At 60.4% G+C, this 227,669-nt stretch carries 227 protein-coding genes and 1 tRNA gene (2 of these 228 running past the window's edge); 97 read left to right on the forward strand and 131 right to left on the reverse strand.

All coding sequences use genetic code 11. The annotated features are described in order from the left end of the window. Positions 1-481, forward strand: partial view of a GGDEF domain-containing protein gene (locus tag M0412_RS07140; RefSeq protein ID WP_269698214.1) — the final stretch only. The gene continues 566 nt to the left of window position 1, outside the view; only the last 481 of its 1,047 coding nucleotides appear in the window; the start codon falls outside the window, past its left edge; its stop codon occupies positions 479-481. A gap of 172 nt (positions 482-653) precedes the next feature. Continuing rightward, positions 654-2,537, forward strand: coding sequence for an ABC-F family ATP-binding cassette domain-containing protein (locus M0412_RS07145; RefSeq protein ID WP_142839507.1), 1,884 nt, complete (start codon positions 654-656; stop codon positions 2,535-2,537). 65 nt (positions 2,538-2,602) lie between these two features. On the opposite strand, the gene M0412_RS07150 is transcribed toward M0412_RS07145, so the two are convergent. From M0412_RS07150 to M0412_RS07170, 5 genes are all read right to left on the reverse strand, one after another. Continuing rightward, positions 2,603-3,085, reverse strand: a complete 483-nt coding sequence (locus tag M0412_RS07150) for a heme-binding protein (RefSeq protein ID WP_269698233.1) — start codon at positions 3,083-3,085, stop codon at positions 2,603-2,605. Positions 3,086-3,174: 89 nt separating this feature from the next. Further along, positions 3,175-3,783 carry a response regulator transcription factor gene (locus M0412_RS07155; RefSeq protein ID WP_269698235.1) on the reverse strand — a complete coding sequence of 203 codons (609 nt, stop codon included), beginning with the start codon at positions 3,781-3,783 and terminating at the stop codon, positions 3,175-3,177. Then, on the reverse strand, positions 3,780-5,456 hold the full coding sequence (locus M0412_RS07160; RefSeq protein WP_269698238.1) for a sensor histidine kinase: 1,677 nt from the start codon (positions 5,454-5,456) through the stop codon (positions 3,780-3,782). The genes M0412_RS07155 and M0412_RS07160 overlap by 4 nt, the downstream gene beginning before the upstream one ends. A gap of 163 nt (positions 5,457-5,619) precedes the next feature. Next, a complete protein-coding gene (locus tag M0412_RS07165; protein WP_269698240.1) occupies positions 5,620-7,560 on the reverse strand; it encodes an EAL domain-containing protein in 1,941 nt (646 codons plus the stop codon). A gap of 54 nt (positions 7,561-7,614) precedes the next feature. Further along, positions 7,615-7,884: a hypothetical protein gene (locus tag M0412_RS07170; RefSeq protein WP_269698242.1), complete on the reverse strand. Its 270-nt coding sequence runs from the start codon at positions 7,882-7,884 to the stop codon at positions 7,615-7,617. 404 nt (positions 7,885-8,288) lie between these two features. On the opposite strand from M0412_RS07170, the gene M0412_RS07175 reads away from it, so the two are divergent. Then, the gene (locus M0412_RS07175) at positions 8,289-9,215 is read left to right on the forward strand and encodes a Gfo/Idh/MocA family protein (protein WP_269698244.1); all 927 of its coding nucleotides are present in this window, start codon (positions 8,289-8,291) and stop codon (positions 9,213-9,215) included. Positions 9,216-9,239: 24 nt separating this feature from the next. Here the strand turns inward: M0412_RS07175 and M0412_RS07180 are convergent, their stop codons facing one another. The 3 genes from M0412_RS07180 to M0412_RS07190 all read right to left on the reverse strand — a co-directional run bounded on the left by M0412_RS07180 (position 9,240) and on the right by M0412_RS07190 (position 12,378). Continuing rightward, positions 9,240-10,268 (reverse strand): sensor domain-containing diguanylate cyclase, encoded by a 1,029-nt coding sequence (locus tag M0412_RS07180; protein ID WP_142839502.1) that lies wholly within the window; start codon positions 10,266-10,268, stop codon positions 9,240-9,242. Between the two features lie 141 nt (positions 10,269-10,409). After that, a complete protein-coding gene (locus M0412_RS07185; protein WP_142839501.1) occupies positions 10,410-10,859 on the reverse strand; it encodes a DNA polymerase III subunit chi in 450 nt (149 codons plus the stop codon). Positions 10,860-10,884: 25 nt separating this feature from the next. Further along, a complete protein-coding gene (locus tag M0412_RS07190; protein WP_269698834.1) occupies positions 10,885-12,378 on the reverse strand; it encodes a leucyl aminopeptidase in 1,494 nt (497 codons plus the stop codon). A 331-nt stretch (positions 12,379-12,709) separates the two neighbouring features. Here M0412_RS07190 and lptF point away from each other — a divergent pair, with 331 nt between their 5' ends. The 7 genes from lptF to M0412_RS07225 all read left to right on the forward strand — a co-directional run bounded on the left by lptF (position 12,710) and on the right by M0412_RS07225 (position 21,165). Next, complete coding sequence (lptF, locus tag M0412_RS07195; RefSeq protein WP_142839500.1) at positions 12,710-13,879, forward strand: LPS export ABC transporter permease LptF; 1,170 nt, start codon at positions 12,710-12,712, stop codon at positions 13,877-13,879. Beyond that, positions 13,876-14,964 (forward strand): LPS export ABC transporter permease LptG, encoded by a 1,089-nt coding sequence (lptG, locus tag M0412_RS07200; RefSeq protein ID WP_142839499.1) that lies wholly within the window; start codon positions 13,876-13,878, stop codon positions 14,962-14,964. Before lptF ends, lptG begins: the two co-directional genes overlap by 4 nt. Next, complete coding sequence (locus M0412_RS07205; RefSeq protein WP_142839498.1) at positions 14,964-17,345, forward strand: LPS-assembly protein LptD; 2,382 nt, start codon at positions 14,964-14,966, stop codon at positions 17,343-17,345. Before lptG ends, M0412_RS07205 begins: the two co-directional genes overlap by 1 nt. A 299-nt stretch (positions 17,346-17,644) precedes the next feature. Next, positions 17,645-18,592: a peptidylprolyl isomerase gene (locus M0412_RS07210; protein ID WP_269698249.1), complete on the forward strand. Its 948-nt coding sequence runs from the start codon at positions 17,645-17,647 to the stop codon at positions 18,590-18,592. Between the two features lie 26 nt (positions 18,593-18,618). Further along, complete coding sequence (gene pdxA / locus M0412_RS07215; RefSeq protein ID WP_269698251.1) at positions 18,619-19,641, forward strand: 4-hydroxythreonine-4-phosphate dehydrogenase PdxA; 1,023 nt, start codon at positions 18,619-18,621, stop codon at positions 19,639-19,641. Next, on the forward strand, positions 19,641-20,471 hold the full coding sequence (gene rsmA, locus M0412_RS07220) for a 16S rRNA (adenine(1518)-N(6)/adenine(1519)-N(6))-dimethyltransferase RsmA (RefSeq protein WP_269698253.1): 831 nt from the start codon (positions 19,641-19,643) through the stop codon (positions 20,469-20,471). The genes pdxA and rsmA overlap by 1 nt, the downstream gene beginning before the upstream one ends. Before the next feature lie 70 nt (positions 20,472-20,541). Continuing rightward, the gene (locus M0412_RS07225; RefSeq protein ID WP_269698836.1) at positions 20,542-21,165 is read left to right on the forward strand and encodes an alpha/beta hydrolase; all 624 of its coding nucleotides are present in this window, start codon (positions 20,542-20,544) and stop codon (positions 21,163-21,165) included. A 1-nt stretch (position 21,166) separates the two neighbouring features. Here M0412_RS07225 and gmk read toward each other — a convergent pair whose 3' ends face one another. The 7 genes from gmk to fabD all read right to left on the reverse strand — a co-directional run bounded on the left by gmk (position 21,167) and on the right by fabD (position 28,222). After that, entirely contained in the window at positions 21,167-21,829 is a 663-nt protein-coding gene (gene gmk, locus M0412_RS07230; RefSeq protein WP_142839495.1) for a guanylate kinase, read from the reverse strand. Between the two features lie 4 nt (positions 21,830-21,833). Next, positions 21,834-22,721, reverse strand: a complete 888-nt coding sequence (locus tag M0412_RS07235; RefSeq protein WP_269698256.1) for a YicC/YloC family endoribonuclease — start codon at positions 22,719-22,721, stop codon at positions 21,834-21,836. Between the two features lie 72 nt (positions 22,722-22,793). Next, positions 22,794-24,014, reverse strand: a complete 1,221-nt coding sequence (gene mltG, locus M0412_RS07240; protein WP_142839493.1) for an endolytic transglycosylase MltG — start codon at positions 24,012-24,014, stop codon at positions 22,794-22,796. Between the two features lie 328 nt (positions 24,015-24,342). Beyond that, entirely contained in the window at positions 24,343-25,605 is a 1,263-nt protein-coding gene (gene fabF, locus M0412_RS07245; RefSeq protein WP_269698259.1) for a beta-ketoacyl-ACP synthase II, read from the reverse strand. 252 nt (positions 25,606-25,857) lie between these two features. Then, positions 25,858-26,094, reverse strand: coding sequence for an acyl carrier protein (locus tag M0412_RS07250; RefSeq protein WP_003502080.1), 237 nt, complete (start codon positions 26,092-26,094; stop codon positions 25,858-25,860). 349 nt (positions 26,095-26,443) lie between these two features. Next, the gene (fabG, locus tag M0412_RS07255) at positions 26,444-27,181 is read right to left on the reverse strand and encodes a 3-oxoacyl-[acyl-carrier-protein] reductase (RefSeq protein ID WP_006314577.1); all 738 of its coding nucleotides are present in this window, start codon (positions 27,179-27,181) and stop codon (positions 26,444-26,446) included. A 96-nt stretch (positions 27,182-27,277) separates the two neighbouring features. Continuing rightward, the gene (gene fabD / locus M0412_RS07260; protein ID WP_269698316.1) at positions 27,278-28,222 is read right to left on the reverse strand and encodes an ACP S-malonyltransferase; all 945 of its coding nucleotides are present in this window, start codon (positions 28,220-28,222) and stop codon (positions 27,278-27,280) included. Positions 28,223-28,443: 221 nt separating this feature from the next. On the opposite strand from fabD, the gene M0412_RS07265 reads away from it, so the two are divergent. The 5 genes from M0412_RS07265 (at position 28,444) to rplI (ending at position 32,259) form a co-directional block, all read left to right on the forward strand. After that, positions 28,444-29,487, forward strand: a complete 1,044-nt coding sequence (locus M0412_RS07265) for an aldo/keto reductase (protein WP_269698318.1) — start codon at positions 28,444-28,446, stop codon at positions 29,485-29,487. A gap of 292 nt (positions 29,488-29,779) precedes the next feature. Further along, the gene (rpsF, locus tag M0412_RS07270) at positions 29,780-30,241 is read left to right on the forward strand and encodes a 30S ribosomal protein S6 (RefSeq protein WP_003496829.1); all 462 of its coding nucleotides are present in this window, start codon (positions 29,780-29,782) and stop codon (positions 30,239-30,241) included. A 13-nt stretch (positions 30,242-30,254) separates the two neighbouring features. Further along, on the forward strand, positions 30,255-30,503 hold the full coding sequence (rpsR, locus tag M0412_RS07275; protein ID WP_003496832.1) for a 30S ribosomal protein S18: 249 nt from the start codon (positions 30,255-30,257) through the stop codon (positions 30,501-30,503). A gap of 191 nt (positions 30,504-30,694) precedes the next feature. Continuing rightward, entirely contained in the window at positions 30,695-31,669 is a 975-nt protein-coding gene (locus tag M0412_RS07280) for a DUF2232 domain-containing protein (RefSeq protein WP_142839489.1), read from the forward strand. Positions 31,670-31,683: 14 nt separating this feature from the next. Next, positions 31,684-32,259, forward strand: coding sequence for a 50S ribosomal protein L9 (gene rplI / locus M0412_RS07285; RefSeq protein WP_046798806.1), 576 nt, complete (start codon positions 31,684-31,686; stop codon positions 32,257-32,259). A 265-nt stretch (positions 32,260-32,524) separates the two neighbouring features. Here rplI and M0412_RS07290 read toward each other — a convergent pair whose 3' ends face one another. The 3 genes from M0412_RS07290 to M0412_RS07300 are packed head-to-tail and all read right to left on the reverse strand — an operon-like array spanning position 32,525 to position 35,809. Then, on the reverse strand, positions 32,525-33,592 hold the full coding sequence (locus M0412_RS07290; protein WP_269698325.1) for an HlyD family secretion protein: 1,068 nt from the start codon (positions 33,590-33,592) through the stop codon (positions 32,525-32,527). 19 nt (positions 33,593-33,611) lie between these two features. Further along, positions 33,612-35,357 (reverse strand): MFS transporter, encoded by a 1,746-nt coding sequence (locus tag M0412_RS07295; RefSeq protein WP_269698327.1) that lies wholly within the window; start codon positions 35,355-35,357, stop codon positions 33,612-33,614. Continuing rightward, entirely contained in the window at positions 35,354-35,809 is a 456-nt protein-coding gene (locus M0412_RS07300; protein ID WP_046798804.1) for a MarR family winged helix-turn-helix transcriptional regulator, read from the reverse strand. The genes M0412_RS07295 and M0412_RS07300 overlap by 4 nt, the downstream gene beginning before the upstream one ends. Before the next feature lie 313 nt (positions 35,810-36,122). Here M0412_RS07300 and M0412_RS07305 point away from each other — a divergent pair, with 313 nt between their 5' ends. Then, positions 36,123-37,610 (forward strand): replicative DNA helicase, encoded by a 1,488-nt coding sequence (locus M0412_RS07305; RefSeq protein ID WP_046798803.1) that lies wholly within the window; start codon positions 36,123-36,125, stop codon positions 37,608-37,610. 102 nt (positions 37,611-37,712) lie between these two features. On the opposite strand, the gene M0412_RS07310 is transcribed toward M0412_RS07305, so the two are convergent. The 3 genes from M0412_RS07310 to M0412_RS07320 all read right to left on the reverse strand — a co-directional run bounded on the left by M0412_RS07310 (position 37,713) and on the right by M0412_RS07320 (position 39,666). Beyond that, positions 37,713-38,015 (reverse strand): AzlD family protein, encoded by a 303-nt coding sequence (locus tag M0412_RS07310; RefSeq protein WP_269698330.1) that lies wholly within the window; start codon positions 38,013-38,015, stop codon positions 37,713-37,715. After that, the gene (locus M0412_RS07315; protein ID WP_269698332.1) at positions 38,012-38,716 is read right to left on the reverse strand and encodes an AzlC family ABC transporter permease; all 705 of its coding nucleotides are present in this window, start codon (positions 38,714-38,716) and stop codon (positions 38,012-38,014) included. The genes M0412_RS07310 and M0412_RS07315 overlap by 4 nt, the downstream gene beginning before the upstream one ends. Before the next feature lie 92 nt (positions 38,717-38,808). Then, entirely contained in the window at positions 38,809-39,666 is an 858-nt protein-coding gene (locus M0412_RS07320; protein ID WP_161991166.1) for an AraC family transcriptional regulator, read from the reverse strand. 86 nt (positions 39,667-39,752) lie between these two features. On the opposite strand from M0412_RS07320, the gene alr reads away from it, so the two are divergent. The 14 genes from alr to rarD all read left to right on the forward strand — a co-directional run bounded on the left by alr (position 39,753) and on the right by rarD (position 51,937). Next, positions 39,753-40,928 carry an alanine racemase gene (gene alr, locus M0412_RS07325; protein ID WP_269698335.1) on the forward strand — a complete coding sequence of 392 codons (1,176 nt, stop codon included), beginning with the start codon at positions 39,753-39,755 and terminating at the stop codon, positions 40,926-40,928. A 65-nt stretch (positions 40,929-40,993) separates the two neighbouring features. Then, on the forward strand, positions 40,994-41,263 hold the full coding sequence (locus M0412_RS07330; protein WP_142839483.1) for a type II toxin-antitoxin system ParD family antitoxin: 270 nt from the start codon (positions 40,994-40,996) through the stop codon (positions 41,261-41,263). A 16-nt stretch (positions 41,264-41,279) separates the two neighbouring features. Next, positions 41,280-41,570 (forward strand): type II toxin-antitoxin system RelE/ParE family toxin, encoded by a 291-nt coding sequence (locus tag M0412_RS07335; RefSeq protein WP_142839482.1) that lies wholly within the window; start codon positions 41,280-41,282, stop codon positions 41,568-41,570. Positions 41,571-41,576: 6 nt separating this feature from the next. Then, a complete protein-coding gene (gene radA / locus M0412_RS07340) occupies positions 41,577-42,983 on the forward strand; it encodes a DNA repair protein RadA (RefSeq protein ID WP_269698338.1) in 1,407 nt (468 codons plus the stop codon). An 89-nt stretch (positions 42,984-43,072) separates the two neighbouring features. Continuing rightward, positions 43,073-43,660 (forward strand): CvpA family protein, encoded by a 588-nt coding sequence (locus M0412_RS07345; protein WP_046798795.1) that lies wholly within the window; start codon positions 43,073-43,075, stop codon positions 43,658-43,660. A 138-nt stretch (positions 43,661-43,798) separates the two neighbouring features. Next, a complete protein-coding gene (gene purF / locus M0412_RS07350; protein ID WP_003502024.1) occupies positions 43,799-45,307 on the forward strand; it encodes an amidophosphoribosyltransferase in 1,509 nt (502 codons plus the stop codon). A 146-nt stretch (positions 45,308-45,453) separates the two neighbouring features. Continuing rightward, positions 45,454-46,194, forward strand: coding sequence for an SDR family NAD(P)-dependent oxidoreductase (locus M0412_RS07355; protein ID WP_269698342.1), 741 nt, complete (start codon positions 45,454-45,456; stop codon positions 46,192-46,194). A 216-nt stretch (positions 46,195-46,410) separates the two neighbouring features. Next, positions 46,411-47,796 (forward strand): cysteine--tRNA ligase, encoded by a 1,386-nt coding sequence (cysS, locus tag M0412_RS07360; protein ID WP_269698345.1) that lies wholly within the window; start codon positions 46,411-46,413, stop codon positions 47,794-47,796. A 313-nt stretch (positions 47,797-48,109) separates the two neighbouring features. Beyond that, positions 48,110-48,418 carry an endonuclease domain-containing protein gene (locus M0412_RS07365; RefSeq protein WP_269698347.1) on the forward strand — a complete coding sequence of 103 codons (309 nt, stop codon included), beginning with the start codon at positions 48,110-48,112 and terminating at the stop codon, positions 48,416-48,418. After that, complete coding sequence (locus tag M0412_RS07370; protein WP_142839477.1) at positions 48,415-48,891, forward strand: GFA family protein; 477 nt, start codon at positions 48,415-48,417, stop codon at positions 48,889-48,891. The genes M0412_RS07365 and M0412_RS07370 overlap by 4 nt, the downstream gene beginning before the upstream one ends. Then, a complete protein-coding gene (locus tag M0412_RS07375; RefSeq protein WP_269698349.1) occupies positions 48,888-49,349 on the forward strand; it encodes a GFA family protein in 462 nt (153 codons plus the stop codon). Before M0412_RS07370 ends, M0412_RS07375 begins: the two co-directional genes overlap by 4 nt. After that, a complete protein-coding gene (locus M0412_RS07380; RefSeq protein ID WP_269698351.1) occupies positions 49,349-49,834 on the forward strand; it encodes a GFA family protein in 486 nt (161 codons plus the stop codon). Before M0412_RS07375 ends, M0412_RS07380 begins: the two co-directional genes overlap by 1 nt. Next, a complete protein-coding gene (gene pip, locus M0412_RS07385; RefSeq protein ID WP_269698353.1) occupies positions 49,831-50,787 on the forward strand; it encodes a prolyl aminopeptidase in 957 nt (318 codons plus the stop codon). Before M0412_RS07380 ends, pip begins: the two co-directional genes overlap by 4 nt. A gap of 241 nt (positions 50,788-51,028) precedes the next feature. Continuing rightward, positions 51,029-51,937, forward strand: a complete 909-nt coding sequence (gene rarD / locus M0412_RS07390) for an EamA family transporter RarD (protein ID WP_269698355.1) — start codon at positions 51,029-51,031, stop codon at positions 51,935-51,937. 54 nt (positions 51,938-51,991) lie between these two features. Here rarD and M0412_RS07395 read toward each other — a convergent pair whose 3' ends face one another. Next, positions 51,992-53,752 carry a penicillin-binding protein 2 gene (locus M0412_RS07395; protein ID WP_269698357.1) on the reverse strand — a complete coding sequence of 587 codons (1,761 nt, stop codon included), beginning with the start codon at positions 53,750-53,752 and terminating at the stop codon, positions 51,992-51,994. 242 nt (positions 53,753-53,994) lie between these two features. Then, the gene (locus M0412_RS07400; RefSeq protein ID WP_080842185.1) at positions 53,995-54,615 is read right to left on the reverse strand and encodes a TIGR00730 family Rossman fold protein; all 621 of its coding nucleotides are present in this window, start codon (positions 54,613-54,615) and stop codon (positions 53,995-53,997) included. Between the two features lie 156 nt (positions 54,616-54,771). Between M0412_RS07400 and M0412_RS07405 the strand changes: the two genes are divergently transcribed. From M0412_RS07405 to M0412_RS07430, 6 genes are all read left to right on the forward strand, one after another. Further along, on the forward strand, positions 54,772-56,805 hold the full coding sequence (locus tag M0412_RS07405; protein ID WP_269698358.1) for a LysM peptidoglycan-binding domain-containing protein: 2,034 nt from the start codon (positions 54,772-54,774) through the stop codon (positions 56,803-56,805). A gap of 106 nt (positions 56,806-56,911) precedes the next feature. Continuing rightward, entirely contained in the window at positions 56,912-58,798 is a 1,887-nt protein-coding gene (locus tag M0412_RS07410) for an ABC transporter ATP-binding protein/permease (protein WP_269698359.1), read from the forward strand. Positions 58,799-58,926: 128 nt separating this feature from the next. Beyond that, positions 58,927-59,661: a phosphatidylserine decarboxylase gene (locus M0412_RS07415; RefSeq protein WP_142839938.1), complete on the forward strand. Its 735-nt coding sequence runs from the start codon at positions 58,927-58,929 to the stop codon at positions 59,659-59,661. Positions 59,662-59,685: 24 nt separating this feature from the next. Next, on the forward strand, positions 59,686-60,555 hold the full coding sequence (gene pssA, locus M0412_RS07420) for a CDP-diacylglycerol--serine O-phosphatidyltransferase (RefSeq protein WP_269698360.1): 870 nt from the start codon (positions 59,686-59,688) through the stop codon (positions 60,553-60,555). Between the two features lie 171 nt (positions 60,556-60,726). Next, positions 60,727-60,858: a hypothetical protein gene (locus tag M0412_RS07425; protein ID WP_256367995.1), complete on the forward strand. Its 132-nt coding sequence runs from the start codon at positions 60,727-60,729 to the stop codon at positions 60,856-60,858. 389 nt (positions 60,859-61,247) lie between these two features. Continuing rightward, entirely contained in the window at positions 61,248-62,540 is a 1,293-nt protein-coding gene (locus tag M0412_RS07430) for a PleD family two-component system response regulator (protein ID WP_269698361.1), read from the forward strand. Between the two features lie 77 nt (positions 62,541-62,617). Here the strand turns inward: M0412_RS07430 and M0412_RS07435 are convergent, their stop codons facing one another. Both M0412_RS07435 and M0412_RS07440 read right to left on the reverse strand, forming a co-directional pair. Beyond that, entirely contained in the window at positions 62,618-63,379 is a 762-nt protein-coding gene (locus tag M0412_RS07435) for an SOS response-associated peptidase (protein WP_269698362.1), read from the reverse strand. 10 nt (positions 63,380-63,389) lie between these two features. Further along, complete coding sequence (locus M0412_RS07440; protein ID WP_142839466.1) at positions 63,390-63,713, reverse strand: YnfA family protein; 324 nt, start codon at positions 63,711-63,713, stop codon at positions 63,390-63,392. Between the two features lie 142 nt (positions 63,714-63,855). Here M0412_RS07440 and M0412_RS07445 point away from each other — a divergent pair, with 142 nt between their 5' ends. The 9 genes from M0412_RS07445 to M0412_RS07485 all read left to right on the forward strand — a co-directional run bounded on the left by M0412_RS07445 (position 63,856) and on the right by M0412_RS07485 (position 69,837). Further along, complete coding sequence (locus M0412_RS07445; protein ID WP_269698363.1) at positions 63,856-64,272, forward strand: NUDIX hydrolase; 417 nt, start codon at positions 63,856-63,858, stop codon at positions 64,270-64,272. Positions 64,273-64,370: 98 nt separating this feature from the next. Then, positions 64,371-64,808: a TIGR02301 family protein gene (locus M0412_RS07450; protein ID WP_269698364.1), complete on the forward strand. Its 438-nt coding sequence runs from the start codon at positions 64,371-64,373 to the stop codon at positions 64,806-64,808. A gap of 105 nt (positions 64,809-64,913) precedes the next feature. Continuing rightward, positions 64,914-65,171, forward strand: coding sequence for a hypothetical protein (locus M0412_RS07455; protein ID WP_003496894.1), 258 nt, complete (start codon positions 64,914-64,916; stop codon positions 65,169-65,171). 14 nt (positions 65,172-65,185) lie between these two features. Continuing rightward, positions 65,186-65,953 (forward strand): hypothetical protein, encoded by a 768-nt coding sequence (locus M0412_RS07460; RefSeq protein ID WP_142839463.1) that lies wholly within the window; start codon positions 65,186-65,188, stop codon positions 65,951-65,953. Positions 65,954-66,075: 122 nt separating this feature from the next. Continuing rightward, the gene (locus tag M0412_RS07465; protein WP_269698369.1) at positions 66,076-66,924 is read left to right on the forward strand and encodes a folate-binding protein YgfZ; all 849 of its coding nucleotides are present in this window, start codon (positions 66,076-66,078) and stop codon (positions 66,922-66,924) included. A 2-nt stretch (positions 66,925-66,926) separates the two neighbouring features. Further along, positions 66,927-67,550 carry an HD family hydrolase gene (locus M0412_RS07470; protein ID WP_269698371.1) on the forward strand — a complete coding sequence of 208 codons (624 nt, stop codon included), beginning with the start codon at positions 66,927-66,929 and terminating at the stop codon, positions 67,548-67,550. Then, the gene (locus tag M0412_RS07475; RefSeq protein ID WP_269698374.1) at positions 67,547-68,065 is read left to right on the forward strand and encodes a tyrosine phosphatase family protein; all 519 of its coding nucleotides are present in this window, start codon (positions 67,547-67,549) and stop codon (positions 68,063-68,065) included. The genes M0412_RS07470 and M0412_RS07475 overlap by 4 nt, the downstream gene beginning before the upstream one ends. Positions 68,066-68,143: 78 nt before the next feature. Further along, positions 68,144-68,965, forward strand: coding sequence for a mechanosensitive ion channel family protein (locus M0412_RS07480; protein ID WP_269698376.1), 822 nt, complete (start codon positions 68,144-68,146; stop codon positions 68,963-68,965). A 185-nt stretch (positions 68,966-69,150) separates the two neighbouring features. Further along, positions 69,151-69,837, forward strand: a complete 687-nt coding sequence (locus M0412_RS07485; RefSeq protein WP_269698378.1) for a metal-binding protein ZinT — start codon at positions 69,151-69,153, stop codon at positions 69,835-69,837. 183 nt (positions 69,838-70,020) lie between these two features. On the opposite strand, the gene M0412_RS07490 is transcribed toward M0412_RS07485, so the two are convergent. From M0412_RS07490 to M0412_RS07500, 3 genes are all read right to left on the reverse strand, one after another. Next, a complete protein-coding gene (locus M0412_RS07490) occupies positions 70,021-70,839 on the reverse strand; it encodes an ABC transporter permease (RefSeq protein ID WP_142839458.1) in 819 nt (272 codons plus the stop codon). After that, complete coding sequence (locus tag M0412_RS07495; RefSeq protein ID WP_269698380.1) at positions 70,836-71,624, reverse strand: ABC transporter ATP-binding protein; 789 nt, start codon at positions 71,622-71,624, stop codon at positions 70,836-70,838. The genes M0412_RS07490 and M0412_RS07495 overlap by 4 nt, the downstream gene beginning before the upstream one ends. A gap of 410 nt (positions 71,625-72,034) precedes the next feature. Continuing rightward, positions 72,035-73,078: an ABC transporter substrate-binding protein gene (locus M0412_RS07500; protein ID WP_269698382.1), complete on the reverse strand. Its 1,044-nt coding sequence runs from the start codon at positions 73,076-73,078 to the stop codon at positions 72,035-72,037. A gap of 290 nt (positions 73,079-73,368) precedes the next feature. Here M0412_RS07500 and M0412_RS07505 point away from each other — a divergent pair, with 290 nt between their 5' ends. The 4 genes from M0412_RS07505 to M0412_RS07520 all read left to right on the forward strand — a co-directional run bounded on the left by M0412_RS07505 (position 73,369) and on the right by M0412_RS07520 (position 79,464). Then, entirely contained in the window at positions 73,369-74,928 is a 1,560-nt protein-coding gene (locus tag M0412_RS07505) for a VOC family protein (protein ID WP_269698384.1), read from the forward strand. A gap of 269 nt (positions 74,929-75,197) precedes the next feature. Further along, positions 75,198-77,969 (forward strand): DUF2339 domain-containing protein, encoded by a 2,772-nt coding sequence (locus tag M0412_RS07510; RefSeq protein WP_269698386.1) that lies wholly within the window; start codon positions 75,198-75,200, stop codon positions 77,967-77,969. Next, on the forward strand, positions 77,966-78,610 hold the full coding sequence (locus tag M0412_RS07515) for an HD domain-containing protein (RefSeq protein WP_269698387.1): 645 nt from the start codon (positions 77,966-77,968) through the stop codon (positions 78,608-78,610). Before M0412_RS07510 ends, M0412_RS07515 begins: the two co-directional genes overlap by 4 nt. A gap of 11 nt (positions 78,611-78,621) precedes the next feature. Next, on the forward strand, positions 78,622-79,464 hold the full coding sequence (locus tag M0412_RS07520; protein WP_269698388.1) for an MOSC domain-containing protein: 843 nt from the start codon (positions 78,622-78,624) through the stop codon (positions 79,462-79,464). Between the two features lie 30 nt (positions 79,465-79,494). On the opposite strand, the gene M0412_RS07525 is transcribed toward M0412_RS07520, so the two are convergent. Next, a complete protein-coding gene (locus M0412_RS07525) occupies positions 79,495-80,229 on the reverse strand; it encodes a bifunctional 2-polyprenyl-6-hydroxyphenol methylase/3-demethylubiquinol 3-O-methyltransferase UbiG (RefSeq protein WP_269698390.1) in 735 nt (244 codons plus the stop codon). 180 nt (positions 80,230-80,409) lie between these two features. Between M0412_RS07525 and M0412_RS07530 the strand changes: the two genes are divergently transcribed. After that, on the forward strand, positions 80,410-81,624 hold the full coding sequence (locus M0412_RS07530; RefSeq protein ID WP_269698392.1) for an MFS transporter: 1,215 nt from the start codon (positions 80,410-80,412) through the stop codon (positions 81,622-81,624). Between the two features lie 2 nt (positions 81,625-81,626). On the opposite strand, the gene recO is transcribed toward M0412_RS07530, so the two are convergent. From recO to rpoZ, 11 genes are all read right to left on the reverse strand, one after another. Next, the gene (recO, locus tag M0412_RS07535; RefSeq protein WP_142839451.1) at positions 81,627-82,391 is read right to left on the reverse strand and encodes a DNA repair protein RecO; all 765 of its coding nucleotides are present in this window, start codon (positions 82,389-82,391) and stop codon (positions 81,627-81,629) included. 56 nt (positions 82,392-82,447) lie between these two features. Then, the gene (locus tag M0412_RS07540) at positions 82,448-82,825 is read right to left on the reverse strand and encodes a response regulator (protein ID WP_269698393.1); all 378 of its coding nucleotides are present in this window, start codon (positions 82,823-82,825) and stop codon (positions 82,448-82,450) included. Positions 82,826-82,961: 136 nt separating this feature from the next. Then, a complete protein-coding gene (locus M0412_RS07545; protein ID WP_269698394.1) occupies positions 82,962-83,714 on the reverse strand; it encodes a Crp/Fnr family transcriptional regulator in 753 nt (250 codons plus the stop codon). Positions 83,715-84,059: 345 nt separating this feature from the next. Continuing rightward, on the reverse strand, positions 84,060-85,010 hold the full coding sequence (era, locus tag M0412_RS07550) for a GTPase Era (RefSeq protein ID WP_035218044.1): 951 nt from the start codon (positions 85,008-85,010) through the stop codon (positions 84,060-84,062). 74 nt (positions 85,011-85,084) lie between these two features. Continuing rightward, complete coding sequence (rnc, locus tag M0412_RS07555) at positions 85,085-85,804, reverse strand: ribonuclease III (RefSeq protein WP_142839449.1); 720 nt, start codon at positions 85,802-85,804, stop codon at positions 85,085-85,087. After that, complete coding sequence (lepB, locus tag M0412_RS07560; protein WP_046798756.1) at positions 85,801-86,547, reverse strand: signal peptidase I; 747 nt, start codon at positions 86,545-86,547, stop codon at positions 85,801-85,803. Before lepB ends, rnc begins: the two co-directional genes overlap by 4 nt. 210 nt (positions 86,548-86,757) lie before the next feature. Next, entirely contained in the window at positions 86,758-87,162 is a 405-nt protein-coding gene (gene acpS, locus M0412_RS07565) for a holo-ACP synthase (protein WP_269698395.1), read from the reverse strand. Continuing rightward, positions 87,159-87,737: a DUF2062 domain-containing protein gene (locus M0412_RS07570; protein WP_269698396.1), complete on the reverse strand. Its 579-nt coding sequence runs from the start codon at positions 87,735-87,737 to the stop codon at positions 87,159-87,161. The genes acpS and M0412_RS07570 overlap by 4 nt, the downstream gene beginning before the upstream one ends. A 442-nt stretch (positions 87,738-88,179) precedes the next feature. Continuing rightward, positions 88,180-88,326: a hypothetical protein gene (locus M0412_RS07575; protein ID WP_052679647.1), complete on the reverse strand. Its 147-nt coding sequence runs from the start codon at positions 88,324-88,326 to the stop codon at positions 88,180-88,182. 197 nt (positions 88,327-88,523) lie between these two features. Next, positions 88,524-90,758: a bifunctional (p)ppGpp synthetase/guanosine-3',5'-bis(diphosphate) 3'-pyrophosphohydrolase gene (locus M0412_RS07580; RefSeq protein WP_142839446.1), complete on the reverse strand. Its 2,235-nt coding sequence runs from the start codon at positions 90,756-90,758 to the stop codon at positions 88,524-88,526. Positions 90,759-90,890: 132 nt separating this feature from the next. Continuing rightward, positions 90,891-91,283 (reverse strand): DNA-directed RNA polymerase subunit omega, encoded by a 393-nt coding sequence (gene rpoZ, locus M0412_RS07585; RefSeq protein ID WP_046798752.1) that lies wholly within the window; start codon positions 91,281-91,283, stop codon positions 90,891-90,893. Between the two features lie 392 nt (positions 91,284-91,675). On the opposite strand from rpoZ, the gene M0412_RS07590 reads away from it, so the two are divergent. Both M0412_RS07590 and M0412_RS07595 read left to right on the forward strand, forming a co-directional pair. Further along, positions 91,676-92,245, forward strand: a complete 570-nt coding sequence (locus M0412_RS07590) for an NYN domain-containing protein (RefSeq protein ID WP_035218078.1) — start codon at positions 91,676-91,678, stop codon at positions 92,243-92,245. 216 nt (positions 92,246-92,461) lie between these two features. Then, on the forward strand, positions 92,462-93,961 hold the full coding sequence (locus M0412_RS07595; protein WP_142839445.1) for a methyl-accepting chemotaxis protein: 1,500 nt from the start codon (positions 92,462-92,464) through the stop codon (positions 93,959-93,961). A 191-nt stretch (positions 93,962-94,152) separates the two neighbouring features. On the opposite strand, the gene smpB is transcribed toward M0412_RS07595, so the two are convergent. Together smpB and dapA are read right to left on the reverse strand one after the other, a co-directional pair. Further along, a complete protein-coding gene (smpB, locus tag M0412_RS07600) occupies positions 94,153-94,635 on the reverse strand; it encodes an SsrA-binding protein SmpB (protein WP_046798750.1) in 483 nt (160 codons plus the stop codon). 223 nt (positions 94,636-94,858) lie between these two features. After that, positions 94,859-95,743, reverse strand: coding sequence for a 4-hydroxy-tetrahydrodipicolinate synthase (gene dapA / locus M0412_RS07605; protein ID WP_046798749.1), 885 nt, complete (start codon positions 95,741-95,743; stop codon positions 94,859-94,861). 402 nt (positions 95,744-96,145) lie between these two features. On the opposite strand from dapA, the gene M0412_RS07610 reads away from it, so the two are divergent. Then, positions 96,146-98,218: a lytic transglycosylase domain-containing protein gene (locus tag M0412_RS07610; protein ID WP_269698397.1), complete on the forward strand. Its 2,073-nt coding sequence runs from the start codon at positions 96,146-96,148 to the stop codon at positions 98,216-98,218. A 168-nt stretch (positions 98,219-98,386) separates the two neighbouring features. On the opposite strand, the gene M0412_RS07615 is transcribed toward M0412_RS07610, so the two are convergent. The 4 genes from M0412_RS07615 to M0412_RS07630 form a co-directional block, all read right to left on the reverse strand. Then, positions 98,387-99,421: a porin gene (locus M0412_RS07615; RefSeq protein ID WP_142839444.1), complete on the reverse strand. Its 1,035-nt coding sequence runs from the start codon at positions 99,419-99,421 to the stop codon at positions 98,387-98,389. Between the two features lie 610 nt (positions 99,422-100,031). Further along, on the reverse strand, positions 100,032-101,057 hold the full coding sequence (locus M0412_RS07620; protein ID WP_142839443.1) for a porin: 1,026 nt from the start codon (positions 101,055-101,057) through the stop codon (positions 100,032-100,034). 689 nt (positions 101,058-101,746) lie between these two features. Next, positions 101,747-102,055 (reverse strand): hypothetical protein, encoded by a 309-nt coding sequence (locus M0412_RS07625; RefSeq protein ID WP_142839442.1) that lies wholly within the window; start codon positions 102,053-102,055, stop codon positions 101,747-101,749. A 289-nt stretch (positions 102,056-102,344) separates the two neighbouring features. Further along, positions 102,345-102,435: transfer RNA gene (locus tag M0412_RS07630), tRNA-Ser, on the reverse strand. Between the two features lie 163 nt (positions 102,436-102,598). Here M0412_RS07630 and M0412_RS07635 point away from each other — a divergent pair. Both M0412_RS07635 and M0412_RS07640 read left to right on the forward strand, forming a co-directional pair. Further along, positions 102,599-102,940, forward strand: a complete 342-nt coding sequence (locus tag M0412_RS07635; protein ID WP_142839441.1) for a hypothetical protein — start codon at positions 102,599-102,601, stop codon at positions 102,938-102,940. Positions 102,941-103,033: 93 nt separating this feature from the next. Then, positions 103,034-103,210 (forward strand): hypothetical protein, encoded by a 177-nt coding sequence (locus tag M0412_RS07640; RefSeq protein ID WP_193559489.1) that lies wholly within the window; start codon positions 103,034-103,036, stop codon positions 103,208-103,210. Positions 103,211-103,213: 3 nt separating this feature from the next. Here the strand turns inward: M0412_RS07640 and M0412_RS07645 are convergent, their stop codons facing one another. After that, positions 103,214-104,014 (reverse strand): aldolase/citrate lyase family protein, encoded by an 801-nt coding sequence (locus M0412_RS07645; protein ID WP_142839440.1) that lies wholly within the window; start codon positions 104,012-104,014, stop codon positions 103,214-103,216. Between the two features lie 7 nt (positions 104,015-104,021). Beyond that, complete coding sequence (locus tag M0412_RS07650) at positions 104,022-105,239, reverse strand: NAD(P)/FAD-dependent oxidoreductase (RefSeq protein WP_269698398.1); 1,218 nt, start codon at positions 105,237-105,239, stop codon at positions 104,022-104,024. Positions 105,240-105,567: 328 nt separating this feature from the next. Between M0412_RS07650 and M0412_RS07655 the strand changes: the two genes are divergently transcribed. Both M0412_RS07655 and M0412_RS07660 read left to right on the forward strand, forming a co-directional pair. Then, the gene (locus tag M0412_RS07655; protein ID WP_142839932.1) at positions 105,568-105,915 is read left to right on the forward strand and encodes a hypothetical protein; all 348 of its coding nucleotides are present in this window, start codon (positions 105,568-105,570) and stop codon (positions 105,913-105,915) included. Positions 105,916-106,052: 137 nt separating this feature from the next. Continuing rightward, entirely contained in the window at positions 106,053-107,165 is a 1,113-nt protein-coding gene (locus M0412_RS07660; RefSeq protein ID WP_269698399.1) for a pyridoxal phosphate-dependent aminotransferase, read from the forward strand. A gap of 441 nt (positions 107,166-107,606) precedes the next feature. On the opposite strand, the gene M0412_RS07665 is transcribed toward M0412_RS07660, so the two are convergent. Then, positions 107,607-107,873, reverse strand: a complete 267-nt coding sequence (locus M0412_RS07665) for a sel1 repeat family protein (RefSeq protein WP_046798706.1) — start codon at positions 107,871-107,873, stop codon at positions 107,607-107,609. A gap of 586 nt (positions 107,874-108,459) precedes the next feature. Between M0412_RS07665 and M0412_RS07670 the strand changes: the two genes are divergently transcribed. The 6 genes from M0412_RS07670 to M0412_RS07695 all read left to right on the forward strand — a co-directional run bounded on the left by M0412_RS07670 (position 108,460) and on the right by M0412_RS07695 (position 111,954). Next, on the forward strand, positions 108,460-108,798 hold the full coding sequence (locus M0412_RS07670; protein ID WP_142839437.1) for a DUF2147 domain-containing protein: 339 nt from the start codon (positions 108,460-108,462) through the stop codon (positions 108,796-108,798). A gap of 175 nt (positions 108,799-108,973) precedes the next feature. Continuing rightward, entirely contained in the window at positions 108,974-109,570 is a 597-nt protein-coding gene (locus M0412_RS07675) for a hypothetical protein (protein ID WP_269698400.1), read from the forward strand. A 159-nt stretch (positions 109,571-109,729) separates the two neighbouring features. Beyond that, positions 109,730-109,912: a hypothetical protein gene (locus M0412_RS07680; protein WP_035218142.1), complete on the forward strand. Its 183-nt coding sequence runs from the start codon at positions 109,730-109,732 to the stop codon at positions 109,910-109,912. Positions 109,913-109,922: 10 nt separating this feature from the next. Beyond that, positions 109,923-110,096, forward strand: coding sequence for a hypothetical protein (locus M0412_RS07685; RefSeq protein WP_193559488.1), 174 nt, complete (start codon positions 109,923-109,925; stop codon positions 110,094-110,096). Between the two features lie 102 nt (positions 110,097-110,198). Further along, positions 110,199-111,704 (forward strand): AMP nucleosidase, encoded by a 1,506-nt coding sequence (gene amn, locus M0412_RS07690; protein ID WP_269698401.1) that lies wholly within the window; start codon positions 110,199-110,201, stop codon positions 111,702-111,704. A gap of 58 nt (positions 111,705-111,762) precedes the next feature. After that, positions 111,763-111,954, forward strand: a complete 192-nt coding sequence (locus M0412_RS07695; protein ID WP_142839433.1) for a type II toxin-antitoxin system VapB family antitoxin — start codon at positions 111,763-111,765, stop codon at positions 111,952-111,954. A 376-nt stretch (positions 111,955-112,330) separates the two neighbouring features. Here the strand turns inward: M0412_RS07695 and M0412_RS07700 are convergent, their stop codons facing one another. From M0412_RS07700 to M0412_RS07710, 3 genes are all read right to left on the reverse strand, one after another. Then, positions 112,331-112,801, reverse strand: coding sequence for an OsmC family protein (locus tag M0412_RS07700; protein ID WP_269698402.1), 471 nt, complete (start codon positions 112,799-112,801; stop codon positions 112,331-112,333). Between the two features lie 64 nt (positions 112,802-112,865). Next, positions 112,866-114,239 (reverse strand): aspartate aminotransferase family protein, encoded by a 1,374-nt coding sequence (locus M0412_RS07705; protein WP_269698403.1) that lies wholly within the window; start codon positions 114,237-114,239, stop codon positions 112,866-112,868. Positions 114,240-114,752: 513 nt separating this feature from the next. Continuing rightward, positions 114,753-115,661 (reverse strand): diacylglycerol kinase family protein, encoded by a 909-nt coding sequence (locus M0412_RS07710; RefSeq protein WP_269698404.1) that lies wholly within the window; start codon positions 115,659-115,661, stop codon positions 114,753-114,755. A gap of 237 nt (positions 115,662-115,898) precedes the next feature. Between M0412_RS07710 and M0412_RS07715 the strand changes: the two genes are divergently transcribed. Together M0412_RS07715 and mgtE are read left to right on the forward strand one after the other, a co-directional pair. Beyond that, the gene (locus tag M0412_RS07715; RefSeq protein WP_269698405.1) at positions 115,899-117,143 is read left to right on the forward strand and encodes an MFS transporter; all 1,245 of its coding nucleotides are present in this window, start codon (positions 115,899-115,901) and stop codon (positions 117,141-117,143) included. Positions 117,144-117,391: 248 nt separating this feature from the next. After that, positions 117,392-118,765 (forward strand): magnesium transporter, encoded by a 1,374-nt coding sequence (gene mgtE / locus M0412_RS07720; protein ID WP_269698406.1) that lies wholly within the window; start codon positions 117,392-117,394, stop codon positions 118,763-118,765. Positions 118,766-118,915: 150 nt separating this feature from the next. On the opposite strand, the gene M0412_RS07725 is transcribed toward mgtE, so the two are convergent. Further along, the gene (locus tag M0412_RS07725) at positions 118,916-119,752 is read right to left on the reverse strand and encodes an undecaprenyl-diphosphate phosphatase (RefSeq protein WP_269698407.1); all 837 of its coding nucleotides are present in this window, start codon (positions 119,750-119,752) and stop codon (positions 118,916-118,918) included. Between the two features lie 120 nt (positions 119,753-119,872). After that, positions 119,873-120,262, reverse strand: coding sequence for a helix-turn-helix domain-containing protein (locus M0412_RS07730; RefSeq protein ID WP_142839427.1), 390 nt, complete (start codon positions 120,260-120,262; stop codon positions 119,873-119,875). A 103-nt stretch (positions 120,263-120,365) separates the two neighbouring features. Between M0412_RS07730 and M0412_RS07735 the strand changes: the two genes are divergently transcribed. Beyond that, positions 120,366-121,382, forward strand: a complete 1,017-nt coding sequence (locus M0412_RS07735; RefSeq protein ID WP_142839426.1) for a zinc-binding alcohol dehydrogenase family protein — start codon at positions 120,366-120,368, stop codon at positions 121,380-121,382. A 90-nt stretch (positions 121,383-121,472) separates the two neighbouring features. Here M0412_RS07735 and M0412_RS07740 read toward each other — a convergent pair whose 3' ends face one another. Then, positions 121,473-122,213, reverse strand: a complete 741-nt coding sequence (locus tag M0412_RS07740; RefSeq protein ID WP_269698408.1) for a pentapeptide repeat-containing protein — start codon at positions 122,211-122,213, stop codon at positions 121,473-121,475. A gap of 363 nt (positions 122,214-122,576) precedes the next feature. Then, positions 122,577-124,241 carry an electron transfer flavoprotein-ubiquinone oxidoreductase gene (locus M0412_RS07745; RefSeq protein WP_269698409.1) on the reverse strand — a complete coding sequence of 555 codons (1,665 nt, stop codon included), beginning with the start codon at positions 124,239-124,241 and terminating at the stop codon, positions 122,577-122,579. A gap of 440 nt (positions 124,242-124,681) precedes the next feature. On the opposite strand from M0412_RS07745, the gene M0412_RS07750 reads away from it, so the two are divergent. The 3 genes from M0412_RS07750 to M0412_RS07760 are packed head-to-tail and all read left to right on the forward strand — an operon-like array spanning position 124,682 to position 126,409. After that, the gene (locus M0412_RS07750) at positions 124,682-125,152 is read left to right on the forward strand and encodes a MarR family winged helix-turn-helix transcriptional regulator (protein WP_269698410.1); all 471 of its coding nucleotides are present in this window, start codon (positions 124,682-124,684) and stop codon (positions 125,150-125,152) included. Between the two features lie 10 nt (positions 125,153-125,162). Beyond that, positions 125,163-125,909 carry a class I SAM-dependent methyltransferase gene (locus tag M0412_RS07755; RefSeq protein WP_269698411.1) on the forward strand — a complete coding sequence of 249 codons (747 nt, stop codon included), beginning with the start codon at positions 125,163-125,165 and terminating at the stop codon, positions 125,907-125,909. Beyond that, complete coding sequence (locus M0412_RS07760) at positions 125,906-126,409, forward strand: thioesterase family protein (RefSeq protein WP_269698412.1); 504 nt, start codon at positions 125,906-125,908, stop codon at positions 126,407-126,409. The genes M0412_RS07755 and M0412_RS07760 overlap by 4 nt, the downstream gene beginning before the upstream one ends. Before the next feature lie 49 nt (positions 126,410-126,458). Here M0412_RS07760 and M0412_RS07765 read toward each other — a convergent pair whose 3' ends face one another. Next, positions 126,459-127,223: an isocitrate lyase/phosphoenolpyruvate mutase family protein gene (locus M0412_RS07765; RefSeq protein ID WP_269698413.1), complete on the reverse strand. Its 765-nt coding sequence runs from the start codon at positions 127,221-127,223 to the stop codon at positions 126,459-126,461. A gap of 311 nt (positions 127,224-127,534) precedes the next feature. Beyond that, entirely contained in the window at positions 127,535-128,263 is a 729-nt protein-coding gene (locus M0412_RS07770) for an SDR family oxidoreductase (RefSeq protein WP_269698414.1), read from the reverse strand. Positions 128,264-128,449: 186 nt separating this feature from the next. On the opposite strand from M0412_RS07770, the gene M0412_RS07775 reads away from it, so the two are divergent. Beyond that, entirely contained in the window at positions 128,450-128,737 is a 288-nt protein-coding gene (locus M0412_RS07775; protein WP_371338137.1) for a winged helix-turn-helix transcriptional regulator, read from the forward strand. An 85-nt stretch (positions 128,738-128,822) separates the two neighbouring features. Here the strand turns inward: M0412_RS07775 and M0412_RS07780 are convergent, their stop codons facing one another. After that, positions 128,823-129,743 (reverse strand): cation diffusion facilitator family transporter, encoded by a 921-nt coding sequence (locus M0412_RS07780; protein ID WP_142839419.1) that lies wholly within the window; start codon positions 129,741-129,743, stop codon positions 128,823-128,825. Between the two features lie 80 nt (positions 129,744-129,823). Here M0412_RS07780 and M0412_RS07785 point away from each other — a divergent pair, with 80 nt between their 5' ends. Then, positions 129,824-130,612, forward strand: coding sequence for an SDR family oxidoreductase (locus tag M0412_RS07785; RefSeq protein ID WP_269698416.1), 789 nt, complete (start codon positions 129,824-129,826; stop codon positions 130,610-130,612). 21 nt (positions 130,613-130,633) lie between these two features. On the opposite strand, the gene M0412_RS07790 is transcribed toward M0412_RS07785, so the two are convergent. Further along, entirely contained in the window at positions 130,634-131,611 is a 978-nt protein-coding gene (locus tag M0412_RS07790) for a sensor domain-containing diguanylate cyclase (protein ID WP_269698417.1), read from the reverse strand. A gap of 410 nt (positions 131,612-132,021) precedes the next feature. Between M0412_RS07790 and M0412_RS07795 the strand changes: the two genes are divergently transcribed. The 3 genes from M0412_RS07795 (at position 132,022) to M0412_RS07805 (ending at position 134,618) form a co-directional block, all read left to right on the forward strand. Then, entirely contained in the window at positions 132,022-133,320 is a 1,299-nt protein-coding gene (locus M0412_RS07795; protein WP_269698418.1) for an Hsp70 family protein, read from the forward strand. Between the two features lie 43 nt (positions 133,321-133,363). Next, positions 133,364-134,275: a uracil-DNA glycosylase family protein gene (locus M0412_RS07800; protein WP_269698419.1), complete on the forward strand. Its 912-nt coding sequence runs from the start codon at positions 133,364-133,366 to the stop codon at positions 134,273-134,275. A gap of 151 nt (positions 134,276-134,426) precedes the next feature. Beyond that, positions 134,427-134,618: a hypothetical protein gene (locus M0412_RS07805; protein WP_003509784.1), complete on the forward strand. Its 192-nt coding sequence runs from the start codon at positions 134,427-134,429 to the stop codon at positions 134,616-134,618. Positions 134,619-134,995: 377 nt separating this feature from the next. On the opposite strand, the gene M0412_RS07810 is transcribed toward M0412_RS07805, so the two are convergent. Further along, positions 134,996-135,934 (reverse strand): DMT family transporter, encoded by a 939-nt coding sequence (locus M0412_RS07810; RefSeq protein ID WP_142839415.1) that lies wholly within the window; start codon positions 135,932-135,934, stop codon positions 134,996-134,998. Between the two features lie 445 nt (positions 135,935-136,379). Here M0412_RS07810 and pepN point away from each other — a divergent pair, with 445 nt between their 5' ends. From pepN to M0412_RS07825, 3 genes are all read left to right on the forward strand, one after another. Next, entirely contained in the window at positions 136,380-139,028 is a 2,649-nt protein-coding gene (gene pepN, locus M0412_RS07815) for an aminopeptidase N (RefSeq protein ID WP_269698420.1), read from the forward strand. A gap of 136 nt (positions 139,029-139,164) precedes the next feature. Further along, complete coding sequence (locus M0412_RS07820) at positions 139,165-139,485, forward strand: carboxymuconolactone decarboxylase family protein (protein WP_269698421.1); 321 nt, start codon at positions 139,165-139,167, stop codon at positions 139,483-139,485. 238 nt (positions 139,486-139,723) lie between these two features. After that, complete coding sequence (locus M0412_RS07825) at positions 139,724-142,060, forward strand: PAS domain-containing sensor histidine kinase (protein WP_269698422.1); 2,337 nt, start codon at positions 139,724-139,726, stop codon at positions 142,058-142,060. Between the two features lie 198 nt (positions 142,061-142,258). On the opposite strand, the gene M0412_RS07830 is transcribed toward M0412_RS07825, so the two are convergent. Then, complete coding sequence (locus M0412_RS07830) at positions 142,259-145,228, reverse strand: bifunctional [glutamine synthetase] adenylyltransferase/[glutamine synthetase]-adenylyl-L-tyrosine phosphorylase (protein WP_269698423.1); 2,970 nt, start codon at positions 145,226-145,228, stop codon at positions 142,259-142,261. A gap of 321 nt (positions 145,229-145,549) precedes the next feature. Here M0412_RS07830 and M0412_RS07835 point away from each other — a divergent pair, with 321 nt between their 5' ends. Beyond that, positions 145,550-146,413, forward strand: a complete 864-nt coding sequence (locus tag M0412_RS07835) for a MipA/OmpV family protein (protein ID WP_269698424.1) — start codon at positions 145,550-145,552, stop codon at positions 146,411-146,413. Positions 146,414-146,458: 45 nt separating this feature from the next. Here the strand turns inward: M0412_RS07835 and M0412_RS07840 are convergent, their stop codons facing one another. The 22 genes from M0412_RS07840 to M0412_RS07945 form a co-directional block, all read right to left on the reverse strand. Continuing rightward, positions 146,459-148,183, reverse strand: a complete 1,725-nt coding sequence (locus tag M0412_RS07840; RefSeq protein ID WP_269698425.1) for an SDR family oxidoreductase — start codon at positions 148,181-148,183, stop codon at positions 146,459-146,461. A 70-nt stretch (positions 148,184-148,253) separates the two neighbouring features. Continuing rightward, complete coding sequence (locus tag M0412_RS07845) at positions 148,254-148,679, reverse strand: thiol-disulfide oxidoreductase DCC family protein (RefSeq protein WP_269698426.1); 426 nt, start codon at positions 148,677-148,679, stop codon at positions 148,254-148,256. A gap of 227 nt (positions 148,680-148,906) precedes the next feature. After that, positions 148,907-150,316 (reverse strand): HAMP domain-containing sensor histidine kinase, encoded by a 1,410-nt coding sequence (locus tag M0412_RS07850; RefSeq protein ID WP_142839928.1) that lies wholly within the window; start codon positions 150,314-150,316, stop codon positions 148,907-148,909. 9 nt (positions 150,317-150,325) lie between these two features. Further along, positions 150,326-151,084 (reverse strand): response regulator transcription factor, encoded by a 759-nt coding sequence (locus tag M0412_RS07855; RefSeq protein ID WP_035218197.1) that lies wholly within the window; start codon positions 151,082-151,084, stop codon positions 150,326-150,328. Positions 151,085-151,248: 164 nt separating this feature from the next. Further along, positions 151,249-152,802 carry a Do family serine endopeptidase gene (locus M0412_RS07860; RefSeq protein ID WP_269698427.1) on the reverse strand — a complete coding sequence of 518 codons (1,554 nt, stop codon included), beginning with the start codon at positions 152,800-152,802 and terminating at the stop codon, positions 151,249-151,251. Between the two features lie 155 nt (positions 152,803-152,957). After that, positions 152,958-153,425: a cytochrome c-type biogenesis protein CcmH gene (locus tag M0412_RS07865; RefSeq protein ID WP_269698428.1), complete on the reverse strand. Its 468-nt coding sequence runs from the start codon at positions 153,423-153,425 to the stop codon at positions 152,958-152,960. Beyond that, positions 153,422-155,416 carry a heme lyase CcmF/NrfE family subunit gene (locus M0412_RS07870; RefSeq protein WP_269698429.1) on the reverse strand — a complete coding sequence of 665 codons (1,995 nt, stop codon included), beginning with the start codon at positions 155,414-155,416 and terminating at the stop codon, positions 153,422-153,424. Before M0412_RS07870 ends, M0412_RS07865 begins: the two co-directional genes overlap by 4 nt. Next, entirely contained in the window at positions 155,413-155,925 is a 513-nt protein-coding gene (ccmE, locus tag M0412_RS07875) for a cytochrome c maturation protein CcmE (RefSeq protein WP_142839406.1), read from the reverse strand. Before ccmE ends, M0412_RS07870 begins: the two co-directional genes overlap by 4 nt. Beyond that, positions 155,922-157,085, reverse strand: coding sequence for a c-type cytochrome biogenesis protein CcmI (gene ccmI / locus M0412_RS07880; RefSeq protein ID WP_269698839.1), 1,164 nt, complete (start codon positions 157,083-157,085; stop codon positions 155,922-155,924). Before ccmI ends, ccmE begins: the two co-directional genes overlap by 4 nt. Positions 157,086-157,245: 160 nt before the next feature. Then, a complete protein-coding gene (locus M0412_RS07885) occupies positions 157,246-157,674 on the reverse strand; it encodes a hypothetical protein (protein WP_142839927.1) in 429 nt (142 codons plus the stop codon). A gap of 105 nt (positions 157,675-157,779) precedes the next feature. Then, on the reverse strand, positions 157,780-159,180 hold the full coding sequence (locus M0412_RS07890; protein WP_046798674.1) for a HAMP domain-containing sensor histidine kinase: 1,401 nt from the start codon (positions 159,178-159,180) through the stop codon (positions 157,780-157,782). Next, positions 159,170-159,841 (reverse strand): response regulator transcription factor, encoded by a 672-nt coding sequence (locus M0412_RS07895; protein WP_003509815.1) that lies wholly within the window; start codon positions 159,839-159,841, stop codon positions 159,170-159,172. The genes M0412_RS07890 and M0412_RS07895 overlap by 11 nt, the downstream gene beginning before the upstream one ends. Before the next feature lie 91 nt (positions 159,842-159,932). Further along, positions 159,933-160,187 carry a hypothetical protein gene (locus M0412_RS07900; protein WP_035218215.1) on the reverse strand — a complete coding sequence of 85 codons (255 nt, stop codon included), beginning with the start codon at positions 160,185-160,187 and terminating at the stop codon, positions 159,933-159,935. Positions 160,188-160,323: 136 nt separating this feature from the next. Continuing rightward, positions 160,324-160,530, reverse strand: a complete 207-nt coding sequence (locus tag M0412_RS07905) for a hypothetical protein (protein WP_046798673.1) — start codon at positions 160,528-160,530, stop codon at positions 160,324-160,326. A gap of 34 nt (positions 160,531-160,564) precedes the next feature. Further along, positions 160,565-164,365, reverse strand: a complete 3,801-nt coding sequence (locus tag M0412_RS07910; protein ID WP_283159197.1) for a glycoside hydrolase TIM-barrel-like domain-containing protein — start codon at positions 164,363-164,365, stop codon at positions 160,565-160,567. A 15-nt stretch (positions 164,366-164,380) separates the two neighbouring features. Then, positions 164,381-164,815 carry an NlpC/P60 family protein gene (locus M0412_RS07915; RefSeq protein ID WP_269698431.1) on the reverse strand — a complete coding sequence of 145 codons (435 nt, stop codon included), beginning with the start codon at positions 164,813-164,815 and terminating at the stop codon, positions 164,381-164,383. Further along, on the reverse strand, positions 164,812-165,696 hold the full coding sequence (locus M0412_RS07920) for a DUF2163 domain-containing protein (protein ID WP_269698432.1): 885 nt from the start codon (positions 165,694-165,696) through the stop codon (positions 164,812-164,814). The genes M0412_RS07915 and M0412_RS07920 overlap by 4 nt, the downstream gene beginning before the upstream one ends. After that, on the reverse strand, positions 165,693-166,331 hold the full coding sequence (locus M0412_RS07925) for a TIGR02217 family protein (RefSeq protein WP_269698433.1): 639 nt from the start codon (positions 166,329-166,331) through the stop codon (positions 165,693-165,695). Before M0412_RS07925 ends, M0412_RS07920 begins: the two co-directional genes overlap by 4 nt. 45 nt (positions 166,332-166,376) lie before the next feature. Further along, the gene (locus tag M0412_RS07930) at positions 166,377-166,958 is read right to left on the reverse strand and encodes a phage tail tape measure protein (RefSeq protein WP_269698434.1); all 582 of its coding nucleotides are present in this window, start codon (positions 166,956-166,958) and stop codon (positions 166,377-166,379) included. Between the two features lie 99 nt (positions 166,959-167,057). After that, on the reverse strand, positions 167,058-167,270 hold the full coding sequence (locus M0412_RS07935) for a rcc01693 family protein (protein WP_137083832.1): 213 nt from the start codon (positions 167,268-167,270) through the stop codon (positions 167,058-167,060). Then, positions 167,267-167,626, reverse strand: a complete 360-nt coding sequence (locus M0412_RS07940; protein ID WP_269698435.1) for a gene transfer agent family protein — start codon at positions 167,624-167,626, stop codon at positions 167,267-167,269. Before M0412_RS07940 ends, M0412_RS07935 begins: the two co-directional genes overlap by 4 nt. Further along, the gene (locus tag M0412_RS07945; protein ID WP_269698436.1) at positions 167,626-168,033 is read right to left on the reverse strand and encodes a phage major tail protein, TP901-1 family; all 408 of its coding nucleotides are present in this window, start codon (positions 168,031-168,033) and stop codon (positions 167,626-167,628) included. Before M0412_RS07945 ends, M0412_RS07940 begins: the two co-directional genes overlap by 1 nt. Before the next feature lie 92 nt (positions 168,034-168,125). On the opposite strand from M0412_RS07945, the gene M0412_RS07950 reads away from it, so the two are divergent. Next, the gene (locus M0412_RS07950; RefSeq protein WP_269698437.1) at positions 168,126-169,325 is read left to right on the forward strand and encodes an MFS transporter; all 1,200 of its coding nucleotides are present in this window, start codon (positions 168,126-168,128) and stop codon (positions 169,323-169,325) included. A 7-nt stretch (positions 169,326-169,332) separates the two neighbouring features. Here M0412_RS07950 and M0412_RS07955 read toward each other — a convergent pair whose 3' ends face one another. The 11 genes from M0412_RS07955 to M0412_RS08005 form a co-directional block, all read right to left on the reverse strand. Next, positions 169,333-169,728, reverse strand: coding sequence for a DUF3168 domain-containing protein (locus tag M0412_RS07955; RefSeq protein ID WP_110757522.1), 396 nt, complete (start codon positions 169,726-169,728; stop codon positions 169,333-169,335). Beyond that, entirely contained in the window at positions 169,725-170,060 is a 336-nt protein-coding gene (locus M0412_RS07960) for a phage head closure protein (RefSeq protein ID WP_269698438.1), read from the reverse strand. Before M0412_RS07960 ends, M0412_RS07955 begins: the two co-directional genes overlap by 4 nt. A gap of 3 nt (positions 170,061-170,063) precedes the next feature. After that, positions 170,064-170,633 (reverse strand): head-tail connector protein, encoded by a 570-nt coding sequence (locus M0412_RS07965; protein WP_269698439.1) that lies wholly within the window; start codon positions 170,631-170,633, stop codon positions 170,064-170,066. 198 nt (positions 170,634-170,831) lie between these two features. Continuing rightward, a complete protein-coding gene (locus M0412_RS07970) occupies positions 170,832-172,100 on the reverse strand; it encodes a phage major capsid protein (RefSeq protein ID WP_269698440.1) in 1,269 nt (422 codons plus the stop codon). Between the two features lie 36 nt (positions 172,101-172,136). Then, a complete protein-coding gene (locus M0412_RS07975; RefSeq protein ID WP_225245168.1) occupies positions 172,137-172,709 on the reverse strand; it encodes an HK97 family phage prohead protease in 573 nt (190 codons plus the stop codon). Positions 172,710-172,755: 46 nt separating this feature from the next. Then, positions 172,756-173,076 carry a DUF6107 family protein gene (locus M0412_RS07980; RefSeq protein WP_046798657.1) on the reverse strand — a complete coding sequence of 107 codons (321 nt, stop codon included), beginning with the start codon at positions 173,074-173,076 and terminating at the stop codon, positions 172,756-172,758. A gap of 196 nt (positions 173,077-173,272) precedes the next feature. Next, on the reverse strand, positions 173,273-174,439 hold the full coding sequence (locus tag M0412_RS07985) for a phage portal protein (protein ID WP_269698441.1): 1,167 nt from the start codon (positions 174,437-174,439) through the stop codon (positions 173,273-173,275). Between the two features lie 170 nt (positions 174,440-174,609). Next, a complete protein-coding gene (locus M0412_RS07990) occupies positions 174,610-174,918 on the reverse strand; it encodes a Dabb family protein (protein WP_046798947.1) in 309 nt (102 codons plus the stop codon). Positions 174,919-174,975: 57 nt separating this feature from the next. Beyond that, positions 174,976-175,611 carry a hypothetical protein gene (locus tag M0412_RS07995; protein ID WP_269698442.1) on the reverse strand — a complete coding sequence of 212 codons (636 nt, stop codon included), beginning with the start codon at positions 175,609-175,611 and terminating at the stop codon, positions 174,976-174,978. 543 nt (positions 175,612-176,154) lie between these two features. Then, positions 176,155-177,414: a DNA-packaging protein gene (locus tag M0412_RS08000; RefSeq protein WP_269698443.1), complete on the reverse strand. Its 1,260-nt coding sequence runs from the start codon at positions 177,412-177,414 to the stop codon at positions 176,155-176,157. After that, positions 177,411-177,938: a hypothetical protein gene (locus tag M0412_RS08005; protein WP_269698444.1), complete on the reverse strand. Its 528-nt coding sequence runs from the start codon at positions 177,936-177,938 to the stop codon at positions 177,411-177,413. The genes M0412_RS08000 and M0412_RS08005 overlap by 4 nt, the downstream gene beginning before the upstream one ends. 516 nt (positions 177,939-178,454) lie before the next feature. Here M0412_RS08005 and M0412_RS08010 point away from each other — a divergent pair. Next, positions 178,455-180,095: an alpha/beta-hydrolase family protein gene (locus M0412_RS08010; RefSeq protein ID WP_269698841.1), complete on the forward strand. Its 1,641-nt coding sequence runs from the start codon at positions 178,455-178,457 to the stop codon at positions 180,093-180,095. A gap of 27 nt (positions 180,096-180,122) precedes the next feature. Here the strand turns inward: M0412_RS08010 and M0412_RS08015 are convergent, their stop codons facing one another. Further along, a complete protein-coding gene (locus tag M0412_RS08015) occupies positions 180,123-180,962 on the reverse strand; it encodes an SDR family oxidoreductase (RefSeq protein WP_269698445.1) in 840 nt (279 codons plus the stop codon). 143 nt (positions 180,963-181,105) lie between these two features. On the opposite strand from M0412_RS08015, the gene M0412_RS08020 reads away from it, so the two are divergent. Then, on the forward strand, positions 181,106-181,474 hold the full coding sequence (locus M0412_RS08020; protein ID WP_142839387.1) for a helix-turn-helix domain-containing protein: 369 nt from the start codon (positions 181,106-181,108) through the stop codon (positions 181,472-181,474). Positions 181,475-181,704: 230 nt separating this feature from the next. Here M0412_RS08020 and M0412_RS08025 read toward each other — a convergent pair whose 3' ends face one another. After that, complete coding sequence (locus M0412_RS08025) at positions 181,705-182,136, reverse strand: Lrp/AsnC family transcriptional regulator (protein WP_269698446.1); 432 nt, start codon at positions 182,134-182,136, stop codon at positions 181,705-181,707. Positions 182,137-182,283: 147 nt separating this feature from the next. On the opposite strand from M0412_RS08025, the gene M0412_RS08030 reads away from it, so the two are divergent. Beyond that, positions 182,284-183,384 (forward strand): saccharopine dehydrogenase family protein, encoded by a 1,101-nt coding sequence (locus tag M0412_RS08030; protein ID WP_269698447.1) that lies wholly within the window; start codon positions 182,284-182,286, stop codon positions 183,382-183,384. A gap of 193 nt (positions 183,385-183,577) precedes the next feature. Here M0412_RS08030 and M0412_RS08035 read toward each other — a convergent pair whose 3' ends face one another. Beyond that, entirely contained in the window at positions 183,578-185,038 is a 1,461-nt protein-coding gene (locus M0412_RS08035; protein ID WP_269698843.1) for a YdiU family protein, read from the reverse strand. A gap of 173 nt (positions 185,039-185,211) precedes the next feature. Between M0412_RS08035 and M0412_RS08040 the strand changes: the two genes are divergently transcribed. The 3 genes from M0412_RS08040 (at position 185,212) to M0412_RS08050 (ending at position 188,335) form a co-directional block, all read left to right on the forward strand. Then, positions 185,212-186,279 (forward strand): sensor histidine kinase, encoded by a 1,068-nt coding sequence (locus M0412_RS08040; protein ID WP_269698448.1) that lies wholly within the window; start codon positions 185,212-185,214, stop codon positions 186,277-186,279. A gap of 92 nt (positions 186,280-186,371) precedes the next feature. Continuing rightward, entirely contained in the window at positions 186,372-188,090 is a 1,719-nt protein-coding gene (locus M0412_RS08045; RefSeq protein WP_269698449.1) for a glycoside hydrolase family 32 protein, read from the forward strand. A 71-nt stretch (positions 188,091-188,161) separates the two neighbouring features. Then, on the forward strand, positions 188,162-188,335 hold the full coding sequence (locus M0412_RS08050; RefSeq protein WP_142839384.1) for a hypothetical protein: 174 nt from the start codon (positions 188,162-188,164) through the stop codon (positions 188,333-188,335). Positions 188,336-188,362: 27 nt separating this feature from the next. Here M0412_RS08050 and M0412_RS08055 read toward each other — a convergent pair whose 3' ends face one another. Beyond that, the gene (locus M0412_RS08055) at positions 188,363-189,745 is read right to left on the reverse strand and encodes an MFS transporter (protein WP_269698450.1); all 1,383 of its coding nucleotides are present in this window, start codon (positions 189,743-189,745) and stop codon (positions 188,363-188,365) included. A 181-nt stretch (positions 189,746-189,926) separates the two neighbouring features. On the opposite strand from M0412_RS08055, the gene M0412_RS08060 reads away from it, so the two are divergent. Then, positions 189,927-190,175, forward strand: coding sequence for a hypothetical protein (locus M0412_RS08060; protein ID WP_149898879.1), 249 nt, complete (start codon positions 189,927-189,929; stop codon positions 190,173-190,175). A gap of 17 nt (positions 190,176-190,192) precedes the next feature. Here M0412_RS08060 and M0412_RS08065 read toward each other — a convergent pair whose 3' ends face one another. The 8 genes from M0412_RS08065 to M0412_RS08100 form a co-directional block, all read right to left on the reverse strand. Further along, positions 190,193-190,534 carry a type II toxin-antitoxin system RelE/ParE family toxin gene (locus M0412_RS08065; protein ID WP_269698451.1) on the reverse strand — a complete coding sequence of 114 codons (342 nt, stop codon included), beginning with the start codon at positions 190,532-190,534 and terminating at the stop codon, positions 190,193-190,195. Further along, entirely contained in the window at positions 190,524-190,793 is a 270-nt protein-coding gene (locus M0412_RS08070) for a type II toxin-antitoxin system ParD family antitoxin (protein WP_149898877.1), read from the reverse strand. The genes M0412_RS08065 and M0412_RS08070 overlap by 11 nt, the downstream gene beginning before the upstream one ends. 76 nt (positions 190,794-190,869) lie before the next feature. Continuing rightward, complete coding sequence (locus tag M0412_RS08075) at positions 190,870-191,070, reverse strand: heavy-metal-associated domain-containing protein (protein ID WP_269698452.1); 201 nt, start codon at positions 191,068-191,070, stop codon at positions 190,870-190,872. A gap of 55 nt (positions 191,071-191,125) precedes the next feature. Further along, positions 191,126-191,548, reverse strand: a complete 423-nt coding sequence (cueR, locus tag M0412_RS08080) for a Cu(I)-responsive transcriptional regulator (protein ID WP_269698453.1) — start codon at positions 191,546-191,548, stop codon at positions 191,126-191,128. After that, the gene (locus tag M0412_RS08085) at positions 191,545-194,154 is read right to left on the reverse strand and encodes a heavy metal translocating P-type ATPase (protein WP_269698454.1); all 2,610 of its coding nucleotides are present in this window, start codon (positions 194,152-194,154) and stop codon (positions 191,545-191,547) included. The genes cueR and M0412_RS08085 overlap by 4 nt, the downstream gene beginning before the upstream one ends. A gap of 162 nt (positions 194,155-194,316) precedes the next feature. Beyond that, positions 194,317-194,925 carry a class I SAM-dependent methyltransferase gene (locus tag M0412_RS08090; RefSeq protein ID WP_269698455.1) on the reverse strand — a complete coding sequence of 203 codons (609 nt, stop codon included), beginning with the start codon at positions 194,923-194,925 and terminating at the stop codon, positions 194,317-194,319. A gap of 43 nt (positions 194,926-194,968) precedes the next feature. Next, on the reverse strand, positions 194,969-195,793 hold the full coding sequence (gene blaOXA / locus M0412_RS08095; protein ID WP_142839376.1) for a class D beta-lactamase: 825 nt from the start codon (positions 195,791-195,793) through the stop codon (positions 194,969-194,971). Between the two features lie 157 nt (positions 195,794-195,950). Beyond that, on the reverse strand, positions 195,951-196,442 hold the full coding sequence (locus M0412_RS08100; protein ID WP_269698456.1) for a YcgN family cysteine cluster protein: 492 nt from the start codon (positions 196,440-196,442) through the stop codon (positions 195,951-195,953). A gap of 265 nt (positions 196,443-196,707) precedes the next feature. On the opposite strand from M0412_RS08100, the gene M0412_RS08105 reads away from it, so the two are divergent. Continuing rightward, positions 196,708-198,900: a transglycosylase domain-containing protein gene (locus M0412_RS08105; protein WP_269698457.1), complete on the forward strand. Its 2,193-nt coding sequence runs from the start codon at positions 196,708-196,710 to the stop codon at positions 198,898-198,900. Between the two features lie 241 nt (positions 198,901-199,141). On the opposite strand, the gene M0412_RS08110 is transcribed toward M0412_RS08105, so the two are convergent. Beyond that, positions 199,142-200,041: a LysR family transcriptional regulator ArgP gene (locus M0412_RS08110; protein ID WP_142839373.1), complete on the reverse strand. Its 900-nt coding sequence runs from the start codon at positions 200,039-200,041 to the stop codon at positions 199,142-199,144. A 375-nt stretch (positions 200,042-200,416) separates the two neighbouring features. Here M0412_RS08110 and M0412_RS08115 point away from each other — a divergent pair, with 375 nt between their 5' ends. The 3 genes from M0412_RS08115 (at position 200,417) to M0412_RS08125 (ending at position 202,265) form a co-directional block, all read left to right on the forward strand. Beyond that, entirely contained in the window at positions 200,417-201,025 is a 609-nt protein-coding gene (locus tag M0412_RS08115; protein WP_052817581.1) for a LysE/ArgO family amino acid transporter, read from the forward strand. A gap of 111 nt (positions 201,026-201,136) precedes the next feature. After that, a complete protein-coding gene (locus M0412_RS08120) occupies positions 201,137-201,724 on the forward strand; it encodes a DUF1214 domain-containing protein (RefSeq protein ID WP_142839372.1) in 588 nt (195 codons plus the stop codon). Further along, positions 201,717-202,265, forward strand: coding sequence for a DUF1254 domain-containing protein (locus tag M0412_RS08125; protein ID WP_269698458.1), 549 nt, complete (start codon positions 201,717-201,719; stop codon positions 202,263-202,265). Before M0412_RS08120 ends, M0412_RS08125 begins: the two co-directional genes overlap by 8 nt. 20 nt (positions 202,266-202,285) lie before the next feature. Here the strand turns inward: M0412_RS08125 and M0412_RS08130 are convergent, their stop codons facing one another. Then, positions 202,286-202,474 (reverse strand): hypothetical protein, encoded by a 189-nt coding sequence (locus M0412_RS08130; protein WP_142839370.1) that lies wholly within the window; start codon positions 202,472-202,474, stop codon positions 202,286-202,288. A 554-nt stretch (positions 202,475-203,028) separates the two neighbouring features. Here M0412_RS08130 and M0412_RS08135 point away from each other — a divergent pair. After that, positions 203,029-203,973 carry a DUF2336 domain-containing protein gene (locus M0412_RS08135; RefSeq protein WP_269698845.1) on the forward strand — a complete coding sequence of 315 codons (945 nt, stop codon included), beginning with the start codon at positions 203,029-203,031 and terminating at the stop codon, positions 203,971-203,973. A 23-nt stretch (positions 203,974-203,996) separates the two neighbouring features. Here the strand turns inward: M0412_RS08135 and M0412_RS08140 are convergent, their stop codons facing one another. The 3 genes from M0412_RS08140 to M0412_RS08150 all read right to left on the reverse strand — a co-directional run bounded on the left by M0412_RS08140 (position 203,997) and on the right by M0412_RS08150 (position 207,064). Next, positions 203,997-204,350: a DUF1491 family protein gene (locus tag M0412_RS08140; RefSeq protein ID WP_269698459.1), complete on the reverse strand. Its 354-nt coding sequence runs from the start codon at positions 204,348-204,350 to the stop codon at positions 203,997-203,999. 298 nt (positions 204,351-204,648) lie between these two features. Further along, complete coding sequence (locus M0412_RS08145; RefSeq protein WP_269698460.1) at positions 204,649-205,563, reverse strand: peptidoglycan-binding protein; 915 nt, start codon at positions 205,561-205,563, stop codon at positions 204,649-204,651. Continuing rightward, complete coding sequence (locus tag M0412_RS08150; RefSeq protein WP_269698461.1) at positions 205,535-207,064, reverse strand: HAMP domain-containing sensor histidine kinase; 1,530 nt, start codon at positions 207,062-207,064, stop codon at positions 205,535-205,537. Before M0412_RS08150 ends, M0412_RS08145 begins: the two co-directional genes overlap by 29 nt. A gap of 485 nt (positions 207,065-207,549) precedes the next feature. Here M0412_RS08150 and M0412_RS08155 point away from each other — a divergent pair, with 485 nt between their 5' ends. Both M0412_RS08155 and M0412_RS08160 read left to right on the forward strand, forming a co-directional pair. Beyond that, entirely contained in the window at positions 207,550-207,975 is a 426-nt protein-coding gene (locus M0412_RS08155; RefSeq protein ID WP_269698462.1) for a DUF5330 domain-containing protein, read from the forward strand. A gap of 194 nt (positions 207,976-208,169) precedes the next feature. Continuing rightward, entirely contained in the window at positions 208,170-208,586 is a 417-nt protein-coding gene (locus M0412_RS08160) for a SufE family protein (protein WP_269698463.1), read from the forward strand. Between the two features lie 19 nt (positions 208,587-208,605). Here M0412_RS08160 and M0412_RS08165 read toward each other — a convergent pair whose 3' ends face one another. From M0412_RS08165 to M0412_RS08210, 10 genes are all read right to left on the reverse strand, one after another. Further along, the gene (locus tag M0412_RS08165; RefSeq protein WP_269698464.1) at positions 208,606-209,439 is read right to left on the reverse strand and encodes a DUF6456 domain-containing protein; all 834 of its coding nucleotides are present in this window, start codon (positions 209,437-209,439) and stop codon (positions 208,606-208,608) included. Then, positions 209,432-209,854, reverse strand: coding sequence for a helix-turn-helix domain-containing protein (locus M0412_RS08170; RefSeq protein ID WP_142839363.1), 423 nt, complete (start codon positions 209,852-209,854; stop codon positions 209,432-209,434). Before M0412_RS08170 ends, M0412_RS08165 begins: the two co-directional genes overlap by 8 nt. A 390-nt stretch (positions 209,855-210,244) precedes the next feature. Next, the gene (ros, locus tag M0412_RS08175) at positions 210,245-210,673 is read right to left on the reverse strand and encodes a MucR family transcriptional regulator Ros (RefSeq protein WP_003497181.1); all 429 of its coding nucleotides are present in this window, start codon (positions 210,671-210,673) and stop codon (positions 210,245-210,247) included. Between the two features lie 433 nt (positions 210,674-211,106). Further along, positions 211,107-211,439 (reverse strand): monovalent cation/H(+) antiporter subunit G, encoded by a 333-nt coding sequence (gene mnhG / locus M0412_RS08180; protein ID WP_269698465.1) that lies wholly within the window; start codon positions 211,437-211,439, stop codon positions 211,107-211,109. Next, complete coding sequence (locus M0412_RS08185; protein ID WP_269698466.1) at positions 211,436-211,819, reverse strand: cation:proton antiporter; 384 nt, start codon at positions 211,817-211,819, stop codon at positions 211,436-211,438. Before M0412_RS08185 ends, mnhG begins: the two co-directional genes overlap by 4 nt. After that, on the reverse strand, positions 211,816-212,295 hold the full coding sequence (locus tag M0412_RS08190; RefSeq protein ID WP_269698467.1) for a Na+/H+ antiporter subunit E: 480 nt from the start codon (positions 212,293-212,295) through the stop codon (positions 211,816-211,818). Before M0412_RS08190 ends, M0412_RS08185 begins: the two co-directional genes overlap by 4 nt. Then, positions 212,292-213,866 carry a Na+/H+ antiporter subunit D gene (locus M0412_RS08195; protein ID WP_269698468.1) on the reverse strand — a complete coding sequence of 525 codons (1,575 nt, stop codon included), beginning with the start codon at positions 213,864-213,866 and terminating at the stop codon, positions 212,292-212,294. Before M0412_RS08195 ends, M0412_RS08190 begins: the two co-directional genes overlap by 4 nt. 21 nt (positions 213,867-213,887) lie before the next feature. Next, positions 213,888-214,265 carry a Na+/H+ antiporter subunit C gene (locus tag M0412_RS08200; protein WP_269698469.1) on the reverse strand — a complete coding sequence of 126 codons (378 nt, stop codon included), beginning with the start codon at positions 214,263-214,265 and terminating at the stop codon, positions 213,888-213,890. After that, positions 214,265-214,684, reverse strand: a complete 420-nt coding sequence (locus M0412_RS08205; protein WP_065115158.1) for a Na+/H+ antiporter subunit B — start codon at positions 214,682-214,684, stop codon at positions 214,265-214,267. Before M0412_RS08205 ends, M0412_RS08200 begins: the two co-directional genes overlap by 1 nt. Continuing rightward, entirely contained in the window at positions 214,681-217,050 is a 2,370-nt protein-coding gene (locus M0412_RS08210; RefSeq protein ID WP_269698470.1) for a putative monovalent cation/H+ antiporter subunit A, read from the reverse strand. Before M0412_RS08210 ends, M0412_RS08205 begins: the two co-directional genes overlap by 4 nt. 231 nt (positions 217,051-217,281) lie before the next feature. Here M0412_RS08210 and msrB point away from each other — a divergent pair, with 231 nt between their 5' ends. Beyond that, entirely contained in the window at positions 217,282-217,689 is a 408-nt protein-coding gene (msrB, locus tag M0412_RS08215) for a peptide-methionine (R)-S-oxide reductase MsrB (RefSeq protein WP_142839355.1), read from the forward strand. A gap of 195 nt (positions 217,690-217,884) precedes the next feature. Here the strand turns inward: msrB and M0412_RS08220 are convergent, their stop codons facing one another. The 5 genes from M0412_RS08220 to M0412_RS08240 form a co-directional block, all read right to left on the reverse strand. After that, positions 217,885-218,379: a GNAT family N-acetyltransferase gene (locus tag M0412_RS08220; protein ID WP_269698471.1), complete on the reverse strand. Its 495-nt coding sequence runs from the start codon at positions 218,377-218,379 to the stop codon at positions 217,885-217,887. A 134-nt stretch (positions 218,380-218,513) separates the two neighbouring features. After that, positions 218,514-219,182, reverse strand: coding sequence for a hemolysin III family protein (locus tag M0412_RS08225; RefSeq protein ID WP_269698472.1), 669 nt, complete (start codon positions 219,180-219,182; stop codon positions 218,514-218,516). A 328-nt stretch (positions 219,183-219,510) separates the two neighbouring features. Beyond that, positions 219,511-219,831 (reverse strand): TraR/DksA C4-type zinc finger protein, encoded by a 321-nt coding sequence (locus tag M0412_RS08230; protein WP_269698473.1) that lies wholly within the window; start codon positions 219,829-219,831, stop codon positions 219,511-219,513. 61 nt (positions 219,832-219,892) lie between these two features. Further along, entirely contained in the window at positions 219,893-220,303 is a 411-nt protein-coding gene (locus M0412_RS08235) for a universal stress protein (RefSeq protein WP_142839351.1), read from the reverse strand. A 48-nt stretch (positions 220,304-220,351) separates the two neighbouring features. Next, a complete protein-coding gene (locus M0412_RS08240; protein ID WP_269698474.1) occupies positions 220,352-220,600 on the reverse strand; it encodes a hypothetical protein in 249 nt (82 codons plus the stop codon). On the opposite strand from M0412_RS08240, the gene M0412_RS08245 reads away from it, so the two are divergent. Together M0412_RS08245 and M0412_RS08250 are read left to right on the forward strand one after the other, a co-directional pair. Further along, entirely contained in the window at positions 220,583-221,443 is an 861-nt protein-coding gene (locus M0412_RS08245; RefSeq protein ID WP_269698475.1) for a VOC family protein, read from the forward strand. The two genes, M0412_RS08240 and M0412_RS08245, sit on opposite strands and share 18 nt — an antisense overlap. A gap of 86 nt (positions 221,444-221,529) precedes the next feature. Then, complete coding sequence (locus tag M0412_RS08250; RefSeq protein WP_269698476.1) at positions 221,530-222,714, forward strand: AI-2E family transporter; 1,185 nt, start codon at positions 221,530-221,532, stop codon at positions 222,712-222,714. Between the two features lie 304 nt (positions 222,715-223,018). On the opposite strand, the gene M0412_RS08255 is transcribed toward M0412_RS08250, so the two are convergent. The 4 genes from M0412_RS08255 to M0412_RS08270 all read right to left on the reverse strand — a co-directional run bounded on the left by M0412_RS08255 (position 223,019) and on the right by M0412_RS08270 (position 226,576). After that, positions 223,019-224,116 (reverse strand): bifunctional transcriptional activator/DNA repair enzyme AdaA, encoded by a 1,098-nt coding sequence (locus M0412_RS08255; protein ID WP_269698477.1) that lies wholly within the window; start codon positions 224,114-224,116, stop codon positions 223,019-223,021. Positions 224,117-224,381: 265 nt separating this feature from the next. Beyond that, a complete protein-coding gene (locus M0412_RS08260) occupies positions 224,382-225,107 on the reverse strand; it encodes a polysaccharide deacetylase family protein (RefSeq protein WP_269698478.1) in 726 nt (241 codons plus the stop codon). Between the two features lie 53 nt (positions 225,108-225,160). Then, positions 225,161-226,069 (reverse strand): dihydrodipicolinate synthase family protein, encoded by a 909-nt coding sequence (locus tag M0412_RS08265; RefSeq protein WP_269698479.1) that lies wholly within the window; start codon positions 226,067-226,069, stop codon positions 225,161-225,163. A 105-nt stretch (positions 226,070-226,174) separates the two neighbouring features. After that, positions 226,175-226,576, reverse strand: a complete 402-nt coding sequence (locus tag M0412_RS08270; RefSeq protein WP_003494410.1) for a DUF930 domain-containing protein — start codon at positions 226,574-226,576, stop codon at positions 226,175-226,177. A gap of 236 nt (positions 226,577-226,812) precedes the next feature. Between M0412_RS08270 and M0412_RS08275 the strand changes: the two genes are divergently transcribed. Beyond that, a protein-coding gene (locus tag M0412_RS08275) for a S9 family peptidase (RefSeq protein WP_269698480.1) crosses the window boundary here: on the forward strand, positions 226,813-227,669 show its 5' portion. Its footprint extends 1,243 nt past the window's final position; only the first 857 of its 2,100 coding nucleotides appear in the window; it begins with the start codon at positions 226,813-226,815; the stop codon falls past the right edge of the window.

Here is a 227,669-nt window from a genome sequence, read left to right on the forward strand (position 1 = left end):
AGACCTTTTCGCCGGCGATCAGGCCGCGTCCGCCACCTCGCTGATGCTGCTCAACATTGACCGTTTCCGCGAAATCAATGGCAAATATGGCGCCAGCGCCGGCAACAAGGCGCTTCGGCGGTTTGCGGCACTTTTCCGCAAGACCATCAAGAAAGACGATTTCGTTGCCCGCGTCGGCGGCAATGAATTTGCCTTTCTGTTTGCCAACGTCTCGCAAAATACCGCAGAAGCGATTGCCGAAAGGCTGCGGCAAAGTGTGGAGGCGCTGCGCTTCGTGACCAGCGAAGGCGAAGGCGAACATCTGACGGTTTCGATCGGCGTTGCGGCGGTGGATGGCACCGCCACGCCCGCCGAATTTTTCAGCCATGCCGAACTTGCCCTGCTTTCGGCACGCTGCGGCACGCGCAACTGTGTTGTCGGTTATTCCCGGGACCTGGCTCAGCACAGCCGCAGCAGCTATCTGGCGCAGCTCGGCTGTTAGAGCACTTCCAGTGAAAATGCATCGCGGTTTTGCGCCCGAAAAACGCGCAAAACCAAAGTTTGCGCGCACGCCCGACAATTCCGTCTAAACCGACACGTTTCAAACGCCATATATGATCCGATGTGGCGCGGGCGCTCTTGCCTTGGCCACGCAGTTCGGCCAAAACGGCGCCATGATTACGATTACCGACCTTTCCGCCCGTATCGCCGGGCGCCTGCTTCTCGACCATGCCAGCGTGGCGCTGCCCGCCGGCGTGAAGGTGGGTCTCGTTGGCCGCAACGGCGCCGGCAAATCCACCCTGTTCAAGGTGATTACCGGCGATTTTTCCGCCGAAAGCGGTTCGGTCAGCATTCCCAAACAGGCGCGCATCGGCCAGGTGGCCCAGGAAGCGCCGGGAACGGAAGAATCGCTGATATCAATCGTGCTTTCCGCCGACAAGGAGCGCAGCGCCCTTGTGGCCGAAGCAGAAACCGCGACCGATCCGCACCGGATCGCCGAAATCCAGATGCGGCTCGTCGATATCGATGCGCATTCGGCCGAAGCCCGTGCGTCCAGCATTCTTGCCGGTCTCGGTTTTAACCACGAGGCACAGCTTCGCCCCGCCTCCTCCTTCTCCGGCGGCTGGCGCATGCGCGTGGCGCTCGCCTCCGTGCTGTTTGCCGAGCCCGACCTTTTGCTGCTCGACGAGCCGACCAACTATCTCGACCTCGAAGGCACGCTGTGGCTGGAGGAATATATTCGCCGCTATCCGCATACCGTCATCATCATCAGCCACGATCGCGACCTTCTGAACAATGCCGTTAATTCCATCGTGCATCTGGACCAGAAGAAGTTGACCTTCTATCGCGGCGGTTACGACCAGTTCGAGCGCCAGAAGGCCGAGGCCGACGAATTGCAGATGAAGGCCAAGGTCAAGAGCGACGCTGCGCGCAAACATCTGCAAAGCTTCATCGACCGCTTCCGTGCCAAGGCCACCAAGGCCCGGCAGGCGCAAAGCCGCATCAAGGCGCTGGAGCGTATGGGCACGGTTGCCGCTGTTATCGAGGACCATGTTCAGCCGATCACATTTCCCGAGCCGGAAAAACAGCCCGCCTCGCCCATCGTCGCCATCAATGGCGGTGCCGTGGGTTACGAACCGGGCAAATCGATCCTGAAGCAGCTCAATCTGCGCATCGACAATGACGATCGCATCGCGCTGCTCGGCTCCAACGGCAATGGCAAATCCACCTTCGCGAAATTCATTTCCGGCCGGCTTGCCCCGCAGGCGGGCGATCTTCGCACCGCCCCCGGCTTGAAAATCGGTTTCTTTGCACAACACCAGCTGGATGATCTGGTGCCGGATGAAACGCCGGTCGAACATGTGCGCAAGCTGATGCCGCTGGCGCCTGAAGCACAGGTGCGCTCACGCGTGGCGCAGATGGGCCTTGCGACGGAAAAGATGGCGACGGCGGCGAAGGATCTGTCCGGTGGTGAAAAAGCGCGTCTGCTGATGGGGCTTGCCGCATTCCACGCGCCGAACCTGTTGATTCTCGACGAACCGACGAACCATCTCGATATCGATAGCCGCCGCGCGCTGATCGAGGCGCTGAATGATTATAACGGCGCGGTCATCCTCATCTCGCACGATCGTCACCTCATCGAAGCGACGGTGGACCGGCTGTGGCTGGTTGCCGATGGCACGGTCAAAACCTTCGAAGGCGACATGGAGGAATATCGCGACATCGTCGTTTCCTCCGGCAAGAAAAAGGAAGACAAGACCGAGGCCGCGTCCGATCAGGCGTCGAAGGCAGATCAACGCAAGGCGAATGCGGAAAAGCGCGCCCAGCTTGCGCCGCTCAAGAAAAAGATCAACGAAATCGAATCCCTGACGGCGAAGCTTGAGAAAATGATTCAGGCGCTCGACAAGGAACTGGCGGACCCCGCCCTTTACGAAAAGGCGCCCGCCAAGGCCGCACAGAAGGTCAAGGAACGTGGCGAGGCCGCTGCCAAACTTTCCGACGCCGAAGAGCAATGGCTGATGCTTTCCGGCGAATATGAGGAAGCAATGGCTGGGTGATGCGCGTCAGCGCGGGCCCAATTCCGACGGCTTTTTCAGAAGCCGCCGGATTTATCTGAGGCTGCTTACTTGGCGCCGATGGCGTTGACGCCTTCGCGGGCGCATTCCACATCTATGGCGCCAGAGGGCGCACCGCCGACGCCGATACCGCCGACGAGAGCCTCACCTATCTTGATCGGCAGACCGCCGGCCTGGATGACCATGCGCTCGTCCATATTGCGCAGACCATCATTGGCAGGCTTGGAGGCGATGAAATCCGCGATCTCGCCGCTATCACGACCGAGCGATGCAGCGGCGAAAGCCTTGCCGGTTGCGCTGGAGACCGTATGCGGGCCGGAATTATCCGCCTTCAAGACCGTCTTGGTGGCACCGTCGCGAGTGACGATGGCAACGGTGACGGCGCTACCTTTTGCGACACAAGCCTGAAGCGCTGCCTTGGCCGCCTTTTCAGCCATTTCGAGCGGCAGGTAAGGAGCGGTCGGCAGCGTCTGGGCCAATGCAGCCGAAGGGGCGATCAGAACGGATGCGATGAGAAGATTGCGGATCATGAAAAGGTCCTCTTGCTTGATGAGGACTTCAACCTAGGCAAATAAAACACGGCTGCGAATCCGTAAGCCTTGCCGGGTGGTCAGTAGTTCTACCGATCTGCGCCGGCCTCCAGCCACAACCTTGTCATTTCCGCCTGTGAGGTGGTGCCGAGCTTGAGGCCGATGGCGGCGCGATGACTGTCGACCGTGCGTGGTGACAGGCCAAGCCCATCGGCGATCTGGCGGGTGGTGAAACCGAGTGCGATGCGCTCGAGTATTTCACGCTCACGCGCGGTCAGAAGCGACAGAAGCGCCACTGTTTCCGCCTGCAATGCCCGTGCATCCAGCGTGCGGGCAAGCGTCTGGTGCGCCTTCTGGATCGCGTCGATGAGATCCTGTTCATCCACGGGCTTCGACAGGAAATCCACGGCACCGTTACGGAAGGCACGGCGGCAGGCCTCGATATTTCCATGGCCGGAAATGATGATGACCGGCCAGTCGATGCCTTCCTCCACCAGCTTTTCCTGAAGCTTGAGACCGGTAATGGCGGGCATGCGGATGTCGAAGATCAGACAGCCCGGCTCGAGACCCGGCAAATGGCTGAGGAAAGCCGTTGGATCGGCAAATCCCTTCGCCTTGATGCCGACCGTGGACAGAAGCAATATCAGCGCCTTGCGCACGGCGTCGTCGTCATCAACGAGATAGACGGGCAACGTCATGGCTTCGTTACCTCCGTGGTGACCGGCAGGACAACGCGGAACAAGGCGCCATTATCCTGCTCGATAAAGAGGATTTCGCCGCCGGCGCGCTCCACCAGCCGCTGGCTGAGCGCGAGACCTAGTCCCATGCCGTTGTTTTTGGTGGTTGCGAAGGGGGTAAAAAGCCGGTCGCGCAATTGCGGCTCCACGCCGGGGCCGTTATCGGCGACTTCGAACAGGGCAAGATCACCCTCGCGGGTGAGCGTTGCGGTGATTACGCCCTTGCCCTCGTCGGCACCGGCCAGCGCATCAAGGGCATTACGCAGCAGATTGAACATCACCTGCTCCATTTCCACCGGATCGACCCGAACCAGAAGTGGCACCTCTGGCTGGCGGATATCGATGACGACCTGCTGGCGCGCCGCCTCGCCGGTCAGAAGTGCATCGACATTGCGCAGCGCAACGCGCAGATCATGGGCCGTGGCCGGATGGCGGTGCGGCAGCGACCAGTTGCGGAAACGGTCAAGCATGTTGGCGGCGCATCGCGCCTGCTCGATCATATCGTCCAGCGCGCCGGAAAGCGTCGCGACATCCTGACGGGCAAGAAGCCGCCGCCCGGCCTGCGCCTGCGCCAGGATTGCCGTCAGGGGCTGGGTCAGTTCATGGGCAAGGCCGCTCGCCATTTCTCCAAGCGCATTGACGCGCGAGGCGTGGGTCAGCCTCGCCTCCATGCCGCTTAGCTCTGCCCGCCTTTCGGCGGCGCGTATACGCGTTCTCTGCCTTGCCATCACGATGCCGAACACGAAAATGATGCTGGCACCGGCCAGCACCGCCAGCAGGGCGCCGCCCGGCAGAAGTTCCCGCCAGGTGATGGGAAGCGCCACCTCCAGAAGCAAAGGCTGGCTGTCACTGCTCAGCTGACGGGCATATTGCGGCTCTACGGGCAGTTGCGGCGGGCCGTATAACAGGGTGCCATCCGGCATCTTCAGGCGGATCACTGCCCGTTGCGCCGACCAGAAGGGGGAATCGGATGCCAGCAGCCGTGCCGCATCGACAGCCAGCACCAGCGCCTGCCGTGCCGTCTCGCTATTAGGGCTGCGCTTGACGATGAGATAATGGCCGGGCCTCAGCGCACTTGCCAGCAATGCGGGCTTGCCCGTAAACACCGATGACGCGTTGCGGATATCCGCCGCCAGTTCATTTTCCAGCGGTCGGGTGCCAGCTGCGGGACCACCCTCCGTCAACGAGACCAGCTGAACTTCATCAATACGCGGGTAAAATTGCAGAATGGGTGCGGCGATGGCAAGCAGCAGGCCGTGATCCGATCCCTGCTCCGCCTGCGCCACCGCAGACAGCGCCGTCACATGGGCATCATGCTGATCCGCCCGGCGCGTAGCCTCGGCCTGCAAGGCGTCGCTCTGCCGCTCCAGCTCGCCCAGCAGGCTACCATATTGATAGGCCGCCAGGGCGGACACGACCGCCACCATCAACAATGCCCAGACCGCAAACACCCGGAAAAACGACAATACGGGCGCAGGACGCAGATCACCCGGCGATGGCCTATGGCCGGAAACGGCATCGGCGATGGTGCGCAGCGATTGCGTGACGCTACCCGCCCTTGCCGCGGTTTCCCCTGGCGGCGATTGCGCCGATATTCCGGCTCGTCTGTTCCCTGCGTCGTTTTTTTCAAGCATTGGTTCGCTCGCCTGACCGGAAAACACGGTCGGAACTCTGGTTCTTCAAAGCACCTCCTCAGCATAGACCGCGCAAAGATTCAATCCGGAAGACGCCGGCTACCATGCCACGGCAGCCAGAACGCGCCGACGGAGCGGTGCGACATGGCATGCCGCAAACGCTCTAGGCGCATTCCCTGCGGGGCTGCAGGCGATCGAGCGGCACAGCGGGCGAATAGAGATAACCCTGACCGAAACGGATGCCCATCTGCATGAGAAGCCGGCTCTGCTCCTCCGTTTCTATGCCTTCCGTCACCAGCTTGGCGCCGTAACGCTCGGCGCTTTCGAATGCGAGCGCGATGGCGTCCTTGAAGCGTGACTGATCGAGCCGGGACGTCATCCAGTGGTCGATCTTGACCTCTTCGAAGGGGAACCTCGCAAGCAGGGTAAGCGCGGCATAACCTGTGCCGAAATCATCAAGCGACAGCCGCACGCCTGCTTCGCTCAGCCTGTCGAAATTCTGCTGCACGACATCGATGGCCGGTACACGGCTCATTTCCGTCACCTCGATCGACAGCCGATGCGCCGGAACCGCCATTTCACTCAGGAACGCCACGACCCGGTCTCCGAAACGCGGGGTAGAGAATGACGAGGCGGAAATATTCACAGACAAATGAAAATCCGGCTCGAGGCTCCGCAGATTGCTGAGGTCGCGGACAACCGCCTCGATTGTCGACCACTCGAATTCCACCAGCAGCCGGTGGCGCTCGGCAATCTCCAGCACGTAATAGGGCGAAAGCGCCTGCCCGCGCGCATCTGTTGCCCGCAGAAGCGCCTCCGCACCGATCATGCGGCGATTGTGCATTTCAAATTTCGGCTGGTAGCATATTGGCGGCCTGCCGGATTTGACCCAATGGACCAGCATCTGCCGAACACCCTCGTCGCGGCTGGCTTTTTCGGCAAAGGAGAAGGGGAAAATCTGCACCGGATTTTCGCTTCTCCGCAGCGCCAGGCTGAGATGCCTGAGAAATGATGCCACGTTCTGCCGGGAAAGCATGTCCAGGTTGGCCGCACCGATCTTCAGATGCGGGGCCGGCCCCGCCTCCGCGGAGCGGCAAAATGCGCTCAGCCCGTCATGCAGATGCATCATGAGCCGTGCGCTTTCCGACTTTTCCAGCGAGACCCCTTCGATGACCACCGCAAGTGTCGTATCGCCGAACATGAAGCTGCGCGGCGCATTGGAGTGCGACAGCAGGCTGCTGTCACCATCACATACTTCCCGCGCCAGTCGCGGCCAGAAAAGATCGGCCCAGTCCTCGCCTTCGCAGGCGGCGACATCGGCAATATTGACGATTTCTATAAGAAGGAGCGCGTGTGGCACGGGCGGCTCCCGCCTTGCCATCGTTTCGATGTGGTCCTTGAGGGCGCGACGGTTGGGCAGGCCGGTCAGGGAATCCGTCCGCGCGACGATATCACGCTTCCTCACCTCCTCCCGCGCCCGCGCCTCGCTGCGCAGAACAAGAAACAGGCAGGTGATCATCGGCAGACCAACAACGACCGCCCCCAGGGTGCGGCGGCCGACGCCGCTCAAGAAAAGCGCCTGATCGATAAGGCCCAGACCGAACGAGACGGAGATGGCAAACAGCGCCGCAAGAAACCGCACACCAAAAACGGCGAGAATATCGCGCACTCCCAGTTCAGTGAAACGGCGTCGACGCATCCAGCCATACATCAATATCCCGAAAGCCGAGATGACGACCATGTCCTGAAAAGCGGCAAGAAACAGCACGGGGCCACCGATCACGTAGCGCCCGGCAGCAACGAGAAGCAACGCTATTCCACCACCCTGCCATGACCCAAGAAGCCCCGCCAGAAACAGCAGATCCGAGCGGATATAGGGTTTGGAAGGCAGCTGGATAAACTCGGAAACCAGAAGCGTCAGCAGAAATCCGGCCACGCCGAAAATGATACCGTAATAGATCTTATAACGCGGGTCATCGAGGGCGATCTTGCGGCGCATGAGGATCAACACGGATACCATGCCGATCACCGCAGCTGCCTGGAGCAGCAGGAATGGAAGCTCGGCGGCAGCGGCCGCTGCCTGAACGGCGATCAATTCCATCATCTGCAAATCCCCGGTTATTATTTGTTTCGCCGCCGGAGTTCCGGCGTTCGCCTTTCACAATTCCCGTATCTGCGAGGTACGGACTATAACACAGAGCCTGCTGCCACGGCCGGCCCATATCGCCGCCGCAATCCGCATCCCGGTAAAATTCTCCGGAGCGACAATCGCTCCCGCCTGTGGGGCGACCAGCACCGCATAATGCCGCGCCGGGAAATAAAGGAACAGGAGCGGTGCGACAACAAACAACCGGACGGCAACATCCAGCCAGATAATCTCCGGCACCCAGTTCGTATTGACAAACAGGTACCGATTATAGACAACCATGCCGAAATTAATCCACACGTATTGAACCGATGGTTGCTTTCATTGATTTTACGAATGAACCCGGAAGACCGGTCATCTTCAAATAAAAATACCATCCAATTACTCTTTGATACACCCTTAAGAAAAAAATAAAGTTCCAAATTTCAGCAATTATTCAAAACAAATACAAAACTACCATTAAAAAATATTGAAAAGCCGATTTTATGATTTAAACTTAAAACATCACCTTTAATTCCAAATATTACTTTATTCCGAAACGACATATTCAGCGTTTTATTTTCCGGTACTGTTCATTAAAAAAGCCATTCCCGGCCGGGACGATCACCTTGCCCCTTCGGCCATTTCTGCTAGAAACTTATAAAGTCACACTTTATTTCATGAAGCACGCACACGGGTACCTCTCCATGTCAGCCACCAAGCTTGCCATCGTCGGCGTCGGTAAAATCGTTCGCGACCAGCATCTTCCAGCCATCGCGGGCAATCCGGATTTCGAATTGATCGCCACGGCGAGCCGGCATGGCACCGTGGATGGCGTCGCCTCCTATGGCACCATCGAGGCAATGCTGGAAGCGGTTCCGCAGATCGAGGCCGTGTCCCTGTGCATGCCGCCGCAGTTTCGTTACGAGGCAGCCTATGCGGCTCTGAACGCCGGCAAGCATGTTTTCCTTGAAAAGCCGCCGGGTGCTACGCTTTCCGAAGTGCAGGATCTTGTCCGCCTTGCGGATTCGAAGGGACTTTCGCTGTTTGCAAGCTGGCATTCGCGTTACGCGCCGGCGGTGGAAGCGGCCAAGGCATTTCTGGCTTCCACAAAAATCGACAGCGTGCATGTGATCTGGAAGGAGGATGTGCGCCACTGGCATCCGAACCAGGCATGGATCTGGCAGGCGGGTGGCCTTGGCGTCTTCGACCCCGGCATCAACGCACTTTCGATCATCACCCATATCCTGCCCCGCGCGCTGTTCCTGACCAAGGCGACGCTGGAATTCCCGGAAAACCGCGACGCGCCGATCGCTGCGGATCTGCATTTTTCCGACGTAACGAAAATGCCTATGCGGGCCGAGTTCGACTGGCGCCAGACCGGCAAGCAGAGCTGGGATATCATCGCCGAAACGGCCGGCGGACGGATGGTGCTTTCGGAAGGCGGCGCCAAACTCTCGATCAACGGCGAAGAGAAGCTCTCCCAGCCTGAGCGGGAATATCCCGCCCTTTACGAGCGTTTCGCGGAGATCATCAAGGCCGGCCGCTCCGACGTGGATCTGGCGCCCTTGACCCATGTGGCCGACGCCTTCCTGCTCGGCCGCCACAAATTCGTGGATTCCTTCTACGACTGATAAAACGGTCGTTTTCAGAACTTCTCAGAGGGCGCGGCTGACAAAACGGTCGCGCCCTGATTTTTTGGCTTGATACAAAGCCTCATCGACGCTGCTCAACAGCGCCGCGCGATCCGCCCCCGCCTGCGGGGCAATCGCACCGCCGATGCTGAGGCGCGCTGCGACCTCATGACCATCGACATCGAAGGGTTCACGGAAGGCGGACAGAAGCCGGTCGGCCAATCCGTTCATCAACACCGACGAGTTGGGATGCGGTATGAAGATTGCAAATTCATCGCCGCCCATACGCACCACGATATCTTCACTGCGGATAGCATCGCGAATACGTCCGGCAGCGGCAGTCAGCACACAGTCGCCCGCCGGGTGGCCGAATGTATCATTGATCGTCTTGAAGCCATCCAGATCGAGATAGAGAACACCAAAGGTTTCATTTGCCTGAAGCGCCGCACCCAGCTGGCCATCAACGATCGCCTCCAGTGCCTTGCGGTTATAAAACCCGGTCAGCGGATCGGTCATTGCCGCGTCGCGCAGTTCGCGCTCCGCGAGACTCATGGTGAAATTGGCTTTCTGGAGACGCAACAGCGCCGCCGCCAGCAGCGCGAAATGCCGGAGATTGTCGATTTCGGCGCGGGAAAATTTTCTCGGCACCGTATCAACGAGGCAAAAGGCTCCCACAACGAGGCCCGCCTCCAGTTCGATCGGCGCACCGGCATAAGAACGCAGTTCGGGGCCGCCTTTCACATAGGACATGAAGCGAAAATCCGGGTGTTCCGTCAGATCGGAAATGGCCACGACATCCCGTCGGGTAATGACACGGTTGCAGATGGACAGATCGCGCGGGCATTCCGACAGCTGCATTCCCACCTGTTCGGCGATATGCAGCCAATCCTCATCGACGATGTGAACGGCGGCGCGCGGCACGCCGAACACGCCCTGCCCCAGCTGCGAAAGCACCTTTAGTTCCGGTATTTCCGCATTCTTGAAGGACATGATGGACCTTACCGCGACCAGACGCTCTGTTTCCCCTTCCGGTCGTGATATCGCCTGTCCCATGATGATGTCCTTCTGCTATTTCGTATGAAGCCTCGTCCGGCCGGCACATAATGCAAAAACCGATATGCGGCGCCACATGCGAATTGTTGTCGGTCTGTTTGTGGGCTTCCGCACGCGGTCGGTCTCGACACCTGCCGGCAACTACGCCTTTTTCTGCCAGCGCCCCTCTGGCGACTGTTGCCAATAGGTCAGCGCATGGCCTTCAGTCTTCAGCCTTTTCCAGTGATTTCGCGCCATTTCGAGCTGGTAGGCATCATATCCGTCGAACATGAAGACGATGCGCTCATAGGCCTCTACCGTTGGCGGTTCGGCGCCATCCACCAGAAAGCGGACATTTGCGCCGTTGCCGTTGACTTCCGAGGCTGTGAGCAGAATCGGCTGGCTTTGCGGTGCCGGAGACGCATCCGTGGCGTGCGGCAGAAAACTGTCGTCACGAAAGGTCCACAGATGCGCGTCGAGGAAATCGCGGCGCTCCTCGTCCACCGTCTGGATCGCGACCTTCCAGCCGCGTTCCAGCGATTTTTCGAGCAAAGGCGGCAGCGCATCCTCGAGCTTCGATTCCGTCAGATGGTAGAACAGAATTTCAGTCATCCGCAGACTTCGAACTCCGCTCGCATCAATCTTCGTAATGGGCGCGAACGAGTTCGTTCAAAAGCCGCACGCCGTAACCCGATCCCCAGGACTGGTTGATCTCGGTCATGGGCGATCCCATCGCCGTGCCGGCAATATCGAGATGCGCCCACGGCGTTTCACCCACAAAGCGCTTGAGGAACTGCGCGGCGGTGACGGAGCCCGCCAGACGGCCCGAGCTGTTCTTCATGTCGGCGAATTTGGAATCGATGATCTTGTCGTAATCCTTGCCGAGCGGCATGCGCCACAGCTTTTCCGCCGTCGCGTCACCAGCCTGGGCGAGGCGCGTCGCAAGCTCGTCGTCATTGCAGAAAAGGCCGGCCTGAAGATTGCCGAGCGCAACCGTGATCGCACCCGTGAGGGTGGCGAGGTTGATCATGAATTTCGGGCTGAAACGCTCCTTGGTGTACCAGAGCGCATCCGCCAGAACCAGGCGACCTTCGGCATCGGTATTGATGATCTCGATGGTCTGGCCGGACATGGAAGTGACGATGTCGCCCGGACGCTGGGCATTGCCATCAGGCATGTTTTCCACGAGACCGATAACGCCGATGACATTTGCCTTCGCCTTGCGGGCCGCAAGCACATGCATGAGGCCGGTGACGGCTGCGGCGCCACCCATGTCGCCCTTCATGTCTTCCATGTTGAGGCCGGGCTTCAGCGAAATGCCGCCAGTATCAAAAACCACGCCCTTGCCGACGAAAGCAATGGGTTCATCCTTCTTGGAGCCGCCATTCCACTGCATGACGGCAAGCCGCGGCGGACGGGCCGAGCCCTGCGCCACGCCGAGAAGCGCATTCATGCCAAGCTTCTTCAAGTCCTTTTCGCCGAGAATCTCGACATCGACACCCAGCTTGCGCAGCTCTTCCGCCTTTTCGGCGAATTCGACGGGGCCGAGAACGTTCGGCGGCAGGTTGACGAGGTCGCGCGCCAGAACGACGCCGCCAGCAACAGCCTCGGAGACGGCAAAGGCCTTTTCCGCTTCCTGATGAGCGGCCGTGATGATGACGATATCGACTTTCTTCGGTGTCTTTTCGTCGTCGGATTTTTTCTTGGTCTTGTAGGCATCGAAGCTATAGGCGCGCAGCAGAAGGCCCAGCGCGAAATCCGCAGCGGCCTGCGCGCTGATTTCGACGCCCGGAGCGTCGAGATAGATGGCGACCTTGTCTGCCTTGCGGAAATTGGCGGCGGCGGTGCCGCCGGCGCGCAGCCAGTCATGCGCAACAAGTTTCGCCGGCTTGCCGAGGCCGATGACGAGCAATCGGTCTGCGCTCGAGCCCTGCGGCGCGATCACATCGAGCGTCGTCATGGATTTGGCAGCAAATCCCGCAATCTTCGCCGCCCTCTCGATCACGCCACCCGGATCTGCCTCGGAAGCACCGGCGGCGGCCTGCGCCTCACCGGAGGCCTGCAGCACAACGGCCAGCGAGTTTTCAAGCGAAGCGGAATTGGCGAAAGAAATATCGAATTTGGCGGACATGTTTTCCTGCTCTTCATGGTCAAATTGCATGATGCGCACGATCATGGCCTTTTCAGCCCCCGGCGCAACCCTACATTTTTTATGGCCTGATTTGTTTAAAGGCCGACATTCCTTAAAGGTCCACATTCGTTAAAGGAATGACATTTTTGCGGCTGGGCCGATTACGTCATGAAACCGACAGCTTGTTCCACAAAAAGACACAGGCGATGGAAAAATCGTCGTGCAAAACATATTTGTGAGCACGCCGGAATAGCCAATTGCAAACGATGCGATTAGATAGGCGGAAATCCGGCGGGCAATCGCACGGGAAAACAATGTCGAACAGGGCCGTATGAAGCTTCTTGAGAACTATATCCTGCGGCGGACAACGCAGATGTTTCTGGTCGCGCTGTTGCCGGTGCTGGCCATCATCTGGACCATCCAGGTTCTCCAGAGAATCAATCTCGTCACCGATACGGGCCAGTCGATGGGCTCCTTCATGGCGCTCGCGACCCTGATCCTGCCGACGCTGATCCCCGTTGTTTTGCCTTTTGCCCTCGTCATCGGCATCACCCAGACATTCACGGCGATGAACAATGATTCCGAGCTTGCCATCATCGATGCGGCCGGATCGCCGCGCTCAGTGATGTTTCGCCCGGTTCTCATTCTGGCCGCAGTTCTGAGCGCCCTTTCCTTCACCATCACCAATTTCATCGAGCCGCCGGCGCGTAACTCCGCCCGGCAGATGGTGGCTGCGGCCTATGCCGACCTCCTGTCCTCGGTGATCGAAGAAAAGACCTTCCGTACCATTCAGGATGGTCTCTATGTGCAGATCGCCCAAAGGCAGGGCCGTATCCTCAAGGGCCTTTTCGTCGCCGACCGGCGCGATCCGAATTTCGATCTCATCTATTATGCCAAGGAAGGCATGATCGATGAGAGCGGCACATCGCTGACCATGCGCGACGGCGAAGTGCAGCAGAAGACCCCTGACGGCAAGGTGTCGATCGTCAAGTTCCTGTCCTACGCCTTCGACCTTTCGACCATGTCGGAGAAGCAGGATTCCGAACCCTCGCTGTCTCCGGGCGATGCCAGCCTCGGTTTCCTTCTGTCGCCTGACGAGAACAATGCGAGCTACAAGCGGTCGCCGGAAAACTTCCGCAGCGAGCTGCACAAGCGCCTGTCGGACTGGATGTTCGCCTTTGCCTTCGCGTTGATATCGCTGGTCATCGCCGCCGATGCCCGTTCGCATCGCGAGGCGCGCATGCATCCCATGGTCGCCGCGCTGGTAACGGCCTTCATGCTGCGCTGGCTCGGTTTTTACGTCACCAACCAGGTCAAGCAGAGTGCGGCTTTCATTCCGCTTGTCTATGCCGTGCCGGGTCTCAGCGGCGGTGCGGCCGCCTTCATCCTGATAACCGGTCGCAAGCCGAAGATGCCGAAGATTATCGCGGATGCGGCGGGCCGGATGCGCCGTCTGTTCTCCAGCCGGCTGGCGCGCAATTCGGGGAACGGCAACGCATGATTTTCAACACCCTCGCCCGATATTTCCTGAAACGATATCTGATGACGGCCGTCTGGTTCGTGCTTGGCGTATCGTCGATCATCTATCTCGCGGATTTCAGCGAGACGGCACGGCGCATGTCCAGTGTGCCGGGCTATTCGGTTCCGGGCGCACTTGGCCTGACAGCACTTCGCCTGCCGCTGATTCTGCAACAGACCGTTCCCTTCATCGCCCTTTTCGTGGGCATGACGACGCTGATCTCGCTCAATCGACGTTACGAACTGGTTGTCACGCGCGCAGCAGGTGTTTCCGCCTGGCAATTCATCCTTCCTTTCGTCCTCGGATCCGTCCTTCTCGGCATTCTGTCCGTCGTCGTTTTGAACCCCATCGCCGCATGGGGCCAGAATCGGTCGCTGGCTATGGAAGCGGGATGGCGCAACGAAGCCAATGGCGGCCGCCAGCAGCAGATCATTCCATGGATGCGTCAGGCAAGCGGCGGCCAGGATACGATCATCGGCGCCAAGAGCTTCGAGGACAACGGAACGATGCTGCTCGATGTGGTTCTGATCCACCTCGACAAGGACGGAAACATCGTCTCGCGGCAGGATGCCAAGTCGGCAAAGTTGGAAGATGGTTACTGGCTTCTTAACGATGTGACGGAAACGCGCGCCGGGCATGTGCCAGTTCGGCAAGAGAGCACGCAGATCAGTACCAATCTGAGACGCGAATTCGTGCAGGAACGCATGACACAGACGGAAACCGTTGCTTTCTTTGATCTTTCTCACAAGATCGAAGTTGCAAAGTCTTTTGGACTGTCTTCAAAAGCGCTTGAGACGCAGTATCATTTCCTGCTATCGACGCCCCTGCTTCTGGTTGCGATGACCTTGATCGCCGCGACCGTTTCATTAAAGTTCAGCCGCTTCGCCCAATCGCGTTCCGTGATTCTGGGTGGAATCGTTTCCGGCTTCGTGCTTTATGTAGTAACCGTGCTCGTAAGGGCATTCGGGAGTGGTGGTGTTGTCCCTCCCACCGTCGCGGTCTGGGTTCCAGTCGTCGTGGCGTTGGCTTTGGGGGCAACCATTCTGCTTCATCAGGAGGACGGCTAGTGGCGGTATATGACCGCGGGAATATCAGGCGGCTTTGGACGGCCCTTCTGACGGGTGCCGCTGTGTGCGCGTATTTGGCATCAAGCCCGGTCGCTTTTGGCCAGGGCGGGTTGCTTGCGTCTGCAAGCCAAGACGATTCGAAACTCCTGCTTACAGCAAATGAACTGACCTATAATCGCGACTCCCAGCGCGTCATCGCGAAGGGCGTGGTTCGCATGAAATATTCGGGCTACCGCATGGTGGCCCAGCAAGTGGAATATAATCAGCAGACCGGCCGTGTGATCGCGCATGGCAATATCGAGCTGATCGAACCCGGCGGCAACAAGATCTATGCCGACGAGATGGACGTTACCGACGACTTTGGCCAGGGATTCGTCAACGCGCTGCGCGTCGAGACCCCTGATAATACCCGCATCGCGGGTGAAAGCGCCGAGCGTCTCGAAGGCGACCTGATGGTCCTCAACAACGGCGTCTACACCGCCTGTCTGCCCTGCGCCGCAAAGCCTGAAAAGGCGCCGCTCTGGCAGGTCAAGGCCGAGCGCGTTGTCCAGGACGGCAAGACCCATACGATCCGGCTGGAAAAAGCCCGCCTGCAGCTTTTTGGCCATTCGATCGCGTATGTGCCGTTCCTGACGGTTCCGGACAATACGGTGAAGCGGAAGTCCGGCTTTCTGTTCCCGCAGATGAGCATTACCGACAATCTCGGTTTTGGCATCGGCGTTCCCTATTTCCAGGTCCTATCCGACACATCTGATGTGACGGTTACGCCGACCTATTACACGACGCAGGGTCTGCTGTTGCAGGCGGAATTGCGCCAGCGTTTCGAAACCGGCATGCATACGGTCACGGTCGCCGGCATCAGTCAGCTGAAATCCGACACCTTCACGGCCGGAACCAGCGACGCGCTCAACGACAATCGCGGCATGATCGCCAGCAAGGGCGACTTCACCATCAATCCGCGCTGGGCATTCGGCTGGGATGCCATGGTGCAGACCGACAATAACTTTTCACGCACCTACGGGCTGAAGGGTTACAAGAACGACGTCCAGACCAACCAGATTTATCTGACGGGCACGGGCGAGCGGAACAATTTCGATGCGCGTGGTTATTATTTCAACGTTCAGGACACGGACAATACTGAATCTCTCGAACGTAAGCAGGCCATCGTCCATCCGGTCGTAGACTACCGTTATTTCGTTCCGGATCCGATCTATGGTGGCGAGCTTTCGCTGACCACCAACCTGACCAGCATCACCCGCCTGAAGCAGGACGCATACGCTCTTGGCGGATATTCGCGCTTTAACGGACTTGAGGGTGACTATACGCGCCTTTCCACCGAAGCCGAGTGGAAACGCACCTTCACCATGGATAGCGGTCTGCAGATCACACCGATCCTCGCTGCACGTGGCGATGCTCTGTGGACGGACATGTCCCCGGCAAGCTTCACCTCTGGCGGCACGTCTTATGCCTATGAAGGCATGATGCATGATGACGCGGCGTTCCGCGGCATGGTCACCGGCGGTCTTGAGGTGCGTTATCCCTGGCTCTTCACGGCGCTTAACAGCAGCCACGTGATCGAACCGATCGCACAGATCTTCGTGCGTCCGAATGAGCAATATTCCGGCCGTCTTCCCAATGAAGATGCGCAGGCTTTCGTGTTCGATGCGACCAATCTGTTCGAGCGTGACAAATTCTCCGGTTTCGACCGGATCGAAGGCGGCACGCGCGCCAATCTTGGCTTCCGCTACAATGGCACGTTCGACAACGGTTACGGCGTTCGCGCCGTTGTCGGCCAGTCTTTCCATCTGGCGGGCGAAAATTCCTTCGCATCCTATGATCTGGCGAATGTCGGTGCTGATTCCGGCCTCGAATCCGACCGTTCGGATTACGTCGCCATGGCCGCTTTCGATGCGCCGATCGGCCTTTCGCTGTCATCGAGCCTGCGCCTTGACAAGGACGACCTCGACATCAATCGGTCGGAGACGGGACTCAGCTATTCTGACCGCCGCGTTACCGGCAAGCTCAGCTATACGCAGGTCAAGGCACAGCCGAAATATGGCTATAACGAGGACCGCGACATTGTTCAGGCTTCCGGTATGCTGCGCATGGACGACAACTGGTCGCTATTCGGCTCGATCAATTACGACCTGAACGGCAAGTTTGCTGCAGAGCGCCGGGTTGGCATTCTCTATCAGGATGAGTGCACGATCTTCACTGTAAGCTATTCCGACGAAGGCAACATCAACTCCAGCCGACAGTCTGCCAATGACTGGTCGATCAACGCCCGTCTGGCGTTCCGCACGCTCGGCGATATCAGTGTCGGCTCCGCAAATGAAGACTGGGCCGATATGGATATCGGCTGGAAGCCGAATAATTACTGAGTTTAAAGGCGGGTCACGCAGCATCGTGACCCGCCTTTTTGCCATTCAGCTAGTAAAAGTCACGGTTTCGCCGCAACAACACGCCAGTGTCGGCCGGGTATAAACCCCTATCGGGTTTTCTTTCAACAAACCGACACATTGCCGTCCTGCGGATCGCGATGATATATACGTGGCGAAATCGCGGCGCGGACGCGCAAATGCAGGTCTGACAGGCCGGGGAATGCGAAATTTCCACCGTCAGGCAGAACAGACTGGCGGGACAGGGAGACAGGCCCCTGCCCGACGAAAGGGAGAAGGACATGATGAATTTCGGAAAGACGGCTTTGCGTGGCGCTGCTTTCGCCTTTGCGATATTTGCCGTTCCCATGGCCGCCGTGCCCTATACCGGCCAGGCTTTCGCCGATGCCACGGTCAAGATCGTCGTCAACAAGACACCGATCACCAACGACGATATCGCCAAGCGCGTCGCCTTCCTGAAGCTGCAGCGCCAGTCCGGCAATCTCAACGAAAAGGCGCGCGAGCAGCTGGTCGATGAGGCACTGAAACGCGAGGAAATCGGCCGGGTGAAAATGTCGGTCAGCACCGATGAGGTCGATGCCGCTTTTGCGCGTTTTGCCGGCAACAACAAGATGAAACCGGATCAATTATCGAAGGTGCTGGCACAAGCGGGCGTCGGTGCTGACCATTTCAAAGCCTTCATCGCCGTGCAGATGAGCTGGCCTCGCCTTGTTAACGCCCGTTATGGCGCACGCGGCAAGATGTCGAACCAGGACCTCGTTACCCGCCTGCAGGAACGTGGCAACAAGCCGGTCACGACCGAATATTTCCTGCAGCAGGTCATCTTCGTCATCCCGGAATCCAAGCGTAATTCCATTACCGGCAAACGCAAATCCGAGGCTGAAGCTTCGCGCAAGCGTTATCCCGGCTGCGACCAGGCCATGACCTTTGCAGCAACCATGCGCGACGTGGCGATCAAGGATCTTGGCCGCATTCTCGCGCCTGAGCTGCCGGAAGACTGGAAGGCGCTGGTTGAAAAGACCAAGGAAGGCGGCACCACCGGAACGCGCGTGACCGAAAAGGGTGTCGAATATCTGGCCATCTGCAAGCAGCGTCAGGTTTCCGACGACTATGCGGCGGAGATGGTGTTCAAGTCCGAAGACCTGATGAAGGCCAAGGACGGCGAAAACCCGAACGAAAAGAAGTATATGGATGAGCTGCGCAAGAAGGCGCAGATCGTCAACACCTGATACTGATACGAAAGCCGGGTCTTTCCGTGACACATGCATCCCTGCCGCTTGCCCTCACACAGGGAGATCCAGCCGGTATCGGCCCTGATATCGCCATTGCCGCCTGGGCCAGGCGTCAGGAGAACGGTCTTCCGCCGTTTATCTTTATAGGTGATCCCGATGTGGTGGCCAGCCGTGCGGCACTGATCGGCATGCCGGTCAATATCGAGACCTGCGATGTGGCGGATGCCGTAAGCGTTTTCGATCGCGCTTTCCCAATCCTGCCGCTTCCCGTCGGGTTCGAGGTTCAGGCAGGCCAGCCACATGTCGGAGCCGCGCATGCGACGATCAAGGCGATAGAAACCGCCGTTTCCCTGACTGTTGAGGGCAAGGCTGCAGCCGTCGTCACCAATCCGATTGCAAAATCCGTGCTTTACGAAGCGGGTTTCGGATTTCCCGGTCATACGGAATTTCTGGCCGATCTCGCTTTGCGCCTTAAGGGTGAGCAGGTTATGCCGGTGATGATGATTGCCGGTCCCAAGGTCCGCGTCGTTCCGGTCACGATCCACATTCCCGTCAAAGACGTGCCGGCAGCGTTGACCGAAGAACTGATTGTCGAGACATGCCGTATCGTCGATGCCGATCTGCGGCAGAAATTCGGAATAGAAGCTCCGCGTCTGGCGGTTGCCGGGCTTAACCCGCATGCGGGCGAGGACGGCGCGCTTGGCACCGAGGACCGCGACGTGGTTCATCCGGCGACCATGCGGCTACGCAAAGACGGGATAGATGCTTTCGGCCCCCTGCCCGCCGATACGATGTTCCATGACGCCGCCCGCAAGCGCTATGATGTCGCCGTGTGCATGTATCACGATCAGGCACTCATTCCGGCCAAGGCACTCGGCTTTGACGATTCGGTCAATGTCACGCTCGGCCTGCCCTTCATCCGCACCTCGCCGGACCACGGCACCGCCTTTGGCATTGCCGGCCAGGGCATCGCCAATGAGGCAAGCCTTGTGGCGGCGCTGAAGATGGCGGCGGAAATTTCCGCCCGCAGCCGGGCCGTCGCATAATGGCGGCCATAGACGGACTGCCGCCGCTGCGCGATGTCATCCAGCGCCATGGGCTCGATGCGAAGAAATCCCTTGGGCAGAACTTCCTGTTTGATCTCAACCTCACCCAGAAGATCGCTCGGACAGCAGGGCCGCTCGAAGGCGTGACGGTGATTGAGGTCGGCCCAGGGCCCGGCGGCCTCACCCGCGCCATTCTTTCGCTCGGTGCCAAAAAGGTCATCGCCGTCGAACGCGACAGCCGCTGCCTGCCGGCGCTGGCGGAAATCGAAGCGCATTATCCCGGGCGTCTCGAGGTGATTGAGGGCGATGCCCTCAAGACCGATTTCGAGGCGATGATACCCGCCGGTGAACCGGTGCGTATCATCGCCAACCTGCCTTACAATGTCGGCACACAATTGCTGGTCAACTGGCTTCTGCCAAAAGCGTGGCCGCCTTTCTGGCTCTCCATGACGCTGATGTTCCAGAAGGAAGTCGGCCAGCGCATCGTGGCTGAGGAAGGCGACAATCATTACGGCCGCCTTGGCGTTCTCGCCGGCTGGCGCACGGTATCGGAAATGGCCTTCGACGTGCCACCGCAGGCCTTTAGCCCGCCGCCGAAGGTGACGTCCACCGTCGTGCACCTGCTGCCCAAGGACAAGCCGCTGCCTTGCGATGTCGCCAAGCTTGAAAAAGTGACCGAGGCCGCCTTCGGTCAGCGGCGCAAGATGTTGCGCCAGAGCGTGAAGAGCCTTGGCGGCGAAACGCTGCTGGAAAGAGCGGGCATTGACCCCACACGACGGGCGGAAACGCTGTCGGTGGAGGAATTCGTGACATTGGCGAATTGCCTGTAACACGCTCTGTGATGCACTGTTCTGGACGGTGGGACACAGGTTCGTGGACCCTGCGATTAGAGGAACAAGCGTGGAGAATGCCGGTTTTCACTACAAGCTCGATGTTCCCACCGAAACACCCGACTGCGCGGTTGTCCTGCTGCATGGATCGGGACGAACGGAAGAGGACCTCATCTCCTTTGGCCGCGCCACCTTTCCTAAGGGCGTCTTATATGCGCCGAGAGGGGCTGTTCCCTGGGAGAATGGCTTCGCGTTTTTTCGCAGAAGGCCTGACAGACAGCTCGATATCGACGATCTGAAACATCAAGCTGCCAGACTATGCCGGTTTGTCACCTTCGTGTTTCAGCAGACGGGGCAAAGACCCGTTCTCGTCGGATATTCGAACGGTGCGATCATTGCGGCTGAAACGATATGTCAGGACCGCCATCCGTCAAAGGGCGCTATCCTGCTTCGCCCACTATCTCCGAGGAGTGAACAGCCTCTTCCAAACCTCGCAGGGTATCCCATACTTTTGCTTGCGGGCGCCCGTGACGACCGGCGTCACCCCTCCGATGCCCCGCATCTGGCCGGTCAACTGGCTGCAGCCGGTGCGGAGGTCATTCTGGAAACGATCGACGCGGGCCATGGATGGGCAGAAGATGCCATGGACGAGCGACTGACCCGTCAATGGCTGGCGCGTGGACCCGCAGCGTAAATCAGAGCTGCGGCTCTTCCTCGAGCAGCGCCCGCACAAAATCGAACATGCCGTGACGGCGGTCGCGGCGGACGCGTTCGGCTTTTACGATGGCCTCCACGGCTTCGAAGGCCGCCTGCAGGTCGTCGTTGAGGATGACATAGTCATAATCGCGCCAGTGCTCTATTTCAGCGCGGGAATTGACGAGGCGCGTCTTGATGACCTCTTCGGTGTCCTCTGCCCGGCGGTGCAGGCGCGATTGCAGTTCGGTCATGGTCGGCGGCAGGATGAAGATCGAGACGACGTCGGCCTTCATCTTGTCCTGCAACTGCTCGGCGCCTTGCCAGTCGATATCGAACAGCATGTCGCGGCCAACAGCCATGGCATCTTCTACCGGCCCGCGCGGGGTGCCGTAAAAATTGCCGTGGACCTCTGCCCATTCCAGCAGCGCATCGCTATCCCGCAAGCGCTCGAATTCACGCTTGGAAATGAAATGGTAGTGGATGCCGTCAATCTCGCTCTGGCGGCGCGGGCGCGTCGTGACGCTGACGGACAGACCGATATTCTTGTCCTTGTCGAGCAGGTTGCGGGCAATCGTGGATTTGCCTGCGCCCGATGGTGAAGAAATCACCAGCATCAGCCCTCTGCGGGCAATCGTGACGGGAGAATCATTCACCGGGGCCATGGGTCTACTCCAGATTTTGGACCTGCTCGCGGAACTGGTCGATAACCACTTTCAGCTCTATGCCTGCTGCGGTTACCGCACTGGCGTTCGATTTGGAACAGATTGTATTCGACTCGCGGTTAAATTCCTGTGCAAGAAAATCGAGCTTGCGGCCGACGGGCCCGCCATTCGTCAAAAGCTCGCGCGACGCCTGCACATGGGCGCGCAGCCGGTCCAGCTCTTCACGCAGGTCCGCCTTGGTGGCGATCAGCGCCGCCTCGGCGTGGAGGCGATCACGATCGAGCCCGTGCATGCCCTCGCCGATCAGGGCGATCTGCTGGGCAAGCCTTGCCGCAATCTGTTCCGGCTGGCGGGAAGGATCGTTTTCAATAAGCTCCACAAGCGTCTCGATCCTGTCGATCTGCCCGGACAGGATGGCAAACAGCGAAGCGCCTTCCCGCTCGCGCATGTCCTTCAGCTTCTCGATGGCAACTGCGAAACCGGCCAGCACATCGGCGTTGCGTGCGGCCTGCGCCTCAGCGTCATCTTCCGCCTCGCGAAAATCGACGAGGCCGCGCAGTGACAGCAGCGTATCGAAGCTCAGCGGCTTGTCTTCCACGACATCGCCAAGCTCTTGTTTGAGCGCCAGAACAGCAGCGAGAGCATCACGATTGATGACGGCCTCCAGCCGGTTTTCCGCAATGGCCAGCGTCAATCCCGCCTGGATGTTGCCGCGGGAAAGGTGCCCGCCCGCAATTTCCCGCAGGGCTGTTTCCAGCGCTTCCAGACCGGTCGGCAGGCGCAGGCGCATATCAAGCCCCTTGCCGTTTACCGAGCGCAGTTCCCACGCCCAGCGGTAACGGCCGGATGTTCCTTCGCTGCGCGCAAAGCCGGTCATCGATTGTAATGTCATATCTGGAAGCCCCCCGGTCATGCCGTACAAAACCGGGCCTTGCGTTTGGCAGGGCCCGGTCAGGATCATCAATCAATTATTGGTCGGTTTTTCCGCCTCTGCGCCGCCCGGCTGGCCATCCACGGCCACATCCGGATTGGCGCCGGCTGCCGCCTTTTCCGCCTCGATCTTGCGCCAGCGGCGGACATTGGCGTTGTGCTCGTCCAGCGTCTTGGCAAAGACGTGGCCGCCTGTGCCATCGGCAACGAAATAAAGGTCGTCGGTACGCCACGGATTGGCAACCGCCTCAAGTGCTGCCCGGCCCGGATTGGCGATGGGAGACGGCGGCAGGCCCTTGATGACATAGGTATTGAACGGCGTCTGCTTTTGCAGGTCCGACTGATAGATTGGCCGGTCGGAGGGTTTGCCGTCGCCGCCGAACAGACCGTAGATGATCGTCGGGTCGGATTGCAGGCGCATGCCCTTCTTCAGGCGGTTATAGAAGACGGAGGCGACATGGGCGCGCTCGTCATCCTTGCCGGTTTCCTTCTCGACGATCGAGGCGAGCGTCACGAATTCCTCGACGGTCTTGATCGGCAGGTCGGGGTCGCGCCGTTCCCAGATCATGTCGATCAGCTTGTCCTGCGCCGCGCTCATCTGGTTGATGATCTCTTCGCGCTTGGTGCCGCGGGTAAAGCGATAGGTATCAGGGCGCAGGCTGCCTTCTTCCGGCAAGGCGGAGGGCAGTTCGCCATCCAGTACCTCGTCTGCGGCAAGGCGCGCGAACATCTGCTTGACGGTCAGACCTTCGGGCAGCGACACGGAATAAAGGATCGACTTGCCGGATTCCAGCAGCATCATGATGTCCTTCATCGATGCGCCGGCCTTGATCTCATATTCGCCCGCCTTCAGCGTCTGGTCCTTCTGCAGGTAGCTGCCGGTCATCAGGCGGAAAATGCGGGCATTCGAAACGACGTCGTTGCGTTCGAGATTATTGGCAATCTCGATAATGCCAGCGCCGTTGCGCACCGTGAAATGTGTGTTCGTCTGAAGTGGACCGGGCTCCTGGAACGCATTGATCATGTAATAGAAAGCGGCAATGGCCAGGACACAGACGGCAACCGCAAGCGTCATCAGAAAATTCAGGAAGATCACCAGCTGGCCATGGGCCTTGCGGGAGCGCTTCGGCGGGGCCGGCACCTTTTCCGGGCGCAGCGCCTCGGTTGGGGATTTCGGAATGATCGGGCCGCGATTGGATTCGCCCGCGCCGTTCTGTCCGTATGGTCCCTGGCTGTTCTGGTTCGTGTCGCTCACCGTCGGTCCTTTTCAGTTCGGCGTTGTCAGCGCTTTTTGCGCAGGTAATGCGGCAAAAACAGGTTCGGAATGTCTTCCTGCACCACATAGAGATATCGTGAAGGCTTGCTATTCCGCTTCACGAACATCGTTTCGGACAAAGCCGATGGAGGAAGCAGCCTGCGGCCGGAAATCACCCCGAACCGGCAAACGCTTCCCATAAACGACTACAATATCGGCGCGAAAACCGGAATGGCTTTCGCAAGCCGCAATGCGTTCTTCAAAGGAAAGAACGTCCTTTGTCAGCACCCGGTGGGAGGGCGCCAGCGGCGGCAAGCCGCCGCCGCAATTATGCTTCGTAACGACGAAGCACGAGAGAGGCGTTGGTGCCGCCGAAACCGAAAGAGTTCGAGAGCGCCACATTGACCTGCCGCTTGCGCGCCTTGTGCGGCACCAGATCGATCTTCGTCTCGACATCGGGATTGTCGAGGTTCAGCGTCGGCGGAACGATGTTGTCACGGATCGCGAGCGTCGCGAAAATCGCTTCGATCGCACCCGCCGCACCCAGCAGATGGCCGGTGGCCGACTTGGTGGAAGACATGGAGATCTTCGAGGCCGAATCGCCGACAAGCCGCTCTACCGCACCAAGCTCGATCGTATCGGCCATGGTGGAGGTGCCGTGGGCATTGATGTAGTCGATATCGTCAGGCGTGAGACCCGCGCGCTTCAGCGCCATCAACATGCAGCGATAGGCGCCTTCGCCGTCCTCAGACGGGGCCGTGATGTGGTAGGCATCACCGGAAAGACCGTAACCGACGACTTCGGCGTAAATCTTCGCGCCGCGCGCCCTGGCATGTTCCAGCTCTTCCAGAACGACGATGCCTGCGCCCTCACCCATGACGAAACCGTCGCGGTCGCGGTCATAGGGGCGGGATGCCTTCTGCGGGTCGTCATTGTGCTGGGTGGAAAGCGCCTTGCATGCGGCAAAACCGGCAAGCGCGATGCGGCAGACCGGCGATTCGGCACCACCGGCAACCATGATGTCGGCATCGCCAAGCGCGATCAGCCGGGCGGCGTCGCCAATGGCATGCGCACCGGTCGAGCAGGCCGTTACCACGGAATGATTCGGTCCGCGCAGCTTGTGGCGGATGGAAACCTGGCCGGATACGAGATTGATCAGACGGCCGGGAATGAAAAATGGTGAAATGCGGCGCGGGCCCTTGTCGCGCAGCGTATAGCCCGCCTCGACAATGCCTTCCAGGCCGCCGATGCCGGAGCCGATCAGAACGCCTGTCGCGATCTGGTCCTCATCCGTTTCCGGATGCCAGTCCGCATCGGCAAGCGCCATGTCGGCGGCGGCCATGCCGTACAGGATGAAAGGATCGATCTTGCGCTGTTCCTTGGGCTCCATCCAGTCATCGGCATTGAAGGTGCCGTTGGAGCCATCACCGACGGGAATGCGGCAGGCGATCTTTGCGGGCAGGTCCTCGACTTCGAATTCAGTTACGAGACGGGCGCCGTTCTGGCCGGCGAGCAGCCTTTCCCAGGTGACTTCCGTTCCACATCCAAGAGGAGATACCATGCCGGTACCGGTGATAACGACACGCCTCATCGCCAATGCTCCGCCCTTATCCAAATCATCGGTCTTTTCTGCAATGCCGGACGCCATGAACTGACGTTTGCGAGACGCTGCAGCATTTCAAATGTCCGCATAATTTTCGCCGCGCGCCGTTTCCGGCCGGGGAGCTTATGCGGAGCCTGGAACGCGCGCCGGTTTGGGCACGTACCGTCTCTCTATAAAACATTGGCCCGGACGAGCCGGGCCAAGATGGGGAGGATATTGCACCTCCCCCATGAAGGTCGATCAGGCCTGGGCCTTCTCGATGAACTTGACGGCGTCGCCAACGGTCAGGATCGAGTCCGCTGCGTCGTCGGGAATTTCAACGCCGAATTCTTCTTCGAAAGCCATGACCAGTTCAACGGTGTCGAGCGAATCAGCGCCCAGATCGTCAATGAAGCTGGCGCCTTCGACAACCTTGTCGGCGTCAACGCCAAGATGATCAATTACAATTTTCTTTACGCGTTCTGCGATATCGCTCATGTCGGTTTCCTCGACCTTTATTTTGAAGGGAATGCCTTGCGGCACCCTGCCCTGTTAGAAGCCCTCATGCGCCGTTCAAATCCGGCACCGCTGGCAAACCCGTTCAACCCGGTCCAAGCTAGACATCGTCACGCAAAATCGCAACGGCTTCCTGTCTCTCCGGGACGACTGTTCACAGTCTTGGCCCGCTTAACACGGTTTCAATCGGTCGAAAAGCCTGAAAACGCGCTAAGCACAGCGTATGACAGGCAATTTAGCCGGAAACCGGTCCGCGGAGCCTTGCGGCGCGAGCTACCCAAGAAGGTGCTGAAATAGCGCCGCAATCCTTTTCATGACGGCTGGAAGCGCGTCAGATCATCGCCATGCCGCCGTTGACGTGCAGGGTCTGGCCGGTCATGTAGGCGGCTTCATTGGAAGCCAGATAAAGAACGGCGGACGCGACTTCAGCGCCGGTGCCCATGCGCTTCATGGGAATGGCGCCCATGATGGCGTCTTTCTGCTTGTCGTTCAGCTTGCCTGTCATGGCGCTTTCGATGAAGCCCGGAGCCACGCAGTTGACGGTGACGTTGCGGGTGGCGATTTCCTGCGCCAGCGACTTCGAAAAACCGATCATGCCGGCCTTGGAGGCGCAATAATTGGCCTGGCCGGGATTACCGGTGACACCGACGATGGAGGTGATGTTGATGATGCGGCCGAAACGGCGGCGCATCATCGGATGCGTCAGCTCACGCGTCAGGCGGAACATCGCGGTCAGGTTCACTTCGATGACGTTGTCCCAGTCCTCGTCGCTCATGCGCACGAAGAGACCGTCCTTGGTGATACCGGCATTGTTGACAAGAATATCGACGCCTTCCAGCTCGGCTTCGGCCTTTTCGCCGAGAGCCTTGACCTCGGCGCGGTCGGCAAGGTTAGCCGGAAAAATCTTGACGCGATCGCCAAGTTCCGCCGCCAGCGCCTCGAGTTTTTCGACGCGCGTGCCATGCAGGCCGACGGTTGCGCCCTGTTTGTGCAGAAGGCGGGCGATTTCTTCGCCGATGCCACCGGTCGCGCCGGTTACGAGAGCCTTGCGGCCTGTCAGATCTAACATGGTCCGTTCCTTCTTTAGAGCAAATCCTGCAGGAGCTTTTTGCGGTTCTGCGTCGGGAATTGTCAAAAATAAAGCCGTTGCGGGGCGAAGCCCGTCTCAGCCGATAAGCGTGGCAAGAAGCTGGTCGATATCGGCCGCGCCGTTGACGGCAACGCCGTTCACCGTCTTGTCGATACGGCGGGCAAGGCCCGTCAGCACCTTGCCGGAGCCGATCTCGTAAAGCTGCGTGACATTGTTGGCGGCAAACCACTCAACCGTTTCGCGCCAGCGCACCTGACCCGTCACCTGTTCGACCAGCAGGGCGGCGATCTCGTCGGCATCGGAAACCGGCGCGGCGCGCACATTGGCAATGACGGGCACGACGGGCGCCTTCTTTTCGACCTTGGCCAGCGCCTCGCGCATCGCTTCCGCAGCCGGCGCCATCAGCGCCGAGTGGAAGGGCGCGGAAACCGGCAGCATGATGGCGCGCTTGGCGCCTTTTTCGGAAGCGATCGCGGCGGCTTTCTCGACAGCGGCCTTGGAGCCGGAGATGACCAGCTGGCCGCCGCCATTATCATTGGCGATCTGGCAGACGCCGAGAATGCCGGCCTCCTCGCAGATTGCCGAAACCGCATCATGTTCCAGCCCGATGATCGCTGCCATGGCGCCTTCGCCGACCGGCACTGCGGCCTGCATGGCGTTGCCGCGGATGCGCAGAAGCCGCGCGGTATCGGCAATCGAAAACGTGCCGGCAGCACAGAGCGCCGAATATTCGCCAAGCGAATGGCCGGCGACATAGGAGACAGCGTCGGAAAGCTTCAGACCGCGGGCTTCGAGAACCCGCATGACTGCCATGGACACGGCCATGAGCGCCGGCTGGGCGTTTGCCGTCAGCGTCAGCGTCTCTTCCGGGCCGTTCCACATGATATCGGAAAGCTTCTGGCCAAGCGCCTCGTCCACTTCCTCGAACACGGCGCGCGCCTCGACGTAGGTATCGGCAAGCTCCTTGCCCATGCCGACGGCCTGGCTTCCCTGACCGGGAAATGTGAATGCAATACCCATGGGATGTGGTCCTTCTTGTCTGGCTTGCCTTTATTCCAGCGACTTCCATTCACATTCCGGCCAGCGGTGTCAAGACTTGACGCCCTGCGGCAGGCGCATCCGCAGGGTTTTGCCACCCTATTCAGCCTTTCTTTTAGTCATATTTTTTCTTGCACTGCGGCAATTCCCCATTACTTTCATGCCACCCTTCAAAACATCTCGCCAAGCACCGGGACATTTCCATGAAACAGAGACTATTGGGCCGCACGGGTATTTCCGTGTCCGAAATTTGCCTTGGCACCATGACGTGGGGCACGCAGAATACCGAAGCCGATGCCCATGGGCAGATGGACTACGCCATCGAGAACGGCGTCAATTTCTTCGATACGGCCGAGCTTTACCCCACCACCCCCGTTTCCGCCGAAACCCAGGGGCGGACGGAAGAATATATCGGCACATGGTTCGAAAGGACCGGCAAGCGTGATCAGGTCGTGCTCGCCACCAAGGTTGCCGGCTCGGGGCGTGATTACATTCGCGGTGGCCGCGATATCGATGCCGCCGCCATCCGCGAGGCCGTCGATACCAGCCTAAAGCGCCTGAAGACTGATTATATCGACCTTTACCAGATCCACTGGCCGAATCGCGGCACCTATCACTTCCGCGGCGCCTGGGGTTTCGATGCCTCCGGTCAGGACAAGGAGCGCACGCTCGCCGAAATCACGGAAAAGCTCGATACGCTTGGCGAACTGGTGAAAGCCGGCAAGATCCGCGCCATCGGCCTTTCCAACGAAAGCGCCTGGGGCACGCAGAAATATATCGACATCGCCGAGGCCCGCGGCCTGCCACGCGTCGCCACCATCCAGAACGAATATAACCTGCTCTATCGCAGCTTCGATCTGGACATGTCGGAAGTCGCCCATCACGAGGATGTCGGTCTGCTCGCCTATTCGCCACTGGCGGCCGGACTTCTCACCGGCAAGTACCAGAACGGCGCCTACCCGGCGGGATCCCGCGGCACCATCAACAGGGAGCTCGGCGGCCGCCTGCAGCCACATCAGGAAGCGCCGGTCAAAGCCTATCTGGAGCTTTCCGCCGAGCATGGGATCGATCCGGCACAACTCGCAATCGCCTTCTGCCTCACCCGCCCCTTCATGGCCGCAGCCATCATCGGCGCAACAACAATGGACCAGCTGAAGGTGGATATTGCCGCCGCCGACGTGACCTTGTCGGATGACGTTCTCAATGGGATCGCGGCGATCCATCGCAAGTATCCGATGGCGATCTGACACCATCACGGCGCGCTTTTTTACCCTGTGTCCTTGCATTCCGGGCAAAAATGGGTATAAGCGCGCTGTTCACAACACCCGGTCCAATTGGCTGGTGGCTGAACGGAGGGCTGGTTTCGGTAACGAAACAGCAGGAACCATAAGGTTTTTCCGGCCTCCCGTGTCTCCGCTCTCGACCGTCTCGAACAACGCTTTTCTTGCTTTAAGGCCTCACGGCCTCACCCAAGAGCAGTCGTTGAGGCTTAGCGCCGTTGCCGGGTGAAGGACGAAACGCAAGAAAGGCAAAGCTTAAATGGCTCTTTACGAACACATCTTCCTTGCCCGGCAGGATATTTCTGCCCAGCAGGTCGACGCACTTGTCGAGCAGTACAAGGGCGTTATCGAATCGTTCGGCGGTAAAGTCGGACGCGTCGAGAACTGGGGTCTGAAGTCCCTCACCTATCGCATCAAGAAGAACCGCAAGGCTCACTACGCTCTCATGGACATCGACGCTCCGGCGGCTGCAGTTCATGAAGTCGAGCGCCAGATGCGCATCAACGAAGACGTTCTTCGCTACATGACCATCGCCGTCGAAGCCCACGAAGAAGGCCCGTCCGCGATGATGCAGAAGCGCGATCGCGACGACCGTCCGCGCCGTGACGGCGACCGTCCGGACCGTGGCCCGCGTGAAGATCGTGGCCCCCGCGCACCGCGCGAAGGTGGCTTCGGCGACCGCGAAGACCGTCCGCGCCGTCCGCGCGAAGACCGTGCATAAGGAGAATTGACCAATGGCTGATACATCCTCTTCCCAGGCACGCCGCCCGTTCCACCGCCGTCGCAAGACGTGCCCCTTCTCCGGCGCCAACGCTCCGAAGATCGACTACAAGGACGTTCGTCTGCTGCAGCGCTACATCTCTGAGCGCGGCAAGATCGTTCCTTCCCGCATCACGGCCGTTTCCCAGAAGAAGCAGCGCGAACTCGCCCAGGCGATCAAGCGCGCCCGTTTCCTCGGCCTGCTGCCTTACGTCGTAGCGTAATGAATTGAAGCGAGGCTGCGCTTTGGTGCGGCCTCGTTTTCTCCTTTGAAGCTACTGCCTTCTAAGCAGTAGGTTGAAGGTTTCTAAATCCTTCCGCGTCGGGCGCGGATCGATACCATAAAACCCATGTTGGGGACGACGCTCCTTAAGGAACGGTCCTCTAACTGCTCAAGTTTCAGCAGGACAGCGAAGTGCAAAAGTTGAATCAGACAGTGCTGATCTCCGGCGTTCTCGCCGGCATATGCGCCGCGTTTTTAACGCTTGGCGCAACGGCACAGTCGTCCTTTTCCTTCCTGCTTTATGCCGGGTCGGCCATGCCGATCTTCATCGCCGGGATGGGCTGGGGCAATCGCGCCGCCATCGTCGCGATCATCACCACGGCCATCATCGGCGCGCTGGTCATGTCGCCGCTTTTTGCGCTGACCATCGCCATTTTCACGCTGATCCCGGCGGGCTGGCTTTCACATCTTGCCAATCTGGCGCGCCCGGCCTCCGAACTCGGCGGTCCGGATGATCTGCTCGCCTGGTATCCGCTGTCCGGCATCGTCCTGCATCTGTGCATTCTGGTCTGCATCGCCGTCATCATTCTCGGCTGGATGATCGGCTACGGCCCTGATCTCGTTGCCCGCATGGTCGATATCATGATGACCTCGGTACAGAACCGCGAACCCCTGTTCGAGCCCAATGCCGAGGCGCTGGCCCAGACGAAATCGCTGCTGGTGCTGATGCTGCCGATCGTTCAGGGCGGCCTGTGGGTCATCCTGCTGTTTGCGGCCTATTATTTCGCAAGCCGGCTGGTCGGTTCCTTCGGCAAGGGTCTTCGCCCGCGCGAGGACATCGCTTCGGCGCTGCGCATGCACCGCAACGCGATCTTCATCTTTCTCGGCGGCATCGTCGCCATGTTCTTCGGGGGCGTCGCCGCCATGGTTGGCGCGGTCATCTGCGGCACCTTCGGCGCGGGCTTCCTGATGGCAGGTTATGCCTCGCTGCATAAAAAAGCGCGCGGAAAGGACTGGCGTCTGCCGGTTCTCATCCTCGCTTATCTCTCGGCGGTCTTTGTCTTTCCGCTGTTCATCATTCTCGTGCTCGGCCTGAGCGACGTGCGAAGCACGATCTCGCTGACGCCTGCACGGAAAACCGACAATTCGAACGAAACCAACAACTAGAAAGGATCAAGAAGATGGACGTTATTCTTCTCGAACGCATCAACAAGCTCGGCCAGATGGGCGAAACCGTCAAGGTTCGCGACGGTTACGCACGTAACTTCCTGCTGCCGCAGGGCAAGGCGCTGCGCGCCAACGCCGCCAACAAGACCCGTTTCGAAACCGAGCGCGCAACGCTTGAAGCCCGTAACCTCGAGCGCAAGTCGGAAGCCCAGAAGGTTGCCGAAGCACTCGAAGGCAAGTCCTTCATCGTCGTCCGTTCGGCTGGCGAAACCGGTCAGCTGTACGGTTCTGTTGCTGCCCGCGACGTCGTCGAAATCCTCGGCGCAGAAGGCTTCAACATCGGCCGCAACCAGGTTGAACTGAACACGCCGATCAAGACCATCGGCCTGCACAACGTTACCCTGCACCTGCACGCCGAAGTCGAGCTTCAGGTCGAACTGAACGTTGCCCGTTCCGCCGAAGAAGCTGAACGCCAGTCCAAGGGCGAAAGCCTCACCTCCGCCGACGCCATCTACGGCGTTGACGAAGACGCACTGCGTCCGGAAGACTTCTTCGATCCGGAAGCTGACGGCAACGGCGACGACGAATAAGATCTGGCTTAACGGCCATAGGAAAACCCCGGATGGAAGCATCCGGGGTTTTTTGTTTGTGGGGTTGGAGTGTGTTGTTGGATACCCCCCTCTGCCCTGCCGGGCATCTCCCCCTCAAGGGGGGAGATCGGCAAGAGGCGCTGCCAACACTCCATTGGCAACTGTTGAGATGGGTGAAACCTGACCGCGAGTCGATCTCCCCCCCTGAGGGGGAGATGTCCGGCAGGACAGAGGGGGGTAAACCTCTCTGCACCCTCAACGCCCACTACCTCGCCGCCGTCTCAGCCCCCTCCGGCGCCGCGCTCTTATCCACATGCACCACCACCGACATGCCCGGCGACAGTTCCGCCGCCAGTGGCTGATCCGCATCGATGGCGATGCGAACGCCAAGGCGCTGGGCGATCTTCACGAAATTGCCGGTCGCATTGTCCGGCTTGATGACGGCGAATTCCGATCCCGTGGCCGGCGAGAACCGCTCGACACGGCCGTTGAGCTTGCGGCGATGCAGCGCATCGACCGAGATCGTTACCGGCTGGCCGACCTGCATGCCGGCAAGCTGGGTTTCCTTGAAGTTGGCGATGACCCAGACATCATGCGGCACGACAGCCATCAATTGTGTTCCGGCCGTGACATATTGGCCGGTGCGCACGCCGACTTCGCCAAGCCTGCCGTCCACTGGTGCGTGGATTTCGGTATTGTCGAGGTCAATTTTAGCGAGCTCGACAGCGGCTTCGGCATTGGCGACCGCTGCCTGCAGCGAACTGCGATTGACGATGATGGTCTGCAAGTCCTGACGCGACACTTCGAGCGCGGCTTTCGCCTGCGACAGGGAGGCCCGGGCCTTTTCAAGCGCGGCATGCGCCTCTTCCTGCAGGCTGGAGGTTCCGACGCCGCTTTTGATGAGATTGTCCTGCCGGTCGGATGCGAGCTGCGCCTGTTTCAGCGAGGCCTCGGCGCTGTCGACAGCCGCCTGACTGGAGAGAATATTGGCATTGGCGGCGTTTTCCTGCTGGCGGGAATTATCGAGAGCTGCCTTTTGCGTATCGAGCGATGCAGCCGCCTGCGCCTGTTTCTGGCGGTAGATGCGGTCATCGATCTTTGCCAGCAACGTGCCCTGCTTGACCTCCTGATAGTCCTTGACCGGCACATCCACGACATAACCGCTGACCTGCGGGCTCATGGTCGTGACGTAACCGCGCACGAAGGCGTTGTCGGTCATTTCGACGGTGGAGAGGAACGGCGGCAGCCGCCAGGCGTAAAGCACGAGTGCTATGCCGGCGAGACCGCCGAGCAGAACGAGAATGGAAACGGGAGTAAAAAACTTCTTCAGCATTTTGTCACTCTTGGAAGGTTCAAGACTGTGGTGCCGGTGCGGCATCGACATTATCCCGGAGAAGGAATGGACGGATGCGCATCCAGGCAAGGTGGAGCAAAAGCGCGGCCAGTGCCAGCGCCGAAACAACTGATATCAGCAGGAACGTGTCATTATAGGCGAGCACATAGGCCTCCCTGCTGACCTGCTGTCCCAGAAGCGACAGCCCCTCCGCCTTCAGCAGCGCCGGATCGGTGATGACATGGCTGTAAGCACCGGAAAGCTGGGAGACGCGCTGGGCGACCATGGGGTTGGTAAGCAGGATATTTTCCACCAGAACATTGGAATGGAATTTTTCGCGCAGCGTCACGAAACTGCCGAGCAGCCCGGTCATCAGCATCGAACCCGTGATCTGAGTGAACAGAAATATGGCGATGAAATTCACCAGATATGGAGCGCCTCTAGCAAGCGCTGCGGCAAAACCCTTGGACATGACGGGCGGCAGGAACATGGCGGCACCGAAGGCGATCATCATCTGGCTGAGATACATTTCACCCGGCCGCGTCAGATTGGTGGACTGGCTGTCCATGAACGAGCCGGCCGCAATCAGCGTCAGCGCGATCACGTGGGCCGTATCGACATATTTCGTCAGCATCAGAAAGGCGCAGGCCGCGCCGCCAAGCACAGTCGCCAGCAGCACCAGTGCATAAAGCGTTGTCGTCTGTTCGTTCAGCAGGCCAAGCTGCTGGTAAAAGCCGACTGCCGTCGAGGATTGCTCGGAGGAAACCGCGCGGTAAACGAGCAGGACAGCGATGATATGCAGGTTGGTTTTCGAGAAAATCCAGCGCAGGTCAAGCAGCGGGTTCTTGCGCGGCAATTCGATGAAGGCCATGAGCGTCAGAAGCGCAATCGACGTCGCCAGAAGCACGCCCAGCCACCATGTTTCGAACCACCAGTAGAACCGGCCGAGTGTCAGCATGACCGCCAGACAGCCGAGACCGCCGGCAAACAGCAGATAGCTCAGAATATCCACGCGCTCGATGACTTTGGCGCGCGGCGGCGGCGTGACTTTCAGCACATAGATCATGGCGAAGGAGATCAGCGCAAAACCCACTTCCATGGAATAGAGCGCATTCCAGCCGCCGATTTCCAGCAGGGAGGGCGAAACGATGCGTGCGATGGGTGCCGACAGCAACGTGCCGGTCAATGCGATGCTGAAACCGAGCGAGAATTTTCGCGCCGGCGGAAAGGCCTCGAGAATATAAAGAAATCCGAGTGACGAGATCGGCGCGGCGGCCATGCCGCTGACAAAGCGGATCACGGTAGCCGAATGCAGGTCCGTCACGAAGAGGTTGAGACAGGAGGCAACCACGAAGGCGATGATCGAGAGTTCGGCAAAGGGCCGCAGGCCATATTGCGCCCTGATCTTGAAGAGCGCGATGGAGAAGGTGGCATAGGGCGCCATATAGGCAGCGGAAAGCCATGCCACCTCAGCCACCGTGGCGGAAAATTCGCCCTGTAACTGGTAGATATTGGCCATGACGAGGTTCATGCCCAGACCCTGGGTTATGAAGAACGACAGGCCCGCAAAGATGAAACACAGCCGCAGCCAAACCGGCCGCTCAACCGGCTGCGGTGCGGCGGGAACAGCAGGTTCCGGCGCGGTCTCGCCACCATCGGCATCGCTCACTGTTTGGGAGGCAGCAACAGTTTCCTCTGGCCTAGCAACAGCCACATCCTTTTCAGAGGTAGTCTCATCCGTGGTCTGCGGCAACACGGTGCTCACGATTGCACCCTCCCGGCCGCAAGGTTTTGCAGATTGGCCGAAAGACGGCGCATCACATCCAGCGCCATGGCCAGATCCTCAGAGGAAATATCGGCGGTGATTTCCGAGCGAAGCGTCTTTGCCACCGCCTGCACCGTGCCGGAGGTCTTCTCACCCTCTTCCGTCATGTGGATGCGCTTGGCGCGGCGGTCGTTTTCGTCGGAGCGACGTTCGATGAGGTTCTGTTTTTCCATGCCATCGAGAACCCGCACCAGCGTCGGAGTTTCGATTTCCATTTCCTCGGCAAGCTCGGTTTGCGTCAGCGGCCCACGCCGCGATAGGGCAAAAAGCGCACGCGCACGCGCCAGCGTCAGGCCGCTTTCCCCTACCCGCGCATCAAAAAACGCGCGCAGTTTGCGGGTAAAAGCAGAAACCTCATCGAGAAGCTGTTCCTTGTCGGTCTCGCGGGACATGTCAGCAAGCCTTATAATTAGCACACTACTTATTTACTGCCTATTTATTCGCAAGCCTGACGATTTTCAAGTTTCTTTCCTGCCGGGTCTGCCATGCGGTAAACTCATGGCAGCGAATCACGTTGCCGGGAAATTCCGGGCACCTTGTCCCCACCCGCCTGTGGATTGCTGGGGACAACTGAAGATGTGATCCAGCTTTACAGAGCGGACGTCAGCCTGCCGTATAGTGTTGCAACAATATCATTGACTGCCATGCCCCAGGAAGCCAAACCCAACGTTTACGGACAAAGGCATAAGGGAGATCGCGCAAACCATGAACGACGCTGTGAGAAAGATCACCCCCGCGGAACCCCATTACCGCGAAGCCCCGAACAATATCGAGGCCGAACAGGCACTGCTCGGCGCTATCCTCGTCAATAACGACGCCTATTACCGTGTGTCGGATTTCCTGAAGCCCGTGCATCTTTACGAAGCCCTGCATCGCAAGATTTTCGAGGTGGCGGGCGATATAATCCGCATGGGCAAGACCGCCAATCCGGTGACGATCAAGACCTTCCTGCCCGCCGACGACAAGATCGGCGACCTGACGGTGGCGCAATATCTTGCGCGCCTGGCCGCAGAAGCCGTGTCGATCATCAATGCCGAGGATTACGGCCGGGCGATCTACGATCTGGCCTTGCGCCGCGCGCTGATCCAGATCGGCGAGGATGTCGTCAACATCGCCTTTGACGCGCCGCTGGACATGCCGCCGCAGGCGCAGATCGAAGACACCGAGCGCCGCCTGTTCGAGCTGGCGGAAACCGGGCGTTACGACGGCGGCTTCCAGTCATTCAACGATGCGGTGGCGCTGGCGATCGATATGGCCGGCGCCGCTTTCGAGCGTGACGGCAATCTCTCCGGCATTTCCACCGGCATTCACTCGCTCGATGCCCGCATGGGCGGCCTGCAGCGCTCCGACCTTATCGTGCTTGCGGGTCGTCCGGGTATGGGCAAGACCTCGCTTGCCACGAACATCGCCTATAACATTGCCGCCTCCTACGATCAGGAAGTGCAGCCTGATGGCTCGTTCAAGGCGAAAAACGGCGGCGTCGTCGGCTTTTATTCGCTCGAAATGTCGTCCGAACAGCTGGCAACCCGTATCATTTCCGAGCAGACGGAAGTGTCATCCTCGAAAATTCGTCGTGGTGACATCACCGAGGCGGATTTCGAAAAGCTCGTCGCCTGCTCCCAGATGATGCAGAAGGTGCCGCTTTACATCGACCAGACCGGTGGTATCTCCATCGCCCAGCTTTCCGCCCGTGCGCGCCGCCTGAAACGCCAGCGCGGCCTCGATGTCCTTGTCGTCGACTATATTCAGCTGATGACCGGCGGCGGCAAGGGCGGCGAAAACCGCGTGCAGGAAATCACCCAGATCACCACGGGCCTCAAGGCACTTGGCAAGGAACTCAACGTTCCCATCATCGCGCTGTCACAGCTCTCCCGTGCGGTGGAAAGCCGTGAAGACAAGCGCCCGCAGCTTTCCGACCTGCGTGAATCCGGCTCCATCGAGCAGGACGCCGACGTGGTGCTGTTCGTGTTCCGTGAGGAATATTACGTCAAGAACATGGAACCACGCGACCCGGCCGACCCAAAATATGCCGAATGGGAAAACCATTTCGACCGGGTGAAGGGCACGGCGGATGTCATCATCGCCAAGCAGCGTCACGGACCGACCGGCACGGTGAAGCTCGCCTTCCAGTCCGAATTCACCCGCTTTGCCGATCTGGCCGACCCGTCCTTCAGCCAGTACGAAGAGCATTGATCCGAACCGGATGGTGAGGGCGAAACGGTTTTCGCCCTCACAACCTCCCCCATGTCAATATGGGAACGGATGGAGTCTTTTCAGGGCCTTGGCAGGGTTTTCTTACAATCCGATTCCGCGCAGCAGCGCCACGGTGACGACGCCGAGCATGGCTGCCGGCAGCAGGCTGAGACGCAGCGCCGCAATCGCGGTTACCGCGCAGGCGATGGTTTCTGCCAGCCCGCTCGCAAGTGCTGTCGGTGTGACAACGGCCATCAGAACGGCGGGCGGCACCACACCGAGCGCCTTCTTCAGGCGCGGCGTCAGGGTGAAATGACTGACCAGCAGCAGGCCGCCTAGCCGGGTGGCGACTGTTGCCGCCATCATGGCAAGGATCGTCAGCAGGGTATTTGCATCAAGCGTCATGCCGGCTGCTCCGCCTGTTCTTCGTGACTGAAGGCGGCGACGGCAAGCCCCGCCAGGGCACCGGCTGCAATATACCAGGCGCCCGGAACCAGCGCATGGGTGAGACAGGCAGCAGCTGCGCTTGCCAGCAACACGAAGCCTGTCTCCCTGCCCTTCCAGAAGCCCATGAGCAGCACGATGAAGACGGCCGGGAAAGCGAAATCCAGACCGAGGATCGACATGTCACCCATGACCGCGCCAAGCAGCGCGCCTGCAAGTGTGCTAAAGTTCCAGAGCAGATAGATCGGCAGCGCCGCGCCGATAAAAAAGGCCGCGGTCAAATTTGCAGTCATCGCCCGAAACTCCGACAGCGCCCAGGATTCATCCGTCAGCACCAGCATGGCCGCATATTTTCGCCAGCCGGTAAAATCATCCAGCTTGCCGGCGATCGAAGCGCTCATCAGCACATGGCGCAGATTGACCAGCAACGCGGCAAAACCGAGTGCGCTCCAGCTTGCCGGATGGGTCCAGAGATCCATGGCGACGAATTGCGAGCCGCCGGCAAAGACCAGCAGCGACATCAGCGACGCTTCGAGCGGCGACAGGCCCTTGGCGATGGCGACCGCGCCGAACACGACGCCAATCGGCACCATGGCGACCAGCAGCGGGGCAGCGGCCCTCAACCCCGCGGTAAATTCGGCACGTTTTTCCGATGCGGACATCCCATCCTCCCTTTCAGAAGACTGCGATTACGCCTGGAAAGTCATCCGGTCTTGAATGAAAGTGACATCGGGCAGGAAAACAGGGCAGCGGATCAAGCCGTCCGGAATTGCCCCGGCGTGACGCCGGTGCGCGCTTTGAAATGCCGGGTGAAATGCGCCTGATCGGCAAAACCGCACAGTGCCGCCACCTCGGCCGGCATCTCACCGGCGCGCAAAAGGCGACGCGCCTGCCGGATGCGCACATCCGTCAGATAGGCATGCGGGGTAATGTGAAACTCCTTGCGGAAAGCCCGGATGAGGTGGGCGCGGCTGAGACCGGCGATGGATGCCAGCTCCTCAAGACCGATATCAGTTTCGTAATTATCGGCAAGATAGTCGCGGGCGGTATAGACCGCCGTTTTTTCGCGGGTTTCGACGGGAAGGATAATGGCGCTGCCGTGCCTGCCGAAGAGAGCTGCAAGAACCGAAAACATGCCCTCATCCGCCTCCAGCGCTCCGGATTTCGCCTCCAGCCGCCGGTGCGCCATCTGGAAGGCTGCGGCCATCTGCGGGTCGCGCGGCAGAAACCTTGGGAAAGACGGTGTACCATGAAAAGCCCTGCCCGTGACATCCTCGATGACGTCACGCAGCAGCAAGCTGTCGGGATAGATCATCCGATAACGATAACCGCCGCCGCCCGGCGCACCATCGTGAATCTCATCCGGGTTGATGAGATAAAGATGCCCCGGCCCCGTCTGTTCGGTGGTGCCCTGAATGGTGGAAATCTGCGAGCCGCTTTCGATCGCGCCGATCGAGAAAGTGTCATGCGCGTGCGGCGAATATTCATGGGTGAGAAACGTCGCACTCAGACATTCCATGCCGCCGAAACGCCGGTCACGCCAGAAACGCGTCGTTTCCGCCGCGGCAATCGGCATGACATCTATGGCCTGTTCCTGCGAAACATTGTGCATGAGCCGAGTTTAAAGCATTCGATCCTTACCGTCTTGAACAAAAGTGCTAGGGTCTGGCCGGTTCCAAAATCAACCGGACGCATGGCATGACAGACGACTTCGAAGATACATTTGCTGAAAACGAAACCGACGCATTCGAACACGCGCCGCTGAGGCTGACTGTCGATCTCGGCGCACTGGCCGACAATTGGCGGGACATGAAGAAGCGGTCCGGCAAAGCGCGGACAGCAGCTGTCGTCAAGGCCGATGCCTATGGTCTCGGTATCGAGGATTGCGGCGCGACGCTCTATCATGCCGGTGCGCGGGATTTCTTCGTGGCGACGGTGGCCGAGGGCGCGACGTTGCGCTCCTACGCCCCGGAAGCGCGCATCTTCGTTCTGTCAGGCATCTGGCAGGGCCAGGAACAGCAGGTCTTCGACAATGATCTGGTACCGGTGCTGGCCTCCGAGGAACAGCTGTCCTTCTGGATGGCGACGGTGGCCGAGCGGGGCGACCACCCCTGCGCGCTGCATGTGGACACCGGTTTCAATCGCCTCGGACTACCGCTCGACGACGCGCTGTTTCTTGCCGACGACGTGACGCGACCGGCGAGTTTCGACCCGGTTCTGGTTCTGTCGCATCTCGCCTGCGCCGACACACCATCCTCGCCGATGAACAGGGTTCAGCTCGAATCATTCCGGAAGGTTAGCGCTGCTTTCGAAGGTATCGAATCAAGCCTTTCGGCATCCGCCGGCATTTTCCTCGGCTCAGATTATCATTTCGACCTCACCCGCCCCGGCATCGCCCTTTATGGCGGCGAAGCGGTCAACGATGTGGCCAACCCGATGCGGCCTGTGGCGAAGGCCGAGGCGCGGATCATCCAGATACGCGAGGCGGGTGAAGGCCAGACCGTCAGCTATGGCGGTTCCTTCCTGCTCAAGCGCGCAAGCCGGCTTGCCATTGCTTCCGTCGGTTATGCGGATGGGTATCAGCGTTCGCTGTCCGGCTCCGGCATTCCGCTGCGCGAAATGGGCCATGGCGGCGCCTACGGTGTGGTTAACGGCCATAAAGTGCCCGTTGCTGGCCGCGTGACCATGGACCTCACCATTTTCGACGTCACGGATGTGCCTGTTAATGCCATTCGCAGCGGCGACTATATCGAGCTTTTCGGCCCGAACGTGCCCGTCGACGAGACCGCACGGGCGGCCGGCACCATCGGCTACGAGATGCTGACAGGGCTTGGCCTGCGCTACGAACGGCAATATCTGATGGCCGACGACTGAGAGCTGCCTTTGGCTCTTGGAAAGCCGACGTGACCTGTGCTACAAGAGAACAAAAGGAGATCGAAATGCCCGAAATCCATTTGAGCGAGCAGGACGAGAAGTTCATCGAGGAGCAGGTGGCGGCGGGTGTCTACAGCGACGCGGACGCCGTCATTCATGCGAGCCTGCAATTGCTAAGCAGTGAGGAAGGTAAAAGAGCCGCGCTTCAGTTGCTGATCCAGGAGGGCATCGACGACGCCGAGGCGGGCCGGGTTCACCGTTATGCCTCACAGGACGAGTTTCTGAGCGATATCAAAAGAGTTTCCGCGCAGCTAAAAACGGGGACCGGCCATTAAAATCCGGACTCCAACCTTGACCACGCGCGCAAGGCGCGACCTTGCCGAAGACCACGCCTATATCGAGACTGAAAATCCCCTTGCTGCCGATCGCCTCGTCCTCGATATCTTCAATAAAATCGAATCGATAGCGGCACTGGGCTTATCCGGTGTCTCAAGAAGCGGATATGGAGCCGGGCTTCGCAGCATCGCTTATCGTGAGCGCGTCATTTTCTTTCGTGTCGACGAGAATGAGCTTACCGTTCTGCGCGTGCTGCATGGCCATCAGGACATTTCCGCCAAAGATTTCAAACAAGAAGAAAACTGACATAAGATGGCCAAAGCCAAGACCCAATTCGTGTGCCAGAACTGCGGCACGGTTCACACCCGCTGGGCGGGAAAATGCGAAGGCTGCGGCGAGTGGAATACCATCGTCGAAGAGGATCCGATGGGCGGCATCGGCTCCGGGCCGGGCAAGGTGCCGAAGAAGGGCAGGCCTGTCACGCTGACCTCGCTTTCCGGCGAGATCGAGGAAGCGCCGCGCATTCCGACCGGCATCAGCGAACTGGACCGGGCGACCGGCGGCGGTTTCGTGCGCGGTTCGGCGGTCCTGATCGGCGGCGATCCTGGTATCGGCAAATCAACGCTGCTGATGCAGGCGGCGGCGGCCCTGTCGCGGCGCGGTCACCGCGTCATCTATGTCTCGGGCGAAGAGGCGGTGGCGCAGGTGCGCCTGCGCGCCCAGCGTCTGGAGGCGGCGGAAACCGATGTACTGCTGGCTGCTGAAACCAATGTCGAGGATATTCTAGCGACGGTTTCCGAGGGCAAACGGCCCGATCTCATCATCATCGATTCCATCCAGACGCTTTGGAGCGACACGGCCGATTCTGCCCCCGGCACAGTGACGCAGGTGCGCACCGGCGTGCAGGCGATGATCCGGTTTGCCAAGCAGACGGGCGCGACCATGGTGCTCGTCGGCCATGTGACCAAGGAAGGCCAGATCGCCGGTCCGCGCGTGGTCGAGCACATGGTCGACGCCGTGCTCTATTTCGAGGGTGACCGCGGCCACCACTACCGTATTTTGCGCACCGTCAAGAACCGCTTCGGACCGACGGATGAAATCGGCGTTTTTGAAATGTCGGATCGCGGCCTCAGGGAAGTCTCCAATCCCTCCGAACTGTTTCTGGGCGAGCGCAACGAAAAATCGCCCGGTGCAGCGGTTTTTGCCGGCATCGAAGGCACCCGCCCCGTGCTCGTCGAAGTGCAGGCGCTGGTCGCAGCCACCTCGCTTGGCACGCCGCGCCGCGCCGTGGTCGGCTGGGACAGTTCGCGACTTGCCATGATCCTTGCCGTGCTGGAGGCCCATTGCGGCGTGAAGCTCGGCCAGCATGACGTTTATTTGAACGTGGCCGGCGGATACCGCATTTCCGAACCGGCGGCGGATATGGCGATTGCCTCGGCGCTGGTTTCCTCGCTTGCCGGTCTTGCCCTGCCCGCCGATTGCGTCTATTTCGGCGAAATCAGCCTGTCGGGTGCGGTACGTCCGGTGGCGCACACCGTGCAGCGATTGAAAGAAGCTGAAAAACTTGGTTTTTCCGCCGCACTTCTGCCGTCTGGTTCAGCTGAATTGCCGAAAGCGGGCAAGGGTCGCTGGACGGAAATTGAAAGCCTTCCGGACCTCGTGACGCGCATCGCCGGCTCCGGCAACCGGTTCAAACAGGTTGAGGACGACGAATATTGATCCTTTCGCCAAGGGAAACAGTGGTGTAAGAGGATCGCAAAATTGGCAAGGCAGCGTCTGACAAGGCGTCGCACCTCCGGAGTTGGTATATGCCCATTACAATTTTCGACGGCATCGTCATCGCCGTTGTTCTTTTCTCCGCCGTTCTTGCGATGGTGCGCGGCTTTTCCCGTGAGATTCTGTCGATCGCGAGCTGGGCCGGTTCGGTCGCCGCCGCCTATTATCTCTATCCGGTTCTGCTGCCCTATGCGCGCAACTATACCGATGACGACAAGATCGCCATTGCCGGTTCGGCTGGCGTGGTCTTCCTCGTCTCGCTGATCGTCATCTCCTTCATCACCTCGCGCATTGCCGATTTCATCATCGACAGCCGCATCGGCGCGCTGGATCGCACGCTCGGTTTCCTGTTCGGCGCGGCGCGCGGCATTCTGCTTTTGGTCGTCGCGGTCGCCTTCTGGAACTGGCTGGTGGATGTGAAGACGCAGCCGGAATGGGTAACGCAGGCCAAGTCCAAGCCCTTCCTCGATGGGCTGGTGGGCAAGCTGGAAGCGGTTCTGCCTGACGATATCGAGCCGCAGATTCGCGCCCGTATCCTTGGAAAACCGCAGGAACCGACGGCCGCGCAGGCCCCTGCGGAAGATGTGCCGGCAACAAATCCGCCAGCAACGAATAATTGACACGAGGGTGCGCCTTGCAATGCATGCAAGGCGCGCTATTTGTGCTAAATATCAAGCACGACACAGACAGGCCAACCGGGAGACACGCTCACCGGAGAGGTCTTTCTTTTTTCTCGGTAGAGAGCAAGGGCAAGCCGGATGATTGAGCCGCTTTCGCATTCCCCGTTCCCTGGGGCCACTTTCAAGGAAGAGATCGACGGCGATACGCTGCATGAAGAATGCGGCGTTTTCGGCATTCTCGGCCATGCCGACGCCTCGGCGCTGACCGCGCTCGGCCTGCATGCGCTTCAGCATCGCGGCCAGGAAGCGGCTGGTATCGTCTCCTTCGACGGCAAGCGTTTCCATCAGGAACGCCATATGGGCCTCGTCGGAGATCATTATACCGATCCCGCAACGCTTGCCCGCCTGCCCGGCTCCATCGCCATTGGCCACACCCGTTATTCCACGACCGGCGAAGTGGCGATGCGCAACGTGCAGCCGCTGTTTGCCGAGCTGGAAGAAGGCGGTATTTCCATTGCCCATAACGGCAACTTCACCAACGGCCTGACGCTGCGCCGCCAGATCATCGCCACCGGCGCAATCTGCCAGTCGACATCGGATACCGAAGTCGTTCTCCACCTCATCGCCCGCTCGCGCCACTCCTCCACCGCTGATCGTTTCATCGATGCTATCAGGCAGATGGAAGGCGGTTATTCGATGCTGGCGATGACGCGCACTAAGCTGATCGCCGCGCGTGACCCGATCGGCATCCGCCCGCTGGTCATGGGCGAGTTGGACGGTAAGCCGATCTTCTGCTCCGAAACCTGCGCCCTCGATATCATCGGCGCGAAATTCGTGCGCGACGTTGAAAACGGTGAAGTCATCATCTGCGAAATCCAGCCCGATGGTTCGATCACCATCGATGCGCGCAAGCCCTCTAAGCCGCAGCCGGAGCGTCTCTGCCTGTTCGAATATGTCTATTTCGCCCGCCCCGATTCCGTCGTCGGCGGCCGCAACGTCTATACGACGCGCAAGAACATGGGCATGAACCTTGCCAAGGAAGCGCCGCTGGAAGCCGACGTCGTTGTCCCGGTTCCCGATGGCGGCACGCCGGCAGCACTCGGTTTTGCGCAGGAAAGCGGCATTCCCTTCGAATACGGCATCATCCGCAACCACTACGTCGGCCGCACCTTCATCGAGCCGACGCAGCAGATCCGTGCTTTCGGCGTCAAGCTCAAGCATTCCGCCAACCGGGCGATGATCGAAGGCAAGCGCGTGGTGCTGGTGGATGATTCCATCGTGCGCGGCACCACTTCGGTCAAGATCGTTCAGATGATCCGCGAAGCCGGCGCCAAGGAAGTTCATATCCGCGTTGCGAGCCCAATGATTTTCCATCCGGATTTCTACGGCATCGACACACCTGACGCCGACAAGCTGCTCGCCAACCAATATGCCGATGTCGAGGCGATGGCGAAGTTCATCGGTGCCGATTCGCTGGCTTTCCTGTCGATCGACGGGCTTTACCGCGCCGTCGGCGGCGAGAACCGCAACCATGCGCGGCCGCAGTTCACGGATCATTATTTTACCGGCGACTATCCGACCCGCCTTCTCGACCAGAACGGCGAGGCGATGGGCAGCAAGATTTCCATGCTGGCCAGCAACGGCTGATAGCCCGAATGAACAAGCGGCCGCCGGCTTCCGGGGGCCGCTTTTTTCTTGCCTTTTGTTCAGGCCGTCCCATGCGACGATTTAATCGCTTGCAGCCGGCCGCTGTGGCTTCGTAAAAGGAGGCGCAATCATTTCGGAGGGGCAACATGACCATCAATCTCAAGGGCCGCATCGCGCTCGTCACCGGCGCTTCGCGCGGTATCGGTTATTTCACGGCGCTGGAACTGGCCAAGGCCGGCGCGCATGTCATCGCCTGCGCCCGCACGGTCGGCGGCCTTGAGGAACTGGACGACGCCATCAAGGCCGTTGGCGGCACCGCGACGCTGGTTCCCTTCGATCTTTCCGACATGAACGCCATCGATGCGCTGGGCGCCAATATCTTCGAGCGCTGGGGCAAGCTTGATATTCTGGTCGCCAATGCCGGCGTTCTCGGCGTCATCTCGCCGGTCGGCCATATCGAGGCCAAGGTTTTCGAGCGGGTGATGACCATCAATGTCACCGCCACATGGCGGCTGATCCGCTCGGTTGAGCCGCTGCTGCTGAGATCGGATGCCGGCCGCGCGCTGATCCTGTCTTCGGGTGCCGCCCATAGCTGTCGCCCCTTCTGGGGTGTCTATTCCACCTCCAAGGCGGCAGTCGAAGCACTCGCCCGCACCTGGGCGGCAGAGACCGAAAAGAGCGCGCTGCGCATCAACAGCATCAATCCCGGCGCCACACGCACCGCCATGCGGGCCCAGGCCATGCCCGGCGAAGACCCGGCCACCGTGCCGCACCCGTCAGAGGTTGCCGCCGCCATTCTTCCGCTTGCCTCGCCGGAGCTTACCGAAACCGGCAAGCTCTTTGTCGTGCGTGACAGGAAATTCGTGGACTACCGCCAGCCGGAGTGACTGTTTCATGCCTCGGCAGCCGATGCGGTCACCACGGATGCTCTTGACCGCACGGCACCGCCGCGCCATAAGGCAAGACATGAAAACAACGATCTGCACCTGCTGCTGAATAAATTTTGCTGGTTCGCCGCCGGCCAGATCGTTTTCGTCTCCCCGCAAGGTCCAACAGACAAACGGTCCGGTCAGGACAATTGACTGCCTTTAGGGAACACCCGCATGTCTTTGCGCCTCAAACTCCACAATACCCTGACACGCGAAAAGGCGGAATTTGCGCCAATCGACGCTGATAATGTGCGCATGTATGTCTGCGGCCCGACGGTCTATGATTTTGCCCATATCGGCAACGCGCGCCCGGTCATCGTGTTCGATGTTCTCTACCGGCTGCTGCGTCACGTCTATGGCGAGACCCACGTGACCTATGCCCGCAACATCACCGATCTCGATGACAAGATCAATGCGCGGGCGCTGCGCGATTATCCGCATCTGCCGCTCAACGACGCCATCCATGCGGTGACGAAAAAGACCGCCGACCAGTTCCACGACGATGTGGCCATGCTCGGCTGCCTTCCGCCGACCGTCGAACCGCGCGCCACCGATTATATTGCCGAGATGATCGATCTCATCGAAAAACTGATTGCCCGCGGCCACGCCTATACGGCGGGCGGCGAGGTGCTGTTCGACACCCGCTCGATGGCCGATTACGGCCAGCTTTCGAAGCGGCCTCTGGACGAGCAGCAGGCAGGCGCACGCGTGGCGGTGGAAGCCCACAAGAAGACCCCGGGCGATTTCGTGCTGTGGAAACTGTCCTCGCATAACGAACCGGGCTGGGAAAGCCCCTGGGGCCGTGGCCGTCCGGGCTGGCACATCGAATGCTCGGCCATGGCCGGTCGTTACCTCGGCGAGGTCTTCGACATTCACGGCGGCGGGCTCGATCTCATCTTCCCGCACCATGAGAACGAAATCGCGCAATCGCGCTGCGCCCACGGCACGCATGTCATGGCCAATGTGTGGATGCATAACGGCTTCGTGCAGGTGGAAGGCCGCAAGATGTCGAAGTCCGAGGGCAACTTCGTGACCATCTACGAATTGCTGCACACGGAGAAATTCGGCGGCCGCCAATGGCCGGGCGAGGTTCTGCGCCTTGCCATGCTGATGACGCATTACCGCGAGCCGATAGATTTTTCGGTGAAGCGCCTGGAAGAGGCCGAACGCCTGCTTTCCAAGTGGCCCGCGGCCGATGTCTCCGATGCGGCACCGGATGAAACCGTGCTCGAGGCGCTTGCCGACGATCTCAACACGGTCGCCGCCGTCCAGGCGCTGCACGCGCTGGCCCACGCCGCCAATGTGGACCCTTCCAGGCTGCCGGCCTTTGCCGCCAGCGCTGCACTGCTTGGTGTCTTGCCGAAGAAGGCGGAAATGGATGAGGCCATCGTTTCGGCTGTCGATGCGCTGGTGCAGTTGCGGCTCGAGATGCTGAAGGCGAAGAACTTTGCGGAGGCGGATCGTGTTCGCGACGAGCTTTCGGAGAAGGGCATTCAGTTGAAGGATGGCAAGGACAAGGAAACGGGCGAGCGGACGACGACTTGGGAGATTAAGCGGTAAGGCTGCGATTCGCGGCTTTACCCCCCTCTGCCCTGCCGGGCATCTCCCCCTCAAGGGGGGAGATCGATTCGCGGCGAGGTCTCGCCCATCTCACGGTGAGAGAGTGAAGTTGAAGTAGCGCGTCTTGCTGATCTCCCCCCTTGAGGGGGAGATGCCCGGCAGGGCAGAGGGGGGTAAAGCCACACGACAGGCCCTTGCTTTCGCCCATACCATATTCCAATCTCGCAGTATCCCTTCAAGCCGCGAGCCGCTCATGCCCCACGCCAAGGTCAAACCCCAACATCGGGAATATGCGCGGCAAATGCGAAAGGCTATGACCGACACAGAACTGAAGTTTTGGGGCGCCGTCCATGCTCACCGCCTAGACGGCCTCTCTTTCAGACGCCAGCTGCCTGTCGCTGGATACATCGTTGATTTCGCCTGCCCATCTCATAAGATTATCATCGAGCTGGATGGATTTCAGCACACGGAAGATGCTGCGGCAAACTATGACCAGCAGAGAACACAGACCTTTGAGGAACTTGGCTGGACCGTCCTCCGTTTCTGGAACGATGATATCCTCAAAGACATCGATAATGTCTGTCTCCACATTATCCGAACGGTAAAGGAGAACCAAGCATGACCACCCATACCGGCGGATGCCAATGCGGCGCGATCCGTTTTCGCGCGACCGGCGATCTGAAAGACAGCTCCGTCTGTCATTGCCGCATGTGCCAGAAGGCTTTCGGGGCTTATTATGCGCCGCTGGTCTCCGTGCGTGAGGTCGAATTCGAATGGACGCGCGGTGAGCCGAAGCGCTTTCAGTCCTCCAGCGTCGTCAAGCGCGGCTTCTGCCCGGAATGCGGCACGCCGCTGACCTATGAAGCGCCGGATGGCGTGGCGGTGGCAGCGGGGGCATTCGACGATCCCGCCGCCCTGCCGCCGACCATTCAGTGGGGCGTGGAGCGCAAGATCGATTTCGTCGACAGCATCCACACGCTGCCTGCCGTTCCCACGGAAGACGACCTGACCTCGGTGGATTATCTCACCAACCTCGTCTCCTATCAGCACCCCGACCACGACACTGAAAGCTGGCCACCGGAGAGCGGAAAATGAATGAAGCGGGCTTTTCCGGCGGCTGCCAGTGCGGGGCCGTGCGTTTTCACGCCAGCAAGCTTGGCCGGGCCTCCATCTGCCATTGCCGCATGTGCCAGAAACATTTCGGCAATTTCTTCGGCGCGCTGGTCAGCGCCGATCAGGCGCATCTGGTCTGGACACGCGGCCAGCCTGCCCTCTTCCGCTCCTCGACCAAGATCCATCGCGGTTTCTGCAACAAATGCGGCACGCCGCTGACCTATCATTATCCGGGAGGCATGGAGATCGCCATCGGCGCTTTCGATCACTCGGAGCAGATCGAACCGCAGGTGCAGGTCAATTTTCACAAGCGCATGCCGTGGATCGAGCAGCTGTTTTCCAAACCAGCCGTGGAACAGGGCGTGGACGAAGCCGAAATCAACTCCTATCAGCACCCGGATCACGACACGCAGGTCTGGCCTCCTGAAGAAGGCCGCTGATGGACGAGGTGACGGACTTCAGTGGCGGATGCCAGTGCGGCGCAGTGCGTTACCGGATCGAGGGCGGGTTGCGTTATCCGCATCTGTGCCATTGCCGCATGTGCCAGAAGGCATCGGGCAATTATTTCATGCCGCTTGCGGCAAGTACCCTCACGCAGTTTGAGATGACCCGCGGCGAAGCATCATGGTTCCAGTCTTCCGACCATGTGCGCCGCGGTTTTTGCGGCCGCTGCGGCACGCCGCTTTTTTACGACGTTACGGGCGCCGATTTCATCAATATCACCCTTGGTTCGCTGGATGAGCCAGAGCGGATAAAACCGGAGGCGCAGTCCAATCTTGCCAGCAAGATGCACTGGTTTTCCGAGCTTGACGGCTTGCCGGTCGAGCCGGAACCTGCAACGGATGACGCGCCCGCGCCGGTGAACAGCCGGCAGCATCCGGACCACGACACGGCCAAATGGCCATCAGAGGACAATAATCCATGACCGAAGAACTGCGCGGCTTTTACCCCGAGATCGAACCTTTCGAGACCGGCATGCTCGATGTGGGTGATGGGCACGTGATCTATTGGGAACGGGTGGGCACACGCGGCGCGAAGCCGGCGGTTTTCCTGCATGGCGGCCCGGGCGGCGGCGTGAACCCCACGCATCGCCGCGTTTTCGATCCCGCACTTTACGACGTCATCCTGTTTGATCAGCGCGGCTGCGGCCGTTCCACACCGCATGCGGAACTGGAGGCCAACACCACCTGGCATCTGGTCGCCGACATTGAAAGGCTGCGCGAGCTTTGCGGCTTTGAAAAATGGCTGGTTTTCGGCGGTTCCTGGGGTTCGACGCTGGCACTCGCTTATGCTGAGACCCATCCGAACCGCGTCAGCGAACTCGTCCTGCGCGGTATCTACACCGTCACCCGGCCGGAACTGGACTGGTACTACCAGTTCGGCGTTTCGGAAATGTATCCGGACCAGTGGGAAAAATTCATCGCGCCCATCCCGCAAGCCGAGCGTGGCGAGATGATGCAGGCCTATAATCGCTATCTCACCGGCGCTGACGAGGCAAAGAAGCTTGAATGCGCCAAGGCATGGAGCCAGTGGGAAGGCGCGACCATCGCGCTCGTTACCGATCCTGACCGCGTCGAGGATTTCGGCGAGGATAAATATGCCATCGCTTTTGCGCGCATCGAGAACCATTTCTTCGTCAATGCCGGCTGGCTGGAAGAAGGGCAACTGCTGCGCGATGCCGGCAAGCTCAAGGATATTCCCGGCGTCATCGTGCATGGGCGTTACGACATGCCCTGCCCGCTGAAATATGCCTGGCAGCTGGCCAAGGCCTGGCCGAAGGCGGATTTCCACATTATCGAGGCGGCGGGACACGCGATGAGTGAACCCGGCATTCTCGACCAGTTGATCCGCGCCAACGATCGCTTTGCCGGGAAATAAGAGTCTTTTCAGCGGTTTGAAACGGCCGGGTGAGACAATGATTCATATGGGATGCCTATGAGGCTCCACGCGGGATTTTTTCGCGTGGAGCACCCTGACAGTTACGATGGCAGCTTATTTCAAGAGCAAAGCGCCTGTTATTCATGCAGTTTTTCTCATGAACCCTTCACGGAAATGAATTGGCCGCCCCTGTGACGATCCGCTATAAAACGCCATCCGAACAATTTTGGCGGTACTCCCCATGGCACTCGACAAATCGCTCCCGGCCCAAGAGGGCGGCGACAGCGCGCGCGGTTTTGCTTTCGCGCTCTCCGCTTATCTCTTGTGGGGCTTCCTCCCCATCTACATGAAGGCGGTTGCGCATATCTCGCCGATCGAGGTCATCGTGCATCGTGTCATCTGGTCGGTGCCGATCGCGGCGGCGGTGCTGATTGCGCTCGGCCGGACAACGGAAATCCGCTCGGCACTGAAAAGCCCGAAGATGCTGGCCATGGCGAGCCTCACTGCCGCCCTCATCAGCATCAACTGGGGCATCTATATCTGGGCGATCGGCGCGGGCCGTGCACTGGATGCCGCACTCGGTTATTTCATCAATCCGCTGTTCAGCATTTTTCTGGGTGCCGTGCTCCTGAAGGAGAAACTTTATCCGGCGCAGATCGCCGCCATCGGCCTCGTGGCAATAGCGGTGGCGATCCTCACCTGGCATGCGGGCAGCCTGCCGTGGGTGTCAATCGCGCTCACAATGTCCTGGGGTTTTTACGCCTTTTTCCGCAAGACATTGCCGATTGGCGCGACGCAGGGCTTCTTGCTCGAAGTCATGCTGCTGTCCATTCCCGCCGTGCTGGTCATGGCCTGGCTGGGCTTCAGCGGACAGGCGCATTTCATGGGCGGCAATTCCGCCGACACCTGGCTTCTGGCAGCAAGCGGCGTGATCACCGCCGTTCCGCTCATTCTCTATGGCAATGGCGCCAAGTTGCTGCGGCTTTCGACCATCGGCATCATGCAATATATCGCGCCGACGATGATCTTCCTCATCGCCATCTTCATCTTCAAGGAACCGTTCGACACGGTGCGGATGGCGGCGTTTGCGATGATCTGGGTGGCACTGGCGATCTATACCGGCTCAAGTCTGATGCGGTTAAAGCGGTAATCCGGCTCCTTCCCTCGTTCCTGTGCCCGTTGCGGGAACGAGGAGAGGCAGACATCAATAGTCCATCAGCAATTGCGGATCCGCTTCGTAACCAAAACGCGGTTTGACACCGAGGAGCGCTGCCGTCTGGGCGACGATTTCGCGGATCATCGGCGCTGCGGTGGAGGCTGCCGTGCGGCCGCCGTTCTCACCCGTCTTCGGCGCATCGATCATCGACAGCACGACATATCTCGGCTTATGCATCGGAAAGGCGGCGACGAAGCTGTTGAAATTGATATCCTTGGCGTAGCGGCCGTTGATGACCTTGTCAGCGGTGCCGGTCTTGCCGCCGACGTGAAATCCTTCGACCTGCGCACGCCTGCCGGAGCCCTTGATACCATTCCAGTTGAAAAGATAACGCATATCGGCGCTGGTCTTTCCCTTGATGACGGCACGGGAAACCGTTGCCGCATCTTCCCTTGAACGCGACAGGAAAGTCGGTGAAATCAGGTTTCCGCCATTGATAAGCGCTGCGGCGGCAACCGCCGTCTGCAATGGTGTGGTGGCTATACCGTGCCCGAAGGAAATGGTGACGGAATTGATCTTCTTCCACGTCCTCGGCTGAGTTGGCGTGGCCACGCCCGGCATCTCGGTCTCCATGCGCGACAGCAGCCCGAGTTTCGTCAGGAACTGCTGGTGGCCTTCGACACCGACCATGTCGGCAACCGCCGCCGTGCCGATGTTGGATGAGTATTGAAACACTTCCGCGATTGAAAGCGGGCGGTTCTTGCCCCAGAAATCCTTGATGGTGAAGCCGCCCATGCGGATCGGCCGCGACGCGTCGACCACTGAATTCAGCGTGATCGCGCCCGCCTCCAGCCCCATGGCGAGCGTGAAGCTCTTGAATGTGGAGCCCATCTCGAAGGTGGCGTTGCTCATGCGGTTGAACCAGCCCTTTTCATACTCCCTGTCGATGCTGCCATCGGCAAGGGTACGGGACGGTTCGTTGGGGTCGTAGTCCGGCACCGAGGCCATGGCCAGCACCTCGCCCGTCTCCACGTCAAGGATCACCGCGCCCGCCGCTTCCGCCTGATAGTCGGTTTTCGCCTTCATGACGACCTCACGGACGATGTTCTGCACGCGCAGATCGATCGACAGTTTCACCGGCTCCAGCGCCACGCCGCTTGCAAGACCGGTGGCGCGCAGATCAGCGAGCCCCTGCTGGTCGAGATAACGCTCCATGCCGGCAAGGCCCTGATTATCGACATTCACGTGGCCGATAATATGCGAGGCCGTCGGGCCACCCGGATAAAACCGGCGCTTTTCCGGCCGGAAGCCGATGCCGGGTATGCCGAGATTGAGGATATCCGCCTGCTGACGGGGCGTAAGCTGGCGTCGCAGCCATTGGAAACCGCTATCCGAACGCAATCTGCGATGCGTGTCGCGCCAGTCGAGATTGGGGATGACGGTCGCCAGCTTCTCCACCACCTCGTCCGGATCGACCACCCGGCGCGGATCGGCATAAAGCGACACCATGTTGAGATCGGTGGCAAGAAGCTTGCCGTTGCGGTCGACGATATCCGGCCGCGACGCGACGGCGGTGGCGCCGGTGTTGATCCACGCGGTTGCGACGGGTTGCGCAAGCCCATATTGAACAAGACGCGCAGCCACGACGGCATAGATGGCGACGAAAACGGCGATCAGGATACCGAGGCGCATTCGCGTATCCACCCGGCGGCGGGCGGCGGAACCAAGCACACCTTCCCTGCCCCGCAGCGGGCTTCTCTGAATAATGAAATGCGCCCGGCTTTTAAGCCGCACCACAAAAGCAATCATTTCCTGATGCACCCAATCTCATGGCGGCGAAAAGAGATTCCGCGACAGCCAACGTCCTGGTGACGCTGGCACAGGATCAGTCGCGGGGCCATGAAAAGAGCGGGCGGAGCAATGCCGCTGTTAAATCTGTATTAATATACACTTAAAATTATAATGAACCGCGCGGCGGTTCATTAACGATTTTTCCATGCGTGATGCATGCCGTTACCCCGAAAACGCCGCACGTTTTCGGGCAACATGTCTCAGAGGCGGGATATGACCGAAGGGTCGCCTTCCGGGTTCTGCTGCGCCAGCGCCCGGTCGATGATGGCGGGCACGATGTCCTTCACCTCGTCGACGACAAGCGGGTTCAAGAGGTGGGCGCGATGGATGAAGCCCTGGTCGCGCATGTGCTGCACCAGCTCCAGCATCGGGTTCCAGAAACCGTTGATATTGGCAAAGACCATCGGCTTGGCGTGACGGCCAAGCTGCGCCCAGGTCATGATCTCGACGATCTCTTCCAGGGTGCCGACACCGCCCGGCAGGGTCACGAAGGCATCCGAGCGCTCAAACATCATATGTTTGCGCTCATGCATGTCCTTGGTGACGACAAGCTCGTTCAATTGTCCGAGAGAATGGCGCGTTGCCTCCATATCGACCAGAAACTCCGGTATGATGCCCGTCACTTCGCCGCCGTTGGAAAGAACGCCGCTGGCAACCGCGCCCATGATGCCCTTGGTGCCGCCGCCATAAACGAGGCGGATGCCGTTTTCGGCAATGGATTTCCCAAGCGCGCGGCCTGCTTCCATGTGAGCTGGATCACGTCCGGGCTGGGAGCCGCAATAAACGCAGATGGATCGAATCGCTGTATTTTTGTCCGTCATGAGAGGAAGGAACTATGCGGGATGCTGCACGTCAAGAAAATTTGGGAAATCCCTTGTAAATATGGCCTTTTGGCCACACACCGCTTGTCTGCCGCCAGGTAAGACGCTAGCAATCTCAACTCGTGTGAAAAGCTTGAAATACCCGGAGATTCCAGGATGAAAAACAATAAAGCCGGTTTGCTGGCGCTGATCGTGCTGGGCATTGCGTCCCTGCTCATGATCTTTTTCGTCCTGCCGAGGATTTCCAACGACGGCAAACCGATCGGCGAGGCCATCAACGAGGCCGGCAATGCGGTGAAGAACAGCGTTGAAATGGGTGGCGACAAGGCAGGCGACATCCTGTCCGACGCCGCTGAGGAAACCGCCAATATCGCCGACAAGGTGGGGCGGCTGGCGGCCTCTGCAACCCAGTCGATCAAGGATCTGACAACGCTTTTCGCCGACAGCAAGGTTCCCTCCGACGCCGATTTCGCAGCGGCGCGCAAAAAGGTCGAAGCTTCGCTCAAGGAACTGACCAATATCGAGATTCCGGAATCGCTGGACGAAACGACCTCGCGGCTGATCACCACGGCGCGCACGGCGGCCGAGCGCACCACGGCCTTCCTGCGCGGTCTGCCCGACAATGCGGCAGCGGCCGCAGCCCAGATCCGCCGCCTGGCAGGCGTTTTCGCCGGCACCGACGATGGCGCAGCGCAGCCGGCACAGCCCGCCGCTGCACCTGCCACCACGGCTCCTGCCGGGGCTGCGCAGGCAACGCCCGGCGTGCCGACCTTTGACGTGTTGCGCGTCGAGCCGGATGGTTCGGCCGTGGTCGCCGGCAAGGCGCAGCCGGGCGCCAAGCTCGAAATTCTCAGCAACGGCAAGGTGATCGCCCAGACGACCATCGACGGCACCGGCGATTTCGCCGCGGTTTTCGACAATCCCCTGCCGCCGGGCGACCATGAGCTGGTGCTGCGTTCCACCGACATCAGCGGCAAGGCGACACAATCCGAGGAAGTGGCAACCGTCTCGGTGCCCAACGGCAAGGCCGGCGAACTTCTGGCGATGGTTTCCAAGCCCGGCGAGGCAAGCCGCGTGCTGGCGATGCCGGAGGCCGCACCTCCGGCACTGCAGACCGCACAATCGGGACAGCCCGCGGCCGCAACCGCCGAAACCGGCAATGCCGCCACTCCCCCTGCAGCCGTTGCCGGAGTGACGGCTCCCCCTGCGGCCGGTTCCGTTCCAGCTCAGGCTGCTGCAGCGACCGTTCAGGTCACAGCCGTGGAATTTGAGGGATCGAAGATTTTCGTCGCCGGTTCCGCACCTGCCGGTTCGACGGTGCGTGCACTGGTCGATGACCGGGAAATCGGCAAGAGCATTACGGAAGCCTCCGGTCATTTCGTCGTCGAAGGTGATGTCGATCTTGCCGTTGGCAGCCATATCATCACCGTCGAGGAACTGAATGCCGACGGCACGGTGAAGCTGCGCGTGCGTGTTCCCTTCGAGCGGCCACAGACCGATCAGGCAACCGTTGCCATGCAGGCGACGACCGCCTCGCCCGCCGCCACCACAGCCGCGCCGGCTGAAAACCAGAGCACGGCAATCGACCGCGCCGCCTTTGAAAAGCTGCGTGACGACGTTTCCAAGGCTTTCGGCATTCTTTCCAATCTCTACAGGGATCAGGCGACACCGGCGCTCGATCAGGCGATTGCCGGCCGCTCCGCGGTGGTGATTGCCCTGAAATCGCTCTCCGAGTTCCGCACCGCCGCGGCAACAGAGCCGGCCTTCACCGCCTTTGCAGGTGGCATCACCGCCAAGGCGCGTGATCTGCTGGCATCGGTCGAGGCATGGCCGAATGATGTGGCGGCCATCGGCAAGGGCATCGCATCGCTCGCAAGCCGGCTGACCGAACTGCACATTACCGCACCAGCCGCGCCCGCGCCGCAGGCACCTGCCGGCCCGCAGACCTTCGAGCAGGCACCGCTTGCCGAAAGCCAGAACAGCGTCATCATCCGCCGCGGCGATACGCTGTGGCAGATTTCCCGGCGCGTTTATGGACAGGGCGTGCGTTACACGACGATCTACCTCGCCAATGAGGACCAGATCAAAAATCCTGACCTCATCGAGCCCGGCCAGATTTTCGGTGTACCGGAAAAGGCCCTGCCGAATGCGGAAGAACTCCACCGCAAACGGCTGAAGGGCGGCTCCTAAAGCGCGGAAGAGGTTGCGGTTAAGCCGCGACAATCCCATCTGTGACAAGCACGGCGGCGAAAGCCGCCGTCATGCTGTCGGCTTCCGGCAGTGACCGGAGAGAATGATGGCCACAAAGAAAAAAACCATTTCGGCGGATTCCAGCAATCCGACCCAGACCCTGATCAATCTCTGGCCCTATATGTGGCCGGAAGGCCGATGGGACCTGAAGATGCGGGTGATCTGGGCAACCGTGTTCCTTGTTGTCGCCAAGCTGGTGTTGATCGCCGTTCCCTATTTCTTCAAATGGGCAACGGATGCACTGAACGGCAAACTAGACATGGCAGGGCTGGTTCCGGCCTTCCTGCTCGGCGCAGTCGCACTGGTCATCGCCTATAATCTGACGCGGCTGATACAGGTCGGGCTCAACCAGCTGCGCGATTCGCTGTTTGCCAGCGTCGGCCAGCATGCGGTGCGCCAGCTGGCTTATCGAACCTTCGTGCACATGCACCGGCTTTCCCTGCGTTTCCATCTGGAACGCAAGACCGGCGGGCTTTCGCGGGTTATCGAGCGCGGCACCAAGGGCATCGAAACCATTGTCCGTTTTACCATTCTCAACACCGCGCCGACCTTCATCGAATTCCTGCTGACCGCGGTTATTTTCTGGGCGTCCTACGGTTTTTCCTATGTGCTGGTCACCGTCATCACCGTCTGGGCCTATATCTGGTTCACCGTCCGGGCCAGCAACTGGCGCATCTCCATCCGCCGCGCCATGAATGACAGCGATACCGACGCCAATACCAAGGCAATCGACTCGCTTCTGAATTTCGAGACCGTCAAATATTTCGGTAACGAGGAGATGGAGGCGAAGCGCTTCGACGTAGCGATGGAGCGTTACGAAAAATCGGCGATCTCGATCTGGACCTCGCTCGGCTGGCTGAACTTCGGCCAGGGCGTGATCTTCGGCATCGGTTCCACCGTCATGATGGTGATGTCGGCGCTGGCTGTGCAGCGCGGCGAACAGACCATCGGCGATTTCGTCTTCGTCAATGCGCTGCTGCTGCAGCTTTCCGTGCCGCTGAACTTCATCGGTTTCGTTTATCGCGAAATCCGTCAGGGTCTGACCGACATAGAGCAGATGTTCGACCTTCTCGAGGTCGAGGCCGAGGTTACCGACCGGGCGGATGCAAAACCGCTTGGCGCCGGACCAGGCGCCATCTCGTTCCGCGACGTGCATTTTGCCTATGATCCTGAAAGGCCGATTTTGAAGGGTGTTTCCTTCGACGTACCGGCCGGAAAGACGGTGGCGATCGTTGGGCCCTCGGGTGCGGGAAAATCGACGATCTCGCGGCTGCTTTATCGTTTCTACGACATTCAGGAAGGCGCCGTCACAATCGACGGGCAGGATATTCGCAACGTGACGCAAAAGAGCCTGCGTTCGGTGATCGGCATGGTGCCGCAGGATACCGTGCTGTTCAACGACACGCTTGCCTACAACATCCGTTACGGCCGCCCTTCGGCAACGCAGGAGGAGGTGATGGCCGCAGCGGATGCGGCGCAGATCAGCGCCTTCATCGGCAAGCTGCCGGAGGGTTATGCGACCATGGTCGGCGAACGGGGTCTGAAACTGTCGGGTGGTGAAAAGCAGCGCGTGGCGATTGCCCGAACCATTCTCAAAGCCCCGCCGATCCTCATTCTCGATGAGGCAACTTCGGCGCTCGATACGCATACCGAGCAGGAGATCCAGAGTGCGCTCGACATCGTCTCGAAAAACCGGACCACGCTGGTCATCGCCCATCGTCTTTCCACAGTCATCCACGCCGACGAAATCATCGTGCTGAAGGAAGGGCTGATCGCCGAGCGTGGAACACACGCCTCGCTGATGGCGCAGAACGGCCTCTACGCCTCGATGTGGAGCCGCCAGCGCGAAGCCATCCGGGCGGAAGAGATGCTGCGCCATGTTCGCGAAACCGACGATCTCGGCGTCGTGGACCGCGGCGAACCGGCGCATTGACGGGCATAAACCCCTGATAACCGGGGGCGCAGATCCACCGGGCCATTGCCGGGCGGGTCGTTTGGCTGTAACCAGCTAGGCAAAATTTGTCGCATTGCCGTGTGGATCGTGTCGTATCACGACCACATATAGACGCGACAACGGAAACCGGAGCAAGGAATCTCATGAGTCTGTTCGACACCATTCGCAACACCATCGTACCGATCCACAAGGAAGGTTACGTCTTCGTCGCCGCCTTCTTCGTCGCATCGCTGGTGCTCGGCTGGATTTCCGAACCGCTATTCTGGGTCGGTCTCGTACTGACGGCCTGGTGCGCCTATTTCTTCCGCGACCCCGAGCGCGTCACACCACAGGATGACGACCTGATCATCAGCCCCGCCGATGGCAAGGTTTCCGCCGTCCAGACCGTCGTTCCGCCGCTGGAGCTGGAACTCGGCAAGGAGCCGATGGTACGCATCTCGGTATTCATGAACGTGTTCAACTGCCATGTGAACCGCGCGCCGGTGCGTGGCCGCATCGTCAATGTCGCTTACCGCCCCGGCCTCTTCCTCAATGCGGAAGTGGACAAGGCTTCCGAAGACAATGAGCGTAACGGCCTCGTCATCGAGACGGCGCATGGCAAGGTCGGCGTGGTGCAGATCGCCGGCATGGTTGCCCGCCGTATCGTCTGCTGGGTCAAGCCGAATGAACCAGTTGATGCCGGTGAGCGTTTCGGCCTTATCCGTTTCGGTTCGCGTCTCGACATCTTCCTGCCGGAAGGTTTCCAGCCACGCGTTTCCGTCGGCCAGACCGCCGTTGCCGGTGAAACCGTACTTGCCGAATTCGGCTCCGCCAAAGGCCCGGTCATCAGCCGCCGCGGCTGATGACAATCAGGAAGGGCATGCGCCATGGAAACGCCGATCGCCGAGCCGCAACAGAACGGAAAACAGGAGGGCCGTAAGGATAGCGGCCGGGGTCCACGTCTGCGGGAAATTCCCTTCCGCCTCGTGATACCCAATCTCATCACCGTTCTGGCCATCTGTGCGGGCCTGAGCGGCGTGCGTCTCGCCATCGAAGGCCGCTTTGAGCTGGCCGTCGGTATGGTGCTGCTCGCCGCCTTCCTCGACGGCATCGACGGGCGCATCGCCCGGATGATGAAGGCGACCTCCAAATTTGGCGAACAGATGGATAGTCTGGCCGACATCGTCAATTTCGGTGTCGCCCCTGCCCTCGTGGTCTATGCCTATCTGCTCGATCAGGCGCGCTCCATCGGCTGGATCGCCGCGCTCATCTATGTCATTGCCGCCGGCCTGCGCCTCGCGCGCTTCAACGTGATGATCGAACGGCCCGTGAAAGCGCCCTGGCAGAACGAATTCTTCGTGGGTGTTCCGGCTCCCATGGGCGCCATGCTGGTGCTTCTGCCCGTCTATCTCGGCTTCCTCGGCGTGGAGCCGGACAAGCCCTTCGCCTATGTCGCCGCCGCCTATACCGTACTGATCGGTTATCTCCTCATCAGCCGCCTGCCGGTCTGGTCGGGAAAATCAGGCACCAGCCGCATTCGCCGCGATCTGGTGCTGCCGATGATCCTCGTCGTCGTGCTCTACGTGGCGATGCTGATGAGCTTCACCTGGGAAGTGCTGGTTCTGACCGTTGCCGCTTATCTCGTCTTCATTCCCATCAGCGCCCGCCTGTGGCATCGCCGCTATGGCACGCTGACCATCGAAGAAGACGCGCATGATGAGGCGAATGGCGGAAACGGCCTCGATCGCGGTATTTGAAACCACAGGTTTATTTTTCCTGCGGGACCTTGCCGGTGGATGTGGCACAAAATGTCGCATCCCCCAAAGCCGGCTTCATTTTTTTTCGCCTCGAATCCGTCAAGATTACCCCCGAGAAAGGGGCTTCACACGCTTCGCACCGGCGAATGGCGTGAATTATGGAGAAAAGAAATGACGAACGAGACGAAGGCACAGCCGCAGGCGAAGCCGGACCTCAAAAGCCACTACCGCCCGCTTGGACTGAAGGCCGTCGCGGCCGCAGCCCTGATGCTGAAGCGCAAGCCAGCCGTCAAACCCGCCTGAAAACATTAAGTTTTTTTGGCCAGCGGTTTTCGGATCATCTGGTGCATCGGATCAAGAATCAACATTCCCCGGCAGAACTTCAGCAATCGCGCGGCGCCTTTAACGGCGCCGTTTTTTGTCCGGCATGCAGCATGAACGACCGGTATTCATAAATTCAGGAACTTTTTGTAACGAAGCCGCAACGAAAATGAAGTAAAAAGCGCGGCCTCTACGAAACGTCTGTACGAGCGCAAACGTATAGACTAGTGAATAACAAAGAATTTTCTATTTTTCGCAGTTTTTTCCAAAACAATGCATAAGCCGACTTCCAAATCCGCAGACATGCGGATGACGAATATCCGGTGTTCAGGAAAGATTGTGAAGACAGGCCAGGGGGGCTTGGGACGGCCATGCAGGATAAAATTCTTCTGATTGAAGATTCCGTTGCTCTTTCCATGCTGCTGAAGTCGCGGCTCTCGGAAGAGACCGAGGCTGAGGTCATTCATTGTGACAGCATGGCTACCGCCGGTGCCCTTCTGAGCGTCCATCATTTCACGCTGGCGCTGACGGGGCTCAACCTGCCCGACGCGCCGAAGGGCGAGATTTTGGGCCTTCTTTCCGAACGCAAGGTGCCGGCGATCGTCTTCACCGCAACGGTGGATGAAGAGGCGCGCAAACGTTACGCCGAAAAGAAGATCATCGATTATATCGTCAAGGACGGGCATCGCACCGTCGATGCGGTGGTCAAGACCGTCGACCGGATTTTGACCAACCGACGCTTCTCCGTTCTGGTGGTCGATGATGCGCGCACGGCGCGTTCCGGCCTGGTGGAAATACTGGAGCGGCAGAATTTCAAGGTCAGCGAGGCCCATTCGGGCAATCGGGCGCTGGAAATCCTCTCACAGGATCCCTCGATCCAGCTTGTCATCACCGATTATCATATGCCTGACATGGACGGTTATGAGCTGACGCGCCGTATCTGCGACAGCCGTTCCTCGGAGGATCTGCGGGTGATCGGCATCTCATCCTCCACCGACCGGCTGCTTTCGGCCAGTTTCCTCAAGGCAGGCGCGTCGGATTTCGTCTATCGCCCATTCGTGCCGGAGGAGTTGCAGTGCCGTATCGACAATAATATCGAAACGCTGAAGCAGCTGAAACGCCTGCGTGAACTGGCCGAACGCGACCATCTGACCGGCCTGCCGAACCGCCGCTCCTTCTTCGAGCGTACCCGGGCGTTGATGGATATCATCAACGAAAACGACGAAAACGGTGCGGTCGCCATTCTCGACATCGACCATTTCAAGAAGATCAACGACACACTCGGGCACGATGCCGGCGACCGGGCGCTGAAGAAGCTTGCCGAACTGCTGCACGACATGTGCCATGAGAAGCGCCATATTCCCGCCCGCCTCGGCGGCGAAGAGTTCGCCGTGTTCCTGCGTGGGCTCGATGCCCATGCCGCCTATCAGTTCTGTGAGGAATTGCGCGGCGCTGTTGAAAGCAACGGCCGCCAGCTCAGCGGCAGCAGCCTGGCGCTGACGATTTCGCTCGGCGTGGTGGAAATCGAAAAGGGCGAACCTTTCGACAACCAGCTGAATGCCGCCGACCAGTTGCTCTATCTCGCCAAGGCGAATGGCCGCAACCGGGTGTATTCCGACGTGATGATCCAGGAAGGCCTGCAGAAGATGGGGCAGAACGGCTGAGAGCCCTTCGAAGAAGATAGTCGTTTATGGGAAACAAGCAGCGGCGTTCAGCCGCGGTGCCTAGCCCCGAAAGCTCCTCAAAACAGCGACATCTGCCCCTCGTCCTTCGGCGGTTTGATTTTGGCCAGCGGCACGCTTTCCGGCACCGGCTCGATGAGATCGGCGCCGACATTGGCGACCTTGTTGACCTTGTCCGACACCGGGATCATCTCGAAGAAATCGTCCTGGGCCGGTCGCATCAGATCGGCCACCTCGCGCGGTTCCTGCGTCTTGCAGTCCAGCCAGCGGCTGAAATCCTCGGGCGCGATGACGACAGGCATGCGGTCGTGAATGCGGCCGATTGCGGCATTGGCGGCCGTCGTCAGGATTGCGCCGGTGTCGACTTCAGATCCGTCAGCGGAAGACCATGTTTCCATGAGGCCGGCAAAGGCGACGATGCCGCCGTTTTTCGGGCGGATGAAATAGGGTTGCGGCTTGCCGCCGTCCTCCTTGGGTGGTCGCCGCCATTCGTAAAAGCCGGTGGCGGGAATGAGCACGCGGCGATGGCGCATGGCGGCGCGGAAGGAGGCCTTGCCGATGGCGGTTTCCGAGCGCGCATTGATCAGCAGGGGAAAATCCTTGGGGTCCTTCACCCAGCCCGGCAGAAAGCCCCAGCGGACCAGCACCGCCCGGCGGTTGGGCAGGTTGCTGCCGCGCTCCTGCCGCTCGCCTTCCAGCACCACCAGAACCGGCTGGGTGGGCGCAATGTTGAAACGGGCGGGAAAATCCTCAAGCCCGATCAGATCGAGATAATCGGCGATTTCTTCCGGCGTCGCCTTCAGGACAAAACGTCCGCACATCTTCTTCTCCTCAGGCGCGTGGACCGAACAGGATGATGGCCGTGCCGGCGAGGCAAACGGCGCCGCCGGCGACATCCCATTTATCCGGCAACTGCCCTTCAACGCCCCAGAGCCAGAGAAGCGATGCGGCGATGTAGATCCCGCCATAGGCGGCATAGGCTCTGCCCGCCGTCTCGGTCGGCACCAGTGCCAATAGCCAGGCGAAAGCGGCAAGCGACAGCATGCCCGGCAATAATATCCAGACCGGCTTGCCGAGTTTCAGCCAGGCCCAGAAGGAGAAGCAACCGGCGATTTCCGCAAGTGCCGCCAATACATAGATAAGATAGACCTTCATTCCACCGTCTTCTGCGTGCACAATGGGGCGTGTTGTTCGCAACAGGTTAGAGCCTCCGCGCCTCATCCGAAAGGGCGCATCGGCGCTCTCGCACCACAATATGCAGACAGGCCTCAGACGGCCGAAACGAGTGAAACCCTTTATGACCCTTCGCATCAAGCCCCGCCCCGCCTCCTCCGCCATCGTCAGGAATGGCGACCGGCTGCTTCTCGTGCGCCGAATCAATCCGCCGTCAAAGGACATGTTCGCCTTTCCGGGCGGGCGCGGCGAAGAGGGGGAAACACCGGCGGAGACGGCGATTCGCGAACTTCACGAGGAAACCGGCATCCTCGCGCGCAAACCGCAACTGTTCGCGACCTATGACCTGCCGTCGCGCGACGCAGACGGCGTGCTGACCAGCCACTATTTCCTGTCGGTCTTTACGGTGGAAACGGATGCCGATCCGGCAGTGACGGCGGCCGACGATGCGGCGGATGCGGGGTGGTACACATTGGCGGAAATCCGCCGGCTGCCGGCGCCTGAAAGCGTCGTCGAATGCGCCGAGCGCCTGCTTGCATGATTGCCAGCCAGCCAGAATCGCGATTATTTAGGGCATGTCCGCCCGCCGGATGTTCACCAGCCAGCAGTTCACGCGTATGTGTGGGGCAGAATAGAATTTTGATAAGATCAACCATTTTCCTGTCTCTTTTCCTGGCCATGTTGCCGGCCGGGCAAGAAGGCATCGCTTATGCGCAGCCTTCAAAGGCGGCTTCCAAGGAAGTGCGCCCTGCGGAAGTGACGCCGCCCAAACCCGCTCCCTATGACGACAAGCTGGCACGGCTTTCCGAAATACTGGGCGCGGTGCAATATCTGAGAACCCTGTGCCCCTCTTCCGGTCCGGAGGACTGGCGCAGATCGATGAGCGATCTTCTGGCTGCGGACACGGCCAACGAACCCGAAAGACGCCAGCGCATGACGGCTGCATTCAACCGTGGATACCGCTCCTTTGCGGCCATCCACACCAGTTGCACACGCGCCGCCGTCATGGCAGAAGAGAACTACCGTAACGAAGGGGCAACACTCGCTCAGGAAATCGCGTCCAGGTTCGGAAATTAGAGGATTGTTAACCTCTTTTCGCCGCAGCCCGTGCCGTTTTGATAAAAGGCTGCTAGTGTTGTTAACAGGGTGGTAAGGACTTGCCCGCCCTGTCGAGGATGAAAAATGCAGACGAGCCGTAACGAAATCGACGACATGATCGTGCATGAAAAGATGCAGGTCGCTCTGGAACACCAGAACGAGGCATGGGCTGACGGCATGGCCGACGGCATCGAGCCTGAGATCATCGCCGATGCCGCCATTGCTCTGGCCATGCGCGAAACCATCCGCATGCATGGCGAAGCCGGTGCGGAAGCAATGCTGGAATCGCTGCGCCAGCGTATGCTTGAAGGCGAATTTTCTCCGCAGCGGGTGATACAGTAAAGCCGGGGTCTATCATGTCTTGCCTGAGCAAGGGGCTTTTGCGCTCTTCCGCCATGCTGTCCATCGTGCTTGCTTTGACCGCCGGGTCGATTGGCTTGCCGAACCGCGCTTTCGCCCTTTCCGAGCTGAAACCGGCGCAAAACACCGAAAGCGAGCCGCAGGCCCAGAATGGTGACCAGCCGCAGCAGGCCCAGCCCGCGGAGCCGGACGAAATCGAAGGCGATTCGGAAGGCATTCCCCTGCCCGACCCCCTGGTCGACCGTTCCGCTGCCCAGACCAAACAGCAATCCTCCAAGCCGGACAATGCTCCGGAAATGTCCGTCGTCATCGAGCACGACATTTCCAAGGCCCCGGAAGCCGTTCGCAAGCTGCGCCAGCAGATCATCGACGCCGCCGCTTCGGGTGACATCGAAAAATTGCGGCCCTTCATCGCCGCCGGCCAGAACGAATTCCGCATCGACGGCAGCGACAGCGAAGACCCGATCGCGGCGCTGAAAAGCTATTCCGGCGATCCCGACGGGCTGGAAGTGCTGGCGATCATCATCGACCTGCTGTCGACCGGTTATGCCCATATCGATGCCGGCACGCCTGATGAAGCCTATGTCTTCCCGTATTTTGCCGGAAAGCCGCTGAATACGCTGACGCCGCCGGAGAAGGTGGAACTGCTGCGCATCATCACGGCGGGCGATCTGGCGGATATGCAGGAATATGGCAATTATAGCTTTTACCGCATCGGCATTTCGCCTGATGGCAAGTGGAAGTTCTTCACCGCCGGCGATTGATCGCCTCGCGGTGCTTGCCGTTCTCCGGTAAAAATCCTAACTGTGCGGAATGAGCCGTCCGGCGAAGTGCATCTGCATTTTGCCGGAGATCGCGCAGTCTCGATGAACCGAACGGTGACGCCATGCCTTCCGCCTTTCTTGCCGACCGCCGCCTGATCAGAGTTTCCGGCACAGGCGCCGAGGAATTTCTGAATAATCTCATCACCGCCGATGTTGAAAATTTGGGCGAGGGCGAAGCCCGCGCTGCGGCGCTGCTGACGCCGCAGGGCAAGATCCTGTTCGATTTCCTGATCGCGCGCGACGGAACCGATTACCTGATCGAGACAGGTGCTGCAGAACAGGATGCGCTGCTGCGCCGCCTGACAATGTACAAGCTGCGCGCGCCCGTCGATCTGAAATCCGAAGCGACTGAAGGTGTCAGCGTTTTCTGGAACGAGAAAGCGCCCGAGGCAGGCATCCGGGATGGCCGTTTTGCCAAGGCCGGCGTTGATCTGTTCCGCCTGCCGGGCGCCTCGTCCGCCGGCGACGCTGCGGCCTATGATGCGTTGCGCGTCGAACACGGCATTGCCGAATCCGGACGGGACTATGCGCTGCAGGATGCATTTCCCCATGATGTGCTGATGGATGTGAATGACGGCGTTTCCTTCAGGAAGGGCTGCTTCGTCGGCCAGGAAGTCGTCTCACGCATGAAACATCGCGGCACCGCAAGGCGGCGCGTCGTTACCGTTTCGGCCGAAGGTCCGCTTCCAGACAGCGGGACAGAGATTGCCGCCAATGGAAAACCGGTCGGCACGCTCGGGACCGTTTGCGGCAGCACAGCGCTCGCCATCGTGCGGATCGATCGCATTGCCGATGCGCTTGCCTCCGGTACCCCGCTTCTTGCGGAAGATGTCACCGTAACAGTGGCCCTGCCGGCCTGGAGTGGCCTTTCCTTCCCGGCCGCCGATCCGGCAGCGCGGGCGGAGGACTAGGCTTGGCTCCCGCAAAAAGTCCGCGCGCCTGGCAGCGCATGCTTTCCGGTCGACGGCTCGATCTGCTCGATCCTTCGCCGCTCGACGTGGAAATCGCCGATATCGCCCATGGTCTTGCCCGCGTTGCCCGCTGGAACGGCCAGACGCGCGGCGATCATGCCTTTTCCGTTGCCCAGCACAGCCTCATCGTCGAGACGATTTTCTGCCGCATGTGCACGGATGCGACGCCCGGCGACATGCTGATGGCGCTTCTGCATGATGCACCGGAATATGTCATCGGCGACATGATCTCTCCGTTCAAATCCGTGGTCGGCGGCGGTTACAAGACCGTCGAGAAGCGGCTGGAGGCCGCCGTGCATCTGCGGTTCGGCCTACCACCGCATGCATCACGCGATTTGAAGGACCGGATCAAGAAGGCCGATACGGTTGCCGCCTTTTTCGAGGCGACGGAGCTTGCCGGTTTTTCCACTGCCGAGGCGCAGAAATTCTTCGGCCTGCCGCGCGGCATTACCCGCGACATGTTCACCATCACGCCCCTGCCCTCGACGGAAGCACAGAAACTGTTCATCGAACGTTTCGAAGCAATCGAGGCGCTGCGCGCAACGAAGACCGGGAGCGCGACATGACGGCAATCGTGGTATCGCCGCTGTCGCGGATCGCGGAAATGGCCGTGAAGCACAAGGCTCGCGAAATGGTGACGCTGATTGCCAAGGAGCAGAGCTTTCACCGCCCGGCGGTGATTGCCGCCGACCGGCATCTGACGCTTGCCATGAACGACATCACCTTCAAGGGCACCGGCGATCTTATCGCCCCTGATGATGCGCATGTGCTGAAGCTAATCGATTTTGCCCGGGAATGGGATCAGTCCGCACCGCTGCTCATCCATTGCTGGATGGGGATTTCGCGCTCGCCGGCCGCCGCCGTCATTGCCGCACTTTGCCTTTATCCGGATCAGGACGAAATGGCGCTTGCGCTTCGCCTGCGCGCCGTCTCGCCCTATGTCACCCCCAATGCCCGCATCATCGCCATCGGCGACCGGCTGCTGGCGCGTGACGGCCGGCTGGTCAAGGCAATCAAGGCGATCGGCAGGGGAGCCGATACCGACGGCAATGTGCCTTTTGTGTTGCCGCTTGCCGGCTGACTCCCGATTTTTGGCGGAACCCCTGCGGCACCCATTCGTTACCAACCCTGAACAACAATGAAAATCACGGGATAATTCATGGAACAACAGGCAACGGATATCATCGTCGCATCGCAGGCGGCCGTGCGGCAGGCGAGCGCGCTGGCGGTGCAATATTCCTTTTCGATCGTTGGCGCGCTTCTGCTGCTGATCGTCGGCTGGCTGGCCGCCACCTTCCTGCAGCGATGGGCCTTTCAGGGCCTGTCGCGCATTCGCGGTTTCGATGCGACACTCGCCGGTTTCTTCGCGGGCGCGATCCGTTATGTCGTGCTTATTCTGGTGCTGGTCATGGTGCTTGGCCAGTTCGGCGTGCAGACGGCCTCCATTCTCGCGGCGCTGGGTGCCGCAGGTCTCGCCATCGGCCTTGCGCTGCAGGGCACGCTGCAGAACATTGCCGCCGGCATCATGCTTCTGGTGTTGCGCCCCTTCCGGGTCGGTGAATATATCGAGACCAGCACGGTCAGCGGCACCGTAGTGGAAATCGGTTTGTTTGCCACCGAGCTTAAGACCAGTGACGGGCTTTATCGCCTCGCGCCCAATTCCACCCTTTGGAACGTACCGATCACCAATTACAGCCGCTTTCCCTCGCGCCGCCACGAGCTTAGCCTGACGGTGAAGAATGACGAGGACTTGGCTGCTGCGCAGGATATGCTGATGCGCGTGGTGCGCTCCGAAAGCCGGGTGCTGCTGGACCCTGCCCCCGTCACCTTCGTTGATTCCGTCAGCGCCGACAGCGCGACGGTCAAATTGCGCTATTGGGTGCGCAGCGACAGTTATTTCGTAACGACCCGCGATGTGACGAAGGCAATGAAACTCGCCTTTGATGAACGCAAGGCGGAAGTGAGCGCGCAGCCCGCCTGAGGCCTCGAAACTCTCTTCCCCACCCTCCATGTCTCAAGCGCGGTGGCTTTCCCGGCCATCGCGCTTTTTTTCATCACCGCCCGCCAGCTCCCGCCCTTGCTTCCTGCAAAAGACGTCTCTATAGGTCGGATTGTAATGTTATTACGTAACTGACTTTTCGACGACAGATATGAGAGGGCCAAACAATGCAGAAGACACTCATCCGCGTCACCGGCGCGGTCGCGCTTGCTTCCATGCTGCTGGTGGCAGCCGCTGCCACGGCCGCCGGCGGTAACAAATCCGCCGCCCACAGCCATGACCATGGGCACGATCACGGCCACCAGATGACCGAGGCGGAAAAGAAGATTTACAGCGGTTATTTCGAGGATGCCCAGGTAAAGGCGCGCACGCTTTCCGACTGGGACGGCGACTGGCAGTCTGTTTATCCTTACCTGCTGAACGGTTCGCTTGATTCCGTCATGGCCGAAAAAGCCGCCCATGGCGACAAGACGGCCGCAGAATATCGCGCCTATTACGACATCGGTTACAAGACGGATGTGAACCGCATCGTCATCAAGGGCGACAGCGTGGCTTTCTACAAGGAAGGCAAACCGGTCGAGGGTACTTATGCCAGTGACGGCCAGGAAATCCTGACCTACAAGAAGGGCAATCGCGGCGTAAGATACATCTTCAAGAAGACCGCCGGCGACGAGGCCGCTCCGCAGTTCATCCAGTTCAGCGACCACTCCATCGCTCCGGTAAAGGCCGGCCATTACCACCTCTACTGGGGGAATGACCGCAAGGCCCTGCTGGACGAAGTCACCAATTGGCCGACCTATTATCCCTTCCTGATGGACGGCGCTGATATCGTCAAGGAAATGGCGGCGCATTGAGCCCTGGCAGGCTCACGGCTTTCCGGAGCGTGAGGAACGCCGAGCAGTGCCTCTTTCGCCTTCTCCCCCCCGGGGAGAAAGTCGCGGCAGCGGGTTGAGGGGGCAAGCTCGCCGCATATCTCTGCTGTCGCCCCCTCATCCGACCCTTCGGGCCACCTTCTCCCCGGCGGGGAGAAGGTGGCCTCACTGTCCCATGGTCGAACGATGCGCCCAGCCGGTCATTCGTTTTTCAAGCCAGGCCATGATGGCGTACATGACGATGCCTTCCACGGCCAGCATCAGGAGGCCGGCAAAAACCAGCGGCACGTTGAACTGGCTCTGTGCCGAACTCATCATGTTGCCGAGGCCATAATTGGAAGCGACGGTTTCCGAGACGACCGAGCCGACGAAGGCGAGCGTGATGGCGATTTTCAGCGAGCCGAAGAAATAAGGCATGGAACGCGGAATGCCGACCTTCAGCATGATATCCATCTTCTTCGCGCCCAGCGCCCGCAGCACGTCCTCGGTTTCCGGCTCGATGGTGGCAAGGCCTGTGGCGACATTCACGACGATGGGGAAGAAGGAAATCAGGAAGGCGGTCAACACCGCGGGAACAGTGCCGATGCCGAACCAGATGACGAGGATTGGCACCAGCGCCACCTTCGGGATGGCATTGAAGCCGATCATCAATGGATAAAGCCCGGCATAAATGGTTTTCGACCAGCCGATGAACAGGCCGATGGCAAGGCCGGCGACAACAGCAATGGCAAAGCCCAAAGTCGTCGTATAAAGCGTCTGCAGCGAATTCTTCCAGATCGGCGACCAATATTGCAGGATGGCCTGACCTACCCTTACCGGCGACGGCAGGATGGTGGGCGGCATTTTCAGCGCATAGACCAGCAGTTCCCACAGCGCGAAGAGCGCCAGCGTATAAAGCCAGGGGGCGGCCTTCACCCAGTTGACGCGGGCAATCAGCGGCTTGCGCGGCTCGGCCGTGACGGTGCTTTCCATGATCGCGCTCATGCCGCCACCCTCGCCTGCGCGATTTCACCATGCAGTGCCTGCACCATGTCGTTGAAACCCTTGTCATACATAAGATCGAGCTGGCGCGGACGGGCAAACGGCACGCGGTGTTCCGCCAGCACGCGGCCCGGCCTTGCGCTCATCACAAAAATCTTGTCGGCGAGGAAAGTCGCTTCGCGCAGATCGTGGGTTACCAGAATGATGGTCACGCGCTGCGCGGCGTGCAGGTCACGGATGACGCACCACAATTCCTCGCGGGTGAAGGCATCCAGTGCGCCAAATGGCTCATCGAGCATCAGCAAATCCGGCTCGTGGATCAGCGCGCGGCAGAGATTGGCGCGCTGCTGCATGCCGCCGGAAAGCTGCCATGGATATTTCGCGCCAAAACCCTTCAGGCCGACGATCTCCAGAAGGCGCTCGGCCTTTGCGACATATTCCGCCTTGTGGGCGCGCAGACGACGGCGGTGTTTTTCGACGATTTCCAGCGGCAGCAGGATGTTCTCAAGCGTCGTGCGCCAGGGCAGCATCGTCGGGTTCTGAAAAGCCATGCCAACGATGGAGACGGGCTCCGTAACCTGCCGCCCGGCAACGATGACATTGCCCTTTTGCGGAATATGCAGCCCCGTCACCAGTTTCATCAGCGTGGACTTGCCGCAGCCCGACGGGCCGACCACGGCGGCGAATTCACCCTTGTCGACCGTCAGGTTCAAACCGGATACGGCCAGCGTGCCGGCCGACCCGCCATAACGCATGTCGACATTGTCTATTTCCACGAGATGTGACATCGCAGTTCCCGTTTTCAGTTGCTGATCGGGCCGTTTAATCCCGCAGCGTTGCTGCTTGTTTCTCCTCCCCGAGGGGGAGAAGGCGGCCCGAAGGGTCGGATGAGGGGGCGACGCCATCGAGAAACCGAGAGCTTGCCCCCTCATCCCGCTGCCGCGGACTTCTCCCCGGCGGGGAGAAGAAGTAAGCGGCGCCCACTCGGCCCATTCGATTGTCCTGCGGAGGCTGCCGCTTCAAGAGCATGGCAAAACCGTTCCGCTTGTTTCTTCTCCCCGCCGGGGAGAAGGTGGCCCGAAGGGTCGGATGAGGGGGCTACGTCAGCGATAGGCCGAGAGCTTGCCCCCTCATCCCGCTGCCGCGGACTTCTCCCCGGCGGGGAGAAGAAACAAGCGGCACCCGCTCGTTTTATCCTTCAGGGAAGCATGCGTTCTTCCTTGGCCGGCAGGTAGGTCGCATCGAACACCTGTTCCGCCTTCACATTGCCCTTCAGGCCCATGGAAACCTTCAACGTCTCGATGGAGGCGGCAAGCCGGGCCGGATCGACGCCACCCATGCCGTTTTCCACCACATAGGGCGTCTTGATGTTCATGCTGTTGGCCATGTTGAGGCGCTCCAGCTCAATGGCGCTGTCGAGCGTCTCGTTGCGCTTCAACACCGCCGCCACGCCCTCTTCCGGGGTCTTGACGGAATCGGCGAAGCCCTTGGCCAGCGCCTTGAGGAAGCCCTTGACGGCTTCAGGGTTTTTCTCAGCGAAATCAGTGTTTACCAGCACCGCATTGCCATAGAGATTCAAGCCGTGCTCGGCCATCAGGATGGTCGAGATGTCGTCATCGGCAATGCCCTGCTTCTTCAGGTTGAGGATGACAGAAAAAGCAAAACCGAAGACGGCATCGACATCGCCCTTGGCAAGCATCGGTTCACGCACGGGAAAACCGATCGATTCGATCTTGATCTTGCTTTCATCGAGACCCGCGACCTGCCTGAAGGCCGGCCATTGCGCAAAGGCGCCATCCGGCGGCGGCGCGCCGAGCTTCTTGCCTTCCAGCGACTTCGGATCACCCGTGACGCCAAGCGACTTGCGGCCGACGACGGCAAAGGTCGGGCGCTCATAGACCATGTAAACGGCCTTGATCTTCTGGCTCGGATCCTCGTCGAGGAACTTCATCACCGAGTTGATATCGCCGAACCCCATCTGGTAGGCGCCCGTTGCCACGCGCGGAATGGCTTCCACCGAACCGTTGCCGCTGTCGATCGTGACGTCGAGGCCTTCCGCCTTGAAGTAACCCTTGTCGAGCGCCAGCAGGAAGCCGGCGGCGGGGCCTTCGAATTTCCAGTCGAGCGTGAATTTGACCGGCGTTTCGGCATAAGCGCCCGTCACCGGCAGCACCATTCCGGCCGTAACGCCGATGGCAGCAATGACTAGCGCTTTGGACAACAACCTGCGCGTTAAGATCATCTATTCCCCCTGATGGTTTTGTTGGATTGGTTGCATAAGAGCCAATTCCCACCCGCAAGGCAAGACAAAATTGCATACAAAATAGCCATTATTTTGTATGCTTATTTTATATGCAAATCGGATTGATATGGAGGCACAAAGCCCAGTTTCTGCGCAGCGTGCGTGCAACGAAGCGGAAGCAACATCGTTCACGCAGAGAACACAGCGTTCTCATTTGCCGGGGTTGCGGATCAGGCGCAGCGTAGGACAAATAGGGCCACGAACAGCAGGCGAAACGACGGGACGGCAAGATGAACTCTGCACTGGGCATACACCACATCACCATGATCACCCGGAAGGTGCAGGCGAATGTGGATTTCTACGCCGGCTTTCTCGGTTTGAAACTGGTCAAGCGCACCGCCGGCTTCGAAGACGCCATGCAGCTTCACCTGCTTTATGGCGACGACATCGCCTCGCCCGGCTCACTTCTGACATTTCTCGTCTGGGAAGATGGCGGCCAGGGCCGCGTCGGTTACGGCCAGACACTGGAAGTCTCGGTAGCGATAGATCCCGCCTCGATCGGCTTCTGGCTGACGCGGGCACTGAAATTCGGCATCCGCGCCGAGGGGCCATCCGACGAATTCGGTGAGCCGGTCATCCGGCTGAAAGATCCTGACGGCCTGATCGTCAAGTTGGTCGGCACCCATGCCTTTGCCGATGCGACGCCACATGTGACGGACGACATTTCTGCGCAGGACGCGATTCGCCGCATCTATGGTGCGACGATGCTGAGCGAGGTACCGGAAGAAACCGTGGCGTTTCTAGAAAAGCACTTCGGTTACCGGCAGGAAAGCCAGATCGGCGCGATCCGCCGGCTCGTCTCCGACAGCGGCGACATCATCGACGTGCGCGATGCCACCGGCTTCTGGTCCAGCGCACCGGGCACCGGCACGGTCGATCACATCGCCTTCCGCGCCGAGGATATCGATGAGCTGAATGCGGTGCTTACCGGGCTGAAATCGCTCAATTCCAGCACCACCAATGCCCATGACCGAAAGTATTTCCATTCGCTCTATGTCCGCGAACCGGGCGGCGTGCTGATCGAAATGGCAACCGACGGCCCCGGCATGACGATCGACGAACCGCTGGAAGCGCTCGGCGAACAATTGTTCATTCCGCCGCTGTTCATGAAGGACGAGGCGGATGTGCGCGTCGCCCTGCCGCAATTTTCCATGCCGGGCGAGGAGCGCATCATTTATCGCGACCTGCCCTTCGTGCACCGGTTCTATACGCCGGAGGAACCGGATGGCAGCACCATCATCCTGCTGCACGGCTCTGGCGGCAGCGAAACGAGCCTGATGCCGCTGGCGCACAGGGCCGCGCGCGGCGCGACACTCTTAGGCGTGCGCGGCCGCAGCACGGAAGAAGAGATCGCCCGCTGGTTCCGGCGTTTCCCCGATTTCAGCTTCGACCAGACTGATATTGCGGCAGAAGCAGAGGCCTTTGCCGCCTTTGTCGAAGGTGCGATCCGTTCCTACGGTCTTGATCGCTCGAAACTGCGGTTTATCGGCCATTCGAATGGTGCAAATTTCTATGCGGCCTTTGCCGCACTTTATCCCGACCTTGCCGGAGACGCCCTGCTCTACCGGCCCATGCCGGTTCTCGACACATGGCCGCAAACTGATCTTTCCGGCCGAAATTTCCTGCTCGTCGCCGGTGAACGCGACAAATATCGCGACGGAGCAACCGAGCTGCAAGGCCGGCTTGCGGCGAGCGGCGCAGAGGCACGGGTGGAAATGCTGGATGACGGGCATGAACTGGGGCTTGCCGATATAGAAGCGGCACGGCGCTGGCTGGCGGATGCTTCCTGATTTTCGATAGATGGGCATGCGCCGAGCGAGTGCCGCCCATTTCTTCTCCCCGCCGGGGAGAAGGTGGCCCGAAGGCCCGGATGAGGGGCAACGCCAGCGATGGACCGAGAGCTTGCCCCCTCATCCCGCTGCCGCGGACTTCTCCCCGGCGGGGAGAAGAAACAAGCGGGAGCCACTCGCTGTCTGTTACTCCCTGCCATACATCAACCGGGCCTTGCATAAATTCGCCAAAAGGGCTTTAAAAACAGCTTCGTAATTGGAGAGCCCGTTTGGAAATCCCGTTTCTCATCCTCGCCCTCATCGCGGCCTTTATCTACACGCTGGTCGCGAGCATCCGTAATTCAAGCCGAATCAAGTCGCTGGAACGTGAGGTCCTCAGCCTCAAGCGGCTGATGGCTGCCGGGGTCACGTCTCCCGTGACGGCACAGGCTGAAAGCGCGGAATCCTCGAAAAAGACGGATTTCGAGGCGGAAGAGACAAATGGAGATTTGCCCGAAGCAGCGGCTTCCCAAGCTGAATATGCCTCAAAGCCGGAAGAAGCTGCCGCGATAGTGGAAGCTGGGGACGTAGCCCGTGAAGAAGCGCCGTCGGCGCTTGCCAGCGAGACCGCGTCCGCGCCGGCCACGAAAGAAAGCTTCGAAAGCCTGCTCGGCGCACGCTGGGCGGTCTGGGCCGGCGGGCTGGCGCTGGCGCTCGGCGGTATTTTCCTCGTCAAATATTCGATCGAATCGGGGCTGCTGAGCCCAGCGGTCAGGCTTTCGCTTGCCGCCATTTTCGGCCTCGTTCTCGGGCTTGCCGGCGAAGCGATCCGCCGCAAGGCGGTGCCGGGCATCGCCACCGCCTATTCCAACGCCATGATACCGGGGGTGCTGACGGCGGCCGGCGCATTGACGCTGTTCGGCGTGGTTTATGCGGCCTATGGAATTTATGACTATATCGGCTCCGGAACCGCCTTTATCCTGCTCGGGCTTGTCGCCTTTGCCACCATTGGCCTATCGCTTCTGCATGGGCAGGCGCTGGCCGGGCTCGGTCTTCTTGGCTCGATGCTGACGCCGGCGCTGATTTCCAGCGAAACGCCAAATATCTGGGCGCTGTTCGTTTTCCTGACGATCTCGTGGCTGGCGACGGCGGCGGCCGCACGCAGGCAGGGCTGGACCGTGGTTCCGTCTCTTGCCAATGCCGGCCTTGGCCTCTGGGCGCTCGGCTATATCGGCTTTTCCGAGACGATCAATGCCGAACCACCAACACTTGCATTGCTCGTCATGCTGGCCGGCACGATCTTCCTGTGGCCCGGGAAACACCTCGATACGCCGCCGGCAGAAACCGGCGAAACCGCCGCCCCGGAGCGGCGCGCCATCCGTGCGCTACGGCTTTTGTTGCGCCCGTCGCTTGCCATCAACCTCACGGTATCGATGGCCGTCATCCTGCCGGCCATCGGCTTCCTGTTCGCCAGTGGCGGCATCGACACCCACCCGGCGCTGATCGTCTCGGCGCTCATCGCAGCGCTTGCGGCCCTTGGCGCCGCCCGCCACTACGCGGTTTGGCCGGCCATCATCGCCGCGCTCGGCGCGCAGACGGCGGTCGCGCTGATGTCGCGGCAGGGCATCGATTTCATCGGCCTTATCAACGATACCGGCGTAACGCTTCCGCCCGTCGGAACAGGTTATACGGCTGAAATCGCCATGGCGCTTGGCCTCGGCGCGGTCTTCGTGCTCTGCGCCTTCTCCTTCCTGAAACGCAAGGGCGCTGACGATGCGGATTTCGCCCAGCTGTGGGCAGGTATTGCCGCGCTGTTCCCGGTCTGGCTGGCAACCGCAAGCTTCGTTGAATATGGCAATCTCGGCCGCGACTGGCTGCACGCCGCCTATGGTCTCGGCCTCGGCCTGGTGCTGATTGCCGGGGCCGAGTGGCTGCACCGGCAGGACAAAGAGGTCTATCGCAGGCCGCTCAACATTCTCGTGCTCGGCTCGTTTGCCGCCTTCGCGCTCAGCCTGCACACGCTGACGGAAGGGCTCGCGACAACCGTTCTGCTGTCCGTCATCGGCTTTGTTTATGTGCTGGCCAGCCGTTACCGCAACTGGGATGTGCTGCCCTGGGTCATGGCGGTAGCAAGCGTTGCCGTTCTCGGCCGCATAGCCTGGGAACCCACCATTGTCGGGCCACAAAATCTCGGGACCACACCAGTCTTCAACGCGCTTCTGCCGGGTTATGGCATTCCCGCACTGCTGGCCGTCGCCTCGGCCTGGCTGCTGCGCGACTGGCCGGGGGTCAGGGCGAAAAACTTCCTGCAGGCGATTGCCAGCGTCATGGGTCTTCTCGCCGTCGCCATCCTCATCCGCCACGCGATGAATGGCGGCACGCTTGATAACAGCGTGCCGACGCTCGGCGAACAGTCGATCTACACGCTGCTGACCATCGGCTTCTCGGGTGTATTGATGACGCTGGATCTCAAGAGCCCCAGCCCCGTCTTCCGTTACGGTTCGATGATTGCCGGCGTGATTGCCGTCATCAACGTGCTGACGATGCATTTCTTCACGCTCAACCCTTATTTCACCGGCGAAAATACCGGGCGCATTCCGGTCCTCAACCTGTTGCTGATCGGTTACCTGTTGCCGGCGCTCGCCTATGGCGGCCTTGCCTATTATGCGCGCGGCAAACGTCCCCCGCCCTATGTCAGCATGCTGGCGGTGGCGGGTGCGGCGCTCGGTTTTGCCTGGGCAACGCTTTCGGTCCGCCGGTTCTGGCAGGGCGAAAACATCGCCGACTGGAAGGGTTTTATGCAGGGCGAGACCTACAGCTATTCGGTGGTCTGGTTGCTGATCGGCGTGCTGCTGCTGGTGCTCGGCTCGCGCTTTAATGCCCGCAGCCTGCGTCTGGCATCGGCCGCCTTTGTGCTGATCTCGGTTGCCAAGGCATTCCTGATCGACATGAGCAACCTTGAAGGCGTGCTGAGAGCCCTGTCCTTCATCGGGCTCGGCGCAGTGCTGATCGGCATCGGCCTGTTCTACCAGAAAATCCTGACCCGGAAGCCGCAGGCATGATCGCGGCCGAGGCTTTCGCGCCCTATGCGGCGCTTGCGCAGGATCTGATACCGCACGCCGCCGATGCCGGCGACGGCTCGCATGATCTTGCCCATATTCACCGCGTCTTCCGCAACGCCATGCGCATCCATGCGGGCGAAGGCGGTGATGGCAGGGTGCTGGCGGCGAGCGTGCTTTTGCATGATTGCGTGGCGGTGGAAAAGAACTCGCCGCTTCGCGCGCAAGCCTCACGGCTGGCGGCAGAAAAGGCCTCCGGCATTCTGGCCGGGCTCGGCTGGCAGCAGAAAGATATCGACGCCGCCACACACGCCATCACCACCCACAGCTTTTCCGCCAATATCGAGCCGCAGACGCTGGAGGCAAAAATCCTTCAGGATGCCGACCGGCTGGATGCCATCGGCATGGTGGGGGCAGCCCGCTGCTTTTACATTGCCGGACGCATGGGCTCGGCGCTTTACGATCCGGCCGATCCGCTGGCGAAGGACCGGCCGCTTGACGACCGCGCCTTTGCCATCGATCATTTCGAAACCAAGCTTTTCAAACTGGCGGACGGCTTTCGCACCGGGACGGGGCGGCAAATGGCCAAGGCCCGCCATGAGCGACTGCAACAAGTACTCGACCTGTTTCTCGACGAGATTTGAGGATATCCAAGATGCGTGTGACCGAACTCAACATCTATCCGCTGAAAAGCGCGCGCGGCATTCCCCTCTCCGAGAGCGCTGTTTCGGCCGAGGGCCTGCCCGGCGACCGTCGCGCCATGTTGATCGACCCTTCCGGCCATTTCATCACCCAGCGCGAATTGCCTGCTCTCGCCACGGTTCTGGCGCGGCATGAGGATGGCGGCATGGCCCTTGCGCGGGAAAAGGACGACGAGATCGTCGCAAGACCGTCCGGAGAGCGCATGGATGTGGCGGTGTGGAAATCGATCGTCAGCGCCAATATTGCCGATGACGAGACCAACGATACGCTCTCGGCATGGCTCGGTCGCGAGGTGAAGCTGGCATTCTTCGATGATGCCTCGAAACGCATTGCGAGCCTCGAATGGACCGGCAACGAAACGCCCGTCACCTTTGCGGATGGCTACCAGATCCTCGTCACCACCACCGCCTCGCTTGCCGCGCTGAACGACAATATGCGCACCAATGGCGAGGACGCGGTCGGCATGGAGCGGTTCCGGCCGAATATCGTGCTGGATACGGACGAGCCATGGGCGGAAGACCACTGGGCGGCCATCGAGATCGGCGGCATCCGTTTTGATCTGGTCAAGCCCTGTGCTCGCTGCATCATGACCACGCAGGACCAGATAACCGGCTCCCGCGATGTGCCCTCGCCCATGAAAGCCATGGGCCGCATCCGCATGTCGGGGGATCGGCGCGTGCCCGGCCCGCTGTTCGGCTGGAACGTGACGCCGCGCAGTCAGGGCAGACTGTCGGTCGGCGATGTGGCCAAGGTGGTCGAGGAACGGTCGGAAGGCTGGGCAATCAAGAGGCGGTAGGCCACGGGCGGTGCAACGTCCGCAATGCCATCACGGCTTGCGGGCGCCAACGATAAGAAAGATCGGACGGCGATCTTCGTGCTTCATCTCCGGTCGCTCCGCGAGCAAGGCGGGATCGGGCCTCGGTTCGGCCAGACGCGTCAGGGCAAAGCCGGCAGAAAGCAGGCTGTTGAGAATGCCTGACACCGTGCGGTGATATTTGACGACATCATCCGCCATCCAGTTGGAATGGCGCACGCCTTCGTTCTGGTAATTGTCGAGCGGCCAGTGGAGGATTTCGCCCTCCTCGTCGTAGAACCAGTCCTGTTTTTCCAACGCGGTGAAAACGGGATGTTCGATGGAAAAGATGAACTCACCGCCGGATTTCAGCACGGCGGAAACTCTCGCGAATGCCAGGTCGAGATCGCGGACATAATGCAGGGCGAGAGAGCTCAGCACCACATCGAAACTTTCCGGCGGAAAATCGATGTCCTCGATTGCCGCCCGACGATATTCGATACCGGGGCCGCCATTTATTTCGGCGGCACGGCGCAGCATGTTTTCCGAAAGATCAACGCCGACGACACGGGCCGCCCCCTGCTCTGCCGCATAACGGCAATGCCAGCCGAAACCGCAGCCGAGATCGAGAAGGCTGCGGCCCTGCAACGGCGGAAGCATGGCGCGCAGCTCGTGCCATTCGCCGGCCTGCCGCAGCCCTTCCACGGAGCGCGGCATGGCGCTGTAGCACTCGAAGAACCCGGGGTCGTCGTAAATATTCTGCTTCATCGTCATCTCTCCGGAATTCCGGCAATAATGTGCGGGCATCCCATCAATCCCATGAATAATGGGGGTCAAGAAAAGTCGCTAGTGGGGACGGCTGACAAAAGCTAATATTCATCCCGATCAGAGGGAATCTGCAGAAGATTTGTGCCATCTCCAAGGCGCATGCTGCAGCAGGAGAATTTCATGTCGCAAGCCACACGCCAGACCATGCCCTGGCTGATTATCGCCGCCGGGTCGCTGATTGCCGTCATGACCTTCGGTCCGCGTTCGGCCATGGGCTTTTTTCAGCTGCCGATGCTGGCCGACACCGGTTGGGATCGTTCCACCTTCGGCCTCGCCATGGCCCTGCAGAACCTGTTTTGGGGCCTCGGCCAGCCCTTCTTCGGCGCAATCGCCGATAAATACGGCACGGGCCGCGTGCTCGTTCTGTCAGGCTTTCTTTATGCCGCCGGCCTCATCTGCATGTCCTTCGGCACCTCTCCCTTCTGGCTGCATTTCGGCGGCGGCGTGCTTGTCGGGCTTGGCATTGCCGCCGGCTCCTTCAGCGTCATCCTGTCGGCCTTTGCACGCCATGTGACACCGCAGCAGCGCTCGCTTGCCTTCGGCATCGGCACGGCGGCAGGCTCTGCCGGCATGTTCCTCTTCGCACCGATCAGCCAGGGGCTGATTTCCGCCTATGGCTGGTCGGACAGCCTCGTCTGGCTTGCCGTGATGATGATGCTGGTGCCGCTGCTCGCCTTCCCGATGCGTGGCAACTCCTCTTCCGGCAGCCAGTCACAGACGCAGTTCCAGCAGACGGCGGGCGAAGCGTTGCGGGAAGCACTTGGCCACAAGAGCTATCTCCTGTTGACGACAGGCTTTTTCGTCTGCGGTTTCCAGGTGGCCTTCATCACCGCGCATTTCCCGGCCTATCTCGGCGATATCGGCATCGAGCCGCGCTACGCCGTCATTGCCATGGCGCTGATAGGCTTCTTCAATATCATCGGGTCGCTCGCCGCCGGCGTCATCGCCCAGCGTTATTCGAAACCCTATATGCTGGCCTATATCTATATCGCCCGCTCGGTTGTCGTGACGGCCTTCCTGCTCCTGCCGCAATCACCGCTTTCGGTCATCCTCTTCGCAGCCGTCATGGGCATTCTCTGGCTTTCCACCGTGCCGCCCACCAATGCGCTGGTGGCGATCATGTTCGGCACACGCCATCTCGGCATGCTCGGCGGCGTCGTGTTCCTGTCGCACCAGATCGGCTCGTTCCTCGGCGTCTGGCTCGGCGGCTTCCTTTACGACCGGCTGGGCTCCTATGACCTCGTCTGGTGGCTTGGCGTCGGCATGGGGATTTTTGCGGCCATCGTGCACTGGCCCATTCAGGAGCGGCCCGCACCGCGCCCGGCCATGGCCTGAGACTACACGGCCTTATCAAGCGCGGGCGGTGACGCCCTGCGCTGCAGCGCCTTCAGCGCCGCCTGCACGAAACCGTCGCGGGCGGCGTTTTCATTCAGGCCACGCGGATCATAGACATGCCGGTTAAGAAAATGGGCCGTCAGGCGGAAGGCCGCCGCGAGGCTTTCGGGATCGGCGGCCGTTGACTGGCCTTCGCTCAAGAAAGCGGGCAGTGACAGCATCCGGGCGGCATAGGGCGCGCCTGCCGTGCGGCAGACCGCCCTGCCGGTTTTCGGCGACACGTAGATGAGATCGGAGCGCAGCCCGGTTGCCGCGCATTCGGTGAGATCAAGCCCGAAACCGAGATCGTTCAGCACGGCGAGTTCGAAACGCACGAACAATTCCCCGGCATCGGCCGGATCGTGGAGATTGTCGAGGATGATATCGAGCGCCTGATAGAGATGCGGGTGCGGATCACGTTCCGGCAGAAGCCTGAGAAGCGCGCCCATGGCCTGCACGCCGTAAACGGCGGTCGCCGTTTCCATCAGCTGTGCGGCGCGCAATTGCAGCGGCTCGATGCGGTATTCGCCAAGATGGTCGTCAAGTCGCGCCCGCCAGATGACATCCACCCGGTTTCCCGCCTGCAGCACCGGCTGCATGCTGCGAGAGCGACCGGAGCGGACCATGCCCAGATGGCGGCCGCGCGTACGGGTCATCACCTCGGCGATGACGCTCGTCTCACCATGGCGTTTTACCCCGAGAATGATTGCCTCATCCTGCCACTGCATGAAACCTGTCCGAATTTCGATTCAAGCCGGATCATAACCGATCCGGCGGCGAAACGTTATTCTTTTACGGCGTCATTCGAAACGCCGAGAAGGTCGAGAACGAAATCCATGATTTCATTTTCTCCGAAGGGCTTGCCGAGCAGAGGCGCATGCGAAAGATCGTCTGGAAACCCTGTCGTATCGCCGTAACCGCTGACGAAACCGAAGGGAATACCGGCCTCGCGCAGCTGGCGCGCAAAATCATAACTCATGCCGTCGGAAAGGCTGACATCGAGAAGCACGCAATCGGCACCGTCCTGCTCGACGGCCTGCCTTGCCTGCGCAAGCGTCGTTGCGATGACGATGGTTTCGACACCCATGGACTGGAGGACCGCTTCGACGTCAAGCGCCACCAGATATTCATCCTCAACGATGATAACCCGTTGTGGCACCATATGTTTTCTTCTTTCAACAGGAGGGGCAGCCAACTGGCTGCGCGCCGCTCCCTTCAACGTGATGTTCCAGCGCCATGGCTTAGCAGTCGCAAATTGCGACCCCACCGTCATTTAAAAAAGACATGTCAAAAGAAGATCAGATGAAGGGTCTTTGCCGCTTTTCGTCGCTTTCCCAGCCGGCCACATGGCTCAATCCGGCGTTGTCGAGCACCAGACAGCCCTTGTCCGTCCAGCGGATGAGGCCGCGATCAACAAGCTTTCTCAAGGTCTTGTTGGTGTGGACGATGGAAAGGCCGAGCGTATCGGCCACATGCTGCTGGGTGACGGGAATAGGCGTTTCGCCGCGGATGAGATCGACCGCCTTCGCCTTGCTGTAAAGAAAGGCGATGAGATAGGCGGCGCGCTCCAGCGCAGTGCGTCGGCCGATGCTGAGCAGATGACTGTCGAGCATGCGTTCCTCGCTCGCAGCAATCCAGGTCAGGTCATAAGCAAGGGTCGGGTGATCGGTGAAGAGGTTGTTGAGGCGCGATCGTTCGAAAACGCACAGCGTTACCGGTGACAGCGCTTCGACCGAATGCTGCATTTCCCCCATAACCGTGCCCTGCAAGCCAACAAGATCGCCCGGCATGACATAGTTGAGGATTTGCCGCCGGCCATCTTCCAGCGTCTTGTAGCGAAAGGCCCAGCCATGCAGCACGGTATAAAGATGGGCGCTGTGCGACCCTTCCATCAAAATGACAGAGCCGCTTTCCACCGCCAGCTCCCCCGTCTTGAAACGGGAGACGAAATCGAGTTCGGAAGGGGCGAAATCCCTGAAATGCGGCAGGTCCCGCAGGGGACATTGCTGGCACGGCGTTGTGGAAATCCCGTTCGGTTTTTTTGGCGACATGAATATCCGTCATCGAAAAAAGGTTGCGCCCAATTGTTTTGGAACAACCCGCCCGAACGCATTCGGTTCCCGATGGTGGCTGAAGATATTCAGTTCGTTCAAGGATTGCGTCGCGCCCCCCCCTTGAACACACAAAAGCGAAGGGCTTGGGCAACCTCGACGTTCTCGTCGGTTCGCGACATTTCCCGCCCGTCATTCCGGCCTTGAGCCGGAATCCAGTCGACGCGCGTCGGCGCGGCGGGACGACTCTTTTCAGCCCAAGGACTTGGGCTGGCTGGATTCCGGCTCAAGGCCGGAATGACGGAAGCGGGTGTGTTTTCGCATCGCGCATATCGCGCCTGCGCGTTACCCCCGCGGAAATTCCAGTCCCATTTCACGGAAGCGCTCGGGGTCATCGCCCCAGTTCTCGCGCACCTTGACGAACAGGAAGAGATGGACCGGCTGCTCGAGGATTTCCGAAAGCTCCTTGCGCGAGGCGGTGGAGATCGCCTTGATCGCATCGCCGTTCTTGCCGAGCGCGATCTTCTTCTGGCTGTCGCGCTCGACATAGATCACCTGCTCGATGCGTACGGAGCCGTCCTTGCGCTCTTCCCACTTTTCCGTCTCGACATGCGAGGCGTAGGGCAGTTCCTGGTGCAGGCGCAGGAACAGCTTCTCGCGGGTGATTTCGGCGGCGAGCTGGCGCATCGGCAAATCGGAAATCTGGTCTTCCGGATAATACCACGGACCTTCCGGCAGCGCCTCCACCAGATAATCCATCAGGTCTTCGCAGCCCGAACCATTGGTGGCCGAAATCATGAATGTGCGATCGAAAGCCACCGTCTCATTGGCGGCGGCGGCAAGCTTCAGCAGGTCTTCGCGCTTCACCTGATCGATCTTGTTGAGGCAGAGGATCTTCTTCTGCGGAACGTCCTTCAGCCCTTCAAGAATGGCCTCGGCATCGCCTTTCAGGCCGCGCTCGCTGTCGATCAGCAGCAGAATGAGATCGGCATCCTTTGCCCCACCCCAGGCGGAGGTGACCATGGCGCGGTCAAGCCGGCGGCGCGGCTTGAAGATGCCGGGGGTGTCCATGAAAACGATCTGCGCATTCTTGTGAATGGCGATGCCGCGCATCACGGCGCGCGTCGTCTGCACCTTGTGGCTGACGATCGAAACCTTGGCGCCAACCAGCCTGTTCACCAGCGTCGACTTGCCGGCATTGGTCGGGCCGATAAGGGCCACAAAGCCGGAACGGGTCGGAAGGTTGTTGTCTTCGCCTTCAATGGCGGGGTTTTCGTGATCGGTCATGTTATCCATCAAGGTCAGAGGTATTCAACATGCGGCCCGCGGGTCCGCCATGCGCTCGATTTTGGCACCCTATGGGTGGGTGCTCAGTTTTTGGTGGGGCTTTTCTGCCAGACGCCTTCGCGCTCCAGCAATCTGGTGGCCGCCACCTGTTCGGCCGCGCGCTTGGAGCGCTCGACGCCGGTTTCCGGCTTCACGCCGGGAATTTCCACCGTCACGGTGAAGCTTGGATCGTGATCCGGTCCGGAGCGATCGTCAACCCGATAAGCGGGCGTCGTCGCAAATCTGGCATGCGCCCATTCCTGCAACTCGGTCTTGGCGTCGCGCCGCCCCGCATCGACGCGTGTCGCCCGGCTTTGCCAATATTTCAGAACGAACCGGCGGGATGCCTCCAGCCCGCCATCCAGATAGATGGTGGCGATCAGGCTTTCGACCACATCGGCGCGCACGTTCAGCATCGCCTTGCCGGTCAGTTTCTTCACGTCCGACCCGGTGCGGATGAAATTGTGCAGGCCCATCTCGTCACCGATCGCGGCGCAGGATTCGGCACTGACGAGCTGGTTCAGGCGAACGGACAATTCACCCTCGGTGGCATTGCGGAAGGTCGAAAACAGCAGCTCCGCCACGCAGAGGCCGAGAACACGATCCCCTAAAAATTCCAGCCGTTCGTAATTGCCGGCGGCGGCGGAGCGCGCGCTGGCATGGGTCAAGGCCCGGTCCAGCCGGGCCTTGTCCTTGAATTCATATCCGATCAACGCTTCCAGACGCGAAATCTCGTCCGCCGAAAGCGGCTTGGTCTTGCTCATTCCACAACCTTGAAGAGGCGATCCCAACGCATGTTGGCCGGCCATTCCCAAATGCGGCTGAACGGCGTGTCATTGCCCAGCGAGAAGAAGATGACGCTGGCGCGGCCGATCAGGTTTTCTTCCGGCACGAAGCCGACATCGAAGCGGCTGTCGAGCGAATTGTCTCTGTTGTCGCCCATCATGAAATAATGGCCTTCCGGCACCAGGAATTCCCGGGTGTTGTCGCCACGCGAATCGGGCGACTGGTCAAGCGTGTCATAGGTGACGCCGTTATCCAGCGTTTCGCGGAAGACAGGGACATTGGCGCCCGGATCGGCGCGGTAATCCGAGGTGAAGGTGCCGTCTGGCTGCTTCGGCACCGGCTGGCCGTTGATGAACAGCACGCCGTTCGTCACCTGAACGCGATCACCCGGCAGGCCGACGAGACGCTTGATGTAATCCACTTCCGGATTTGGCGGCAGGCGGAACACCACGACATCGCCACGCTTGGGCTTGCTGAATTCCAGAATACGACCAGAAAACAGGTTCGGCGAGAAGGGCAGCGAATATTTCGAATAGCCGTAGGAGAACTTGTTGACGAAAAGATAGTCACCAACCAGAAGCGTCGGCATCATCGAGCCCGATGGGATCGTGAAGGGCTGAAACAGAACGGTGCGGATGACCATGGCCAGCAGCAGCGCCTGAATGATGACCTTGACGTTCTCCCAGAGGGCGTTCTGCTTCTTCTCAGCTTTTTCGGACACTTAAAGACCTGCCTGATTGTTTCCCGGCTTCTTCGGTTTGACGAAGGCATCGGGGCCGTTGTTTTGTCGTGCCTGCGCCGCATGAAGAAGTCTTCACACAGCCGGCAACGCTTTCATATTTCTGCGACTTCTCTAGAACCTTTCCAGCCCGAAGGGAAGCGCTTCTATGACACGGGTGCAAATAGGCCGCCAATGCGGCCGCACCGGGTCTCAGCCATTCACGGGAAGCGCCTCGATAATCACAAATGCCTGAGCATAAGGGAAATCATCCGTGATCGTCAGGTGGATATTGGCGCGGTGGCCGGCCGGCAGCATGGCCGCCAGTCTTTCCCCTGCCCCATTGGTCAGAAGCATGGTCGGCTTGCCGCCCGGCAGATTGACGACACCCATGTCCTTCCAGAAGACGCCATTCGCAAGCCCGGTTCCAAGCGCCTTGGAACAGGCCTCCTTGGCGGCGAAACGCTTGGCATAGGAAGCGGCGCGGTTCTTGCGGCCGTCAGATTTGGCGCGCTCTATATCGGTGAAACAGCGACGCGTGAAACGTTCGCCGAAACGCTCGATCGATTTTTCAACACGGCGAATGTCGATCAGGTCGCTGCCCAATCCAATGATCATTTCAACATCTCCAGAGAAGCATTCCTGTTTGCGGCACGGTGGGCAAGATTTTCCATCTTGCGCCGCTGGAAGCCGCTGATCAGGCTATAAACCGCGAAATAGACGATGACCGCGCTGATTGCGGCTGGAAGCAGCGCGCCAACCGTCATGGGCTCCAGCACCGGCGTCCATATCTGCCGGAATTCGAGATGACTGAACAGCGCCACGAAATCCACATGTTCGGCACTTTCCATCTTCTGCCGGCCGAGGATGAAGTGGCCGATCTCCCAGGTGGATGCCCAGATGAAGGGAAATGTCAGCGGGTTGGCGAATGTGGTGCCAAGCGCGGCCGCAACCAGATTGACGCGCGTGAGGAAACCGAGTGCCATGGCTATGAGGATATGAACGCCGAGAAACGGCGTCCACGCCACGCCGACACCGAGGGCAACACCGGCAGCAACCGAATGTGGAGAGGCGGAAAGCCTGAGCAGACGCAGCTTCATATAGCGCAGCGAACGGGAAAAACCCGTGCGCGGCCAGAAGAGGTCACGAATCTTTTCTGAAAAACCAACGGGTTCACGGCGGCGAAACGGCATGGAGACAGTCTATTTCATCGCCCGGGCGCAGCCAAGAGCATCATAGACGACGCAGGGATTTCTTTTGCAGGTGTATTCTCCGCTTCCGTCATTCCGGCCTTGAGCGGGAACCCAGCCGACATGCGTCTGCACGGCGAGAAGACTCTTTCCCGCCCAAGGACTTGGCTGGCTGGATGCCGGATCAAGTCCGGCATGACGGACGCGGGATGTCACGAATACAGTGAATATCGAGCATTCGATATCAGTCCCAATTTAGTGTCGTCTATTGCGACAGGGGACTGAACCGGGATTTTTTGCGGCGTATTGGTCAACCAGTTTGGGACAACCGCTTGAAGCGCGCATTCACATAGTTTTGCAAGATACAGGGGCGAGCGTGCCAACAACAGCCGCACACCCTCCAAGTCTCATACGCATGGCGAAGGGCTGCCATGCGCTGAGCGCATTACCGGCGGAACATGCCGCGGTCGATTTCGCGCTGGCGGAACTCGAGGTCGACATTCGATACCGAGCCGCTGAGATATTCGAATTCGCGTTCCTGCGTGGTCTTGCCACGAACGGCGCGGGCGATCTTGCGAAGCGGAGTAAACATGATTTTAGGTCCTTTCGGTTTGGGAGTGGCGTTTCTCATCGGTGTAAATCCCACCGGCACGCCGCGTTTCCCGTCTTCAATTTCTGAAAGGAAGATAGTCTCAAACCCTGTCTGCGACCAGAGACAGGAAAAGGCCGCTGCCATGCAATGAGTGCATAACAGCGGCCTTTTGAGTTACGATGGCGACTAAAAATGCCTCAATCGAAGGCACGTGCCACTGTTGATACGCAGTCGAGATCTTTCAACTGCGACAGAAGCTGGTTCAGCTGCCGCAGATCCCAGACTTCGACATCCAGCGCCAGCTCGGAGAAGTCCGTACCGATGCGGACCATGTTCAGCCCGCGAATATTGACATCCAGCGTCGCGATCGATTGTGCCACCGAGGCGAGCGTGCCCGGCTCATTCAGCGCATTGATCATCACCCGCGCCATGAAGCGCGACTTGTTGGCCTCATCGAGATCCCAGCGGACGTCGATCCAGCGCTCCGGTTCATCGTCGAAGCGTTGCAGCGCCGGCGCCTGAATGGGATAGATGGTGATGCCCTTGCCTTTTTCCATGATACCGACGATGCGGTCTCCCGGAACGGCGCCGGCGGCACCGAAATGCACGTCGACATTGCCGGAAAGGCCGCGGATCGGCAGCGGGTCGGGTCCATCCAGCATCTCGGCCGCGCCATCGTCCTCAAGTACCGAACGCGACTTGCCCGGGATCTTGAAGACCATGCCGGAAGCGCTGCGCATGTTGAACCAGCCATCATCGCCGGTCATCTTCACCGTGACGCGCTCATCCTGATAATCCGGATAGACCGCCCGCAGCACATCCAGCGAGGAAACCTCACCGCGACCGACGGCGGCGATGGCGTCTTCGACATCCTTCTGCGCCAGGCGATGCAGCACGGGCTTCAGGGCTTCCCGCGAGAAGGCCTTGCCGGCGCGCTCGAAGGTGCGCTCGAGAATACGGTAACCGAGGCCGGAATATTGCTTGCGGATGGCCATGCGGGTGGCGCGACGGATGGCCGAGCGGGCCTTGCCGGTCACCACCACCTCTTCCCAAGCGGCCGGCGGCACCTGCACGCCGGAGCGGATGATCTCCACCTCGTCGCCATTGTTGAGCCGGGTGACGAGCGGCATGATCCGCCCGTTGATCTTGGCGCCAACCGTGGTGTCACCGATATTGGTATGAACGGCATAAGCGAAATCGATGGGCGTCGCGCCGCGCGGCAGCGCAATCAGCTTGCCCTTCGGCGTGAAGCAGAACACCTGGTCCTGGAAGAGTTCGAGCTTGGTATGCTCGAGGAACTCTTCCGGGCTGTCGCCTTCGGCCAGCGATTCGATGGTGTGGCGCAGCCAGGAATAGGCGTTCGATTCCGGCGATAGCAGATCGCCCTCCCCGTTTTCACCATCCTTGTAAAGCGCGTGGGCGGCGATGCCGAATTCGGCGATCTCATGCATGCGCTTGGTGCGGATCTGCAGCTCGATACGCTGGCGCGACGGGCCAACGATGGTGGTGTGGATGGAACGATAGTCGTTCTGCTTGGGTGTCGAGATATAATCCTTGAAGCGGCCCGGCACGACGCGCCAGCGGGTATGTACGACACCCAGCGCCCGGTAGCAGGACGGAATATCATCCACCAGAATGCGGAAACCGTAGACATCGGAAAGCTGCTCGAAGGAAAGCGACTTCGACTGCATCTTGCGGAACACCGAATAGGGTTTCTTCTGCCGCCCTTTGACATTGGCGCCGACCAGACCATTCGCCACGAGAAGCTCGCGCAGCTCGTCCTCGATCTTTTTGATCAGCCCTTCATTGCGCGTTTCCAGTTCCTGCAGGCGGTTCGTCACCGTGCCATAGGCTTCCGGGTTGAGATACCGGAAGGACAGGTCCTCCAGCTCGTCGCGCATATCCTGCATGCCCATGCGGCCGGCGAGCGGCGCATAGATTTCCATCGTCTCCTCGGAAATGCGGCTGCGCTTGTCGGCCGGCATATATTCCATGGTGCGCATATTGTGCAGGCGGTCGGCGAGCTTGACCAGGAGAACACGCACGTCATCGGAAATGGCAAGCAGCAGCTTGCGCAGATTTTCGGCCTGCTTGGCCTTGCGGGTGACGAGATCGAGTTTCTTGAGCTTGGTCAGCCCTTCCACCAGCCGGCCGATATCTTCACCGAAGAGTTCATCGATTTCAGCGCGGGTGGCGGTGGTGTCCTCGATCGTATCGTGCAGCAACGCCACCGCGATGGTCGATTCGTCGAGATGCATTTCGGTGAGGATGGCGGCAACTTCCAGCGGATGCGAGATATAGGGGTCGCCATTGGCCCGCTTCTGCTGGCCATGTTTCTGCATGGCATAAACATAGGCCTTGTTCAGCAGGGCCTCATTCGCATCCGGTTTATATTTTTGAACCCGCTCGACGAGTTCGTATTGCCGCATCATGCGATATTCCACAAAAAGAAAGCGCGCCAACCTAGGGGTCGGCGCACAATGCTGCATCAATAGGGATCAGATTATGACGGGAAATATTGACAGACGGTAACCACCGCCCGCCAATGGCGTCATAAACTTAGATCAATAGTCGTCATTTTTTTCCGGCGGCACAAGGCCTTCGATACCGGCCAGCAGTTCTTCTTCCGACATCTGGTCGAAAGTAACGGTTTCCGGCTGGTCGTCGTCTTCGCCATCGGCGCCAGTGGAGGCGGCAAGCGTGACCGGATCGGGCTCGGGCTCGTCCACTTCCACATGCTTCTGCAGCGAATGGATGAGGTCTTCCTTCAGGTCGTCAGGCGACAGCGTCTCGTCAGCGATTTCGCGCAGCGCCACAACCGGGTTCTTGTCGTTGTCGCGGTCAACCGTGATGGAAGAGCCTTGGGAAATCTGGCGCGCACGGTGGCTGGCGAGAAGCACCAGTTCGAAACGGTTGTCTACTTTATCAATGCAATCTTCAACTGTGACGCGGGCCATTGCCTGTCCTTTGCGTGTCGTAATGTCGTGGATCAGAGCGCCGTGCTTTCTTCGGGATGCACAAGGGATGCTCTAACCTATTGAATCTGCGCTTCGTGCCCTGCGAAAAACATTCAGGATTTCTCGCGACGAAGCTTTCCAGCTTCCGATACAGCCATTGGCCGCGGAATTCAAGTTTTTCCTGTCTTTGGCGTCTTTTGGCACCTTATTGCCGATGTTTGGCGTCTGATGAACAAAATGTCTAGAAGAATTGTCTTGGAATACGGGGGAAGGTAGCTTACTTAAAACGCAACGGCGGTGCGCAAAGCTCGTTGATACCACATGTCTTTTTGCGTTATCGACCGGATATAAAAGCCAGATAATGGCCTTTCCAAAAAAAGGAATGGGATGGAATGTTCGATCCACGGGAGAAAATTGCGCTCTTCATAGACGGAGCCAATCTTTATGCAGCATCGAAAAGCCTGGGATTCGATATCGACTACCGCAAGCTCCTTAAGGCGTTTCAGAAGCGTGGATACCTGCTGCGCGCCTATTATTACACCGCATTGATCGAGGATCAGGAATATTCCTCGATCCGTCCGCTGATCGACTGGCTGGACTATAACGGCTACAAGGTCGTGACGAAGCCGGCGAAGGAATTCACCGACGCGCTCGGCCGCCGCAAGATCAAGGGCAACATGGATATCGAACTCGCGGTCGATGCCATGGAACAGTCCGAAACGGTTGACCACCTCGTCCTGTTCTCCGGCGACGGCGATTTCACCACGCTGGTGGATGCGCTGCAGCGCAAGGGCCGCAAGGTGTCCGTGGTTTCCACCATGGCGACGCAGCCCGCAATGATTGCAGACGACCTGCGCCGGCAGGCCGATCACTTCATCGATCTGATGACGCTGAAGGCAGAGATCGGGCGCGACCCGAACGAGCGCCCTGCCCGGCATGTCGAGAGCCCCGAGACGATCTGATCCAGGTTTTTGCTGCGACGAAGCCATCAACGCGTCCGTCCTGCAAAGACGGGCGCGTTTCTGTTTGCACTCCACCGGCGAGGTAAAAATTCTTTTTAGAATTAACAAACATCAAATTCGGCAAGTCGAAATTATAACTTGGTTAATTTTAGACGTGTCTAAAAGACATTAGGGCACCAACGATATGATTTGGGTGCCAAATCAGGATGTTTAGACATGCATGGCCAAGCAAAAACCGACCGACAGCTCGATGAAAGACTGAATTTTCTGGGACTTGGCCACGAACAGCGGCAAAATCTCTCCGAGATGAAAGGTGTCATCACCGGCTCGCTCGATGCTTCGCTCGACCGTTTTTATGCCAAGGTTCGCGCGGTGCCGGAAACGGCAAAGTTCTTCGCCAACGATGCGCATATCCACCATGCCAAGAGCATGCAGCTGAAACACTGGGCGCGGATCGCCTCCGGCACGTTCAACGACGATTACACCGACGCCGTCACCGCCATCGGCCGCACCCATGCAAGACTGGGGCTGGAGCCGCGCTGGTATATTGGCGGTTATGCGCTGATGCTTGACGGCATCGTCAAGGCGGTCATCGAGTCCGAACTGAAGGGCCTCTTCATGGAGAAGAAGGCCAGGAAGCTGAAGGACGGGCTGTCTGCCACCATCAAGGCCGCGCTTCTCGACATGGACTATTCGATCTCCGTCTATCTCGACGTGCTGGCCGCCGAGCGGCTGAAGGTGGAAGCTGAGCAGGCGCAGATGAAGAAGGAACAGGAACACGTTCTCGAACTGCTCAACAATGCGCTGAACAAGCTGGCCAATGGCGACCTCACCTCCAGCATCACGGAAAAGACCGCGCCGCAATTTGAAGGGCTGATCGCCAATTTCAACGCCGCGGTCGGCAATCTCTCTGGTGCCTTTGGGCAGATCGTCGAAGAGGCCAACAAGATTTCCGGCAACACCCGCGAGCTGACCTCTGCGACCGACGACATGGCCCGCAGAACCGAACAGCAGGCCGCCGCCCTTGAGGAAACCGCCGCAGCCGTCGAGGAAATCACCACCATTTCCAAACTCTCGGCGCAGCGCTCGGAAGAGGCCAAGGCCATCGTCGAAAGCTCGGCCGTTGAGGCAGCGCGCTCCCGCGATGTGGTGACGGAAGCCGTCAAGGCGATGGGCGCCATCGAGGAATCGTCGCAGAAGATCACCCAGATCATTTCCGTCATCGACGAGATCTCGTTCCAGACCAATCTTCTGGCCCTGAATGCCGGCGTGGAGGCCGCCCGCGCCGGTGAGGCCGGCAAGGGTTTTGCCGTCGTCGCCCAGGAGGTGCGCGAACTGGCCCAGCGTTCGGCCACCGCCGCCAAGGAAATCAAGACGCTGATCGCCAAATCTTCCGACGATGTTATGCAGGGTGTCTCGCTGGTCAACAAGACGGGCGAATCCCTGAATACGATCGGCAACAAGGTGGATCACATTCAGGAACATATCGCCTCGCTGACCAAGGCGGCGCAGGAACAGTCCGTCGGCATTCAGGAAATCAGCGCCGCGATCAACAGCATGGACAATCTGACCCAGAAGAATGCGGCCATGGTGGAAGAAACCAATGCGGCCACGCATAATCTGAGCGATGTCAGCGCCAATCTGGCGGCACTTGTCAGCCGGTTCAGCGTCTCGGCTTCGAGGAACCATGTGGAGCGGACATATCGGGCTGCTTGAACTACGACAAGACTACATTCACCCCGTCATCCCGGCCTTGAGCCGGGATCCAGCCAGCCCAAGTCCTTGGGCTGAAAGGGCTCGTTCCACAGCGCAGACGCGCTGTGGCTGGATGCCGGATCAAGTCCGGCATGACGGAAGAACAAGTGGCGAAAGGCCGCTATCCTCTAGGCCGCGAAATTTCCTGCCGCTCAGGCGTTGTTGCCCTTCAGCAGCCGGGACTTCTGCCGGTTCCAGTCGCGTTCCTTCTCGGTCTCGCGCTTGTCGTGCAGCTTCTTGCCCTTGGCGAGCGCCAGTTCCAGCTTCGCGCGGCCCTTTTCGTTGAAATAGACCTTCAGCGGCACCAGCGTCATGCCATCGCGGTTGATACCGGCCCGCAGGCGGCTGATTTCGCGTTTGCTCAAAAGCAGCTTGCGGCGGCGGCGCGGCTCGTGGTTGAACCGGTTGGCCTGCAGATATTCCGGCAGGTGGGAATTGATCAGCCAGATTTCATCGCCCTCATCCGAGGCATAGGATTCGGCAATATTCGCCTTGCCCTCGCGCAGCGACTTGACCTCGGTGCCGGTCAGCACGAGGCCTGCCTCATAGGTGTCGATGATTTCGTAGTTGAAACGAGCCTTGCGGTTTTCCGCAACGATCTTGTTCACCACGCGCTGGCTGCCTTTGGGGGCCATGATATTTCAATCCCTTGTTTTTCTTATTGCGCCGCAGCCTGCCGGCCGGAGCGGTTTTCGAGATATGGTTCCTGCTTTTCCGCACGTCTTTGTCCCAAAACCGGTGCCCACTTTTGGGAGACATGCTCTATTTAGTATCGTCGTCGCAAAAAGAAAAGGCGCGCGGAACCGCTTCTGTCGCGAAGCGGGCCCATTGCGCGCCTTTAAGGCTTTCAGGCGTCTCTTAGTTCATCAGGCCGGCATGTTTCAGCGCCGCATCGATGGCTGCTTCGGTCGCCGGCTCCAGCGTGCTCATCAAGGGGGAACGGACCCGGCGGTTGCCGCCCCGTGTCTTCGACAGCGCATATTTCGTGCCGCAGACACCGGGCTCCATGAAGATCGCCTTGTGCAGCGGCATCAGGCGATCCTGATACTCCAGAGCCTTGGCATAGTCACCTGCCAGCATCGCCGCCTGGAATTCCGAACAGAGGCGCGGCGCCACATTGGCCGTAACCGAAATGCAGCCGACGCCGCCATGGGCGTTGAAACCAAGTGCCGTGCCATCTTCGCCCGAGAGCTGGATGAAATCCTTGCCGCAGGAAATGCGCTGTTCGGAAACGCGGTCGAGCTTGCCCGTTGCATCCTTGACGCCGACGATGTTCTTATGCGCCTTGACTAGCGCACCCATGGTTTCCGGCGACATGTCCACCACCGAGCGCGGCGGGATATTGTAGATGACGATCGGCAGTTTCACCGCTTCGGCAACAGCCGAGAAATGGGCAAACAGGCCCTTCTGCGTCGGCTTGTTGTAATAGGGCGTCACCACCAGCAGCGCATCCGCGCCGGCTTCCTGCGCGTGCAGCGCAAGCTCTATTGCTTCATCGGTATTGTTGGAGCCTGCGCCCGCAATGACCGGAACCCGTTTCGCCGCAACCTCGATGCAGAGTTCAACGACCCGTTTGTGCTCGTCGTGGGAAAGCGTCGGGGATTCCCCCGTCGTACCCACGGGCACAAGGCCCTTGCTGCCTTCGGCGATCTGCCATTCCACATGGGCGGCAAAGGCCTGTTCGTCCACGGCACCATTGTCCGTGAACGGAGTAATGAGGGCGGGAATTGATCCCTTGAACATGCAAAGCTCCTGGCGCCGAGCCGGTTCATGCTTCGGCCGCATTCGATGGTTAAAACCGGCACACATTAGTGCCAGCCCTTGGCGCCGACAAGCGCAAAGGCAGCCTATTTTGTCCGAAATTGTCGGAAGTGTGACAGTCCGGAAACGTCACACCACAGTTAAAAAATCGCGGCGGTGAAATTGCAGGCCGCTCGCGGGCCGGTGAATAAAAGTTGATGGGATTGCGCGGGGGGGCGGTTAAGGTTTCGTTAATCTCAATCTCCGTAGATTCAATGCAGAACACGAGAGCGGAATACGAGGCCACGCCTTGAGCGATTTACGCAATCCCGCTGCAATGAAACGACAATACAAGAACGACAGTACAAGAAGGTCGATTGTTTCCGTCTGGCGATGAAGAACGGTATGAAAAAAACAGTTTGGGGATTGATGGCGGCGGGCCTCGCCGCAACCGTTTGGAACGCGCTGGCCGGGCCGCTGCCGGAAGGCGCGGTGCCGCTTCCCTATGTGAAGCCGAATGCGCCGACCGTTCCCGCCTTCATGCCCGCCTCGCCCGAGATTACCGGCGCCATACCGCGCCTCAACCGCCCCGATGATGCAGGCCAGCTGAAGGCCGGCCTCGACGCGCTTTCCAGCCGCGATGCGACGCGGGCGATTGCGTTGCGCAACGCCATGCCAACCGGCAGCCTGGACCGGCATATTCTCAGCTGGGCAATTGCCGTTTCCGGCCAGAAGGATGTGCCTTCATCCGAAATTGCCGCCGCCCAGCGCGAGCTTTCCGGCTGGCCGGGTGCCGCCACCCTGCGGGCCAATTCTGAAAAAGCGCTTTATCGCGAAGATCCACCGGTACCTCAGGTACTCGCCGCCTTCGGCAGCAGCCGGCCGGAAACGGCCGAGGGCACCGTCGTTCTCGCCAAGGCACTCGCCTCCTCCGGCAAGGCGGTGGACTCCCAGCGCCTCATTCGCCAGCTCTGGGTCAGCGAAGGTATGGACAAGGACATGGAAGACCGTGTTCTCGCCGAGTTTCCCGCCTATCTGACGCCCGCCGATCACAAGGCGCGCATGGATTATCTGATGTATCGCAGCCGCATCGGCCAGGCGAAGCGTTTCGGTGATCTCGGCAAGGCGCAGTCGCTTTATAATGCCTGGGCCGCCGTTCTGCAGCGATCCGCCACTGTCGGCGCCTTGCTGGGCAAGGTTGACGCCAATTGGCGCAGCGATCCCGCTTTTCTCTTCGCGCGCATAGAAAACCTGCGCAACCAGCAGAAATATCCTGAAGCGGCCGCCCTTCTTCGGCAGGCCCCCAAAGAGGCGGCCAAACTCGTCAATGCCGGCGAGTGGTGGAATGAGCGGCGTATCATCGCGCGCGGGCTTGCCGATCTCGGCGATTTTGCCGAAGCCTATCGCATCGTCGCCAATCATTCGGCCACCTCGCCCGTCGACATCGCCGATGCGGAGTTCCATGCCGGCTGGTATGCGCTGAGAGCGCTGCGCGATCCGGCGGCAGCTTCACGTCACTTCAACACATTGTTGCAGACCTCAAACCGGCCGCTTTCCGCCTCACGCGCCTATTACTGGCTCGGGCGGTCGGCGGAAGCGGGCGGACCGGGCAATGCCCGTGACTTCTTCACCAAGTCCGCGGCCCACCCCGGCACGTTTTATGGCCAGCTGGCCGCCGCACGAATCGGCACCACGACGCTGAACGTCACCTATCCGAGCCCAAGCACCGGTGACCGGGAACGCTTTGCCGGTCGTGAGGCCGTGCGCGCCATCGACCGGCTGGAGGCCGCCGGTTATGGCTGGCGGGCCGACAGTCTTTACCGCTCGCTGGCCGACCAGCTGGACAGCCCCGGCGAGCTTGCCATTCTGGCGGCAAGGGCGGAAGGCAACGGCAATCATCAGGTTTCGCTGCAGATCGGCAAGACGGCCTTCAGCCGCGGCATCGATGCGGCAGCACTTGCCTATCCGCTCGGCGTCATTCCCGCCAGCGCCAATATTGCCGGCTCCGGCAAGGCGCTCGCCTATGCCATCGCCCGGCAGGAGAGCGCCTTCAACCCCTCCGCCGTCTCCGCTGCCAATGCCCGCGGGCTGCTGCAATTGCTGCCGGGAACCGCCAAGGGCGTGGCCGGGCGCCACGGCCTGCCCTACACACAGGCAATGTTGACCAGCGATGCCGGCTACAACGCCACGCTCGGCGCCCATTATCTTGGCGAGCAGATCGACAGTTTCGGCGGTTCCTACATCCTCACCTTCATCGCTTATAATGCCGGTCCGAAACGCGTGCCGGAATGGATTGCCCGCTACGGAGATCCGCGCGGCAAGCCCATCGATGAGGTGGTGGACTGGATCGAACGCATCCCCTTCCCCGAAACGCGCAATTATGTGCAGCGGGTGATGGAGAATTATCAGGTCTACAAGACCCGGCTTGGACAACAGGCCGATATTGTCGATGATCTGCGCCATGGCCGTGCGGGGTAAACCGGTATAACCGGCGAAGGTCATCCCAGAGCATTCGAGCACCGGCTGGCCCGGTGCTTTTTTTTATTTTCCAGATCCGAGTAGCGCACGCTTCGATATGTGAAGCATCCAAACGAAAAACCCCGGCATTTCTGCCAGGGTTTCCATCACTGACAATGTCAGATCAGATTAGAACGTGCGCTGAAGGCGAACGAAACCGGTGACCTGGTCGTCAGCGCCATCTTCATCGTAGTAGTTGGCGGTGATCTTGGTGCTCAGACCTTCGGTGATCTTGTAGTCAACCGTCAGACCAGCAGTCCAAGCATCACGGTCGCCAGTGAAGTCGCCGTCAAGTGGGTTCACGTCCAGCTTGCTGAGGTATTCGAAGCCGGGAGTAAGCGTCAGGCGATCGGTAGCCTTGATCGCGTACTCAACAGCAACAGCCCATTCAGACTTCGCGTAGTAAGCGTTGTCGCCCGAAGCCCATACACCGGCGAGGCCAAAGGTGCCCGGACCGATGTCCGCGAACAGCATGCCACGGATAGCAACGTTTTCTGCGTCGAAGTCGTAGCTAGCGATCAGGTTAGCCGTAACAGCGCCGAACTTGCCGCCGATCATGCCGCCGATGCCGACGTTGTTGTCGGGATCATACTGATACTGACCGTACTGGCCCTGCAGTTCATCAACCGAGAGTGCAGCCTGGAAAGAACCTGCATCGTAGGTGTACTTGATCGAGTTGAACAGGGTGTTGGTCGACAGAATGTCGGTTTCACCGTTCAGATCGTCATCCCACCAGCTGTAGAACTTACCGACCTTCAGGCCGCCGAGTTCGATAAAGGCCTGGTCAACGAAAACGCTCGAAGAAGAAGAAGAACCACCGTCAGCATTGCCACGGAAGCCGATGAAGCCACGCAGAGCGCCGAGCTCGGTGTCGGTGCGGGTGTCAACTTCGAACTGAGCGCGCGTGAAGCTGTTCCAGTCAGACGTACGGCCATTGGTAGCCGGGTTACCGCGGTTGAAGTCGGTCTGGAAACGGATGTAACCGCCGAACTTCAGGCAGGTTTCGGTGCCTGGGATATAGAAGAAGCCGGTGCCGAAAGCGTCGCAAACGCGAACGTATTCGAGGGGCTCAGGCTCGGCAGCGACGATAGCGTCAGCGGCCTGTGCGCCGGATACTGCTGCGAGAGCTGCAGCGGAGCCGATGAGAAGGCTCTTAATGTTCATGGTTGACCTCCAGTCAAACGCTTAATCTTCTAAGCAGCGGGTGGGAAAGCACTAAGGAATGCGTGCCGCTTATGTAGCTGATTAGAGCCAAAACCGGGCGGGCGGGCAATCGTAATCATGACGAAAGGAAGACAGTAAGGTGTCCTTAGTTTTTCATTGTTGCGAAATAGCTACAATTCTAACCGACCCCGGTCCACTTCTTAAAGAATCGTTAATTTTTGATTTATTTCAAACACTTGCGGAAAACGGCAAATCTTCTTCATGAGTCAAATCCGTCGCATAAACAAAATACCGACGCAATCAGGCCATGTGAGATTGTCCAAAAAGCGATCTGCGGCTCTTCAGAATTCACAGGTAGCGCTCAGAATCGACTTATCGTCTCGCCTTCATACATTTCCGGAGGCAGAGGATTCCGAACGAATCAGCAGCCGCAATTGCCGTCAGAGGCCAGCCATCCGCTGCGACGCCGGTCGAACATTACAGCCAATTGGCGGCACCCGGCCACCGGCGTGGCGATGCATCCCTACCCCTCTTGCCGGACGGGCGTTACAAAAACGAAAAAGCCCGGCTCGAGAGCCGGGCTTTCCATCACTGACAATGTCAGATCAGATTAGAACGAACGCTGAAGGCGAACGAAACCCTTAACCTGGTCGTCACGGTTGTCGATGTCAACGTAGTTAACAGCGATCTTCGTGGAGAGGCCCTGCGTGATCTTGTAGTCGAGCGTCAGACCAGCTGTCCAGCCGTCGTCGTTCGAGAAGTCATCCCAGGAAACCAGGCCGTAGTTGCCGTAGTACTGAACGCCGGGGGTGATCGTCAGCTTGTCGGTTGCCTTGATGGCATATTCCGCAGCAACCGCCCACTCGGAGACGTTGTAGTAAGCGTTTGCTCCGGAAGCCCAAACACCAGCCAGGCCAAGCGTGCCCGGACCAACGTCAGCCGTTGCGATCAGGCGTACAGAGCCGTTTTCGCGGTCGGTGTCGTAGCCACCGATGAGCTGGAAGGAAGCAGCGCCGAGCTTGGCGCCAACGCCGAGAGCAACACCAACGTTGTTGTCAGATTCGTTGAACGCACCAACAGTTACGCCCTGCAGTTCGTCAACCGAAACGCCTGCCCAGAAAGAACCAGCGTCGTAGGTGTAACGAATGGAGTTGAACAGAGCGTTGGAGGACAGCTCGTCCGTTTCGCCAGAGAGGCTATCGTCCCACCAGCTGTAGAACTTACCGACCTTCAGGCCGCCGAGCTCGATGAAAGCCTGGTCAACGAAAACGCTCGAAGAAGAGGACGAACCGTTGTCAGCATTGCCACGGAAGCCGATGAAGCCACGCAGAGCGCCGAGCTCGGTGTCGGTGCGGGTGTCAACTTCGAACTGAGCGCGCGTGAAGCTGTTCCAGTCAGACGTACGACCGTTTGCCGGAGTACCACGGTTGAAGTCGGTCTGGAAACGAACGTAGCCCTGGAACTTCAGGCAGGTTTCGGTGCCGGGGATGTAGAAGAAACCGGTGCCGAAAGCGTCGCAAACGCGAACGTATTCGAGGGGCTCAGGCTCAGCAGCGACGATAGCGTCAGCAGCCTGGGCGCCGGATACTGCTGCGAGAGCCGCAGCGGAGCCGATCAGAAGGCTCTTGATGTTCATGGTTGACCTCCAGTCAAAGTTTTTAAAAGGGTCTGGGTTCTTTCGCTGAAGGACAGCATTCCCTGCCCCATTCCCGTGTTCTTAGAAGCCAAACGATCCACCGCCTCGCTTCTGGTCGTGAAAATACAAAAGGTTTCGCCGCTTGCAATCGCGAACATCCGATAAATAGCATTTACGTATATGCTTCATTTCGGTTTGTTGCGGAAACAACACACAGCGCCACAGCGACCGACCTAGGCTTTTACGATGCGTTAAGAATTTCCTTGAAAATCCGTTAGTTAGCGCGGTTAACAAGGTCTTTCTAAACTACCGGCCTTTTCGGCGATGTGTTGCTCTGCCGGCGGCATGTGGGAGAAATTTTTGCTTTGATCTATCGTTCCACATGACACCACGCGGATGCGTCTGTCAGGAAACGGCGGGAAAACCCTTCGCCCGACGACTGATTCACCCGATAATGATTCGAGAAGCGGAAGATGTCGGCGATTTGGCAAACTGATTTGCTCTCGGCGGGGGCTGTACCTTGTTGACGCAGGCGCTTTCCTTTTGTGCTTCCGTCCTGGAGATCTCGTTGTCGTGGCAGCCCCTATGGGGGCCGCGATGCCAGCTGGATTTACGAACTGGCCCAGCCTTAAAAATCAACCGTGGGGATTGACCGGCCCCCTGCGCTCAGAACGGGCCGGTCACAACACTTAGACGCCATCCACCGCCACATCGAGCGAATGTCGATCGATGCGCTCTTGAAGCGCGACCACAACGGCGTGCAGGAACTCCCGGCGGCGAGGCTCGGCGGCTGTTGCCAGTGTCATTGTCAGTCGCCCACGGATCTTGTTCATGAAACCCACATGGTCAAAGCGGTCGGCGGCGATGTTCACTTCGACCTCATCCATGTAGTGCGACAGATGCGATCCCAGTTCAAGATTCGCGTCCATCTGGAACCGAGTGGCCATCTGCTCCGCAAGCGTGCCCATCTGCACGTAGGGGCCGTATTCGTCGATCATCAAATCTCCTTCGCATGCCTGAAAAACCTAGATAGGTGCTCTTTGTCAAAGAACGAGATGTATCCTTGATCATCCGCGCAAAACACCGGATCAAATTTCTAAAATATGCGTGATCGCGCAGCTGGCTCCACTCCAGACTACTGGAGGGACCATCAACGCGCATTCGGCTTTACGATAAAAAAGGCGAAGCGTGGCTGCAACCTGGAGGCGGCCTGCAACGCACAGACAAATGAACAACAAACCAGTCAGCCTGATTTTGTCCAACAATATAAGTCCTGGGAAAATTTGATGGCGGAGAGGATGGGATTCGAACCCACGATACGCTTTTGACGTATACTCCCTTAGCAGGGGAGCGCCTTCGACCACTCGGCCACCTCTCCGGTGCGGCCTGATTATTGCGTAAAAAAAATGAATGCAAGGGTTTTTCGCCAAGAAGCCGAAAAACCTGTTGGCTGAACAGCCACGCGCGAAACTTTGCGGGCAATTCGGGAACTTCTTTAAGGCCGGCACGTTCTCGCTTCGGTAACAAAAGAGGTGTTTCTAATGGCTCAGACCAAACTGAATGTTGTCGAAGACACGATCGAAAACCAGATTGCCGAGCTGCGCTCGCAAATCTCGTCGCTTTCCAAGTCCGTTTCCGCCCGTGCGGAAGGCGTGGGTGAGGATGCATCCGAATTTCTGGATGAGGCACGCGGCCGTGTTCGCAAGGCTGCGAGCAATGTGCGTGCCCAGGGCCAGAATGTGGTGGAAGCGGTGAAGGAAAATCCCGGCACGGCAACCTCGCTGCTGACGATCGTCGGCGCACTCGGTTTTGCAATCGGTTATGCGGTTGGTGCCGGCACGCAGCAGAACTCGTCGAACAGCAGCCTTTATCGCTGGCGCTGAATACCGCACGAGCGTTAGAATTCAGGCAAGGCGGCAAAGTCCCGCCTTGCCTTTTTTGCATTGATTTAAAGACAACCAGAATGGGGGCCAGAAATGCTGTTCAGCGACGATCTTGAAGAGGCATTGGCGGATTTTGCCAGAGATCATGGCATCGACAGGGACGAGGCCCTCCAGCGCATCGTCCGCGCCGCCCTTATCAACAGCGGTTACCTCGCTTCCGGCGAAGAAGGCATTCCGCCAGAAAAGCTGAATGCCAGCAACGATGATTGAGGCTTAGTAGCCCGATCTGGAAGGCGCCGGCGCTGCCCCGCCCTTGTAGCGGCCGGACAGGGCGCGCAGGGCGTTGGCGAATTCCGTGACATCGGCGCCGACGGCGACGAAGGACGCACCGAGTTCGAGATAACGGCGATTATAGGTCTCGTTAAAGGTGAGAATGCCGGCGGCCTTGCCGGCCGCAACGATCTTGACGATCGCGGCTTCGATCACCGCCTGCACTTCCGGCTCGTCGATCCTGCCGAGATAACCCATGTCGGCAGCGAGATCCGCCGGGCCGATGAAGACGCCATCCACCCCTTCCACGGCAAGGATATTGTCGAGATCGTTGATCGCGGCGCGCGTTTCGGCCTGCACCAGCAGACAGACGCTATCGGAGGCGCTGTCGGCGTAATCGGTTATGGTGTTGAAGGCTGACGCGCGGGCAACGGCTGCCCCCATGCCGCGAATGCCGCGCGGCGGATAATGCATGGCGCTGACCAAAGCTTCCGCCTGCGCGGCCGAATCGACCATCGGCACCAGAAGCGTGCGTGCGCCTGCATCCAGAAGCTGCTTGATCATCCAGCTTTCGCCCACTGGCACGCGCACCACGGGTTCTGCCGGCGACGTGGCAAGCGCGCGCAGCTGGTCGATGATGCTGCGCAGATCGTTCGGCCCGTGCTCGCCATCGATCACCAGCCAGTCGAAACCCGCCGTTCCGGCGATTTCCGCCGCGATGGCCTCGCCCATGTCGAGCCAGAGGCCGATCTGCGGCTTGCCGGCATGGATGGCGGATTTGAAACGGTTTTCGGGAGCAGGCATGATGTCCTCAGGAGAGCAATAATTTCAGATCGGCGGAGGCGTCCGCCAGGATGGCGCGATCCGGTTCCACACCGGTATCGAGCAGTTTCTTGCCCGCGACATAGGCCTTGGCATCGTTGACGGCATCCACCGCCACGAAACGCCCGTCGCGGAAATACCAGACCGACCAGCTGCCTTCACGAGCACCGGGCCGCAATACCGTCTCGTCATAACCGAGATTGAAGCCGGCGATCTGCAGCTTCACCTCATATTGATCCGACCAGAACCAGGGTTTCGCCTCATAGGCGGTTTCAGTGCCGGCAAGCACGGCAGCTGTCGCCTCGGCCTGATCGACGGCATTCTGGACTGATTCGAGACGCACGTGCTGGCCGCGCCATGGCAGCAGGGCGCAATCGCCCACCGCGTGAATGTCCCGGTCGGATGTGCGGGTATGGTTATCCACCACAATGCCGTTGCCGACATCGAGGCCCGATTCGCGGGCAAGCCGGTCATTCGGTGTCACGCCGATGCCGACGATGACGAAATCCACATCAAGCATCGAGCCATCGGACAGTTCGGCGGCGGCCACCCGGCCATCCATGCCGACAAGGCGCACGAGGCCGGTCTTTTCGCGAATAGAAACGCCGTTCGCCTGATGGATGCCGCGCATGATATCGGCGGTTTCTTTCGCCGCCACGCGCTGGAGAATACGGTCGGCCATTTCGATCAGCGTCACATCGAGGCCGAGCTTGCGGGCAACCGCCGCCGCTTCAAGGCCGATATAACCGCCGCCGATCACCAGCAACCTGCGGCCCGGCTTCATTTCTTCCATCAGCCGGTCAGCGTCGCGCTTGTCGCGAACGGTCAAGACCCCTTCCAGATCGCCGCCGATGCTGGCGGGCAGCAGGCGGGGTGCGGCCCCGGTCGCCAGCACCAGCTTGTCATAGGCGAGCGTGCTGCCATCCTGCATGCGCACCGTTTTGGCCCTGCGGTCGATATCTTCCACCCATGTGGACAGTCGGATATCGACATTATTGTCCGCGTACCACTCCTGCGGGCGGAACATCAGCCGGTCAAAACTCATCTCGCCGAGAAGGTATTTTTTAGAGAGCGGCGGCCGCTGGTAGGGATAGGCATCCTCGGAGCCGATGATGGTGATGGGACGCTCATCCTTCAGCGCCCGGAGCTTTGCCGCCAGCGCGAAAGCGGCCTGCCCCGCCCCGACGATTACCAGCCTTCCCGTCACATTCCACTCCCAGACACGAATCGCGATGGGCCAACCCTGCCATGCTCGCGAAGCCATATTGCCGGATCAGGCGTAACGCCAAGTACGGCCCGCGTCAACCACGCTGCGACGCCAGCCCGGTGCAAGCATGACACATTATCAGCACAGGCTGCGACACGCCTGCAACCGGACCGAGCCAAGCGCATTCTATCAAGGGAAACATCGGCTTGCGAAAGGACGATTGGCCCATGTCGAGACGGACAACAGACAATTGCGCCAATTTCCTTCACGACCTGGCAAGGAAGCCGCGTTAAAATCAGCATCAGGAGAGGCAATCCGGGAGGTTGTCATGGCTTTGCATATGGATCCCCGTCAGAACGTCCCCCAGGACGAGAAGTACGAGAAATTTCAGATCGACCGGCCCGGCAAGATCACCTTTATCGGGCATCATCTCAGCGCCAGCGACACCCTGCGCTGCCTCGTGCGCACCATTTCTCTTTATGGCGCAGAGATCGAGGTCAGCCCCCACCTGGAAATGCCCGCCAATTTCTATCTGGAAATTCTGGGTATTCGAGATGAGATCGGCTGCACGCTGATCCGCCGGGAAGAGGAAAAGGTGACCATCGGTTTCAACATGCTGATCGATGCGGAATTCCTGCACCATGTGCGCCGGTTGAGTTTCGAAACCAGCGCCTGAGCGGGCACGACGGGCGGCACGGGGGCGGAAAAACTGTTCCAAAACAGCCATCGGATAACCGGGCGCGGCTTGCGTCCGGTTTTTTTGCACCTATTGTGAGCCGGGTTTTCAAACACAGCTACCGGAACTTTCAGCCAATGTCCGCTTTTTCACGCCTCACGCCGCTTGCCGTCTCGCTCCCTTCAACCGTTCCTTTCGTTGGCCCGGAAGCCATCGAGCGGAATCGCGGCCTGAAGGTGGAAGCGCGGATCGGTGCCAATGAGAGCGGCTTTGGCCCCGCCCCTTCAGTGCTTCTGGCCCTGCGGGATGCTGCAGCCGATACCTGGATGTATAGCGACCCGGAAAATTTCGAATTGAAGGAAGCGCTTGCCATCCATCATGGCGTTGCACGCGGTAATATCGCCATCGGCAGCGGCGTGGACGGATTGCTGGGTGAGATCGCAAGGCTGATTGTCGAGCCCGGCACGCCTGTCGTCACCTCGCTCGGCGGTTATCCCACCTTCAATTACCATGTGAACGGTTTTGGCGGAAAACTCGTGACCACGCCATATGTCGACGATCACGAAGACCTCGATGGCCTTCTCGATCTCGTCATTCGGGAAAATGCGCCGCTCGTTTATTTCGCCAATCCGGATAATCCGATGGGAAGCTGGTGGGAGGCGAGCGAAGTTGTTGCCTTTGCGCGCGCGCTGCCGGAAACCTGCCTGCTCATTCTGGACGAGGCCTATTGCGAAACCGCGCCCGCCAGCGCCGTGCCGGCAATCGATGCGCTGATCGGCCAGCCGAACATCCTGCGCATGCGCACCTTCTCAAAGGCCTATGGGCTGGCCGGCGCGCGCGTCGGTTATGCCATCGGCACGCTCGGCAATGTCGAAGCCTTCGACAAGATCCGTAACCATTTCGGCATGGCGCGCATTTCGGTCGCGGGTGCTTTGGCAGCGTTGAAGGATCAGGCCTATCTGCATGAGGTCGTTGGTAAAATTTCCGATGCCCGCGACCGCATTTCCGCAATCGCCCGCGATAACGGTCTTTTGCCCCTGCCCTCGGCCACCAATTTCGTCACGATCGACTGCCACCGCGACGGCGCTTATGCCCGTGCCATCGTCGATGGACTGATGGAACATGGCGTGTTCATCCGCATGCCGGGCGTCGCGCCACTCAACCGCTGCATTCGCGTGAGTGTCGGGCCAGACGACAAGCTCGATCTTTTCGAGCAGGCATTGCCGAAGGTTATCAAGGCGATCGGGTGATATTTAGTGCTTTCCTTTCCGTCATTCCGGCCCTGAGCCGGAATCCAGCGCGATCAAGTCCTTGATCGCGAAAGACTCTTTCACGCCGCAGACGCGGCGTGGCTGGATGCCGGATCAGGTCCGGCATGACGGAAGAAGGAAGCAATTTGAAAACCGCATCTGCCATGCCTGCCGCAGCGGTTTCATCCCCACTACAGCGTGATGCGAATGCGATTCAAAATCCGCCCGCAAGCCCCTGCCTGCGAATCGTTTTCCGGACGAGACGTCCAGACATAAGAAAACCGCGCCGGCCTTGTTCCTGCCGGTCGCGGTTTGATGTGTCAGCGCAAAAGCTTCTTTTCAAAGCCCTCGCCGCGTTCCCCTTCGGGTTTACTTTCGTTTGCACCGGTCATCGGGACTGGAGGGAGCCGGACCGGAAATCTCACTGATAAACTGGATGGATCAGTGCATCGTCATCCAGTCGCGGGCGGCACGCAGCGCTTCGGCCAGTTCCGCCTTGGTCATGTTGCGGGCGAGATCCGCACGCAGAGAAGCGGCTCTTTCCGATCCACGGATCGCGGCGATGTTGAGCCATTTGTGGGCCGCGACCAGATCCACCGTGCAGCCCCGGCCGGTCGCATAGACCAGGCCGAGATTGCAAAGGGTGTCGGCGCGGGTTTCGCCACCGGCAACTGCCATTTCGATATCGCGAATTTCAAAGCGTGCCATCGTTTTAATCCCTGTCTTCTGCCTGTTTCATCAATCGCCTTCTTTACGAGGCTAACCTTCAGAACCGCCGTCTTATGCGGCTTTTTTGTTCTTCGGGCCGGCAGGTTTTCCCTGCGCTTTTGATGACTTCACTATGCCGCAAGCCTTTCAACGGGCGCTTAAAAGGCATGATTAATGGGCCGCAAACAAACTGCAAACGATTGGTAAAATTGGGTTTTTGTTAAATATCACGAGGTGCGGAAATTAAGGACTTTCAGGCTATTTTTACGAAAAGTTTACATCTGGATTTAAACCCTTCGTTCACCACGATGAAAACATCGATTTTCAAATTCGACCGTCTCCACTGCGCAAACCGTCGCAAATGCCTCTCCATGGCGGCAAATTTCTGTTTCCTTTTACGTTAACGTAAAATAGTATCCGGCTGTCTGTTTATGAGGATGAGGCAGGCAAAGGATAGCATGGCCAAAAGGTGACCGCGTCGCAGGACGCCACACCATCGGCAATGCAGGACAGGGTTTAATGCGCATCCATTCTTCATGACCGGTGCGGTTCGGAAGGGTCTGCGCAAATTTCGGGAGGAGTTTTTATGAAGCGTGTAATGATGATTGCCGCTGCCCTGATGATGGGCAGCAACCTTGCTGTTGCCGCAGAAGCCATCGAGGGCAACTGGAAAACGGCCAGCGGCGAAACCGCCGTGATCGGCCCCTGCGGCACGGCCTTTTGCGTGACGCTGAAGACCGGCAAACATGCCGGAAAACAGATCGGCAAGCTTTCCGGCAAGGGAAACAGCTATGCCGGTGAGATCACCGATCCCGCCAACGACAAGACCTATAGCGGTTCCGGCACCGTTTCCGGCAATTCACTGAGCATGAAGGGCTGCGTGCTGAAGGTTCTGTGCAAATCGCAGACCTGGACACGCCTGTAACTGAATAGGCGGCGGGTGGACTTTCGGCTGCCCGCCAGCCAGCAGGCGCGGCCTGACCAGCCAGCGCGGCACTGGGAAATTTTTTGCACCCAGAGCCACAAACGGATGCCGCGTGGAACATCCCTGAACGTTGATGTATCGTGGCCACCCAGCCGCACCCCAACGAGAGCCACGCATGCCCCTCCCCCTTTCGACGATCCTGATTGCCGGCACCTCGCATGTGGGCAAAAGCACCCTTGCCGGTCTTTTGAGCGAACGGCTCAGCTGTGAGGCGATATCGACCGACAGCCTCGCCCGCCACCCCGGCAGGCCCTGGCCGGGCATACCGGCACCGGTGGAGGAATATTACACGCAGCTTTCGGCAGACACGATCCACTGGTTTCTGAAGATTCATCACCAGAACATCTGGCCGCTGATCCGCTCGCGGATCGACAACAGCTGCAATACCGGCAATCCCGTGATCTTCGAGGGTGCGGCGCTGCGCCCGGAACTTATATCACCCCTCCTCGGCAGCGCGATCGCCGGTGTCTTTCTGCATGCCGGGAATGATTTCCTTCTCGAGAGGATGCACTCTCACGCCCGATACGATGATGCAACGGCCAGCCAGCGGCGGATCATGGACGCCTTCATCGAGCGATCGCTGCGGGAGAATACCGAGATGCTGGCCTCGGCGCAGCAACATAACGTGCCGGTCGTCGATGTGACGAAACCGCAAGCACTCGAAACCCTCATGGCCGATCTTGCCGCGCGCGTGACCGCCTCTTCCGCGTGATCAAAAGACGGGTGACCGAGGTCTCCAGCGAGGCCATTGCGGCATCAATCTGTCCTGTCACCACCCGTTAACATCCCTGAACACCATATGAACCGGGGTCTCAGGGTCCGTTCAGTCCGAGTATGGCAAAACTCTGTCCATCAACTCCAATAAAGGGGAATGGACATGGCAAAGTTGATCAGCCGGTTGGCAATCTTCGCGTTTCTCATGGCGATCTTCGCCATGTCCTTCGCTTCGCTCGTCGTTAATCCGAACCGCAGTTTTCAGCGGGTGAATGCCGGCGCGGCAATTGCCTGCCAGCACAGCCCGGCGCCCGCCGCCAATTGCCCCGTCGTACTTTGAGGACCGACCGATGACCAACACTTTTTCAAACGGCCTGTTCTCTGCCCTGCGGCTGGTGCTGATGGCCTCGATCTTTCTCGGCCCGGTGGCAGGACTTGCGGTTTACAAGGCCGATCCCCGCCCGGCATCCAAGGGCGCCGGTTTTGTGCTCCTGATGAGCCTGCAGCGCGGCGCGCTCGGCTGAATCTAGCACACGCTTTGTCGATCCAGCCGCTTTTTCCGTTTCTTTTCAGTTTCTTCGTATTTCTGTCGCTTGCCTGTCGAAATTGCCCTCTTATAATGGGCCATGACAATAGCAAAACGAACGATTCCGCCCTTCACCTTCATCAGCCCCGAGCCTTTCGCGCCGCAGTCCTTCACGGACCCGAAAGAAGCAGTCGAGGCTTTGACCGCGCTTTACGAACGCAATACGGCGTTCCTGATCAATTCCTTCACCGACCTTGCCAAAGGCGCGCCGATTGCCGGCCGCTACCGCGCCTGCTACCCGCAGGTGAGCCTGGAGACCGCAACCTTCGGCCATGTCGACTCGCGTCTCTCCTATGGCCACGTCACCGCGCCCGGCGTCTACACGACGACGATCACCCGGCCGGAGCTGTTCCGCCATTACCTGAAAGAGCAGCTGGGGCTTCTGATGAAGAACCACGGTGTTCCGGTCACGGTGTCGGAATCGGCCACACCCATTCCGCTGCACTTCGCTTTTGGCGAAGGCGCCTATGTCGAGGCGGCGGCCGCATCATCGCTCTCCGACGTGCCGCTGCGCGATCTGTTCGATACGCCCGATCTCAACAATACCGATGATCTCATCGCCAATGGCGAATATGACCAGGTGCCGGGCGAACCCGCACCGCTTGCGCCCTTTACCGCGCAGCGCATCGATTATTCGCTTGCCCGCCTCAGCCATTATACGGCGACCAGCGCCAGCCATTTCCAGAATTTCGTGCTCTTCACCAACTACCAGTTCTATATCGACGAGTTCGCCGCATGGGCGCGGCAGATGATGAAGAATGGCGGCGAAGGTTACACAGCCTTCGTGGAGCCGGGCAACATCATCACGAATGCCGGTTCCGACAGGCCGGAAACGGACGCCGTGCTCGCCCGCCTGCCGCAGATGCCTGCCTATCACCTGAAGAAAAAGGGCCATGCCGGCATCACGCTGGTCAATATCGGCGTCGGCCCTTCCAACGCCAAGACGATTACCGACCATATCGCCGTACTGCGCCCGCATGCCTGGCTGATGGTCGGCCATTGCGCCGGCCTGCGTAACAGCCAGCGGCTGGGCGATTATGTTCTGGCGCATGCCTATGTGCGTGAGGACCACGTGCTTGATGACGACCTGCCGGTCTGGGTGCCAATCCCGGCGCTGGCCGAAGTGCAGCTGGCGCTGGAAGGCGCTGTGGCGGAAGTTACCGGTTACGAGGGCTTCGAGCTGAAGCGCATCATGCGCACCGGCACCGTCGCCACCATCGACAACCGCAACTGGGAACTTCGCGATCAGGCCGGCCCCGTCAAGCGCCTGTCGCAGTCGCGCGCCATAGCACTCGACATGGAATCGGCCACCATCGCGGCCAACGGCTTCCGCTTCCGCGTGCCCTACGGCACCCTGCTCTGCGTCTCCGACAAGCCGCTGCATGGCGAATTGAAGCTGCCGGGCATGGCGACGGAGTTTTACCGCACGCAGGTCGCCCAGCATCTGCAAATCGGCATCCGCGCCGTGCAGAAACTCGCCGCCATGCCGACGGAAACGCTGCATTCGCGCAAGCTTCGAAGCTTTTACGAGACGGCGTTCCAGTAAAATTGCACATCCTCGCCCTCAAGGTGCTGATGTGGCCCAGACACCTTGAGGCATTGCAATGCGAGTAACGATCGATCTGGATGATGCACTGATCGCAGAGATTATGGAAATTACCGGGCTATCCAACACCGAAGCGGCGGTTGAAATGGCTCTGAGAGAATTCATCCGCATACACCGGAAACTTCGAGACGTCGGCCGTGAAGGCAATCTCAATGGAATCCGCGACAGCTGGAGAACGGATGAGTCCTAGTTGACTCACTCAATGCTCTCACTGCCATCAAGGAACATAACCTCCGTCATTCCGGCCTTGAGCCGGAATCCAGCCGACGCGCGTCCGCGCGGCGAGAAGAGTCTTTTCAGCCCAAAGACTTGGGCTGACTGGATTCCGGCTCAAGGCCGGAATGACGGAGAAAGAAACAATACAATCACAGCAAAATAACGCATTTAGCGGACAACAACAATTATGACTGAGCCTATAGCGCTTCAGACAAATCGAGATCTTTGGAAGCGCTCTATCCCTTTATTTTTACGGATGTCCAGCAAAACAACTACGCACTTTTACTGGACATTCTCTCGTGAAGTTGCCCGCCGCGGTCCACTCGCGCAGATCGCGCGCCGCATCCGTCTCAAACCACTTTCACCGTCCCCTCCACCCGCACCGGAAAATTCACCGACCGGGCGATGAAGCACTTATCATGCGCATCATGGTGCAGCTCATCCGCGCGGGCAGGATCGCCCTTCGAGATGGTGATGACCGGTTTCAGCACCACTTCGCTGAATTGCCCCGCGCCGTCTTTTTCCATGACAAGAGTGCCTTCGGCGTTGTCGACATAGTCTTCAACGATGATGCCGTTGACCGAGCAGAAATGCAGGTACCAGAGCTTGTGGCAAGCCGAGAGCGAGGCGACCAGCATGTCTTCCGGGTTCCAGCGGGCGGGATCGCCGCGGAAGGCTGGATCCGAGGAGCCGGCGATATCGGCTTTCCCTGCGGTGGAAATCGTGTAGTCGCGTTCATAATCGCGGTACCCGGATGTGCCCTTGCCGCGATTGCCGGTCCATTTCACCTGCACGGCGTAATGATGTTCCTGTCCTGCCATCTGATTATTCCTCCCTTGGAAACTTTTTTCGCATTCTCTAACGGAAAACTGGTGTCGACTTTTCCTAGAAATGCTCTCGCGTATCGCGCAGATGATCGAGCCCCTTGCGCAACGTTTCTATGATCTCATCCACTTCCGAGCGACTGATGGTCAGCGCCGGTGAGGCCAGCATGCGGTCGCCAGTCGCACGCATGACAAGGCCGTTTGCCAGGCAATGGTTGCGCACGGCGGTACCGATATCATCGGGCTTGGCGAAACGTCTGCGGATTGCCTTGTCGGCCGTTATCTGCAGGCCGCCCATCAGGCCGACATTCACGGCCTCGCCCACCAATTCGTGATCATCAAGACTTTTCCAGCCTTTGGAGAAATACGGACCGATATCGTCGCGCACCCGCTCCACCAGACCCTCATTCTCGATGATGCGAAGGTTTTCCAGCGCGGCGGCGGCACAGACGGGGTGGCCGGAATAGGTAAAGCCGTGGTTGAAGTCGCCGACTTCCGACAACATCACTTCCGCCACCCGGTCGGAAACGATGACGCCGCCGATCGGCAGATAACCGGATGAAAGGCCCTTGGCGACGGGGGCGAAATCCGGCTCCACGCCGAAATGCTGGTAACCGAACCATGAGCCGAGACGGCCGAAACCGCAGATCACCTCATCCGATACGAGCAGGATATTGCGCGCCTTGCAGATGCGGGCGATTTCCGGCCAATAGGTTTCCGGCGGCACGATGACGCCGCCTGCCCCCTGAATGGGTTCAGCGACGAAAGCGGCGACGTTTTCCTCGCCGAGTTCATCGATCTTCGCATCCAGTTCGCGGGCCACTTTCAGGCCAAATTCGGCGGGCGAAAGATCGCCGCCTTCGGCATACCAATAGGGCTGGCCGATATGGGCAACGCCTTCGATCGGCAGGTTGCCCTGCTCGTGCATCCATTTCATGCCGCCGAGCGAGGCGCCGGCAACCGTCGAGCCGTGATAGCCGTTGCGGCGGGCAATGACCTTCGTCTTCGTCGGATGGCCAAGCGCCTTCCAGTAGACCCGCGCCATGCGGAACCAGGTGTCGGTGGCTTCCGAACCGGAATTGGTGAAGAACACATGGTTCATGCCAGGCCCGGCGCGCGAGGCGATCTTCTGCGCCAGAAGTGTCGCGGGCGGCGTGGTCGTTCCGAAAAAAGCGTTGTAATAGGGCAGTTCGTTCATCTGCCTCTGAACGACATCAGCGATTTCGCGGCGTCCATAGCCAATATTCACACACCAGAGGCCGGCAAAGGCGTCGAGGTATTTCTTGCCGGTACTGTCATAGATGAACACCCCTTCGGCCCGTTCGATGATGCGGGTGCCGGCGGCATTCAGTTTGCCCATATCGGAAAAGGGATGGAGGTGATGGGCGGCATCGATGGCGGCAAGGTTGGACATCGGCTTGGAGACTTCATTCATGACAGATCGCACTCCCATAAAGGCGACGGCGCTCACGCCACCGCGCCCGCCGAACATGGCCGGGCGGCTTTGATTTGGCAAGGCTGGTGATTTTCAGGGGGCGGCCTGGACGAACGGAGGCGGCCGGGTTTCTTCTCCCCGAGGGGGAGAAAGTGGTCCGAAGGGTCGGATGAGGGGGCGAGGTTGCCGGAATTCGGAGAGCTCGCCCCCTCATCCCGCTGCCGCGGACTTCTCCCCCTCGGGGAGAAGAAACAAGCGGCATTCGCTCATTTCTAACATGGTGAAGCGGATTCGATTTGGCGACGCTGGCGTTCTTGGGACAGTAATGAAGGGGCAGGATATCGCCCCTTGTTTCTTCTCCCCGCCGGGGAGAAGGTGGCCCGAAGGGTCGGATGAGGGGGCGACGCCAGCGAGAGACGGAGAGTTCGCCCCCTCGTCCCGCTGCCGCGGACTTCTCCCCCTCGGGGAGAAGAAACAAGCGGCGATCACCCAATCCAACGTACTCCGTTCGCGCTATGCGAAAAACGCCCGCCCCACCAGCACCTTCAACTCGCCGGCATGCACCTCCAGCGCCACATCCCGCTCCATCGGCAGCAATTCGCCATCGATGACGCAGCGCACATCGTGGCGTTTCTTCGGAAAATGCAGTTCCACATCCGTCACCGTCATGGCTGTCACGGCGGCGTTTTCCTTCAGCCTGCCGCGCAGAATGTCGAAGGCAAGCCTTGCGACACCGGAAGGGCGCAGCGGATCGGTGAGGTAAAAACCGAGATGACCGCCGGATACATTATCCGCCACCAGCAGCGAGTTCTGGCCGAATTCATTGTTGGAGACGGAAATGGCCGAGACCTTGCGGTGCTGGGTTTCGCCATTGACGGTATATTCCACCTCGAAGACCGGCGGATTGAGGATGACGCTGATGGCCGCGCGGATGCTTGCCTTGATCTTGCCGAGGCGGGAGGCGAAAGCGAGGTTGTTGCGATAACGCACCATGCGCGAATGCAGGCCGGCGGAAAACTGGTGAACGAAAAGCCGGCCGTTGGCGCTGGCTATATCCACGCTGGCGATCTCGCCATTTGCCAGCGTTTCCAGCACCAGGCGAATGTCGAGCGGCAGTTTCAGCGAGCGGGCAAACAGGTTCATGGTGCCGGCCGGCACGATGCCGAGCGCAATGCCCTGTTTCCAGGCGATGCCGGCGGCGGCCGAAATGGTGCCATCGCCACCACCGGCAATGATGCCTTCAATATCAGGCTCATCGGCAGCGCGTTGCATTTCCTCGACAATGTCCTTTCCGGAAACCAGACGGCATTCGATCTGGTGCCCCGCCCGGGAAAAGACCGCACGGGCGTGGTCGCAATAGGCGTCCATATCGGTGGTGCGAAAGGTGCCGCCATCACGATTGAAAATTGCAATGAGCTTCATGTCCAACCCGGTCCCGTAACGTTCGCAGCCGCGCGTAAATGCCTGGCTTCATATAGAGTTCCGAACACCATCGCGTGAAGATGCTCTTTTACCGAGAATCGCTCTACCGCAACGCATCATTTCATGTTAGGGATCACTTAAGGTCATTTTCATGACCGCGCATCTCCAGTCAGGGCAGACCGCTCCCATACGGTCTTGCCCTTTTTTCTGTGGGGTCCTCCCCCTTCTCAGGTCATCATGAGCCAGTCGAAAATTTCCGAAGCCCGTCCCGCAGCGGGGAATGAAACCGTTTACACGGACACTCCGGCCGTGGCGCTCTCGCCGCTTGCCATCGCGCTTATCGAGCTGGCGCTGGCCGCCGGCGGCTTCGGCATCGGCACCGGCGAATTCGCCATCATGGGCCTGTTGCCTGACGTCGCCACGACCTATGGCGTGACGGTGCCGCAGGCGGGTTATGTTATCACGGCCTATGCGCTCGGCGTTGTCATCGGCGCGCCGATCATCGCCATCCTTGCCGCGCGCATGACACGGCGCGCTTTGCTCCTCGGCCTGATGGGGCTTTTTGCAGCCGGCAATATCTTGAGCGCCGTCGCACCTGACTTTCTGAGCTTCACCGTACTGCGCTTCATCACCGGCCTGCCGCATGGCGCCTATTTCGGCGTCGCCGCGCTGGTGGCGGCCTCGATGGCGCCGATCCATAAACGCGCCCGCGCCGTCGGCCGCGTCATGCTCGGCCTCACCGTCGCCACGCTGCTCGGCACACCGCTTGCCACCTTTTTCGGCCAGCTGCTGTCCTGGCGCGCCGCCTTCATGCTGGTCGGCGGCATAGCACTTCTGACCGTCGCCCTGCTCTGGCTGTTCCAGCCGCGTGACCGGGTGGAGGAAGGTGCAAGCGTCTGGCGCGAACTCGGCGCTTTTCGCCGCGTGCAGGTGTGGCTTACGCTTGCCATCGCGTCTGTCGGTTTCGGCGGCATGTTCTCGGTGTTCAGCTATATCGCCAAGACCACCACTGATGTGGCGATGATGCCGGTTTCCACCGTCTCCATGGTGCTGGCGCTATTTGGCATCGGCATGAATGTCGGCAATGTGGTCGGCTCGCGGCTGGCGGATATCTCGCTCAACGGCACGATTGGCGGCATGCTCGCCTTCAACGTGCTGGTCATGGTCGTGTTCGGCATGACGGCGCATGAACCGTTCATGTTGTGCCTCTGCGTCTTCCTGATCGGCTGCGGTTTTGCCGCGTGTCCTGCCGTGCAGACGCGGCTGATGGATGTGGCGCAGGATGCCCAGACGCTGGCCGCCGCCTCCAACCACTCCGCCTTCAACATCGCCAATGCGCTTGGCGCCTGGCTCGGCGGGCTGGTCATCGCCATGGGTTATGGCTATGCCTCGACAGGTTATGTCGGCGCAGTTCTGTCGCTGCTCGGGCTCGGCGTTTTCCTCATTTCCGTCACCGTCGAGCGGCGCGAAAAGGCGGCCTGAGCCGACCCTATCGCAGCTTACGGAAATTTCACAATCGGGCGCTTGACTCTTTTCGGTTTCAGGCGCAACACGGCCTTACGCGCATGCCTTGCGGCACGGCGCGGATTTCAACGGAGCATCATTAGATGTCTAGCGACAGTAGCAGTCGATTGCCTTTGCCGAGACCGGCGAACGTGAACTGATCCGACCGCTGTCGGCTCACCACCGCGTTCGCCGTTATCGGCGAATCGACGGAAAGGTGAGCAATCATGAACTTCCACAACCTCTCCCAGAGGGCCAGCAAGGCCGCACGTCTTCTTCGTAGCGGAAATGCCGGCTCCACCACCATTGCCGAACGCGTCGAGCACCTCAACACGCTTGATGTCGGCGAAGCCGCAACCGCCCTGCTCGCCATGCCGCAGGCAAAGGCCGTCGCCATTCTCGACCGGCCCGAACTGCACGGCGCAGCCGCCATCATCGCCCATATTCCTGTCGAACAGGCTGCCCGCTTCGTCAACCTGATGTCTGACGACCGCGTTGCCGACGTCATGGCGGAAATGGCCGAAGAACCGCGCGCAAAGCTGTTTTCCCGGCTGGACCGCACGACGGCGCTCTCCATCAAGCACCTGATGGGGTATCCGCCGCGCACGGCCGGCTCTATCATGACCACGGAATTCGTCAGCGTGCCTGATGACTGGACGGTGGAACAGACCCTTTCGCACATCCGCGTTGTCGAGCGGTCGCGTGAAACGGTCTATGCCATCTATGTGCTGGCGCAGGACGGAACGCTTTCCACCGTCGTGACGCTGCGTCGCCTGCTGACCGGCGAAGCCGGTGCTTCCATCCTCTCTGTCGCATCGAAGGAAGGCATCGTCTGCGCCAGCCCCCTGATGTCGCAGGAGGATGTTGCCCGGCTGATCCGCAAGCACGACCTGCTGGCGCTGCCCGTTGTCGATGACCGCTCGCATATTCTCGGCATCGTCACCGTTGACGACGTGATCGACACCATGATCGCCGATACAACGGAAGACGCCCACAAGTTCGGTGGTATGGAGGCGCTCGGCAAGCCCTACATGACGATCGGCTTTCCGGACATGATCCGCAAGCGCGCCGGCTGGCTCGCAGCGCTCTTTCTCGGCGAAATGCTGACGGCCAGCGCCATGCAGCATTTCGAGGGCGAGCTGGAAAAGGCCGTGGTGCTGACGCTGTTCATTCCGCTCATCATGTCTTCGGGCGGCAACTCCGGTTCGCAGGCTACCTCGCTCATCATCCGGGCGCTGGCGCTCGGCGAACTGAAGCTTTCCGACTGGTGGCGGGTGCTGCTTCGGGAAATCCCGACGGGCCTGACGCTCGGCTGCATTCTGGGCGCCATCGGCTTCCTGCGGCTCACGGTCTGGCAGCAGGCCGGCTTTTACGATTACGGCGACCACTGGCTGCTGGTGGGCGCCACCGTGTTTTCGGCACTTGTCGGCATCGTTACCTTCGGTTCGCTTGCCGGCTCCATGCTGCCCTTCATCCTGCAGCGCCTGCGGCTTGACCCCGCCAGCGCATCTGCCCCCTTCGTCGCCACGCTAGTGGATGTCAGCGGCCTCGTCATCTACTTCTCGGTGGCGCTGGTGATCTTGAGCGGTACGTTGCTCTAAAAGACGAAAGGCCCGCTCGAAAGAGCGGGCCTCACTTTTACAAATCGAAATCTCGCCATTGTCATCCTCGGGCTTGACCCGAGGATCCACAACCCGGCTCACGATGGATCCTCGGGTCAAGCCCGAGGATGACGGCGAGTACGGCTCCCCTCACCCGCCGGCGCTGATGGCGCCCGTTCCCAGAAGCCCCAGCAGGATGAAGCCGATAACCACGCGGTACCAGACGAAGGGCATGTAGCTCTTGGTGGAGACCAGCTTGAGGAAGACGACAATAACCGCATAACCGACGATGAAGGCGATCAGGGTGGCAAGTCCCGTCTGCCCCCAGCCGACCGGATTGTCCTCGCCGATGCTCTTGAAGAGCTGGTAGAAACCGGAACCGAAGACGGCGGGAACGGCGAGCAGGAAGGAATAACGGGCCGCCGCCTCGCGGGTGTAGCCGAGCAGCAGGCCGGCGCTGATGGTGCCGCCCGAGCGCGAGACGCCGGGGATGAGCGCCATGGCCTGCGCGAAACCGAAGAGGATACCGTCGCGCCAGATCAGCTGGTTCAGCTTGTAGCGTTTTTCACCGATCCTGTCGGCAATGCCAAGAACGATGCCGAAGACGATCAGCATCACGGCGGTGATATAGAGGTTGCGCAGCGAATGTTCGATGGCATCCTTGAAGAACAGGCCGAGAAACACGATCGGCACAGAACCGACGATGATGAGCCAGCCAAGGCGGGCATCCGCCTTGTCATAGGGGCCGAGGCGCAGGTTCTGCCGCAGCCAGGCGGCGGCAATGCGCATGATATCCGACCAGAAATAGACCAGCACGGCCATTTCCGTGCCGATTTGCGTAATCGCGGTGAAGGCGGCCCCGGGATCGGCGCCGGAGGGCAGGAACTCCCCGGCTATCCTCAGATGCGCGCTTGAAGAAATCGGAAGAAATTCCGTAAGTCCTTGCAAAAGGCCGAGAAATCCGGCCTCCATCCAACCCATGCTCATGTGCTTTGATGTCCCTGCTGCGAATCACGATGGCAGCATTATGCATTAATCGGGGCAAATACATGTTGCATCGCACCATCGCGAGCATGGAAAGCGGCACGTGGTCTTACCCGTGATTTTTCAGGCGGCCTTTTCCTCGGCCTGGGGAAGCTGTGTGTATTTCGCGCCATTCTTGCAGACGACATGGGCGTCGCCCCAGCTTTTCAGCGCCGAAATCACCGGCTTCATCGTGTCGCCAAGCGGCGTCAGCGCGTAGTCCACACGTGGCGGCACCACCGGGAAGACGGTGCGCGAAATCAGACCCGCCTCCTCCAGTTCGCGCAGCTGCTTGGTGAGCATGCGCTGGGTGACGCTTGGAATATGGCGGCGCAGCTCGTTGAAGCGCAGCGTGCCCTCGTTGATGAGGTGATAAAGGATCACGCCTTTCCATTTTCCGTCGAGAAAACTCAAGGTCGATTCCACCGGGCAACCGGGAAAATTGCCGGTGAGCTTGGCGCGCGGTCGCGACATCACAGTATCCTTTTTGTATGTATCATCACAAAATGTGCATTCTTGCGATTGATGTTCATATGTATCAAGTAAGAGGCACGCAAACAAGCAAAGGAGACTGTTCATGCGCGCCATCGGTTACAGGACAAGCCAGCCCATCACCGCCAGCGATGCGCTTGTCGATATCGACCTGCCGCAGCCGGAGGCGAAGGGGCACGACATTCTGGTGGAGGTGAAGGCCGTTTCGGTCAACCCCGTTGACACCAAGGTGCGCCGCAACCAGTCGCCGGAAAATGGTGCTACCCGCGTGCTCGGTTTCGATGCGGCGGGCGTGGTGAAGGCCATCGGTGACAAGGTCTCGCTGTTCAAGCCCGGCGACGAGGTGTTTTACGCCGGTGTCATCAACCGTCCCGGCTCCAACAGCGAATTCCACCTGGTCGATGAACGCATTGTCGGCGAAAAGCCGAAATCGCTGAATTTCGAGGAAGCCGCAGCCCTGCCGCTGACGGCAATCACCGCTTACGAGACGTTGTTCGACCGGCTGCGGGTGAAGGATCCGGTTCCGGGCGCAGCCAACGCCGTTCTGGTCATCGGTGGCGCCGGTGGCGTCGGTTCAATTGCCATCCAGCTTCTGCGGGCGTTGACGGACCTTACCGTCATCGCCACCGCCTCGCGGCCGGAAACGATGGCCTGGGCGAAAGACCTCGGCGCGCATCATGTCGTCGATCACAGCAAGCCGATTGCCCCGCAGGTGGAGGCGCTTGGCCTCGGCGCGCCGGGCTTCGTGTTTTCAACCACCCATAGCGACATCCACGCCGCCGACAGCGTGGCGACCATTGCGCCGCAGGGCCGTTTCGCGCTGATCGACGATCCAGCCGGCGGTTTCGATGTCATGGCCTTCAAACGCAAATGCGTATCGATCCATTGGGAAATGATGTTCGCCCGCGCGGTCTTTGAGACACCAGACATGATCGAGCAGCACAAGCTGCTGAACCACGTTGCGAAACTGGTCGATGCTGGCAAGATCAAGACGACGCTGACGGAAGTCTTCGGCACTATCAATGCCGCAAATCTCATCAAGGCGCATGCGCTGATCGAGAGCAACAAGGCCAAGGGCAAGATCGTGCTTTCAGGCTTCTGACCGACGCGACGGCGCGTCCGCCTGTGCGGGCGCGCCAATTCCGCCCTGTGCCGCTGCCACGCGCAAAAAACTCGCGTGGATTTTGTCTTGTCAGTCGTCGTCCGGATCTTCAGGGCACGGCCATGATGCGGGCGTGGTCAGGCCGCTCGGCAATTTTGTCTTGGCATCGCCGCAGGCAATATCGACCTGTCTTTGCTCCAGCCCTGTCGCGGTGGAAAGATCCACCCCCTCGATGCGCGTCAGGAGCAGGAAGGCACTGGTGAAATCCACCGGGCCGCCGAGTGTTGCGCCACCGAAGCGGGCGCGCGACAGGTTGGTGAGGGAAAATTTCGAGCCGTTCAGCGTCGCGCCCTCGAAATCGGCGCGGCCGAGTTCGGCCTTGGTGAAATCCGTACCGTCGAGCTTGGTTTTTTCGAACTTGGTGCGCTGCATTTCGGCGTTGATAAATTTGGCGTTGGTGGCGTCGGCGGCGCTAAAGTCGCTACGATAAGCTTCCACCTTGGTCAGATTGGCGCCCTGCAGGTTCGCCTCCCCCAGCGCCGTGCGGATGAGTTTCGCCTTTTCGAGATTGGCGCCCTTCATCGACGAGCCACGCAGGTCGGTATAGGTAAAGTCCGCTCCGTAAAGCATCGCCGAATCGAGATTGCTGCCACCCAGCATCAGGAGACGCTTGTTGCATTCGCGCCAGTCGATGCCGGCCATGGCATCGGCGCGGCAGCTGGCAGCCACCAGCGGACCGCCGCTCAGCGAAACGGCAATAACCACGCCGGCCGCCAAAGCGGCACCAAACCTTGTCGTCCGCACGATATTCAGCTTCTGAAAGCCGGGCATTCTCTTACTCCCTGCCACCGGAGCGACGGCGCAAACGTGAGCCGCCCCTGGGGACCATATGCACATTCAAGGCGTTACCGCATTTCCATCCCGCATTCCACGGGCCAGTTGACGGCAGGACACCCCAACATCCTATATGTAAGAAATCGAAGAGCAATCCACAAATAGGCAGGGGCAAAGAACGCTTTCGCCTTCGTCACGCCGGCCTTGAGCCGGCATCCGGCCACGGCGCGTCTGTGCCGTGAAAAGGCGTTCTCGCCGCGCAGGCGCGCGCCGGCTGGATTCCGGCTCAAGGCCGGAATGGCGGAAACGGGATAGGCCCGAATACAACGACGGAGGGGAATTCACCCCTTTTAGCCACCATCACATATTGGCGTAAACCGGCCCCTCACCGCCCTGCGGCGGCACCCAGTTGATGTTCTGGTTGGGATCCTTGATGTCGCAGGTCTTGCAGTGCACGCAGTTCTGGGCGTTGATGACGTAGACCTCCTCTCCATCCTTCTCCACCCACTCGTAGACACCTGCCGGACAATAACGCGTCGAAGGACCGGCATAGACATCGTGTTCGGAGCGCTTCTGCAGCTCCATGTCCTTCACCTGAAGATGCACCGGCTGGTCTTCCTCATGGTTGGTGGAGGACAGGAATACCGAGGACAGGCGGTCGAAAGTCAGAACGCCATCCGGCTTCGGATAGGCGATAGGCTTGTGCTTCGAAGCCGGCTCGAGGCTCTGCGCATCCGTCTTGCCATGCTTCAGCGTGCCGAAGAGCGAGAAACCGAACAGCTGGTTCGTCCACATGTCCAGACCGCCGAGGCCGACGCCAACCAGCGTGCCGAATTTCGACCAGAGCGGCTTGACGTTGCGCACCCGCTTCAGATCCTTGCCGATATCGCCTTCGCGCCATTCGGCCTCGATCTCAGCCACCTCGTCATGGGCGCGGCCGGCTGCAATCGCCGCGGCGATCTTGTCCGCCGCCAGCATGCCCGACAGCACGGCATTGTGGCTGCCCTTGATGCGCGGCACGTTGACGAGACCGGCCGAACAGCCGATCAGCGCGCCGCCCGGGAAAGTGAGCTTCGGCACCGACTGATACCCGCCTTCGGTGATGGCGCGCGCGCCATAGGAAATGCGCTTGCCGCCCTCGAACGTATCGCGAATGGCCGGGTGTGTCTTGAAGCGCTGGAATTCCTCGAAGGGATAAAGATAGGGGTTCTTGTAGTTGAGATGCACCACGAAGCCGACGGCAACGAGATTGTCCTCGAGATGATAGAGGAACGAACCGCCACCCGTCTTGAAACCCAGCGGCCAGCCGAAGGAATGCTGCACGAGACCCTGTTTGTGGTGCTCCGGTTTGACCTGCCAGAGCTCCTTGATGCCGATGCCGAACTTCTGCGGCTCGCGATCCCTCGACAGATCAAACCTGGAAATCAGCTGCTTGGCGAGCGAACCACGCACACCCTCGCCGATCAGCACGTATTTGCCGTGCAGTTCCATGCCGCGGGTGAAGGCAGGGCCAGGCTCGCCGTTCTTTTCGATGCCCATATCACCGGTGGCGACACCGATGACAGCGCCTTCGTCATTATAAAGCACTTCGGTGGCGGCAAAGCCCGGATAGATCTCGACGCCGAGCCCTTCCGCCTTTTCCGCCAGCCATCGACAGACGAGGCCGAGCGAGACGATGTAATTGCCGTGATTGTTCATCAAGGGCGGCATCATGAAATTCGGCAGGCGGATGGAGCCGGCCGGGCCTAAAAACATGAACTGGTCGTCCTTGACCTCGGTCTTGAAGGGATGCCCCTCCTCTTCGCGCCAGCCGGGCAAAAGCCGGTCGATGCCGATCGGATCGACCACCGCGCCGGAGAGGATATGGGCGCCGACTTCAGCACCCTTTTCGAGAACGACAACCGAAAGCTCAGGCTCCACCTGCTTCAGCCGGATCGCGGCGGCAAGACCCGCAGGACCCGCACCGACGATCACAACGTCGAATTCCATCGCTTCGCGTTCGGGCAGTTCCATCGCTTCCGTCATTTCATCCTCTCAGATCGCCGGTCCCATCCGGCTGTTATTATATCCGCTTTCCACCATCGGCAGGCCATTGCCGGTGCGAGGTAAAAAGCCCGTGCGCAACAAGGAGTTCGCCTCCCCTGTCTTCGCAAAGCAAGACGCCTTTGTCGAGCTTCTATAGCGGCAAAACATGTCGCACGCCACTTAATTGTCAGACAACCTGACGATTGATTTATTACTTTTACGTTCACGTAAACATGAGAATAGAAGCGACGGGCATAAGCGTCAAGGGTGTCGGCAGCTGTCGATCAAGGAATAGCAAGCGCATTCGTTTCGCCTTATCATGGATCAAACTCGGCTTTCCTTCCGCCTTGCACGGAACGCTTAACGGCGACTTCCAACACTTCAACATGCGCAACGAGTCCCACTTGAAATTACATTAGCGCTAATGTAAATCACCTCACATGGTTATCAATCACAGGCCCGGTCTGGGCGAACTCCTCCGTTATGTCGGAGAACTTGTCGATCAGGGTGCCGCCGAGCGTTATCGGGCACTCGATCTCGACTATCGCCCGCGCTACACGCCGGTGCTGCGCGCATTGAGCGCCGGCGCCGTGACGATAACGGACATCACCACCGCCAGCAGCCTTACCCAGGGCGCGATCAGCCAGACGGTCGGCCTGATGCTGAAGGACGGGCTGATTGTCCGGCATGCATTGGATGATGGAAGGAAGAGCGGTCTGAGGCTGACCGAGCGTGGTCTCCAACTTCTGCAAAAGCTGGAGCCGCACTGGGAAACGACCTTCCGCGCCATCCATGAGCTTGAAGCCGAAATCGGCTTTCCGGTTCTGAAAATTCTTGGAAGCCTCGCAGCGGCGCTCGAACGACATGGCTTCGCGGATCGGCTGGCAGAAGCAGAAAAACGTCATGACTAGGAAAACTGAAATGACCGCGCAAAACTGGTTCGACACGGGCGGCAGCGCCTATGCATTGTTCAGACCGGAATATCCGGCAGGGCTTGCGCGGTTTCTCGCGCAAACCGTTGACGGCCGGGGTTGTGCCGTCGATGTCGGATGTGGAAACGGGCAGCTGACGCGGCAGCTCGCGGACCATTTCAACAAGGTGATCGGTATCGATCCCAGCCAGGACCAGATTGCGAATACGCGCCGGCACACCAATATCAACTATCTCTGCGCTCCCGCAGAAAAGCTACCGCTGCCGGAGAAAAGCGTGAGCCTGATAACGGCGGCGCAGGCGGCCCACTGGTTCGACCTGCCGCGTTTTTATGCCGAGGTGCGGCGCATCGCTGAAGACGGTGCAATCATCGCGCTGGTCAGCTATGGCATCATGCAACTGGCGCCTTCAGGGCTTCAGGACCGGTTCGATATATTCTACCGCGACGAAATCGGCCCCTACTGGCCGCCGGAGCGCAAGCTTGTCGATTCAGGATATGCCGATATCGAATTTCCGTTCGAGGAACTGCCCTATCCTGACATGGCGATAGACCGGGTCTGGGAGCTTGGGGAGTTTCTGGGTTATCTGTCGACCTGGTCGGCTGTACGGCGCGTCAATGAAGCCGGGCGCGACGACATTCTGGAAAACTTCGTGCGCGATATCTCGGCTCTCTGGGGCGATCCGGCGCGGAGGCTGCCAATTTCATGGCCGATCAACATGCGATTGGGGACATTATGAGCCAGATCATCACGCCTCCGCGACCCGCTGTCGGACTGCGTCATATCGAACAGCTGCGCGTCGCGCCCCTCCACACCGTGCCTGAGATCGACGATTCCTGGCCGGGTTTTCAAGACATGCCGCCGGTTCTGGCGACTGCAATCATGATCGCCTTCATCGAGCAGACATGTGTGCAGGGCCTTCGGCCGTTCCTCGACGCAGGGCAATGTACCCTCGGCACACATGTCGATGTCAGTCACGTCGCCGCAACGGCCATCGGGATGACGGTTACCGCCGAAATCGAACTGATCGAGATTGAGGGGAAATCCCTCCTCTTCAGGGTGACCTGCCGCGACGACGCCGGACTGATCGGCGAAGGAACACATCGGCGCGCGCTCGTTGACACCGACCGTTTCATGAAAAAGCTGGGTGAGAAGTCCGCTGCTGCAGCGGCTTCCCAAGGGCCGGCAGCGGCCGTGGTGCTTGCAACTCTTGGATTGCCCGTTTCCCAAAGGCGGTAATGGCGAAGACGAGCGCGATCTGCCGGCCGCGCCCGATGCGGATCATCTCTCAAGCAAAAATACGTGCCCGTTTTTCCAGATCGCGACTGACCTCGGCGTATGGAGCGGGTCCGAAGCTGATGCGCGCCACCCCAAGCGAGGCCAATGCGCGAACTTCTTCCGTGTCTCCCGATGTCATGACGTTGATCGGCAGCGTCGTCTGTCGGCATATTTTCTCGATCAGCTTTTTATCCTTCAGCCCGGGCACGAAGAAGCCATCCGCGCCTGCTGCTGCATAGGCGGCCTCGCGGGCGAATACGTCGTCCAGCAGGGTTGCGTGATCCACCCCTTCCGCCGCCTTCAGAAACACATCCGTTCGCGCATTGATGAAAACCGGGATACCGGCATCACTTGCCGCGCTGCGGACGGCCCGAAGCCGATCCGACTGGTGACCGATGTCATGCAGACCCTTGCCGTGCACCACCTGATCCTCGAAGTTCAATCCGATGACGCCGAGGGCAAACAGGCGGCCAACATTCTGCCTGACGGCGGCGGGATCATCTGCATAACCGCCTTCAAAATCCACGGTGAGAGGCAGATCGACACATTTCGTTATGCGCGCGACGACTGACAATGCGTCATCCAGCGGCATTTCCTCACCATCCGAATAACCCTGTGCCGCGGCGACAGACCAGCTTCCGGTGGCTATCGCCTTCGCCCCGCCACGCGCAACGGCCACCGCACTTCCCGCATCCCAGATGTTGTAGAGGACGATGGGATCACCCGGAATGTGCAAGCTGCGGAATATTTCCGCACGTTCGATTTGACTGTTCATCGCGGTCTCTCCTGTGATCGATATTGCCGAGCTTTTGCTCATCCAATCAGTCGTTACAGGCGGCCGAAGCCGCTGCAACAATCCGGAAAACTGCTAACACTGACCCTGCGCTGCGACCGCCGATTTTCGGGCGTCGATGTCCTTATTTTCAAGCACTGCGTGCGGCCAGTCTCGGGTGTCCCGCTCAGATCGCCCATTCCTCATCCGTCGTAAACACAATCGTCAGCCACCGGTCGGCTCCCTCGCCACCAAGCTCGTCTTGATCGCAGGCAGCAGCATCGTCGCTGCCTGCGATCAATAGTCAAATCACTTCAATGCTGGTGATGTTGCGCAGGCAGGATCGCTTCGGCATGGGTCCGCTCGGTTGTGAGCGACCAGATCTCCTGGGCAAGTGTGTCAGGATCGATCGTTGGAAAACGCCCGTCACCGACAGGCAGGCCGTTGGCGACTGCCGCACGAAGTCCCGTGGAGTTGTCAATCATCGCTCCGATGTGAAGCATTCCGGCGAACACTCCGCGATCCCTGATCTCATCGTGAAGGCCAAGAATGTAATTGCGTGTGGCAGCAAAAGCGGGGCCCGGGCCGCTTAGCCCCGGCATTGGTGTTACGGCCGAAAGACCATCCGCAATGACGATCGCGCCATCGCCGCGAGCGAGCATCCCAGGCAATACTGCCCTGACAACCTCAACCGGTGCGAATGTCAGGATATTGGTGAGTTCTCTCAGCGAAGCTGATGTCAGATCGACCGCTGGAAGCATCCGGAAATTGCCGACAGGCGCAAAAATCGCGGTATGAATGGGACCGGCCTTATCTTCGATATCACGGACCAGAGCCGGGATTGCTTCAATCTCGTTGAGGTCGGCAGGAAAGGCCCTGGCATCCACCCCTTGCGCCAGCAGTTCGTCTACCCTCTCGCTGAGGGATTGAGCATTGCGAGCAACAAGGGCGACCCTGAATCCAGCCTTACCGTAACGTCTCGCGACGGACGCGCCGAGCCCGGTTCCATATCCAAAAATTGCAATTGTTTTCCGGTCAGTCATAACATCTCCTATGGCAGTATGTTTTCATGACTAGCTATGTATGTTAGACTGGGAACAACACAAGAACGCATAATTTTAGGGCCTGGTCACATGAATCTACCTACCCCGCCATCACAACCCGGAACGAGTGCGGATTGCCGTCCCATTAGCCCGATGCTTGGCCGCATCGGTGACAAATGGACTATAATGACGATTACGATGCTGCTTGATGGCCCAAGGAGGTTCAATGAGTTGCGCAGACTTATAGGGGGAATTAGCCAGCAAATGCTGACAAGAACGCTGCGCGCTCTTGAGAATGATGGCCTCGTTTCCAGAAAAGTCTATCCGACGATTCCCCCGCAGGTGGAATATAATTTGACCGCTCTTGGTCAATCTCTGGCGGAACCTCTTACAAGGCTAACCGGCTGGGTTCTGCAAAATATTGCCGAGGTCGAGCGCAATCGTTTGGCTGCCGCCAACAGATCGATGGATTAGCCTCCCTCATGCAATTCAGGCGCTGAAAATAAAGTGTAAAGACCGTTGGGCCGATATCTTCAGTGGCCTGGAACGCTCCACCCGCTCAAATCGCCCATTCTTCATCCGTCGTAAACACGATCGTCAGCCACCGGTCGGCTCCCTCGCCGCCAAGCGCATCGCCGATCTCGTCGCGGATGGCATCCCACTCCTCAAGCCGTCGGGCCGGCCAGTTCTTCGGCACGATGAAGAAAAGTTCGATCTGTCGGCCGCGTCCGACGCGGGCGACGTAGGAATAATGCGAGGCGAAGCCGAATTTTTCGACCGTCTCCGTCGCCACCCGGTCCACATGCTGCTTGAATTCCAGCGGCGTGACCAGAAGAATATCGGCGAGCGCCTGTTTCACATTGCCGAGCGGCATGGGGATGATGACAAGGCAGACCAGCGCCAGCACGGCAGGGTCGACATAGGGCGCGAGCCATGCCTGCGATGTTCCGGTCAGCCCGTAACCGATGGCGAAGGCGACGAACAGCGCCATGCTCAAGAGCGCGCTCATCAGCCAGCTTTTGGCATCCAGCGCCACGAAGGCGGATTTCAGCCGGCGGTTCTGCCGTTTGACGAACCATGCCATGGCAAGCGAAACGGCAAAGCTGAAGAAGGTGACGATGATGGCATAGTCGAACTCGATCGAGCGGCCGCCATCCATCAGGCTGTCGATGGCATTGATCAGCGCATAGATCGCCGCGCCCATCAGCAGCGTGCCGTTAAGGCCGAGCACCATCGGCTCCAGATGCCAGAAACCCATGGTGAAACGCTCCACCAGCCGGCCACCCGGCTTGGGCGCGGCCGAGGCTGCGATAAGCCGCGCCACGAGCAACGCCAGCACCGTCATGAAGGCATCGGTGAGCGCATAAACACCATCGAAAACCACGGCGAAGGAGCCGGAGAACAAACCCGCACTGATGCCGAACAGGGCCAGAAGAACCGTGACGGCAATGGAGAATTTAAGCAGAGATTGTTCTGTCATGACGTGTATTTGACCTTCAAAAGCGGACGCCACCTTCCTATAAACAGCACAGACACTCCTCACAAGACAGGACAAACCCCATGGATTTCGGCATTTCCGGCAAACGCGCCCTCGTTCTCGCCTCTTCTCGCGGCCTCGGGCTGGGCATTGCCACGGCGCTCGCCAAGGAAGGCGCAAATGTTCTTCTCGTCGGCAGAAGCGGCGAAAAACTGGAGGCGAATTGCAAGGCGATCAATGCGCTTGGCAAGGGCAAGGCCGACTGGGTCTGGGGTGATCTGGCCGACGACAATTTCGTCGAGGCCATGGTTGAGGCCGTCAAGGACAAGCTCGGCGGCATCGATATTCTCGTCAACAACACCGGCGGCCCGACGCCGGGTCTCGCTCAGGAAATGACGACCGAGAAGCTCGACACCTTCTTCCAGTCGATGGTGCTGCGGGTCATCACGCTGACCAATGCGCTGTTGCCGCAGATGAAGGAACAGGGTTTCGGCCGCATCCTGACCGTCGCCTCATCCGGCGTGTTCGAACCCATCGCCAATCTGGCGCTCTCCAACACCCTGCGCGGCGCGCTGGTGGGCTGGAGCAAGACATTGTCCAGCGAAGTGGCCGGTTTCGGCATCACCTCCAACCTGCTTCTGCCCGGCCGCATCCACACCGACCGCATCGACGAGCTGGATGGCGCCAACGCCAAGCGCCTGGGCAAAAGCGTCGAGGAAATCCGTGAAGCTTCGGTCAAGAGCATTCCGGCCGGTCGCCTCGGCACGGTGGAAGAATTTGCCGCCGCCGGCGCTTTCCTGTGCTCGGTGCCGGCAAGCTATATCACCGGCACGATGCTGCGGGTGGATGGCGGCGCGGCGAAGTCGAACTGACAGCCGCCACGCATACACCCGTCAGGAAACCGTTTCGTAGATCACGAAGCGGTTTCGGCCTGTGTTCTTGGCCTCATAAAGAGCCGTGTCGGCGCGGCGCAGAACATCGCTGGCGCTCTCGCCGGGATTGGCAAAGGCGATGCCGGCCGAACAGCTATAACGAAAATCCGGCATATCCCCGAGCGGTGACGCATCCGCCAGCGACGACAGCAGCCCCCGCATGACAGTCTCGGCGATATGCATCCGCGAACCGCTGAGGACCAGCAGGAATTCCTCCCCGCCGATCCGGCCAACGAGATCATCGCGCCCGACGCTCGCGGAAAGCCGCGCGGCGAAATCCTTGAGAACCATATCGCCGCAGGCATGTCCAAAGCGATCATTCACCGACTTGAAGTGATCGATATCCATGATGATGACGGCAAGTGCCTGCGCCTTGTTGGGGCCGAGCATGTGATTGAGGCTATCCATGGCATAACGGCGGTTGCCGAGACCGGTCAGTTCATCGCTCAGCGCCGACTTCAACGCCCTGTCGCGCTCCTGTCTGAGATCGCGCAATTCGATGCCGAGTTCGGAAATATCGGTGACGACGCACAGCATCCAGCCGCCCGGCAACGTCGTTTCAGTCGTCAGCACCCAGCGCCCGTCATTGAGACCGGTCTCAATGGTGCGGAAGGGCAGCTTGCCGCGCCGTGTTCTGGCGGAACGCAGCCAGAGTTCGAAATCGGCGGTTTCAATGGCGGTGCCGGTGGAGCTGCGATACCCGCTACGCATGAGGTCCACCCAACTTGGGAAATCAGCCGGCCCGATGCCGAGCGCCTTGCGAAAAACCGTATTGGCGAAACGCAACTCATCGCTGCCGTCAAAAAGCGCATAACCCTGCTGCGATGCTTCCATGAGATTGAGAAGCTGCCGGTTGAAAACCGCAATCTCGCCCCGCACCGACTCGGGACAGTCCAGCGGTACGTCTTCCAGGAGGGAGTCGGTTATCTTGCGGGGCATCAAATTTTCCGGGTTGGGAAGGGCAACAGGTGAAACGCAATACAGGGAGCTTCGATTTATATTCTTCGAGTATAAAATATGCCTCGCCACCTAATCTTCTGATTTGCGCCATTATAACCACAAACCCCTAAAGATATTGCCGAAAACTATCGCATTCTTTCATTGGCGCATGAGCAAATCATTTACCACCCGCTCCCCCTGTCGATGTTTCCCCAGCCCCCTTCAGACAAAGGGGACAGGCCGCCCGGCAGCAATTGGCCGAAAAACGGCGGGCCGACGCTTGCCATTCCATCTGCCCTGTGCAATCAACCGCCCTCCTCTGACATCGGGACGCCAAAGGCATCCCTTATTTTCACGCCGGGCCACCCAAGGGCCGGGCGAATATTTTTTTCGGCGACAAGGATATGGCGATGACGCAAAAGCGGGCACTTGGCCTCGATTTCGGCACGACCAACACGGTCATGGCTCTTTCCAACGGTGGCGGCGACAGCCATTCCATGCGTTTCACCAGCAACGCCGGCACGGATGACAGCATGCGCACGGCGCTCTCCTTCATGAAGGATGCCGGCCTCGGTGCCGCCGCGCTGCATGTGGAAGCGGGCCATGCCGCCATCCGGCAGTTCATCGACAATGCCGGCGATTGTCGCTTTTTGCAGTCGATCAAGACATTTGCGGCCTCACCGCTGTTTCAGGGCACGCTGATCTTCGCCAAGCGCCAGAGCTTCGAGGATCTGATGGAGGTGTTCCTGCGCAAGCTGAAAACCTATGCGGGTGACGAATGGCCAGGCGACGTCTCGACCGTCATCGCCGGCCGGCCGGTGCGTTTCGCCGGCAGCAATCCGGACGAAGCGCTGGCGCTTGCCCGCTACAACGAGGCGCTGACGCGCGCCGGCTTTCCGGAAATCCACTATGTCTATGAGCCGGTGGCGGCGGCCTATTATTTCGCCCAGAGCCTGAAGAAGGACGCCAATGTGCTGGTGGCGGATTTTGGCGGCGGCACCACCGACTATTCGCTGATCCGTTTCGAGACCCATGCCGGCAAGCTTTCCGCCACCCCCATCGGCCATTCCGGCGTCGGTGTGGCGGGCGATCATTTCGACTTCCGGATGATCGACAATCTGGTCTCGCCCGAGATCGGCAAGGGCAGCAAGTTCAAGAGCTTCGACAAGGTGCTGGACGTGCCCTCCGGTTATTACGTGAATTTCGGTCGCTGGAACCAGCTGTCGATCTTCAAGACATCCAAGGAATTCACCGCGCTTAAATCGCTGGTGCGCTCGGCGCTGGAGCCGGAAAAGCTCGAACTCTTCGTCGATCTCGTTGACCATGACGAGGGATACCCGCTCTATCAGGCAATTTCCGCCACCAAGATGGCGCTTTCTTCGGCGGAAGAAGCGGAATTCAACTTCACGCCGCTCGGCAAGGCCGGCCGCAAGATGGTCAAACGCAGCGATTTCAACGGCTGGATCGCCGACGATCTCGCCAAGATCGAAGGCGCACTGGACGAGGTGCTGGAAAAAACGCAGGTGGCCCCCGAAGCCATCGACAAGGTGTTCCTGACCGGCGGCACCTCCTTCGTACCCGCGGTGCGGGAGCTTTTCACCCGGCGTTTCGATGCGGACCGGATCGAAAGCGGCGGCGAGCTGCTCTCGATTGCCCATGGTCTGGCGATGATCGGCGAAAGCGGTGACATTCAGCGCTGGACAGCGTGATTTACGGGTTCCCCGGGCGGGGAACATGGGATAATTTCCCCCCATGATCGCCGCCCACGACCTTTCCCCGGCCGAACTTGCCGCCCTCCTGCATTTCCATGCGGATGCGGGCGTGGACTGGCTGCTGGAAGACCAGCCGCTCGACCGTTTCGCCGAATTTGCCGCCGCCCGCCCTGCCCGGCCGCTGCAGGGACAGGAGGCGGGCGCAGCCGCGCGCCAGCCAAGCCAGCGGCCGATGGAACGCGGCGGCGATACACCTCAATACTCGCCGCAGCAGCAGCCGAAACGCCAGACGCCGGCACGCGGCGCGCCACCCGCCCCCGCGGTTCAGCAGAATGTTGCGATGCCGGACGAACAGGCCGTGGCGGCAGCGCGTTTTGCCGCCGAAAGCGCAAGGTCGCTTACCGAGCTGAAAACCGCGCTGGAAGGGTTCAGCGGCTGCAATCTCAAGAACAGCGCGCGCAGCACGATCTTCACCGAAGGCGATCCTTCATCCGCCATCATGGTCATAGGTCCCATGCCGGATGCCGATGACGACCGCGAAGGCCAGCCCTTTGCCGGCAAGACCGGGCTTTTGCTCGACCGTATGCTTTCGGCAATCGGCCTTGAACGCGGCACCATCATGCTCGGCAATGTCGTGCCGTGGCGGCCGCCGGGCAACCGCCCGCCAACGCAGGCGGAAATGGATATCTGCCGCCCCTTCATCGAGCGCCAGATCGCGCTGGCGGAGCCGAAACACCTGTTGCTTCTTGGCAACTTCACCGCACGTTTCTTCTTCGGCGGCACCGGAACGATCCATACGCTGCGCGGACAGTGGCGTGATGTCGCAGCCGGACATCTTGTTTTGCCGGCGCTGGCCAGCCTGCACCCGCAGGAACTTTTGAACGCGCCTGCCTCCAAGTCATTGGCATGGCAGGATTTATTGGCGTTTCGGGCCAAGGTTACGCAAGGCTGATTGCCTTATTATTGCTCAGTGTAAACGAATTATGAAAAAAGCCATGCGCAATTCGCATAACAGCGACGCATTTGGCCAGCTTGCCGAATCCATGCTGCGCTGCGATATACCGCAGTGTCTTGGGAGGAATTCGGTTTAAGGAACCAAGGCAATGACCACTCGCTTTCGTCCGGTACATTCCGGCTTTGAAACGCTCCGTCTGGCGGGCCTCGGCCCACGCTCCAGTCAGGGTTACCATCGTTTCGGCGCTGCCGCTAACGAACAGATGACCGCACGCGCTGCCATGCAGCAGGTCCGCGTGACGCGTCCTTCGGCTGTCTTTGCGGATTTCCGCGAGCGCTGAGAGCATTCAGGCCAGTATCAAGCTGGTCTACATATATGATTGCGCGCTGGCGTCTTTCTTCGGGAAGGCGCCTTTTGCTTTTGTGGTTTTGCTGAGAGAGACGGCGAGGTTAAGAGCCTTGCCAAATACTCTGACGTCATCCCCGGGCTTTTCGTGGTGTTGTCCGGTTCAGATTTCTGCACGCTCATGACATCGAGATTGAGGGCGCAAGGGACGAATGTTTCCCGCGACGTCATCCTCGGGCTTGACCCGAGGATCTAATCACCTCAACAAAATCAAAACGTTGGCAGATCCTCGGGACAGGCCGAGGATGACGCCGAGAGAAGAAATACCCGTCGTCATCAACTTCAACGGAACATATCGGGGAAATGGCGACTTCACCCCTGCGGCGTAGAGGCCTTGCGGGCTGCCCGTCTTGCCAGACCCAGCTGATGCTCTCGGAAGATGATGAATATGCCGGCAAGGATGACGATCGCCGTGCCGATCAGCATGGTGAGTGTGGGGATGTCTCCGAACAGAATGTAGGAAACTGCGATCCCGAAGACGATGGAGCTGTATTCGAAGGGTGCGATGACCGAGACTTCGGCATGGCGGTAGCTCTCCGTCAGGAAGATTTGCGCAACGCCGCCGCAGATGCCGCTGGTGATCAACAGCATGGCCTGCGTCATCGTCAGCGCGCTCCAGCCGAAGGGCACGCTCACCAGCGACAGCAGGGTGGCGGTGAGCGAAAAATAGAGCACTATGGTCGGCGTTTTTTCGGTATCGACCAATTGCCGCACCTGGATCATCGCCAGGCCGCCCAGCGCCGCGCCACACAGCACGGCAATCGCCCCCAGGCCCTCACCGGCGGCAAAGCCGCCTTCGCGCAGAAGCGTCATCTTCGGCCACAAAATCACCAGTACGCCCATCATGCCGACGAACACCGCGCTCCAGCGATAGACGCGCACCTTCTCATGCAGGATGAAAGCGGCAAAGACGACGGCCAGCAGCGGCGATGCATAACCGATGGCGATAAACTCCGGCAGCGGCAGCATGGTCAGCCCGTAAAAGCCGCAGGCCATGGAGAGGATGCCGAGAAAACCGCGTTTGAAATGGCCGAGAAGATTGTTGGTGTGCAGCGCGCTGGTCAGCGCATGCAGCCAGGCGAGATAAACGACAATCGGGATAATGGCGAAGGCGGAGCGGAAGAAGGTGATCTGGCCGGCCGGCACATCGGGACCGGCGGCCTTGATACAGGTCTGCATGACAAGAAAAAAGCCAACCGAAACCAGCTTCATGCTGATCCCGCGGAAGGGATTGGTCGGTTCGGCGTTCATTGGCAGTTACTCATATCGGCTGCGCAAACACGCCATCGGTAAATTTTCATGCGGGGAGGACGACGCAGGGGAATTGGATTTGCGCAAGGCTAGAACATTCCTCCCGGCCTTTACATCAAAAAATGTTATTCACCCATGAATTCGGTTGATTTGGTGACGGCAAAGAATTGCTTTCGCGTTTTCGGCCTCGCGTCAGATCAAAGCGACATGCGCTAAAATTTGAAGAAAATAAAATATAATTTCAGTAATCGTTCAACATTTGCTGCGATGGTCCATGGGTCCGGCGGCGGGGGAGGATCGTCTGCATGGCCGGTAAAGCCTTTATGGCGGGACAGAATGTCCTCCGATGCGCACATGAACGTGACGAATACTCCACCTATTTTACATCCCGGCCTTATGACGACATGATGGCGGGAAGACCACGCTAAGTTATTCAGGAACAGTCATGCGAACAGACACGGGCCAGATCGTTCACCTGGCAGATTACCGCCCCACCGATTTCGTTCTGGAGCGGGTGGATCTCACCTTCGAACTCGACCCCAAGAATACCAAGGTCGAAGCCCGTCTGATCTTTCACCGACGCGAAGGCGCCGATTCCCAGGCACCGCTTGTTCTCGATGGTGATGAGCTGACGCTTTCGGGCCTGCTGCTCGATCAGGTCGAGATCCCTGCCAGCCAATATGACGCTACGCCCGACAGCCTGACTATCCGTGATCTGCCGGCGGAAACGCCCTTCGAGATCTGCGTCACCAATTACATCAATCCGCAGGTCAATACGCAGCTGATGGGGCTTTACCGCACCAATGGCGTTTATTGCACCCAATGCGAGGCGGAAGGTTTCCGCCGCATCACCTATTTCCCCGACCGCCCGGATGTTCTGGCGCCCTATACAGTGACGATCATCGCGGCGAAGGAAGGCAACCCGCTGCTGTTGTCGAACGGCAATTTCCTCGGCGGCGGCAATTACGACGAGGGCCGTCACTTTGCCGCCTGGTTCGATCCGCATCCGAAACCGAGCTATCTCTTTGCGCTCGTCGCCGGTGATCTCGGCGTGGTGGAAGACAGGTTTACCACCGTCTCCGGTCGTGAAGTGGCGCTGAAGATTTATGTCGAGCACGGCAAGGAGCCGCGTGCGGCCTATGCCATGGACGCGCTGAAGCGTTCGATGAAGTGGGACGAAGAGCGTTTCGGCCGCGAATACGACCTCGATATCTTCATGATCGTCGCCGTATCCGATTTCAACATGGGGGCGATGGAGAACAAGGGTCTCAACGTCTTCAACGACAAATTCGTGCTGGCTGACCCGGAAACCGCCTCTGACGCGGATTACGCCAATATCGAGCGCATCATCGCGCATGAATATTTCCACAATTGGACCGGCAACCGCATCACCTGCCGCGACTGGTTCCAGCTGTGCCTGAAGGAAGGCCTGACGGTTTATCGCGATCAGGAGTTTTCCGCCGACATGCGCTCGCGCCCGGTCAAGCGCATCGCCGATGTACGCCATCTGAAATCGGAGCAGTTTCCGGAGGATTCCGGTCCGCTGGCGCATCCGCCGCGTCCCGATACCTATCGCGAAATCAACAATTTCTACACGACGACCGTTTATGAAAAGGGTGCCGAAGTCACCCGCATGATCGCCACGATCCTCGGTGCTGACGATTTCAAGAAGGGCATGGACCTTTATTTCGAACGTCATGACGGCGAAGCCGCGACGGTTGAAGATTTCGTCAAGAGCTTTGCCGATGCCAGCGGCCGCGATCTGTCGCAGTTTTCGCTATGGTACACCGAGGCCGGCACGCCGCTGGTCTCCGTCTCCTCCGCTTATGATGCCGGCAAGGCGACGTTCAGCCTGACGCTGGAACAGACCGTGGCGCCGACACCCGGCCAGCCGGTAAAACAGCCACGGCACATTCCGCTGTCGCTGGCGCTTATTCTCGACAATGGTCAGATCGCCGAGCCACAGGCAGTCGCCGGCGGCGAATATCGGGCTGGCGTGCTGCACCTGACCGAGCGCAACCAGACCTTCTCCTTCTCCGGCATTTCCTCGCGGCCCGTGCTGTCGATCAATCGCAGCTTCTCGGCGCCGGTTAATCTGCATTTCGAGCAGAATGCCGCCGATCTGGTGCAGATCGCCCGGCACGAGACGGATATGTTTGCCCGTTTTCAGGCGCTGACCGATCTTGCCTTGCCAGCACTGATTGCCGCCACCAAAGCGGTGCAGAATGGCGGTGAAGTGCGCACGGACGCCGAGCTCATCGCAACGCTTATTGAAATCGTCGGCGATTCCTCGCTCGAGCCCGCTTTCCGCGCACAGGCGCTGGCGCTGCCAAGCGAAACGGATATCGCCCGCGAACTGGGTGGCAATACCGATCCGGACGCCATTCACAAGGCGCGCAACGCCACGATAAAGGCGATCGCAACGGCCGGGCTTGAAACCTTCAGGCAGCTCGCGGAAGCGTCGGGTAACGGCGAGGCCTACAGTCCGGATGCGGACAGTGCCGGACGCCGTTCGCTTCGTAATGGCGCGCTCAGCTTCCTTGCCTTTGCCGAGGAGACCCCTGCCCGCGCGGCAAAAGCCTATGCCGACGCCACCAACATGACCGATCTCGCACATGCGCTCAGCGTATTGACCCAGCGTTTCCCCGACAGTGCCGAGACGAAAGAAGCGCTTACAGCTTTCGAAACGCGCTTCGCCGACAATGCGCTTGTTCTCGACAAGTGGTTCTCGCTGCAGGCCGCCATTCCCGGCGACGGCGCGCTTGATCGCATCAAGGCGCTGATGAAATCGAAACATTTCATCGCCACCAATCCGAACCGGGTGCGTTCGCTGGTCGGAACGCTTGCCTTTGCCAACCCCACCGGCTTCCACCGCGCAGACGGCGCCGCCTATCGATTCCTGGCGGAGCAGATCATCGCCATCGACAAGCGCAACCCGCAGCTTGCCGCGCGCATTCTCACCTCCATGCGTTCATGGCGGTCTCTGGAGGCGAGCCGCGCCGAACACGCGAAGGCCGCACTGTCGACGATTTCCGACGCCAAGGGCCTGTCCACGGATGTGAGCGACATTGTCGGGCGTATCCTGAAAGGCTAACCGCAAGCTTCTGGTTTGCCACCATTTTGAACATGCCGATACGCCGTCTTGATATCCATCAAGGCGGCGTAACGCATTGCGCAACATGATGGTCTCAAGGGGCCAGAACCGGCCCGGCAGCAGAAAGGAATTGCAGATGACCGACATGTCCAAGGCCAGCGCTTCGTTTCAGCGCTTCATGATGGACGCTCCCGCCCACAATGCGGCATGGCTTCAGGCCGTGCAGAAACTGGGTGTGGCATCCACGCTTGATGTGAAGACCCAGAGCCTGATCTATATCGGCATTCTGGCCGCGCTGCGCCTTGAAAGCGGTATCGCCTTTCATGTCATGGAAGCCAAGGCGCGTGGCGCAAGCCGTGAGGATATCATCAGCGCGGTGCTGACCGGTCTGCCGGCCGCCGGAAACGGCGTCGTCGGCGCGCTTGGCCCGGCTCTCGACGCTTTCGACGGTATCTGAAAGCCGCTTCCCCCCGCCTCCCGCGACAGCCGGTATTCTAGCGCCGGCTCACTGATTTCACTCATAATTCCCGAGTTCGACGGGGCTGGGAGAAACCGTCCCGAAAAAATACGGAGTCGGTTCAAGGGGTTAAAATTCTTTTAACTTTTGCCTCTGGACAGGGCGAATCGCATTTGATTCACTAGCCATATTCGAGCGGCGGCGCTTCGAATCATGGGGACATCACAAAGGCGGGACAATGACGAACGTGCGGCGGGCGACTGCGGGCGATGAGCGGCCGTATGCCAAATTTTCTGATCTTGCGGCCTGGGGCGAGAAGCTCTCCAGCGACCTGATGGGTTTGATGAATGGCTCCGACCGCCCGGCGCCGCAGGTCGAGACGCTGTTGAAGCGGCTGATACCCATTCTCATCCTCGCCTTTCTGGTCGTCGTCGCGGCCTCGCGCATGCTCGGCATCGTTGCCGAATACAGCCGCATGGAAGAGGCCGCCCGCCACTCGACGGCGCTGACGGCGCTGACCGCCAAGGCGGCCCTTCTCAACAACGGCACCGTCTTTCCCGCGCAGGACCGCGCCCGCGCGGAAGCAAGCCTCGTTTCGGCGCTACCCTCCGGCAGCCTTGCCGATGGCACCATGGTGCTGCTCTCCGGCAGCAATGGCCGGATTTTTGCCGGCGCCGGCAAGGAAGCGATGCTTTATATCGGCACGTCGCTTCCCGCGTTGCTTCCGGAAATCGCCATCGTGCAGCGTTTTCCCGGCGCACCCGGCACCATCGAAACCAATATTGACGGCCAGCAGCATTATGCGACGATGATCCCCTTCGGCGATGATGGCGCGATGGTCATCGCGGCGCGTTCGCTGCAGCCGATCCGCTCCTTCTGGCGCAGCGAAATCGCCATGAACGTCACGCTGTTTGCCGGCATTTCCTCGATCCTGCTCGTGGTGCTCTACGCCTATTACATGCAGGTGAAGCGCGCCCGCGACGCTGACGACATCTTCGCCGAATCCAACCTGCGCGTGGAAACGGCGCTGTCGCGCGGCCGCTGCGGGTTGTGGGATTTCGATCTTTCCTCACGCCGCATGTTCTGGTCCGGTTCGCTTTACGAAATTCTGGGCATGCCGCCCAAGGCTGCACCACTGTCCTTTTCCGATGCCGCCCGAATGATGCATTCCGAAGACGGCAATCTCTATGAACTGGCCCGCGCCGTCGGTTGCGGCAATCTGCGCCAGATCGACCAGATTTTCCGCATGCGCCACGCCAAGGGCCATTATGTCTGGCTGCGCGCCCGCGCCCAGGTCATCCGCACCAATAACGGCCCGCGCGTCATCGGCATCGCCATGGATGTCACCGAACAGCATCGCCTCGCCCAGCGTTACGCCGAGGCCGACCAGCGTCTTGCCGACGCGATCGAATCCACTTCGGAAGCCTTCGTGCTATGGGACAAGAATGACCGTCTGGTGATGTGCAACACCCACTATCAGAAGGCCTATGGCCTGCCTGACAGCGTGCTGGTGGCCGGCACCGAAAAAAGCACCGTGCATGCGGCCGCAGCCCGCCCCGTGGTGGAGCGTCGTGTTGCCGATGCCGACCAGTCCGGTCTGTCGCGCACCACGGAAGTGCAGTTGGCCGACGAGCGCTGGCTGCAGATCAATGAGCGCCGCACCCATGATGGCGGCCTCGTTTCCGTCGGCACCGACATCACGTTGCTCAAGCGCCATCAGGAACGGCTGCGCGATTCCGAGCGCCGGCTGATGGCGACCATCGGCGACCTCTCCGCCTCACAGCACAAGCTGGAGCGGCAGAAGACCGAGCTTTCCGACGCCAACGCCAATTACCTTGCCGAAAAAGAGCGCGCCCAGGCCGCCAACCGGGCGAAATCCGAATTCCTCGCCAATATGAGCCATGAGCTGCGCACGCCGCTCAACGCCATTCTCGGCTTTTCCGAAATCCTGCAAAACGAGATGTTCGGGCCGGTCGGTTCGCCGAAATATTCCGAATATGCCCGCGATATCCATGACAGCGGCAAGCACCTCTTGAACGTCATCAACGATATTCTCGACATGTCGAAGATCGAGGCGGGCCATATGCGCATCAACCGCGAGACCATCGATCTCGCGCCGCTGATCGAGGAAACCCTGCGTCTGACCGCCATTCAGGCTGAACAGAAGAACATCACCGTGCAGCAGAAGGTCTGCGCCGGGCTGACGATGCAGGGCGACCGCCGCGCCATGAAGCAGATCATGCTCAACCTGCTGTCAAACGCCGTGAAATTCACCGGTGATGGCGGCCGCATCGCGCTGCGCACCCATGTGCACGAGGCCGCGATGATCCTCACCATCGCCGATACCGGCATTGGCATTCCCACCCAGGCTTTGGAAAAGATCGGCCAACCCTTTGAGCAGGTGCAGAGCCAATATGCCAAGAGCCAGGGCGGCTCAGGCCTCGGGCTTGCCATTTCCCGCTCGCTCGTGAAGCTGCATGGGGGGACGATGAAGATCCGCTCGTGTGAGGGTCGTGGCACGGTGGTGACGATCATTATTCCGCATGTGGCGGGGCATTGCGGGACGGTGCATTGATTGGGTAATATTGGTGGGTGCCATACCCCCCTCTGCCCTGCCGGGCATCTCCCCCACAAGGAGGGAGATCGACCAGCTGCAATCGCTCGATCATCTCAAACGTTGCGAATTTGCCGGGGAGCATCCTTCTGGCTAATCTCCCACCTTGTGGGGGAGATGCCCGGCAGGGCAGAGGGGGATAAACCACACCCACCAACCCTAACCACCATTCTTCACCGTGCCCACAAACACCTTCCGCACCGCTTTCGCCAGCCGCTTCACCTCACCCTCCAGCGTCGCAATGTCAGGGCAATCCCCCGCCCGGCAGACGAGGTCGATCAGGCCGGCCGGCGCTTCCTTCGGATTGAAGGCGCCGTCGATACATAGCCGCACGATCTGCGAGATTTCGGTATAGAGCCCCATCGCCGCCATGCAGTCGTCGAACGCCTGCGGCTCCATCACGGGCGCGGCCAGCACCTGCAGCGCCTCGGCCGTGTTGCGGCCCGGTTCATGCGGGGCAAGGCCTTTTACGGGGCCGACCAGCGCCAGGTATTGGGTAATGAATTCCAGATCGACCAAACCGCCATTGATAAGCTTGAAGTCCCAGATGTTCTCCGGTGGCTTCTCCTGCTCGATGAGGTTTCGCATCTCCAGCACATCGGCGGAAACCTTGGCCACGTCGCGCTTCTGCGAAAGGATGGAGGCGATGATGCGGCGCGCGTCTTCCATCAGCGAGGCTTCGCCGCAGATCAGCCGGGCGCGGGAAAGCGCCATGTGTTCCCAAGTCCAGGCTTCCTCGCGCTGGTATTTCTCGAAGGCGGAAATACGCGTCGCCACCGGCCCCTTGTTGCCGGAGGGGCGCAGCCGCATGTCCACCTCGTAAAGCACGCCTTCCGCCGTCGGGGCAGACAGTGCCGCGATAAGCCTCTGGGTGACGCGGGTGAAATACCGCACAACATCAAGCGGTTTGGCGCCGGTGGATTCTTGGGCGGCATCGTCATAATCGTAAAGCAGGATGAGATCGACATCCGAACCGGCGGTGAGTTCGAAGGAGCCAAGTTTGCCCATGCCCATAACGGCGACACGGCCGCCGGGATAGAGCCCATGCGCCGCTTCCATTTCCGCCAGCACGGCATTCAGCGCCGCCTCTATCACCAGATCGGCAAGATGGGTGAAAGCGCGGGCGGCGACCTCGCCACGGATCGCGCCGGTCAAGAGCCGCACCCCGATCAGGAACCGCTGTTCGGCGGCGAAGATGCGCAGCCGGTCGAGAATATCCTCGTAATGGCGGGCATTGGAGAGGAAATTGCCCATGCGGTGAGCGAGATATTCGCGCGTCGGCACATCGCTCATCAGCGCCGGATCCAGCATGCCGTCAAAGACATGCGGGCGGGCAGCGATGATTTCGGCAAGACGCGGGGCCGAAGACATGATCGTTACCAGGAGCGACAGAAGCGCCGGATTGTTGCCAAGCAGCGAAAACAGCTGGATGCCAGCCGGCAGGCCGGAGAGGAAATTGTCGAAGCGCAGCAATGCCTCATCGGCCCTTTTGCTTTCGCCGAAGGCCCGCAGCAAATCCGGCGTCAGTTCCGTCAGCCGCTCGCGCGCCTCCACCGATTGTGTTGCCCGGTAGCGGCCATTGTGCCAGGTGCGGATGACGCGGGAAATATCCTCCGGCCGCTCGAAGCCCAGCGTGGAGAGCGTCTTTAACGTATCGGGATCGTCCTTCTGGCCCGTGAACACCAGATTGCCGGCCTCGCCTGACAGTTTCGTCTCCTGCTCGAACAGCGCCGAATAACGGCGCTCCACCAGCCGCAGCACCTCTTCCAGCTTCTCAGAGAAAGCCTTGGTATCGACAAAACCGAGCATGAAGGCGATGCGCTTCAGTTCGGCTTCGGTGTCCGGCAGCACATGGGTCTGCTCGTCGCGCACCATCTGGATGCGATGCTCCACTTCGCGCAGGAACCAATAGGCTTCCGTCAGGCTGTCACGCGTTTCGGCATCGATCCATTTCGCTTCCGTCAGTGCCGCAAGCGCCTCCTCCGTCGCCCGCACACGAAGCGGCGGCATGCGGCCGCCGGCGATAAGCTGCTGCGTCTGCGCGAAAAATTCGATTTCGCGAATGCCGCCGCGCCCGAGCTTGACGTTGTGGCCCTTCACCGCAATGGCGCCATGGCCCTTATGCGCATGGATTTGCCGCTTGATGGAGTGGATATCGGCAATCGCCGCATAATCGAGATATTTGCGGAAGATGAAGGGCGTCAGCTCACGCAGGAAATTCTCACCCGCCTTGATGTCGCCGGCCACCGGCCGCGCCTTGATATAGGCGGCGCGCTCCCAGTTCTGGCCCCTGCCCTCGTAATAAAGCAGCGCCGCTTCCACGGGAATGGCGAGCGGCGTCGAGCCGGGATCGGGACGCAGCCTGAGATCGGTGCGGAAAACATAACCATCCGCCGTGCGCTCCTGCATGATACGCACGAGACGACGCATCATGCGGCCGAAATTTTCCGTGGCATCATAGGGGTCGTCCATGATGCCAGCCGAGGGTTCGAAGAACACAACGGCATCAATATCAGAGGAATAATTGAGTTCGCGCGCGCCGAGCTTGCCCATGCCGAGCACTATCAGGCCGGAGCCTTCGCTTGGCGCGGCGACGTTCTTCAGCTTCAGCTTGCCGCTCTCATGGGCGGAAAGCAGCAGGTGATCGATGGCGGCGGAGAGCGATGCATCCGCCATCTCGCTCAGCCAGCGCGTCGTATCGCGGGCGGTGAAGATGCGCGCCAGATCGGCAAGCGCCGCGACGAAGGAGAGCCGCCGCTTGGCGATTCTCAGCCGCGACATCACCTCGTTTTCGACGGGTAAGCCGCCTTCCTGCCCGGGTTTCCAGCAATCGCGCGCGTCACGAACGAGATCGGTGAGCAGCAGCGTCAGCGGTTTGGAAATCGCCAGCGTCAGCAACCCCTCATCCGCCGCCGCCATGTCGCGCAGATAGGGTGACAGGGTGAAGGCCGCAGCGATAAAATCCTTAAGCGGACTTTCGTCCGCCAGCAACGCCGCCACCGCCGGCTCAACCTTGCCGATGTCCTTCAGCGTCGAAAGAACGGATTTCAGTTCCGTCTGCGTATAGGGGCGGATCACGCCCGGCAGAACCTCGCTCAGCCGCCTTTCGGCGTTTTGGGGTTTCGTCACTGTCTCTCTCCCTCTTGCCGCTTTCGCATCCGCGCTCTTCCGCCTGCAGCATTTTCAGGGACGGGCCGCTCCCCGCAAACCGTCCCGTCGCCGTCCCCTGCCGAAGCCTTCGGGCGCATAGACTTGGCGTTGTAACAAATGCGAGGCGCTTTGCGATGAGGAAAACCGTTTCCGGCGATGTTTTCCAAGGCCGCGCCCCGGTTTTTCGCTCCGAAGCGCAAGTCCCGGCACCACGTAATGTCTCCGCAACTGTGCCCGCGTAGCGTCCTCCTCAACGAAACCCGACTCCCCGGTTTTCCAACGCTCGATGCTGCAACGGATATGATCATGAAACAATTTTTTACGGTGAAATGGCAAAAGAACCTGCGTGCGGTGGCATTGTGCCTGACGGCGCTGCCCATGGCGCAGATCATTTCCACGCCCGCTTTTGCCGCCGATATCGGCAAATCGGACAGGCTCGCCGATCCGCAGGGCAATTTCGACAATGCCCGCTACAGCAGCTCCAGCGACTGGAAGATCACGCTCGGCGTCGGCGCGGCCTATGCCCCCAAATATGAGGGCTCCGACAAGCTGGAAGCCGGCGCCGTTCCCCTGGTTTCCGTGCAATATGGCGATACGCTGAGCATCGATTTCAGCGGTGTCACCGTTAATGTCCTGAACCAGAACGGTTTCAGACTGGGCATCAAGGGCGGCTGGGAAGGCGGTCGCAAGGAAAAGGACGACAGGAAGAACCTGCGCGGGATGGGCGACATCAAGGCCGGCGGCGTGGTCGGCGGCGTCATCGCCTACGGCATGGACCCGTTCGAAATCTATGCCAAGGTGGACAAGACCATTGGCGGCAGCGAAGGCCTGACCGCCACCGTCGGTGCCAGCGTCTCGCACAAGGTCGACCAGTTCATTCTTGGCGCAGACCTCTCCGCCACCTGGGCGGACGACAAGCACATGAAATCCTATTTCGGCGTCACCTCGGCCCAATCCGCCCGCTCCGGCCTGCGCCGCTACGACGCCAAAGCCGGCTTCAAACGCATCGACGCCAGCGCCTCGGTCTCCTACTTGATGACGGAGAACTGGACGATCACCGGCACCGGCGGCGTCGGTTTTCTCTTGGGCGACGCCAAGGACAGCCCGGTAGTGAAAAAGGACATACAGCCATTTGCGATGGTGGGCGTGGCCTATACGTTCTGAGGCTGGCGGGAATGCGCGGCATCGGCCGCAAGACCCGCCTGACATTCATGATGACGAAACGCGTTCCGGCGTTTGCATCTCTCCCGGTGAAGCGCGACATGGCGCTTCACCGTGCTCGTCAGGTTCCAGAGTGCCCTTATAAGCGACAACCAACCCCACGAATGGCAGGGAAATCTCCACGTCGAAGCAGAAGCGATCCTGCGCCTCGGACTCGAAGCTCACGCCTTTCGGCAGAAGAAAGCCGGGCAAGGGCATGCCCAAAACATGCCATCGCCGGGGGATGAGAGCCAACCGGCCGCCATCCAGTACCAGCGCCAGGGCGACCGTGACGATACCAAATCGCTCCGCTAGCAGATATTGATCCTTGCCCGTTCCGGCCGACAGGGTGGACGAGAAACGCCTGCCGCCGAAATTCCGCGTCCAGCACTCCTTACCCTTTTCCAGTGTAAAGTTGACGTTGACGCGCACCTGCTTTCCCGCCTTCGGAAAGCCGAGAACAGCGGAAATCATGCGAGCCAGCACGCCCTCTCCGCGCCGTATCTCTGCAACGCCGCGCCATTCCTGTGCCTGTCCGCTGCCATGCAGCTGCCGCAGGCGGGGCGGTAACGCATCGAAGGCGGGGCCGAGGAGCCTGCGAAACAATGGAGCGTCGGGCTCATCTCGACGGAAACCCGTAAAGATTGTTTTGCTGCGGAAAAGCCCATCATAGTCCGCCAGTTCCAGCGCAGCGGTGCCAGCGCGTGCACCGGGAAGCGGGCGCTCGCCGTTCAGCATCTTGCGGATAAGAGCCTCGATCGCCATGGAGGGAATATAGGGGCCGTCATCACCTTCGGCCAGCAGGTGCCAACTCATCTCCATCGGTTTGCCGGCTGCAAGACCCCCTACCCGAACAAACATGCCGCCGCGATGTTCGCCAAAACGCAACCGGTTCAATACCGCATGAAATAGTGGCGACAGCGGTGCGAATGAGGGAAGGGCAAACCGCGCACGCGCTTTCGCCAGTACATTCAGCATGCGGTGCAGAAATTCCGGCACCGGACCGGCGCCCATCCATATATCCGTCATGGATGGGTGCTCTGGCGGGATCACCTGCAAATCCGGCACATCGACCAGCGAAAAATGAATGTTCCGCAGCGGTAGCCTGCCGGGGACTGCAACGGTGAAGCGCCTGCTTTCCGCCAGACCGATGCCGTGGGAGGGTTCGCCATGCCGGAAGAGTTTGACCGGCGTACCGGCGTAGCCCACGACTGCACGCATGACGTTGAGACCGATCCCGGCATAGGGAGACGGTGCAATGCCGCCCTCGACTGTCACGATCTCCATGTCTTTCGCCATCTCGCGCAGGACAGCCGCCGTCAGCACCGGAAAACTGCTGACGCCCGACAGCACGAAAATACCGGCGGCTTTTGCCCGCTCATCGAACTGGCTGACGCCGAAAACGAAATCGGCGGCATCGGCGAAATCGAGATAGTCGATTCGAGCATCTATGCAGGCTGTTATGACTGCGTAGCACTCATTGCCGTAGTTTTGGAACGGCCCGGAAGCATCAACGACGAGATCGGGTTTATGGACGCGCAGTGCTTCGACGATATCGCGACGATCAAGCATCAGGGGCCGCAGTTGCGCTTGTCCGCGCCAACCCTCACAGAAGGTCTGCGCCCGCGCGAGGCTGCGGCCACAGACAAGAATTTCGATGCAGGAAATATCGGCAAGCAACTCCGCCAGCCGGCCGCCGAAAACGCCATAACCACCGAGGATGAGTATCTTCATCGAACCGCCGATCACATCTGCCTCAATGCCGGGATTACAGCATGCTGTGAGTGGAGAGTCTTCGCCATCTTCAAAGGATCCTGTCCCTGTATTCCGGCGGCGCTATCCAGCATTGCCCACGTTTTCCAAACCACCGGTAGCGATTGCGTGCAACGAAGCGATAAAGGGGATCGCGTAAGGAGGCGGGAATGACGCGCATTATGGTAACAAGTCGCCACGGCATGCCAAGCGCCTCATAGATGCTCAGCACCGCGTCGCTGTCCTGCCGCACCCTGTCGCCTTCGACGACCAGCATGCTTGCCGGATTGGTGGGGTCCATGCCGTGACGCCGATAGATTTCCGCACCGACCTCTCCCTGCATCGACGCCAGCCGGAAGTACCCTGCCTTATCGTGCCGCAGCACAAATTGCGCATTCACCGAACACAGCACACATTCGGCATCGAACAGAATGATCGGGCCATGCCGGTCGCTGGCTGTGGGAGTGGTGCCTGCCATCTGTCGCCAAGTCCTCTTGTCGATCGCTGTCGAACCGACGCATTAAGTGCAGCAATCATCCCCATGAATATTCTTCCGATCACCTGTCAATTCAATCTCGGATGGGAGCTGTTTTTCCGACCGGGAAAGAATGTCTGCGCAAATTTCGGTGATCCGCCTAACCGTTACCCGGGCTGACGCAAGGCAACGCCATCGCTTGCAGGGACGAGATCGCCGTATGGCTTGGCTTATGGTTTTGAGACGGGAAATACCATCGAAACCGTCAGCCCCGGGCAGGCGGCATTCGACGCATCGGTGTCGGACAGCAGCAGCGATCCGCCATGCAGTTCCATCACGGCCTCCACCAGGGAGAGGCCAAGGCCGGTGCCCGGTTTGGAACGGCTTTCATCCAGCCGCACGAAACGTTTCAGCACCTCGCCGCGCTTGTCGGCGGGAATGCCGGGGCCATTATCGGCGACGGAAAGCACGATTGCTTCTTCTTCTCTCGCCAGACGAATGACGAGCTTTTTGTCGCCTTCGCTTTCGCAGGCATATTTCATGGCGTTGTCGATGAGGTTCGACAGCGCCTGGCCGATCAGTTCGCGATTGCCCTGCACCGAAAGTCCGGGCTCTATCTGGGTTTCCAGCACAAGGCCGGCATCTTCGGCCACCGGCTCGTAAAGTTCGGCGCTGTCTGCGGCGATTGCCGAGACGTCCACATCGGTCATTTCGGCGGCGATCGAGCCGGCCTCGACGCGGGAGATCATCAGCAGCGCGTTGAAGGTGCGGATGAGCTGATCGGACTCAGCGATGATGCCCTCAAGCGCTGAGCGCCTTTTGGTCTCGTCATCGTCGTCAAGTGCTGCGGCGGCCTTGTTGCGCAGCCGGGTCAGCGGTGTCTTCAGGTCGTGGGCGATATTGTCGGAGACCTGCCGCAGGCCCTCGTTCAGTTTTTCGATGCGGCCGAGCATGGCATTGAGCGAGCCGGACAGCCGGTCGAACTCATCTCCCGAGCGGCCCTGCGGCAGGCGCTGCGACAGATCGCCTGCCATGATCTTCTTGGTCGCCGCCGACATGCGATCGATGCGTTTCAGCGCATTGCGGCCGATGCCGAACCAGATGAGCAGCGCGCCGCCGCTCATGATCGCCAGCGCCACCATCAGCGCATTGCGCACCAGCGCCCGGAACTTGGTCGGCTCGCCAAGGTCGCGGCCGATCAGGATGCGCAGGCCATTATCCAGCAGGAATATATTGGCGGTGGCGAGGTGCTGTACGCTGTCGCCACTTTCGGAATAACGCTCATAACGGAAGGGAAAGCCCGTCCAGCCTTCCTTGTCGAAAACACCGGGCTGCACGGAGGCAACGTTACCGGCAAGGATTTCGCCATTCGGGCCGGCAATGACGTAAAGGCTCGCGCCCGGCTGGCGGGCGCGGCGCTCCATCATCCTGAGCAGCGGGTTGATGCCGCCGCGATTATAGATGCGCTGCACATCCGATACTTCCTGCAAGACGGCATCACGCGTCTGCTGGTTCAACAGCTTTTCGGAAAGTGCGGTGACGTAGAAGACCAGAAAGGCGGCGCAGAGCGCGAATAAAAGGATATAGAGCGCCGAAAGGCGCACCGCGGTCGACCGGAACAATATTCTGAGGCGGGCCATTTTCGCCAATCAGCCCTCGTCCTTCATCATGTAACCGGCACCGCGAATGGTCTTCAGCAGCGGCTTCTCGAAGTCCTTCTCGATCTTCGAGCGCAGACGGGAGACATGCACGTCGATAACATTGGTCTGCGGGTCGAAATGATAATCCCAGACGTTTTCCAAGAGCATGGTGCGGGTGACCACCTGGCCGGCATTTTTCATCAAATATTCCAGCAGGCGGAATTCGCGGGGCTGCAGCAGGATTTCCTTGCCGCCGCGGCGGACATCATGCGACAGGCGGTCAAGTTCGAGATCACCGACCCGGTAGACCATGTCCTGCTCGGGCTTGCCCTTGCGGCGGCCCAACACTTCGATGCGGGCAAGCAATTCGGAAAAGGCATAGGGCTTCGGCAGATAATCATCGCCGCCGGCACGCAGGCCGGTGACGCGGTCATCCACCTGCCCCAGCGCGGAGAGGATCAGAACCGGCGTCTCGATGCCGCGACGGCGCAGCTCGCTTATGACGGAAAGCCCGTCGCGGCGCGGCAGCATGCGGTCGATCACCATGACGTCGTAGGCGTTCTCGCAGCCCATGAACAGGCCGCTCTCACCGTCGCTCGCGTGATCGGCGACGATCCCGGCTTCGCGGAACGCCTTGGTCATATAGGCCGCAGCCTCGAGGTCGTCTTCAATGACAAGAATCTTCATGTGCGGGACAATAGCGCCCTCGCCCTTTTCCGCACAACCGGAAAGAGATGCGACAGACATTTCCTGAACCTTGTTTTCCATGAGGTTTCCTCCGCGATACTGCCTGGACCGGCGTTGCCGGTCCTTTCTTCTCCCCGCCGGAAAGAAGAAAACGGGCCGTAGCGCCCTGCCATACTCAACCGCCCCGTCTCAAGAGCGAGATGCGATGCCGGCTCCACAAAGAACCGGCATCGCCTGTCAACCTATCAACCCTGGTCGATATCCAGAGCGATGAAGCGGCTGCCGTCGTCCGTCTGGATCTGGAACAGCGCCTTGGAGCGTCCGTCCTTCTTGGCCTGTTCGAGGATCTTCTCGATATCGGCGGCAGAAGCGACCTGCTGGTTGTTGACGGAGGTGATCTTCTCACCGGTCTTCAGGCCGCGGGCGGCGGCATCGCTGTCGGGATCGACATCGGTGATGGCAAGGCCGTTGCCGTCATCGGCGGGCGAAACCGTCAGGCCGAGGCTGGAGAGCACCTTCTCGCTGGAGGACTGACCGCCCTTGTCGTCGTTCTGGCTGGGCGTCGCCTTGGAAGCGTCGTCGCTTGCGAGATCGCCGAGCGTCACGGTTACCGACTGCGACTTGCCACCGCGCCAGAGCGAGATTTCAACCTTGGCGTTGGGGGCCATGCCACCGATGCGGCGCGACAGGTCGCGGGCATCCTTGACCGGCTCGCCATTGACGGCGGTGACGATGTCACCCTGCTTGATGCCGGCCTTGTCGCCCGGCGAGCCGGACTGCGGCGAGACAACGAGTGCGCCGCTCGCCTCGGAAAGACCGAGCGATTCGGCGATATCCTTGCTGACGGGCTGGATCTGCACGCCAAGCCAGCCGCGCTCGACCTTGCCGTCCTTCTGCAGGTCGGCAATCACGTCCTTGGCAACCGATGCGGGGATGGCGAAGGCGATGCCGACATTGCCGCCGGAAGGCGAGAAGATGGCGGTGTTGATGCCGACCACTTCACCGTTGAGGTTGAAGGCGGGGCCACCGGAGTTGCCACGGTTCACGGCAGCGTCGATCTGCAGGTAGTCGTCATAGGGGCCGGAGCCGATATCGCGGCCACGGGCGGAGATGATGCCCGAGGTCACCGTACCGCCGAGACCGAAGGGGTTGCCGACGGCGACGACCCAGTCACCGACGCGGATCTTGGTGTCATCGGCGAATTTCACATAGGTGAACTTGCGGTTCACATCGACCTTCAGCAGCGCCAGATCGGTGCGCGGATCACGGCCGACGAGCTTGGCATCAAGTTCGGTACCGTCATTCATCACGATCGTATAGGCGGAACCGTCATCGACAACGTGATTGTTGGTGACGACATAACCGTCTTCGGAGATGAAGAAGCCCGAGCCCTGGGCGACCGGGCGCAGCGGGCCCTTGCCGTCACGGTGGCGGTTCGGGCCATGCTCGGAACGGTCCTGATTGGGGCCGCCGAATTCCTTGAAGAAACGCTTCAGCGGATGATCGTCCGGCAGCTGGTCGAGACCACGGCCGCCGAAATTGAAGGAAAAGTTGCTGGAATCATCGGAAGCGGGCTGCACATTCGACTGGACGCGAACGGAGACGACGGCGGGCGAAACCGCATCAACCACATTGGCAAAGCTCGGAACCTGCGGCGCGGTTACTTCGACGGGTGCTGCAAGCGAATGGGCGATCGGAGCGGCGATGCCGGTTGACAGCATCAGCGCGGCAAGGCCGCCGACGGTCGTGGCCTTCAGAGCCGTTTTCAGCGAGAAACGTCCGTTTTGAGAGTGAGACATTGGTACCTTCTTTCTTCATTCAGACTGGAGCCCGTTTGACCGGGGGAGAAGCGGTGGATGATGAAGATATAGGAGGCAACACCTTACGGCGAAGTGTCTGACGAATGAAAAATCCGTAATGTTGAAAAAGAACCGGGAGCCGACATGGAAACCGGTTATTTTTCAATGAGATTACGGATTCTCTCTTCTTCGTCCGCGCTCAGTTTTTGTGGCCGCTCCTGCGTTGCGCGACGGCGCGAAAAGACGAAAACGGCGAAAATGCCCGCAAGGGTAAGGCCGACGGGCGCGCCCCACAAAAGCACGGTGCGAAGGCTGAGGCGGGGTTTCAACAGCACGAATTCGCCATAACGCGACACGACATAATCGATGACGGCCTTGTCGCTGTCACCCTGAACCAGCCGCTCGCGCACCAGAACGCGCAGGTCACGCGCAAGCTCGGCGTTGCTGTCATCGATGGACTGGTTCTGGCAGACCATGCAGCGCAGCTGAGACGTCAGGCCGCGGGCGCGCTGTTCCAGCACGGGGTCTTTCAGTACCTCGTCCGGGTTGAAGGCGAAGGCGGGCGAGGCTGCAGCGAAGATGAGGGTAAAAAGAAGCCCGAGCGCTACCACAAGCTCCCTCATTCCGCCGCCTCCGGCATTGCCGCCGGTCGGACTGGCTTCGCCTTGCGATTTGGTGCCCCCACCCTCAGACGCCTGTCGGAGAGCGAGATGAAGCCGCCCACCATCATGAACAGCGTGCCGCCCCAGATGCACAGGATGAAGGGTTTCCACCAGATGCGCACCACCATGCCGCCATCGGTCATCGGGTCACCCAGCGAGACATAAAGCTGGCTGAGGCCGAAGGTCAGAATACCGGCTTCCGTCGTCGGCATGCGCCGCGCGGTATAGAGCCGCTTCGAGGACCAGACGTCGCCCACCTCAACCCCCGCCTTGCGCACGGTGAAATGGCCGCGATCCTCGGTGAAGTTGGGGCCGACAGCGTGGCGGATACCATCAAAGGTGAGGCTGTAACCGCCCGCTTCCGCCACCATGCCCTGTTTCATTTCCAGGACGGTTTCGGTCTCATAGGTGGTGACGATGACGATGCCGAGCACGGTGATGCCGACGCCCATATGTGCCAGGGCCGTGCCGAAGGCAGAGCGCGGCAGGCCCTTCAGACGGCGGAATGCGATGCCGAAGGCCAGCTTGCCGAAATTGGCGCGATACCAGAGATCGGCAAACGCACCGAAAATCAGCCAGAAACCGGCGGCGATGCCGAGTGCCGCCAGCACCGGGCCGCCATTTTCCACGTACCAGAGCGTCAGCCCGGCAAGGGCTGCAATGGCGGCGGCCACATAAAGCCGCTGGAAGGCGCCGAGAAGATCGCCGCGCTTCCACGCCAGCATCGGCCCAAACGGCGTGACGATCAGGATCGGGATCATCAGCAGGCCGAAGGTGAGATTGAAGAAGGGTGCACCGACCGAGATTTTTTCGCCCGTCAGGGTTTCCAAAATGAGTGGATAGAGCGTGCCGATCAGCACCGTGGCAGTCGAGACCGTGAGAATGAGATTGTTGAGGACGAGTGCCCCTTCGCGCGAGATCGGCGCAAACAGGCCGCCGACCTTCAGCGATGGCGCGCGCCATGCAAAGAGCGCGAAGGCTCCACCGATGAAGATGGTCAGAATGCCGAGGATGAAGATGCCGCGGCTCGGATCGGTGGCGAAGGCATGCACCGAGGTCAAGACGCCGGAGCGGACGAGGAACGTGCCGAGCAGCGACAGCGAAAAGGTCATGATCGCCAGTAGCACGGTCCAGATTTTCAGTGCCTCGCGCTTTTCCATGACGAGCGCCGAATGCAGAAGGGCTGTTCCAGCCAGCCACGGCATGAAGGAGGCGTTTTCCACCGGGTCCCAGAACCACCAGCCGCCCCAGCCGAGTTCATAATAGGCCCAGTAGGAACCCATGGAGATGCCGGCGGTCAGGAAGGTCCAGGCGGCGAGCGTCCACGGCCTTACCCAACGCGCCCAGGCGGCGTCGATGCGGCCTTCCAAAAGCGCCGCAACGGCGAAGGAAAAGCAGACGGAAAAGCCGACATAACCGAGGTAAAGCAGCGGCGGGTGAATGGCGAGGCCGAAATCCTGAAGGATGGGGTTCAGGTCCTGCCCCTCGGCCGGCACCGGTGACAGACGCAGAAACGGATTGGAGGTGAGCAGGATGAACAGCAGGAAGGCGACGGAAATCCAGGCCTGTACGGCCAGAACATTGGCTTTGAGCGTTTCCGGCAGGTTGCGGCCGAAGGCGGCGACGAGCGCGCTGAAAAACACCAGTATCAGCAGCCATAGCAGCATGGAGCCTTCATGGTTGCCCCACACGCCGGTCAGCTTGTAGAGCATCGGCATCAGCGAATGGGAGTTTTCCCAGACGTTGCGCACGGAGAAATCCGAGACCGCATAGGCCCGCGTCAGCGCCGCGAAGGAAAAACCCACCAGCAGGAACATCATGACGGAGCCAAGCGAGGCGACATCCATCAGCGCCCGGTCGTTGCGGCGCGCGCCGATGACCGGCAGCGTCGAGACGATGAGCCCCACGCCAAGCGCCAGAACCAGAACATAATGGCCGATCTCGTTGATCATTTTGTCGCTCCGGTCTTGTCAGTGGAGACGGCACCGGCCGATGGCGTTGCGGCGGCGGGGTTCTCGCCGTCACCGCCATGCTGCCACAGGCCCTTGTCCTTCAGCCGGTCGGCCACTTCCTTCGGCATGTAATTCTCGTCATGCTTGGCCAGCACGCTGTCGGCCACGAAGCCACGGGTCGCGACATCGAACACGCCCTCGGTCACCACGCCCTGCCCTTCGCGGAAAAGATCGGGAAGGATGCCGGTATAGCTGACAGGTACATTCGCCTCGCCATCCGTCACGGTGAAGCTCACCGTGCGGCCCTCGCCGCGCTTGATCGAACCTTCCGCCACCAGACCGCCGAGACGGATGCGGGTGCCGGGATTGACGGGCGTCTTTTCCAGATCGGCCGGCATGTAAAAATAGGCGATGGACTGGCCGAAAGCGAACATGACAAGCAGCACGGCTGCGACGATGAAGCTCATGCCGCCGCCGATGATTGCCAGACGTTTCTGTTTGCGGGTCATTGCGTCACTCCCTGCGGCGCGGCATCCTGTTGCCCGGTGGTGCGGATCGGTCCGGCGGAAACGCCCAGTTCCTTCGCCAGCGCCAGCAGCTGCCGGCCCTGCTCGCCCTCCGGCGGGAAAGCCTGCAGGCCGGCCCTCAGGGCTTCACCGGCCCTGGCTTCATTCTTCAGCACGGCATAGGCGCGCACAAGCCGCATCCATCCTTCAAAATCGGCCGGGTTTTCCTTCAGCTTGGCGTCGAGGCTTGCCACCATGCCCTCGATCATCGCCTGCCGGTCGGTGGCTGTCATGTCATTCGCAGCCGCCATATCCTGCGCGGTCGGGCCGGGCGCGGCTGGGGCCGTCTCGCCGCCGGTGCGGGTAATATGTTCGCGAACCAGCGGCAACCAGGGTGCGCCAGCCGGTGCATCGGCCTCCAGCGCCGCAAAGGCTGCACGTGCCTCGTCCGCCTTGCCCGCCTGTTCCAGCGACAGCGCCAGGTAAAAGCGGGCGCGCGGATTGCCGGGTTTCAGCTTCTCGGCCTCAGCAAAGGCATCACGCGCTGCCTCGATGACGATGCCGTCATTGCCAGCCACCAACGTTTCGCCAAGGCCCGTCAGCCGTTCGGCGCTTGGCCCCAGAATACGAAGCGCATTGCGATAGGCAAGCTCGGCATCACCAAGCCGCAGCGTCTTGAAATAGATCGGGGCCAGAATATCCCAGCCGGCGCCGTCATCCGGGTTCTGCGCCAGATGCCTTTCGGCGCGGGCGACCAGCAGGTTCATGTCATTGCCGGGTTTTTCAAGACGCGCCTCGAGCGGCATGTCCGGCACTTCCGGACTACCGTTCCAGACGTAAAGACAGAGCCCGAGTGCGGGCAAAAGAACGGTGATGAGGCTCGCGGCAAGATTGTGCCGGCGTGGCCGGTCCTGCTTGTCCTGCTCTTCTTCCGCCTCGGCGGCGGCAAGCAGGCGGCGGCCGATTTCGGCGCGGGCGTAATCCGCCTCGGTTTCGCCGATCAGACCCGCCGCACGTTCACGGTCCAGTTCCGCCAGCTGGTCGCGGTAAACGGCAACCTCACCGTCGCGGCGCGTCTCAGGCGCCTCGGTCTTCCGCATCAGCGGGTACATCAGGACGACGGCGACAGCCGCCGTCAATATCGCAACGACAATCCAGAACATAAGGCTCAATTACTCGAATGCGCGGCACATGGAAACATGAAGCGCGGGGATGACGTGAATTTGAGACATCACGCCGCACCGCAAGCCCTGTTTCGGCCGTTCCGCCGTGCCTCTTCTTGTCATTGCCGGAGGTCGGTGGCCTTGATTTACGTCAAACCCGTCAGGTCAAAGGCGACCAGCTGCCATCGGCATTGCGGCAGGCCGCGCCACGCACCTTGGTTTCGCGTCCATCCACGGTGAGGCTGTGCGAATATTGCCGGCAGTTCTGATTGCCCACCTGATAGGGCGCATTGGCGACCACCTGGCCCTTGGCGTCATCGCCGTTCCAGGCAACGGGCGTGCCGACAGGCGCCGTTTCCAGCGCCTTGTATTCCGCCTCAAGCGCCTTGGTCTGATCGCCCCTGTCGAGCTGCACGCCGCTTCGCCCGACAATGCCGCCCTCAAGATTGGCAAGGAAAGGCGTCGACGGCTGTGCCGAGCGGCCGAACAGGCCGCCGCCCGCCGGGCGCGTGCCCGTGGTGGTGCAGGCGCTCAGCATCGAAACGCACAGGATCGAGAGAAGTGCCGGGCGTGACACCAGCGAACGCATCGTCACGGAGCGACAGCCATCATACACGTCAACCAAACCCTGTCCTCTTTTCTACCGCATTGCACCCAATATGGTGCCATTGAATTTCTTGCCTTTTTTCTTGCCTCACGCAAGCTCTTTTGAAAGGCCCGGCAAAATCAGATCGGCTTTCAGCCCGCCGATGGCGCTGCGCGACAGCGAAAAGCGGCCATGGTATTCTGACACCACCTCGGAAACGATCGACAGGCCGAGCCCGGTGCCCGGACGGCTCTCGTCCAGCCGCCGGCCGCGTTTCATCGCTTCACTGATCTGTTCCGGCTCCAGCCCCGGCCCGTCATCCTCCACCGTCAGTTCCACCCAGGACCGGCGGCCTATTTCGGCATCGGAAGAAGGGTGCGTGCCGGTGGCAAGCGTGACGACCACTCTGGTCTGCGCAAAACGCGCGGCATTTTCCAGAAGGTTGCCGACGACCTCTTCCAGATCCTGCTGCTCCATGCCGAGTACCGCGCCCGGTTGCTCGAAGTTCAGCACGAACTGCTTTTCGGGGTTCAGGCGGCGCATCACACGCACCAGCCGTTCCAGCGCCGGTTCCGCTTCCACGCGGGCAAGGATGGAGCCGCGCTGGGCGGCGATGCGGGCGCGGGAGAGATAGGATTGCACCTGCGCCTGCATGGCGTCAGCCTGCGCGCGCACCAGATCGCCGTGCTGCGGCTCCAGCGTGCGGGCCTCGTTCAAAAGCACGGCAATCGGCGTTTTCAGCGAATGCGCGAGATTGCCGACCTGCATGCGGGCGCGCTCCACCAGCCGGCGGTTGCTGTCGATCAGCGCATTGACCTCATTGGCGAGCGGCTGGATTTCACGCGGGAATTCACCTTCGAGGCTTTCCGCCTCCCCGCCCCTTATCTTGCCGAGCGCGACACGGGCCTGATCAAGCGGCCGCAGACTGTAGAGAATGGCCAGACCGTTGACGACCAGACTGCCGACACCAAAGACGGCCAGCGCCAGATAGAGGCTATTGGAAAAATCACGGACATCGTCTTCGACGACATTCAGATTGCCGGAAACACGGAAACGCGCCGCCCGGCCCTCCCCGTCCAGCACGACTTCCGTTTCCGCCACACGCACCTTGTTGCCGGCCTCGTCGGTGACGGCATAAAAGCGCTCGTATCTGTTGTCGAAGGGGGCGTCGAGAATGCTCGGCACCGGCAGCGTCGACACGCCGAGCGAGGAAGACACCAGCGGCGCAGTCTGGAAATTGCCGAGTGGCTCCACCACCCAGTACCAACCGGTATCGGGCTGCGAAAACCGGAGATCGCCGAGCTGCGGGCTGCCGGCCAGCGTATTTTCGTTGGAAATCGTCACGGAATTGATGACGTTGTAAAGCTGCGCCCTGAGAAGATCGGTGAAGCTGCGCTCCACGCCCTGCCGGTAAAGCGTCGAAATGACGACGGCGATCACCACCAGCGCCAGCGCCGACCAGGCGGACGCGAGCAGCAGAACGCGGGCGGTGAGAGAATTACTTCGCATCTGCCGGCGCTTGCATCCGGTAACCGAGACCACGGATCGTCTCGATCAGATCAACCCCGAGCTTCTTGCGCAAACGTCCGACAAACACCTCGATCGTGTTGGAATCGCGGTCGAAATCCTGATCGTACATATGTTCGACCAGTTCCGTGCGCGAGACGACTTCGCCCATGTGATGCATGAGATAGGACAAGAGGCGGAACTCGTGCGAGGTGAGCTTCAGCGTCGTGCCGTTGACGGTCGCCTTGGAGGATTTGGTGTCGAGCCGGACCGGACCGCAGACCAGTTCGGAGGAAGCGTGGCCGGCGGCGCGGCGGATGAGCGCGCGCACGCGGGCAAGCACTTCTTCCACATGGAAAGGCTTGGTCACGTAATCATCGGCGCCGGCATCGATGCCAGCCACCTTGTCGCTCCAGCGGTCACGGGCGGTGAGGATGAGGACCGGCATGGCCTTGCCGGCCGCACGCCATTTTTCAACGACGGTGATGCCATCCAGCTGCGGCAGGCCGATATCGAGGACGATGGCGTCATAGGGTTCGGTATCGCCGAGATAATGCCCTTCCTCGCCGTCAAATGCCTGATCGACAACATAACCGGCCTCTTTCAGCGCGTCGGTCAGCTGACGATTGAGATTGGCATCATCCTCAACAACGAGAATACGCATTGTCCGCCCTTTCCTGTGTCCCGGCCCGCCTGCGTTCCGGTCATGCTAAGTGTCTCGGATTGTTTTCCGATATTTCGGCGATGCGGGCAAGCTACATCGGCACGCGCATCGTTACCTTGCGCGGGCGCTCGCCATTGCCCTGGACGAGAACGGTGACGACACAGGACTGACCGTCGCCGGAAGGATAGACCGAAAGAAGCTGGCCACCGGTTTCGCGCACAACACGGGCGACGGCTGCGCCGCAATCGCTGGCAGCCAGAATGTAGTGGCCCTGCTGATCAGCCTCGGGCGCCGTGAAACCGGAAAGCCCGGCTGCAAGCGTCGCGATGATGAGAGGTGATGCCATTCTACAAACTTCCAAAAACCGGGTGCGTCTCGAACCTTATTGTGACCGAATATGTAGCGCAAAGCGTCTGAATGGCAAATGAATGCTGCCCCCGCCGCCAGGAGCCGCGGCGGGGGTTCTGCTGCTGCGATTATCGTCAGCGGATGGCGCGGGTTGCCGAAAGGCGGCCATAAAGTGCAATCAGGCCGCCAATTCCGCCCGCCACCGTTACCAGCCCTTCCGCCAGTTCACCGTGCAGCCCAGCCGGCAGGTCGAGGCCGGCAATGCTGAAAAGCGGCGCAAAAACCGCAATCAGCGCGCCCCAGATGGTGCGTGATTGATACCATGCTTTGGTACTGTCCATTCTCTCATCCTTTGCGTTGTTTTTCAGGCAGTTGTCAGAGCGGGAGAAAGGCTTGCGCCACCACTCCCAGAGGTACCGCGCGGCCGAGCTGGCGGACACGCACGGAAATGTGATCCCGCAGTACCGGGAAATCTGTGAGTTCGGCTGCGACAGGATAAAACCAGAGGGGTTCGGAAACCTCCGACACGCGTTTGACGGCCTCTCCCTCCAGCACCTCGACACGGTATCGCTCGAAAGGCTCGTCCAGCGGGATGTCGCTCGCATCCCAGCCATCGGCCTCCATCCGGCTCCGGCGCTTCCATCGGATAAGCACGCCATCCTTTTTCCGTTCGCCGGAAAGATGCACCGGGGAAAGCGGCATCTGCGCCCGCAATCCACCCTCGAAGGCGAAAGGCCCGGCCGAAGCGCCCGCCTTTCCCGCCGCCTCGACGATCCAGTTCAGTCGCCGTCCCCGTTCGCCAACGGCAAGGCCGAGTGGCTGCACCGCCGCATCCAGCATCACCGCCGGTGCGCCCGCCGGCGCACCCGCAGCCAACGCATCTTCCGTGCCCGCAAGTCCGCGCAGGAGGTTGGAGAGCCGCCAGCGCGAGGGCGCAATTTCTTCGGCCTTTGCAAAAGCGACGATCTCCCAGACGCCGTTTGCGGCCTTGATGGCGATGCGGTTTTCACCGTTCAGCACCGACAGCTCGTTTGCCGAGGCGAGCCCGCCGAAAGGCAGGTCGATCAGGACGGCATTCTTCCGGTCGAACCGGCCCGACGGGCCGGGCAAAAGCGGCATTGTCAGCGCGCCGATCATGGCCGGTTGATCGAGCACGGCGCGTTGCCGGTAACCTTCCGTGCCGGAGGATGCGGAAACGAGGATCGGCCGCCATGGCCTTGCGAAGGCTGCGATCCTCGCCGAATGCTCCGGCGCGACGCCATCATGATGCGGCAGGTCGAGAAACAGCACTTCCGGGGCAAAACCCTCGGCACCGCTTGCATTGCCAACGCGCCGCTCATCCACCACGCCGGCAAAAGCCGAAACGGCAGCGGAAAAGGCGCGTGCCTCCACCTGCCGCACTGCGCCATCCTCGATGCGGCTGACCAGAAAGCGGCCTGCCGGAGCCTGCGGAAAGATGTTCTCCGACAGGCGGATACAATCGCCGGGTTCCAAGGTGATATCGGCAGGCGGCAGGGCAAAACGCACTGTGCGCCGCGCCTGACGGTTGTCACGCAGCACCGCCTCGATGGCGGCTTCCGCCATTTCCGCCGGCAAGGCGGCGTTGAGGTCGAGCCGCATCACCCGGCTGCCGGCATCATCGATGCGGCGGGAACGCGCGCCGGCCTGCTCGTAATCGAGCGCCGGGTTGAACGAGGTCAGCATGACTTCAGCCGCAAAATCGCTGTCATGGCCGCGATTTTCCGACCAGAGCGGCTCGCCATCGAGATCGGCAAGCACGGAAATATCCCGGACCGGCAAAACCGCCGTGTTGCGGGAGCGGAAACGCAGGGTGCCGCCGTCTTCTGCCACATCCAGCTGAAACGCCGCCATCAGCGGCTCCAGCAGGGCGCGCGCCGAGGTCACATCACCCCGCACATAACCGGTCATGTCGCCGCTGACGGCTGAGACGTCGAAAGCGGGAAAGCCGTGATCGGTCAGGATCGCAGCGATGGTATCGGCAAGTGTCGCCGTGCCCAGCCGGCCGTTCAGCCAATGGCCGGTGCGCCAGTTGCCGCCATCGCTCCACACCGCGCCATTCTGCGGAAAGGCGGGATAGGGCCGCGCATCCCAGGTCCAGAGATAGACCCGGTTTTTATCCACCATCGCCGTATCGCCCTGATCCCAATGGTCGAGATGCGCTTCCAGAAACCGCCGCTGCTGGCTGTCTGCCCGGTTCCGGCCGGAGAAATGGGGAAAGGCGTTTTCCGCCGATTTTGGATCAGGAAAGACATTCGGGCGCGCGGCGCTCTTGTCCACCGCCGGGCAGCCGAGTTCGGTAAACCAGATGGGTTTCGAGCCCGGCACCCATGCGGTGGGTGTCGATTTCTCCACGCCCCGCACCCGGTCGTAATGGCGGTTTCCCCACCAGTTCCTGATGTCCTTGTAACGGAAGACCCACGGCCTGCCCTTCAGCCCGTCGGTGATGGGCGTGCGTCGCCGCGCGGCGCGATCGGCATCGCTGGCATAATACCAGTCGAAACCCTCACCTGCCGTGATCGCGCGTTGGAAAGCGTCAACATCATCCGGGCCAGTCATGCCATCCGGATTGCCGTTTGCGGCATCCTCGTCGCGCCAGTCGGACAGCGGCATGTAATTGTCGATACCGATGGCGTCGATATCGGGGCTCGCCCAGAGCGGATCGAGATGGAAAAAGACATCGCCCGAACCATCCGCCGGCTGATGGCCGAAATATTCGCTCCAATCCGCCGCATAGGTCAGCTTCACCGCCGGTCCCATGATGGCGCGCACATCACCCGCCAGCCGCACCAGCTCCTCCACAAAGGGGAAGGCATCGTTCTCATCGCGCAGGCGCGTCAGCCCGCGCAGCTCCGAGCCGATCAGGAAAGCATCCACCCCGCCCGCTTTCGCCACAAGCGCCGCATAATGCAGCACCATACGGCGATAACCCTCATCGCGGTGGCAAAACCGCTCGACCTCCCGGCGCGCCGCAGCGCTGCGGTCGGGCGAGCCGGGCCTTTCGGGTGCGGGAAAACAGGTGATGCGCCCGCGCCAGCCATAAGCATCCTGTTCACCCTTGCCATAGGGATTCGGCAGACCATTGCCGACGGGAACATCCATCATCACGAAGGGATAAAGGCAGACCTTCAATCCACGAGACTTGAGGTCGGCTATCGCCTGCAGCACGCTTTCATCATCAGGCGTGCCGCCATAGGCCGGGCCGCCGCCATGATGGCTGACCGGATGCGCCTCACCACGCGAAAGGCCGGCAACCGACCATGGCGCCGTTTCGCCATCGCGGGCCGCCACTTCCACGCCGGGCAGAATGCGGCATTCCCCCGCCCGCATATCCGTGCCGAACCAGCTCACCACCAGCGCCACGCTTTGCAGGTTGGGGCACAGCGCCTGCAATTCGTCGATGGCCGCCTGCCAGTCGGTCGCTGCAGTCAGACCGTTGCGGTTCATCACCCGGCTTTGTCCCATGCCGGTGCGTTCCGAAACGGGGGCCGTGGCGTAACCATGTTCCGTTGCCCCCGGAATGACGGTGATGGCGCGGATCGATTTTTCCAGCCGGCCGACCGGCCGCACGACTTCGAACTGCATCAGCGGAATACGATTACCATAGTCGTCGAGCGGCAGGCGCTCGAAGACCACATAGGCCAGCCCGCGAAAGGCAGGCGCATTGCCGCTGCCCTGTTTCGCCTCGATCAGCGGATCCGCCAATTGCGTTTCGCTGCCGGGGTAAAACCGCATCTCGATGCCGGTCAGATCAACTTCCCGCCCATCGGCCCAGACGCGCCGCACCATGGCCGCCTCACCTTCGCAGAGGCCGACGGCGAGATTGGCGAAATAACGATAGGTCTCCACCTTCGGGCCGCGATTGCCCTTGCCGCCGCGCCGTTCCACCTCGATGCTTTCCTCAAACCGCGTCGCCCAGATCAGCGTGCCGCCGATCCTCGCCGTGCCATAGAGCCGGTTGATCGCAGCGCCCTCGTCGGCCCCCGGAATGCGCGCCGTCGAAAGCCGCGCGCCCGATACGGTGCGCCCGTTGGACAGCAAAGCGCGGTCGACGGCATTGCCGGCCAGTGCGCCCGCTGCCCGGCCGATGATGGCACCCACGGGGCCGAAAATGCCACCGAGAGCCGCACCCGCCGCCTGAAAAACTATGGTCGCCATGCTTGCCTCGAAAATTCAGGGATTAGGGAACCGGAAAACACCGGCGATGCGCCGCTTCCAGCCCGGCACCAGCGTGGAACACACCACTGCGGCCTGTTCATAGGCGTGGATGAAATGCTGAGGCCCGGCGAGGATGCCGAGATGTTTTGCCGCCGCATCGGCCCGCCAGCGAAACAGCAAGAGGTCGCCCTGCCTTGCCTCGTCCATATCAGGCACCGCCAGAAAGTGGCGCTTCGCCGCCGCCATCAGCCGGTCTTCACCGCCGCGTTCGGCCCAATCAGGCGCATAGGGCGGCAACAGCTCCGGCTCCGCGCCATAAAGTTCACGCCAGATGCCCCTGATCAGGCCGAGGCAATCGCAGCCCACACCCTGCAAAGAGGCCTGATGCCGGTAAGGCGTGCCCAGCCAGCCCTGCGCCAGCGCCAGCACTTTTTCTCCGGTATCACTCATGGAAACAGTGCCTTGCCATCATGGGTCTGGCCGCCGCTGGCATAGGAATAGGCGAAATCCGCCCCCGGCAGGTGCGGAAAGCCCCTGAAATTCAGGTGATTGGCGAATTTCGTTCGGCACGTGGCGAAACTCTTGTCACAGCCGGCGGTTATGGAAAAACCGTCTCCCGGCAATGGCATGCGTTCCGGCGCGAGCCAGAAGGACAGAAGCGTGCCGCCGTCGCGTCGCACATGACCGTCGAGGTCGAACCCCTTGCCGGCGAGTATGCCGCTCAAAAACCGCAACTTCCCCCTGCTGAAGAAACCATCGGCGAAAGCATCAAGCCCCGAGACCAGCAGGTTGCTCACCGCATCCACCGCCACCACGCTGCCATTGCCGGTGAACCGCGAAAGATCGACGCCGCAGCGCCGGTCACCCAGTGCGGCATCGCAACGCCGCCCATAGGCCCGGCCCTGCGGCTGGCCGAGGCGATGGGCAAGGCTGCGCAACTCGGCGCGAAACGCCCCGCCCGCCCGTGTCACCTCGCCGATCTCGCGTATGGAAAGCAGCATATACTCATCCGGCGTCTGCCAGTTGACGAGAAAAAGCTCCACCCGTGCGCCATCGAAACGACCGGCCGCCAGATCATCCTCCGCGATCGCCTCGCTGGAAAAACCGCCGGCCACCTCGCCCGCACTCGCACCCAGCCCGGTTTCGCTGTCGCTGTCGCTCGCCCCGAAACCGCTGGCGGCCAGATAGGCCGTGCCGGCAAAGGATAACGTCTCATCGTGGTCGGTAAAGCCGATCACGGCGCCATCCTTCAGCGTCACCTTCCAGCAATGGCAGGTGGTGGTGGCATCGCCCTGCAGATGCGTGGCTAGGGCCGGATGAACGGTCTTCATGGCAGGATTTCCATCAAGGGAATGGAGGGAATGCGGCCGGCCTCGAAGGCGGTGAGGTTGACGTCGATGCGATCGATCGCAAAGCGCACCGGCACGTCGAATTCGAAACCCGCCCGGATCGCCGCACCGGCAGGTGGCACCTTGCCGGCACGAAACGTCACCGTGCCGGTTAGATGATCCACCGACACATCCGAAGGCGGCACCTTCACCCCCTCGACCGAAACGAGGACAGAGCCCTCGACCGGCTTTTCCACCCGCCTGATGAAGGCACCGCCGGCATCGGCATAGGTCTTCACCAGCTGAAACTGTGCGGTTGTGCCATCGCCGGTACCGATCCTCTGATCTGTGGCGGCAGGTGTCCCGCCCGGCGGACAGGATTTGCAATCGACGGGGTCACGAAAGCGGAAACCATAAAGCTCACCGCGCCGCGCCTCGAAAAAGGCGAGCACCTCGTAAAGATCAGCCACCGAGCGGATGCCGGAGCCGGCATCATAAGCGCGCCTCGCATTCTTCCAGCGCTGATTGCGGCTCTCGCGCCCATTTGAGAGATTAACGATATCGGTCCGCCGCACCGGCCCGCCGCTCACACCAAGCGCCAGCCGCAGCGGAAACCGCACTTCATGAAATGCCGCCATGTCGTTGTTCCAGGAATCTTTTTGCTGTGTTGAAAGGTCGATGCGTCACAAACCGCGCTGGCCGCGCCCGACGCTGCGGGCCAGCATGGCGGCGATCTGGCCTTCGCTTTTTTTAAAACTCGCCGCATCGGTGGCCGTCACGTTGAAGACGATCTGCGCACCACCACCGCCCGCCGGTGCGGCCACACCCAGCGCGCCATCAGAACCGCGCTTCAGCGGCAGGATCGCTTCCGCTCCCGCCTCGCCCATCAGGCCCAGCCCACCGCCCATCGGAAAAAAAGCGGGGCTGGAAACCACGCCGCCATCAGCAAAAGGCGTGATGCCGCGCCCCGGCACCCCACCATCGGCAAAGGCAAACAAGGAACCGCCACCGTTCAAAAGCCCGCCAACGGCATTGCCGATCATATTTTCCAGCGGCTTCAAACCGGCCGAAAGCGCCATGCCGGACAGGCGTTCGCCGAGCCCCCGCAGCACATCGTCCAGCCCCTTGCCACCCGTCGTTGCGGCCTGCAGGGCGCTGGTCAGCGCCGCCCCGAACCGCTCGGAGCGCTTTTCGAGATCGCCCATAACATCCGCAAGCGCTTCCGCCTCCTCGCGGTTCTCCGCAATAGATCCTTCGCCTGCCATCGCGCTTGCCTTTCTGATTCAAATCGGAACGATATGTTTTTGAATTGTCTGGCCGTTTTCAAAAAAAACGCCCCGCTTCCGCAACGAGACAAGTCCACCTCACCCGTCCGGAAACAGCCGCATCATCGCCTCCATCGTCTGACGATCGGGGCTGCGGGAGATGGCGCGTGCGCCACCCGTCATCGCGAAAAACTCCCTTGGCGTCAGCCGCCAGAAGGTTTCGGAGGAAAGCCGCAGCAGGCAGAAGCCGGCATGGATGACCGCCTCCCAGGGGAAAGGGCGGGGCCTCGCCTCGCCTGCTGCGGCACTCAAGGGTCCGGCGGTGTTTCTCCTTTCGCGCCGCCGAAGGTGGCGGTCAGAAGATCGGCGACGATCGCGGCATGGCCGATGATGCCGCCCTCCACGGTTGCCGCAGCCACATCTTCGTCGGAAAAGAGATTGCCCGCGCCGCGCAGGCCGGCGCCGATGACCCGGATCATATCGGCGGCCTTCATGCGGCCGGTCGCAAAGCGTTCAGCGAGCGCGGTGAGATCATCGGCCTGAAAGGCGGTTTCGAGTTCGGCCAGCGCCCCGAGCGTCAGGCAGAGAATGCGCCTTTCGCCGTCGATCAGCGCCTCGATCTCGCCGCGATGGCGGTTCGCCCGCCCGTAACGCAAACCCTGCGGCATCACAGTGCTCCGAATGTGAGAGGACCGGCCGATTCCAGCGCGATCTCGAATTGCACCTCGCCATCGTGGCGGCCGGAATATTCGAGCGCGACGATCTGGAACGGCCCGGTCACGGTACCGAAATCGGGGATGAGGAGTTGCCAGCCCGGAATGCTGCCGGCAAAAAACGCGCCGCGTACCGACGCGTCGCTCGCCTGATCCTTGAAGATGCCGGATGCCGTCAGCGACGCCCGCTGAACGCCGGCGCCGGCCAGAAGCTCGCGCCAGCGCCCCGCACTTTCGCCATCGGTTATGTCCACGGCCTGCGCGTTGAAGGCCAGCCGCTTTGTTCGCAGCCCCGCCACGGTCACATAGGAACCGGCGCTGTTGATCTTCAGCAGCAGGTCCTTGCCCTTCTGTGCCACCATGTTGTTCTCCTTACCGTTTCGATTGATGTTGCCGGGCCGCAATGGGCCTGCTACCAATTGTTTCTCCGCATTCCGCACCCCTGATTTTCATCATGTCCGAAGCCGCTCCCTTCCCGTCCCGCGCGCGCCTTATCGGCGTGCTTGCGGTTGGGCAGATCATCAGCTGGGGCAGCGGGTTCGACATGCTGGCCGTGCTCGGCCCGCGGATCGGGCAGGAACTGGCCATCGCCAACGAGGCGGTTTTCGCCGGCCTCACCGTCATGATGACGATCAGCGCGCTCTGCGGTCCGCTTCTGGGAAGAACGCTGGTGCGCCACGGCGCGGCACCCGTGCTTGTGGCGGGTTCATTGCTGTTTGCCGCCGGTTTCACCGTGCTCGCCTTTGCGGGCGGTGTGGCAAGTTATCTGCTCGGCTGGGCCGTGATCGGTTTTGCCGCCACCTGTGGCCTGACGACGGCCGCCCATGCCGCTGTGGTGGAGCGCGTCGGGGCGGAAAGCGGCCGGTTGCTGACGCTGCTGATGCTGTTTACCGGGCTTTCGGCGGCGGTTTTCCTACCGGTCACCGCGCTTGCCGACCAGCATCTCGGCTGGCGCGGCACGCTTGTCGCCTATGCCGGTCTGCAACTCTTCGTGCTTCTGCCCCTCTACGTCTTCGTGCTTCCCGGGCGGCCGGCCCGCAAGGCCACGGGGTCGCGGGAGGTGACCGGGGCTTCGCCCCCGCCCGTCGATACACGCCGCGCCTTCATGCTTCTGGCCGCAATGACGACGATCAGCGCGTTTACGACCTTCGGCCTGTCGCCGCTCCTGCCCTTGCTGCTGGTTCAGGCGGGGGCGACACAATCGCTGGCCGTTCAGCTGGCATCCGCCCGCAGCGTGCTTGCGATCACCGCGCGCGGGCTGGATTTCCTGCTTGGCAAACACGGCAACCCGTTCGTCACCGCCATGATCGGCCTCTGTCTGCTGCTCGTGTCGCTCCTGCTGCTGCTGGCCTTTGCGCCGGCCATGCCGGCTTTCATCGGTTTTATCGTATTCTTCGGTTTTGGCGCAGGCGTGCTCACCGTCAGCCGGGCGGTCCTGCCGCTGGCGGTGTTTTCGCCGGAAGAATATGGCCTTCAGGCCGCGCGCATTTCCCTGCCGCAGAACCTCGCCATCGCCTTTGCGCCTGTTATCTTCACGCTGGCGCTGGATCGCGGCGGGGTCTCGGCCATGCTGACCATCGCTTCCGTGCTGATCGGCATTTCGTTTGTGCTGCTGCTCGTACTTTGGAAGACCATGCGCAGGCAGGCTTCCTGAAAGAGGCTCATTCCGTTACCGCGCGGAAACGCATGTCCGCGATGAAATTCCGCGACTTTGCTTCGCGCCGCGAGCGGCAGGAGCGCAGTTGCAGGTTGACCAGCGAGACATTGGCGAGTGGCAGGGCGGCATCATCGAGCAGGGTTTTCACCCGCTCTGTGATTTCGCCGGCCTGTTTGCGGCCGGCGGCATCGCTCCAGATTTCCAGCGACAGGACATGTTCCTCGGCTTTTTCCGTCGCGGTCGAATAATCCCGGCTGTCAATTTCGCCGATGACGATGCAGGGCATAAGCGCGCGCGGCAGAAGCCGGTCGACGATGCCGCCTGATGTCAGCGCCATCAGCACCGCATCGCCCGTCAACCGCGCAAAAACAGCCTTCAGAAGTGCGTTTGCAGCGCTCACAGGCTTTCCTCCTCGCAGCGGCAGACGATGAAGCGGCGGGTCTCGTCCGGATCCATCACCGTGCGAATGCTCAAAATGCGCCGGCCCTTGCGAAAGCGCATGCCGGCCGCGATATCGCTGCGCCAGGTGAGCCAGACGCGATGGGTGATCGTCACGCCCTCGGCCGAAGCACGCTCATGGGACGCCTCTGAAACCGGTTCGATCGCCGCCCAGAGTGAGCGCAGGACATCCCAGCGTTCCAGCGCACCGCCCTGCCCGTCCGGCATCTCCGTCCGCATTTCAAGCTCCAGCCGCGCCGTCAGCCTGCCGGGGTCGAGAAAAACGAGGTTCATGACTTAAAGCCCCATGCGGCAGAAGGGCGTCACCAGCCGCTCGTAACCGGCCGGAACCACTGCGGGCTGATTTTCCGGGGCAACGGCGCCGCGAAAGGCGAACATCTGCGCCACATGCATCAGCATGGCGCGTTTCAGCGTATCCGGCACATCCGTCCCGGCCTCGCCATAACCGGCGATGAAGTCGATTTCGATACCGTTCATCACCCGTCCGGGGGCCGGCGGATCGCGCAGCCACAGCCGCGCCGGACGGGCCGCGCCGTCCAGTAACTTATCAGCGGCGGTGATATTGGTCTCGCGCCCGTCGATGCCAAAAACCAGAATCGTTTCGATGGTTTGCACCGGTGTCTTGGCAATCGGAATCACACCCGTCTGCGGCCATTGGTCGAGATAAAGCCGCCATGTCTGGCGCAGCAGGCAGAGGCCGGTCACGCGCTCCAGATGCTCGCGGGCGGTGCGGATCAGCGCTGCAAGAAGCGCATCCTCGTCGCTGCCGTCGAGACGCAGATGCGCCTTGACCTCGGCAAGGGTCAGCGGCTCCGCCTGCGGCGGATTTATGAGGGCATAGGTCATGGGGTCTCCGGGGATGACGCAATTACGCGCTGGATGAGCGAGCGGGTGCAACAAGTTTCTTCTCCCCATGGGGGAGAAGTCCGCGGCAGCGGGATGAGGGGGCAAGGGTAATGGTATCCGGCAACGTTGCCCCCTCATCCGGCCCTTCGGGCCACCTTCTCCCCGGCGGGGAGAAGAAACGAGCGGCACCGTCGAGGGTCAATTCACCCCGAATTTCACCAGCTTGATCGCCTCGAAATTCTGTACGCCGCCACCCACGCGCTTGGTGGTGTAGAACAGCACATAGGGTTTGGCCGAATAGGGATCGCGCAGGATGCGCACGCCGGTGCGGTCGACGACGAGATAACCGGAGCGGAAATCGCCAAAGGCGATGGCGAAACTGTTGGCCGCGACATTCGGCATGTCTTCCGCCTCCGTTACCGGAAAGCCCATCAGCGAGGCGGGCTGGCCGGCGGCGGCGGGCGGGTGCCAGAGGTAAGCGCCGGTCGTGTCCTTGAAGCGGCGCAGCGCCGCCTGCGTCTTGCGGTTCATCAGGAACGCGCCATTCTGGCGATGGCCGGCCTTCAGACCATAGATGGCATCGAGCAGCACATCCATCGGCCCGGCGGAAGCGAAGCCGGCCGAAACGCCGGTCGCGACATAACCGATATTGCCCCAGATCCAGCTGTCATTGGCAACGGCTGTATAGGCGAGAAAACCCTTCGGTTTGTTGACGCCATCACCAGCGATGAAAGCGGCAGCCTCCTGTTCGGCAAAGGCGATATCCACTTCCGAGGCGATCCACGCCTCGACATCAACAGCCGCGTCATCCAGCAGGCCCTGGGTCGCAGCGGGCATGGCGTAGAGTTCCATGGTCGGGAAGGAAAGCTCAGACAGCTTCGGTGTCGCCGTTTCGGGACGGGCCGCAGTTTCGGAGACCCAACCCGTCGCCAGTCCGCCGGCGGCGAAGGGTTTCTTCAGCACGGCCGTGGACACCTGCCGCACGGTGGCGAGCGCCCGGATCGGCGAAATCGCCGTCATGCGCCGGCCGATCTCGCCATCCGTCTCGGTCGGCACCAGAAAGCCGCCATCGGCGCCGCTCGATCCGGCAAAGGCCTTGGCCTCCAGGTCGCGCAGCGCGCCCTCCTCGCCCCGGCGGATATAGGCCTCGAAGGCCGCCTTATGCTCTTCGGCATCGTGCGAGGGCGCATCCCTGCGGCCAAGCGCAGGCCGCGCCTTCCTGAGAGCCAGATCGTCCATGATCTTTCTGTTATCGTCGAGCGCCCTGTCGATACGATCGAGCTTGTCGCGGGTCACGATATCCGCACCCATCTTGCGTTCGATGTCATTGAGCCGCTGGTCGTTGGTTTCGCGGAAAGCCTCGAAGGCCTCCATGAATTCGTCGAAGGCCGCCGTCATCGTGTCGGGCACGGCCTTTACCTGCGGCGCAACGGTCATTGCCGCCGGTTTTGTCATCTGGTCTGTCATGTCGCCATCCTTGTTTCGGAAATGCGTGTCGGAAAGTCAGCGTTTGAAGGTGGTGTCGAACAGCGAGCGGGCGGCGCGGCGCATGCTGCGCGCCAGTTCGGTCTCGCGGTCACGGAAGAAGCGGGCATGTTTGACGTCGGACACCCGCGCCGAAGGCAGCATAGGAAAGGTCACGACCGAGATTTCCCAGAGATCGGCCTCCAGAATGCGCCGCACACCGGAACGTTCGGCCTTGCCCGAACGGACGGTTCGGAAACCGATCGACAGCCCGTCCAGCGCGCCGGTCTTCATCAACGAATGCACCTCGCACGAGCGGGCAACACCCGGTGCCAGAACGCCCTCAACATAAAGCCCGCGCTCGTCCTCGCGGATGGTGCGCCAGGCGCCGATCGGCTCGGCCGGATCGTGCTGGTAGAGCATGCGGATGCCGGCCGCTCCCCGCTCCTCGATGGAACGGCGGAAAGCGCCGCGCTCGATCACGTCACGGCCGAGGTCGACCTCGCCGAAGACGCTGGCATAACCGGAAAACGTGCCGTCGCCGGCGATGCCGCGCAGTTCCAGACTGGCGAATTTGCGCGTGGCGGGACGTGGCCCGCGATAGGCGTGCATGGGAAACTCCTGCGATGTGAAAATGAAGCCGCCTTGCGGCGCGGGTTCAGCTGCGCGGGCGTGTGCCATAGTGGCTGGCCACGCGCACCATCACGCCCAGCCCCCACCAGGCCATCATGCTTGCGGCGGCGGAGCCCGCCACCATGATTTCCCGACCGGAAAGCGCACCGGCAATGTCGAGCTGCTGCACGATCCACAGGCCGATCGGCCCGCCGAAGATCATGCCGCAGGACACCCCGGTGATGAAACGGCTCGCGGCTTCCCGTTTGCTTTTCGGCAGCAGATAGACAAGCGACACGCCGGCACCCGCCACGGCGCCGGTGATGCGAGCGGCCCAGATGCCGGCCTCATTGGCGAATTCAGACATGGGTAATCATTCCGGTTTAGGATGTTGCAATCGGGGCGAACGCACCGCGTCGCCCGCAGGTGCTGTTTGCGCGCCTGCGGTGGGTGATTTCACGAGTCTTCGGAAAAGCTTGGGCGGAAAGCCTCACAAAGAGAATCCGCCACTTCAGAAAATGGTTCAGCAGAAACAGACGGCTGCGAAAGCGCGGTTAGCCCCCTCAGTAACCGACGGCTTCGCGTTTTTCCTCGTCGCTCAGAAACGAGGCCGCGCCGATACGGCTCCACAGCGCATCCCGCTCACCGGCAAGCCCGGCGATCTTATCGAGATCCGGCTCCAGACGCAGCCCCGCGCCGAAGACCGGTGCGAGCCAGCCGCACAACCTTGCCGCCGTGCGGTTGACGAGCGGCAGCACGGTGAGGCGATAAAAGGCGCGGTTCGCCTCCTGGTAATTGGCATAGGTATTGTCGCCGGGAATGCCGATCAGCATCGGCGGCACGCCGAGCGCCAGCGCGATATCGCGGGCCGCGCCGTTGCGGGCCTCCAGAAAATCCATGTCGCGCGGCGAAAGGCCCATGGCCTTCCAGTCCAGCCCGCCCTCCAGAAGCAGCGGCCGGCCGGCATTCATCGCTCCCTGATACCCCTCCTCCAGCTCGCGTTTCAGCCGTTCATATTGCTCGGTGGAAAGATTGCCGCCCTCCTTCGGCTGGTAAACCAGCGCACCCGAAGGCCGGGCGGAATTGTCGAGCAGCCGCTTGTTCCACTGGCTTGCGGCATTGTGCAGATCAAGTGCTGCACCAGCGGAAGCCAGCGGCGCAAAACCCGCCCGGTCATCCAGCGGATGGAAAAGTTTCAGATGCAGCAGCCCCAGCCCGTCGCGCTCGGCGGCGATGCGGCGTGAGGCGCGCCCTTCGGCGCGGTAGTCATAAGCCACCGGCCAGCCATCCGCGCCCTCGACAATACTTACCCGATCCGGCCGCAGCAGATGCAATTCCCTTAAACGCCCGCCGATCATCAGAGGTTCGACATAGGCATTTCCGGCCAGCATCAGGTGACCATACAGCGCCTCGAAAAAATCCGGCCCGCCCATATGCGCGCCCGGCTTCGTCAGGAGCGCCAGCAGCGGATGATCGCCGATTTCCTCGTCGCCGTCATAAAGCAGCCAGTTCACCGATGCGGCCGCTTCCGCCACCATGCGGGCGGCACGGTGGGCGACCGGGTTTTTCATGAAGCCTTCGCGGGCAAGTGCGGCATAAGACCGGCCGGACCAGAAGGCCTGCCCGCCCTGCCTCGCCACCGCCATGAAGGCACCCGACGTCATTTTGCTTTCGGGCACGGCTTTGCCATCCGCCGGGCGCAGCCACGGCAGGGAAAACGGAAATCGCATGGAGTTGTCCTTGTTTTGATGGCGTGTTTGGACCCGATGCCCTCATCCCTGTGACAAGCACAGGAATGAGGGTACCGGGGGCGTCAGCCCTACGACGGAGGAAAGGTTTTCTCGCGTTCTCAGCAGACTACGTGCGGATGCACGTCACTTTCGCAGCCGAAACCGGACGTTTACCGGATCGGCGCTTTCACCGCCGTGTCGCTGTTGAAATCAGCGGCAACGCGGGTTTCGCGCAGCGGCTTCACGGTGCGGGTCGAAAGATCATAGGCGGGGTCGGCCTTATAGGCCGCCAGCGCCGCCTCGTTTTCGAACTCGCCGTAAACGATGAAATCGACCGAGTTGCCCCATTGGTCCTTCTTCACGTTCTCGCCGATTTCCAGGGTCAGCGCATGCGGGATCGCGGTGAGGCCGGAAAGCCCCTTGCGCACGGCGTCGCGGTTTTCCTCGGGAACGGTGAAAAAAACGATATGGCGGATCACGGTGTCACCTGTCATGCAAAATTCGAAGGCGGCCTTCTGGGCGCGCGTAACGGGTTATCATCTGGCCCGCCCCGGTTCAATCCGCGCCGCGACAAGGGCGCGATGAAATGCGCGTGCGTGGCCAGCCACAAGCCGCGCCCGGTCACTGCCATTGATGATGGCGCGTGCACCCTCCCAGTCCTCCCGCTGCGCGCCGAAGAAATCGGCAAGCCGGCGGCCGGTGAAGCTGCCGGCGATCATGCCGTGGATCAGGATGGCTGTTGCCACCTCCGTTTCCATGGCCCGCTCAGGCCGTTCCACAAGGTCGATGCCTGTCAGCACCGACATGGCCTCGTAGTTGCGGCGATGTGTCAGCTGCACGAAGCCTCGCCCCAGCCAGCTTTTTCCGTCCGTGTCCCGTTGCCAGTAAGGCTTGCGAACCATCGGCAGGCCGGCCGCAAAGGCACGGTCCAGCCGCGCAATCGCCTCCGCATCGCTTGCCGCCAGGGTCTCGCGCACCGGCTGCATGGTGGCAGCCGTTTCGTGAAAGCTGGTCGCCAGCATATAGGCCAGCCAGCGCGCTTCGCTTTGCGGCATAGCCTTTGCACATCCGGCAAGTATCGTCTTCGTCCCCGCAAGTTGCGCGGCACGCAGGCGGCCACCAAAGATCGAAACCCGCACAGACGCGAAGAATCGCGCCTCGTCATAGGCCATAGCCGGCTCCTGAAAATGAGAGGCGATATATCGCCCGGTTTTTCCACATGACGGCCGTCAGGACTAAATCGATTTGAAAAAACCTTAATCGATTTTAATCCGCAGGCCGTGGTTTTGGGGTAAAAAATTCCTTGAGTTCCGGAACCTTGGCGCGCTAACTCCATTCACCGCGCAATCCAGCTGCGTTAACAATTCAAGGAGGAATGCCACCATGACAGCGACAATCCCCCAGACCGTTTATGACCGTCTCGAAAACGAGTGGCGCCAGATGCGCGAAACCGGCTCGCAGCCGAAACCGGCGCAATCTCCGAAGAAGTAAGACCTGTCCGACGCCCGATCATGGGCGGATACGGAGCTAAAATTTCTTCTCCCCGCCGGGGAGGAGATGGCCCAAAGGGTCAGATGAGGGGGTAACCTCTCCGAATATCTTGACCATAGCCCCCTCATCCCGCTGCCGCGACCTTCTCCCCTCGGGGAGAAGAACGCAAGACGCACCCATTTGCATATCATACCCGTGACGCCGGAACGTGGGCCAACATCGCCTCACATCCCCCGCACCCTCGGCTCATTCACCACCATTGTCGTCAGCGCCGTTATCGCCCAGACAAGTGCGTCCAGCCGGTCGGGCGAACGACCGGATGACAGGCCGTCAGGTCCGAAATCCGTCATCTGGTCTTCGAGCTTCTCAAACCGCGCCGCGTGACGCACCCTGCCCTGCTCGTAAAGTGCGGCGACCGGCTCGGCGCGGGTGAATTTTCCTCTGCTGGCCCGCACCAGAGTGAGCGGCAGGTTGGCGTCCACGCTTTGCAGCATCGCCCGCACCATCTCGCCACCCTGATTGACCTCCGCCACCACCCGGTCAGCCGCGTGGCGGCGGAAGGCGGCGACCACGGCGCGGGCCCAGCCGGCTGGCGTTTCGCCTTCCACCGAACAATCCGCAAGCACGGCGAGTTTGCCCGACATGCCAAGTCCCGCAACGACGATGCCGCAGCAGGAGTTTTCACCAGCGCCGGCAGGCGGATCGACCGCCACCACGATCCGCGAGAGCGGCTCATCCGTCACCTCGACAATTGTTTCCAGATCGGCGCGTTTCCACAATGCGCCCTCGCGCTCGTCGATCAGCTCGCCGCCGATTTCCTGACGCCCCAGCCGCGTGCCGCCATAACGGTCCTGCATCGCCTTCAGGAAACCGGGCGAGAGGTTCTGCGCATTCATGGCGGTCGGCATTCGCGCAACCCGGGTTGAAGGATCGGCCAGCAGCGCCTTCAACAGCGGAATGGGTCTTGGCGTGGTGGTTACCAGTTGCCGCGGTGCCTCGCCCAGTCGCAGGCCAAATTGCAGCATGTCCCAGGTTTCCTGCGGGTATTTCCATTTTCCCAGCTCATCCGCCCAGGCCATGTGGAATTGCGGGCCGCGCAGGCTTTCGGGGTCTTCCGAGGAAAACACCTGCGCCATCGCGCCATTCGGCCAGAGGAGCCGGCGACGCGTGACTTCGAAAGCGGGACGGCGACGGCGGGCGATGCGGCAGATGCCGGAAATACCGTCGATCATCACCTCGCGGGCGTCACCCAGCGTCTCCGCAATGAGCGCGATGCGCAAATCCGATTGTTTGCCGGCGGAAGCAATGCCGTGCACCCACTCGGCACCGGCGCGGGTCTTGCCGGAACCGCGCCCGCCGATCAAAAGCCATGTCCGCCAGTCGCCCTCAGGCGGCTGCTGCGGCAGGTTGCCAAGGAAACGCCAGTCGCGCGAAAGGGCAAAGACCTGATCCTTGATATGAGGGTCGGGCGAAAGCTCCGTCATGCATCAGGTTCCCGGCATGCAACCGGCGTCAGCGTCGCCTCCAGCTTGGCGCGGCATTTCTGGTCGGCCAATTCGTCGATGCGCCTCAGGAAATGCGCCACTGCGGCCTCGTAATCCTCGGCACCGGTTTCGTCCTCAGCGGCAAGCGCCTCCCTCTCTTCCGCCAGCACCCGTTGCAGGGCATCGATGCGCTCCAGCGTGCGCACGATCAGCGAAAGCTGATCCGTCGCAGCCTTCACATCGGCACGCGCCTGTTTGCCGGGAGCGCCATCCGCAGCCCCCAACAGGGCCGCCTCGCTCTCCTGCCGCAGGGTGCGGTACAGGTGGAACTGATCCCGCATCTCTTCCGTCATCTCGTTCAACATCTGCCTTAGCTCGCCGTTACGCGCCGCATCCTCGGCAGCCAGCTTGTCGGCCCGCGACTTTGTCTCAGGCGCGGTATCCGGCATGTCGTCACCGACATAGGCAGGCCGTTCCGGCCACGCGCTGTGGAGCACCGGGTCGCAAGTGTCAGAATTCGTCATGGGGTCGGCCTGAGAGAAAAATGGCAGTGATTGGCGTTACGTGACTCTGTCGCGCTATCGCCCGGTTTTTTCTGAGACGAAGCATTTTTCTCCCCGTCATACCGGCCTTGAGCCGGTATCCAGCCGACGCGCGTCTGCGCGGCGAAAGGAGTCTTTTCAGCCCAAGGACTTGGGCTGGCTGGATTCCGGCTCAGGGCCGGAATGACGGGAGAAACATGCCTTGGTATGAGAACTGGACAGCCAATCGGATAGACTGCGGTATCGCTGAGAGATATAGGGCGGCTCGCCATCAAACCAGAAGGCAACCCTTCGAACCGGCCTCTGCCGTCAGCCGCAAATCTCCGACCGTAGCCAAACACTACCAAACCACCGTCACGGTGTAAAGGATTATTTTCCTATTTTAATGATTTTTATCCTGCCAACATGATTTGCACCCTCGCCCGCCGCATATTACACTCCGCGCCAGGCAATGAGCAGAAGGGGCAAGCCAAGTTGGTGAAACAATGGGTTGAGCGGTTGTTTGCGGGCCTTTCGGCAACCGGCATCGTCTTCGGCACGGTCCTGTTCTGCGCTTCGCTCACTCCCTCGCTTCTGCCGCGCACATGGCTGATGCAGGGGGTTCTGTGCGGGTTTTCCTTTGCCATCGGTTATCTGATCGGTGTCGCCCTGCACGCCGTCTGGGCCTATCTGGAACTGCCTGAACCGTCGCGACACAACACGCGCGGCATTCGTTTTCTCATCGCGCTTGCCGCCGCCATCACGGCCATTGCGTTTTTGTGGCAGGCGAAGGACTGGCAGAATTCCATCCGCGTGCTGATGGAACTCGATCCGCTGCCAAGCGCCCATCCCACCAAGACCGGCGGTATCGCGGTGCTGGTCGCCGCCGTGCTCATCGCCGCCGGCCGGCTTTTCCAGCTTATCCGCCGGTTCTTTGCCGCGCGCAGCCGGCATTTCCTGCCGCGCCGGCTCGCCAATGTTCTCGGCATAGCCGCTGCCATCGTGCTGTCGTGGATGCTGCTCAATGGCCTGATCTTCGATATCGGCCTGAAATTTGCCGATTCCTCGCTGAAACAGGTGGATGCGCTGATCGAGCCTGACGTACCGCGCCCGTCCGATCCGCTGAAGACCGGCAGCAGCGCGTCGCTTATGACATGGGAATCGCTTGGCCGCCGCGGACGTGAATTCGTGGCAGGCGGGCCTGAAGCGCAGGAAATCACCGCCTTCACCCATCGTCCGGCCAGCGAACCGCTTCGGGTCTATGCCGGCCTGAATTCCGCTTCGACACCCGAAGCAAGAGCCAAACTGGCGCTGGAGGAACTGAAGCGGGTCGGCGGTTTCGAACGCAAGGTTCTGCTGGTCGTCATTCCCACCGGCACCGGCTGGATAGACCCCGAAGCGCTGGACACGGTCGAATATCTGCATGATGGCGACATCGCCAGCGTCGCCGTGCAATATTCCTATCTCTCCAGCTGGATCGCGCTGCTGACCGAACCTGACTACGGTGTGGAAACGGCGCGGGCGCTGTTTCAAGCCGTCTACGCCTATTGGACCACCCTGCCGAAGGAAACACGGCCGAAGCTTTATCTGCATGGGTTGAGCCTCGGTTCGCTCAACTCGCAGAAATCCTCCGATCTTTACGATGTACTGTCAGACCCGTTCCAGGGCGCGCTGTGGAGCGGCCCGCCGTTTTCCAGCCCCACATGGCGCATGGCCACCAATGGCCGGGTTGAAGGCACGCCGGAATGGCTGCCGCGTTTCCGCGATTCCTCCGTCATCCGTTTTGCCAACCAGTATACCACCGCCCATATGCCCGATGCGAAATGGGGGCCGATGCGGATCGTCTATCTGCAATATGCAAGCGACCCGATCACCTTCTTCGAAACCGCTTCGCTCTATCGGCGTCCAGAGTGGATGGCACATCACGGGCCTGACGTTTCCACGTCCTTCCGCTGGTTTCCGGTGGTGACGCTGCTGCAGCTCGGTCTCGATGTTGCCTCCGCCACCACCGCACCGATCGGTTACGGCCATGTCTATGCGCCGGAACATTACATCGATGCATGGACGGAGGTGACGCAGCCGGAGGGCTGGAGCGCCGAGGAGATCCAGCGGCTGAAGATGTTCTTCAAGGCCCGCCGCGGCTCCACCGATCCGGCGTGAGCGCGGCGGGCCTATCGCTTGCCGGCGTCAGCCCTTCAGCGCGTCCAGATGGTCGGCCACATAGGTTTCCAGCGAGCGCGGCGCATGCCCGGTCAGGGTCTCGACATCGCCGGTCACCACCGCTGTCCAGCCTTCACGCACGGGATAAAAGATCGAGGCGAGGAAAGAGGCATAATCCTTCGGCACGCCCGCACCGGTGAGGATGCCGATGAAGACCTCGTCCGAAACGGCGGCATAAGACACCGGCTTGCCGATCGCCTTTGAAATCACCGCGGCTGCCTCGCCGTAACCGAAGGCCTTCGGCCCGGTCAGGTTGAAGGCCTTGCCATTAAAGGCATCGGAGGTCAGCGCGGCGGCGGCGCTGTCGGCGATATCGCGCACGTCGATGAAGCTCGACTTGCCCTCGCCGGCCGGCACGGCGATCTCGCCATGCTCGATGCCGGCCTTCCAGTAGCTGTGAAAATTATCGGCAAACCAGTTGGGGCGCAGGATGACGTAAGGCGTACCCGACGCGATGATCTTCAGTTCGATCTGGCGATAGGGGATGGAATCGTCGGCATCGACACCGAGGACGCTGAGGAAGACGATCTTCACCTTGCGACAAGCCGCCTCCTCGACAACGGGCGTCAGCGCGTCGATGGCGTCCAGACGCCCGCCCGCCAGGATCAGGAACAGCCGGTCCACGCCGTCGAATGCATCGGCGTAAGTCGCCCGGTCGGTATAATCGAAGCGCACCCCTTCGGTGCCATCTGCCGCCTTACCGCTGCGCGAGGCAGCCTTGACGCTTTCGCCCGTTGCCACGAGTGCCCTGACCAGCGGCGTGCCGATGGTGCCGGTGGAACCGATTACGAGTATCTTGCCTGTCATCTCAAATATCCTTAGTATCTAATGGAAACCATGTTTCGAAAATACAGGTACTGCGTTTGCGAAATCATGAAAAGAGAGCACTTTTCGGTTATCTGGTTTCCTTGCGGAAACCGGCATGGCCTTGAAACAACAGGGTGAAATCGATGGCGAATGTCTATGACGTTTATGAGGACCGCTGCCCGACACGCATGGTGCTGGACAGGATCGCCGACAAATGGGCGCTGTTGATCCTCGACAAGCTGCGGCGCGATCCCGTGCGCTTCAACCTGCTGCGGCGCGAGATCAAGGGCATTTCGCAGAAGGTCCTGTCGCAGACGCTGAAGAAGCTCGAGCGTGACGGGCTGATTTCCCGACAGGCCTTTCCGACGGTTCCTGTCACGGTCGAATATTCGCTGACGCCGCTGGGGCGGACGCTGACCGACACGGTGGCGGCGCTCGCCCATTGGGCAGAGGGCAATATTGATGCGGTGATGGCGGCGCAGAGGGCTTATGACGAGAGGGCGGTGGCTTAGATGGTCTTCGCCCTCGCGTAGTGACAAAAGCATGGGAGAGACAAGCGCCTTTGCCGCTTCGTTGCGTAGAACATTGTTTCCGTCATACCGGCCTTGAGCCGGTATCCAGCCAGCCCAAGTCCTTGGGCTGAAAAGACTCTATTCGCCGCGCAGACGCTGCGGCTGGATGCCGGATCAAGTCCGGCATGACGGAAGTGGGTTTTGCGTACCTTACACTTCCCAAAACATCCCTACCGCGAAATCCGCGTCGACAGAATGATCGACGACAGCGTGCGCTCCACACCGTCAAGCGCGCCTATGCGGTCGATCAGCCGGTCGAGATCGAGGATCGAAGGGGCGGCCAGAATCGCAATCAGGTCAAATGTGCCGCTCACCGAATGCAGTGTCGTGACCTCCTTGATGGCGGCAAGTGCGGCCGTCACGCCGGGCAGCGCCTTGGGTGCAATGGTAATCAGCACATGGGCGCGCACCAGCCCGGAAAGATAGCTTTCCGAAAGCCTGATTCCATAACCGGCAATCACGCCGTCTGCCTCCAGCCGCTCGATGCGCGCCTGCACGGTGGTGCGGGAAAGGCCGAGTTTGCGCGCCAGTTCCGCCACCGGCATGCGGGCATTTTCGGAAAGCAGGGCCAGCAGCGCCCGATCCTTGTCGGCGATTGCCATAATGATCAATCCTGTCGTCTAACTGTTCAATAATAGACCGCTATCTGCACATAGTGAAGCTGCGAATCGTCAATAAAAGCTGGCATTCTGTCTCTGAGGCGCATTTGTTGCGCAAAGACATGCGAATTTACTGCGGGGAACAAAAACATGAAAAACATTGTCGTCATCGGCGCGGGCAATATCGGTTCAGCCATCGCCTGGATGCTGGCCGCAACAGGCGATTATCGCATCACGGTTGCCGACCGCTCGGCCGACCAGCTGGCCAACGTGCCGGAACATGAGCGCGTCGATACCGAGATCGTCGACATCGCCGATCGCCCGGCGCTGGAAGCACTGCTGAAGGGCAAATTCGCCGTGCTTTCCGCCGCCCCATTCCACCTGACGGCGGGCATTGCGGAAGCGGCGGTCACTGTGGGCACGCATTATCTCGATCTCACCGAAGACGTGGAATCCACCCGCAAGGTCAAGGCGCTCTCGGAAACGGCTGAGACCGCGCTCATTCCACAATGCGGTCTTGCGCCCGGCTTCATCTCCATCGTTGCCGCCGATCTCGCCGCCCGCTTCGACAAGCTCGACAGCGTGCGCATGCGTGTCGGCGCGCTGCCGCAATATCCGTCCAATGCGCTCAACTACAATCTCACCTGGAGCACGGACGGGCTGATCAACGAATATATCGAGCCCTGCGAAGCCATTGTCGAAGGCCGCCTCACCGCCGTTCCGGCGCTGGAAGAGCGCGAGGAATTTTCGCTCGACGGCGTCACCTATGAGGCCTTCAACACCTCGGGCGGTCTCGGCACCCTGTGCGCCACGCTGGAAGGCAAGGTGCGGACGATGAATTACCGCACCATCCGTTATCCCGGCCATGTGGCAATCATGAAGGCGCTTCTGAACGACCTCAACCTGCGCAACCGCCGCGACGTGCTGAAGGACCTGTTCGAAAACGCCCTGCCCGGCACCATGCAGGATGTCGTCATCGTCTTCGTCACGGTCTGCGGCACCCGCAATGGCCGTTTCCTGCAGGAAACCTATGCCAACAAGGTCTATGCCGGCCCTGTTTCCGGCCGGATGATGAGCGCCATCCAGATCACCACCGCAGCAGGCATCTGCACGGTTCTCGATCTGCTTGCCGAGGGTTCCCTGCCGCAGAAGGGCTTCGTGCGGCAGGAAGAAGTGGCGCTGCCGAAATTCCTCGAAAACCGGTTCGGCCGGTATTATGGCTCGCATGAGCCGCTGGCCCGGGTGGGGTGATTTAAGGCTCAACGTTGCGGCATGTTTCTTCTCCCCGGTCGGGGAGAAGGTGGCCCGAAGGGTCGGATGAGGGGGCTTGCTCTCCGAGATCCGGCGAGCTTGCCCCCTCATCCCGCTGCCGCGACCTTCTCCCCCTCGGGGAGAAGGCGAAAGACGCAACCGCTCGTTCCAACACTGCGGGATCGACCTTTGGTTACGTCCCGCAAAATGTCCTGAACACCCGCTCATGGCTCATCGGCGGCTGCATATAGACAAAATTGTCCGGCCGCTCCTCGAAGGGTGTCGCGATTGCCGTCAGCATGGCGTGGAACGGCTCGAAATCATCGTCCTCCACTGCCGCCTCGATCAGTTCCTCGATACGGTGGTTACGCGGGATGACAGCCGGATTGACTGATAACATCGCCCGTGACCTGTCGGCATCGGAAATATCCTCGCGGCCGGCGCGCTCCCGCCAGCGGGCCAGAAATTCATCCGCCCCGGCAATATCGATGAACATGCCGCGAAATGGTTCGGCATCGTCATTCGCTGCGTGGGAAAGACGCCGGAAGGTCAGCGTGTAGTCCGCTTCCGATGCCTGCATCAGAGCCAGAAGTGCCTGCACGAGATCGAGATCACCTTCCTCTTCCAGCGTCAGGCCGAGTTTTTCGCGCATGCCGGCCAGCCAGCGTTTGGGAAAGGCAGCGGCGAAATCGGCCAACACGGCGTTGGCAAGTTCGGCGGCCTTTTCCACTTGAGGATCGAGCAGCGGTAACAGGCATTCCGCCAGCCTGGCGATGTTCCATTGGGCGATGCCCGGCTGGTTATTATAGGCGTAACGGCCCTGCGCATCGATGGAGGAAAACACCTTGTTGGGGTGGTATTCATCAAGGAAGGCACAGGGGCCGAAATCGATGGTCTCGCCGGATACCGCCATATTGTCGGTATTCATAACGCCATGAATAAAGCCCACCATCATCCAGCGGGCGATGAGGTCGCATTGCCTTTCAGCGATGCCGCGCAGCAAAGCGAGGTAAGGATTGTCAGCGGTTTTTGCCTCGGGATAGTGCCGGTCGATCACATAATCGGCGAGGTTCCTGATCGCCTCGTCATCCTCGCGCGCGGCGAAGAACTGGAAGGTGCCGACGCGGATGTGGCTCGCCGCGACGCGGGTGAAAACGCCGCCTGGCAGGCCCACTTCGCGCTGCACCCTTTCGCCGCTGAGGACGGCCGCCAATGCCCGCGTGGCGGGAATGCCAAGCGCATGCATCGCTTCGGAGACGATATATTCCCGCAGAACCGGGCCGAGCGCCGCACGCCCGTCTCCGCGGCGCGAAAAGGGCGTAGGACCTGAGCCCTTCAGCTGGATATCCCGCCGTTTGCCGTTTTTGTCGATGACTTCGCCAAGAAGAATGGCGCGGCCATCGCCCAGCTGCGGCACGAAACCGCCGAACTGGTGACCGGCATAGGCCATGGCCAGCGGCTCTGCCCCCTGCGGCACGACATTGCCGGAAAAGATCGCCGCCAGCCTTTCATCGTCAAGGCCGGAAACATCCAGAAGGAGTTCGTCTGCAAGCTTGCGATTGAAGGCGATGAGGCGCGGCGCCTTCACCGGCGTCGGCAGCACGGCGGCGCTGAACCGTTCCGGCAGGCGGGCATAGGAATTGTCGAATCTGATCACGGTTAAACTCCCTGCTTTTGCCTGATATGGCGGTTTTTGCGCCCGGTTGCGAGGGTGCCAGCGGCAAATTCGACAGGCCGCGCCAGGCTTTAGAGAAATTCAGTTTGAACTCGGGGGGTATTAGTCCCTACATAGATGGGGTAATCAGCCCCGCGCTACAGGATGAGTTCGTGCCGCATTTCCCCGATGACGATAGTGAAATGGGCAAAGCCATCCGGCTTTTCGACTGGGCATCAACGGCGGCGGGACCGGTGGACGCATGGCCCGTCGCGCTGAAGACCACGGTGCGGACCATGCTCAAGCAGGGCCACGCGATCTGCCTGTTCTGGGGGCCCGATCTCAACATCATCTATAATGATGCCTATCGGCCGTTTCTGGGTCTCAAGGAACGGGATGCGCTCGGCAAGCCGTTCCATGTCATCTGGTCCGACGTCTGGGACGATGTGAAACATTTTGTGGAAACCGCATTGTCCGGCAAGGGCACATTTGCCGAAGACCTGCATCTCGTCATGGATCGCAACGGTTATCCGGAAGACACCTACTGGACCTTTTCCTACAGCCCGCTTTATGACGATGACGGCAATGTCGCCGGGCTGATCAACATCACGATCGAGACGACGGCGACGGTGGAAGGCCGCAAACGCGAAGAAGTGCTACGGCGCGAACTCGTCCACCGGGTCAAGAATACCATGGCGATAACCACGGCCGTGGTCAGTGCCACCATGCGCCATTCCCAGACGCTGGAAGAAGCGCGCGACACGATCAAGAAGCGCATCGCCGCACTCGGCAATGCCCAGAACCTCATGCATGCGTCGGGCAAAGGCGCCGGCATCACCGCCCTTGTCTGCGATTCCGTTTATCCGCATCTCGACGACAGGGCGCGGGTGACGATTTCCGGACCGGACGTGGACATCGCCCCGCAACAGGCGCTCGGCCTGTCGCTGGCGGTTTATGAACTGGCCACGAATGCATTGAAATACGGCGCACTTTCCAATGAACGCGGCAGTGTTGATATTCGCTGGACGCTGGACAGGAACGACCGTTTCGAACTGCGCTGGCGCGAGACAGGCGGGCCACCCGTCAGCGCGCCGACACGCACGGGCTTCGGCTCGCGCCTGACCAACCAGATCGTCGCGGCCTATTTTTCCGGTGAAGGCCGCACCTTCTATCATCCCGATGGGCTGGTGTTCGAACTGGACGGCAAATACGAAACCGCAGCGCAGGAACAGGCCCAATAGCCCACGCGGGCGAAAGCTGCGGCGGTTGAACTTTCTTTCGTCCCATTCGTTGCGTTTTCTGAACCAGAATTGCAGCAACGAAAGGAACGGGAATGACCGTCGTTGAAGCCTTGAACGCCGAGCCGGAAAGCGCCATCCGCACCCTCCACACCGACCTGCCGGTCAACGCCACCTTCCATGTCTGGCTCAAGGCGAAAAAGACCGCCGAACCCGGCGCCGTCTCCTTCTCCAACCAGAATGGAAAATTCGCTGAAGTTTCAAGCGTCAATACCGAAGAGTTCGGTTTTCGAATCTATCAGGTGTTCGGCGGCGGCCATGTGGAACTGAGTTACGATACGGTGACGACAGCCGTTTCCGTCATCTACTGGTTTACCGCTTCCGATGTGCTCGAGACCGGCATCACCGTCGTTCATACCAAGCCCGACAATGCCGCTCCCGAGCTGCCCGATAGCTATCACTTCCGCCCGCCCTTCGGCTGGATGAACGATCCTAATGGCTTTGGCCGTTTCGAAGGCCGGCCGCATCTTTTCTATCAGCATTATTCGCACGGGCTGCGCTGGAACACGATGCATTGGGGCCATGCGGTCTCTTCGGATTATCTGCGCTGGCGGCATCTGCCGATCTTCCTGTTTCCATCCGAAGACCTGACGACGCGGCCGGACAAGCGCGGCGGGGCTTATTCCGGCTCCACCATTCCGCTGGTCGAAGGCACCGGCATCCGCGTCTTCTTCACCGAACAGGTGCAGGACCGCATTCCCGAACAGCAGATCCAGCTGACCGCCACCTCCGCCGATCTCATTATGGCCGGGCAGGCAGAGGTCATTCTCGCCCAACGCCCGGACGGACAGGGGCTGACGCCGGATTTCCGCGACCCTTACGTCTTTCGTGGTCCCGATGGATTGTGGAAAATGCTGCTCGGCAGCCAGAGCGATGGCGGTGGCGTCATTCTGCTTTACGAGACGCTGGACCCCACCGCCGCGTCCGGCTGGACCTATGTCGGCAAGCTGTGGGTGGAAACGCGCTACAAGACCACGGCGATCGAATGCCCCTGCCTCTTGCCGCTGGACGGCCCGGCCAATGCCCGCTCCACCCGCTGGGTGCTGATCTATGGGCTGATGCATTCGGAAGACCCGGAAACCGGCCGCAAGAACCTCACCATGGCCGATGTCGGCTGGTTCGACGGCAAGGCCTTCACCAAGGAATCCGGTCAGGAACTGGATTTCGGCACCGATAATTACGCCTTTCAGGCGTTTCTGGATGGCGACAGCATCATCGGCATCGGCTGGCTCGCCAATTGGGCGGATGCCAGCCCCGAGATCGATTTTCCCACCTCCATGACGCTGCCGCGCCGGATTCATTACGTCAACGGCGAGCTTCTGACCCCGCCCATCGGAGCTGCGGAAAGCCTGCGCAGCCATATTCTCGACCGCACGCGCCTTGCCGCCGGCGAACGTGTGACCTTCATCAACGGCGCGGTGGAAATTCTGATCGAGCTTGCCGAGGCTGGCGCGCCATTCGAACTGGCGCTTGAGCATCCGACGGTCACGCTCGGTCTCGTTTCCGATGAAACCGGCCTCTGGATTCGTCATGAAGACGGGCGCGATGGTCCCTCGCCGCATTATATCGCCAGGGGCGCACGGGCCTCACGCATCCGTATTTTCCTGGATTATGGCTCCATCGAAGTCTTCGCCAATCGCGGTCGATATGTGGGCACAAAACGCATCGAGGGATTCGAACCCGTGCGTTCGGCGCTGCTGAAGGCGGCTGCCGGTGCGGTGGTGCACGCGACCAGCTGGGCGCTCAAACCCTGAGGAACCTTTTGGCGGATATGGCGGTTGATAGACCAGCAACAGCCGACCAGTTCGCCAAAAGGAGAAACGGCATGACCAAAATCCGCGATACCAGCGACCCCATTCTGTTTCCGACCGAAGCCAATGAAAACAAGGCGGAGAAAAAACGTGCCGGCAAAGGCATCGTCGTCATTATCGGCGCGATCGCCATCATGTCCTTCGTCGTTTATCTGGCGGCGATCACCATCGCCGCCACGCAGTCTTAGCCCCCTCGCCCTCCCCGGAACCTGTGCTCAGCCGCGTGCGCTTCGCAGCCCGCGGGCGGTAAGGAGCGCAATGAGTGAGACGGCGGCACCCAGCCCGTAAAGATAGGCCATCGGCATCGTCACATCCGCCCGCTCGATCTGCGCAACGAGATCGGTGGCGGCAGCGACGGTGCCGCTCGCACCCGCACCGGCCGCCGCCCCCAGCGTCGCGACCGTGGGAAGCAATGCACCCGTCATCTTGCGTTCTTCCTCCGGTGCTGCCTCCATGGCGGCCTGGCTGATGCCGGCCCATGACATGCCGAAGGCAGACCCGATCAGGATTTGCCCGAGCAGCATTTCGCCCCAGTTTCCGCTTGCAAGCCCCAGCCCCAGCAGGGCGCAGCCCGGTACCATCTGGTAAGGGCCATAATGCAGGCAAATTTCTCTCAGGCGGATCGAGCGCAGGCTGCCGATCAGCATCGCCACGAAGCTCCAGGCAAGCGGCATCGTCACCACGATGAAACCGGCGAAGGTTGGCTCATAGTGCCACAGATTGATGGCGACATAAGCGAGATAGACGCTGCCCAGCGCATGGGCATAGGACATCAGGAACAATACCCAGAAACCGCTGCCCAGCACCGTCTTCAACCGGAAGGAATCTTTCGGGAACAGGCCGGAAGAAGGCCGGATGCCCACCTGCAGCGAGGCCCATAACAGCGCAGCACCTATCAGTAGCGAGATTGCCCGCAGGCTCGCATCCTCGAAGGCGGAAGGCGCCGAAAAGGCAAGTGCGCCAACGAGGCACAGAACCAACGGCACAAATGGTTTGCGCGTCGCCGCCACCGGACGCTCGGCGGAAACGGCGACGGTCGTGTAAGCCAGCAGCAGCACGATCAGCGGCGCCGACAGCAGGAAGGTGGCGCGCCAGGACAGGTGTTCGGTAGCGAAACCGCCGGTCAGCGGGCCGATAAAGGACGCGACCGCCCAGATCGCCGCCTCTATGGCAAAGACCTTCGGCAACAGGCCGGAGCGAAAACCGGCCGGTATAAGGCTGTAGCACACCGCCACGATCAACCCGTCGGCCAGCCCCTGCAACGCCCGGCCGACGACCACCCATAAGAAATCCCCGGCGATTGCGGAGAGAATCGAACCGAAAGAAAAGATCAGGCAGCACAGAAGCAAAACGGCGCGGGCGCCAAAACGCTCCCGAAACAGCACGGCGGTAACACCGCCCGCCACGGAACCAACGAAATAGAGACTATAGGCCCAGCTGTAATAGGCAGCACCGCCAATTTCGTTGACGGCGACAGGCAAGGCCGTCACCACCGCGAACTGGTTGAAGGCATGCAGGCCGATACCGGAGGAAATGACGGTCAGAAGCGAGAGGTTCGCTCCGCTCAGTAATTCGCCCCAGCCGTTTTTCTCCGTCATTTCCACACTCGTCAAAGCCGTATCCTTTCCATTTTTGCGATACGGCGGGCAAACTAGAACCTCAAGCACCATTGAGGTCAAGACGGCTTTTCACGCAATTTGCTTTGAAGGAATTGGCTGCCGGCAGGAACCCCGCCCCCGCCCGGCCGTTTGCTGAAGAACCGATAGAAAGGATATCGTCATGGACCGCAAGAAAATCATGCCGCTCAACGAAGACGCCATGGACGAGGATCTGCTCGATCTCGACGTCGATGCGCTTCCGGCCAAGGGAGAAATCCCGCAATCCATCGAACAGGAAATCGAGGAGGAAGAGGCCGAGAGCGAGGATGACCCCTATCAGGAAAGCGACGAGGCCCTTCCCGACGATGCGGAAGAACGGGTGATCAACCGCAATCCCTCGCGGGAAGGCGGGGCGTTCGACGAGGTTTGACCCGGGCTGCCGGAGCCTTATGCAAGGCGCTTGAGCATATGGCGCTGATGGTCCTGCCCGCCGAAGAAGACGGCAAGAATACGCACGGTCTTTTCGCCCTCATCGACATCGAAATAAAAAACTGCCTGATTTTTCGTTACCCGGCGAAGGCCGGGTAGCAATTCTGGTGTCAGCGTTCCCTGAAACGGCGCTTTGTGAAGAGCGTCCATATCCGCCTCAATCGATCCCACCCGTCGCGCCGCCCGCGTGAATGCGGCCGGCAAAGCATCGCCAAGATCGAGATAGGACTGGACGAGATGGTCGAGAATGAGACCGAGGTCCTTGTCCGTCTGTGTCGAACGCAGGACCTTAAAGGCCATAGCCGGCCTTTTTGGCCGCGATCATGGCCGCGGTTCTGTCCTTGCCATCCTCCACGGAGATGAACTCCCCCTGCCCGCGTTCAGCCAGCAAGTCACGAAGCGCCGCGATTTCGGCGTCCTTTAGTTCGGTTTCCTGCCGAAGCAGTTCCAGCCCGCGCTGGACCACAGCGCTGAGGCTGGCATAACGCCCCTCCTCAACCAGCCGGCGGGCGAAGCTATCCTGCTGATCGGAAATGGATACGGATGCCTTGACGGACATTGCGGCACTCCTTTTGCATGGAGGGTGATGCTACTCAGTAGCACACCCTCCATATTCATTCCAGCAACAATGCCTTTCAGCCCACCCGTTCCGGCGAATAACCGGCATCGCGGATCGCTGCTTCCGCCGTTGCGGCGTCGCCCGTCACCGTGAGTTTGTGGGTGGCGAGATCGATGCTGACAGACGCGTCGGGCAGCACGTCAGCGAGAGCGCCGCGCAGGGTCTTTTCACAATGGCCGCAGGTCATGTCTGACACGAGGAAGGTGGTTGCAGTCATGGTTTTTTCTCCTTTTGACCGGTAGCGATATGGTCGCGCCGGCTGTCATTGCAGTTCAGTGGGTTCTTACCTGCTCGCCGACGCTCTTTTCAGCGCCGGCGAGATCATCGAGGATGGGGCAATCGGGCCGGTTATCGCCGCCGCAGCAATGGGCGAGATGGGACAGCGTCTTCACCATGCTCTTCATCTCGGCGATCTTCTGCTCGAGATCGGCGATATGGACGAGCGCGATCTCCTTCACCGCCGAACTCTCACGGCTCTTGTCCTGCCAGAGTTTCAGCAGCGTCTCGGTTTCTTCCAGCGAGAAACCGAGCGTGCGCGCCCGTTTGATGAAGCGCAGATTGTGCACGTCCTGCTCGCCATAGACCCGGTAATTATTGCCGGTGCGGGCGGCGGGGGTGATGAGGCCGATCTGCTCGTAATAACGGATCATCTTGGCGGAAACGCCCGATGCTTCCGATGCCTGGCCGATATTCACGACGTCACCTCCCTGTGAGCGACCTTCGCCCGTTTCAACCGCAGCGCATTGGCAAGAACGAAGACGCTGGACAGAGCCATCGCGCCCGCGCCGATCATCGGCGACAGCGTGATGCCAAAGGCGGGATAAAGCACGCCCGCCGCGACCGGTATCAGCGCCACGTTATAACCGAAGGCCCAGAACAGGTTTTCCTTGATGTTGCGCATGGTCGCCCGGCTCATCTCGATGGCATTGACCGCCCCCAGAAGATCACCGCCAACCAACACCACATCGGCACTTTCGATGGCGACATCCGTACCCGTGCCGACGGCGATGCCGATATCGGCCTCGGCCAGTGCCGGCGCGTCATTGATGCCGTCGCCAACGAAGGCCAGCACCTTGCCGCCGGCGCGCATTTCGTGGATCGCCTTCACCTTGCCTTCGGGCAGCACTTCCGCCACCACGCGGGAGATGCCGACCTGCCGGGCGATGGCGTTGGCCGTGCGTTCATTGTCGCCCGTCACCATCGCCACTTCGATACCCATCGCCTGCAACGCTTTGATCGCAGTGACACTCGAGGGTTTCAGCGGATCGGCGACGGCAATCGCAGCCGCCAGCCTGCCGTCGATGGCGGCATAAAGCGGCGTCTTGCCCTCGTCACCCAGCCTTGCGGCGGCTTCAGCGAAAATCTCCACGGAATGGCCGAGTTTGGCCATGAACCGATCTGCGCCGACTTCGACCCTGCGGCCATTGACGGTGGCGGCGATGCCATAACCCGTGACGCTTTCGAAGTTCTCGACGGTCGCAGGTTCTAGTCCTGCAGGGGTCGCAACCTTCTTTTCTTCCGCAGCCCGGACGATGGCTTCGGCAATCGGATGTTCCGAACGGCCCTCGACGGCGGCGACGAGCGCCAGCACTTCGTTATCGGCAAACCCTTCCGCCACCACCAGATCGGTCAGTTCCGGGCGGCCCTTGGTCACAGTGCCGGTCTTGTCGACCACGACGATCTCAGCCGAGCGCAGTTCCTGCAGGGCCTGCCCCTTGCGGAACAGCACACCCAGCTCCGCTGCCCGGCCGGTGCCGACCATGATTGAGGTCGGCGTGGCGAGACCCATGGCGCAGGGGCAGGCGATGATAAGTACCGCGACCGCATTGACCAGCGCGAAAGTATAGGCGGGCTCAGGACCGAAGATCGCCCAGACGATGAAGGTCAGCACCGCAATCGCAATGACAACGGGCACGAACAGCGCGGTGACGCGGTCGACCAGCAGTTGGATCGGCAGCTTGGAGCCTTGCGCCTCCTCCACCATGCGGATGATCTGCGACAGCATGGTATCCGCGCCGACCTTGGTTGCCCTGAACTTGAAGGCACCGGTCTTGTTGATGGTGCCGCCGACGACCGCTGCGCCGACCGTCTTTTCCACCGGCACGGGTTCGCCCGATATCATGGACTCATCGACATAGGACGAGCCTTCGACGACTTCGCCATCCACCGCCAGCCTTTCGCCGGGACGGATGACGACGATATCGCCCGTCACCAGATCGTCAGGAGAAATATCGATGGTCGCACCGCCGCGCTCCACCCGGGCGGTCTTTGCCTGCAGGCTCATCAGCTTGCGGATGGCGTCTCCCGTACGGCCGCTGGCGCGGGCTTCGAGAAGCCGCCCGGTGAGGATCAGCGTCACGATAACGGTGGCCGCCTCGTAGTAGACGAATTGCGCCTCTGCCGGCAGCAGATCGGGCGCGAAGGTTGCAACAACCGAATAGAGATAGGCCGCCGTGACACCCAGCGCCACCAGCGAGTTCATTTCCGGCGCGCCGCGCAAAAGTGCGGGAAAACCGGTCTTGAGGAAGCGCAGGCCCGGCCCGAAAATCACCGCCGTCGCCAGCACGAAATAGATGTAATAGAGGTTCTGCGTCTCGATGATGCCCATCAGCCAGTGATGCATCGGCTCATAGAGATGGCCGCCCATTTCCAGCACGAAAAGCGGTGCGGTCAGGATGGCGGCAATCGTCAGGTCGCGTTTCAGCGCGCCCTCCTCACCGGCATGTTGCATATGGTCATGGCCGCCGCTTTCGCCGGCCATCGCCATCTGGCTGTGGCCCTGATGATGTCCATGGTGCTGGCTTTGGTGTTGGCTTTGGTGCTGGTTGGAGTCTTGATGGGCGGAATGATCGTGCGGCTTGCGCGTCGTCAGCGCAAAGCCGGCGAGCTTTGCCGTTTCCACCAGCGCATCCCGCTCACGCCGGCCACCGATGGTTTCCACCGCCACCTTGCCGGCAGCAGCGTCCACCTTCACATCGACGGTGGTGGCGACGGCGTCCAGAATGGTTTTCAACCGCCCGGCATCCGAATCGTTGCGCAGGCCTTCGACGGCAAATTCATGCCGGTCCGGTGCGATATTGTAACCGACCTTCTTGATGGCGGCACCGAGCGTCCTGGCAGAAAAGCCCTCGGCGGGCTCGACGGTGAGCTTCTTCGTGGCGAAGTTCACCGAGCTTGAGGCAACGCCCGGCACCTTGGCCGCGGCCGTTTCCACGCGCCGCACGCATGACGCGCAGGTCATGCCTTCCACGGGAATGGAAACCGGTTGGTTCGAATGGGCGTGTCTGACTGTCTCGTTCATGGGAAATCCCCTTTCGAGACCCTATGTAGGGCTTCCCATGATGGGAAGGTCAAGGTGTGGGCAAGCTTTTTGTTGAACACACAATCGTGAGCACTGGCACCAGCCATAAAAGCAGGGATTTCCGTCGTTTACCTTTGTGTCCGGTAACCGCGCGTTCGCCTCTCAGGCCGCTACGCGTCTGGCGAGATAAACCGTTGCCCCACCACATTGCGGGTCATTGACCGTGTGATCGAGAAGCCGGAACCCATTTGCGGCGAGCAGGCTCTCATAATCTTCGCGTGCAAGGCTGGCATGATAAAGCGGCTTGCCGTGAAACGTGCCTATCGCTTCGCCCTGTCCCGGCCCGGCCGTAAACATCAGGGCCGCACCGTCATTGGCGTGCTGGCGGAAAATGCCGAACATCAGGCGTTGATCTACGGGCTTCAGGTGGAAAAAACTGTGCCAGGCGATCAAACCGTCAAAACGGCGACCGAGAGCCAGCTCGCGCATATCGGTAACCGCCCAGAGATTTTCCGGAAACCGGCTGCGGCAAAGTTCGATCAGCGGCAGGGACGCGTCGATGCCCGTGACGTCATAGCCGTTGGTGATGAAATAGCCGGCAATCGGTTCGCCGGAACCGCAGCCGATATCGAGAATGGAACCGCCGCCGGGCAAAAGCGAGATGAACCTGTCCAGCCATGGTTTTTCGCCAAGGGACCGGCCGCGCTCCCTGTCGAAATCAGCGCCGTGTTCGGTATAAAGCCCGATGACATCGCGGGAGGCGTTCGACATTTCCTGATGTCCTTTTTTCCAGGGCATTCCGGGCGTGCCGTTCTTACCGGTGCACCGCCAGCCGCGGAATATCACGCAGGAAGGCGTCGCGTACGGCGGGGCCGAGCGGTTCGTTGGATGGTTTGTCGGAAACGCGCAGCCTTGCGAAGACGATGTGCTGGCCTTCCCGCTCCGCCCAGCCGACGAACCAGCCGAAAGGACGGTTGCGGTCGGGATTGCCCTTTTCATCACGCATATAGCCGGTCCCGGTCTTGCCGTGCACTGCCCAGCTTTCCGGCGCATCGAACGTTGGCACGATCGCCCGGGTCTTTGCCTGCGCATCGCGGGAAAAAGGCAGGTTGCCGGCCAGCAGACGGCGGATGAAGCCGACCTGCTCCACCGGTGAGATGGTCAGCGACGAACCGAGCCAGGAATGGGTCAGCCCGTTATTCTTGCCCGGTTCGCCGGAAACATCGGCATTGCCATAACCAAGACGCTTCACATAAGCGGCAAATTTTTCCGGGCCGAGACGGCGGGTGACTTCGCGTGAGTACCACAGCACCGAATCCTGCTCCCATATGGTGGGATCAACCGTCTTGCGGTCCGAAGCGCGGGCCTCCGTGCCGGGTTTCCAGTCCCAGGCGGGCGACTTCTCATCCTGAAGGATGCCGGCATCGTAGCCGATCAGCGCCAGCGGCACCTTGAAGGTGGAGGCCGGGGCCACGCGCTGGTCGCAGGCGCCCTGCTGGTTGATGACCGCCCCCGTCTCGATGGAGGTGACCAGCGTGCATTCAAACGCCTGCGGCTGTTGCTGGGCGGAAGCGGAAAGCGGCAGGAAGCCCGGAAGGGCAAGGCACGAAAGAACGATGGCGGGCAGCCGGTAGCGCATGCGTTTTGATGTCCCTCGTCCGCATTTTGCGGATCATTTGCCTGAATGGTGAGAGCGGTCATTGTTTGAGGCGTATCGTTTTCCCGAAACCGCAAAACACTTTCGGGCGATATGCCTTAGGTGACTGATGGGGCAGGAATAGGACCAAAACGAAAAATCACACTTTCCGTGAAGTCCGTTCCTTTTCGCCTGCCCTCTCACCCACTGTCAGGGGCCAATCGACCACATAATCCTCGAAGTCGTCAACATCCACATCGGCCTCGCTGACGGTTCTGCCGCGTGCCGAAATGCCGGCCTGATGCACCGTGTCCGTGTCGCCGGAGACGAGATAGTGCCACCAGTACAGATCCTTGCCGTCACGCACCAGCGCATAGGCGCAGGTGGGCGGCAGCCAGCCGATCTCATGCACCTTCTTCAGGTCAAGCTGGATACAGTCCGGCACCGTGGCGCGGCGGTTTTCGTAATCGGAGCATCGACAGCTTTCACCGTCAAGCAGCACACAGCGTACCGAGGTGAACACCACTTCGCCGGTGTCCCAGTCTTCCAGCTTGTTGAGACAGCACAGGCCGCAGCCGTCGCACAGGCTTTCCCATTCCTCGCCGGTCATCTCGGTGAGCGATTTGGTTTTCCAGAACGGCGCGTCATTCATCGTTAACATTTCCGTTTCATTTTGATCTCTTGGACGGGAGTGTTTAACCGGTCCCTAATCCTTTATATCGTATCGCCAAGGGCTGGTTTGTACGATATTTTAGCATATTGGCGGCGGCTGAGGGTCATTGGCCCGCAAGAAGTCGCCACGTCAAGCAATTCCGACATAACCATGCCACGCTTTTGCGTCGGGAATGGGTTGGAGCGGGAATATCGGGCAGGCATATCGACGGGCCGCGTTGCGTTGAACAGGAAAACATCGCCAGGTGCAGGAAGAAAAAGACGATAAAAACGGCCGCAAAAAGCGGCATATCCTGCTCCGGATCGATAGCTTTATCGATAGCGGCCTGTGGACGGCTGCGGCGCGGCTGGTGGATTTCTGGGAAGACGTCACCATCGCCTCGCGCAAATTGCATGTGCGCGGCTGGAAGAAACTTGTCGTCAACCTGACCTGTGATGCGCTGACCTTCGGAACCGCAGGTGCAGTCGTGCTTCTGGCGCTGGCCATGCCCGCTTTCGAAGAGACCAAGAAGGACTGGCGTTATCGCGGCGATTTCGCCGTCACCTTCCTTGACCGTTACGGCAACACCATCGGCCATCGCGGCATCATCCATGAAGACAGCGTGCCGATCGACCAGATGCCTGATCATTTCATCAAGGCGGTTCTGGCGACCGAAGACCGGCGTTTCTTCGATCATTTCGGCATCGATTTCATCGGCCTTGCCCGCGCCATGAGCGAAAATGCCCGCGCCGGCGGTGTGGTGCAGGGCGGCTCGACGCTGACGCAGCAGCTCGCCAAGAACCTGTTTCTCACCAATGAGCGCTCGCTGGAGCGCAAGATCAAGGAAGCCTTCCTCGCGCTCTGGCTTGAGAGCAACATGTCGAAGAAGGAAATCCTCAGCCTTTATCTCGACCGCGCCTATATGGGCGGCGGCACCTTTGGTGCTGCTGCGGCGGCGCAGTTTTATTTCGGCAAGAACCTGACCGATGTGACGCTTTCGGAATCCGCCATTCTGGCCGGCCTGTTCAAGGCGCCGGCCAAATATGCGCCGCATGTCAACCTGCCGGCGGCGCGCGCCCGCGCCAATACCGTGCTTTCCAACCTGGTGCAGAGCGGGCTGATGACCGAGGGCCAGGTGATCGGCGCGCGGCGCAACCCGGCCACCGTCATCGACCGCGCCGATGTGAAGGCCCCGGATTATTTCCTCGACTGGGCCTTCGACGAGGTGCAGCGGCTGGCCGCCGAAGGCAAGTTCAAGGACCACACCGTCGTCGTGCGCACCACCATCGATACCGGCCTGCAGCAGGCGGCTGAACAGGCGATGGAAATGGAGCTGCGTGAATATGGCGAGGGTTACCGCGTCAAGCAGGGCGCAATGGTGATGATTGAAAACGGCGGCGGCGTGCGCGCCATGGTCGGCGGCCGTGACTATGGCGAAAGCCAGTTCAACCGCGCCACCGCAGCCCTTCGCCAGCCGGGCTCCTCCTTCAAGGTCTATACCTACTCGGCCGCCATGGAAAAGGGCATGAAGCCGGAAACGCTGATTTCTGACGCACCGGTGACATGGCGCGGCTGGTCGCCGCAGAATTACGGCCGTTCTTATGCCGGCAAGGTGACGCTGCAGATGGCGCTCGCCAAATCCTACAATACCGTGCCTGTGCGCCTCGCCAAGGATGTGCTCGGCACGCAGGTGATTGTCGATACCGCCAAGGCCATGGGCGTGGCCACGCCACTGCGCAGCGACAAGACCATTCCGCTCGGCACTTCGGAAGTCACCGTTCTCGATCAGGCCACCGCCTATGCCGTGTTCCCGGCCGATGGCATGCAGTCGCGCCGCCACGGCATCGAGCAGGTGATGGATTATGAGGGCAATGTTCTCTACGATTTCAGCCATGACGAGCCGCCCGCCAAGCGGGTGCTTTCCGAAGACGCCAATTCGAAGATGAACCAGATGCTGGTGACCATTCCGGTGATGGGCACGGCGCGGCGCGGCGCGCTGGATAACGGCATCGTCTCCGGCGGCAAGACCGGCACGTCGCAGGCCTATCGCGACGCCTGGTATGTGGGCTTTACCGGCAACTATACGACCGCCGTCTGGTTCGGCAATGACGAGTTCACGCCGATGAACAACATGACCGGCGGCGCGCTTCCCGCCATGACCTACAAACGGCTGATGGACTACGCCCATCAGGGCATGGAACTGCGCCCGATCCCCGGCATCCAGAACCCGCTGCCGACGGGCGCGCGCCCGCAACCCTCGGCAGAAGTCGCATCCGCATCCGCCAGCACACCGGCCATGCCGGCACTCACTCGCCCACGTTCGCTTTCAGCAGAGGCGACACGCGTCATCCGCTCCATCGCCAAGAAGATGAAGGATGCTTCAGCGTTGAGCGTGACGACGCAGAAGGTGGCGGATGCGTCGCTGCGGGACGGCGCGGAGGATGCGACGCGGCGGTGACGTCTGGCGCATTGCCTGAAGATTTCTGTTGGAGTGTGTGGCTTACCCCCCTCTGTCCTGCCGGACATCTCCCCCACAAGGAGGGAGATCAGCAGGAGGCGCTACCGCCAGTTCATTCTCAAACGTTGAGATGGGCGGAACCTTGCCGCAGATCGATCTCTCCCCTTGAGGGGGAGATGCCCGGCAGGGCAGAGGGGGGTGAGCCTCGTACTCCGTCGTTACCGTTTTTCCACACCGCAGCTCACCGCAACAACCCCGCCCTCGCCGTCTCCACCATATGCGATGTCAGCGCGCCCAAACGGTCGGCGGCCAGACGATTGACCTGCCAGTAAAGCGGAATATCGAGCGGCGTGCCGGGAACGACCTCCACGAGCCGGCCTCCCCTCAAATGCTCCGCCACCAGTTGCACCGGATTAAGCCCCCAGCCCATGCCCGCAAGGCTTGCCTTCACGAAACCATCGGTAGAGGGCAGCCAGTGGGTGGGATAGGAGACGTCTTCTCCCAGCGCCTGCCTGATCCAGCTCGCCTGCAGCCTGTCCTTCTGGTTGAAGGTCAGGCCCGGGGCGCGGGCAAGGGCTGCGGGCGTGACGCCATCGGCGAAATGGCGGGTCATGAAATCCGGGCTGGCGGTCGCGTGGTATCTGAGCACACCGAGGGGTGTGACGCGGCAACCCTGCACGGGCTTGGCATGGGCGGTGACGGCGGCAAGCACCCTGCCCCCGCGCAGCCATTCCACCGTGTGATCCTGATCATCCACCGCGATATTGACGAGATAATCGTTGCTGCCGGTGAATTTCGAAACCGCATCCAGAAACCAGGTGCCGAGGCTATCGGCATTGGTGGCGATGTTGAGCGTCACGCGCTCCTGCCCCGATCCCGCTTCCGCCAATGCCGGCAGCTGGCGGAACAATTCACTTTCCAGCATGCCGACATGGTCCATATGACGGCAGAGCCACTCGCCCTTTTCCGTCGCCACGCAAGGGTTGCCACGCACGATCAGCACCACGCCCAGCCGCTCCTCCAGCTGTTTGATGCGCTGCGAGACGGCCGAAGGCGTCACACACAGCACCTGCGCCGCCTTTTCGAAACTGCCGGTCTGGGCAACGAGCGCCACGGCGCGCATGGAAGGGTAATCGAGCATTACGATACTCGATGTGAAGGCTGATTTTGACACAGCGCATATGAGGACTTCAACCATCGGCGCTGGTCATCCCCGCCCTCATTCCTGTGTTTGTCACGGGAATCCAGCCACCCCAAGCCGTTGGGCTGGAAGGACTCCCTCGCCGTGCAGACGCACGTCGGCTGGATTCCTGTGACGAGCACAGGAATGAGGATGGAGGTGAGAAGACCGCTCATGAGATCTGTCCGTTGAATAACGTGTAGCGCATTAGCCAGACTTATCTGGATTGAGTTTATTTAACTGGATTAAACCATTCCACCCAAATATCCAAGCAGTCGGTCCGAAAGCAGCGCCTTCGGCCATTACACATGGAAAGAGGCAGGGGCCGCGACACGCATGGACATCCAAATCTTCTTCACCGGCCTGACGATGGGCCTCAGCCTCATCGTTGCCATCGGCGCGCAGAATGCTTTCGTGCTGAAGCAGGGGTTGGCGCGCTCGCATGTGTTTGCGGTCTGCGCCACCTGCGCCATTGCCGATGCGCTGCTGATCACGGTTGGCGTTTTCGGGTTTCAGCGGATCAGCGCCGTCATGCCGGCGCTCGATCCCATCATGCGTTATGCCGGGGCTGCCTTCCTCATCTGGTATGGCGCCAAAAGCCTGCATTCGGCGCTGCGATCTTCCGAAGCGCTGTCGGTGGCCGAGCGGCAGGAGGCGAGCCTGTGGCAGACGCTGGCCATTTGTCTGGCGCTCACCTTCCTCAATCCGCATGTCTATCTCGATACCGTCGTGCTGCTCGGCACCATCTCGACGCAATTTCCCGGCTTCGAAAAGACCTTTGCGGCAGGTGCGGCCACCGGCTCGGTGCTGTTCTTCTTTTCGCTGGGTTATGGCGCGCGCTGGCTGCGGCCGATCTTCGAGAAACCCTCCGCCTGGCGCATTCTCGAAGGCGTCATCGCGGTCACCATGTGGGCCATCGCCTTCAAGCTGGTCATGGGCGCGTGAGAACCGGAATTCGCAATTCCACTCATTTTCACAAAGACTAAACAAAGGGCACCATTTTCCAAACGGGGAATCAGTGATAGTCCTCGACCTGTTCAAAAACGGGAAAACAGCGTGTTCCGAGTTCCATTCCTTGTCGGCATTGCCCTTCTGATCGCCTTTGGCGGCGGTATTGCCGTGACACTGGCGGCGCTTGAGGCGACATCCGGTTTCGGATCGATCCGCATTGGTTCCTGGGATGCGTTTCCCGAAGCGCAGACGATCGAGGCCGACCCTTACGCCAAATCGCACCGTGCCGATGCCGGCAGGCTGCTTTATGGCACGACCGAGGGGTTGGCCTTTACCGCCTCCGTCGACAGCGATGGCCAGCGGCTCAGCGGTGAATGCCGTTACCGGCTGGCCGGCGCCGTGCCGCCTTCGCGATTCTGGACGCTTTATACCGCCGATCAGCAGGGCAATGTGCTGGCGGAAGATGCCGGACGGCCGTTTGCGCTGAATTCCCGCACGCTTCTGCGCAGCGCCGATGGCGGCATCGACATCACCATCGCCCCCGACGCCCAGACCTATAATTGGCTGGCGGTGCCGCAGGGCCAGACATTCAAGCTGGTCATGACGCTGCTCGACACGCCGGTTGCCGGCAGTTCCGGCCTGATCGACATCGCCATGCCGCAGATCCGCAAGCTGGGGTGTGGCAATGCTTAGGGTCCTGCTCGCCATCCTCACCGGCCTTGTCGCCGCCGCCGTGCTGCACGTCATCATTCTTCTGGCGATACCGCATTTCAGCAATCGCGATGCCTATACCCGCGCCGTTGCGGAAGGAAAGCCGCATCTGTTTCATCTGCTCGAAGAGACGACGGAGAAAAAGACGCTGGCCAGCGGCGATCCCTTCATGCGGGTCGCGGTCTGCACGTTCAATATTGAGGAAAAGCCCGTCCGGCTCACCGCCGTCGGCGTTGTGCCCTTCTGGTCGGTCGCGGTTTACGACAAGGCCTCGAACGAGGTGTTCAGCATGAACGACCGCACGTCTGCCGGCGGGTTGATGGATATTCTGGTTGCCGATGCGGTGCAGATCGCCGCTATCCGCAAGGCGCAGCCGCCATCGCTCTCACAGGCCATTCTGGCGGAATCGGATCAGACGGAAGGATATGTGGTGTTGCGGACCCTGGTGCCGCAGCCAAGTTTCGGAGAAGAGGCAGAGCGTTTCCTGAACGAAGCGAAATGCCAGCCGACGCCGTGGAAATAACGCCGGTCTTTTACATATAATCAGGATTTCAGAGCAGTTTCCGGTGCGGATTTGCCCTTGCGCACGACCTTGCCCGCGGGCTCGGTTTCGCGCTTTTCATAACGCACGCCGGTAAACAGCACCACCTTTGCGGGGCCGATCACCCTGGCTGCAATGCCGGCGGGACGCAGGCTTCGTCGTGCGTCGCCAATTGGAATAATGTCTGCCATGCTTCTCTCCTCTTCGGGAGTCAATGTTGCCTATGGGAACCGCGCAAGCCTCGTCTTGCGTCGGGAATTTCATCACCATCACATTGCGCATAATCCAGCCCACAGGCTGGTTTTCGCATGTCCCTAAAACCGCAGAAGGTTTTAGCGCGGGACTATGCGGACATTCAGGCATTTCGCCGCCATTTTGGCTTTTATTCCGAACTTCAGAATAACATGGAATCCTAATACTGCCCACGAAATTACAAACAGACAGAGGTTAATGATCCGTTAACCCTAATCGCTGGACGGCAATTTATCGCCGACAGGGCTGCACCCGTTGAAAACAAAGGCGATGCGGCAAAGTTCCATGACATTTTTTCCGTCATGAAGGTTTTAAAATTTCCTTGTTGATAGAGGCAGAATATCCCTTGCCACCCCCCATAGTTAACAGGACGTCAACGGATTTGCTCTAATTTGAGCCGATATTGTGTTTGCGTTTGTTGGGTAGTGCGTTGACCGACCGGTTTCGAGAACTTGAGAGGCCAAGAGCCGTGAGGAAGAAAGATGTGGTGCTTATGGCCACGGTGACGAATTTCGAGAATGTTTCCCATCCGTCAAAAACGGACCTTCGGCAGTTTGCCGAACTTTTCATGCCGCTTTTCAACGCCTCCACCGAAGAAGCCAAGCGGGAAGCGATTGCCGCCCTGTCGCAGCATCCGAGCGTGCCTTCGGCCGTCGCCTTCTTCATCGCCTGCCAGCCGATTTCGCTTGCGGCGCCCTTCCTTATCGCGTCGAAGTGCCTCACCGACGAAACGCTGATCACCATTGCGCGCACGCAGGGTGCCGCGCATGCCCGCGCCATCGTGCGCCGCGAAGACCTCTCCCCCACCGTCATCGACGCGCTGGTTGGCCTGCGGCATGCCGAAGATCTGAAGCGGCCGGATGAGCCGACGATTGCCGCCGAACCGCAGTTGGTGCCCCCCCCCGTCGAACCGGAAGTGGCGGACGTGGCCACCCCAGAGATCACCACGAAAATTGATGCCGTATCCGCGCTCGAAGAAGAAATGCGTCAGCGGATCAAGCAGATGGCCCGCCACCTCAACCGCCCCGAAGGGGACGTGCTTGGTCTGCGCCGCCTGAGCGAAGTGCAGGAAGCGCTGCTCGTGCGTTTCGCCCGCGAGCGTAACGCCCGGCAGTTCGCGGTGGCGCTGGCGGATTCGCTGTCATCCAGTTACTGGCTGTCGGAACGTATCATGCTTGATATTTCCGGCGCGCAGCTTGCGACCACGCTCACCGGGCTTGGCATGGAGTTTTCCGAAGCCGCTTTCGTCTTGCAGTGCTTTTATCCGCACCTTGCCGCCGCAGAAGGTGACATGAGCCGCGCCGAGGCCCTGCTCGACCGTCTCGACATCGTCGAGTCCGAAGAGCGGGTGGAAAGCTGGCGCAGGGCCGATAGCTATACCCATGGCCGCGAGCGGCCGAGCCGTATTACCGTCGTTCCCCGCAAAACCGGGACGTGAGGGAGTAAACGGCCTTTGGCCGTCTAAGCCGGCGGCTGATCCACCAGCGTCAAGAGCGTGCCGATCTCATCCGTCTCGATCTCCACGATCCACAGATCGCTGTCGAAGCGCCGTTCCTTTTCCAAAAGAGCGGCGCTTTCCTCACCCTCCGCACCGGCAAGACGCGTTTCAAAACGGCGCTCGGCGCGGATTTCCTCGTCCTCGGCAAAACTTTGCGGCGCCGGTCCATAGAGATTTTCACGACCATCGCGCAGACGCTGGCGGATGAAGATCGCACCAGCCTCCTCCGCACCCTTCTTTTCGACGGCCGCAAATCCGCCGGCGGCGAAAACGCGGCGAATGAGGGCGGAGACGAAGATTTCGGATTTGAGGCGCATTGGCGGTGCTTTCGCGAGAGGTTGGGGCTTGCTCTCAATGTTGTGTTCTGGCGGTGGGTTCGTTGATGGCGGGCCGAAGTTGCGCGGGTTTACCCCCCTCTGCCCTGCCGGGCATCTCCCCCACAAGGAGGGAGATCGGCAAGAAGCACTGTCGTCACTCCATCCTCAACCTCGATATGGGCGAAACCTCGCCGCAGGTCGATCTCCCCCCTTGTGGGGGAGATGTCCGGCAGGACAGAGGGGGGTAAGCCACGCGCACCCCGGTCTGCCATCACTAGAAATTCCACGAAAGCCTGATCTAAATCGCCCCGATCGACTTCAGTTTCTTCAGCACCACTTCGCTCGGTTCGCCGGTTTCCGGCAGCCGATAGTGTTTTTCAAAAGCGCGGATGGCGTTGCGGGTCTGCTGGCCGGCCACGCCGTCCACCTTCACGTCGGCATAGGCGATGTTGATCAGCCCCTGCTGGATCTTGGCGATCAGCGCGCTGCTGGCCGTTTTTGCGCCAGCGGTCGCGCTGTTGAGGGAGGCGGGTTCGGCCTTGACCTGCGGCTTCTCCGCCTTGCGGATGGCGGCGGCGACAGGATCGATTTCCACTCCGCCGCCGGTGTTGGCGTCGGACGGCCGGTCCTTTGGAATTGCCGCAACGGTGGCGCCGTCGATCCTGAGGGCGGCCAGCACCCGGGTCGTCGGCTCGCCGGTCTGTTCCATGCCGAGCGTTTCTTCGAAGAACATGATGGCGGCGGCGGTCTTCGGCCCCATGCGGCCATCCGCGTCGCCCTCGTAGAGCCCGCGTTTTTTGAGTTCGCCTTGGATATCGGCAACGATCTGCTGCGGCTTCTGGCTTTCCACTGGCGGCAGCGCCGCGGTCTCGGCGGCGGGTGACTGCGTCGCTTCCGTCTCGTCCGGCCGCTCTATGCGAAAGGTGGTGACGTTGCCGTGGGTGCCGAGCGGCTCTGCCGGGCGATAACCGGCGATGCCGTTCGGGTTTTCCGCATCACGCGTGCGCAGGAAGGGAGACGGGTGAATGCCCGGCTGGTACCAGAGCGCATTAGCCGCGACAAAGCCGAAGACGACCGCGAAAGCACCGCAGCCGCCAACCAGTTTCGGATGGCGCAGGACTTCGCGCCCGATGGCCGCAACCACCAAGGAAACAAACCCGGCGCCAATCTGGGCCGTTGTTTTCTTAGGCGATTTTCGCTTTCGCGGGGCCATCGTCACCATCCTTCTTCATAATCGCAGCCATTTCGCCGAGTTGCCGGATGCGCGGCGGAAATTCCACCATGCGTTCAGTTTCAGCGTCTTCGCCACCCGCCATGCCGGAGCCGTCGGCAGGCAGCATGATCGTTACGACCGTCCCCTCGCCGGGCTGGCTGGCGATGACGAAGGTGCCGCCATGCAGTGCCACCAGCCCCTTGACCAGGGACAGTCCAAGACCCGTGCCCTCATAGCGACGGGTATATTCATTCTGAACCTGCATGAACGGCTGGCCCAGCAGGTCAATCTTGTCGGAAGCGATGCCGATGCCGGTATCGCTGACCGTCAGTTTCAGCATCTTGCCTTCACGCGCGGCGTCGATCGACACAACACCACCCGCGTCGGTGAATTTTATGGCATTGCCGGCCAGATTGATGAGAACCTGGCGGATGGCGCGCTGGTCGGCCGAGATTTCGCCGATGCCGCGCTGGATGCGGCTCGTCAAAGTCAGGCCTTTTTCCTTTGCCTGCAGGCCAAGCATCGCCTCGCAGGAGGAGATGGTTTCGGCAATCGGGAAGCTTTCCATCAGCAGCTCGTAGCGGCCGGCTTCCAGCTTGCTCATATCAAGCATGGTGTTGACGACCGACAGGAGATGCGCGCCGGACTGGCGGATCAAGCCGACATATTCACGCTGACGATCATTTTCCAGCCGGCCGAAATATTCACCGGCCAGAATATCGGAAAAACCGAGGACGGCGTTGAGCGGCGTGCGCAGCTCGTGGCTGACGGCGGCAAGGAAACGTGACTTGGCGTCATTGGCCGATTCGGCCTCTGCCGCCTTGCGGGCGACATCGCGGCGCAGCAGTTCCATCTCGGTGACATCGGAAAGCTGGGCGACGACGCGGCGAAGCCGGCCGGACGTGCTGCGGATCGCCGTCATCTCGATACGGGCATGCATGAACTGCGCCGGGCGCGATTTCGCGCCGCTCTCGAACCGAAGCTCGGCGCTGGCCTTGTCCTCGCCCTGCCGCAGAAGATCAAAGGCCTGCATCAGCTCGATACGATCGGAGACATAAACATATTCGGCAAAGACATGGTCCTTGCAGGCCTGAAGCTCGACCGGAAATTTCTCACGGTCACGACCGGAGACCCGTTCGACGAGGCCGATTTCATTGATGGTGAGCACGAGGCCCGGCACCTGCGACGCTGCGACAAGGTCGTCATCAGCCGCAGGAGCGGAGAAGGATGCTGCACCACGCAGCGGCCGGGAAAAAGCAATCGACAGGGCGGCGGCGGACAGAAACAGCGCCAGCACCAGGGCTGCGCCGATGGGCAGCGCGATGGCGGGGCTGAAGACGAGGCTGAAGAGGGCGGGCACAACCAGAAGGCCGACGGCACCGAAGGCAATCAGCCGGCGCAGGCGCGCAACGGTTCCGGCGCGCCTTTCGGCGTCCTCTTCCATGCGCGCAAGCCATCTGCCCGCTGCATGGTCGACCAGTGCGACCGCTTTTTCTCTCATATTACGCAATACCAATACCGAATCCCTGAGGCGGATCTTATGGTCCCGACAATAGAAGGTGGCGGCTTAAGGAATGGATAAAAAGAATGGTCGCAAACGGCCTTCAAATGCGCCGCAGTCCCATTACGGGGCATTTATTCGAAGCTTTGCCAATCATGGTTAATGACGGGTAAGCGACGGATTTCGCTTCATTTTTGCCATCGCGTTAACCTTTGTGGCAATGCATGCCGCTTCTTTGCCCCGGAACGCGCGGCCTCTGTCGCAATTATGCTTAACATGGACTGTTAAAATGCGAATGAATTGATGGCAGGCGTCCCGATGCGAGGAGAATAGATACAATTTGAATTAAATTGCGCCGCTTTTTGCAATTGGCTGTTCGCCGGTCGCCTGTAGCTTCTCCCCAAGCCCGAAAAACGGGACAAAGGCCAATGACCCGAAACCGGGCGGGGCTTCAAAACAAAGATCATCTGGCAGGGTGTCTGACAATGTGGTTTCTGATCAAAGGAACATTCTGGTTTTCGCTGGTGCTGGTGGCGCTGTCCTATTTCGGTAGCTACAACGACCCCACCAAGGAACCTTCGGCATTCGATCTTCCCAGCGCCGTTTCGGCCGCCGGCGAGGCCTATCGTTATGTCAGCGCCATCTGCATTGAAAAGCCCGACGTCTGCGTCAAGGGCGCCGAAACCTTCCATGCGCTCGGTGAGCGGGCAAAGGAAGGCGCCAAGGTTGCCTATGAACTGCTCGACGCGCAGCTTGCCGCCGGTGACAAGACCGCGCCCGCCGCTGAAGTGGCTGCCGAGACTGAAAAACTGGCCGAAGCGCCTGCCATCAGCGTCGAATTCCCTGGGAATACCGACATGCTGAAGACCGGCACCGTCATTCCCCTGCCGCAGAAGCGCCCTGCCCCCTGATTATTTGCCGGTCGCGCATCGCCGCGCCGCCCCTTCTCTGCAGCCGGATATGTCCGTCTGCGTGACTGCCTGCCAAACTTGCCCACGGAAACCTGTTTTCCGTGGGCTTTTTCATGGCCTGCCCGGTTCAAAACCGGTCACACTTGCCCTATATCGTAGCAAAGACATGCAATAATGGACGATACGGCGCGCAAATGGCCTCTCTCGAAACGATCCTTGATGACTTCGCCTTCCTCGACGACTGGGAGGATCGCTATCGTTACGTCATCGAACTCGGCAAGGCGCTGCCCGATCTGCCGGAGGACAAGCGCAGCGCTGAAAACAAGGTGCAGGGTTGCGCCAGCCAGGTCTGGCTGGTCAGCCATAGCGATGGTGCGGAAGACCCTCTCATGACCTTCGAAGGCGATTCCGACGCGCATATCGTGCGCGGTCTCGTTGCCATCGTCCTTGCCGTCTATTCCGGTAAAAAGGCCTCCGAAATCGCCGGTCTCGATGCCATCGAGGTGTTCGACAAGATCGGGCTGGTGGAGCATCTTTCCTCACAGCGTGCCAATGGCCTGCGCTCCATGGTCAAGCGCATTCGTGAAGAAGCAAGGCTCCTCGCCGCCTGATCACTACCCGCCTGACCCATTACCGTGTCACCGTCATTGCCGCCATCGGCGGGCGATAATCCGCCTCGCCCCAATGGTGGCTTGTGCGTCTGGCGCGGCCGGGCGGCGGTGCGTAGTGTCTCGCAAGTGACAGAAGTGCGGCCCTCAGCAGGAGTTTTGCGGAGCGCGCCGGCCATTGCCGCTCCCGCTCCACCGCCTCCAGCCCCTTTTCAAAACAGCAGACATCGATGGCGACGCCGCAAAGCTCCGGCCCCATGGCATCGGCTGCGCGGGCAAACCGGACCCGTGCAGCCATCGCTGCCTCGGTGAGATCAAGCGCGCCGCCCGCTTCCCCTTTGGTTCGGTTCGCTATTCGCGGCTCCCATGTTGCCGTCACCTTTGGGCTGAGATGGCCGCGATGGAAATCAGCCGAGAGTCGTTCACCCGCCTGCAAGGCTTCCGCCGGGAAAAAAGCCGTGCCATCCCGTTCCTTCAGACGGGAAAAGGCCATGAGTGGTGATGTGTTGAGGTTTTGCCGGGCCGGTTGTTTATCGCCATCGACATCAACGACAATGTTCTGCAAATCCCGATGCTGCGCCTGAAAAACCTCGTCCCGATCCTTCGCCATCGCGCGCTTGAGATAAGAGGCGAGTGGCGGTGCGGCAGACAGCGTGTCTTCCCGCCTCTCGACCAGCCCGGAAGAGAGCGCAAGCTGCATCAAGGCCGCCGGCAACCGCAGTGCCGAACGCCCCTGCCGCATTCGGTGCAGGAGGATATCGCCGCCTTCTTCGCGGATTTCAGCCGGGCCGGCTGCGATGCAACGCAGAAGCCGCAGCAGGACCGGATCGACCGGAGTGGCTTTTGCCTCACTCATCCCGCACCCCTTTCATCAGGTTAAAAATGCTGCCGGCCAATCGTTCCAGTGCAGCGATGAATTCATCAAAGGCAGGCTCGTCACGGCGGTCCTCGACAACCTGGCAGGCATGGCCGACCGTCGTTCTGTCCCTGCCGAAACAGGGGCCGATATCCGACATGGGAATGCCAAGCTGCACATGGCACACATACATGGCGATCTGGCGCACATGGCATTCGCTACGCCGCCTGTCACGGCGTGCGCCCAGCCGCTCACCGGTCAACTGCACCATTTCAGTGGTCAGCTGCCGGATCAGCCGGCAGATGCGGGCAATCTCATCCCGCCCGGCGGCAGGCGGAAAACGACGAAAATGACGATCGGCGACCGGCACACATGGCCGCGCGGCAACAGACAGGGGCAATATATCCGACGGCATATGCAACTCCTCTACGAATAGGAATTAATTCATACACCTGAGAACTGACCTGGGGAAGCGTGAATTTGGCCGCGAAGAATATGCGCTTGATATAATTTTATTTTTGCAGAAATGCCGTGCGCGATAAAGGATTTTTTTCCTCACACGAGATTCGACGCGACAATAAAAAAGCCGGTCGACGGACCGGCTGGACATTCATGTGATGGTAAAGACAGCTTCAAAGGAAACATGTGAGGCGGGCGGGCTCCGCTTGCCGCCTTCTCCCCGCCGGGGAGAAGGTCGCGGCAGCGGATTGAGGGGGCTTAGTCGGCGACATGCGGAGAGTTTGCCCCCTCATCTGACCCTTCCTGCCATCTTCTCCCCGGCGGGGAGAAGAACAGGCAGATCCGATTAGCGGCTGGCCTTGCGGCGCTGGCCGAGACCCATTTCCTTGGCGAGCCGCGAGCGGGCTTCGGCATAAGCGGGCGCAACCATCGGATAGTCGACCGGCAGGTCCCATTTTTCGCGATATTCTTCCGGCGTCATGCTGTGATGTGTCGTGAGATGGCGCTTCAGCGACTTGAACGAGCCGCCGCATTCCAAACAGACGATATGATCGTCCTGAACCGACTTGCGCACCGAGACGGCAGGCTTCTGCTTTTCAACATTGACCGCCACCGATGCCGGTGCCGAGGTGCCGCTGAGTGCCGTGTGAACATCCGAAATAAGGCCGGGAAGGTCTGTTACCGGAACGACGTGGTTGCTAACATAGGCAGCCACAATATCCGCCGTCAGTTCGACCAGCAGATCCTGGGCGTTACCGTATGCAGTTTCCGTCATTTAAGTATCTCCTGTTTATTTATCTCCGGAAGCGAGCGAACGCCGCTTCGAGCGATGTGAAGTTACCCGGTGCCCCACCTTCGCTTTGTTGAAACCAACATGAAATCTACCCCTAGATTTCAAGCGAAAACCGGAAACGTATTGATCCGAGATTCAACTTATGGCCCGCGACATGGGCAGCAATGACCCGAGAGGTCATAGATTAGACATTAATAAAATGCCTATGCCGACTATGAAGAGGCTAGATGCAAATCGCGATTAGCAACTTTACACTTAATTTGGATAACAGCAAAACAGCAAAAGTCAAATTCCTATTGTGAATTTTTCAGTTCAAAACAGTCTAATCGCAATACAAAAAATTACGGGTAATAAAATACTATGCCAAGTGGTAATTGAAAATGAATACCCCCTATTATTGGGGGTAATTTCAACTTCAAATTTTCTTGAGGTCATCAACTACCGATTTGTCGTGAAGCGGATAACCTGCCTTATGCGCGGCCATAGCCAGAAGATGCGCGGAGACAGGTGCTGTCAGAATGAAGAAGAAGAAACCGGCAAGTGCCCGTGCCAGCGTCGACATATCCATGGAATGAATGCCGACCGCCAGAAGCAACAGCCCGGACCCCACTGTTCCCGCCTTGGAGGCCGCATGCATGCGGGTATAGACGTCAGGCAGGCGATTGAGTCCGATTGCGGCGATCAGTGAAAAGGCGGCTCCCGAGACCGTCAGCGCCGCAACGAGGATAGCCACCAGCCAGCCGGTCATTTTCCGCCCTTTCTTTTTCCGCCAACCATTTGATTATGCGATTTTTTTTCAGATTCTCGCGCTCTTTCGCCATCCAGCACCGCTTTCGAATTTCGCCCGCCATCTGCGCCGCGCGCCAGAACGAAACGGGCAAAGGCCACCGTTGCCAGAAAACCGACGAGCCCCAGCGCAATCGCGATATCGACATAAAGGGTGAAGCCGGTGCGGATGGCGATGACCGCGATGAAACCAATGGCGATGCCGACCAGCATGTCGAGCGCGACGATCCGGTCCGGCAGGGTCGGCCCGATGACGACACGATATACTGTCAGCAAAAAGGCTGCCGAGAGTACAACCGAGGCAAGTATAGTTGCAAATGAAACTATTTGTTCCGGCGTCATTGCTGAAACGCCTCCATGATCTTTTTTTCAAAGCCGTTGCGGATGTCGTTCCTTGCGGCTTCGATATTGCTGCAATCGATTGCGTGGACGTAGAGCGTTTTCCTGTCCCCGGATACATCGACCGACAGCGTGCCGGGTGTGAGTGTGATGAGATTGGCGAGCAGCGTGATCTGGAAGTCCGTCGTCACCGTCAGCGGATAGGCGAAGATGCCGGGCTGCACGTCGAGCTTCGGCCGCGTCACCAGTACCGCCACCTTCCAGGCAGACAGCGCCAGTTCCTTGAAGAACAGCAGCACGAGCGACAGTATCCGCGTCAGCCGCAGCCAGTGATTATTGCCCCTGGGTATCTGATGACGGATAAGCCCGAGCGCCAGTGCCGAGACGATGACGCCGAAGACAATGTTCGCCGGCGTGACGCTGCCGGTTATGGCAAGCCAGATGGCAAGGAACATCGACAGAACGATATAGAGGCTCATGGTTTGCCTCCCTGCGAAAAGACCGACTGGATATAGGCCTGGGGATCACCGAGCCCCACGGCTGCCTGCTGGCTGAGACTGAGCAGGCTTTCCGGGAACAGGCCGAAAAACACCACAAGCAAGGTCAGCCCGACCAGCGGCACGACGGAGGGCAGCGCCGGAGAGGACGGTGCCGGTGATGACGGCTGGCCTGCCGACGCCGCCGGGCGCCAGAAACACAGAAGGAATATCCGCCCGAAAGCGATGGTGGCGATGAAGCCGGAGACGAGAATGGCGGCGGCGAGCCACCACGCCCCGATATCGATCGCCGATTTGACCAGCACCGCCTTCGGCCAGAAGCCGGAAAACGGCGGCAGGCCGGAGCCGGCAAAAAACAGCGCCAGCGCCAGCGCCGAAAACCATGGGGCCTGCCCGTAAAGGCCACCAAGCGCCGTCAGGCTGAAGCCGCCGCCGAGGCGGGCGGCGTGGCCGGCGGCAAGATAAAGCGCCGTCATCAGCACCATGGAATGCAGCGCGTAAAAGATCGCGCCTGACACGCCCGACGGTGTACCGATGGCGATGCCCGCCATCATGTAACCGATGCCCGATATGACGATATAACCCAGCATGCGGCGGATGTCGTTTTGGGCGAGTGCGCCCATCGCGCCCAGCACCATGGTCAGTGCCGCCGAGATGGCGATGACGATGCTGAGCTCCTCGCGCTCGACAGGAAACAGCATGACCATGACGCGCAGCAGCGAATAGATGCCGACCTTGGTGAGCAACCCGCCGAACAGGGCGGATACGACGATGCGCGGCGTGTGATAGGAAGCGGGCAGCCAGAAATTCACCGGAAAGGCGGCGGCCTTCATGGCGAAAGCCAGTGCAAACAGGCTGGCAAGCGTCATTAGCGGCGCGGTTCCGCGCAGCCCGTTCGCCTTCAGGGCGATATCGGCCATGTTGAGCGTGCCAAAAATGGCATAGAGATAACCGACCGTGATCAGGAACAGCGTTGTGCCGATGAGGTTCAATATGGCGTATTTCAGCGCCCCGTCGATCTGTTGGCGCGTCGAGCCGAGCACGATGAGGCCAAAGGACGAGATCAGCAGCACCTCGAACCAGACATAGAGGTTGAACAGATCACCCGTCAGGAAGGCGCCGCTAACACCCGCCATCAAGAGCATCAGGAACGGATAAAAGCCGTAACGCCTGGCGCTGGCGTCGATATCGCCGGCGGCATGGATGGCGCCGGCAAGCGCAACGATGGCAGCGGCGAGCGACAGCAGCGCGCCGGTCAGATCGGCGGTAAAGGCAATACCGAAAGGCGGCAGCCAGCGGCCCATCACCATGGTGAACGGGCCCTGCGTCGCGACCTTCCACAAAAGCGCTGCATCAAGCAGCACCAGCAGGAAAAGCGCCGTAATGGCAACGGCCGCATGGTGGCGGATGGCGTGACGCATCATCATCAGCACGGCGCCGGCACCAATGCAGAGCGCGACCGGCAGGATGATCAGCCAGTCGGACAGCGCCACGGGCGCCATGACGAGCGCTGCGGAAAGATCGGTAACTGCGGAAGGGGTGGATGAGGCCATGTCTGTCTATGCTCCGCCCGCTCAATAACCGAGCGGCGGCATTGGCTCGCCGGCTGGTTCTGCGGTGCGCATTTCGTCCGTGTCGTCGGTCTGCAACTCCTGGAAGGCACGCCAGGTCAGCACCAGAAGGAAACAGAAGAAGGAAAAGGAAATGACGATTGCCGTCAGGATCAGCGCCTGCGGCAGCGGATTGGCAGCACCCGCCGGCAACGTATCTATACCCGCGGGAATGATCGGCGGCACTTCGCGCGTCAGCCTGCCCGCCGTGAACAGCAGGAGATTGACCGCATTGCCGAGAATGGCGATGCCGAGCAGCATGCGGATGCTGTGGCGCGACAGCATGAGATAGATCGCCACCGAAAAGAAGATGCCGACGAGAATGGAGAAAACCGCTTCCATCAGTCGCTTTCCCTTTCTTCCAGTGCCAACGCAATGGAGGTGATGGCGCCGACCACGACGAGGTAAACCCCGATATCAAAGGACATGACGGTGGAGAGCGGCACCTCGATGCCGAACAGGCTTGGATAGACCCAGAGCCCGGTCATGAATGGCACGCCGGCGGCAATCGAAACGAGGCCGGAGAGCATCGCCATCAGCAGCCCCGCGCCTGCGATCGACAGCGGATGAAACACGATGGCGCGCCTCACCGCCGCCACGCCATAAGCAATGCCATAGATCGCCAGCGCCGAAACCGCGATCAGCCCGCCGATGAAACCGCCACCCGGCTCATTATGGCCGCGTAGCAAAACGAAGATCGAGAAGAGCACCATGAGGCTGGTGATGACGGGGGCGACGGTGCGCAGAATGAGCGTATTCATGCCCGCACTCCCTTATTCTTCGGCGTCTTTGCCGGACCCTTGACGGCGGCGGCCGGGCGGATGCGGATGAGCGCGAGGATGGCGAGGCCTGTTATCATCACCACGGCGATTTCGCCCAGCGTATCCGTACCGCGGAAATCGACGATGATGACGTTGACCACATTGGCGCCATGGGCGACGACCTTGGAATAGGTGTTGTAGAAGTCCGTCAGGCGGTTATCGAAGCTCGCTTGCGTCGCCCGCATCAGGAACAGGGCAAAGCCGGTGCCGCAGGCAATGGCGATGGTGCCGTCCAGCAACTTCTGGCCAAGCCCGCGATGGTCCGAGGGCGACAGGCGAAGCCGCGTCATGACCAGCGTCAGAATGACCACCGACAGGGTCTCGACCATGAATTGCGTAAACGACAGGTCGGGCGCGCCGAACAGCAGGAAAATGACCGCCACCGCAAAGCCCTGAATGCCAAGCGCGATGATGGCGGTGAGCCGGCTCGATGCCGTCAGCACCGCAAGCAGCCCCACCACCGCAATGGCAATGAAGGTCAGTTCATGGATCTGAATATCGTGCGGCCAAGCGGGCATCGCCGGAAGTTCACCATAAAGAAACAACGGCGCAAGCAGCACGGCGGCGATGACGGCGAAGGTGGCGGTGACATAAAATTCCAGCCGACCGGGCTGAATGAGCCGTGTGACGTGGAAGGAGATTTTCACCAGCGCGTCGATGAAGACGTCGAAACCCCTGTCCGGACCGGCGCCCAGTGCCTTGAACGTGCGGTCCATCAGGCCGCGGAGCGGGACAAGCTGCATATAAAGGACGATGCCGATCGCGACCGTGAGCAGCGACAGGCCAAGCGGCACGCCAATATGAGGAATGAGCGAGATTTCCACCGGACGCGGTTCACCGGCAATGGCGCGCGCCATGGGGGTGGAGATGTAGAAATGCGCGATGCCGGAAAAGAGAGCGATGGTGAGGCCCTTCAGCGCCAGCAGCGCCGGGCCGAGCCAGAGCAGCAGCGGGCCTTCATGCGCATGTTTCGGGGTTTTCACCGGTTTGCCGAGAAAGGGTTTCAGCCCCACCGCGAAGGCGACGGCGAACATCAGCGCATTGCCGAGAATGGCGATGCCGGTAAACAGCACGGCGCGCGGATTGCCATGCGCCAGCGCGTAATAAATCTCTTCCTTGGCGAGAAAACCGAAAAACGGCGGCAGGCCGGCCATGGAAATCGCGGCGGCCAGCGCCGCTGCAAAGGTGATGGGCATGGCCTTGCGCAATCCGGCAAGCTTCGTGATATCGCGCGTGCCGGTCTCGTGGTCGATGATGCCGGCGACCATAAACAGCGCGCCCTTGAACAGCGAATGCGCCACCAGATAAAGCACCGCGGCTTCAATAGCGTGGTCCGAACCGAAGCCGGTGAGCATCACCAGAAGGCCGAGCGACGATACGGTCGTATAAGCGAGCATCAGCTTCAGGTCGGTCTGGCGCACGGCCAGCAGCGCGCCGGTGAGCATGGTCAGGCCGCCGAAGAAAGGCAGCAGGATCTGCCATGCGGCGGTATCGCCAAGCACCGGGTTGAGGCGCATCAAAAGATAGACGCCGGCCTTCACCATGGTTGCCGAATGCAGATAGGCCGAAACCGGCGTTGGTGCTTCCATGGCGTTTGGCAGCCAGAAATGGAAGGGAAACTGCGCCGATTTGGTAAAGGCACCACCGAGGACCAGAAGCAGTGCCGCCAGATAAAACGGGCTGTCGCGCAATATGTCACCGCCGCGCACCAACATCGATAGTTGCGTCATGCCGCTCATGTCCCAGATGAAGATCAGCCCGGCAAGCAGCAGCAAACCACCACCACCCGTCACCACCAGCGCCTGCAGCGCAGCGCGGCGCGAGGCGGCACGCTGGTGATCGAAGCCGATCAGCAGGAAGGAGGTGATGGAGGTCAATTCCCAGAAAACGAACAGCATCAGAAGGCTGTCGGAGACCACGACGCCCAGCATCGCTCCCATGAACAGAAGCAGGAAGGACAGGAAGCGGCCCTGCTGCGGATGTCCCTTCATGTAACCGCCGGCATAAAGCACGATCAGCAGGCCGATGCCGGTGATTAGCAGCGCGAAGGTGAGCGACAGGCCGTCGATGAACCAGGAAAAGCTGAGATTGAAGCTTGGCACCCAGGCGTAACCGCCCGTCACCACACCGCCCGCCGCAATGTCGGGCAGCATCAGCGCGAAATGGACAAAGGCCAGCCCCGGCGCAAGCGCAAGCAGCCAGGCGGCATTGTGCCCGAACCTTTTCACCAGCACCGGTGCGGCAAGCGCTGCCAGAAACGGCAGAAACAGCGACAGGAATGTCAGCGGCGTGACATCTGGTGTCATTCACATCTCCCGGGGTGTCCCCCACACATCTGCCTGGGGTGTCCCCAACCCCGCGCGCCAATGACTGGCGTTCTCTTTTTCAAATCGAATTTTCAGTTAAGGCATAGGCAACGCCATCTCAACCCAAATCGGCACCCTGTCCGCAGCATAACGGACTCGTTATTGAGATGTGTCCTCTTTCAATCCGTGACGACGATGACTATTTCTGGCAGGAACAGAAAGGATCATTCCATGAGCGATCTGACACCCCCCAAAGTCAACAAGAGCGATGCCGACTGGCGTGAACAGCTGACGCCGGAGCAATATTACATTCTGCGCGAGCACGGCACGGAGCGCCCTTTCACCGGTCCCTACTGGAACTCGACCGAAAAAGGCCTCTATCGCTGCGCCGCCTGTGACGAGCCGCTGTTTCTCTCCGACACCAAGTTCGATGCCGGCTGTGGCTGGCCGAGCTATTTCGAGCCGATCAAACCGGATGCGGTGACGGAACTCCGCGACGTCAGCCACGGCATGGTGCGCACCGAAATCCGCTGCGCCAATTGCGGCGGTCACCTCGGCCACGTCTTCCCCGACGGCCCGAAACCGACCGGACTGCGTTACTGTATCAACGGCCACTCGATGGTGTTCGAGCCGGTTTGAGGGCGTTTAGAACCGTCGCAAACGGTGCCGCGAGTTTCTTCTCCCCGGCGGGGAGAAGGTGGCCCGAAGGGTCGGATGAGGGGGCAACGTTGCCGGATTTCGGAGAGCTTGCCCCCTCATCCCGCTGCCGCGGACTTCTCCCCGCCGGGGAGAAGAACAATGTGGCACTCGCCCGATCTACAGGTGGCTTTCAGCTCAGAGCTTCAGCTCCATACACGTCAAATCCAGCCAGCGGCCGAACTTGGTGCCGACTTCCGAAAATCGTCCGACGACCCTGAAACCGAGGCTTTCATGCAGGCGGATGGAGGCGGTGTTTTCCGCTTCGATGGCGGCGATCAGCACATGCACGTCATTGCCGGAGGCGTGGTCGATCAACGCCTGCATCAGCCGCTTGCCGATGCCGTGGCCGCGCGCGTCCTTGTGCACATAGACCGAATGTTCGCGCGTGTGGCGGTAACCGTCGAAAGCGCGCCAGTCACCATAGGAGGCGTAGCCGGCAACCTTGCCGTCAAGGATGGCGACGATGACCGGAAAGCCCCGCGCCTTGCGCGCAGTGAACCACTCCCTGCGGTTTTCCAGATCGACCAGCACGTCGTTCCAGATCGCCGTCGTATTGACGACCGCATCATTGTAAATCTCCATGATGCCGGAGAGATCATCCACGGTCGCGTCACGCAGTTCCACGGTCATTATGCTTCGCCCTCGCTCATTGCGGAATACGCGCCGGCCCTGTTGCGGTCGCGATCTTCACGAGCCTTAAGCGATGACGCGGCGGCCTGTCCAGTGTCTGCTCCAGTGTCTGCGGCGTGATATGGGGAGGCTATTCAGGACGCCATCGGAACAAGGCTGAAAGCGGTGACCACGGCGAAATAATGAATGGCGGCGGCGGTGACGACAAAACCGTGCCAGATGGCATTCTGGAAGCGCAGTTTTTCCCAGACATGGAAGATCACGCCAAGCGAATAGATGACGCCGCCGGCGACGATCAGCCAGAGTGTGACGGGAGCGAGATGCGACGACAGGGGCTCGACCACCATGATGCCGCTCCAGCCCATGGCGAGATAAAGACCGATGGCCACCCGGTCGTATCGGCCGGGAAACACACATTTGAGGAAGATGCCACAGAGCGCGGTGAGCCAGATCAGCCCCAGCATTGTGGCGATCAGCGGATCGTTGATGCCGCGCATCAGGAAGGGCGTGTAGGTGGCCGCGATCAGGATGAAGATCGCCGAATGATCCAGCCGGCGCAGGAACCATTTTACCCGGGAATGCGGCCAGATATTGTAGGTGAAGGACACGGAGAGACAGGCGACCAGACCGAGACCATAAATCCACGCGGCCGCAATCGCGCTCAGCGTACCCCAGACGGTGGCGTAAAAAATCAGCGCCGTGGCGCCGACCAGCGCAAAAACAATGCCGACGCCATGGACGATGCCATCGGCGACAATCTCGTGAAAATCATATTTGCGCCCGAACCGCCACAAATCACTCATAGTTCATTCCCGTCTGCGTGCTTCCACCAAAGCATGGAGACAATATTAGACAGGAACAAGACAGCAGCCGGTTAACGTCGATCAAATTGCGTTCGAGGCTGTTGCGAAAGGAGAGGTGGCGTTCTGTTTTAGTCAACGAACGCCTTTGGAGCGAGCGGTTGCCGCCTGCTTCTTCTCCCCGCCGGGGAGAAGTCCGCGGCAGCGGGATGAGGGGGAAAGGGTGCGGTCCATCGCTGGCGTTGCCCCCTCATCCGACCCTTCGGGCCACCTTCTCCCCCTCGGGGAGAAGAAACTCGCGTCGACCTCGCAGCCCTTTTTCAGTCGTGTATCACAAAGCCGCAGCACATTCCTGACAGAACGGCGTGTAGGGTACCGCCTTCAGCCGCTCCTCCGAGATCGTCTTGCCGCATTTCACGCAGGTGCCGAAGGTGCCCTTGGTGATGCGGTCGAGGGTTGCGTCGATGGCGCGCAGCTCGTCCTGCCCCACCTGCCCCATCTCGTCCAGCACTTCGTCATTGTTGCGCTCCGTGGCGCGTTCCTCGTCATCGGGATTGCGCGGCTGTTCGAAATCGGCCTCGATCCGGTGCAGGCGGCGGTAAAGCTCACGCTGGCGGTCGCGCAGGATTTTCTCGTAACTCTCGACATTCATGGTGTTTTCCTCCAGCCGGCGCGGGCGGCCATTCGCCCGCAACCCTTTTGATGGCCGCTTTTTACCGGTCGATCAGCACCGAGCATTTGGCGTGGCGCACCACGCGGTCGGCGGTGGCGCCGATGAAGTAATTGCTGAAATCCGGCGTGTGCGACGCGATGATGATGAGGTCGGCCTTGTGGTCCTCCGCGGCGGCGATGATCTCACGCGCCGGTGCGCCACTTCTGATTTCCTGGCTGCCGTTAAATCCGCTCTTTGCCTTCAGCTCCGCAAGTTTCGCCTTGGCGTCCTTGATGGCGTTTTCAATAAGGTCGACCGGCAGGTCGATCGCCATGTAACCGGGCAGTTCCTCAACCACGTTGATGAGGACGATCTCGCCATCGGGGTCCAGCAGCGCCTTGGCTTTTGCGAGGATCTTTTCCCCCTTGTCGGTGGCGCTGAGGTCTACCGGTACGATGATCTTCTTGTACATGGCTGTCTCCTTTGGCTTTTTCCGCCGTTTCGCGTGTCGTGCTCAAGCTCATATTTGCCTGCTATCGCTTGATCCGCCTTGATCGAAGTCAAGGCTGTGCCGGTCTCGCGACAGGGCATTGTCAACGAATAGTGGACGGTCAATCGCCAGACGGCGATCTTTGCTGAACGACGAAATCCGCCCATATTCACCATAGACAAACGCCGCAAAGCGGCGTCGGCCAATGCCGGTGACCGCCGATCCGCTTTCCGGCGCGTCATATTCAATATGGAGATTATGATGAGTGAAATCAAACAATTCGCCCTGACGCGACCGGCCTATGTCGGTCAGGCTCATCTCGTCGTCCACGATCTGCCGCGGGTTTCGGATTTCTACCAGAAGATCATCGGCCTTTCGGTCCTTGAAAAGAAAGAGAGCGGCGAGGTTCTGGGCGTGAATGGCCAGCCGCTCTTGACGCTTTCCACCTCCAATATGGCGGAACGCGCGCCGCGCAATGCCGCCGGCCTGTTCCACACCGCCTTCCTGATGCCGAGCCGCGATGATCTGGCGCAATGGCTGGCGCATGCCGCCCATAACAACGTGCAGCTTCAGGGCGCGTCCGACCATCTGGTCAGCGAGGCGATCTACCTTGCCGACCCGGAAGGCAACGGCATCGAGGTCTATCGCGACCGGCAGCCATCGGAATGGACCTACCAGCCTGATGGCACGGTGGAGATGGCCACCCTCGCCCTCAATCTTCAGGCGCTTTACGACAGCGCGCCGAAAACCGCTTTCGCAGGTGCTGCGGAGGGAACGGCCATCGGCCATATTCATCTGCAGGTCGGCAATATTCCGCAGGCGGATGAATTTTATCGTGATGTGCTGGGGCTGAACATCATGGCGCGGTATCCGGGCGCGAGCTTCTTCGGCTCCGGGGCCTATCATCACCATTTGGCCGCCAATATCTGGAACAGCCGGGGTGCTGCGGCGCGCAAGGACAATATGACGGGGCTTGCCGGTTACTCGCTGAAATTCAACGAGCCTGAAGCACTCGACAGGGCTGTCGCCGCGCTCGACCGGCTGGAAATCGCGACCGAGCGGCAAAGTGATGGCATCGTTGTGAAAGACCCATGGGGCATCGGACTAAAGCTTTCCGCATAAACGTAAAAAGGGGCGGTCAAAAATTTGCGCCGCCCCGGAACCGCCATATTTTTCGAACGTTTGTGCCCTTATTGGGGGACAGTTCGATGAATGAAAATGCCAGACCGGACAAGACCGGCACTTTGGGCCATCACGTGGCCGGCGGCGGCGCCGCGCCGGTGACAAGGGCGGATCCGCTGGAAACCCCTGCCTTCGCTTCACGTCGCGACGATGCGCGCAGCCAGCAGCCGCTTGGCCGCGAAGCGCTTGATGTCGTTGTCGCCTGGTCGGTGATCGGCATTTTCCTCATCATGCTGATGGCGGTCATTCACGAATTGTCGCTCATCCTCATCCCGGTGGTGATGGCCATCGTGGTCGGCATGATCCTCGGCATCGCCGCCGAAAAACTTGGCTCTTACGGCATTCCCGGCTTCGGCGTCGCACTCATCCTCTCCACGCTGGTGGCGGCGGTGATGTTTTTCGTGGTCAATTCACTAAGCGAGCCGCTTTCCCTGCTCGCTTCGGAAGGGCCGGCGCTGGTGGAGCGCAGCATCGACCGTTTCCTGCCCTATCTGCAAAGTCTCAGATGGCTGAATATCTCGGCAGCTAGTTTCAGTATGGGATCCATGTCGATGGAGTCGCTGATTTCGCGCAGCGGCGAGATCATTTCCGTGCTCGGCGCCAACATCACCCCCGCCGTCATTCAGGGTCTGATCTTCCTCGCCGCACTGCTGATGTTTCTCTATAGCCGGCTGCGGCTGCGCAAGGCGATCATCATGGCCTTTCCCGCCCGCCACCAGCGCCTCAGGACGATCCGCATCATCGGCTCGGTGGAAGAAGTGCTCGGCACCTATTTCGCCACGGCAGCGCTGATCTATGCCGGGCTTGGCGTGACGATGGTGATCATCGCCTATTTCGGCGGGCTCGCCATGCCGCTCCTGTGGGGACTGTTCGCCTTCCTCTCCAGCTTCGTGCCGTTTCTCGGCATCACCGCCATGACGATATCGCTGACGGTGGCCGGCATCATCACCCATGACAACATGATTTTCGCACTCATGCCGGCGGCGATCTTCTTCACCATTCACCTGTTGATGGAAAACCTCGCCTTTCCGGCTGTCGTGGGCCGCAACATGGAAATCAACCCGTTCCTCGTCTTCGTGATGATCATCTTCTGGACATGGATGTGGGGCGCGGCCGGCGCCATGCTGGCCCTGCCGCTGTCGCTGATTGCCATGACGGTGACGCGCGAGCTGTTTCCCTCGCGCCGGGTTGTGCCGAAACTGCCGGATTGACCGGCGGTTTGCTGGCGGAAGTGCGAAGCGCCCCCGGGTTTGAGCTGTCAGGAGATTGTCCTTTGACGGGGGCGTGTCGGGCTTTACCCCCCTCTGCCCTGCCGGGCATCTCCCCCTCAAGGGGGGAGATCGGCAAGAGGCGCGATCATCGCTTCATTCGCAAACATTGAGATGGGCGAGACCTAACCACGAGTCGATCTCCCCCCTTGAGGGGGAGATGCCCGGCAGGGCAGAGGGGGGTGAACCACACGCGCCCCGCTCAACTAAATGAACAATCTGACAAAACCCAACAAAGCCACACCGCTCAGGAAGCGAGCGGCATTCCCTGCGCCTGCCCCTCCGCCAGCACGCCCGCCATGCGACGCTCGTGCTCGATCAGCCATTTCTTCCGCCACAGGCCTCCGCCATAACCGGTCAGACTGCCATCCGCCCCCAGCACCCGGTGGCAGGGAACGACGATGGCGATCTGGTTGGCGCCATTGGCGCGGGCCACCGCACGCACGGCGGATGACCTGTCCATGCTGGTTGCGAGCGAGGAATAGCTGACGATCTCCCCCACCGGGATTTCCCGCAGGTTGCGCCAGACATCGCGCTCGAAGGGCGTGCCGTGGCCGGCAAGGCGGGTTTCGAAGGCAGCCGAACTGCCGGCGAAATAGGCCTTGAGCTCCGCTTCGATCTGGCCGGTCACCCCGGTGCGGCCCAGCACCATATCCGCGCCGGTGCGGGTCTTAAGCCGCTTCAGCTCGGCGGCAAGCGCCGGCCGGTCGGCGAATTCGAGCAGATGCAGGGCATGATCGTCGGCAACGACCAACATCGGGCCGATCGGCGTATCGATCCAGTCACCCTTCAAAAACCCCTTGCCCTTCATGGCGACGGGCGAGGTGCCGAAGAACTGGTTGATCGCCGAGCGAAAGCCACTGCCGGATTCGTAACCCGCATCGATCTGAGCGCCGATCACCGCCTCGCCGGAGGCAAGGCTCGTCGCCGCGTCTCCCAGCCGGCGCAGCCGGGCGATTTCCAGAAAACTCATGCCGAAACGACGCTTGAAGGTGCGGCGCACGGTGGAAGGATCGTGTCCCAGCGCCACCACATCCTCCTCGCACCAGCGCCGCGCCGGTTCGCTTTCCAGCGCCGTCAGAAGCGCAGTGACGGTCTCATCGGCAGTACCATAGGACAACATCGGCTTGCAGCGCTTGCAGGGGCGGAAACCCGCCTCCAGGCATTCGGCGATGGTCTCACGAAACCGGCAGTTTTCGATCTTCGGCTTTCGCGCCGTGCAGGTGAAGCGACAGAAGATCTTGGTCGAGGTCACGCAGACATAGGCCACGCCTTCATAGGCGGGGTCCTTGTTCACAAGGGCGGAATACAGGGTTTCGGTGTCGGGGCGTTTGAACAGCATCATGGGAGGATGCTAGCGCAATTTTCCGGTCTGCGCCGCCGAAAAACGGGCGTGGATGTGGGGATGTATCTTCGCCCTCCAGCCTTGACGAGGCTGCTTCCGATGGAGCAAGCGCGCGGCATATTTCTTCTCCCCGCCGGGGAGAAGGTGGCGCGCAGCGCCGGATGAGGGGGCTACGATAGAGATATGCGGAGAGCTGGCCCCCTCATCTGCCCTTCGGGCATCTTCTCCCCGGCGGGGAGAAGAAACGCGCGGCGACGTTTTTAGGTCAGTTACCCGGCGGGGCAAAGGATGGGTCGTCCAGCCGGGCGAAGATGACGCCGCGGGCTTTCAGTGCCAGAAGGCCTTTCACCACGCCCTCGCCCGCCTCATGGGTGGGCTGGTTGATGTGGGAGATGATGACGTCGCCATCTTTTGCCGAGGCGATGTGTTTTGCCGTCATCGCCGCACCCAGCAGCGAGCCGCCATCGCCATTGACGGAATAACCGGCCACCCGCATGCCAAGTCGGTTGATGGTGGACATCGACGAATTGGTATATTTGGCCGTCGCACCACGGAACCATTGCGGTTGCAGGCCGGTGGCGGCGACGATGGCCTGGCGACCGCCCTCCACTTCCTGCTCGACCGCCGCTTCCGAACCGGCGGCGGCGATGCCGTAGATGGAAACCGGCTTGTCCACTGCCGGCACATGGTTTTCGCCGTGGTTTTCGATTTCGAACAGATCCGGATGCGCCATGAGCACGGCGAGCGCTTCGCCATTATGTTTCAGCCAGCGGGCAGTAACGAAGATCGTTGCCGGAATGCGCTCCTTCACCAGCGTATCGAGAATGCGGTGATCGGTCTTACCCATGCAGGCATCCAGCGTCATCGCCACCCGCACCTTGCCGTCATGCTGCGGCGTCATCTTCATCGTCGGCTCGACAAGGCCGGTGCCCGCGAATGCGGCGGATGAAGCAGAGACTAACAGGGCGGCAATGAAGAGGCGACGCAGCATTTTTGGTTTTCCGAAGTGTAAGGACGTGGCAATCCGCCCGCAAAGCGCCCGAATTATGGCGCGGTTTCCAGCGCGGACAGGGCGTTCAACGCCTCTTCCACCCGCTGGCGTTCCGCGCTGGTGAGCGGCAGGATCGGCCGGGGCGGCTCGCACGCCGTCAGTTGCAGGATGTTGGCGGCGGCGTAAACCACGCGGATGCTGCCGAATTCCTTGAACAGCGCCCAGAGCGGCTGGAAGGCCGCATCGATCCTCTTTGCCTCTTCCGCATTCTTGGCCTGAGCCGCCCGCATCAATTGCAGGGCTGGAACCGGCAGCAGGCCGGCAACCACGCTGTACCAGGTGTCGCCGCCGGCCAGTGTCGCCTCTGCGCAGCCCCAGTCACCACTGTAACCAATGGCGAAATCATCTGTCAGCTTCGGTCTCAGCCGCGCAAGCTCACCGGCATAATCGGAATCGGCCGACAGCGGCATCTTGATGGCGCGGATATTGGGGATATAGGCAAGCCGCACCAGAAGCTCGTCGCTGAAGGTAAAGCGCGTCGTCGTCGGGTTGTTGTAGATGGCAAGCGGCAGGGCCGTCGCGCCGGCCACCGCGGCGAAATGGTGATAGGCCTCTTCCTGCGTCAGCGGCGTGTAGGAGACGGGTGCCAGCAACAGGGCATCCGCGCCGGCGGCTTCCGCATCCCTGGCCAGCGCCACGGCCTCATCGGTGCGCAATGCGCCGACGCCAGCCATCAAGATGCGCCTGCCCTTGAGGATGGCGGCTGCCGCCTCGATGGCGCGGCGTCTCTCTTCCCGTGTGAGATACATATAGATGCCGGTGCTGCCGAGAACGCCGACGGAATCGACCTCCGCCACATCCAGCCGCTCGATCAGCGCGGAGAACGCCTGCGTGTCCACCCGCCCGGCCTCATCGGCCGGCGTGATCGGAAAAGCCGAAAGTCCCTTGAATCGTGTCGCCATGCCCGTCTCCCTCGCTTTGATCGGCAAGCAGGGTTACAGAGCCGGTGGCGGAGCGGCAAGAAAAGCGGCGGCTAAACCCCCGCCCGCAACCGAAAAAATCCTTGCTTAGTCATAAAGATACAACTTCTTCCACTGCTCCTCGGGAATCCGGTCGCCAACGCGGTAATCGAAGGACTGGATGCTGAGGCTGTCGCTCTTCAGCTGGCACTTGTATTTGAGCTTGTACCATTCGCCGGAACTTCTAAAGACCGCGCCCGGCGCCTTGATGGAGTTCTTGCCAACTTCCGGATCACCGAAGGTATAAGCGATGACCTTGTCCGGCCGCATGCCCTTCTGCTCCGTCGCTATCCTCTCCATCGCCTCGATATCGCAACGCTGTTCCAAGCGCTCTTCCGGGGCAAGCGCATTCAGCTGCCGCATGACGCTGGCGTCGATCGCGAAAGCGGGAGTAAAGGCCTGCAAGCCAAGGAAAAAGGCAGAAAGGGCAGCGGGAAGAAGCTTTCGCATGGGATCCTGTCAGTTTTTTCGTTTGTTCTTGTGGTGGGCGGCAGGCCGGGTGGCCTGCATCCATCATCGCTGATTTGCCGGATATTGCCAAAATGTGATCGAAAGCTGACCAAATTGTGCCCAAGCCGCATTACGCCTGTGGAGATTTGAAACTTGATCGGCCGGTAGGGTCACTCTACATCTTGGTGCCACACCCTGGTATTGCCCATGGATTTTTACAGGAAAGCGAGTTTCCCTTGCCGATTTTCAAGAACCTGCCCGCCGCCCCGACCGCCGAAAAACGGCCCGTTCAGGATACACATCACGGCATTACCCGCACCGACGATTATGCATGGTTCCGGGCCGATAACTGGCAGGCCATGTTCAAGGACCCTACCCTGCTCGACCCGGCCATCCGCGCCCATCTGGAGGCGGAAAACGCCTATATGGAAGCCGCGATGGGTGACACCAAGGCGCTTCAGGAAAAGCTGTTTACGGAAATGAAGGGCCGCATCAAGCAGGACGATTCGTCCGTGCCTGTTAATGACGGGCCTTATGCTTACGGGACATTGTTCGTGACCGGCGGCGAGCAGCCGCATTATTTCCGCACCCCGCGCGGCGGCGGCGAAAAACATGTGCTGCTTGATGGTGACAAGGAAGCCGAGGGCAAGGATTATTTCCGGCTTGCCGGCCTCGACCAGTCCTCCGATCACAGCCACGGCATCTGGGGTTACGACGACAAGGGCTCGGAATATTTCACGCTGCGCATCCGCAACCTCGAAACCGGCGAAGATCTTGCCGATGTCGTGGAAAACACCGGCGGCGGCGGGGCCTGGGCGCCTGATGGCAAGAGCTTCTTTTATACGCTGCAGGACGAGAACCACCGCCCCTCGAAGGTTTTCCACCATATTATCGGCCAGCCGCAATCGGCGGACCGTCTGGTCTATGAGGAAAAGGATCCCGGTTTCTTCATGGGCGTCGGCGCGTCGGTTCTCGACGATTTCATCTTCATCGACATTCACGACCATGAAACCAGCGAATATCGCCTTCTCTCCACCAGCGACCTGACCGCCGAACCTGCCGTGGTGGCGGAGCGCGAGGAAGGCATCGAATA

Origin of the sequence: Agrobacterium sp. O3.4 (assembly GCF_041414895.1) — a bacterium.
Classification (GTDB): domain Bacteria; phylum Pseudomonadota; class Alphaproteobacteria; order Rhizobiales; family Rhizobiaceae; genus Agrobacterium; species Agrobacterium cucumeris.

Coding starts and splice junctions, on each gene's coding strand:
- M0412_RS07145 (WP_142839507.1), top strand. CDS start 654: ATGATTACGATTACCGACCTTTCCGCCCGTATCGCCGGGCGCCTGCTT.
- M0412_RS07150 (WP_269698233.1), bottom strand. CDS start 3,085: ATGATCCGCAATCTTCTCATCGCATCCGTTCTGATCGCCCCTTCGGCT.
- M0412_RS07155 (WP_269698235.1), bottom strand. CDS start 3,783: ATGACGTTGCCCGTCTATCTCGTTGATGACGACGACGCCGTGCGCAAG.
- M0412_RS07160 (WP_269698238.1), bottom strand. CDS start 5,456: ATGCTTGAAAAAAACGACGCAGGGAACAGACGAGCCGGAATATCGGCG.
- M0412_RS07165 (WP_269698240.1), bottom strand. CDS start 7,560: ATGATGGAATTGATCGCCGTTCAGGCAGCGGCCGCTGCCGCCGAGCTT.
- M0412_RS07170 (WP_269698242.1), bottom strand. CDS start 7,884: ATGGTTGTCTATAATCGGTACCTGTTTGTCAATACGAACTGGGTGCCG.
- M0412_RS07175 (WP_269698244.1), top strand. CDS start 8,289: ATGTCAGCCACCAAGCTTGCCATCGTCGGCGTCGGTAAAATCGTTCGC.
- M0412_RS07180 (WP_142839502.1), bottom strand. CDS start 10,268: ATGGGACAGGCGATATCACGACCGGAAGGGGAAACAGAGCGTCTGGTC.
- M0412_RS07185 (WP_142839501.1), bottom strand. CDS start 10,859: ATGACTGAAATTCTGTTCTACCATCTGACGGAATCGAAGCTCGAGGAT.
- M0412_RS07190 (WP_269698834.1), bottom strand. CDS start 12,378: ATGTCCGCCAAATTCGATATTTCTTTCGCCAATTCCGCTTCGCTTGAA.
- lptF (WP_142839500.1), top strand. CDS start 12,710: ATGAAGCTTCTTGAGAACTATATCCTGCGGCGGACAACGCAGATGTTT.
- lptG (WP_142839499.1), top strand. CDS start 13,876: ATGATTTTCAACACCCTCGCCCGATATTTCCTGAAACGATATCTGATG.
- M0412_RS07210 (WP_269698249.1), top strand. CDS start 17,645: ATGATGAATTTCGGAAAGACGGCTTTGCGTGGCGCTGCTTTCGCCTTT.
- rsmA (WP_269698253.1), top strand. CDS start 19,641: ATGGCGGCCATAGACGGACTGCCGCCGCTGCGCGATGTCATCCAGCGC.
- gmk (WP_142839495.1), bottom strand. CDS start 21,829: ATGGCCCCGGTGAATGATTCTCCCGTCACGATTGCCCGCAGAGGGCTG.
- M0412_RS07235 (WP_269698256.1), bottom strand. CDS start 22,721: ATGACATTACAATCGATGACCGGCTTTGCGCGCAGCGAAGGAACATCC.
- fabF (WP_269698259.1), bottom strand. CDS start 25,605: ATGAGGCGTGTCGTTATCACCGGTACCGGCATGGTATCTCCTCTTGGA.
- M0412_RS07250 (WP_003502080.1), bottom strand. CDS start 26,094: ATGAGCGATATCGCAGAACGCGTAAAGAAAATTGTAATTGATCATCTT.
- fabG (WP_006314577.1), bottom strand. CDS start 27,181: ATGTTAGATCTGACAGGCCGCAAGGCTCTCGTAACCGGCGCGACCGGT.
- fabD (WP_269698316.1), bottom strand. CDS start 28,222: ATGGGTATTGCATTCACATTTCCCGGTCAGGGAAGCCAGGCCGTCGGC.
- M0412_RS07265 (WP_269698318.1), top strand. CDS start 28,444: ATGAAACAGAGACTATTGGGCCGCACGGGTATTTCCGTGTCCGAAATT.
- rpsF (WP_003496829.1), top strand. CDS start 29,780: ATGGCTCTTTACGAACACATCTTCCTTGCCCGGCAGGATATTTCTGCC.
- rpsR (WP_003496832.1), top strand. CDS start 30,255: ATGGCTGATACATCCTCTTCCCAGGCACGCCGCCCGTTCCACCGCCGT.
- rplI (WP_046798806.1), top strand. CDS start 31,684: ATGGACGTTATTCTTCTCGAACGCATCAACAAGCTCGGCCAGATGGGC.
- M0412_RS07290 (WP_269698325.1), bottom strand. CDS start 33,592: ATGCTGAAGAAGTTTTTTACTCCCGTTTCCATTCTCGTTCTGCTCGGC.
- M0412_RS07300 (WP_046798804.1), bottom strand. CDS start 35,809: ATGTCCCGCGAGACCGACAAGGAACAGCTTCTCGATGAGGTTTCTGCT.
- M0412_RS07305 (WP_046798803.1), top strand. CDS start 36,123: ATGAACGACGCTGTGAGAAAGATCACCCCCGCGGAACCCCATTACCGC.
- M0412_RS07310 (WP_269698330.1), bottom strand. CDS start 38,015: ATGACGCTTGATGCAAATACCCTGCTGACGATCCTTGCCATGATGGCG.
- M0412_RS07315 (WP_269698332.1), bottom strand. CDS start 38,716: ATGTCCGCATCGGAAAAACGTGCCGAATTTACCGCGGGGTTGAGGGCC.
- M0412_RS07320 (WP_161991166.1), bottom strand. CDS start 39,666: ATGCACAATGTTTCGCAGGAACAGGCCATAGATGTCATGCCGATTGCC.
- alr (WP_269698335.1), top strand. CDS start 39,753: ATGACAGACGACTTCGAAGATACATTTGCTGAAAACGAAACCGACGCA.
- M0412_RS07330 (WP_142839483.1), top strand. CDS start 40,994: ATGCCCGAAATCCATTTGAGCGAGCAGGACGAGAAGTTCATCGAGGAG.
- radA (WP_269698338.1), top strand. CDS start 41,577: ATGGCCAAAGCCAAGACCCAATTCGTGTGCCAGAACTGCGGCACGGTT.
- M0412_RS07345 (WP_046798795.1), top strand. CDS start 43,073: ATGCCCATTACAATTTTCGACGGCATCGTCATCGCCGTTGTTCTTTTC.
- purF (WP_003502024.1), top strand. CDS start 43,799: ATGATTGAGCCGCTTTCGCATTCCCCGTTCCCTGGGGCCACTTTCAAG.
- M0412_RS07355 (WP_269698342.1), top strand. CDS start 45,454: ATGACCATCAATCTCAAGGGCCGCATCGCGCTCGTCACCGGCGCTTCG.
- cysS (WP_269698345.1), top strand. CDS start 46,411: ATGTCTTTGCGCCTCAAACTCCACAATACCCTGACACGCGAAAAGGCG.
- M0412_RS07365 (WP_269698347.1), top strand. CDS start 48,110: ATGACCGACACAGAACTGAAGTTTTGGGGCGCCGTCCATGCTCACCGC.
- M0412_RS07370 (WP_142839477.1), top strand. CDS start 48,415: ATGACCACCCATACCGGCGGATGCCAATGCGGCGCGATCCGTTTTCGC.
- M0412_RS07375 (WP_269698349.1), top strand. CDS start 48,888: ATGAATGAAGCGGGCTTTTCCGGCGGCTGCCAGTGCGGGGCCGTGCGT.
- M0412_RS07380 (WP_269698351.1), top strand. CDS start 49,349: ATGGACGAGGTGACGGACTTCAGTGGCGGATGCCAGTGCGGCGCAGTG.
- pip (WP_269698353.1), top strand. CDS start 49,831: ATGACCGAAGAACTGCGCGGCTTTTACCCCGAGATCGAACCTTTCGAG.
- rarD (WP_269698355.1), top strand. CDS start 51,029: ATGGCACTCGACAAATCGCTCCCGGCCCAAGAGGGCGGCGACAGCGCG.
- M0412_RS07395 (WP_269698357.1), bottom strand. CDS start 53,752: ATGATTGCTTTTGTGGTGCGGCTTAAAAGCCGGGCGCATTTCATTATT.
- M0412_RS07400 (WP_080842185.1), bottom strand. CDS start 54,615: ATGACGGACAAAAATACAGCGATTCGATCCATCTGCGTTTATTGCGGC.
- M0412_RS07405 (WP_269698358.1), top strand. CDS start 54,772: ATGAAAAACAATAAAGCCGGTTTGCTGGCGCTGATCGTGCTGGGCATT.
- M0412_RS07410 (WP_269698359.1), top strand. CDS start 56,912: ATGGCCACAAAGAAAAAAACCATTTCGGCGGATTCCAGCAATCCGACC.
- pssA (WP_269698360.1), top strand. CDS start 59,686: ATGGAAACGCCGATCGCCGAGCCGCAACAGAACGGAAAACAGGAGGGC.
- M0412_RS07425 (WP_256367995.1), top strand. CDS start 60,727: ATGACGAACGAGACGAAGGCACAGCCGCAGGCGAAGCCGGACCTCAAA.
- M0412_RS07430 (WP_269698361.1), top strand. CDS start 61,248: ATGCAGGATAAAATTCTTCTGATTGAAGATTCCGTTGCTCTTTCCATG.
- M0412_RS07435 (WP_269698362.1), bottom strand. CDS start 63,379: ATGTGCGGACGTTTTGTCCTGAAGGCGACGCCGGAAGAAATCGCCGAT.
- M0412_RS07440 (WP_142839466.1), bottom strand. CDS start 63,713: ATGAAGGTCTATCTTATCTATGTATTGGCGGCACTTGCGGAAATCGCC.
- M0412_RS07445 (WP_269698363.1), top strand. CDS start 63,856: ATGACCCTTCGCATCAAGCCCCGCCCCGCCTCCTCCGCCATCGTCAGG.
- M0412_RS07455 (WP_003496894.1), top strand. CDS start 64,914: ATGCAGACGAGCCGTAACGAAATCGACGACATGATCGTGCATGAAAAG.
- M0412_RS07460 (WP_142839463.1), top strand. CDS start 65,186: ATGTCTTGCCTGAGCAAGGGGCTTTTGCGCTCTTCCGCCATGCTGTCC.
- M0412_RS07465 (WP_269698369.1), top strand. CDS start 66,076: ATGCCTTCCGCCTTTCTTGCCGACCGCCGCCTGATCAGAGTTTCCGGC.
- M0412_RS07475 (WP_269698374.1), top strand. CDS start 67,547: ATGACGGCAATCGTGGTATCGCCGCTGTCGCGGATCGCGGAAATGGCC.
- M0412_RS07480 (WP_269698376.1), top strand. CDS start 68,144: ATGGAACAACAGGCAACGGATATCATCGTCGCATCGCAGGCGGCCGTG.
- M0412_RS07485 (WP_269698378.1), top strand. CDS start 69,151: ATGCAGAAGACACTCATCCGCGTCACCGGCGCGGTCGCGCTTGCTTCC.
- M0412_RS07490 (WP_142839458.1), bottom strand. CDS start 70,839: ATGAGCGCGATCATGGAAAGCACCGTCACGGCCGAGCCGCGCAAGCCG.
- M0412_RS07495 (WP_269698380.1), bottom strand. CDS start 71,624: ATGTCACATCTCGTGGAAATAGACAATGTCGACATGCGTTATGGCGGG.
- M0412_RS07500 (WP_269698382.1), bottom strand. CDS start 73,078: ATGATCTTAACGCGCAGGTTGTTGTCCAAAGCGCTAGTCATTGCTGCC.
- M0412_RS07505 (WP_269698384.1), top strand. CDS start 73,369: ATGAACTCTGCACTGGGCATACACCACATCACCATGATCACCCGGAAG.
- M0412_RS07515 (WP_269698387.1), top strand. CDS start 77,966: ATGATCGCGGCCGAGGCTTTCGCGCCCTATGCGGCGCTTGCGCAGGAT.
- M0412_RS07520 (WP_269698388.1), top strand. CDS start 78,622: ATGCGTGTGACCGAACTCAACATCTATCCGCTGAAAAGCGCGCGCGGC.
- M0412_RS07525 (WP_269698390.1), bottom strand. CDS start 80,229: ATGAAGCAGAATATTTACGACGACCCCGGGTTCTTCGAGTGCTACAGC.
- M0412_RS07530 (WP_269698392.1), top strand. CDS start 80,410: ATGTCGCAAGCCACACGCCAGACCATGCCCTGGCTGATTATCGCCGCC.
- recO (WP_142839451.1), bottom strand. CDS start 82,391: ATGCAGTGGCAGGATGAGGCAATCATTCTCGGGGTAAAACGCCATGGT.
- M0412_RS07540 (WP_269698393.1), bottom strand. CDS start 82,825: ATGGTGCCACAACGGGTTATCATCGTTGAGGATGAATATCTGGTGGCG.
- M0412_RS07545 (WP_269698394.1), bottom strand. CDS start 83,714: ATGTCGCCAAAAAAACCGAACGGGATTTCCACAACGCCGTGCCAGCAA.
- era (WP_035218044.1), bottom strand. CDS start 85,010: ATGGATAACATGACCGATCACGAAAACCCCGCCATTGAAGGCGAAGAC.
- rnc (WP_142839449.1), bottom strand. CDS start 85,804: ATGAGCAAGACCAAGCCGCTTTCGGCGGACGAGATTTCGCGTCTGGAA.
- acpS (WP_269698395.1), bottom strand. CDS start 87,162: ATGATCATTGGATTGGGCAGCGACCTGATCGACATTCGCCGTGTTGAA.
- M0412_RS07570 (WP_269698396.1), bottom strand. CDS start 87,737: ATGCCGTTTCGCCGCCGTGAACCCGTTGGTTTTTCAGAAAAGATTCGT.
- M0412_RS07575 (WP_052679647.1), bottom strand. CDS start 88,326: ATGTTTACTCCGCTTCGCAAGATCGCCCGCGCCGTTCGTGGCAAGACC.
- M0412_RS07580 (WP_142839446.1), bottom strand. CDS start 90,758: ATGATGCGGCAATACGAACTCGTCGAGCGGGTTCAAAAATATAAACCG.
- rpoZ (WP_046798752.1), bottom strand. CDS start 91,283: ATGGCCCGCGTCACAGTTGAAGATTGCATTGATAAAGTAGACAACCGT.
- M0412_RS07590 (WP_035218078.1), top strand. CDS start 91,676: ATGTTCGATCCACGGGAGAAAATTGCGCTCTTCATAGACGGAGCCAAT.
- M0412_RS07595 (WP_142839445.1), top strand. CDS start 92,462: ATGCATGGCCAAGCAAAAACCGACCGACAGCTCGATGAAAGACTGAAT.
- smpB (WP_046798750.1), bottom strand. CDS start 94,635: ATGGCCCCCAAAGGCAGCCAGCGCGTGGTGAACAAGATCGTTGCGGAA.
- dapA (WP_046798749.1), bottom strand. CDS start 95,743: ATGTTCAAGGGATCAATTCCCGCCCTCATTACTCCGTTCACGGACAAT.
- M0412_RS07610 (WP_269698397.1), top strand. CDS start 96,146: ATGAAAAAAACAGTTTGGGGATTGATGGCGGCGGGCCTCGCCGCAACC.
- M0412_RS07615 (WP_142839444.1), bottom strand. CDS start 99,421: ATGAACATTAAGAGCCTTCTCATCGGCTCCGCTGCAGCTCTCGCAGCA.
- M0412_RS07620 (WP_142839443.1), bottom strand. CDS start 101,057: ATGAACATCAAGAGCCTTCTGATCGGCTCCGCTGCGGCTCTCGCAGCA.
- M0412_RS07625 (WP_142839442.1), bottom strand. CDS start 102,055: ATGATCGACGAATACGGCCCCTACGTGCAGATGGGCACGCTTGCGGAG.
- M0412_RS07635 (WP_142839441.1), top strand. CDS start 102,599: ATGGCTCAGACCAAACTGAATGTTGTCGAAGACACGATCGAAAACCAG.
- M0412_RS07640 (WP_193559489.1), top strand. CDS start 103,034: ATGCTGTTCAGCGACGATCTTGAAGAGGCATTGGCGGATTTTGCCAGA.
- M0412_RS07645 (WP_142839440.1), bottom strand. CDS start 104,014: ATGCCTGCTCCCGAAAACCGTTTCAAATCCGCCATCCATGCCGGCAAG.
- M0412_RS07655 (WP_142839932.1), top strand. CDS start 105,568: ATGGCTTTGCATATGGATCCCCGTCAGAACGTCCCCCAGGACGAGAAG.
- M0412_RS07660 (WP_269698399.1), top strand. CDS start 106,053: ATGTCCGCTTTTTCACGCCTCACGCCGCTTGCCGTCTCGCTCCCTTCA.
- M0412_RS07665 (WP_046798706.1), bottom strand. CDS start 107,873: ATGGCACGCTTTGAAATTCGCGATATCGAAATGGCAGTTGCCGGTGGC.
- M0412_RS07670 (WP_142839437.1), top strand. CDS start 108,460: ATGAAGCGTGTAATGATGATTGCCGCTGCCCTGATGATGGGCAGCAAC.
- M0412_RS07675 (WP_269698400.1), top strand. CDS start 108,974: ATGCCCCTCCCCCTTTCGACGATCCTGATTGCCGGCACCTCGCATGTG.
- M0412_RS07680 (WP_035218142.1), top strand. CDS start 109,730: ATGGACATGGCAAAGTTGATCAGCCGGTTGGCAATCTTCGCGTTTCTC.
- M0412_RS07685 (WP_193559488.1), top strand. CDS start 109,923: ATGACCAACACTTTTTCAAACGGCCTGTTCTCTGCCCTGCGGCTGGTG.
- amn (WP_269698401.1), top strand. CDS start 110,199: ATGACAATAGCAAAACGAACGATTCCGCCCTTCACCTTCATCAGCCCC.
- M0412_RS07695 (WP_142839433.1), top strand. CDS start 111,763: ATGCGAGTAACGATCGATCTGGATGATGCACTGATCGCAGAGATTATG.
- M0412_RS07700 (WP_269698402.1), bottom strand. CDS start 112,801: ATGGCAGGACAGGAACATCATTACGCCGTGCAGGTGAAATGGACCGGC.
- M0412_RS07705 (WP_269698403.1), bottom strand. CDS start 114,239: ATGAATGAAGTCTCCAAGCCGATGTCCAACCTTGCCGCCATCGATGCC.
- M0412_RS07710 (WP_269698404.1), bottom strand. CDS start 115,661: ATGAAGCTCATTGCAATTTTCAATCGTGATGGCGGCACCTTTCGCACC.
- M0412_RS07715 (WP_269698405.1), top strand. CDS start 115,899: ATGAGCCAGTCGAAAATTTCCGAAGCCCGTCCCGCAGCGGGGAATGAA.
- mgtE (WP_269698406.1), top strand. CDS start 117,392: ATGAACTTCCACAACCTCTCCCAGAGGGCCAGCAAGGCCGCACGTCTT.
- M0412_RS07725 (WP_269698407.1), bottom strand. CDS start 119,752: ATGAGCATGGGTTGGATGGAGGCCGGATTTCTCGGCCTTTTGCAAGGA.
- M0412_RS07730 (WP_142839427.1), bottom strand. CDS start 120,262: ATGTCGCGACCGCGCGCCAAGCTCACCGGCAATTTTCCCGGTTGCCCG.
- M0412_RS07735 (WP_142839426.1), top strand. CDS start 120,366: ATGCGCGCCATCGGTTACAGGACAAGCCAGCCCATCACCGCCAGCGAT.
- M0412_RS07740 (WP_269698408.1), bottom strand. CDS start 122,213: ATGCCCGGCTTTCAGAAGCTGAATATCGTGCGGACGACAAGGTTTGGT.
- M0412_RS07745 (WP_269698409.1), bottom strand. CDS start 124,241: ATGACGGAAGCGATGGAACTGCCCGAACGCGAAGCGATGGAATTCGAC.
- M0412_RS07750 (WP_269698410.1), top strand. CDS start 124,682: ATGGTTATCAATCACAGGCCCGGTCTGGGCGAACTCCTCCGTTATGTC.
- M0412_RS07755 (WP_269698411.1), top strand. CDS start 125,163: ATGACCGCGCAAAACTGGTTCGACACGGGCGGCAGCGCCTATGCATTG.
- M0412_RS07760 (WP_269698412.1), top strand. CDS start 125,906: ATGAGCCAGATCATCACGCCTCCGCGACCCGCTGTCGGACTGCGTCAT.
- M0412_RS07765 (WP_269698413.1), bottom strand. CDS start 127,223: ATGAACAGTCAAATCGAACGTGCGGAAATATTCCGCAGCTTGCACATT.
- M0412_RS07770 (WP_269698414.1), bottom strand. CDS start 128,263: ATGACTGACCGGAAAACAATTGCAATTTTTGGATATGGAACCGGGCTC.
- M0412_RS07775 (WP_371338137.1), top strand. CDS start 128,450: ATGACGATTACGATGCTGCTTGATGGCCCAAGGAGGTTCAATGAGTTG.
- M0412_RS07780 (WP_142839419.1), bottom strand. CDS start 129,743: ATGACAGAACAATCTCTGCTTAAATTCTCCATTGCCGTCACGGTTCTT.
- M0412_RS07785 (WP_269698416.1), top strand. CDS start 129,824: ATGGATTTCGGCATTTCCGGCAAACGCGCCCTCGTTCTCGCCTCTTCT.
- M0412_RS07790 (WP_269698417.1), bottom strand. CDS start 131,611: ATGCCCCGCAAGATAACCGACTCCCTCCTGGAAGACGTACCGCTGGAC.
- M0412_RS07795 (WP_269698418.1), top strand. CDS start 132,022: ATGACGCAAAAGCGGGCACTTGGCCTCGATTTCGGCACGACCAACACG.
- M0412_RS07800 (WP_269698419.1), top strand. CDS start 133,364: ATGATCGCCGCCCACGACCTTTCCCCGGCCGAACTTGCCGCCCTCCTG.
- M0412_RS07805 (WP_003509784.1), top strand. CDS start 134,427: ATGACCACTCGCTTTCGTCCGGTACATTCCGGCTTTGAAACGCTCCGT.
- M0412_RS07810 (WP_142839415.1), bottom strand. CDS start 135,934: ATGAACGCCGAACCGACCAATCCCTTCCGCGGGATCAGCATGAAGCTG.
- pepN (WP_269698420.1), top strand. CDS start 136,380: ATGCGAACAGACACGGGCCAGATCGTTCACCTGGCAGATTACCGCCCC.
- M0412_RS07820 (WP_269698421.1), top strand. CDS start 139,165: ATGACCGACATGTCCAAGGCCAGCGCTTCGTTTCAGCGCTTCATGATG.
- M0412_RS07825 (WP_269698422.1), top strand. CDS start 139,724: ATGACGAACGTGCGGCGGGCGACTGCGGGCGATGAGCGGCCGTATGCC.
- M0412_RS07835 (WP_269698424.1), top strand. CDS start 145,550: ATGATCATGAAACAATTTTTTACGGTGAAATGGCAAAAGAACCTGCGT.
- M0412_RS07840 (WP_269698425.1), bottom strand. CDS start 148,183: ATGAAGATACTCATCCTCGGTGGTTATGGCGTTTTCGGCGGCCGGCTG.
- M0412_RS07845 (WP_269698426.1), bottom strand. CDS start 148,679: ATGGCAGGCACCACTCCCACAGCCAGCGACCGGCATGGCCCGATCATT.
- M0412_RS07850 (WP_142839928.1), bottom strand. CDS start 150,316: ATGGCCCGCCTCAGAATATTGTTCCGGTCGACCGCGGTGCGCCTTTCG.
- M0412_RS07855 (WP_035218197.1), bottom strand. CDS start 151,084: ATGGAAAACAAGGTTCAGGAAATGTCTGTCGCATCTCTTTCCGGTTGT.
- M0412_RS07860 (WP_269698427.1), bottom strand. CDS start 152,802: ATGTCTCACTCTCAAAACGGACGTTTCTCGCTGAAAACGGCTCTGAAG.
- M0412_RS07865 (WP_269698428.1), bottom strand. CDS start 153,425: ATGAGGGAGCTTGTGGTAGCGCTCGGGCTTCTTTTTACCCTCATCTTC.
- M0412_RS07870 (WP_269698429.1), bottom strand. CDS start 155,416: ATGATCAACGAGATCGGCCATTATGTTCTGGTTCTGGCGCTTGGCGTG.
- ccmE (WP_142839406.1), bottom strand. CDS start 155,925: ATGACCCGCAAACAGAAACGTCTGGCAATCATCGGCGGCGGCATGAGC.
- ccmI (WP_269698839.1), bottom strand. CDS start 157,085: ATGTTCTGGATTGTCGTTGCGATATTGACGGCGGCTGTCGCCGTCGTC.
- M0412_RS07885 (WP_142839927.1), bottom strand. CDS start 157,674: ATGCGTTCGCTGGTGTCACGCCCGGCACTTCTCTCGATCCTGTGCGTT.
- M0412_RS07890 (WP_046798674.1), bottom strand. CDS start 159,180: ATGCGAAGTAATTCTCTCACCGCCCGCGTTCTGCTGCTCGCGTCCGCC.
- M0412_RS07895 (WP_003509815.1), bottom strand. CDS start 159,841: ATGCGTATTCTCGTTGTTGAGGATGATGCCAATCTCAATCGTCAGCTG.
- M0412_RS07900 (WP_035218215.1), bottom strand. CDS start 160,187: ATGGCATCACCTCTCATCATCGCGACGCTTGCAGCCGGGCTTTCCGGT.
- M0412_RS07905 (WP_046798673.1), bottom strand. CDS start 160,530: ATGGACAGTACCAAAGCATGGTATCAATCACGCACCATCTGGGGCGCG.
- M0412_RS07910 (WP_283159197.1), bottom strand. CDS start 164,365: ATGGCGACCATAGTTTTTCAGGCGGCGGGTGCGGCTCTCGGTGGCATT.
- M0412_RS07915 (WP_269698431.1), bottom strand. CDS start 164,815: ATGAGTGATACCGGAGAAAAAGTGCTGGCGCTGGCGCAGGGCTGGCTG.
- M0412_RS07920 (WP_269698432.1), bottom strand. CDS start 165,696: ATGAAGACCGTTCATCCGGCCCTAGCCACGCATCTGCAGGGCGATGCC.
- M0412_RS07925 (WP_269698433.1), bottom strand. CDS start 166,331: ATGGCGGCATTTCATGAAGTGCGGTTTCCGCTGCGGCTGGCGCTTGGT.
- M0412_RS07930 (WP_269698434.1), bottom strand. CDS start 166,958: ATGGCAGGCGAAGGATCTATTGCGGAGAACCGCGAGGAGGCGGAAGCG.
- M0412_RS07940 (WP_269698435.1), bottom strand. CDS start 167,626: ATGCCGCAGGGTTTGCGTTACGGGCGGGCGAACCGCCATCGCGGCGAG.
- M0412_RS07945 (WP_269698436.1), bottom strand. CDS start 168,033: ATGGTGGCACAGAAGGGCAAGGACCTGCTGCTGAAGATCAACAGCGCC.
- M0412_RS07950 (WP_269698437.1), top strand. CDS start 168,126: ATGTCCGAAGCCGCTCCCTTCCCGTCCCGCGCGCGCCTTATCGGCGTG.
- M0412_RS07960 (WP_269698438.1), bottom strand. CDS start 170,060: ATGAACCTCGTTTTTCTCGACCCCGGCAGGCTGACGGCGCGGCTGGAG.
- M0412_RS07965 (WP_269698439.1), bottom strand. CDS start 170,633: ATGACCTATGCCCTCATAAATCCGCCGCAGGCGGAGCCGCTGACCCTT.
- M0412_RS07970 (WP_269698440.1), bottom strand. CDS start 172,100: ATGACAGACCAGATGACAAAACCGGCGGCAATGACCGTTGCGCCGCAG.
- M0412_RS07975 (WP_225245168.1), bottom strand. CDS start 172,709: ATGCACGCCTATCGCGGGCCACGTCCCGCCACGCGCAAATTCGCCAGT.
- M0412_RS07980 (WP_046798657.1), bottom strand. CDS start 173,076: ATGTCTGAATTCGCCAATGAGGCCGGCATCTGGGCCGCTCGCATCACC.
- M0412_RS07985 (WP_269698441.1), bottom strand. CDS start 174,439: ATGCGATTTCCGTTTTCCCTGCCGTGGCTGCGCCCGGCGGATGGCAAA.
- M0412_RS07995 (WP_269698442.1), bottom strand. CDS start 175,611: ATGGCCTATGACGAGGCGCGATTCTTCGCGTCTGTGCGGGTTTCGATC.
- M0412_RS08000 (WP_269698443.1), bottom strand. CDS start 177,414: ATGACGGAGCTTTCGCCCGACCCTCATATCAAGGATCAGGTCTTTGCC.
- M0412_RS08005 (WP_269698444.1), bottom strand. CDS start 177,938: ATGACGAATTCTGACACTTGCGACCCGGTGCTCCACAGCGCGTGGCCG.
- M0412_RS08015 (WP_269698445.1), bottom strand. CDS start 180,962: ATGACAGGCAAGATACTCGTAATCGGTTCCACCGGCACCATCGGCACG.
- M0412_RS08020 (WP_142839387.1), top strand. CDS start 181,106: ATGGCGAATGTCTATGACGTTTATGAGGACCGCTGCCCGACACGCATG.
- M0412_RS08025 (WP_269698446.1), bottom strand. CDS start 182,136: ATGGCAATCGCCGACAAGGATCGGGCGCTGCTGGCCCTGCTTTCCGAA.
- M0412_RS08030 (WP_269698447.1), top strand. CDS start 182,284: ATGAAAAACATTGTCGTCATCGGCGCGGGCAATATCGGTTCAGCCATC.
- M0412_RS08045 (WP_269698449.1), top strand. CDS start 186,372: ATGACCGTCGTTGAAGCCTTGAACGCCGAGCCGGAAAGCGCCATCCGC.
- M0412_RS08050 (WP_142839384.1), top strand. CDS start 188,162: ATGACCAAAATCCGCGATACCAGCGACCCCATTCTGTTTCCGACCGAA.
- M0412_RS08055 (WP_269698450.1), bottom strand. CDS start 189,745: ATGACGGAGAAAAACGGCTGGGGCGAATTACTGAGCGGAGCGAACCTC.
- M0412_RS08060 (WP_149898879.1), top strand. CDS start 189,927: ATGGACCGCAAGAAAATCATGCCGCTCAACGAAGACGCCATGGACGAG.
- M0412_RS08065 (WP_269698451.1), bottom strand. CDS start 190,534: ATGGCCTTTAAGGTCCTGCGTTCGACACAGACGGACAAGGACCTCGGT.
- M0412_RS08070 (WP_149898877.1), bottom strand. CDS start 190,793: ATGTCCGTCAAGGCATCCGTATCCATTTCCGATCAGCAGGATAGCTTC.
- M0412_RS08075 (WP_269698452.1), bottom strand. CDS start 191,070: ATGACTGCAACCACCTTCCTCGTGTCAGACATGACCTGCGGCCATTGT.
- M0412_RS08085 (WP_269698454.1), bottom strand. CDS start 194,154: ATGAACGAGACAGTCAGACACGCCCATTCGAACCAACCGGTTTCCATT.
- M0412_RS08090 (WP_269698455.1), bottom strand. CDS start 194,925: ATGTCGAACGCCTCCCGCGATGTCATCGGGCTTTATACCGAACACGGC.
- blaOXA (WP_142839376.1), bottom strand. CDS start 195,793: ATGCGCTACCGGCTGCCCGCCATCGTTCTTTCGTGCCTTGCCCTTCCG.
- M0412_RS08100 (WP_269698456.1), bottom strand. CDS start 196,442: ATGAATGACGCGCCGTTCTGGAAAACCAAATCGCTCACCGAGATGACC.
- M0412_RS08110 (WP_142839373.1), bottom strand. CDS start 200,041: ATGCTCGATTACCCTTCCATGCGCGCCGTGGCGCTCGTTGCCCAGACC.
- M0412_RS08115 (WP_052817581.1), top strand. CDS start 200,417: ATGGACATCCAAATCTTCTTCACCGGCCTGACGATGGGCCTCAGCCTC.
- M0412_RS08125 (WP_269698458.1), top strand. CDS start 201,717: ATGCTTAGGGTCCTGCTCGCCATCCTCACCGGCCTTGTCGCCGCCGCC.
- M0412_RS08130 (WP_142839370.1), bottom strand. CDS start 202,474: ATGGCAGACATTATTCCAATTGGCGACGCACGACGAAGCCTGCGTCCC.
- M0412_RS08135 (WP_269698845.1), top strand. CDS start 203,029: ATGGCCACGGTGACGAATTTCGAGAATGTTTCCCATCCGTCAAAAACG.
- M0412_RS08140 (WP_269698459.1), bottom strand. CDS start 204,350: ATGCGCCTCAAATCCGAAATCTTCGTCTCCGCCCTCATTCGCCGCGTT.
- M0412_RS08145 (WP_269698460.1), bottom strand. CDS start 205,563: ATGGCCCCGCGAAAGCGAAAATCGCCTAAGAAAACAACGGCCCAGATT.
- M0412_RS08150 (WP_269698461.1), bottom strand. CDS start 207,064: ATGAGAGAAAAAGCGGTCGCACTGGTCGACCATGCAGCGGGCAGATGG.
- M0412_RS08155 (WP_269698462.1), top strand. CDS start 207,550: ATGTGGTTTCTGATCAAAGGAACATTCTGGTTTTCGCTGGTGCTGGTG.
- M0412_RS08160 (WP_269698463.1), top strand. CDS start 208,170: ATGGCCTCTCTCGAAACGATCCTTGATGACTTCGCCTTCCTCGACGAC.
- M0412_RS08165 (WP_269698464.1), bottom strand. CDS start 209,439: ATGAGTGAGGCAAAAGCCACTCCGGTCGATCCGGTCCTGCTGCGGCTT.
- M0412_RS08170 (WP_142839363.1), bottom strand. CDS start 209,854: ATGCCGTCGGATATATTGCCCCTGTCTGTTGCCGCGCGGCCATGTGTG.
- ros (WP_003497181.1), bottom strand. CDS start 210,673: ATGACGGAAACTGCATACGGTAACGCCCAGGATCTGCTGGTCGAACTG.
- mnhG (WP_269698465.1), bottom strand. CDS start 211,439: ATGACCGGCTGGCTGGTGGCTATCCTCGTTGCGGCGCTGACGGTCTCG.
- M0412_RS08185 (WP_269698466.1), bottom strand. CDS start 211,819: ATGACGCCGGAACAAATAGTTTCATTTGCAACTATACTTGCCTCGGTT.
- M0412_RS08190 (WP_269698467.1), bottom strand. CDS start 212,295: ATGAGCCTCTATATCGTTCTGTCGATGTTCCTTGCCATCTGGCTTGCC.
- M0412_RS08195 (WP_269698468.1), bottom strand. CDS start 213,866: ATGGCCTCATCCACCCCTTCCGCAGTTACCGATCTTTCCGCAGCGCTC.
- M0412_RS08200 (WP_269698469.1), bottom strand. CDS start 214,265: ATGGAAGCGGTTTTCTCCATTCTCGTCGGCATCTTCTTTTCGGTGGCG.
- M0412_RS08205 (WP_065115158.1), bottom strand. CDS start 214,684: ATGAATACGCTCATTCTGCGCACCGTCGCCCCCGTCATCACCAGCCTC.
- M0412_RS08210 (WP_269698470.1), bottom strand. CDS start 217,050: ATGACACCAGATGTCACGCCGCTGACATTCCTGTCGCTGTTTCTGCCG.
- msrB (WP_142839355.1), top strand. CDS start 217,282: ATGAGCGATCTGACACCCCCCAAAGTCAACAAGAGCGATGCCGACTGG.
- M0412_RS08220 (WP_269698471.1), bottom strand. CDS start 218,379: ATGACCGTGGAACTGCGTGACGCGACCGTGGATGATCTCTCCGGCATC.
- M0412_RS08225 (WP_269698472.1), bottom strand. CDS start 219,182: ATGAGTGATTTGTGGCGGTTCGGGCGCAAATATGATTTTCACGAGATT.
- M0412_RS08230 (WP_269698473.1), bottom strand. CDS start 219,831: ATGAATGTCGAGAGTTACGAGAAAATCCTGCGCGACCGCCAGCGTGAG.
- M0412_RS08235 (WP_142839351.1), bottom strand. CDS start 220,303: ATGTACAAGAAGATCATCGTACCGGTAGACCTCAGCGCCACCGACAAG.
- M0412_RS08245 (WP_269698475.1), top strand. CDS start 220,583: ATGAGTGAAATCAAACAATTCGCCCTGACGCGACCGGCCTATGTCGGT.
- M0412_RS08250 (WP_269698476.1), top strand. CDS start 221,530: ATGAATGAAAATGCCAGACCGGACAAGACCGGCACTTTGGGCCATCAC.
- M0412_RS08255 (WP_269698477.1), bottom strand. CDS start 224,116: ATGATGCTGTTCAAACGCCCCGACACCGAAACCCTGTATTCCGCCCTT.
- M0412_RS08260 (WP_269698478.1), bottom strand. CDS start 225,107: ATGCTGCGTCGCCTCTTCATTGCCGCCCTGTTAGTCTCTGCTTCATCC.
- M0412_RS08265 (WP_269698479.1), bottom strand. CDS start 226,069: ATGGCGACACGATTCAAGGGACTTTCGGCTTTTCCGATCACGCCGGCC.
- M0412_RS08270 (WP_003494410.1), bottom strand. CDS start 226,576: ATGCGAAAGCTTCTTCCCGCTGCCCTTTCTGCCTTTTTCCTTGGCTTG.